Source organism: Pontibacter beigongshangensis (assembly GCF_014332515.1).
In the GTDB taxonomy this organism is placed as follows: Bacteria; Bacteroidota; Bacteroidia; order Cytophagales; family Hymenobacteraceae; genus Pontibacter; species Pontibacter beigongshangensis.
Map to the genome: position 1 here is coordinate 1 of NZ_VFSD01000001.1, position 230686 is coordinate 230686.

Here is a 230686-nt window from a genome sequence, read left to right on the forward strand (position 1 = left end):
TCGCCTTAGGTCTTGAATATACGCCTACAGGAAGAGTTTGGGAGACCTCTTCGGCTCCGGCTGCTGCTCCGGCCCGCGAGCGGGGGATTTGACTTGATGCAGGGGTACTGGGATGTACGAAGTACCCCTCCAGTTTAATTTCTAAATAGGCTTAAAGCGCGTAAAGCAGCCAAAAAACTTATCTCCCTTCATTTCTGATTTCTAATATGTCATACTTCGGGTGGGGCAGAAAAAGGAATGTTCTAAATTCCCTGTGACCAAATTGCAAGCGGAGACAAACTCAGTATGGATGTATTAACATCAGAAGTATCTTATAAAGCTGTTCTGGAAAGCAGTTTATTTTCACAAACGTACGATAGTTATACCAATTCCGGATTATTGAGGTGTTTGTGTTTGTTACCTTTAGACCATTAGGTACAGAAAAACAGTAACGTTATCAGACTTGGGGGGAAGCAGGAATATGATTCAAAGTAATTATTTAAATCAAAAGTGCCCTCCAGAGCCTGCAATTACTGCTGCTGCTTCAAAGCATAGCCGGCACAGAATTGCTTGGTGGATTTTTCATTATAGCCTAAACCCTGAAATTAACTGTTAAGGCGAGCGAGCATCAACTTGCCTCCAGTGGCCTCTCGGAAGAACTATTTAATAATTTTGGCGATCATGCATCAGACCATTAACCGGATTATTCTAATGAAAATGCCCCTCCTGAAGACCTTTTTGCTGCTGCTGTGCCTGTTGCCGCTAAATAGCGAAGCCCGGGATGAGAAGCAAGATAAGGCCTTTGAAAAAAAAGTTATAAAAGTGCTGCGGGCGCAGGTGTTAAAAGAGGCTGCTTGGGCGCTTGTGCAGGAGCCTGAAACAGTAACGGCTGCTGTGGCCGAACGGAGTGCTGGCGGCAGGCACGATTTCTATTCGGAAGGCGATTATTGGTGGCCCGACCCGGAAAATCAGGACGGGCCTTACCTGCAGCGTGATGGTATGACCAACCCGGACAACTTTGTGGCTCACCGCGAGGCCATGATCCGGTTCAGCCGCATAGTGGGAGCGCTTGCCTCAGCTTACAAAATAACCGGCGATGCCACCTACGCCAAGCACGCATTCCGGCACCTGAGTGCCTGGTTCGTAGACCCGGAGACTCTGATGAATCCCTCCCTTAACTTTGCACAGGCCATTAAAGGAAGAGTAACCGGCCGGGGCATTGGCATCATCGATACTATTCACCTGATGGAGGTGGCGCAGGGGGTGCTGGTGATGGAAAATGCCCCAGGGGTAGACCAGGTCATAGTGGATGCCATCCGGAACTGGTTCAGAGAATACACTATCTGGCTGACTACGCACCCGTATGGGCACGAAGAAATGAACTGGAAAAATAACCATGCCACCTGCTGGGCCATGCAGGTAGCCTCCTTCGCGCGCTTAACCGGCGACAGGCAACTGCTGAGCTTCTGCCGTAGCAGGTACAAGGACATATTGCTGCCCAACCAGATGGCAACCGATGGGAGTTTCCCGCTGGAGTTGGCCAGAACCAAGACTTACGGGTACTCTCTCTTTAACCTCGACGCCATGACCATGCTGGTGTACCTGCTCTCCGACAGTTCTTATAATCTCTGGGAATACACAACGCCTGACGGCAAATCCATTCAGAAAGGAATAGCATTTCTGTATCCCTACGTGGCGCAAAAAAGTAAATGGCCCTTTGCCCGGGATGTGATGTACTGGGAGCATTGGCCTGTGGCGCAGCCGTTTCTGTTGTTTGGAGCTAAAGAGCTGAACCATAAGGCTATGTTTAAAACCTGGAAAAACCTGGAACATGCTCCAAGAGAGGCTGAGATCATCCGAAACCTGCCGATCCGAAACCCGCTGATCTGGCTTTAAATGGCTAAGTCCGCAGAAAGAGGCAAAGAGACCATCATCGAACATCTGCCGGAGACCTTACCATTGAAGAGAGGCTGTCGGCAATTACCAAATATTGGAATAATTACGTAGAGGTATGGCTTGGTCTTTTGGTGATCAGAACGAATGTTAATTTTAGATAAAATTAGAAGTACCCGCTGTAGAGTCGGATTGTCGTTCTTGAGGAACCAGACCTGATTCTTGTGGAACAGGAGTATTAATTTTTATAATGCGGTTGTTTCTGGAAATAAAAAGGCTTACATTTCTACATGCTTACCTTAACTTTAGTTGTCAAACCACCTATGCGTCAGAGCTATAAAGGCCTTGTTGTGTTCGCCTTGCTTCTTTTGTCGCTTGTTCCCGCATTCTCCCAAAAAGCGGATTTTTCGTTTCGGCACCTATCCATTTCAGCAGGCTTGTCGCAGAGTTCGGTAATCTCCATAGCCCAGGACCATAACGGATTAATGTGGTTTGGCACCCGCGACGGGCTCAACAAATATGACGGTCACACCTTTACGCAGTATAAGCATAATCCTAAAGATGCCTATACGATCAGCAACAACGACATTACCGAATTACTGGTAGATACGCAGGGCGATCTTTGGATAGGCACTTTTCATGGTCTGAACAGGTATGACTACCAGCAGAATAGGTTTATACGCTTCGAGCATGAGGATGAGAACAGCGCCAGCATCTCCAACAATAATGTATGGTCAGTTTGCGAAGACCGCCAAGGCGATGTGTGGATCGGCACATCTAACGGGTTGAACCGGTACGACAGGAAAAACCAGACATTCCAGACCTTTCGCCACGACCCTAAGAACCCCAACAGTCTGTCCGGAGACTTTATCCAGGATATTTTAGAGGATAGCGAGGGGACGCTGTGGGTGGCTACATCGCAGGGGCTCAACAAAATGACCATAGATATGGAGGGGAAGCCCACTGTCACAAGGTTCACACGCAATCCTGGGCAGCCCCACACCATCAGCGACAACCTGACGCAGAAGCTGGCAGAAGACGCCTACGGGAACCTCTGGATCGGAACAAAGTATGGCGGCCTGAACAAAATGAATAAAAAAACAGGGGCCGTCGAAGTTATCCGGCATAAGCCGGAAGACCCTAACAGCATCAGCCACGATGATGTGCGCGCACTGGTATTCGACAGCGCCGGTAAGTTGTGGGTGGGCACTTACACAGGGCTTAACCTGCTGGACCCAGGCTCTATGCAGGTGCAGCGGCTGCAGAACAACGAAGGCGACCCGCACTCGCTGAGCAGAAACTCTGTGAAATCTCTTTTTCTGGACCGGAAAGGCTCTTTGTGGGCAGGCACCTATTATGGTGGTATTAACCTCCTCGATAGCCAGAACAGCAATTTTAAGAATTATAAAAATATAGCGGGCCAACCGGGGCTCAGCTTCGATGTGATCAGTGCCATCAAAGAAGACAGGCAAGGCAACCTTTATATAGGCACAGAAGGAGGTGGGGTGAATGTGCTGAACACTAAAACGCAGAAATTCAGCTATATCCGGAAAAACGAGACTGCCAACTCCATTAGCCATAACAACGTGAAGTCACTCCTGTTAGATGGCCGCGACAACCTGTGGATTGGCACCTTTAGCGCAGGATTGAACATTGTGAACCTGAAAACCGGAAAGGTCAGCCGCTACAGGAGAGATGCGACAGCTGCTTCTATCAGCAATGATAACATCTATGCCATCGTACAGCAGAATGACAGCCTGTTCTGGCTGGGCACCCATGGCGGTGGCCTGAACCTGTTCAACTGGAAAACAGGCAAGGCTACGGCCTTCAGAGAGGGAGTAAACAGCAACCTGACCAGCAACCTGGTCAGAACCGTGCTGAAAGATGGGCAGGGTAACCTATGGGTAGGAACGCAGTATGGGCTTAACTTCCTGTCGGCTTCGCAGATGGAGGCAAGCAACCCCACATTCAGGCACTTTTTCTATGACATCAACAAACGAACCGGCGAAGATGTCTTAACCATTTTTGAGGATAGCCAGAGAAGGATCTGGGTGGGTACGAGCGCCTCGGGGCTGAGCATGTGGGACAGCGTTTCAGGCAGCTTCAGGACGCATAACCTGGAAGTGATGACCGGCTCTGCCAGCAACCTGGTGCACGGCATTATGGAAGACGGCCAGCGAAACCTCTGGATCAGTACAAACCAGGGAATCATTCAATATAACCCCGGCACCAAAACCTACAAAGCCTACAGTGAGACAGATGGCCTGGTATCGAACGAGTTTAACAACAACTCGCGGCTGGAGGCGAGCAATGGCTACATGTACTTTGGCAGCCTGGCCGGCATTACCAGTTTCCACCCCGACAGTATTGCTTCCAACCAGTATGCTCCGGCCGTGGTCCTTACAGATTTTAAACTCTTTGGCCAGTCCGTAAAGGTGGGGGAGCAGGAAAGTGTGCTGGAGAAGATAGTCTCGGCTACCAAAGAGGTGGTGCTGGATTATGACCAGGCTATTTTCAGCATCGAGTTTGCCCTGCCCAACTTCATTAATTCCCGGAAAAACCACTACGCCTACCGCTTGAAAGGGCTGGAGGAGAACTGGAACTACACCAGCAGTAACAACGCCACCTACACCATTCAGGCGCCAGGCGATTATGTGTTTGAAGTAAAAGGCGCCAACAACGATGGCGTCTGGACAGAGCATCCTACTGTGTTGAAGGTAAAGGTAAACCCTGCCCCATGGCGCACCTGGTGGGCTTACAGTATCTATGCGCTGTTGGTGCTGGCAGCCATTTTTCAATGGATGAAAATTGTGCTGTCGCGCTCCAGGCTCCGGCACGCTCTGGAACTGGAGCATCTGGACAAGGAAAGGCAGGAGTCGCTGAACCAGATGAAGATACAGTTCTTTACCAATGTGTCGCACGAATTCAGGACGCCTCTTACCCTTATACTGGCCCCGCTGGAGCAGATGGTGGCTAAATTTAAAGGAGATAAAGATGCGTATAAGCAGCTGGTTACCATAGAGAACAATGCCAACCGACTGCGCCGCCTGATCGATGAATTAATGGACTTCCGGAAGTACGAAAACAATGGCCTGGAGCTGCAGGCCTCGGAGGGAAACATCGTGAAATTTGTAGAGGATGTGTATGCCTCTTTCAGGCAGTTTGCCGAAATGCAGAAATACCACTACAGCTTCAGCAGCGACACGGACGTTTTACTGGTGTGGTACGACCGCGAGAAAATGGAGCGGGTGGTCATGAACCTCATTTCCAATGCCTTTAAGTATACGCCCCGGGGCGGGACTATAGCAGTGAGTGTTAAGCAACTGCCGGCAGCCGTGGAGATTAAAATTACCGATAATGGAGTAGGCATAGAAGAAGAACACCTGGAGAAAATATTCGACCGCTTTTATGAGGTGGATCAGAGCCGCAATCTCCTGATCACAAAGTATAACAAAGGCACCGGCATTGGGCTGGCGCTTGCCAAAGGCATTGTAAACCTGCATTCTGGCAAGATAGAGGTAGTGAGCAGAAAAAAAGAAGGCAGCACGTTTGTGGTGGTACTACCCTTAGGAAATGAACACCTGCAGCCGGAACAGATGGTGAATACAGCACGGCCGGTGGAAGGCCATGACCAGGCCGAAATAGAAACACTGTTGCCTGCAGTAGCGGAGCCGGAGATGATGATTGCCGGGCCCCGACGGTTTGAACGCTCGGTGCTGGTGGTAGAAGACAACGAAAGCCTCCGGAAATTTATAGCTCAGATATTTAGTGAAGAATATGATGTCTGGGAAGCCACCGATGGCAGAGCAGGGCTGGAAATGGCCCTGCAGCACGTGCCGGACCTTATTATAAGCGACGTGATGATGCCAGAGATGGATGGCATCGACCTCTGCGCCCAGGTAAAGTCAAACCTGGAGACAAGCCATATCCCCTTTATTCTGCTTACGGCCCGCACCTCGCAGCAGTTCAGGCACGAAGGCCTGGAAACCGGTGCCGACGACTACCTCAACAAGCCATTTAATGTGCAGGAGCTGAAGTTTAAAGTCCGGAACCTGGTAAACACTCAGCAGAAACTGAAAGAGAAGTTCGCCAGCCAGACGGTAGTGAAGCCCAAAGAGATCACGGTTTCTTCGCTGGATGAAAAACTGCTGGAAAAAGCACTGCTGATTGTAGAGGAGAACATCTCGAACGAGACCTTCGATATCGCTACTTTTTGTGAGGAACTGGGAGTAAGCAGGACCATGCTATTTACCAAAGTGAAGGCGTGGACCAATCTCACACCAAATGAATTTATCCATACCATGCGGATGAAACGCGCCGCCCAGTTGCTGGAGCAGAATAAGCTCAACATTTCTGAAGTGGGCTATGAGGTTGGGTTCCGTAACCCCAAATACTTCAGCAAGTGCTTCCAGAAACACTACTCCGAAACCCCAACCGCCTACGCCAAAAGATTCGCCAATCAAAAAGTGGTGGAAGGTTGAGACCTTGCCGGCAATGATTCCGATATGGGCATGTAAGGTGAGCAGGGCTTCCGGCAGCCGGGTTCTGTGGCAAACCTGCAGTAAATGCCTGCTTTGTGCCCTGCTCAACTTTTAAGGGAACATTATTTTTTCCCATGCAGCCAGCTCAGCAACTCCTTCCAAATATTTTAAAATCCTTCGTTAAGGCCAAAAAACTAACCCTTTCTAACCCCGACAATGCTAAAAGTACTTCTGTATACCCTAAACCGGATTTTCAGAAAGGCAAATTATCCGACCTTAGGTTCATGAATCAGGGGCATAGAGTAGCCCAGCATTAGGCAGGTAGGGCAGGAGCAGCAATTATTTAAATAAAAAAGCCCCTCCGGCATTTTATAACAACAGCCGGTGCTGCTGCTCCAACCCTGCCATCTTGTTTTTCTGGATCAATTCTTTACTAAAGCAGAAGTACACATGAACAAATTAGTACACATTTTATGCCTGTTCGGGGCCACGGTTCTGATAGGATGCTCCGGCCAGGGGCAGCGGCCGAGTACAGCTACTGAAAAACTGGTTACAGACGACCAGTTGATCGTAGCAGCCCTGCAAAGGCTGGAGAAAGGCCTCGCCATAACACCGGATTCAAATCAGATTCCGCGGGCAGTGGAGCACGATGGCAGCATCCGGGGGGTGAAATCATCGGATTGGACCAGCGGCTTCTTTCCGGGGAACCTCTGGCTGGCCTATGGCTACACCAACGACCCCCGTTACCGGGAGCAAGCCGAAAAGTGGACTGCCTTTATAGAGAAGGAGAAACACAATAACCGGACCCATGACATGGGCTTTAAAGTGAACTGCAGCTTCGGGCAGGGCTATGCCCTCACCCAGAACCCACACTATAAGGCTGTGCTGATTAAAAGTGCCGAAACGCTCATGACCCGGTACAACCCAAAAATTGGCAGCCTCCGCTCCTGGGACCACAACCGCGACAAATGGGAGTTTCCTGTGATCATAGACAACATGCTGAACCTGGAACTGCTCTTTCTGGCAACCAGGTTTACCGGCGACTCTTCTTTTTACAAGGTGGCCCACCAGCATGCCCTCACCACCATGCAACATCATTTCCGAAGCGATTACAGCACATTTCATGTAGTGGATTATGATCCGGTTACGGGCAAAGTAAAATCCAAGGCAACACACCAGGGCTATGCCGATGGTTCTTCGTGGGCGCGTGGCCAGGCCTGGGCCTTATATGGCTACACCATGGCCTACCGCGAAACCGGCGATAAGCGCTTTCTGGAGCTGGCCGAAAACATAGGTCAGTTTATCCTCAACCACAAAAACCTGCCTGCCGACATGGTGCCATACTGGGACTTTGATGCCCCAAATATCCCGGACGCGCCGCGCGATGCGTCGGCGGCCGCTGTCATAGCATCGGCCTTCTATGAACTGAGCACTTATTCTGCCGCGCATACTGCCAGGTTTAAGACAGCGGCTGATCAGATTATGGCAGCTCTGTCTTCTGATGCTTACCTGGTACCAGCTACGGCCAGCCATCCGTTTATTTTGCGGCACAGCACCGGCAACCTGCCCAAGAACGACGAAATAGATGTGCCCATCTCGTATGCCGACTATTACTACCTGGAGGCGCTGCTTCGGAAGAAGAATGGGTTTACTGGCCCGCTGTCAGCTTTCTGAGGCAACCCAAGGCAGCAATGATATAGCATAACCATCTTCTCTGAGCCGCAAAGAGGTTTTAGGTGGAGGAAGCTCACCTGTTTTGTAAACTGATGAAAAAGAGTAGTCAATGAGGAATCCTTGTCAATAGATACTGGCTGATGCAACTTGTATTAAAAAAGCATCAGCAGGCTCTGGAGGGGTGTTTTGATTCAAATAATTGCTCCTTTCATCAGTTTACAAAACAGGTAGCTATTGGCGCTAAACAAACCGCATCAGCCCCATTTATATGAAGTATATGAGCCGATTATCTACCGCTGTACTCTTGTCGCTGCTTATGCTTTCGTGCGCCGTCAGGCAGCAAAGCGATGTAGCGCAGGTAAGCACTGCTGCCCAGAAAGGGGGCTGGTCCTCCAAATTTGTTTCCCTGAACCCCGACGGCGGCCTGCGCTACCATCCGGATGAGAAAGGAAATGTGATCCCGGATTTCAGCCGTGTTGGCTATCATCAGGGGAATAAAGAGATTCCGGTGCTGCCAGTCGTGAAAACAATCCGGCCGCCCGGCAGCGGGTCCAGCCAGGAAATCATTCAGCGCGCCATCGACGAGGTGTCTGCCCTGCAGCCGGATAAGGCCGGGTTCAGAGGGGCCATTCTGCTCAAAAAAGGCGATTACCTGATTCCGGGCAGCCTCCACATCCGGGCAGGCGGCATCGTGCTCAGAGGCGAAGGCGATGAGGCCGGCGGCACCAGGCTGGTGGCCACAGGCAAAGGAAAAAGATCGCTGCTGCAGGTAACGGGCACGGGCAGCCTTGTAGAGCGGCCCGGCACCAGAACGCCCCTAACAGATGCCTTTGTGCCCACCGGCGCCATGTCGGTTCGGGTGGCTGCTGCAGCCATTTTTAAGGCGGGCGACCGCATTATCCTCTACAGGCCCGGCACTACCCGTTGGATCACCGACATCAGGATGAACCAGATCGAAGCCCGGGAAGGCACAAAGCAATGGGAGCCGCAACAATACGACCTGCACTTCGAGCGTGTCATAACCAGCATAAATGGAAATGAAGTGTTTTTAGATAACCCGGTGGTGATGGAGATGGAGAGCCGGTACGGCGGCGGCGAAATCTATGGCTACTCCTTTGAGGGCAGAATATCGGAAGTGGGCGTGGAGAACATCTGCTTTGAGTCGGAATACGCCGGCGAGGAGGACGAGGACCATGGCTGGATTGCCGTGGATTTCAGCAAAGTGGAGAATGGCTGGGTCAAAAACGTGACTTCGCGGTACTTCGGCTTTGGCTGCGTGAGCCTGGGCAAAAGCGTGAAGCAGGTAACGGTGCAGGACTCAAAATGCCTGGATGCCAAGTCGCGGATCTGGGGCGGCCGCCGCTACTCGTTTAACAACGACGGCCAGCTCAACCTGTTCCGGGACCTCCAAACCACCGAGGGCAGGCACGACTTTGTAACAGGAGCCATGGTGTTAGGGCCCAACGTGTTTTACAACTGCACCGCCACCAACGCCCACAGCGACATTGGCCCGCACCACCGCTGGTCGGCCGGCACCCTCTACGACAACATCAGCACCGACGGCGAAATAAACGTGCAGGACCGGGGCAACTGGGGCACAGGCCACGGCTGGGCGGGCGTAACACAGGTGCTCTGGAACTGCCAGGCAAAAAAAGCAACGGTGCAAAGCCCCTGGGCCTCTGGCAGAAATTATAGTATCGGCCTGCAGGGGCAGCAGGCAGCTGGCCGCCTGGCCGGGCGACCAGTCGGGGAGTGGGAAGGCCTGAACCAGCCGGGGCTGCAGCCAGCCTCTCTGTACTTATCTCAATTAAAAGCAAGAAAGAAGGAGGCCTTGGAGGAGAGGTTGTAACGGGAGCCAGCCTTAGAGATCTCATTTTTTAGCAGAAGCAGACATCATGCGGGAAGACGAACAACAAACGGGGAAAAAAGTAAAAGCAAGTGTGCTCCTGGTGGAGGACAACTTTGAGATCAGGGATTTTCTGGTGGATCTCCTCTCGCCCCTGTACCAGGTGCTGGAGGCATCAGATGGTCTGGAGGGCTGGGAGGCGGCAACAGAAAACCTGCCCGACCTGATAATCAGCGACGTGACCATGCCAGAGATTGACGGAATAGAGCTGACGCAAAAACTCAAGTCTGATGAACGGACGAGCCATATCCCCATCATTCTGCTCACGGCCCGTGGCACAGAGAGCCACCAGGTAGAAGGACTTGAGAATGGAGCCGACGAGTATATTGCCAAGCCATTTAACGTGCAGCTGCTGCTTCTGAAGGTCAGGAATCTGCTCACCCTCAGCACAAAGCTGAAAGAAAAATTTAGCCGCTATATTAGGCTGCAGCCACAGAACCGGGAAATGGAAAACCCGGATGACACCTTTTTACACAGGCTGATGAGGGTGCTGGAAGAAAATATGCAGAACCCTGATTTTGGAGTAACAGAGCTGGGCGGACAGATGGGGATGAGCAGGCCTGTTTTGTTCCGGAAAATCAAAATGCTGACCGGGATGTCTGTCTTAGACCTTATCCGGTCGGTGCGACTGAAGAAAGCGGAGATGCTGCTGCGGCACAACAGTCTCTCGGTGGCAGAAATAGCGTATGAGGTCGGCTACAACGATCCCAAATATTTTAGCAAACTTTTCCGCAACCTGTATGGCGACAACCCCTCTGACTACGTTAAGTAGCCGGCTCAAAAAAATGGTGCCGGATTCTGAAGAGGCAGCAGCAGCACCAAGTACCTCAGAAGGTCACTTTTCATTAGCATAATTGCTCCTCCACCCAACCAGGCTCACTTGTAGGTGCTTTGATGATTTAGATGATTCGGAAATTTGAAAACAAACGAGGAAGCCCCCTGGCAACACATGACCACACAACGCATGTTACCGGAATCCTGCGGCTTTACTTAGGCTCCGGAGGGGCAATTTCATTCAAATAATTTGCCCTGTGTGGGGGAACTGGTGAACTGCAGCCGATTATGGAAGATGGCGGAAAAATTTCCTGAAAATTATGACTGTTTGTTACCTGCAGAACTTTTCGATACCATTAATTGAACGATATGAACCCTTGCGGCAAGCCGGATTTTCTTATTATTGTATAGCTGGTTCAAACAACCCCAAACCCACGGTGCTGCGTCGAGTTAAGAGGCAGGTTACTCTTGAAAATAAACATCCTGGTACTTCGTAAAATTAGAAATTAGAAATTAGAAATTAGAAATGAAGGCGGTGAAGCCTTCTGGCAGCGCTACAAATCTTACTCTTTTCTGAAAATCAAGTTGGAGCAACATTAGTTTAATATGATCCGGTGTAAGCCGATGTGCCTGACCTGATTACTGAGAAAATAACGATTGTTCGTTCCCTTTCGGACTATCCGATACCCATCGTGGAACGATTGAGATACCTGGTGAACAAATTTATTCGCTAACCTTGCAGGGAGCAAGGAGATAGCCATACAACATCGACTGACCTGCGGGTTAAACATAAAACAGCAGCTGCCACAGGGCAGTCGGTTCCATTTCATTGTCTTGAAACCTTTATTATTAATATCACAAACCGCTATGCATAAATATATACAACTAAAAAGCTTTTCCAGGACAATCCTGACTGGGATTGTTTTGCTGCTCCTGGCCTTGCCTGCCTGGGCACAGGTAAAGGTAACCGGAAAAGTCACCTCATCAGAAGGGGAGGCGCTGGTGGGCGTAACCGTTATAGTGCAGGGCACCAGCACCGGCGCTTCTACCGACATCGACGGCATGTACGCACTTACGGTTCCCTCTCCGTCTTCGGTGCTGGTTTTCTCCTACGTAAGTTTCCAGACCAAGACGGTTACAGTTGGAAACCAGGCTACGATCAACGTTACGCTCGCGGCTGATTCCAGAACGCTTTCGGAAGTAGTAGTGGTGGGGTACGGAACACAGGATGCCCGAGACGTAACGGGCTCCATCGTATCCGTTAGCGCCGAAAAAATAAACGAGCGCCAGCCAGTCGATATCTACGATGCCCTGCAGGGGCAGGCGGCTGGAGTGCAGATCAACTCCGATAGCCGCCCAGGGGCAGAGTCTTCGATCCGCATCAGGGGAACTTCTACCCTGGAGGGGGGCGTAAACCCTCTGTTTGTGGTAGACGGCGTGCCAATGGACAACATAGACGGCATCAACCCGAATGATGTGCAGTCGATCGAGATTCTGAAAGATGCCGCCTCGGCTGCCATTTACGGATCTCGTTCTGCCAACGGTGTAATTATTGTAACCACCAAGCGCGGCGTGCAGGGCAAGCCCAAAATCGACGTGCGCTACAACCACATGATGAGCCAGCTGGCCCACAAGCTCCCGGTGGCAAACGCCAGCGACAGGCGCGTTTTTGAGCGTAAAATGCGCGGCGATGCCGTAAACAGCCCCTTAAATGCCGACTCCCTGAACCCGGCCTTTAACGCCGACAATGACCTGCAGGACATGATTACCCGCATGGCCAGAAGGCATCAGCTAGATTTTACCGTGAGCGGCGCCTCCGACAAACTGAACTACTACACCAGCCTCGGCTACCTCGACGACGAAGGCATTATTCTGAACAGCTGGGCAAAGCAGGTAAGAGCCCGTGTAAACATAACCTACAAGGCCACAGACCGGTTTGAGTTCGGCAACAGAATGCAGTTTTCTTACCAGACAGAGAACCGGATAAACGAAGGGTTTGTATTGCGGCAGGCCACACAGCGGCCGCCTACCTTCCGGGTATACCTTCCGGATGGCACGCTGGCGCCCATCATTGCCGGTCGCCGGAATCCGCTGGCAGAAGCCCTGCTCCGGAAAAACGAGTACCAGACCTACTCTGCCAACGTCTACAACTACCTCACCTACCAGATTGCCGATGGCCTGAAACTGACATCAGACTTCAACATCAGGGTGAACTACGGCGACCGGCTGCATTTTACGCCTAAACTGGTCAACAACAACGTGAACAGCGGGGGCTACAGCAATAGCCTGGGCACCTACTGGATGCAGCAGAACTACCTCAACTACGACAAGACATTTTGGAACGATCATGCGTTCAGTGCGGTGCTGGGGGTAAGCACAGAGCAGTGGGTAGATAAAAGCTCACAGATAGAGGGCAGCAACTATGTAACGGAGTCTATCATCACATCGAACGCCATTGGGAACAAGTCGCTGTCAGATATCTACAACGATGAGTCGAGGCACTCGCTGGCCGGTATATTTGGCCGCTTAGGCTATAACTACAAGGGCCGGTACATGGTAAACCTGGTGGTGCGCCGCGATGGCTCCTCCCGCTTCGGCAAAAACAACAGGTGGGGCACTTTCCCGTCTGCCTCGGTAGGCTGGCGATTTTCAGACGAGTCGTTCATGGCCTGGACCAGCCGCGTGCTGGATGATGGCAAGCTGCGCCTGAGTTATGGCGAAACCGGCAATGAGCGCATCGGCAACTACGATGCCCTGGAGCGCTACACCTTTGGCGGCAACTACTACAACGGCGTGCTGGGCATTGTGCCTTCCAGAATGATGAGCAACGACAACCTGAGCTGGGAAACGACCAAGCAGCTGAACGTAGGCCTGGACCTCACTTTCCTGAAAAACAGAGTAACCTTCACGGCCGATTATTACGACAAGATCACCGAAGACCTGCTTTACGGTGCCCCGCTTCCGGGCGAGATCGGTTATACCTCCACCCGGGTGAACGTAGGCTCTATCCAGAACAAAGGCCTGGAATTTACCCTCAACACGTATCCCATCCGGAACAGCAACCTGACCTGGAACCTGTCTTACAACATGGCATTTAACCAGAGCACCGTGCGACAGCTGTTTAACGGCGTTCCGATGATCACCTCCGGGCGGTGGTACCTGGAAGAAGGCGGTGCCGTGGGAGACTTCTATGGCTACGATCACCTGGGTGTTTACGCCTATAACGAGTCGAACGCTTATACGCCTGAGGGGGTAAGGTTAACGCCAGTCTTTAACGAAGGGGGAAATTTTGCGCACTATATGCTGCATGAGCAGCAGTATACGGGCGAGGTGAAGCAGATGCAGATGCCGAACGGTATCTCGAAAGGCGGCGACGTGATCTGGCACGATGCCAACGGCGACTTTGTGATAGACGACAAAGACAGAGTTATACTGGGAAATGCGCAGCCAAAGTTTATTGCCGGAATCTATAACCAGGTAAACTACCGGAACTTCAGCCTGGCCTTCAGCTTTTATACCCAGTGGGGAAACAAGATCTATAACAAAGGACGCTACGAGCAGGCTGGCTTAAGAACTACGAACATCACGCCAGACAAAAACTTTATCCATGCTGCCTGGGAGCACCCCGGCGATGTGACCAACGTGCCGCGTGCCGTTATCGCCAACAACACCACCATGAACAACATGCCGGAGCTCAGCAGCTTCTTCCTGGAAGACGGCTCCTTTGTACGCCTGAGAAACGTAAAACTGACCTACACTTTTGATGAGTCGCTGACCAGCCGCATTAAACTAAAGGGCCTGAGCATTTATGCCTATGGCAACAACCTGCTCACCTGGACCAACTACAGCTGGTATGACCCGGAAATAAGCCTGGGAAGCCCGCTTTCGATGGGCGAGGACAACGGAAGATATCCAAGAGCCCGTCAGGCCGGATTGGGACTAAACCTTAACTTTTAATCATTAGCATCATGAAACGAATATTCTATATATGTGCCTTTCCGCTTCTGCTGTCAGTTTCTTCCTGCGAGAGTTTTCTGGATGAGCAACCTGTGTCGGAACTATCGGCAGATAAATTCTGGAAAAACCAGGACGATGTAGTGGCGGGCATAGCCGGTATGTACGACGGGCTGCAGTCCGTTGTCAGCGAGCGCTATATCGACTGGGGCGAAGGCAGGTCCGATAATTTTATGCACGGCCCCACTTCAACCAGAGAGGTGAAGTTCTCATTCAACGGCCTTACCGCCGACCTGCCGCAGCTGAACTGGGACAACCTATATGTAACCGTTCTGCGGGCGAACCTGGCCATCAACTACATTCCGGGCATCACGGGTGGCGATTTAACCCAAGGGGCCAAAAACCATTACCTGGCCCAGGCCTACGCCATGCGTGCCTACTGCCATTTTACGGCCGTGAAACTGTGGGGCGATGTGCCACTGCTGCTCGAGCCCGTATCTGACAGAAACCTGAAGATAGAGCGCACGCCCGCTGATGTGGTGCTGGCGCAGGTGGTGGAAGACCTGAACACGGCTGCCTCGCTTGCCAACCCGGCCAATGCGAGTGTGTATGAAATAAACATCGGCAGCATCTACGCCATCCTGGCAGATGCCTACATGTGGCAGAAAGATTACGCCAGTGCAATCCAGGCAACGGATAAGCTCCAGCAGCTGAACCGCTACACGCTGGCTAAAACGCCTCTGGAGTGGAACATGATCTTTACCAACCCTAATAATGCCAAGGAGGCTATCTGGAGCCTGTTCTGGTCATTTGAGCAGGACGGCAGCAATGAGCTGGCGGCCCGGATCGGCAGCAGCACCAACACCAGTAACTACGAGATGGATGGGGCATTGCTTGACAAGTGGGAACTGCAGAAAAAGGATTTCCGGCGCTACCTGACATACGACACGCTGCAGGCGGCTTCGGGTAGTATCTCAGACATTTACAAGCACTACCCGCTGGAGGGAGGCGTGCAAACCCTGCCGCAGCAAACGCAGGCAGTGGTGCAGAACTCGCTGTACCGCCTGTCTGACATCCTGCTGATGCGTGCTGAGGCTCTCAACAAGCTCGGCGGCGATGCCAACAAGGAGGCAGCCATTGCTATCCTCAACCAGATAAAGACAAGGGCCGGCGTGGCTCCCGTGTCGGCAGACCAGTTTGCTTCGCAGCAGGAACTGGAAACCGCTATTCTGGATGAACGCCAGCTGGAGCTGTTCGCAGAAGGAAAAAGGTGGTTCGACTTGAGGCGGACCGACCGTGTGATTGACGTGATGGACCCGGTGCTGCGGCGCAGGCAGGAGCAGAGAGGGGTAGGGGTAACCGGCTTCGGAGATCCGGGCTTTATCCTGTTCCCGATTAGCCGCGATGCCCTGAATGAGAATGACAACCTTGCCCAGAACCCGCCTTATTCCAGATAATTTTAAAGCCACTGTATCATGAAAAAATATATAAACTGTAAGCAGCGTTTTATCCTTGCCGCCTGCGCCTTACTATTGAGCAGCTGCGACTTTGCAGGGCTGGAGTTTCAAAAAGACGATAAGTACCATTACGAGGTACTGGATCCGAAAATAAACATGTCGGCCTGGGATTACATAAACCAGCCACGGGCCGATACGCTGTTTAACATGGCTATACAGGGTGTCAAATACGCAGGACTGGAAGAGGAGTACAAGAAGCAGGGCCGCACCTTCATCATCCCCACCTGGACCACCTTCAAGCGTGTAAACACCAGCAACGGCACCCTGAACTCTGCCGCCTATTTCTACAAAAGAAAACCAGACGGCACCAATGCCACCGGCTGGAAAGACATTCCGGTGGAAACGGTCCGGAAGTTTTTCCTCTACCATATCGTGGATGGCGAATATTCCTTCGATGAACTGACTCCGGACAATACTGTGGTGACCACCCTGCTGGACGAGGCAGACAACAAAATGACCTTGCGGGTCCTTAACGACCGGAACTCCAGAATAGAAGTCAACAATTACCTGAACACCAAGCGGACCTCCTCTATCCGGACCAGCAACCTGCAGGTAACCAATGGGGTGGTGCATGTTACGGATAACTATTACGAGCCAGGAGTTAAATGATAAGAGGTGTGTAGCCGCTTAGTTGGCTGCCAGTAGAAAACCGGCCAAAAGGTGCCTTACACACTTTATCGGACTGGATTCCTTTTGTAATCTTTTCTAGGCAGGAGGAGGATCTTTCATCAGGTCCTTCTCCTGCCTTTTGGCTGAGTAGCCATTCCAAAAATCCTGAGTCTTCTTTTCATCCTGGTTTGAATGCCTACCAGTACATCTACACCTGGTGTGTCCTTTACGCAGGTCAACCTAAGCTTTCACAAAAGACTGGCAGTAGCTTTTGAAATCACTTAAGTGTGTTCCCTACTCTAGGGTATGTATATCCTGATACCTATTGGCTCCAACTGTCTTGGCTGCAGCTTGATCCGAAACCCTTCGGCCGCATTGTTTTATTAGCAGTCGTCTAAGCGATTCCGCCAGGGGTGCAGAGCCCCTTCCCCGGTGCCTCAAGCCAGAGTCCAGGACTGATTCGATAGCCTTCAAAGGTCACTCATCTCCAAATCATCTCATCTTCAAATTTCCAAATTGAAAAATTAACTCATCAGCACACTACATCAAATTATTCAAATGAAAAATGCCCTCCAAAGCATTTTCCAGCGGCTGCTGATCCTGCTCTGAAAAGAGTGGGCGGGTGGGCACGAAGAAGCAAGGTGCCTTTGAAGAAAGGTGCCTTTTTTCAATAATACGGAAAGCTTCAGATGATGTGCTGCAGCAGCCTGGGTGCCTGAAGGGGCATTTTTATTCAAATAATTTCTTTTCGGGCCAGGAACTGTATCTGCTGTTGGATCCCGATAAGGTTCTGAAGCAACAGCAGAAGAAATACGCTCCGGGAGGGCTTTTTCATTTGAATAATTGCTCCGACTGGCAATCCGGCTGCATCAGGTCAGTGCAACAGGCTCCGGCACAGGCAGGATGCTGCTGAACTTCAAGGCGTTAGCAGCGAACCTTCTGGTCTGCGATTGGTAAAAGGGATTTCAACCACCCCGGACCTGGTACCGGTGAAAAAATAAGCGCATCCGGATCGTGATGCCTGCCTGTTGTTTACGTAAGCACACATTATAGAAGCAACAGACAGGCTGCTACAAGCCAGCTCCGACCTTTTGAAAGATCCTGCTAAATGATGAGAAACGAATTTAAATTCATAGGCCCCCTGTCTCAACTGATCACGTTAGATAATCTTTCTTTGAAAGGGAGAATACCCGGTGAATTGACCGAGCCCTTACACACAGCCGGAATATTACTTCAAGGAAAAAAAATCTATAAAATTGGCCCCTATAATGATCTGAAAGAAACAGCGTCAGCCTTAGGTGCCGTTTTTACCATACTGGAACAGCCCTTTGTGTGCCTGCCAGGATTTATAGATGCCCACACCCATATTTGTTTTGCCGGTTCGAGGGCCAGCGATTATGCCTTGCGAAATGAAGGAAAAAGCTACCTGGAAATTGCTGCTTCGGGAGGAGGGATCTGGGATACCGTGACGCAAACCCGCAGCACCTCCTTAGAAGACCTGGCTGCCCTAACCACAAGCAGGGCGGAGCGACATCTACGGGAAGGCGTCACGACTATTGAAGTTAAAAGCGGCTATGGGCTATCGGTAGCCGAAGAGCTTAAAATGCTGCGGGCTATAAAACGAACGGCCAGCGAGGCAAGGGCCGACATCCTGAGCACCTGCCTGGCAGCGCATACTTTACCAAAAGATTTCCGGGGCAACAGGCAAGAGTACCTGCGCGACTTGCAGGAAAATTTATTTCCGGTTCTGCTTCAGGAGCAACTCTGCAGCCGGGTTGATGCCTTTATTGAAAAAGAAGCTTTTTCAGCAGACGAGATAAGACCTTATTTCCGGCAGGCAAAACAACAGGGCTTCGATTTAACTGTTCATGCAGATCAGTTCTCTACAGGCGGAAGCGCATTGGCGGTTGAGTTGGAGGCAGTAAGTGCCGACCATCTGGAGGCCAGCACCGACAAGGAAATTAAACTGTTGGCTGCCAGCAATACAGTGGCTGTGGCCCTGCCCGGCGCTTCTGTGGGGTTGGGCTGCGCCTTTGCTCCGGCCCGCAAACTGTTAGACCAGGGGGCAAGCCTGGCCATTGCCAGCGACTGGAATCCAGGGTCAGCGCCCATGGGCGATCTGCTCACACTCGCCTCAGTTTTAGGCGTATTCGAGAAACTATCGGCTGCAGAAGTCTTTGCCGGTATAACGTTCAGGGCGGCCAGGGCGCTTGGCCTGCACGACAGGGGAAAACTGGCGCCAGGCTTTTTAGCCGATTTTGTACTGTTTCCCGTTTATGATTACAGAGAAATTCTGTATCACCAGGGAAAACTTAAGCCGGCCGCTGTCTGGAAAAGAGGTCGTCCGGTTCTGTAACACGCAAGCAATTTTCTATGAATTTCAAGGAAGAAATCAGGCAAGGCATCCCGGCGGCACTACCTCCTAAAAGGGCTTACGACCATACCGTGAGCCATGCGCCCAACAGAAAGCAGCTACGGCACGTCGAAGAAAAGAAATTAAGTATCAGCAATGCCCTGCGCTACTTTCCGCCGGAATGGCATCAGGAACTGGCCGCCGACTTCCTGGATGAGTTAGAGACCTGCGGCAGAATTTATATGTACCGGTTCAGGCCGCCCTATGCTATGTATGCGCGCCCGCTACAGGAGTATCCGGCCAGGTGCGTGCATGCCGCCTGCATGATGCTGATGATTCAGAACAACCTCGATCCGGCCGTAGCGCAGCACCCACATGAGCTCATTACCTATGGCGGAAACGGAAGTGTATTTCAGAACTGGGCCCAATACCTGCTGGTGATGCAATACCTTTCCCAGATGACAGCCGAGCAGACCCTGCACCTGTACAGTGGCCATCCGCTAGGCCTTTTCCCCTCCACACCTGCCGCTCCCAGAGTTGTTATCAGTAACGGGATGATGGTGCCTAATTATTCCAGGCCAGCCGACTGGGAGAAATTCAATGCTTTTGGAGTTACGCAGTATGGGCAGATGACGGCTGGCTCCTGGATGTACATAGGTCCGCAGGGGATCGTGCACGGCACAACCATCACTGTGATGAATGCATTCCGAAAATGTTTAAGAGCGGATGAAACCCCTGCCGGAAAACTGTTCCTGACAGCAGGCCTGGGCGGGATGAGTGGTGCCCAGCCTAAAGCAGGAAATATTTCGGGCTGTATCACGGTTTGCGCCGAGATAAACCCAAAGGCAGCCCGCAAGCGATTGGAGCAAGGCTGGGTAGATGAGCTATTGGAGGATATCGACCAACTCGTTGCCCGTACAAAAAAAGCGCAGGCAGGCAAGGAGTGCGTATCCCTGGCCTTTATCGGCAACGTGGTGGAGGTCTGGGAGCGCTTCGCCGATGAAAATATAGTAGTACACCTCGGTTCAGATCAGACATCGCTCCATAACCCCTGGTCCGGTGGCTATTACCCGGCAGGCTTAACGCTCGAGGACTCCAACCAACTGATGGTCAGGGACCCGGAGCTGTTTAAACAGCACGTGCAGGAATCGCTCAGGCGGCAGGTGGCGGCCATAAACAGGCATACCGCCAGCGGCACCTACTTTTTCGATTATGGCAATGCCTTTCTGCTGGAGGCGGGGAGAGCCGGGGCCGATGTAATGGCAGCCAACGGCACTGACTTCCGGTACCCCTCGTACGTGCAGGATATTCTGGGGCCTACCTGTTTTGACTATGGCTTTGGCCCTTTCCGTTGGGTTTGCACTTCAGGCAATCCACAGGATCTGGCTCTTTCTGACCAAATGGCACTGGCTGTTTTAAAAGACATGCTCCTCACAGCGCCACCGGAAATTGCACAGCAGTTACAGGACAATGTGAAGTGGATGGAGGAAGCCGCCCGCCATCAGCTGGTGGTAGGCTCCCAGGCCCGCATATTATATGCCGATGCAGAAGGCCGGGCAAAAATTGCGGAGCAGTTTAACAAGGCTGTACGCAAAGGTACGTTAGCTGCGCCGGTTGTGCTCGGGCGTGACCACCATGACGTAGGCGGAACAGACTCGCCTTACCGGGAAACAAGCAACATCTATGACGGCAGCAAATTCACCGCCGACATGGCCATACAGAACGTAATTGGCGACAGCTTCAGGGGAGCTACCTGGGTATCTATCCACAACGGTGGCGGCGTAGGATGGGGCGAAGTAATAAACGGTGGCTTCGGGCTGGTGCTGGACGGGACCGAGGAGGCTGAGAGCAAACTGAAGAACATGCTCTTTTTTGATGTGAACAACGGCATTGCCCGGCGAAGCTGGGCCCGTAACCAGGAAGCGATCTTTGCCATCAAGCGCGAAATGCAAAGAACGCCCCTCTTGCAGGTTACGGTGCCGAACCTGGTAGAGGAGAAAACTTTAGAGCAGGTGTTTTAAACCCGTGTAAGCCCATGAATGTTTTTAACCTTCAGAAACCAGTTGGAACAAGCGCCCCTGTCATCCTCAGCATCCCTCACTGCGGAACACAGATCCCGGAGGATCTTCTGCAAGAATATAAACCAGAATTATTGCCTCCTGATGATACGGACTGGCAGGTAGATCAGCTTTACGCTTTTGCACTGGAACTGGGCATCCCGGTTATCTCATCCGTTTTCAGCCGTTGGGTAATCGACCTGAACCGGAACCCGGACAACGCCCCCCTGTACCACGACGGCAGAATAATTACGGACCTGTGCCCCTGCACAGATTTTCTGGGGCGGCCCATCTATAGGGATGAAAGAAGCCAGCCGAGCCATCCGGAACGGGAGCGAAGGTTAAAATTGTACTTTGAACCTTATCACCTGAAGATTCAGGAGCTGCTGGATACCACTAAGGCACAGTATGGCAAAGTGCTTCTCTGGGATTGCCATTCCATCAGAAGAGTGGTGAAAACCATCAGCCGGGAGCCGTTCCCGGATCTGATCCTGGGCACCGCCGATGGTGCGTCTGCTCCACCCTTTGTGGTAGCAGCGGCGGCAGAGCGGCTTTCTTCCGCTGGCTTTGCCCTTAGTCTGAACCACCCTTTCAAAGGAGGGTACATTACCCGGCAGTATGGCCAGCCTGCCCTGCAACAATACGCGCTGCAACTGGAGATGCCCAAGGACCTTTATATGGATGCCAGCGAAATGAAATATGATGCCTCAAAAGCCGCGAAAGTGCAGGCCCTTCTCCGGAAAACCTTAACAGCTTTAATCAGCTTGCTATCATGACACCACAAATCTCCTACAGCACTGTGTACAGGTTCGATTACCTTTTGCTGAAAGATGCCTGGATGCAACCCGCCTATGTTGGCATAGACAGGGAGGGGGTGGTGCAATACCTCTCTTCAGAGAAACCAGCCACCACAGCAGCAATAGAAGCCGTGGCAGGTGCGGCACTTCCTGGTTTTCAGAATGCCCATTCTCACGCCTTTCAGTTTGGTATGGCAGGGATGGCCGAAATTCATGAAAAGGGGGCGGCAGACGATTTCTGGACCTGGCGGGAAGCTATGTATACCTGTGCCTTGCGCTACAACCCCTCGGAGCTTAAATCGGTGGCTGTAGAGCTTTACAGGCAGATGCTGCGCAACGGCTATACGCAGGTGGCTGAATTCCACTATCTCCACCACGATAAAGAGGGGAAGCCCTATGCAAACTTGGCAGAGACAGGTGAAAGGCTGGTGGAGGCGGCAGCGGAAGCAGGCATTAAGATTACGCTGATTCCGGTTTTCTACCAGAAAGGAGACTTTGGGAAAGAGCCGCATTCAAAGCAACGCCGGTTTATATCAAAAGACACAGACGCCTATTTAAAACTCCTGGAAAGCAGCCTTAGGGCTATCAGCGGGTATCCTAAAGCCAGCCTTGGGTTTGGAGTGCACTCCCTTCGGGCAGTAGCTGCTGCAGCTATAGTAGCTACGTATGCAAACGGACCGAAAGGTTTGCCATTTCATGTGCATGCAGCGGAGCAGCTTAAAGAAGTGGAAGCCTGCGTTGAATATTTAGGCCAGCGCCCGGTGGAGTGGTTATTGAACAATATGGCGGTAGGTCCTGGCTTCCATCTGGTGCACTGCACGCACATGACTACCGAAGAGACAAAACGTTTGGCGCAGTCGGGTGCAACAGTTATCCTTTGCCCGGGTACCGAGGCTAACCTGGGCGATGGTATATTTTCATTAGGCGATTACGCAGGGCATGGTGGGGCTTGGGCAATCGGCACTGATAGCCAGATCAGCCTGAATCCGCTGGAAGATCTCAGGTGGCTTGATTATGCGCAGCGGCTAACCACGCACAAACGCAATACCTTTGATAACGGAGCCGCTCACATGGTTCGTAACAGTATCCTGCACGGGAGGAAGGCAATGGGAGAAAATGCGGAAGAATATTTCTCGCTCGGGAAACCGCTGGATGCAGCTGTTTACGATCTTACCCGGCCGGCACTGGCACAGGCCAATCCAACTCATTTATTGCCTGCCATTGTATATACCGCAGATAGCTCCGCCTTGCTGGGAACAATGGTGAATGGTAAATGGGTGTAGTCTCCCGGATATTATCCTACAAGGCGGCAGCACCTCCTGATCTCCATCACCACCCTTACAGGCTAATACTTCCTATTTAATCTTTAGATAGGTTTAATGCTTGTAAAGCAACCAGCAATACTAGCGGCCATCATTTCAAATTTCTACTTCCATATGGTAAAAAAGAGGTGCCATAAGTCTTTCGCTCATTAGAATAAACTACAGGAGCCACAGGGCAGCTGTGCTTATAAACGCTCTAGCCAGTAACCCCTGCCAACGCCCTCGCCCACAAGATCCTTGGCAGGATGACAGAGAAGAAAGAACATGCTGAAAGTATAGAAGCAGCTGCATACGATTTGCTATCAATTCTAAGGTTGTTTTTGGAGAAGCACTGGTGCCCGATGCATGTTTGCCAGTATAGGCAATTATTCAAATCAAAATGCCCTCCAAGAGGCTATTTCTGCTGCTGAAGGCCTGACGGGCTATAAAATAATATAATAATATTTATAACAAATAATGTTAATTATAGTATATATACAGGTAGATATTTGAGTTTTAATGTAATTCGATTTTCTGTAAAATAAATTTCTTATTCTCCACTACTTCAGCTCCTGCCACTTGCTGTTGTTTCTCCCCCAATTGTGCTCTGCAAATTTTAACTAAAAGTAGTAAGAGAGAAGTTTCTTCTTTTAAAGCCATGGCATTCTGCTCGGCAATTTCCGGAAAATCGATCTCTGCTACCAGGAACTTCCCCTGCTCCACACAATCACCCACCCTTTTTGCACCCACTGCTGTGGATATAACTTACTATGGCAGACACATGGCAGCTTCGACCTGTTACGCATACACCTGAATAATCATTCTTTTAAGCTATAAAATTGTAATCCTATGCCTGATTTTCTAAACAATGATCAAAGTGAATTTGAACGGGAGTTTGAATTTGATGATGAATCCACGATGGTCTCTGATGAATTTGAATCGGAGTACAACGATGAGGAGTTCGACGAGAATGAATTTGAAGCGGGCGACACCTCCAGTGCAGAGGCATATTATGAGGATGAATATGAGTTTGAAAATGAGGGTGATTACCTGTCGGAGTTTGATGAGGAGAACGAGTTTGAATCTGAGTTTAAGAACCTGCCTGACGGACGATACGAGCGACGCCTTTACGAAATTTTTTCCACCAGCTACGAAAATGAGTTCGAGTTCGAGAACGACTTTAACCAGGTGATGCATGAAGTGCAACGCGACTTCTTTTTTAAAAAAATAAAGAAGTGGGGAAAAAAGCTGGCTCCCATAGCAAAATTGGCTCTGAAAGCCATACCGGGAGGCGGCACCCTGACAGATGCGCTGAAGCAGATCACAAAAGACCCGCGCGGCCTGCTAAAAACGCTGGCCATGAAATTTGGTCCGCAAGCTTTAAATGCGGTTGTACCGGGAGCGGGTCTGGCATTGGGCGCAGTGCTCGGAAACAGTGAAACAGACGATCTGGCTAGGCAGGCTGCAAGAGATACGGTGGCCCTGGCCAGGGAGTCGTACGCTAACTTTGCCGACGAGATCAGCAGAACAAATTTTAGCAGGAGCCTGCCCGAAACCCAGGTGCAGTTAAACAGCATTGCCCGGAACTCCTTTAAAAAAGCACAGCGAACGGTCCGCCTCGGCTCCAAAAAGCACAGCTACAGAAGAGTAAACAGAAAGGTGGAAGACAAGGGGAATGGGATGTTCAAGGTGGTGACCATCACCTACAAAAGAGTATAGAGGGGGCTCAGGAGTCGATCGGCTTTATCTAAATCAACCACTGTGGAGACCATTCCTAAAACTACGGCTAAGCACCACTCTTCTTTGCTACTGAAAATAGACTCGCTCCGGAAGCGGGCCCGTTTGTTAACCAGTTTAAGAAAGATGCTGTCTTTGCAACCCCACCAGGACATCTCCGAAACCCAGTGGGAAGTGCTGGAATCGCAGCTGAATGCTGTCTCGAACAGAATCAGGCAGAAACTGGGCCTTTATATAGACAAATACTACTCCGAAAGAAACAACCTGCTGGTCAGCCAGACCCTGATTAATTTACTGGGCGAGTTAGAAGTGGAGCTCACAGAGGCTTATACATTTTACGATACCTACATGGATATTCTTACCCAGCGCCTGAGCAACGAAATAGGCCCTAAACTGCGGGGCTGTGATGTAATTGCAGCTTTTGCTCTGCGCCCCGGCCAGATCGGCGACATTACGGCTCCCCCGCTGGTGTACTGCGAAAGAGGCTTCGGAGCATCTACCTTGCGTGAAAATGTGAACATTATACCGCTAACGCCTAACCCGGTTCCATTTATAGCCATCCCCTACAGCCGCATCAGTGAGAAGTACAACCTTATTTCGATTTTTCATGAGGCTGGCCATCAGGCCCTGGTAAAGCTGAACATGGTGGGGCTGTGGCAGAAAGTGTTTTACAAAGCCGTGGAACGGGCAGGAGGAACACCCATGATGTGCGGCCTGTTTGCCAACTGGTCGAAGGAGGTGGTCCCCGACTTCTGGGCCTTTTGCCTGTCGGGTATGGCCCAGACCTGCAGTATCCGCGATGTGCTGATCCTGCCTTACAGCCAGATGTTCAGTATCTCAACCCTACAACCGCATCCGCCCTCTTACCTGCGCTTCCTAATCTCAATCGAGTGCTGCAGGCAGTTATGGGGCACCGGCGACTGGGACACCTGGGAAAGGGAATGGCTAAGCCTGTACCCGCTAACTAAACTGGACGATACCACCAGCAAGGTGATACGGGAGGCAAAGGATTTTATTCCGGCCATAGGCAGGGCGCTGCTGCACACAAAGTTCAGAAAACTGAATAACAAACCCCTCAAAGCCCTTTTTGCCTTAGAAAAACTGGCTCCATCCATCCTCAAAAAGTTGGCTACGATAGAAGGAGTTACTTCACCTGCCTTTAAAAAACAGAACATAGGATGTCAGCTTGCCGTGTTCCGGCTGATGCGGGAGAAACAGACCATCCGGCAAACCGAGATAGACGATTTGATGGACATCTGGTTAAGGGAGCTGGTGCTGCAAAAAACCTGACCTGACGGTCGTTGAGCAGCAGCAGCAGCAGCAGCAAAAGATGCTCTGGAGGGGCTTTTTCATTGGAATAATTCACTCCTTTTCCTGACCAGGAAGTTTTCGGGTACTCCCGAGAAAACATGATAAGACAACATAATACTTACTTTTAAATTCTTGCCCATGGATCCGCTATTCCTATTTAAAGAACCTAATCAGATCTACTTCTGGAAAGATGTAAAAACATTCCACCTAAGGAATCAATACAATGAGCTGCTGAACTTTGTAATAGAGGAATACTACAGGAACCAGTACAAAGACCAGGAGAAAAACCGCCCGCCGTTCCTGAATTTCAACAACTGCCTGACCCTGCGGCCATTCAATGCCAGGTGCAAATGCGGAAGCCCTGCTGCAGACCAGGATAAGGCCGGGAATAATGTTATTTTAAGTACGGAAAGGAGCAAGCTGGATAATGCGCAAAAAGACTTCAACATTGCCGCCTCCCGCCTGGAAATAGCCCGGAAAAACCTCGACTTCGGTATCAGCAATTTTAAACTGGAACTAGCCTCCAAATCTGAGCCTGAATTTGACGCTTTAAAAAGCCAGGTCAACAGCATCGATAACCTGGAGGAAGGCAAGCGGCTGGAGGAGTACAAGAAGCTCAAGGAAATTCAGCATTTGCCGGAGTACAAGGAGCTTCAAACGGCCGAGCAGAATTTAAAAGCCGAAAAACAAAAACTGAACGTAGCAGAGTTTGAATACCGGAAACCCATGCTGGATGCGCAAAGGAACCTGGAGAATGCAAAAAACGAACTGGAGATAGCTAAGATCATTTTCACGAACGACGGCAGCCGCTCTAACGAAGAGCGGCTGGCAAGTGCACAGAATGCTTATAACAAGGCGCTGGCGGCTACCAGCAGGCAGGCCGTGACGGAAGCCGGTTGCCGGGATGAAGAGAAGACCACCTTTTGCATGCCGGATTTTTATTATGAACGAACCATGTCACTGAACGCCATTCCCCAGGGGCAGGACCTCGATTTAGCCTTCGATACCCATGGCCTGACAGTCGGGGCTGTGGTTTGGCTGTACTATTATGAGCGGATGGGTATTTTTAAAATACTGGGCGTTTTAATGGACGATTACAACTACCGCGGAAAATATACCCTCTCCGGCAGCAGAGCCGACAGCAGTGGCGACCCAACCACCTATTCCACCTTAATGGATATGATCTGTACCCTGCATCGCTTGGGGATGAGCTCTAACCTGCGCGACAGAATCTGTACGTACCAGCGCGTCATAGGCGTCAGTATCGAAAATAACCTCGGCATCGAGAGTGAACGGAATGCAGGCTTTATGCAAACCTTTAACAAGCTGATCGACTACATGCTCGAATACTACAAAGCCAAGCAGCTGGCGCAGGCAATCCAGTCACAGAACGGTACCACGCAGCCGCGCTCGTCCGTGGCTACGCAAACCTCCATACGCGACACCATGAATGTGCTGAAGCAGCAGTTTGAGCCACTGCAGTATGGCCGCAACCAGATCAACACGTTTATTGGCATCGCCACGGTTCATGCTACGCTGTGCCTGTTAAACATGGTCAGGACGGAAATAGGAATTCCGGCCCAATACGAGAAACCGGAAGAGTTTATTCCGGCTGCCTATGATATTCTGGTAGCCCAGCATAAACCGACCCAGTCCGACACCAACCGTTTCATCGTGTTCGATAATTGCGCCTCCTACGGCTACCGTCTCTTAACAGACATCGAAACCATAGACCTGACGCAGCTCACCACCATTGCCGTTGGCTCCACCCTCGATACCTGGCTGAACGATGTGGAAGGCCTGGTGGAAGGCTACCGCAACGCCTACAGCCTGGTGCCGGAAAAGGTCGGGGCGATTGTATAGTGTAACATAATTTAATCTTTTAATAATCCTTACCGGGCAGACGAATGTTGCAGCGAAATTTATTATATAAAGAAGTTCAATCGCTTCAAAACCAGGAGGAACTGGAGCTGGAGGTAACCAAAAAACCTGTTATTGGGCATGTAGCCTGGGCAAAGAATGTGCTTAACAGCCTTTACGGCTCATCTCTAAGCGATGATAACCAGGTAGATCAACAGTTAAAAACTGCACTTGCAAAATTTCAGGCAGCAACTAACCTCCCTCAAACATCTAAACTTGATTTCAGGACAGAGAGAGCTTTGCTCGAACGGAATGCTCTGTCTAAGTTATCCATCTGGGATATACAAAAAAGGCAAATCCTTTTTCAGGCCAAAACGAGGATAGAAGACTGGACCCATAAAGCTGTGATACCCGAAAAGAAGAAAAAGTTAATTTTAAACCAGTTCCGTGATCCTCGCCTAATCTCTTCGCTTGTGCTGCATCATATGGCCTACAAACGTGCTGACAGTAAGGGGCAATACAGCAACCCGGAAAAATACCTGGCTGTGGGAGCGCATTTTTGCATCATGCTGGATGGCCGCATTATGCAGCACCATCCAATTTCGCGGTTTATCTGGCATTCAAACTGCACCAGCCCCCGAAGTGTAGGGGTGGAGTTTGAGGGGAACTTCCCGGATATCAGCGGGAAGTGGTGGTACCCAACCGACCAAAAAACAAAAAAGAAAATTAAGATCAACGAGGATACTCCCACCTCAGCCCAGTATGAAGCAGGAAGGTTCTTACTGTCTTATCTTAAACTTGTTCTCGACCTGAAACATGTGCTGGCACACCGCCAAAGCAGCAACACCCGGGTAAATGATCCGGGCCCGGCCATATGGTATAATGTGGCAGAATGGGGAATTGACAAGTTAGGCCTGGGCGATGGCGGAAAAGATTTTAAATGTGGTACCGGAAAGCCTATTCTGCCTCAATGGCGATCAGGTAAAATAAAGTAGAGGTTTATCAGCGATTCGTAATTTGGCGAAGCCCTGCTGTGGTAACTGCCAAAGTAAGTTAGCTGGGCCGGAACCAGATAGAGTGGCAAAAGCTATCCGCAAACTTTAAATGGATACACGTTATGGAAAAGAATTTATTGGTGAGAGAAGTAATTGCTTTAAATCCCGGAGCATCGGCCACAAGTAAATTCAGCGGAATCCACGACATTGAATCTGAAACAAAAGATTATGCTACCGGTAAGTCTTCCGGTTTCCTGAAAGAAAAATCATTCTTGCGTAAATCTGATTTAAAAACAAAGCAAACATATAACGGAGCTCCTCTTTTTTATCCGGATAAGCAGATGGTGGATATTCTGGAAGAAAAAGATGGCTGGCTTCTGGTGCAGGGAAGGGCAAATTACCAGAAGAACGGAATAGAGCATGTTTATACCAAAGGGATGGGGCCGGTCAACTTAAAAGGCTGGGTGCAGGAGGCCTGGGTAGCCAAGAAGCAGAGCCAGCCTGCACCTGCCCGCAAACCAACAGACGACCATGTGGGCAAAGTAATGGAGGTGAAAGGACTGGTGAAAGCCCCCTTAGGAATAAAACTCCATGCTGCACCAAATCCTGCCACTAAATTTAAGAGCAGCGCCATTTACCCTAAAAATTCTGAGGTGCTCATAATAGGTCTTCCTGCCATTTATGATGATCAGGACTGGTATAAAATAAGAACCTCTGATGGGAAAGAAGGCTGGATAGAAAGCCGGTATATAATTCAGCTCTCAAACAGATACTTTGACCTTTTAACGGAAGAGTATTATATAACAACAGCAGGTGACAAGCTTGAGCGTCTTGTCAAATCTAAGTACAAGGACTATAACATTGACACAGGCGATGATCTGCGCACCATTGTACATGCGTTCAGTATTTTAAATGATCATAATCCTGCCATTTACTACAGAGGAGAAAGCGATTCGTGGTGGCGCGATAAGGTCTTTGACAGAGATATGGCTGCTACCAGAAAAATCTATGCCAGCATCAGACTTAGAAAAGGAGGTCTGATCTATTTCCCCACTAATGCCTATATCAACTACCTGAAAGATACGGGTAAGGTAGGGCAGAGGGCTGGCTGGAAAAATCATGCCATTGATTTCGGGAAAGCCATCCTGAATTTTACGGAAGGATTTATGGAAGGCTGTAAACGGGTACTTGAAAATGCATGGGAAGACATTAAGAGCCTGTTCTCTATCTCCTTCTTCAAAGATATTTATAATCTTATCAGGGATATAGTTAAAAGCCCCTCTGTTTTCTTAGATTCTATCAAAGATGTGATAGGTGAATTTTTTGATGAAGTTAAAGGATACGTAAACAGTTCGAGCATTCAAACTAAATTTAGAGGAGTGGGTTTGGCTGCTGGTTTGATTACAGGAATGGTTGTACAGAATACCATCAGCCCCGGGTCCAGATTAGTTAGTTTAGCGAAACTGCACAGGTTAAGGGGAATCAGTAAAATAATAAAAAGAGTAGAAACACTCAGCCCGACTGACCCTAAATATATGAAAGCGACAGAAAGCCTAAAACGCAAGATCGCAAATAAGAGAATTTTTGATATTAAAATCGTGAAAAGGTGGGGTGCCAAAAATGCCGTTAAAATTCAGGAGGCGATCGAGAAAAGGTGGACATTGAGAAAAGCGATGGGTTTAACAGACCACCGACAGGCTCACCATCTAATTCCTATTGAATCTTTAAAAGTAAGCGAGGTCGTGCAAAAAGCTGTCGTAGAGGGTGGGTTTGATATCAACAGCCTCATAAACGGCAAGGCCCTGAAGACTCAGCTACATTCCACTGCCCATGACTATTATAACAGGTTAATTAAAGAGCAACTCGAAGCCTGGGCCAAGAAAAACGGAAATAAATTTACAGGAATGGACGCCCGGAAATACCTTGAAAATGATTTGTCGAAATGGGCAGCAAGGCAGTTCGAAGAACTTAAGGAGCTAAGACCTTACGCCTTGTAGAGCCAACCTTGCGCTAAAAGCCAGCACCAGCAGCGGTTTAGTTATCTGCACCACTTCCAGTAATCGCTTCACAACCGGAAACTTTTTTCGGTGCCTGAGACAGAAATTTTTGGGATGCGACCAGGTTTTTAACCATTCGTTATTTAAAACAAGTAACCTCTTTAATTAAGATGCCTGATAAATTATCTGGCTATTAACCATCATACCAACTTTATAATGCCTACCTTACACTATGGAAAATAAATATCCGGAAGGATCGGTAGTGTATGCCAATGTTGACCCTGCTACCAAATTAGAAGTAAGACGATTCGTAAAGCGAATCTATTATTGTACCCGGGCCTTGGGTCCTGATCAGAAAGACCTGGTGTTTTACGAGCGCGAGCTGACGAACGTGGCGCCATAGCCAAGGCTAACGCCGCAAAGGAATTTCACCTTAGGTATAAACCGTTTGGCTATACACAAGGTGCGCGGCAATAGAAGTAACTTCGTGTTCGCTAATGCAGCAGTTTTTCCTCGTCGTGCCAGCGCATGCGGTAGGCATTTATGGCGGTGGCGCCCAGTTTCTGCAGCAGGCGGTAGTTCACTACGGCGCCTATGGGTGCTCCAACTATCGGGATCATCTGCGCCAGCTTCGGAATATCTATATAGTCGCGGTACTCCTGCTGAAAGGTGCGCCAGTCGAACTGGTGGATGTCTGGTGGGAGGAGGTGTTTCTGCGCTTCCCAGTTCACCATTTTCAGGTACACCTGCCGGCGCTGCTCCTGGCTGCTGAAGGCCAGCTGGAATATGTAAAGCAGGTACACCCGTTCCTTGTAGTCTTCCACATCGTAGCCGTAAAACGTGGCAATATCAAACAGCATTTTCAGCTTCAGGCTCAGCAGCAACGGGAAATCGGCCAGGCCCAGCAGGAAACCACCAACCCCTGTAAGGCCACCTTCTGCGGCAGCCGCTTTTTTGTAAAATTCTATTCGCTCCCGCACCACTGCCTCCTTCAGCTCCAGGGTAATATGCAGAAATGGCTGCTGCCTTGTCTTTTCTGCCCCAAAAAGCACGGCACGTATCATCTGCTTGATGGTGGTGGTAGCAACCTGGTGTACTTTTTCGGGAATGTAGCTATTGAGTTTGTTCTGCACTGTTTTAGCCATCTTATTCGCGAAAGAAGGCTCCTGCAGCATTTCCTGTTGCCAACTCTGCAACTCCAGCAACATCTTCTCTTCGTAAGGATGCATCGTTTTATTGTCTTAGTATGAGTAGAACGCTGAAAAGATAAAAACTTAGAAGTTGGCGCTTAAGATTATTTTCTTAGGCTCCAATGCAGTATTTTAACAATCAGTAGATTACAGCCAGTAAACAAATGATTCGCCGCTGGTGCGAGCTTGCAACTCCTACTTTCAACCTACTTGATAATTCTCCCGCACCGTTCACTGTCTGAAAGAGCCAATAGACGTACTCAATAAGGTTCTGCCGGCGGGGGACAGAACCGGGTGATCGTCCTTCTTTATGCTTACAAAAGCTATGGAACGAGAAAAGGCTACAAGGTTGTGGTATTATATGAAACGAGTTTTTAACTTCCAGGGTCCATTATTAAAAGTAGATGAGAAATGTTGACTAGTAAGTTTCTGTACACTGCAAAATGGAGGCTTATTCTATACTGGAGAAATATCGCCTGCAGATCTACCTCCACGAGCTTTCAGCTCGCGGCAGAAATATTCGCTGTTTAGAATCCTCCGCAGAACAATTCCTAAAAGCCGGATAATTTCTTTACGAGCCAACAATATAACGGTTAACAATCAAATTATTTCAATCAAAAAGCCCCTCCGGAGTCCTTTTCAGCAGCAACTCGTGTCTGAAGAATTTAGATGTTTTATTACATTGCTGCATTGGTACAAGCTACTGATGCCCGTACTGGTGTGCTGTAAATTCTGAGTACTAGCAGCACGGACCTCGCAGCGTGCGCAGCTCCTGCGAGTGTCCGGAGACCAGTTGTAGCTCTTTTAGGCAAATCATCAATTATTCTAATGAATAAGCCCCTCCAGAGGCTCAGCTACTCCTGCTGCTGCGGAACATCAGTAGTTAAACAAACCGGAAGAGCCCCGTCAATAGTGACGGGGCTCTCTTAAACAGGTTTAATCAGGGTGCTGCTACTTCACCATCTCATCTATGGTGCCGGTAGAAACGGCGTGGTAGTTGGGGCGGGCCTTGGCGTAAATGGCGAGGGCCTTTTTCTTGCCAGCTGGCGTTTTAAGTAATTCTCTGTAGAGCGGCACCAGGAACTTGCGCCGGCCTACGGTGGTCAGGAAAGTGTCAATGGCCTGGTCGGCGGTGGTGTAGTTGTGACGGATGGCGTGCAGGAACCAGGCGGCCAGCACTTCGGAGTTGCCGGACCTGGTAAAGCCAAACGCTTTGTCGAGCTCGGCCAACTGCTGCTGCGATAGTTCGTCTGGCAGCAACCGGATAAAGTGCAGCCATTCGTGGCTCGACCAGTCTTTGGTAACCAGCGAGGCAGCCGGAGTGCCGCTTTGCCAGCTTTTAAAAGCTTCCTCCACCTGTGCAAAGCGTGTAGACGATGGCTTCACATGCTCTTCCGGCAGGCCCGGAGAATAAACCCAGCCTTCAATATTGATCTGCTCCGCCAGCTTTTCATCGCCTTTTATGAGCTCCGTGCGCAGAAACTCCAGGAAACGGTCGGTGTTGGTGCTCTTAAAGGCAAAGGTCTGGAAATATTTGTTCAGGAACTGGTCGAAGCGTTCGCGTCCAACTGTTTTTTCTACGTTCAACAAAAATGCGTTTCCTTTTTCGTAGGCAATCTCTGTTAAGCCTTCATCCGGGTCGCGGCCTTCCAGGTCGAGCTTCAGGCGCGTGTCGTCTTTCTTTTCCATGTCTTCCAGCGTGTGCTGCAGATCCTGATAGCCCAGCACCTGCAGCATGTCTGCATAGTCTTTGCCATAGAGCTCCTCCATAATGCGGCGCTCAAAATAAACCGTAAAGCCTTCGTTCAGCCAGAAATCGTTCCAGGTGCCGTTGGTTACCAGGTTGCCGCTCCAGCTGTGGGCCAGCTCATGGGCAATCAGGCTGGTTAGAGAGCGGTCTTTGGCCAGTACGGTAGGCGTTACAAAAGTAAGCCTGGGGTTCTCCATTCCCCCAAACGGAAACGAAGGAGGCAGCACCAGCAGGTCGTAGCGGTCCCAGCGGTAACGGCCGTAGAGTTTTTCGGCGGCTGTCAGCATCTGGTCCATCTCCGCAAACTCGTAAGTGGCTTCTTTTATAGTGGCCGGTTCGGCATAAATACCCGTTTTTTCACCGATGGGCGCAAACACCAGGTCGCCAACCGAAAGCGCCATCAGGTAAGAGGGGATGGGCTGGCGCATAAAAAACCTGTACTCGCCGGTGCTGTTCTTCTGCTGCGGGTTTTCGGCACTCATGACGGCCATGAGCTCTTTCGGCACCTTCACGTTGGCGCTGTAAGTAATCCGGATGCCAGGGCTGTCCTGAATCGGAATCCAGGTGCGGGCCAGGATCGCCTGCGACTGCGTGAACAGGAACGGATGCTTTTTGCCGGCTGTCTGTTGCGGGCTGAGCCATTGCAGGGCGGCTGCTTCGGGCGTGGTGCGGTACTGGATGGTGACGGACTTTGTACTGGGCGTGATATCTACGAGCAGCGGTTGCCCCAGGAATTTCTCCTCGCTGCCCAGCCTGAAAGCAGTTTCGGTGAGGCTGTCGCCCAGAAATACCTTTTCGATTTCCAGTCCCCGGGTGTCGAACACGATCTGGTCGGCCTGGGCCAGGTTTTCTATCTGATAGGTTGCGCGCCCGGAAATTACCTTCTGGTCAAAATTAACGTCAATGTCCAGGTCGAGGTGTTTGGTCACCGCTTCGGTGGGGCGGGCAAAGCTATGCACATCTGTCGATTCCCGTTCAATTTCCTGTTCAGTTTTCATGGTCTGATTTTCATTAGAGGTCTTGCTGTTGCACGACACCAGTTGTACGGTGCCTGCCAGGCTCAATCCAAGTAAAAACGTTTGATGTAGTTTCATGTTCGGAATTATGTTCGGGCGGTAAGATAAGGGTTTTATACCGATTAGGGCAAATTCAGTTCTGCCTCCTGCCTTGTTCTGTGGGGTTTGTTTGATTGTTGATTTGTTGATTTGTTGTTTGTTGATTGTTAAATTGTTGATTGGTTGAAAAATTGCCTCACGCTTACTTGTCAGTCTGAAGGCAGAAGGTCCCGCATCTGAAGCAGGGAGAGCAGCCTGTTCGTTTTCCAATCCAGAACATCCTGGAGAAGGGGGTAAAAAAGAACCGGCAAAAGATCATGCTCCCGTAGCCGCACCCCTAGCGGGTGCTCATGACCCCATTCACCACCACCCCAATCACCACCAGCAACAGCAACAGCAACAGCAACAGCAGAGCTTCCTGAGGTCAGATTTCATTAGAATAATTCGATGATTGTTAGTTGATGATTGTTGATTTGTTGGAAGGCCCCTTCATCGATAAATCATGAGATAAGAATATGTAGGAATGAGAGGCCGGTAAAAGCTTACATTACAGCAAACACCTAAGCAGGCGCAAAGTCCGGCATCCTGAATAAACAACAAACAATCAACCAGCAGTGTGTTTTGGATTTAAGTTAACAAGAGGCGTATGGCGGCCGAAGGCTGTGAGCCGGGCTTTTAACAAAGAGGGGCTAGGTGGGTATAACATTTTATGAGTTTAGGAAGTACAAAGAACATAAAAACCCCCACAGTACCCAGATAAAAGATGCCAGCTTGTATTTAAGCAGGTTTTATGTGTTGAGCGGCTATGTCCAGCTGCTATTTTGAAGGACGTCCTGTGGGGACTTCTACCAAAAATGATAAAAATGAACCCTAATAATTATTTCACCCGAATACCCTCTATCATAGGCTTCTTGTGCCTGCTGTTCTCCTTTGGCTGTAACACAGGCTCCAAAGAGGGGCAAATTGCCGGCAAGGAAGAAGACCAGATCCGGACAGACAGTTTGTACGTGTTAAATTTCATCAATCAGAAACCTGAGTTCAAAGAGCAGGCGGACCAGATGTTCCTGTTCTATGGGGAGCGCGATTACCGGCTGGCCTGGATACGCGACGATAAATTAGTACCTGAAACAGAAAAGTTTCTGGAAACCATAAACCAGTCGGGCCGGGAGGGGCTGGATCCTGCCAACTACAAGATAGTGGATATAGAGGGCATGATAAACCAGCTCAACGAAATGAAGCGCAAAGACACTGCCCGCCAGGAACTGCAGAAGCGGATAGATGTGGCGCTCACCTCCACCTACTTTAAATATGCCTCTGACTTTTATACAGGCCGGCTCGATCCGAAGGGCGAAAACAGCATTGACTGGAATGTGAAGCAAAACAACATTAAGCTGCACAAGGTGCTGCAAACCATCCTGAAGGAGCGGGAAAGCACGTATCCTTATTATGAGTTTGAGGCCCTGCACGACGGCTATGTGCAACTGCGCAAAGCCCTGCAGCAATACCGGGCGCTGCAGCAGCAGGGCGGCTGGTCAAAAGTAGAACTGGGCGAACTCAAATCCATTAAAAAAGGAGATACCGCCCAGGCCGTGCTTTCGCTCCGCAAAAGACTGAACCCGGAAACAACCGCCAACGCCGGCGATCCGAACCAGCGCCTTTACGACGATGCCCTGGAGCAGCAGGTGAAAAAGTTTCAGGAGCTGCATGGCCTCGACCCGGACGGTGTGGTAGGTGGCAAAACCCTGGAAGTGCTGAATGTGCCGGTGGAGGATCGGATAGACCAGATCATGGTGAACATGGAGCGCTGGCGCTGGATACCGAAGCGCCTGGTGCCAAAGAGCCTCGATCAGAAATTTATCTGGGTAAACATACCGGAGTATAAACTCTACATTTACGAAGACCCGGACAACGATCCGGAAGCGGAGCGGAAGTATCAGAAAACCATGGAAATGAGGGTGATCGTTGGCAAAACCATGCATTCTACCCCCATCTTTAGCGATAAGCTGGAGTACGTGGTGGCAGCGCCCTATTGGAATGTGCCCAATAGCATTGTTGAAAACGAGATTAAGCCGGCTATGCTGCGGAACCCCAACTGGCTCGAAACCCAGAACATGGAGATCGTAACGAAGGAGAAGAACCCGAAACCGATCGAGGCAAGCTCTATCGATTGGGAAAATGTAACAGAAAAGGATTTTCCGTATATGGTGCGCCAGAAGCCAGGACCCAAAAACTCATTGGGTACGATTAAATTTCTTTTCCCGAACGAGTATGCTGTTTACCTGCACGATACGCCTGCCGGCTCTTTATTCAGCCAGACGCAGCGCGGTTTCAGCCACGGGTGCGTCCGCGTAGAAAAGCCAATGAACCTGGCCACTTACCTGCTGCAGGACATGCCGGAATGGAACGAGAGCAGGCTGCAGGAAACAATAGCCGCAGGCGAAGAAACCTGGATCACACTGCCCAAAAAAGTGCAGGTATACCTGGTTTATTTCACGAGCTGGGTAGATGATGCCGGCAATGTACACTTCCGCGAAGATATATATGGGCACGACAAGAAGCTGGAGAATGAATTGTTTAGCTAAGAGGAGAAAACAGCTTGTAAAACACGCAGTTGCCCTGGGCGCAGCAGTTCTTTTTGCCGGTTGCCAGCCCCATTCTCCGGAGCAGGAACAGGAGAGGCCGTTGGCAGATACCACGGAGCTAGCCCAGGCCGATACGGCAACCCCGGCGCAACCTGACTCTCTGCTGCAGTCGGTGGAGGAGATCACCCTGCATACCGTTGGCGATGAGCAGAACATAAAGCATTTCGACAAGGATACCATAGCGGTGAAAGCCGGGTCGCTGGTAAAGCTGTCGCTGGTAAACCAGGGCTCCGGGCAATCCATGATCCATAACATCGTTTTCACCAGAAACGGGAAGGCCACCCAGGTGGCACTGGCTGGTGAGAAGGTGGGAGCCCCAGGCAATTATGTACCCGACGACACCGTATTAGTGCTGGCCTCATCGCCCCTTGCGCTCCCGGGCCAGACGGTATCCATAGAGTTTGAAGCACCCATAGAACCGGGTTTTTATGATTTTGTGTGTACCTATCCGGACCACTATAAACATATGCGTGGCGTTTTGGCAGTGAAGTAGCTATTCGTTTAGCTGAAATAAAAAGGAGCTATGCTGCAACCCGCAGCATAGCTCCTTTTTTTGTGGTGCCCATCTTTAACGGGAACTGAAGAAGAGCAGCACTCTGAAATTGCAGGCCACCCATTCAGAGTTTCGCAACTCCTTAAAGCGCCTTTGGAGTCAGAACAGCCCAGTCAGCCTTCTTTTTCCTCCTGGAACTCAACTTGGAGGCAAAATATGGTTTCTTTTCCTGTCTATTGCGCTGGTGCAAGCTTGCAGCTCCTTCTTTCCATTAAACGACTTTCCAGAGTTGGCCATAACAGGTTATGGAGGGAGCGCTTTTCTTGCTGTAGCCTTAGGAAACATATGGTACGAGCTACAAGCTCGCACCAGCGCTTTGCAAACTGCTTTTCCATTTAAGCTGAGGCCCTGGAAGAATCTTGTGGCTTGTGCAACTGGCAAATTAGCTGCTTTGTAGCTGCCTACCGCAATACATGAATCAGGGTAACTACCGCACAAACGGGGTTATGATTGAAAAAGAAAAAGCCTTTCTGCTGCATCAGATCGATATAAAGATTTAATACAATTTTATAAGAACCCATATTCCGGCTGGGCCATCTATGCTTTGCTTCGGCATACCGCCCGCTGAAGCATGCCTATATTGCAGTAGCCATATCTATAGCTACTATAAATAGCAGCCTCTAAACAGATGGTTTTTAAGCATATGTGGATAAGTCGAGTTATCCACATATGCGAAAATTTATCTGCCATTGTGTCACTTTTCCGTTTTCAGCACGCTCATAAACCCCTTTTCCAAGCAACAGAAAACAATCTCTGGAAGGCCTGCTTTCTAAGAAATACGCAGTAATATACAAGGCTCCACATGCTGTTTACAAATGTATTTACATTTGTAAACAGCATGTGGAGCCTAATCTTAGTAAACCTTTTAATTGCTTATAAGTGTATATCTTGAAGCCTTATGTTAAACCGATTGTTTAATTTACATTTTTAATTTAAGTCACAATTCTGCATATTTGCGAAAGCTTGAGAAAGGCTTAAATATTCATTTGTATATCGATATGATCGACAGAATTAAGCAACTGATGGAGGATAAAGAGCTGAGCTCTACCCAGTTCGCCGATGGCGTGGAAGTTCCACGGGCGGTAATCAGCCACATCTTGAGCGGCCGGAATAAGCCGAGTCTGGATGTAATGCTTAAAATTTTGGCCGCGCACCGCGATGTGAGTATGAGCTGGCTTTTGTTGGGCGATGGGGAAATGTACAGTCCCGAACCTTCGCCACCAGCTGCCAGTCAGGTAGAAAAGGAGTCGCTTTTTAAGCAGCAGGAGCATATCGCCTTTCCTGGGCAGCAGAAACAGTCGCTTGAAAATGTGCAATTAGAGAAGGGTGTGAAAGAGGTTACTGGCAGGAGTAAACCTAGCGTAAAGGAGATAGAGCGGATCGTGTATTTTTATAGCGACAAGACTTTCGAAACGTTTACTCCTGCCTGCTGATCAGCCTGGTGCCATAAGAGCGGCCGGCCCGGATGGACGGGCACGGCAGTACAGTAGGTCTTGCGTGCTGGCAGACGGACCTTTCAGAAATGAACCTATCAAAATCAGGAGCTAAGCCAGGGCGGATCGGATAGCGGCCATCCCTAATTGAAATTGCCTGCGGGCCAAATGCAATCAAGTTTTTTGTGGGGCATATAGCGTGGTAGCCCGGCAACTAAATTATTCCAATCAAAAACACCCTCCGCAGACCTCTTTTTCTGCTGCTGCTGCTGATCCGGCTGCCGGGCGACTGGTTTTGCCCCAAGGCACTTGGCAGCAGCCGAGCTGGCGGTGCCATAAACCAGGAGCAGATGATCGGAGTAAAAGGCTAAAGCAGCTATAGTCAGATGCCAGTTACATCCAGCCAGGGTTTATGAAGAAGCTTTTTAGTCGCCTTAAGTTCCTGTACCAGTATATAATAGGCAGCATTGGGTTTTATCCAACGCTTATTGCTTTGCTCTTCTTTGCGCTGGCCATGTTCATGATTTACCTGGAGACGAGGGGCCTTAGCGAAAGAATTAAAGAGAATCTCCCGTTCTTTATTATTACCAATGGCGAGACAGCCCGCATGGTGCTGAGTTCTATTACCACAGGCCTTATCTCGCTGGTCGTCTTTAGCTTTACCATGGTGATGCTGGTGCTCAACCAGGCCAGCAGTAATTTCTCCCCAAGGGTTATCCCGGGGCTCATCACCTACAGATCAAATCAAAAAATACTGGGCCTCTTTCTGGGCACGCTTCTTTATACGCTGGTGGTGATGGTGAATATCCGGTCGGACCTCTACAGCGAGGATCTGCCTGGCCTGGCCATTTTTCTGGCTATGTGCTTCACGATTATATGTCTGAGCTTCTTTGTTTACTTTATCCATTCCATCTCCCAGTCCATCCAGATAGATAATATCCTGGAAAGCATTTATGGGGTTACCCGCCAGGTTATGCTGCAGGAAGAAAAGGATGCTGAACAGCCTCTACGCCCGCAGCCGGCCTTTGATGCGGCAGAGTGGCATGAGGTGCTGAGCCCACGCACAGGGCATCTGCAGAGCCTCGACGGTAAACCAATTGCAGCCTTGTGCCGCGAACACCAGGTGCTGGTGGAGTTTATGCAGCCACTGGGGAGCTTTGTGGTAGAAGGTACCCCCTTTCTGAGGGTGAACCGGCCTGTCGCAAACCTGGATTCCTTTTGTGAAGAGTTGCTGGATCATGTCAACTTTTATCAGGCCGAAATAGTAGAGGTAAATTATCTCTATGGCTTTAAGCAGATAACTGAGAGCGCCGTGAAGGCCTTGAGCCCCAGTATAAACGACCCCGGCACGGCCGTGCGGGCGATCGATTATCTGACTGACCTGCTCGCGCTTCGCATGCGGCTGCCAGACGAGGAACTGTTGTTTGATGAGGAAGATACCGCCAGGGTCAGGTTGAAGAAGGAAGATTTTGGGCAGCTCTGTGCCATCTGCCTCAGCCCCATCCGGCTCTATGGAAAAGGCGATGTTGTTATTGTGCTGCGCCTGCTCTTTCTCCTGAAGAACCTGCTTTACAAGGCACAGGCAGCTCCTGAGAGAGTGTCGGACATTTACAGGCAGGCGGAGCTGCTGCTGCATGATGCCGGTCAGGAAATAGCCAACCCGGGAGACCGCGAGAAGGTTAACAGGCAGGTGTCGGAACTAAACAGCCTGAAAATTCTCAGGCAAAGCCTTGCATTATTGCCTGCCAAGCCCTGAAATACGACTCAAATAGCATATTTTTGCAGCTGTTTGCTTACATCTATTTCTATTTATGCTTCTTAGAGCCCTTAAAAACACCCTCGACGGCATTTTTAACATACAGAACGAGACTGACGAAGAAGGCACGATCCGGGAAATTTACGATAAAACCCCGATCCGGGGAAACAATACCTGGATGCTGATTTGCTCGGCTATGCTGGCCTCCATTGGCCTGGATGTGGGTTCAGGAGCCGTTATCATCGGGGCTATGCTTATTTCCCCCCTCATGTCGCCGATTCTGGGGGTGGGGCTCTCGGTGGGGATCAACGACAAGGAAATGCTCATTGCCTCGATGAAGAACCTGACTGTGGCTGCACTGGCCGGATTAATGGTGAGCACCTTTTACTTTTGGCTGACGCCCCTTGGAGAACCTACCAACGAGATCCTGGCCCGCACGCAACCCACGCTCCTCGATGTGATGGTCGCCTTCTTTGGCGGGGTGGCCGGTATTGTGTCTATTTCCAGGTCCGACAAGTCGAATGCCATTCCGGGGGTAGCCATTGCCACCGCCCTGATGCCGCCGCTCTGTACGGCCGGTTACGGCCTGGCCATGGGCAGGCTCAACTACTTTTTCGGTGGCTTTTACCTGTTTTTTATAAACGCGGTATTTATTAGCCTGGCCACTTTCCTGATCGTGAAGTACCTTAAATTTGAGGTGAAGCACTACCTCGATAAAAAGAAGGAGCGGCAGGTGGCGCGCGTAATGGGCGTGATCCTTTTTATAGTGGTGCTGCCGAGCGTCTATTTCCTGTACAACATCTATAAAGAAGTGCAAACCAAAAAGAAGATCGAGAACCTGATCGTAAAAGACTTTGCAGGCAGAAACAACGAGATACTTAAGTGGGAAATTGCCGACAGCGACTCTATTAGCCTGGTGAAGATCTACAGCGTGGGCAGTACTCTGGAGGAGGGGCTGGTAAACCAGTATAATACGGTGCTGAAGAAGAATGACCTTAGCGATTACCAGGTAAAGGTGGTGCAGCTGGACGTGTCGGCAGAAGATGTGCAGCAGATGGCCTCTCAGATCACCAACAACCTGACCCGCGATTTTCTGAAGACCGTAGAGATACAAAAGCTCCAGAACCAGCGGCTGGACAGCCTCCGGAAGCTGGAGGCCCAGCGATATACCTCCGGCCAGGCTACAACCGACCTCAGGCTGCTTTTTCCGGAGATAAGAAAGGCGCAGATAGGAGAGATGGTGGTGGCATCAGAAAGCCAGCGGCAGGATACGGTGGTGGTCGTCATGCTTGAGTGGCAGGGCCAGGCGCTGCCCGTAAAGCCCGGTCAGCCTGGAAAGCCTGCGCAGCAGAAGCCGTCAAAAATAGAAGCAGACAAAGTGCGGGAGCATGAGCGGAGGATCGGGACTTTTGTCGCCCGGAAACTAAAGCGCGATTCGGTGCAGGTGGTATCCAGCTTCTCGGGGGCAGGAGTAAGCAGATAAGTTTACGTTGCCGGCCAGGTTTTAAAGACACAAGGCCTTTTCATCAGTAGCACAAATCAAATGCTGAATGCCGCTATGCGCTGCCATGGCCTATAGCACATTAATTTGCGATTTTCCTAATGATTTTGCTCCTCCAGAGGGTCTGCTGCTCCTGCTGCTGCTTGGTAAAGCTTGAATACTTTCTTAAGACAAGAACCGTTAATAGCTTTAATATTAAGGTTTTATTAAGGCAACATTTTGTTCTTTCACTCATTCATTCATTCATTCATTCACTCACTCATTCATCTATTCCTAAGCACCGGTAAGGTCTTCTCTGAACCTCTCTACAACCTGTTCCATAATGTCAGCCAGAAAATCGATGTTTTCCTGCATCTGCTGCAGGTTAGTCTGTGCTTTGGCATCCGATTCAATTTGCCGGACAACAGTTTTGAGCGATTCTATCCGAATAGCATCTATGGTGGATTTCAGTTTATGGGCAGCAGCGCTTACAGCAGCCCAGTCGGCGGAGGCGTAGCTTTGCTGGAGATCAGTTACCGTGGCAGGTACCGAGTCTATGAAAAGCTGCTTGGTGCGAATCATAAAGGCCTCGTTACCCCGCGACATTTTCTGGATCATGGTCAGGTCGTACAATGGCTCAGCATTGCCTAATGGAGGAGTTGTCATGTATTTTGTTATTTATATTTCTTCGGTGCGGTTCAGGAGCTGTGCTTTTCACTGGTCAGATCAATGTCTTCCCGGGTTCCTGGCAAAGGTGTACATGTTAAATGAAAGGCTGCCCTATCTTATTCTTCCATCGAGTATCCTGCACAAAGTTATCCAGAAAACAAGAAGCTATGCTTTAAATTTAAGCAGGCAATATTTTAAATACCAACGTTCTATAAAAACAGTTTGTGTAAAAATAGTGCCAGGTAAGCGCTGATGATCATTAAACGCCAGCTTTTTTTTACAAGTATGGATTTCGAATGCTACAAAGCAAATATTAAGTGCATTCAGGCAATATATATTGTATATCTGTCAGAAAATCATCAGCAGCAGAGGGTCTTTTTGATTCGAATAATTCAGATGACCTGTCAGTCTCTTCTTCTCTAACCGTCCTGACTAATGCCTACAGGAAACCTCTTAGTGCCCGTTACAGGGTTGCTTGTTGGGTAACAGGGGAATTCTGCTAATCAAAATGCCCTTCCGGAGGCTTTTCCTGCTGTTGCTGCTGATCCGGTTACTAATTCTATATCCCGGCCTAAGTGCTTTTAAACAGGTTTGTCAGATTGTGTGACGTAGCAGCAAGGAGCCTGGTTTATGAATTATTCCAATCAAAAAGACCCTCTGAACAATCTGCTGCTGCTGCTGTTTTTATCCGACAATACTTGCTTTCGTGTGCTTAGACTTTAACAAACAGCTCCTTGTTCTGAATCATGCGGTAGATCGTCGATTTGCCGATGTCGAGTTTGTCGGCTACCAGCAGCACGTTGTAGTCGTATTTTTCGAGGTAGTACTGCATAATATCCCGGTTGTAGTCTTTCAGGGAGCGTTCCTTCGTCAGAAAGTCCATGTTCGAGTTGTTGTTGGCCTGGAAGTTAATGTGGTGCTCCTGGATCTCGTTATCATCAGAGAGCACCACGGCCAGTTCTACCACGGCCTTCAGTTCCCGCACATTTCCGGGAAAGGCGTAGGAGAGGAGTTTCTCCTGCGCTTCCGCAGATAGCTTTTTGCGGCCCATGCCGTTCTCTTTGGTAAAGCCTTCTATAAAATGCTTGGCCAGCATGAGAATGTCGCCACCCCGCTCCCGAAGGGGCGGCAGGTTTAGCGGCAAGCCCAGCAGCCTGTAGTAAAGGTCTTCGCGGAAGGTGCCTTTTTTCACCTCTTCTGCCAGGTTCTTGTGCGTGGCCACAATAATGCGCACATCCACGGGCACTATGGTATTGCCTCCCACACGGGCTATTTCTTTCTCCTGCAGCACCCGCAGCAGTTTGGCCTGCAGGCTGATGTCGAACTCGCCGATCTCATCGAGAAAGATGGTGCCTTTGTTCGCCTCCTCAAACTTGCCCAGCCTGCGGGACATAGCACCTGTGAAGGCCCCTTTCTCATGGCCAAAAAGTTCGCTCTCGATAAGTTCCCTGGGGATAGCCGCCACGTTGACGGCCACATATGGTTGTTTCTTGCGGAGGCTGTTGTAATGTATGGCTTTGGCCACCAGTTCTTTGCCCGTGCCTGTCTCGCCTGTAATCGAGACGGTGATGTTGGTTTTAGCGGCCTTGTCCATCATGGCGAAAAGGCGCTTTATGGCTTCGCTGTTGCCAATTATAATATTGCTAAAGTCGTATTTCTGGCCGATCTCTTCCCGCAGCAGCTGTATCTCTTCGCGCAGCGAGGCATTTTCCCGGATTTTGTTGATGGTGTTCCAGAGCCGCTCCGGTGTGTCTTCGTCTTTTACAATATAATCGTATGCGCCTTTTTTCAGCAGATCAACCGCCGTGGCCACATCCTCCTGCCCTGAGATAACAACCACCTGCGTGTCAGGGCTCTGCTCTTTTATTTTATTAAGTACCTCCGATCCGTTTTTATCGGGCAGCGAATAGTCCAGGGTAAGCGCGTCGGGCCGCTCGTGCAGGGCAGCCAGGCAATCTTTGGCAGCATGAAATTTTCGAATCTCGTAATCCGGGTTCAGAGACAGGTGGTATTCCAAAAGATCGCTATACCAGACATCGTCGTCCAGAATAAAGATTTTAAACGTTGAATGCTTCATGAAGTCTTACTGGCACACACAATTCTTAAAGCTCAAAGTTACTACTATTTAGGTATGAAAAAATAACATCCGGCTCAGAAATTTCATGTCTCCGGAAGCGGGGCTATGCAGGGTGTTTTTCAGGTGGAGGAGGAGATGCAGTTAAAGCCCTTACGATAATACCAACTCGTATTTAGCCTCACGATGCTATTTCTTCTCTGTCATCCGGGAGGGATCTGGTGGGCGTGCGCCTATGGCAATTGCTACCGGCTAGTGCTTCTCCAAATTAAAAATCAGAAATTATGGTAGATATATTTTGGGATAGCCTAACAAGCATAAAACCTTTCTAAAAATCGGATTGGAGGAGCACAAGTGCGTTTAAGTAAATATAGTCGGGTCAGGTCAGTTTGAGAAGTGAAAGAAGTCTGTCTTTCGAAATTATTCTAAGTAAAACAGCCCTTCAGAGACCTCTTCTGCTCTTGATGCTGATGGTCCGGCTCCCATTCGACAGATTTTACTTAAATGTACTTAGTGAATGTAAGTGAGTAGAGCCGCTTATTTACCTGTCTGCGGCAGCAGCCCGTTCCAAGGCTATTGTCTTCGTTATACCATTGCTGTCAGGCTAAGCTAAACGCTTTCATCCTGTTATACCAAAAAAGCTGCACCGCTAGCCCTTGTTGGGTGTTTTTCACCAACAAGGGCTAGCGGTGCTCAATTTGTAAAAGTATCAAAGTGTCTGAAGACCTTTCTCCTTCTTATTGTGTCGGCTACGGGGCAGACCAGTATGCTAGCGCTAAACTGGCGGCATCAAAATAAATGCAAGACTTTTCCCTGGAAGAAGAGCTTCAATGGTAGACCTTGGAAAAGGAGGCAATCTCCAAAGCTTACTGTATTCTATTTATACCTGCTAATAGCTGGTGAAAGTATTCCTGAAGGTGAAATAATTGCCTGCCCTTGCTGGGTGTTTTCACCAGCAAGCAAAGCTCACTTCGAGCATAAACAGCCATCCAGGTCCTGAAGACACGGCATTATTCCTGCCGCCAGCAATTTCCCTGCTCTGTTGCCTTCAAGCGCAGAAATGCCTGTTGGTGAAAACACACATCAGGGGCGGACGGAGCAGGTTTTATGGCTGATACCACCCATAGCCTGACGGCTATGGGGAAGGGACCCTCTTTAAAGAGCGTTCAGCGAGTGGGGAAAGGGGCCCCTGACAAACAAAATCGTCTTGATTTTTTTGGAACTCCCCTCCTTTTTTCAAGGAGGGGGAGGGGTGGTTCTTGTATCAAGGCAAAAAGAATAAAGACATGGGCAATAAAACAAGCTGCCTCCGCAGACAGGTAAAGAAGTGGCTATCCTAACATAAACTCCCTAGCCAATAGCCATTGCCTTAGGCTCTCGCCCACCAGATCCCTTCGGGATGACAAAATGGGAGAGGCATGGTGAAAATATGAAAGGAACTAAATACGAGTTGGTATTACTGGTAAACATATTATTTAAGATGAAATAATAACTTGATGGGATTTATAGTATAAGCCTGGGTATTAGGTTGATCTGATAACTTCGTAGCGGGCCCGCACAAACATAAAAATGCCATAGCAGATAAGGCCGACAGCTACTGCACCCAGCAGGTAGGAGCCGTAAATAGAATTCTCCAGGAACTGAAAAGCGCTCTGGCTGCCGCCGGCTTCCTTGGCGTTCGCCTCCAGGGCTGCCCTTAAGAACATGTACCCGATGATCAGCCACACGACTCCCCGGGCAAAATAGCCAACTCTGCCTGCCTTTATCAGCGTTCCTTTCACTTCCTGCTTGATTTCACTCTCTTTGATCTTCTTTTTGTATTTGCCCGAAAAAGCCCTGTAAAACTGGTAGATCCCCATGCCTATTATGCCCAGCGCCACCGCCCCGGCCAGCCATTGCCCCAACGGCTGGGCCAGCAGTTCCCGGGCCAGCATTTGCCGCGAGTCTTCGCCCTGGCTGCTGCTACCGGAGCCAAGCACCAGCTTAGCGGCGTAAAAGGCGAAGGATGCATACACCAGACCGCTAAAGGCGTACCCAATCCGGGTGCCGATACCCTTCGTGTCGGTTCCTTTGCTATCAGTGTCTTTTATGGCCTGAATGAGGCGCCAGATGGCGTAGCAGGCCATGCCAACCGCTACCAGGGCCAGCAGGGCCTGACCAAATGGCTGCTCCAGTATAAACCGGAACACATCCTGCTTGCCAGCCTCCTGGTTACCTTCGCCGCCTAATTCGAAGGCGGCCATAAACGCCAGCAACCCTACCAGGCAATATACAATCCCCTTGGCGGCCAGGCCCACACGGGCAAACCTGACGACCCACTCCGGCTGAGGCGAAGGCAACCTATGCGCCATTTCAGAAATGTTGATATCCATATGCGAACTTTAGTATATAAACTAATACGCTAAACGCCGCCACCTCTATTTCGTTTCAGAAAAAGAGACGAAGCAGCGGCTATATTTTCAGAAATCTTTAACTTTGACTAACGCTGCCACCTGCTGCCCCGGCAGCGGCGAAATAACCTAATGATACCAACATACTATGAAACAAACCTGTTTGTCTTTTGTGTTTGCTGCCTTGTTCCTGCTGCTTTTGCCGGGCTGTGTGGCTACATCCGGAATCAATACGACGCATGCTATATCGGGTTCGGGCTCCCAGCCTGGCCGGTACTCCACCTACGCCTGGTATCAGGAGCAGCCAGTGCAGGCCCCGGATTTTGAGAAAGGCTTCGATAAGAGCCTGGACCAGCACCTGCGCCGGGCCCTGGAGGAGGAACTGCAGAAGAAAGGATTTAAACCGGCAACTGAAAATCCCGATGTATTAATAGCGTATGACGTGAGTGTATCGGTGCCGGTGGAAAAAGATGTGCCGGCTAATTTTGCCCATGGCTTTGGGTATAGCTATGCGCACATGGCAGGTTACCGGTATGCCTATCAGAATTCCGGAGCCCCTGGCTACCGGTCGGTAGACCTGTTCAAGCAGGGCACCCTGATCATAGATTTCGTAGACCCTGCTTCCAACCAGCTGCTGTGGAGAGGCTGGACAGAAGGAGCCATCAGCAATTTTGGGGCAGGTTATGGAAAGGTGCGGAGAGCGGTAGAAACTATTCTGGCGAAGAGCTTCACAAACTAGCCTGCTTCTTTCCGTATCGGAATCGGAGTTTGCATCACTTTTAAATATCGAGGCACGTATCACGACGCACGTATCTCGTATCACGAGACATGACAGTTTTTTTGCATATAAACGACGTCTCAGAGCATGTTTAAATTTATATTTAACTGATTCTCAGTCAAATCTGTTAATTATCAACTGGCAGTTTTGCCATAAAACCCAAGCTTCTGCACTTTGAGTAGTCTTCTCATGGTCTTTGTCGAGCCTACGGAAGAAGTTGAAGAGGCCAAATGCCCGCTCGCTCACCCATCGCCACCTAACCGGCACGAACTCTGTTGCCTCTGGGGGGCGAGAGCTGATTTCTACTTCCACACCAAATAAATTTTCCTCTACCCACTCCATGAATACCTTCTCGTATGCCGCATCGGCCAGTATTTTTTTCATGTGGTCCATGTAGCCCAGCAACGGTTCTACCACCCGTTGTGCCACCGCTCCGTCCGCCTTGTTGGCAGCATGCACCACCACCCCCCAAACCAGTCCCAGTGTGTCTGTGATAACATGCCGCTTACGGCCATTTACCTTTTTGTTACCGTCCACTCCTGTATCCTCTGCGACGAAGGGAGCAACCTTAATAGACTGTGAGTCAATGCAGAACTGACTAGGAGTTGGCTGCTTGTCAACGCGCTTCCGCTCCAGTTTGTTAGGCGACCAGTTCAAGCGCTGGAGCGTGCCGTCTCTCTGCCATTTCCTAAAATAGTAGTAGACAAGCTGCCACTTAGGAAAGGTTTCAGGAAGATTCCGCCACTGGTTCCCAATGCGGAGGCACCAGAAAATGGCATCCACGATAACCCTTAAACTGTGAATGCGTTTGCGTTGAGTGGGAAGCGTGTCTTTGATAGCTTCCCAGTGCGAGTCAGTGAGTCTCCGATAGTGAGATTGCATAAGCTTTAGTGTTTGGTTACTCTTTTGCTTACGCACTGACTCGCTCTTTTTTAATCAAAGCTGAAATTTAAACATGCTCTCAACTTCCTGGAATTTTCCATGGCAAAAAAAGCAAATTAAATTCCCCGCCTTAGTTAGGGAGTGGCAGGGATGGATGTTTTTTTAATTAGATCTCCGATAGGTTATGACGCAGTCTATCAAAGGCACAATAAATTCCAAGGTTTTGTGGCACTGTCTAGCTTAAAGCTGATTTTCCGGCGGCTCTATGGAGGTGCTGCGTGTTACGAGTTTGTCTGAATCATGATTTTCAGGATGTGAAGATGAGCAGGATGTTCTTTAAGCTTCCGGGAGGTGCTTGTTTTACTGCACCTTTACAGGAGGATGGCAAACCTTTAGAGTCTGCCTTCCCACTCCTGATAAAACTGGGCCAGAAAGCCTTCCATATACTGATGTCTTTGTGCTGCCATGGCTTTAGCTGTTTTAGTGTGCATGCGGTATTTGAGCAGGAGCAGCTTTTCGTAGAAGTGGTTGAGGGTAGGAGCGGAGGCTGTTTTATAGGCCTCAAATGAATCGTGCAGTACCGGTTTTATGGCCGGGTTGTACATTTCATGGCCTTTGTGCCCGCCATAGGCAAAGGCGCGGCCAATGCCGATGGCCCCGATGGCATCCAGCCGGTCGGCATCCTGCACAATCTGTCCCTCCACGCTGTTCATGGCTGAACTGGTGCCTGCTCCCTTGTAGGATATTTCTTTTATAATGAGGCAAATATGGTCAATATCGGTAGCCTTTACTTCAAGCGACTCCAGCCACTCCTGTGCCATGCGAGGCCCTACGCTTTCATCGCCGCCATGGAATTTATGATCACCAATGTCGTGCAGCAGGGCGGCTAGTTCCACTATAAACAGGTCGGCCTGTTCGTGTTTGGCAATAGCCAGGACATTTTGCCACACGCGGTACACATGCCACCAGTCGTGGCCGGAGCCTTCGCCGGAGAGGAGGGATTTTATGTGGTTGGCAGTTGCTTGGATAATAGTATCGTTTTCGGGCATGAATTGGTGGGCTGGTAAACAATAGAAATCAAAATTAGAAATTAGGGTAGTGGATTAAAAAGTATGATGTTTAGCTACCGAAATAAACAGAAAGCTAAACATCATACTTTTTAATCCACTACCTTATTTAATAATCCTTTGCTGTTATTTCCTAAGAAGAGCATTCTAGTCAGTTCATGCCTCCTTAATAAAAATGTGAGCAATAATGGGACGAAAATACCTATTAGAAGGAACAAATATGGTTCAGGTACTTCTCCAGAAATATTGTGAAACACAAAGTTGGAAACTATATGCAAATACATAATAGGGATTGTATTCTTTCCTATATGTGTTAGAAACTCTTTCAGCTTTGCTTGCTTGATATTTGCAGAAATCAGCAAAACCAGCACTGTAAAATAAATTGGGATTAGCAGGCCTAATATTGGATTGGATATATCTCCATACTTCATATTTACCTTGAAGAAAAGGTTATTAGAAAGTCCAAGGTAAAGCAAGATAATACCTATTAAAATTGAAAGTGCTATTATATAAATAGAGGCATTTTGTATTCGCCTTAGCGCGGCTTTGGTAAAATAACCTAGTGCGAAATAGGTAAATGCATAAGGCACCACAATTAGAACCCAAGGTTATGGGGCAGATGCCTGTCAGACTTTATCTTGATTAGTACACTTTTTCTACTACATCTTTGAATTAGCCATTTGCATAATGCGTGCAATATCTTTTGCCACTCTTCTAGAAACAGCTCTGCCTGCCTCTTTATATAGATGATTCCCGTCAGTGGTTAGAAATTCTCCTGACTCCATAAAATAATTCAGATAATGGATGTTGTATTCATTAGCAATCCTTTGTGCTAAAGTATCAAAGCTGGGGGCGTACTTGTTTTCAATATCGGACATTTCTTTAGCAACCGGCAACCTAACAAGATATACTTCTCCATGAGTCTTTAGAAACTCTATTGTTTCTTTTAAAGCCTGTATTCGTAAAGCTGACAAAGCCCCATGTTCAGCATACTTTTTATAGTCTTTCACCTTTGTATGTATTCTTGCCGCTACTACAGATGAATCTACAGGAACATTCACCTCTAGCCATCCATTTTTATGCAATTTCATTGTCCGGTGCTTTCTTTCAAATACATGGTAAAGAGGCTCATCATAAAAACGTAAAATGTACTCATAGTTCGGGCTTACATTCACCAGATTTATCTTTGAAGTAAAAGACTTATTCTCTCTGAAGTTCTCCGGTGCTGCTTCCTGTCTTGTAAGGGATGATACAGCCCAGGGGTCCACAGCAATGATAAATAGACCGTCCTTCACTTCTTCTACCTTCTCTTTTATAAGATTCAGGTATGCAGGTCCAAAAGGAGAATGTGAGAGGGTGAATGCAAAGTTCTGCATCTTTGGAGCTAGCTCCTCGAATGCTTGCGGATGCAGCCCTTGTGCTGCCCGTGATGTTCCAATTATCAGGGATGGTGCCTTGTCTGTTGTTAACCGGGTATAGAACGGGTCCATATACCCAGAGTTGAATTTCCAGGCAACAGGTAATACAATAATCGCTGCTATGCCAAATAAGAGAAATGCTTTAATGAGGATTGTTTTCATTAGAATTGGAAATAGATAAAGGCACTGGAGCTAAATACACCAAAATAAATGAATATCAGAAGGTAAAGGGAGTAAATACCCCAGCGAAGGATAGGGTTAAAGCCTGAAATGTGAAACCTAACATTTCGCTGCCTTTGAAGGTAATGCACACCCTCCATCACTAAAATAAATAGAACACCCAAAAGAAATTCTTGCTTCACCTGCCCCATGACATTACTACCATGAACCAGTTGAATGGCAAACGCTTTGGCGCTTTCTAGTAGGTTGCTGAACATGTGTGTGGAGATGTACCAGGCGTCTGAGATCGTGTTGGCCCTGAAGAAGACCCAGGCCAGGCACACTAAAGAGAAAGTGGTACCCACTTGAATAGACCGGTAAACTGTTTCATTCCTGTTAAGGCCAAATAGGCTCACAAGGGAATCTCTTTTCTTGGCTGTCATAAGCCCGAAGACCTGGTAGAGGCCGTGCAGGGCGCCCCACACGATGAAGGTCCAGTTAGCCCCGTGCCAGAGCCCGCTGACCAGGAACACGATGAAAAGGTTGTAGTACCAGCGCCACTTCAGCACCCGGTTACCTCCCAATGGAATGTAAAGGTAATCTCGGAACCAGGTAGAAAGGGAGATGTGCCAGCGGCCCCAGAATTCCCGGATGGACTTGGAGAAGTAGGGCCTCCTGAAGTTCTCCATCAGCCTGAAGCCCATCACCTGGGCCGCGCCAATGGCAATGTCAGAGTAGCCCGAGAAGTCGCAGTAGATCTGGAAGGCAAAGAACACGGTGGCGATGATAAGGGGGACGCCCTCATAGTCTGTCGGGTTGTTGTAGACCTGGTTGACCATCACGGCCAGCCGGTCGGCGATCACGACTTTCTTGAACAGCCCCCAGGCCATCAGCTTGAGGCCATCCGTCACGCGCTGGTAGTTGAACTCGTGCTTTTCCCTGAGCTGGCTGAGCAGGTTGCCCGCCCGCTCAATCGGCCCCGCCACCAGCTGCGGGAAAAAGGTGACAAAGAGGGCAAAGATGCCAAAGTGTTTCTCGGCCCTGATCCTGCCGTAGTACACGTCTATCGAGTAGCTCATGGTCTGGAAGGTGTAGAAGGAGATGCCCATCGGCAGGAGCAGCTCAAAGGCCGGCGCGGCATAAGGAAGATCTAACACCTGAGCCAGATCCCGGGCGGCGGCGTTAAAGAAGTTGTAGTACTTGAAGGTGAACAGGATGCCCAGGTTAGAGAGGAGGCTGAGCCATAGCCACGGTTTCCTTCTTGCCCTGTTCTCCTCACTGTGCCTGTCCATCATGTTGCTGCACAGGTAGTCGATGAGCGTGGAGATGACAAGGATGATGGCATAGTCCACGCGCCAGAACATGTAGAAGGTGTAGCTGGCGAAGAGCAGCACCACCCACCTGAACCTGTGAGGCAGCAGGAAGTAAAGGAGAACTACTGTCGGGAAAAAGACAAGGAACTCGAATGAGTTGAAAAGCATAGGGAAACACAATAAAGAAACTGCAAATTTGAGGCAATTTCTTTTTTAATCAAAGGAACTTGATCCTTAGAGAGAAAATTTATCATACAACGAGTTATTTACTTCAATATGAAGAAGTGGTAAACACCCATTATTTCTATCAATGTTGTATGTCTCTAACTTTTTCAGATAAGGAACACGAGTACCTGAGTGCTTTGATAAATAAAATTGAAATGGTAAAACTAGATAAATCTTGAGGCTCTTATAGACAGCGACAGCACATGTCGGAAAATACTTCAGGGATAATATAAAAACTGTGATTGCTTCGTACATAGGCTATGGGGGTAATTTAAGTTACGAAATTGTCATGAAACGGAAAGATATAAGCGAACCAGAGCGCCTGAGCCGCTTTGTTAAATCCTTCGATAGCCACAGCCAGGATTTTAAAGGACTAACCTTAAAGCTGCTTGAATCCGGTCAAAGCATCGAAGCTGTCAGCGCTATGACTGGTGTAAGTCCTTCCACTCTTTATGAGTGGATAGGCCAGTGGAATGAAAAAAAGAAGTTGGCTTAGTCAACCGCCAGGGCCAGGGAGGAGGGGCTAAGCCACGCTTGAGCAAAGAGCAGAAGCAGGAATTCAAAGAGTTGCTCCAGAGCCAGGGAGGTTTTTATACCATTGGCCGGCTGCGTAACCTGGCCTTGGAGCACTTTGGCGTAAAGTACGGCAGGCGGCAGATGCAGCGCCTGGCAAGGGAGCTGCACATGTACTGCTACAAGCCCCAGCCGCGGGACCATCGGCAGCAGGACGGCGCCTGCTGCCGACTCAAAGACAGGGTGCAGGCGGTGGCGGATGTGCTGCGGATGCGAGGCAGAGACCTGAGCAAGCTCTGTATCGGCTTTGCCGATGAGAGCTCCCAGCAGCTCTACGGCAACACAGCCAGGCTGTGGTCATTTGAGCGGGGGCTTATCAAGAAGGTGAACACGGACAAGAAGAAGCGCAACTGCTTTGGCTTCTATGCCCTGATGGGCACAAGCGTGCTGAACTTCATTGGCAGGGGAAACCAGCAGACGATGCGGCAGATGCTGGAGGCGATTCGTGCAGCAAATCAAGAGGCTCAAACCATTGTGGTGGTCTGGGACAACCACAGCGCCCACCTGACAAAGTCGGTGGAGGCAAAAGCAGTAGAGTTGGGAATTGTGCTGGTCAATCTGCCTGCTTATTCCCCTGACCTTAATCCGATAGAGCGTGTATGGAAGCAGATAAAGAAAGCCATCAGTCAAGAAGCTCTCATAAAGACAATGGAGGAGCTAGAGGAAATTATCAGCAGCACCTTTGAGAGCTGTTGCAGTAAACTATCTTTCGCTAAAAGCTGGATTGAGAACATCTATAATCAAGTATTCGAAAATCATCCTATTTTGATTTCCGAGAAGTTATGACCCAGTCTATATTAGGTTTCAAGCTGCTCCGTTTATAAGAAAGAAATCATGGATTAAAGTCATCGCACTGCTGTTACGTACCCAAGAAGTTGTAAATGACCGCCTACCCAAGTCCATTAAAATGCATGCACCGTTAACTACTTTAGATGCTCTAGAACAAGCAATTTTATTATACCAGCCAATTTCCCTCTGTAGATCAACCCATTGCATCATTTTCGAAGCTTATTTGTTTTCAGATGTTATGCTAAAATATACAATAGATGAAATAGCAGGATAGATGAAATAGCAGGGGATCTTATAAGTAAAAGTTAAGACTTAGTTTCCAGTATTGTCCGCTAGTGTGAGCTTAGAGATTTAATTTTGTTTCACAACTCCATAAAGGATTGCAGGTCAATTAATTGAAAAATTATTGAAATGTCTATAGTTTGGCAAGTTTAAAAGATATGGACCGGATTTAGCCTCAAACTCGCACCAGCGGCCGGCAAGCTGATTTTCCCTACAAGTTGAGCTTTAGGGGGTAATGGGGATGATGCAAGAATTATGAAAAAATGAGGGGAAGCTAAAGCTCAAGAATCAAATTTTTCGCAGGTCTTAAAACTACCCCAACTCCTTCAAAGGAGGACAAAGACCGCCATAACAAATTTAAGCGGAGCATCTTTATACAGCTTTAATAGGTTAAAGTTTAAGCTCAGACGAATTTATTTTGTATAAGTATAGAAGCACTTGGTAATTAATTCCCTAATTTCGCCGTTTCATATAAATGAGAATGTGGTCAGATATACCTGACTTGTACTGATGTAAATATGTGCAAAATAGAGAAAATGCGTAGTCCGCTTACCCTTATCTGGTTTTTTGCAGCCCTTTTAATGCTAGGAGCCTGTGTGCCGCAACGGAAAATAAAATTATTACAGGAAGAAGCAAACGTAAAGGAACAGGGAGTGGCAGATGAGTTGCTGAAGACAATTAAATTACAACCACCCGTTTATACATTAAAACCTGGAGATATACTCTCCCTGCAGATACGCACCACCACACCAGCTGAGAACAACTTCCTGGCAGCGCCTGCTACAACCTTTGGCACAGCAACTGATCCTCTGCTCACTGGTTATACATTAGATGAGAATGGGAATTTGAACTTACCCGTAATAGGAAATGTCAATCTTCTAAACTTAAGCATGCCAGAAGCGAGAGTGAAGGTAACGGCAGCTCTAACTCCTTATTTTGAGTATCCAACAGTTAACCTTAGGTTGCTAACGTTTAAGTATACAATTGTGGGGGAGGTTGGGTCGCAGGGACAATTTTCCTCGCTACAAGATAACTTAAATTTAATAGAAGCATTGGCCAATGCAGGTGGTTTAACACCTTTTGCTAACAGAGGCCAGGTAAGATTAATAAGGCAGGAAGAGGGGCTTGCTAAAGTTTATACGTTGAGCCTGCTGGAGGAAGATATAATCGGTATGAAAAATTTTTATCTGCATCCAAATGATATGATTGTGGTAGATCCCTTGCCTGCAAAGTTCTTTAAGGAGAATATTCTAATGAATACTACTTTAGTTCTTTCCCTGTTATCATCAGTGACATTGTTATTCCTGCGGCTTCGGCAATAGAGCAACAATGCTTAGGGTAGATAAATGATTAATAGTTTAAATTGATTAAATAATAAAAATTGGAAAATAATAGTTCTCAGCAGGAACCTATTGGTATTACCGTTCAGAAAATTATCAATAAACTTCTGGCTTACTGGTATATTATACTAGGGTCAGCACTAATTGCTTTAGTGATTGCTTTCTTCATTAACAGGTACACAGAGCCTATTTTTGAAGTAAGTTCTTCTGTTATGGTGGGGGCAGGTAATACCGAAGCAGTGTCAGCCTCCGCAGTATTGGCAAGTACAGAAATGTTCCGGGCGAATCAGAATTTGTCAAACGAATCTATTATATTAAAAAGTAAAGCTTTAGCATTAAAAACGTTGCAGAAGCTTGATTTTGATGTAAGTTACTATAAAAAAGGAAATGTAAAACTGACCGAGATTTATAAGGAACATGCTTTTAAGGTTGAATTCGATCCTGCTTCTGAAGTGCCTTATGGGATAATGTTCAACATCAGTTTTGATGATAATGAACAATATACCCTTACAAGTGAAAATTCAGGATGGCGGCAACTGACAGAAAATAAAGCCTTCATGTCTGGTCGTTATTACAACCTAAGGGGCTTTAAATTTAAAGTTGACCTGCATGCCTCTAAAGGGACAGAAGAAGAGCAGTTGCTGTTCAAGATTAATGATTTGAATAATCTTGCGCAATCATACGCCAATTCCCTTAACATATCCTTTCCAAAAGATGTCTCTTCCTTGCTGCTTATAAAACTTAAAGGGCCGACTCCTAAAAAGGATATCGACTTCCTGAACGCGCATATGGATAGTTACCGGGAGAACAACTTGTCTATTAAAAATACGCAGGCCGAGAATACGGTTAATTTTATAGATGATCAGTTGCTGCAAATCTCCGATTCCCTTTACTTTATTGAATCCAGGCTTGAGGACTTTAAAAAAAATAATATCTCCCTCGATATCCGGAACAGTGGCAGCACGATAGATGCGGAACTCCGGGAACTCCAGTCAGCCAAAGCTGTTCTTCTGCTCAATCAGAAATATTATGATTATCTGATTAATTACATCAATTCAAGGAAGGACTACAATGATGTAATTGTGCCTTCCAGTTTTGGGATTAATGACAATGTCTTGAGTTCTCATATTACCAGGCTACTTGATCTGCAGGTACAGATAGATGTGCTTTCACAGAGCAGAACGCTGGCGAATCCTATAGAGTCCAGAAGTCTGGAGGAACTGAAGCGGGAATTAAATGAATTAATCCCGAATTTGCTTAAGAGTATCAACAATGCTGTGGTAGCCAACAACATCGAATTAAAAGATATAAACGAACGCATGAATAAGGTGTTGGGTCTTCTTAGGGAAGTTCCTTCAGCGGAACGACAACTTGTCAATATTCAGCGGCTTTACAATCTTAGCGAAAATCTATATGTCTTTTTGCTTCAGAAAAGAGCAGAAACCGGCATTGCAAAGGCGGCTAATTTCTCCGATGTCACCATTATAAACGAAGGGAAAGTTTCGTCTCAAATTGCACCCACCACAAGCAAAAATTATATTACAGCCTTACTCTTAGGCTTAGCTTTGCCTATTGGTCTAATCTTCCTGAGAGATTTCTTTAACAACAAGATCAGGGAGGTGGATGATCTGCGGGGAATCAGCACCATCCCCCTATTAGGTATGATTGGGCATAATAGGAAAGAGCAGAAATCGCTGATGGAGCATAATCCAAAGTCTGCCCTGGCAGAATCTTTCCGTACCCTGCGCTCTAACCTGAAGTTCATGGTCAATTCAGATTCCGGGGCTGGTAAGATCGTCGTGATCACGTCGTCTATCAGTGGTGAAGGTAAAACGTTTTCAGCTAAAAATTTGGCCTATATCCTTGCCATTTCCGGCGAAAGAACTCTTTTGGTGAATGCCGATATGCGCAAGCCTAATGATAATGCTGACCTGGGGGTGCAATCGGCTGTGGGCTTAAGTAATTTCCTGGCCGGGCATGCCACCATAGAAAATGTTATTTTTCCAACGAAGGTGGATGGACTGTTTGTGTTGCCTTCTGGTGACATACCACCCAACCCCTCAGAGTTGCTTTTAAGTGAGCGGAATAAGGAGTTGATTGTTTACATCAAAAAGCAATTTGATTACATCATCCTTGACACACCTCCGGTAGGAATTCTTTCTGATGGGTTGGAACTGATGCAATTGGCCGATGTAAATGTGTACATGGTTCGGCAGGAGTATACCCCTAAACAATTCCTGACCCAAATACAGCAGCAGTACGAGTCTGGGAAAGTAAAGAATCTTGCGATTCTTTTTAACGACGTAAACTTTTCCAAAAATGGCTACGGTTATGGCTACGGCTATGGCTATGGCTATGGCTACTATGCCGAAGACGCTGAGGTTAAACCATGGTGGCGACGGTTAGGATAATTCGGTAAGGAAAAGAATTATGTATGTGTCGCAATATTATAAAAATTGGATAATATTCAAGAAAGCATTAACCCCAAAACCGTTTTTTCGTTACAGTCGGAATGATATTTAAAATTTTGTCCGTAATGAATAAGGTTTACCAATTAAATCTATGAATAAAAGTTCTAAAATCTATGTCGCCGGGCATCGGGGAATGGTGGGGTCTGCCATTTGCCGCAAGCTGGAGCAGGAAGGTTATACCCATATTATTACCAAAACATCAAAGGAACTGGATCTTCGGGATCAGCAGGCTGTTCTTAGCTTTTTTGAAAGCGAAAAGCCTGATTATGTTTTCCTGGCTGCTGCTAAAGTTGGAGGAATTCAGGCCAATAATACCTACCGGGCTGAATTCCTGTACGACAACCTCATGATAGAGGCTAATATTATCCATGCAGCCTATGTGCATGGAGTCGCAAAACTTCAGTTTCTGGGCTCTTCCTGCATTTATCCTAAAATGGCACCCCAGCCACTTAAAGAAGAGTATTTGCTGACCGGTCCGCTTGAGCAGACAAATGAATCATACGCCATTGCCAAAATTGCCGGCATTAAACTTTGCGAGGCCTACCGTGATCAGTATGGTTGCAATTTTATCAGCGTTATGCCTACTAACTTATATGGCTATAACGACAATTACGATCTGAACAACTCGCATGTGTTACCAGCGCTTATCCGCAAATTTCATGAGGCCAAAGACAACGCAGCTCCCTCTGTTACCGTATGGGGCACAGGCAGCCCCAGAAGAGAGTTTTTGTTTGCCGATGACCTGGCAGAAGCATGTATCTTCCTTATGGAGAACTACAGTGGTCGTGAGTTGGTGAATATCGGAACAGGTGAGGATGTGACCATCAAAGAGCTGGCCCTGCTGGTAAAAGAGGTAGTTGGCTTTGAGGGCGAGCTTGTCTTTGATACCACCAAACCCGATGGTACCCCGCGCAAACTCATGGATGTTTCCAAACTGCACCAACTGGGTTACCAACACAAAACGCAACTGAAAGAAGGCATTGCCCTGGCTTACGCTGATTTCAAAGAAAAATATGTAACAACTGCCTAATGTGATTAGGTTTCATGTGCTGATGTGCTAATTATTATATTAAAATCATCTCATATTCAGCATTAAATATTAAGAAAACCATATCATTTCCCCTCCTTTTTTGAGGAGGGTGGGGGTGGTTTTTAATAATACTATATACAATTTCTATTTTTGAATTTCTAATCTATATAAAATGAAAACAGCCCTCGTTACTGGCATTACAGGACAAGATGGTGCCTATTTAGCTGAATTATTACTAAGCAAAGGATATAAAGTTCATGGTGTAAAACGTCGTAGCTCACTTTTTAACACCGACCGTGTAGATCACCTGTACCAGGACCCGCATGAAAAGAACGTGAATTTTAAAATGCATTATGGTGACCTGACAGACTCTACCAATATTATCAGGATCATTCAGGAAACTCAGCCGGATGAGATTTATAACCTGGCTGCCATGAGCCATGTAAAGGTAAGTTTCGATACGCCTGAGTATACGGCCAATGCAGATGGCCTGGGTACATTACGTATCCTGGAGGCTATCCGGATTTTGGGTTTAACAGAGAAAACCCGTATCTACCAGGCTTCTACTTCAGAATTATATGGTCTGGTGCAGGCAGTGCCACAGTCGGAGACTACTCCTTTTTATCCCCGTTCTCCTTATGCTGTAGCCAAACTCTATGCCTATTGGATCACTGTCAATTACCGCGAGGCATACGGCATGTATGCCTGCAATGGTATCCTGTTTAATCATGAGTCTCCGTTGCGAGGCGAAACCTTTGTGACGCGTAAGATAACAAGAGCTACAGCCAGAATTGCGCTGGGGCTGCAGGATAAATTATATTTAGGTAATCTGGATGCCAAGCGTGACTGGGGCCATGCGAAAGATTATGTGGATGCCATGTGGCGCATTCTGCAGCAGGATGTTCCTGAAGATTTCGTAATTGCTACCGGGGTAACCACTACGGTGCGTGATTTTGTAAAAATGGCTTTTGCCGAAGTAGGCATAGAGCTAGAATTCAGAGGAGAAGGAGTAGAGGAGAAGGGTTTTGTAAAAGTTTGTGCTGATCCGGATTATCAGGTAGAGATTGGGAAAGAGGTAGTAAGTGTTGATCCTAATTACTTCCGCCCTACTGAAGTGGAATTGCTTATTGGCGATGCCACGAAATCAAAAACAAAACTCGGTTGGGAACCAAAATACGATTTAGCTGCATTAGTTAAAGATATGATGCAAGCAGATATTGAATTATTTAAACGCGATACATATCTGGCAGAAGGTGGCCACCGCATTCTTAACTATCATGAATAGTAGAAGTCTTAATTAGAAAAAGAGATATTCTATCTTAAAAGTATTAGTGTATCTTTGCAGGCAGAATAAACTCAAGTCTTAATAAGAAGAGTTTATTCTGCTTTTGTTTATAAATATGATAACTAATTTAATGAAAGAGAAAGAAGAAGATTGGACATTGGTAATTGAACCAAAATCCAGCCTTTTCGATTTACAACTAAAAGAGGTCTGGCGTTATCGCGATCTTTTAATAATGTTTGTTACCAGAGATTTTATCTCCGTGTATAAGCAAACGATTTTAGGCCCCATTTGGTTTTTTTTACAGCCACTGTTCACAACAATTACATTTACTATTGTCTTTGGTAGAATAGCAGGAATCTCAACAGGGGGAGTGCCTCCGCTTCTTTTCTATATGGCAGGTATAACCTGCTGGAATTATTTCTCTGCCTGCTTAACAGCCACTTCAAATACTTTTGTCGGAAATGCAAATATCTTCGGCAAGGTTTATTTTCCGAGGCTAATCACTCCTCTCTCTATCGTGGTGTCAAATATACTTAAATTTGGCGTTCAGTTTTTGTTATTCCTTGTGTTCCTTTTATATTATATGGTTACAGGAGACTCCGTACAACCCAACATTTATTTATTACTGGTACCGTTCCTTATAATATTGATGGCCGTCATATCTATGGGTTTTGGAATGATTATTTCAGCTATGACGACAAGATACCGGGACCTTCACTTTCTTATTGGGTTTGGGGTACAACTAGCGATGTATGGTTCAACGGTCATTTATCCTGTATCAGAAATACCTGAAAAATACAAGACTTTTATCATGGCCAATCCTATGTCTTCTATTATAGAAGTATTCCGCTTTGCTTTTCTGGGTTCGGGTACGCTTCAATGGTCTTATATAGCTTATCCAACTGTTTTTGCCGCTGTTATTTTAGTTTTAGGGGTGATTGTATTTAATAAGGTAGAAAAAACGTTTATAGATACTGTTTAGATAATATGGGTACTGCAATAAAAGTTGAAAATTTATCCAAACAATACAGGTTAGGCGAAGTTGGCACTGGTACTATTTCGCATGACCTGAACAGGTGGTGGCATAAAATTCGGGGGAAAGAAGATCCATATCTTAAACTAGGAGAGGTAAACGATAGGGCAACTAAGGGAACAAGCGATTATGTATGGGCGCTGCGAGATATAAATTTCGAGGTGCAACAAGGGGAGGTTTTAGGTATTATTGGTAAAAATGGAGCAGGGAAGTCAACCCTGTTAAAATTACTATCCCGCGTTGCGTCACCCACTATAGGAACTATAAAAGCAAAAGGCAGAATTGCCTCCTTGCTAGAAGTAGGCACAGGTTTTAATAATGAATTGACCGGGCGTGAGAACGTGTTTTTAAATGGTGCGATCTTGGGTATGACAAAAGCTGAGATCAAATCAAAGTTTGATGAAATTGTTGCTTTCTCAGGGACAGAACGATATATAGATACGCCTGTAAAACGCTACTCTTCAGGTATGAGAGTACGTCTGGCTTTTGCCGTGGCAGCGCACTTAGAGTCTGAGATACTTATTGTAGATGAGGTTCTGGCAGTTGGAGATGCCGAATTTCAAAATAAAGCTATTGGGAAGATGCAGGATGTTGCATCAGGCGAAGGAAGAACTGTACTATTTGTAAGTCATAATATGGCTTCTGTTGCTGCTTTGTGTAATAGAGGGCTTTTACTTGCAAATGGCACTGTTAATGCCTTGGGAGAAATACATGATATTATAGGTAAATATTTAATTATTAATAACAAAGACATAGCTACAAAATATACCTTTCAAAATGATGGCATTGTGCGTGATGTTTGGATCAACTCAGCACATATTGAAAGCAATGAAGTATCTAATAATAACGTTATTTCTGGAAGTGAAATAAAGATTATTGTACAATATATAGCCTTGCATACAAACTTAAAATGTTCACTACATATTGGGATATATGATAATTATGGAGACAAACTTGTCCATTTAGGATCTGTTTATAGTGGTTTCGATACCTTTAGAACAGAGAAGAACGGAATTATTGAGTGTGTGATCCCTAAATTTCCCTTAGTTGAAGGAAAATACACGATTAATATTTCGCTGCATTTGAACGGTAGACCCTACCATAAAATAAAAGACGCCTTATCACTAATTGTAGAAAATGGAGACTTTTTTGGCAGTGGTAAATTGCCTAATCCTAAAGAGTCAAAGATATTAGTGAATCATAACTGGAATCTTTCTTAAAATGGGTATTGTTAACTCTATAAAATTTAGAGCTTCAAGGCAGTACTCGAAGTTTCTAAAGTCTATTCTCTCCTTTAGAGCAAAATTGGCTAATTCTGAAAAAGTTGTTATATGGGCAGCCAAATCACCAAGGAGAAGCTCTTTGTACTATTTTTTGTTAAGTTCAAGTTTTGACCGTGAGCATTATAGTGTTTTAAAGGGGAAATTAATTCATATAAAGCATGATAGTAGTGGTATATCACATGATGCAACTTTAAGGAGAAATATTCATCGAATTGAAAAGGGGTTAACCACAATTCCTTTAAGAAAAACATTTGCTCAGGACTATATTAATGAAACCATATATGCTTATGAGAATATGGTTCAGGATTCATCTGATCATAACACACTTAAATGGGCAACTGATGTATTAAGTTTATACTTTCGAACAGTTGATCCAACAACAGTTATTGAGGTAGCTAAAAAAAGGTTTTTACAGGTAAAAGGTACTTCTATAAACTCTGTAAGCAACTTTATACCATATTACAGAAAAGATAATGTTAAAAGTGATATCGAATTTGATTCTTTTCAACAACTTTGCTTACAACGCAGATCCGTTAGATGGTATCAGGATTCTAAAGTTCCGATAGACCTAATATACAAGGCTGTTTCGGCGGCACTACATTCACCTAGTGCTTGTAATCGGCAGCCATACCGATTTGTTTTTGTTGATGATCCCGAACAACTTAAAATAGCTGGAAATCTGCCGATGGGGATTAAAACATTTTCCCATAATGTTCCATTAATTGGTATACTTATAGGAGACCTTTCTGCCTATTTTGATGAGAGAGATAGGCACATTATTTATATAGATGGGGGATTAGCTGCGATGAGCTTTATGTTTGCTCTTGAAACCTTGGGACTTTCTTCCTGTCCCATTAACTGGCCTGATATTGAAGAAAGAGAACGGGGATTAGAAAAATTTTTAAAGTTAAAGCCGCATGAACGTGGAATTATGTTTTTTTCTATTGGATATCCATTAGAGGAAGGTCAAATTCCTTACTCCCAAAAAAAGACTATTGACAATATTATTAAATATCACAAATAAATGTATATTCAAATAGATAAGGCTGGCTTTGTTAATAAGGGCGCTGAGTTAATGCTTCATGCCATCACTGAACGATTAAGTAAAGAGCACCAACTTGATCCTAAATTTGTCTATGGCAGAAACTACTTAAACAAAAAAACAGATGAGCTCATTAGAAGAAATGGCTTGTTCAAGAAATTTGAGTTTCAAAGATATAGGTTGCCTCTAGAAAAGGTCATGCACCAAAAAAGGCTTGATCCTTTTGGTCTGGTAAAGGAGGAAAGTGTTCAGGTAATACTAGATGCTGGTGGTTTTCAATTTGGGGATCAGTGGGTTGGATCTAATAGTGTTGAAAAAAATCAAGAAATAAAAAACTATTACCAAAAATATAAAGAAAGAGGTGCAAAAATAATTTTCTTACCTCAAGCTTTTGGACCTTTTAAAGAAAAGCTTTCTAAAGAGCAAATTAATATTGTATTTGAGAATGCTGATTTAATGTATGCAAGAGATCCTATTTCATTTCAATACCTCACTGAAATTTTTGGGAATCATAAGAAAATTAAACAAGCACCGGATTTTACGATATTATTACATCCAGACATAAACCTTTCACTTTATCAATTAGTAAAGGATGCGGTTTGCATAGTGCCAAATGCCAAAATGGTTTCGCATACCTCAACTGACGTTGCAAATAACTACTATAATTTTTTAGTGAATCTTACTAAATTTTTTATTGAAAAAGGTGAAAAAGTAGTTTTACTGAATCATGAAAGTGTAGGTGATTATAAAATTATGTCTCAAATCTCTGAATCAGTAAATAATCAGGTTGTATTGCTAAATGAATTAAATGCTCTACAAGTTAAAGCTGTTATCGGCCATACTAAACTTTTAATTTCATCAAGATTCCATGGTGTAGTAAGTGGACTAAACCAGCAAGTTCCAACCTTTTGTACGAGTTGGTCTCACAAATATGATGAGTTATTAAAACTGTATGGCTGCTCGAATGCCATACTCGATGTAAATGCAAATATTGATACAACTCTCCAGCAGATTAGTGAAAGAAGTACTCAAGTAGCCTCCAATGATCGGCTTGCTGAACTGAAGGGACAAGTAAATAAAATGTGGAAAGATATCATAGATTTAATTAACTGAACCAAGGTTGCTCGATGGACGAAAGAATTGTAGTAGTCATACCCACCTTTGGGAGAAATAGTTTACTAGAAAGAACTCTTGAAAGTCTAGCTAAATGTGATTTGCCACAGGAATTTCACAAAACTATTATTATTGAAAATGGACCTAAAGGGAATGCAGAATTAGTTAGTGCTAAATTTACGAACAGCTTAAATATACAATATTTATATTGTGAAGTAGCGAATAAAAGTTCTGCTCTGAATGAAGCTCTAAAGTTTGTTGATGATAATTCTTGGGTTATTTTCTTTGATGATGATATAAGGTTATCTCCTCCTGTCATAAAAGCATATTTTAAAGCTTTCACTGATTATGGACACGCCTTTTTTTATGGTGGCCCGGTTGATGTAGATTACCAAAGGATACCTTCTAAATATTATGCTTTGCATTTGCCATTTTCCGCTAGGGGCTGGGAGCATAATGAAGGTTCTCCATTACTACCCAATTATTTGCTTGGCTGCAATTGGGGTGTTTCAAAACGGAATCTGCAAAAAGTTGGAACATTCGATTCCAATTTCGGCCCTAATTCTGCTACTGGTGCTGTAGGGCAAGAACATAATATGATGTTTCGCTTATATGACTTTGGTGTAAAACCTAAGTATATTTCTGATGCAAAGGTATGGCACTATGTTCCAAAAGAAAGATCTTCTTTAAGTTGGGCTTTAAAAAGGAAATTTAAAGGTGGAGTTAGTTATGGTATCCAAAAAAAAGATAATTTAGCTCATACCATTGATACTGAAATAAAGAGATCATTTATTTCATTACTCAAAGCGATTCTTAAAATTAATAGAACAAGTACTATATACAATTTATTTAATTTATTTTTTTTATTTGGAATTAGGAGAGGTGTTAAAACGAAATAAGCTAAGAATATTATTTATTTCCCATGATGCTTCTCTTTACGGAGCAACCAGATCAATGGTTGAATTAGCTGAATCATTACAAAATTATTATGAAATTGATCCATATTTTATCTTGCCACGTGAGGGCGTTTTAGAGCAAACTTTAAAGGATAAAAACTTTCGATATAGTATTGTTAAATATCAATGGACAGTTCATGGGCTTGGTAGTTCAATTCAAAGTCAAATAAAGAGGATCGTCAAGAATCTTCAATTAAGAAAACAAACTAATAGACTATTAAATGAGTTAAATCCAAATTTTATTTATATCAACACCTCTGTATCTGTTTTCCCTTCATTCTATGCCTTTTTCAAGAAAATACCTTTTGCTATTCATTTAAGAGAATTTGGCGATTTAGATTATAGTTTAAGTCCTGATTTTAATGGAATTCTTTTAAAGATTTCTTCTCGGATATCTAAGTATGTGATTGCAAATTCTTATGCTGTTAAAAGTTACTATTTTGATAAATACAAAATATTATCAACTGTGCTATACAATGGCTTAAGCTATGAAAAGGACTTTTATCAGAAGAAGTCACTCAGAGAAATTGCAAAGAGTAATTATACTTCTACTTTTAAATTTGCTATCATAGGAAGGATAAGAGAAGAAAAAGGCCAATTATTAGCACTTCAAGCCTTGAATTATTTAAAAAATAATAACATTGCAGCAAATTTAGAAATTATCGGTGGCGGAGATATTGCTCCAATAAAAGATTTTGTAGAAGAGAATGGCTTAGAAAGTATTGTAACTATTGTAGGCCAGGTAGAAGATGTTGATCTATACTATCCTAAAATCGACTGTGTTCTTGTGTGCTCAACAAACGAGGCTTTCGGTAGAATAAGTGTAGAAGCTATGTCCTTCGGTATTCCAGTTTTAGGACTAAAAAATGCTGGTACGTTAGAGATAGTAGAAGATAGAGTAACAGGACTTACATTTTCAAATAATTATATTGATTTAGCTGAAAAAATGATTCTTATAAAAGAAGATATTAATCTATATAATTCACTTTCTTATAATGGATGGAATCATGCTAAAAATAACTTTAACCTAGAGAAGTATTCCGAGACTTTTTTTAAAAATTATTTAGCTAATATTTAATTTGCTAATTATAGTTATGGGTATTTAATAAACTCTTAAGAGTTAATTAAATACCCATAACTATAGGTCAAAAGGCTAAGCTGAGTAACTTACACACACAGCTTCACTTAATACCAAAAAATATTTTTCAAAATTATTTAAATATTAATGAACTCAGCCTTTACAATTTGCTCTAACAATTATTTAGCCAGGGCGAAGGTTGTTGCAGATACCTTTACGCTGCATCATCCTGAATCAAAGTTCTTTATTTTTCTAATAGACCAGTTTGATTCAAGACTTGATTATAGTATTTTTGAAAGTTATACTTTAATCAAAATTCAGGATATAGTGCCTAATATTGATGAGTTAGCAAATAAATATAATATCATTGAGTTAAGTACTGCAGTAAAGCCAGCAGTTTTCATTTTCCTTTTTAGCAAGTTTAAATTTAAGCAGATTACTTATCTGGATCCAGATTTACAAATATTTGATGCTTTCACTGAAGTTGAAGAAGCATTGCTTACTCATAATATTGTCTTAACCCCCCATTTTTGTTCTCCAATTGATGATGGTAAATATCCTTCTGATCTAAATTTTATTCCTTTTGGTATTTATAATTTAGGGTTTATAGCCGTGAAATTTACTGACGAGTCTCAGCGGTTTTTAGAATGGTGGCATAACAGGTTAATGAAGTACTGTTATATAAATCCTAGCAACGGCATGTTTACAGATCAGTTGTGGGTTAACTACGCACCTGTTTATTTTGAAGGTTGCTTTATTATAAAGCATTTGGGATATAATATGGCCAACTGGAATCTATATGAACGTCATCTTTCACCTAGCGGACAAAGCTTTGTAGTTAATAATGAGTTTAGCCTAAAGTTTTTTCATTTTAGTCATTATCAGTTCGATGCCCCTGAATCTATTTCTAAATTTCAAACCAGGTATACATTTGACGAAAGAAAGGATATAATTCCCTTGTTCGAAAGCTATAGGTTGAAGCTAATTCATAATAAGCAGGAAGAATTCAGTAAAATTTCATCCTGTTATCAACAAATATATTTGGAAAATAAAGAAGCAAGAGAAAAGGAATATTATACCTTTAATAGGAAGTTAAGAGTCAAACTTAATATTATTTTAAAGCGTCTTTTAGGATAAAATATAAATTATTTATTTAAACACTTACTGTAAAAACAGTAGGTGAAAATAAAATTTCATTAGTTTTTATCTTTTTAAGTAGCATTTAGATTGAATACTAAAGCTGTTGTTGTTATACCAGTACACTCTGAAACGCCTAGTACTGATGAATTGTTAGCTTTTGAACAATGCTATACGATTCTGTCAAATCATGATATTGTCGTTGTTCATCCTAAAGGCTTAGATTTATCAAGGTACTTGGCTATTGTACCAGGTCTGAAGAACTTGGGTATTGATCCTATCTGGCAATCAAGCTTGAAAAATTATAATAGGTTAAAATGCAGCTACTTTTTCTATAGCCTCTTTTCCTCTTATGACTACTTATTGACTTATGAACTAGATGCTTATATTTTTAGAAATGAATTAGTAGATTGGTGCCATTCAGGATATAGTTATATAGGAGCTCCATGGTTTGAGGGATATTCTCAACCAGTGATTCCTAGTAAATTTATTCCTGGTGGTAATTCAGGTTTTTCCTTAAGGAATGTGCAAGACTGCTTAAGAGTTTTGAAAAGGATTCATCAGCTTGAAAGGCTAAATAGGCTCTATAAGAAGCTTAAGCTTCAAACTTTTTGTTCTTTTCCTACTTTTTTAAAATTGACTAGCATAAAAAAAGCCTTTAATATTAAAGATACTTATTATTTAGGGTATATTTTAGCAAATCATTTCGTGAATGAGGATAAGTTTTGGTCTGTATGGGTACCTTCCATATATACTGATTTCAAGGTGGCACCACACCATGTAGCATTAAAATTTAGTTTTGAAGTTAATCCTGAACACCTTTATAAATTAAATCATGAGACGCTTCCCTTCGGATGTCATGCATGGTTAAAATATGATAAGTCTTTTTGGCTTAATTATATACCTTATCAGGATGGTTCTGAAAACTGATATAGCAGAACTAGCATTTTATTATTTCGTAGTAGGCAATTTTTCTAATGAAAGCTCCTTACCCTAAAATATCTGTCATTACCGCATCCTATAATCAAGGTCATAGAATAGAGGAAACATTTAAAAATGTACAACAGCAAAATTATCCTAATCTCGAGTATATAGTAATAGACGGTGCAAGTACAGATAACACTCTTGATATTATAAAAAAATATGAAACTTTCATTTCCATTTGGATAAGCGAACCAGATACAGGAGTATACAATGCCATGAACAAAGGCATTGCTATGGCTACAGGTGATCTTATTTATTTTTTAAACGTTGGGGATAGCTTCTATAGTGATAACGTTTTATTAAAGGCGGGAGAGTTTGCATTAAAATATAATACAGCCGATTTATTATATGGTGATGCCTGGCTACTATATAATACTGGGAAAGTTGAAAAAAGGGAAACAGCTTATTTAAGCAAAATCAATTTATTTCAGAAGATGATATGTCATCAAACTATCTTTGCCAAGAGAAGGCTGTTTTTAGAAAATGGCGGGTTCGATGAGCAATATAAGATTAAAGCTGATTATGAATGGTTATTGAGAAACATATTCAAAGGAGCGACCCATAAGTACATAGATTTAGATGTTTGTTATTACGAAGTTGAAGGGATGAGCGCTTTTGGATACAGTAAAATTAGCGTTTTCGAATCTCCAAAGATTGTTGAAAAATATTTTTCGCCACTGGCATTTAAATTTATTACTCGTTTTATCTTAAATACCAAAGTTACAGGAATAACTACCTCTCATTTAAGATCTAAATTGTTTTTATCCTTATGTGACAAACTTATTCATTAAACATATTCAAAGTCTGGCCCTTTTGATTTTATTCTTACCTTATGGATATAGCTTCTATTATCACACCTAACTTTAACCGCGCTGATGTTATTAAAGAAACAGCAGCTTCTATATTTAGCCAAACTAATCCTAACTGGGAATGGGTAGTGGTGGATGATGGAAGTACGGATGAAAGTCTTCGTGTGCTTGAGGAGTTTGCTGCTAGTGATAGTAGGGTAAAGGTGTTTCAGCGAACCAGGTTACCAAAAGGAGCGGCTGCCTGCAGAAATATTGCCATAGAAAACAGTAGTGGCAATTATTTAGTATTCCTTGATTCAGATGATATTCTGGCTTCTTTTTGTATTGAACAACGTCTGAAAGCAGCAAAAGAAAATCCGGAATGTGATTTTCTGATTTTTCCAATGCTGATGTTTAAAAAGGAATTAACAGATACTGCATTACTCTGGAATATTGAAAACGATACGGATGACTTTACCCGTACGATGCTGGGAGACCCGATTTGCCAGGGAACGGGTACTATCTGGAAAAAGCAGTCTTTTATTGATATTGGATTGTGGGATGAATCACTACTTTTATGGCAGGATGTTGAACTTCATCTGAGAACATTCTTGAGTAACTTGAAATACAAGAAGCTGCTGAACTATCCTCCTGATACCTTTATCAGGCTCTCTGAGGTGAGTTTATCAAGAACAGGTTTCAACACGCTACCAAAATTTCAAAGCAGGGTTAAAGTTTATACAGATACATTGAGCCTCGCTGCCCGAAACGATGTGTTTGACAAGTATAAAAATGGGCTTTCACATATGGGTTTTGACTTAGTATGCAGTGCTATTCACAACAACCATTTTTCTGAAGCTGATCGATTGTTAGGGCTTAACCATAATTATGCTCTCTTTGATGATGCCATGCTTAAGAAGCTAAAGAAATATTATTGGGCAAAAAAAACTAAGATGTATAAACTGCCTATACTTAAGAAGCTAGCTTTACGTCCTGTGAGTAAATATTTCCAGGATTATCAGATAACATTAAATAAAGTTAAATACAAGGAGCATATTAAGCTTTGAAAAAGGATATCCTTATTTCTGTTATAATACCTGTCAAGAATGGTGATTATTGGTTAGAAGAGACGTTAGGAGGCATAAAAAAACAAACGCTCTATTATCGGACTGAGATTATTGTAATTGACTCGGGCTCAACAGATGCTTCTTTAGAGATCATAAAGAAGCATGACGTGCGGCTAATCCAGATTGATCCAAGCTCCTTTAGCCATGGACTAACACGCAACTTGGGGGTTGAGGCTGCTAAAGGGGAATTCGTGGTAATGACAGTTCAGGATGCTAAACCAGTAGACGAGTCTTGGCTGGAACATTTGCTTACTGGTTTCGATGGAGATGGTAACGTTGCCGGCGTTTGCGGGCAGCAGGTTGTCCCTCATGATCTGGACAAAAATCCAATCGAATGGTTCAGACCTCAGTCGCCCCCCTCTAAAAAGAAGTATTATTTCTCCACTCCATCAGAATTTGAGGCCTTAAGTCCTGCGGAGAAAAGAAGCGTATGCGGTTGGGACAATGTAACAGCCATGTACCGAAGAAAAGTTTTGAAGGAATTGCCTTTCCAGCAGACATCTTTTGCCGAAGATGCTCTCTGGGCGAAAGATGTTTTGCTCCATGGCTATGCCATTGTTTATAATACGGCAGCCCGTGTATATCACTATCATCTTAGCGATCCACAATTTGTAGTAAAACGTCAGTTCACTGTTTTTTTTCATTTTTATCAATACTTCAGTTATAAGCCTACTGAGGTAAAAAATAATTTATGGAGTGTTCTGAGAAATCTAAAATTAATTTTGCCGATAAACCAGCTCTCATTTAAGGATAAAATAAAGTGGCTGCTCTATAACTGGCGCATTCGTAAAAATATAAACAAAGCTGTCAGATTATTTAGCAAGTATGAGAATCTGGGGGAGGAGATTCTCATCCAGAAACACAATGAGATATGTAATGTAGTTCCGGCTGCAGTTAACCCTAATACCATAAAGATATGACTCCAATTGTGAGTGTATTAATGACGGCATTTAATCGTGAAAAGTATATTGGGCAGGCTATTGAAAGTGTGTTAGCTTCAACGCTACCTAACTTTGAGTTGATTATAGTGGACGACCAGTCTCACGACAGGACGTTAGAGATAGCCAGATCCTATGCTGCAAAAGATGAACGTGTAAGGGTATTTCGTAACGAAGTCAATTTGGGCGATTATCCCAATCGTAATAAGGCTGCTTCATATGCAAAAGGAAAGTATATTAAATACTTGGATTCTGATGACCTTATTTACCCGCATGGGTTAGAGGTTATGGTTGGAGCCATGGAGGCCTTTTCGCATGCAGGATACGGCCTTAGCTCAAATCCAGATCTCAACAACTTTTATCCTGCCTGTGTATCACCTAAAGAAGCTTATTTGGAGCATTTTTTTACAGGCTTTGGCCATTTTAACAGATCTCCGGGATCTTCTATTATTCGCACAGACATCTTCCATAAAGTTGATGGATTCTCAGGAAGAAGAATGATAGGTGATTATGAAATGTGGTTCAAATTATCACAAGAAAATTACTTGGTTAAATTTCCCCGGGATCTTGTGTGGCATAGAGCCCACGAAAATCAGGAGTCTCAAAGTGCTTATGCAACACAATATGCTAACTTGAGGCAACAAGTTCTGGAGGAAGCCTTACATTCAGAAAAATGCCCCTTATCACAGGACGAAATCAAAAGATTGCGCAAACAATTAGCTAAACACAACAGCAAGCAGAAGATTCTTAAATTTGCTTCTAAATTTAGTGCGTTTCTGAAATAGTAATTACTAAAAAACGTGAAAATCATCCTTAAGCAATCCATTCTTTGAAAGTAGCTGTTGTTGTTCATCAATTTCCACAGTTGTCTGAGACATTTATACTAAATCAGATAACTGCTTTGTTGGATGCCGGGTTGGACGTGCAAATATTCTCTTATTATCGCCCTGATTCCGCTCAAAAACTCCACCCGCAGTTTTTAAAGTATGAATTGGATAAAAGAGTCACCTATGGTGTGCATCCTCCCCTGAACAGAGTAAAGAAGTATACCAAGTTTTTCATACATCTTTCAAAATACTTAGCTAGTCACAAAACACTTAAAATTTTAAAAACAGTAAATGTTCTTAAACTGGGCCTCAATTCCTTTAACCTCCAGTATTTTTTTAAAGCACTTTTATTTCGGCAGCAGTCGGAGTTCGATATTATTCACTGCCACTTTGGTCCAATTGGGCAAGATATAGTGGAGCTAAGGGAAATGGGATTTGTGAAAGGTAAAATCGTGACCTCTTTTCACGGATATGATTTTCAAAGAAGAAGTATTTTAAAAGAGTATAATAATTATCGGGTATTATTTAGCTTAGGGGATGGGTTCATCGCCAATTCATTTTTTACCAATAATCAACTACAAAAGCTTGGTTGTACCTCAACTAAGTTAACTACCATTCCTGTAAGCTTTGCAGGTAATATTTTTGTCCCAAGCATTTCTGAATCATCTGATCAGGTTTATAGCATACTTACGGTAGCCCGTTTAGAAGAGGTAAAAGGCATAGCCTATGCCCTTCAGGCTGTTTCAAAGCTTAAGCATTTCTACAAAATAAACTTTCATTATGAAATCATTGGTGCCGGGTCCCTTCAAGAAGATCTCCTGAACCTGGCAGATAATCTTGGAATTGCGGATCATGTGAAATTCCTTGGTTCAAGAACACAAGACTTTGTATTAAAACATCTATACAAAGCCGATGTATTTTTACTGACAAGTATTACTTCTTCGGAGGGAGCTGCAGAAGCCCAAGGCCTTGTATTATTGGAAGCACAGGCTGCTGGTGTTCCAGTTGTGGCTTCACGGACGGGAGGAGTGCCTGACAGCCTGATAGAGGGGGTAACAGGTTTGCTGGTACCGGAAAAAGATCCCGATGAAATTGCTCGTGCATTAGAAGCCCTTTACCGAGATCCTGAAAGAAGAAAGGAAATGGGAAGCAGGGGGATAACATTTGTTAAGGCGAACTTTGATCCTGCTATACTGAATGCAAAAATATTCGACTTTTATAAGTCTGTTATCAGCCGGACTTAGAGAAAATCAGTCTTTAATTTTCCACTTTTGAAGTTTAAAAAAATTATGTAGTAACTTCACCAGCAAAATCTCTACTTTATACTTTCTTTCAGAATCTAAATGAAATCAAAACTTAATTTTGGCATAATTGGATGTGGACGCATAGGTAACAGACACGCGGAGCATATTAATAACCAGGCTAATTTAATAGCTGTTTGTGATATTGATCTTCACAAAGCTAAAGTTATTGCTGAAAAATATAATGTTCCAGCATTTGAGTCGGCAGAGGAAATGCTTCAGTCTACCAGGTGTGATGTCATAAGTATCTGCTCTCCTAATGGGCTTCACGCATCGCATTCTATTCTTGCTTTGAAGGCAGGGAGTCATGTGCTTTGTGAAAAACCGATGGCCATAAGTGTTTATGACTGCGGAGAGATGATAAAGGCAGCAGAGAATGCGAACAGGAGATTATTTATTGTCAAACAAAACAGGTTCAACCCGCCAGTTAAAGCTGTTAAGCAAATTGTAGACGAGGGGCGTTTGGGTAAAATTTTGAGTGTGCAGCTCAACTGTTTTTGGAACAGGAATGCAGACTATTACCACAACTCCTGGAAAGGGACCAAAGAGTTAGATGGTGGCACGCTGTTTACGCAGTTCAGCCACTTTATAGACTTGCTGTACTGGATTGTAGGAGATGTGAAAAAAGTACATGCCGTCGTTAACAATGCTGCTCACCAAGATTTAATAGAATTTGAAGATCAGGGTGCCGCCGTACTGGAGTTTTACAACGGTGTTATTGGAACTTTAAATTACTCTGTAAACTCATTCCAAAAGAATATGGAGGGCTCTTTGACTATCTTTGGCGAAAAAGGCACCATAAAGATAGGTGGCCAGTATCTAAATGAACTGGAGTACCAGCAAATCGAACACTTTGAGATTTCAGATTTGCCTCCTGGCAACCCTCCAAATAATTATGGAAATTATGTGGGATCCATGTCAAACCATGACAAGGTATACCAAAACGTCATCGAAGTACTAGAAAGTAATGGCGTTATTGCAACCAATGGGTATGAAGGTTTAAAAACGATTGAGATAATAGATAAAATTTATACTGCTGCAAACCATGGCTGATCCGGTTTTATTATCATCAGGTATTGTTGATGTTACCCTCGAAGAAAATGTAAAGGTTGTGCAGCCTGTAAATATGTATGGTTGCACAATTGGTGAAGGCACTTTTATCGGACCTTTTGTTGAAATACAAAAAGACGTTACAATCGGCAAAAGATGTAAAATCCAATCGCATTCATTTATTTGCGAGCTGGTGAGTATTGGTTCAGACTGTTTTGTAGGTCATGGTGTGATGTTCATTAATGATCTTTTCTCTTCAGGTGGGCCAGCGCAGGGAGATAAATCAAAGTGGCTTTCTACCCGGATAGGCAATAATGTGTCCATTGGATCTAATGCAACCATATTACCTGTAACTATTTGTGACGGAGTGGTGATTGGTGCCGGAACTGTAGTGACAAAAGATATCAGTATACCGGGTACCTATGCAGGTAATCCAGCAAAACTATTAAAACAAATTTAAGACTTTTTATGGACAAGATTCCGTTTGTAGATCTGAAGGCCCAATACCTTACTATCAAAGAAAGTATTGACAATGCTATTACCGACACAATAGAAAATACATCTTTTATTGGAGGTAAACCAGTAAAGAAGTTTGAGGCAGATTTCGCATCACTCTATGGCGTAAAACATTGTGTTAGTTGTGCTAATGGCACAGATGCAATTTACATTGCGTTAAAGATGCTTGGAATTGGTAACGGTGATGAAGTGATAACTACAGCATGTAGCTGGATTTCCACATCTGAAACAATTACGCAGGCAGGCGCCAAACCAGTATTTGTAGATATAGAGCCCGACTTTTTCACCATTGATCCTGCCAGGATAGAGGAGAAGATTACGGATAAGACAAAAGCCATTATTCCTGTGCATCTATACGGCCAGGTTGCCCAGATCGAAGCAATCAAGGCAATAGCGGAAAAGTATAATTTGTTTTTGATTGAAGACTGCGCGCAATCTCACTTTTCTGCTTATGATGGCAGAAGAGCCGGAACCTTTGGAAACGCTTCTACTTTTAGCTTCTACCCTGGCAAAAACCTTGGAGCTTATGGAGATGCAGGCTGTATTCTTACAAATGATGATAACCTGGCTGAGAAAATGCGGATGTATGCAAATCATGGCGCCTTGGTGAAGCATCAGCATAAAATGGAAGGCATTAATTCCAGGTTAGATGGCTTGCAGGCTGCAATTTTAAGTGCAAAGTTACCATATATTCTGGAATGGACAGAAAAGCGAAGACAGGTGGCGAAATGGTATGATGAAATTCTGGCAGATATAGAGGAAGTAACCATCCCGAAGGTACGAGAGAATTCATTACATTCTTTCCACTTATATGTTATCCGGGCACAAGGCAGGAATGCACTAATGCAACACCTTGCTCAAAATGGTATTGAGACAGCCATACATTACCCGTCGCCACTCCCATTTCTGGAGGCCTACCAGCAATACCAGTATTCAAAACAGGAACTACCCGTATCTGCCGCCTATCAAACAGAAATTTTATCTCTCCCGGTTTATCCGGAATTAACCATGGAGCAGGTTCAGTATATAGGAGAACAGGTAAAATCCTTTTATAGGTAGTGCAATTATGGCTGTAGTTTCTATTATTATTCCTAATTACAATGGCGCAAAGTATTTAGCAGACTGTATCGACAGCTGTATTAATCAGGGTGATTGTGTTAGGGAGGTGATAATAGTTGATGATCATTCAACTGATCATAGCTTATCTATATTAAAAGAGTACCGGTCAGAATATCCTGAACTTATTCAGTTTTATACTAATCCAGGCAAAGGGGCCTGTGCTGCCCGCAATTTTGGCTATTTAAAATCTACGGGCGATTTCATTCAATTCCTTGATTCAGATGATGTACTGGCTCCTGAGAAAATCAGAAGCCAACTCAATATTCTACATTCCATGAATTATAAGGATGTTCTAATTCATGGAATGTGGGGCAGGTTCAAAGACCACTTTGATAATGTCTATTATTGGGGACCGCATGAAAGCATTAGAAAAGATCTGAAACCTGCTGATTGGCTTATTGCGAATCATATGTCCATGACTGGCTGCTGGCTGACTCACCGAAATTTGATTAAAAAAGGCGGATTATGGGACGAAACTTTGATGCGAAACCAGGACGGAGAGTTTTATTCCAGACTGATGCTGCATGCATCAAAAGTTCTCTTTTGCGCACAGGCTAAAGTTCATTATAGATCTGGCAATTCGGGATCTGTATCAAGTATTGTAGCTCGGCCTGCGATGGAATCATTACTAAAATCGTTACAGCTTATTGAAAATTATATTTTTAGCCTGGAGGAATCTCCCCGGGCTAGGCTTTCCATTGCAGACAGGTATCAGGATTTCGTTTATGCCAATTATATTGCCAACCCAGACCTGGCTCTTTTTGCAGAAAGTAAAGTAGAAGAATTGGGTGGCTCAAACTTAAAGTTGCCTGGTGGGATAATGCTGAAGTTTTTAGCTGCTGCACTAGGGTGGAAAAAGGCACTTACAATTAAAAAGCTAATCACTAGCAGTGCCAACTCCTAAATCGGAAAAATGCAAAAAATACTTTTTTTAACTACCAGTAACCTGTCCACAAACCCTCGGCTTCTTAAGGAGCTGAAAATGGTCAAAGGGAAATTCTCTGCTACTGTTTTATGCTTTGAAATGGGTAATTGGAGTGATGATTTGGATAAACAGGTTCTATCAGAAGTAGGTGGTACAGAAATAATTTACTTACCTGCCCATAGGAAAAACCTAATAGAGTGGCTGGCAGCATCCTTAGCAAACAAATTATTTCAATCGATATGGCCTTTTACTAAGAAAAGCAGGTTCGCAAGTGCAGTTAGTAATAATAAGAGGTCTCTGCAACTTTGGTGGTTCCTGAAATCCAACAAAAATAGGTTTAAAGACTATAAGCTTATTGTAGCTCATAATCTTGGAGCGCTGTACCCGGCCTACTATCTTTCCGAACTGCTTTCTGTGCCTTTTGCATTTGATGTGGAGGATTACCATCCTGGTGAGAAAATTGACCACGACAGAGAAAATGAAGTAGCGCGAAGAAAGTATCTGATGCAGACGATGCTTCCGCAAGCAGCACTGGTAACAGGAGCCTCACCTCTCATTTGTAAGGAAGTGGAGAAGCTTTGCCATACTAAAGTAGTGAATATCAATAATTCTTTTTTTAGCAGTGAATTTTTATATGCTGGAAGAAAAGAAATGGGTGGAAAAGTCAACCTGGTTTGGTTTTCTCAGCATATCAGCCATGGAAGAGGACTGGAAGTCTGTTTACCGGTATTGGACCAACTACAGGAGTTTATTTCGCTTACGCTTATCGGAAGTCTGAATAAATCTTTTGAAGAACAGTGGCTCCGGAACAGACTTTATGTTACGGTATTATCACCTATGGAACAGAAGGCCCTCCATCAGGAATTAGCGACATATGATATTGGACTTGCGCTCGAGCTTAGAAGCACAGATTTTAACAGAGAAATTGCACTTACAAACAAGATATTCGCGTACCTGCAAGCTGGTTTATACGTTGTTGCAACAGATACGAAAGCCCAGACTCTTTTAATGCAGCAGTATCCTGCCCACGGTGCTGTTTGTGAGCAGTCAGAAAAAAGTATTTTTGGTACCTTGGATAACTTGATCACCAAAATTTGTGAAATCAGAGATCACAAGGTTAACCGGTATGCGGCAATGAAAGAAATTTCTTATGAAAATGAGGGGAATAAATTACTAAGTTTGTGGACTACTGTTATCAATGAATCTCAATGAAAAAATTATTAATTATCTACCCAAACTGGGTGCCCTCAAATGCAGTAGGTGTACAAAGAGTTCGTCTAATTACTAATTATTTGCATCAGTTTGGGTGGGAACCTACCATTTTAACGGTAAATTCAAAATTTTACGAAGAGGAAACATCTTCAGATCTTATTAAAATTGCAAATCCAAATATCAAAGTTGAATATGTCGATGCAAAGAAGTCAAGTAAAATAAGACTTTACGGAGACATTGCATTAAGAGCCTTTGGTAACTTAAAACGTAAAGCGATTGAAATTGTCAAAGAGCAAAATATAGATTTCATCTGGACCCCAATACCTCCCTTTTATACAGCACTTATTGCAAGGTCTGTTCATGATGCTACTGGAGTACCCTATGCCATCGATTATATAGATCCATGGGTGCATGAATTTCCAGGAAGCAATAATCTATTTAGCAGAGCTAAACTCGCAACACTTGTTGCTAACATTCTAGAGCCTATCGCGGTGAAGAAAGTCTCTGTTTTTACAGGTGTTTCGGAAGCTTATTTTTTGCCTGTTCTGAAGCGCAATCCTAAGCTTAAAGATGTTGCCTTCTGTGGTATGCCTTATGGGTTTGATTCGAATGATTACAAGGTAAAGCCTGATAATACAGAGCTTATGTGGGATGGACGAGATGAAGTGATACCATTTGTATATGCAGGTGCCTTTTTGCCTAATGCACATTATTTCCTAAATACTTTGTTTGAAATTATTTCGGAATTAAGGAAGAGTGGTGAGTTAGACAATAGAATTAGATTCTATTTTGTAGGAACCAGTTACACATCTCTTAAATCGATACAAGATTATGCCAATGAGAATGGTATTGAGGATATTGTAACTGAAAACAGAGAACGCATTTCTTATCTTGAAGTTTTAAATAACCTTTCCTGTGCCGCAGGAGTTTTGGCTATTGGCAGTACAGAACCACATTATACTGCCTCTAAAATTTTTCAATCTGTTCTTTCTTCAAAACCGGTGTTTGCTGTTTTTCATCATTTAAGTACTGTAGTAAAAATTTTGAAAGACACAAATGCTGATCAATACCTTGTTAAATATATTGATTCTGAATCTAAAGAACAGTTGAGAAAAAAAATGAAGAATTCATTTATCTCTTTTATCAATACAAGTAAAGGGTGGCATCCTCGCTTTGAGGCGCTGGATCAGTATTCTGCTAAAAATTCTGCTAAAGCCCTAGCAAGTGTCTTAAATTCAAAACTTATTAATTAATGCAAAAAAGCATTGTATTTATTATCCCACATTTTGGAAAATTTAAAAGTTATTTTCAGCTTTGGCTCCAATCCTGTAAATATAATCCTTCTATCCATTGGCTTATATTTACAGATGACCATACATCATATGATTTTCCTCCTAATGTTATAGTACATTACACTACTTTCGAGGAAACCGTAAGTCAGATCCAAGAAGTATTTGACTTTGAAATTTGCTTGAAGTCACCTTATTATTTATGTGAGTTTAAAGTTGCTTATGGGGAGATTTATCAAAAATATATTGAAGGCTATGACTTCTGGGGGTTTTGTGATACTGATTTGATATGGGGTAATTTAAGAGAGCATATAACTGACGAGATTTTAACTTCTTATAGTAAAATATCCTGGAGAGGGCACTTAACTTTATTTAGGAATAACAAGCATATTAATTCATTATATAAATCAACTATTGATGGTATAGAGTTTTATAAATTTGCTCTATCCAATCAATCTGGTCATTTCTTATGGTTTGACGAAAGAGTAATAAATTATATTTTCGAGTCGAAGAACGAAAGTATATATACTGATCTGATGTTCGCTGATTTAAAAATAAGATCGTATAATTTTTTTCTTTTACATTTTTTGCCAGAAAATGATTTTAAAAATAATAGCCAAATCTTTCTTTGGGAAAAAGGAAACTTGTTTAGATTGTACAGCCAAAATAATAAAGTGTATAAGGAAAGCTTTGCTTATATACATTTTTTAAAGAGAGAAATGAAGATTGTCGACAAGCTAAAATTTGAAGATCGTTTTTTGATAGTGCCTAATAAGTTTATTAATTACATTAGGAATATAGATGCTGACAAAATTGATGTTCTATCTAAAAAGAGGTACTATTGGGAGTACGTGTTTTCCCGATTAAATTCAAAATATGTTAAAAACAAAATCAATTATTTCTTGAACAAACGTGCTTTCAAGAAACATTATAGTTTTTTGCCTGTTAATTCTTACCATTGTAAAGTTCCAACTCCTGTAGATGTAATCGAATATAATAACTAAAAAGTTGTGTGAACAATATGACAGCGTAAACACATCTCTCTATTCGACTTTATTCTAATAATTTTACTGATGCAAACTAAAAGGCTGGCAATTGTCGTTACACATCCTATACAATATCATGCGCCTCTATTCAAACTATTGAGTACACATGAATCTCTGAATTTGAAAGTATTTTATACTTTAGGTGTGTCTTCTGCTGAGGTTACAGACAAAGGATTCGGAAAGGCGATAAATTGGGATATCCCTCTTTTGGATGGATATGCTTATAAGTTCCTAAAAAACGTTTCAAAAGAGCCAGGTACATCACACTTTAAGGGTATAGTCAACCCAACAATTATTGAAGATATTAGGGATTATCAGCCAACCGATATTCTTGTCTTTGGGTGGAATTTTGACAGTCACCTGAAAGTGTTAAAGTACTTTAAGAATAAAGTTACTGTATATTTCAGGGGCGACTCTACTTTGTTAGATGAGTCAAAAGGTTTAAAGGTGTTGTTGAGGCGACTGGTACTAAAGTGGGTTTATCGTAATGTTGATAAAGCTTTCTTTGTTGGGACAAATAACAAGCAATATTTCCTGAAGCATGGTTTTAGTGAACGTGATCTTGTTTTTGCGCCACATGCTATTGATAATGAAAGATTTGGGAATGATGAAGATAATATTATTGCAGCAAAGTTAATTAGAGAGGATTTAGGGATACCTGAAATTGATATTGTCTTTTTATTTACTGGTAAATTTGAATACAAAAAAAATCCGCTCTTACTTATCAAAGCTTTCAAGCGGATGGCAAAAAGTAATGTGCACCTATTACTTGTAGGTAATGGCAAATTAGAAGAAGAGCTTAAGCAGGAAGCGAAAGGGTGGCCTACTATACATTTTCTTCCTTTTCAAAATCAATCCAAAATGCCTGCAACTTATAGAGCGGCGGACGTGTTAGTACTTCCATCAGCTGGGCCTGGCGAAACATGGGGGTTGTGTATCAACGAAGCCATGGCTTGTGGCCGTCCAATAATTGCCAGTAATAAGGTAGGTTGTGCCGTAGATCTGGTTCAGGGAAAACGGAATGGTTTTATATTTGATTCTGGGAATATTGAAGACCTCACTAGCTGTTTAACTCTTTTGGCCTCATTACCAAAAGAGGAATTAAGAAGAATGGGCAATGCATCAAAAATCATTATAAAAAAGTGGAGCTATGAGCAAATTAAAGATGCAATTGTTACTACGCTGAAATGAATAGCTTAAAAAATTGAAGATGGGTTCTGAAAATTCATGAATAATATAAAGCAACAGACTTCAAATAAGGTAATATTTCAGTTAATTTCACTGACTGCGACATTAATACTTTTACTGCTTTTCTCACCTTTATCCTACCTTTCTCTTTTAGGAGTATTATTTACAATTTATATTCTAAATGAGCTTGTTTTTGGTTTTGGTAAAGGAATACCCATAAATATTGTTATTGTTTTCATTGCTTCTTTGCAATGGATTATTGGCCCGATTTTAAGCTATTATACAGGCATTGTACATCCTTTCTATGGCATGCAGGTACCAGAGGAAGAGTATATGAGTTTTGTTCTGCCTGGTGTTATGTTCTATCACTTTGGACTTTCATTACCTATTATTGGCGTTAGTCACATACCAAAAATAGTGATCAATGATTTAGAGAATGAAACAAGCAATAAAATAAAAGGAGCTTATTATTTGATTGCACTTGGTTTTTTTGCATCTTTTGCTTATTCATTTGCTCCAGGATCTTTGGCTTTTTTCTTTGTACTGCTCTCAAACCTCAAGTTTATTGGCTGCTTCTACCTATATTTGAGTAATGCGAAAAATAAGAAAATATTATATTTTATTTATTCCTCTCTTTTACTTCAGTCATTAGCAGCAGCCTTATTTCATGATCTGCTATTATGGTCAATGTTTTTCTTGTTTATTTATTGTATTAAGAATAAAGTAAGCATAAAGACGAGGTTTTCTGTCTTAGTTATTGGCTTTTTTATGGTGTTTGTGCTACAATCTGTCAAGTATCAATATCGCACCATTGCTTGGACTGATACAACCTTAGATACGTTTGATCAAGTAGAGCTTTTTTTTAGTATGGTTGGGGAACGGCTTACATCCCCAGAGATACTTTTTGATGTAGAGGCAAATGAAGTAACAATAACAAGGCTTAATCAGGGATGGATTATAACCCGTGTTATGAATTATGTCCCATATATAAGACCTTATGCAGATGGTGAGACTATAGAAGAAGCTTTTTCTGCTGCTTTTTTACCACGGTTTTTATATCAAAATAAAGCTGTAGCTGGAGGTCGCGAGAAAATGGTGCGATTTACTGGTATCGAGTTGCAGCAAGGAACAAGCATGAATATAAGTCTTATAGGAGAAGGGTATGGCAATTTTGGCAGGAGTGGTGGAGTCGTTTTTATGTTTTTGATTGGAATTGCCTTTAGTCTTATACTTAGATATATTTTAAAATTGAGTTTGCGAAATCCAACCTACATATTTTGGATACCTTTTTTATATATGCAGGTTGTAAAGGCAGAAACAGATTTAACCACAACTTTGAATTATATTGTGAAGGCAAGTATTGTTATGGTTATAGTATTTTATGGATTTCGGCGGATTCTTAAGATTGATATATGAATTGCATTTGAATTAGATTATATATTTAATGTTACTTAAAGCTTATAATTAGTTTGATGTAGTTTAGATGCGGAACACTAGATTGGAAGGGAGTTATGATCGTGATTATATAAAATGAGTAACAACATTCTAGTATCAACGCTTCGGAAAGTATATGCTCTTTTACCTGCTGGAAGTAGGGGTAGCACACTTGGGATGCTGGGGTTATTACTGGTAAATTCATTCCTCGAAATTCTAGGACTTGCTGCCATTCTACCTGTAATTGTTATATTGTTGCAAGAAGATATAGTAGAAAATATCAGTAGCTTCCAGTGGTTGTACAACTTCTTTGGATTCGCATCTGAAACCAGGTTCCTTGTTGTTTTTGCCTTATTGGTAATGGGCTTTATGGTTGCAAAGAATGCTGTTAGCCTTTGGATCTATAAGCAGCAAGCAAATTTTTCCTACAAGCTTTATTCGTACTTTTCATCACAGCTTTTCAAGGTTTATCAGAACAAAGGCCTGTTCTTCTTTAAGAGCCACAATCCAAGCCATGTTATTCGGAATATTAACCAAATCCCCCTTGATTTTGTCAATTTTATAGTGCTGAATCTAATAACCATTCTAAATGAGGCAGTCGTTATTCTAATTATCTTAACCCTGATTTTGCTTTATGATCCGGTCATTGTATTGCTTCTATCTGTATTTGTTGTTCCTGTTTTTTCCTTATTCTATAGAGCTGTTAAAAGCAAATCTCAAGCTATTCAATCGGAACTGAATGAAGTGAACCCTACTCTTCATATTAACTTGTTTCATTTTGTGTATGGGTATATTGATGTGAAGATGAATAACTCGGAAGCCTACTTTTTAGAAAATCACAAAAGGCACCTGAGCAGAGTTTCACGGTTAAGTATGCTTGATAAGGTATTGCAGCAGGCGCCTACGAAAGTTATAGAAACTGGCTTGATGGCTGCCATTACGCTGGTGGCATTGTATGGGGTTCTGTTTGTGCAGGACAAGCAGCATATTGTAGGCCTATTATCTGTATTTGCCCTTGCCGCGTATAGGATACTTCCTTCCATAAACCGATCTATGATAGCTTTGGTAGGAGTTAAAGGCTTTCAGCATACCTTTGAGGAGTTAAATCAATTGAACCAAATTGATAAAACCTCTGGAGCTAAGCCTTCTGAAGATATTTGTTTCACTTCTAGTATACGGGTTGAGAACTTAAGTTTTGCTTATAACAAGGATATGGTTGTCCTAAATAACATATCTTTTCCTATAAAAAGGAATAGTATAACGGGTATTATCGGCACCTCCGGGTCAGGAAAAAGTACGTTGGTAAACTTGTTACTTGGTTTTTATGCGCCTTCATCCGGCCTTATACGAATTGATGACGTGCCTCTTGATGAAAGAAACGTAGCAAGTTGGAGAAGGAAAAATGGTTATGTGCAGCAAGAAGTATATATCTTAGACGCTACGGTCGCGGAAAACATTGCATTTGGTGTGTCGAAAGAAAGTATAGACGCAGTTAAGCTAGATAGGGCTGTACGCTTGGCGAGTCTGGCAGATGTTGTGAACCGGCTACCGGATGGTCTAAATACGGTTCTTGGCGATAGGGGGGCAATGTTATCGGGGGGACAAAGGCAAAGAATAGGAATTGCCAGAGCCTTGTATCATGGTGCAAACCTTTTAATTCTGGATGAAGCAACCAGTGCATTAGACGCTTCTACCGAAAATGAAATTAATGAAGCAGTATGCCGGCTGGCTGAAAATGACATGACAGTCATAATAATTGCACATAGATGGACTTCCTTACGCCGGTGTGATTCGATCGTTGAATTAGAAAATGGTATTATTAAGAGGATATGCTCGTATGACGAGTTGATAAAAAAACCAATGGCATAACTGGTATGGCGAAATTCAAAATCAGGAGTTGGATTTAGAGTTTGACCAGGAATGAGCAAGCATAGATTCAGAATCGAAGCTCCACTAGCAGCCAGATCTATTTCTAAAAGTTGTTTATAGACTGTACGTTAGGGTTGATGAGTTGAATGCCTCGTGCATGTTTTTCAACTAAGTCGTGCCCTGGTTTAATTGTCTGCAGCCTTTGCCGGGATGAATTCCGATGATTTGAAATAAATTGGCCTTTCAGAGGCTTTTTATTCAGCTGTATTAGGTCTTATTCCGGTGTTGTAAACCTGTATATTCATATTATGTAAGCTGATACAGCCATCAACCAATAAAGTATAGTTTTTTACGCATTCGAGCCAATTTGAAAAAAGGAGTCACCTTCTTCTTCCGTAAGCCCCGTAAGGGTGCCTTCAGCATTGAGAACCTGTTTAATACGGTGCAGGGCCAGCTGCATGGTAAGGTCCGGGTACATAATTATTTTATGTCCTGCCATAGTTCGGGTTTAAAAAACAGGTTGCGCATGCTCCGCGATGCAGCCAGAAACAAAGGTGAACTTAACCATGTGACGGGAGATATTAATTTTATTATGGTAGCATTACCGAGTAAAAATTCTATTTTAACGATACACGACATTGAATCTTTGGAAAGAGCAGGTGGACTATCCAGCAGGATACTCCATTATTTCTGGCTCGTTTTGCCGGTTAAAGTTGCCGGAAAAGTTACCGTAGTTTCTCAACACACAAAATTAAAGTTGCTTCAGAAAGTCTCCGTTGATCCGGAAAAGATTGTTGTCATTCCAAACCCTGTTTCAGGCATCTATCGTTACACTCCCAAACCATTCCTAAAAGAAAAGCCAATCTTGTTGCAGATAGGGACTAAGTATAACAAGAACCTGGAAAAGCTTATACCTGCTGTGGCTGGACTCAGCTGCAGGCTAACCATAGTAGGTAAATTAAGCTTGGCACAGCGCCAGTTGTTGGAGCAGCATGAAATTGATTATGTTAACAAAGTAGACTTGAGCAATGAAGCGCTGCTACAGGAATATATCCAAGCAGATATCGTTACCTTTGCCTCTACTTTTGAAGGTTTTGGCATGCCGATTATAGAGGCTAATGCTGTTGGCCGGGTTGTGCTGACCAGTAACAAGGGGGCTATGTCAGAAGTGGCAGCTGATGCGGCCATGTTAGTTGATCCAAAAAGCGTGGAAGATATCCGAAGGGGTATCGTGGAACTGATTCAAGACGATCAACTACGAGAGCAACTCATCCGGAACGGCCGGCAGAATGTGAAAAAGTACCGTCCTGAAGCCATTGCAGCGCGCTACCTGGCACTTTATGAAAGCATGTCAACATGAAAACAAAACTCCGCATACTTATTACCATCGATTGGTTTCTGCCAGGTTACAGAGCAGGAGGGCCCATCCGGTCCTGCGCCAACCTGGTGAACCACTTGAAAGAAGAATTTGATTTTTACATCATTACCCGCAACACCGATTACAATTCTACAGCGCCATATCCTGGAGTAACACCCAACATCTGGCAGCAGCGGTATGGAGTAAATCTATATTACTTCTCCTCTGATACGCTAGCCTATAATTCTCTTAAAAAGGTGATGAAGGAAGTGCAGCCGGATGTTATCTATATCAATGGGATTTTCTCACGTTACTTCTCCATCTATCCCCTCATAATCAGCAGATCCCTTAAGGTCGGAAGGGTGATTGTGGCAGGTAGAGGGATGTTTGCACCAGGCGCCAGGGAGGTGAAAGGTGGCAAGAAACAGCTTTTTTTTAAGATAGCCCGCTATGTAGGCCTTTATAAATCTATTTTTTTTCATGCAACCAATGAAATGGAGGCTGCCCACATTCACGAGGTATTGGGCAGGCACACTCCGGTAATAGTGGCCTCAAATCTGGCCAGCAAAAAGAGAATGGGAGGCTTTTCAGGAAATCCCGAAAAAAAAGTAAACCAGCTCTGGCTAGTAAGTTTTGCCCGAATCTCTCCTGAAAAGAATACCTATTATGGGCTGGAAATTCTTGCCAATAATAAGTTTGATGGTGAAATCACCTATGATTTATATGGGCAGATCAACGATTCGGCCTACTGGAATTCCTGCCAGGAACTTATAAAAGAGCTACCTGCCAATATTCAGGTCACTTACAGAGGAAGCATCGAGAGTGCTGAAGTTCCGGCAGCCATGCAGCAATACCATGCCCTTTTTCTGCCTACCAAAGGTGAGAACTTCGGGCATGTTATCTTGGAGAGTTTCATGGCTGGGCTGCCTGTGATCATCAGCGACAAAACTCCCTGGCAAAACCTGCAGGAGTCGGAGGTGGGCTTTGACTTGCCATTGGAGCAGCCAATGTTGTTCCGGGAGGCCATCAACTCTTTGCTGCTAATGCCTCAGGAAAAATTTGAAAAGATGAAGGCTGCAGTTGGAAAATATGCAGTAGCCATACTCCAGGATGAAGCAACTCTACGGGCAAACAGAGCATTATTTGGGCTGGAATGAAAACACGCTGGTTTCCAACCCCGTAATAGAGGGCCTAAAGTTCAAAATCGTTACCTGTCCTCTAAACAATAAAATAAAATCCCCGAGTTGTCTAAGCTAAAAAAACACTAAATTCGCACCGGTATTTGAAATAAAGCCGCCATTTATACTAATCTAAAAGAATGAATAACAATACTAGCATTGTAGTAGAAAACGCGAAAATCGCTATCATTGGACTTGGTTACGTAGGTCTTCCGCTTGCCATAGAACTTGCCAAGAAGTATGATGTGTTAGGATTTGACATAAATGAGCTACGGGTAAAGGAGTTGAGCGAAGGTCAGGATCGTACGCAGGAAGCCGATGTACAGGACCTGAATGCGGTGATGGCCTTGAAAGGAACGGAGCGGAATGGGAGCATTGGGCTGTACTTTTCAGCAGACACAGAGGAGTTGCGAAAGTATAACACCTTTATAGTTACTGTTCCTACCCCCATCGATCAGTTTAAAGCGCCTGATCTCAGGCCTTTGATCAAGGCCTCTGAAATGCTGGGAAAAATTCTGAAAAGCGGGGACTTAGTGATTTATGAATCTACGGTATATCCGGGCTGTACGGAGGAGGACTGTGTGCCGGTGCTGGAAAAATTCTCCGGCCTTCAGTTTAACAAAGACTTCTTTGCAGGCTACTCCCCCGAACGTATCAACCCGGGCGACAAGATTAATACCCTCACAAAAATTAAAAAAGTGACCAGTGGCTCTACGCCGGAGATTGCGTCGCGGGTAGATGATATTTACCGTTCTATTATTGTAGCTGGTACCCATAAGGCTCCCAGCATAAAAGTGGCAGAGGCCTCTAAGGCCATCGAGAATGCCCAGCGGGATGTGAACATCTCTTTTGTAAATGAGTTGGCCCTGATTTTTGACAGGCTGGGGATTGATAGCAATGATGTGATTGAAGCCGCAGGCACAAAGTGGAACTTTCTGAAGTACAAGCCCGGACTGGTAGGAGGGCACTGCATCGGGGTAGATCCCTATTACCTGGCGCACAAAGCGGAGTCGCTGGGCTACCACCCGCAGGTGATCTTATCGGGCCGTCGGGTGAATGACAACATGGGGCAGTTTGTAGCCAACAAGCTGGTGAAACTGATGATCAATAAAGACCAAAAGATAAAAGGGGCGAAAGCGTTGATCATGGGCTTTACGTTTAAGGAGAACTGCCCGGATGTGCGGAATACGCGCGTGATTGATATTTACCATGAACTGGCGCAGTTCGGCATGGATGTGGACATTTTTGACCCCTGGGCCAATGCAGAAGAGGTAAGACACGAGTATGGCGTGGAGATAGAACGAAGCCTGAATGAATCTAAAGTCTATAACGCTGTGGTAGTGGCCGTGGCTCACAACGAGTTCCTGAGCATCGACTTCACAAGGTTTAAGCGAGACAATGCCGTGATTTTTGATACAAAGGCCTGCCTGAACAGGGATTTAGTAGATGCACGATTATAATAACACTATTTATGCGGTAGCCAATAGTTAACACTTGTTGCTTCCCCCCATTTTTCATCCTTCTGCAAGGGTCTTGTGGGCGAGAACCATCGGCAATAGCTATAGGCTTTTTTGACTGGGTTTGCATAGCTTCTGGTACAGCCGTGACGGCGGAGGCAGCTTGTTTCATTACCCGTGTCTTTGTTCTTTTTGTCTTGATGCATGAACCACCCCTGCCCCTCCTTGAAAAAGGAGGGGAGTTTCAATAAAATCTGAATGATTTCAAACTCGCGGAACGCCCAGACAGCCTAATTTCATTCAATGCACTTGACAAATTAACTGTTTTGTAGCTACCTGCCGCAATACAGAACAAAGGTAGCTACCGCACAAATAGGATAGCATAATAAACGAGTAACAGCAGAGACAGAGGCGCCAGAAAACTTTTTTGATGATAAAAAGGATTGTTGTTTGTTGAAAGTCGTAATTCCTAAAAAGGTCTACTGAAAGATCTGATGTATTTCCTCTTCGTTTATTCAATTCAACTTTTCACACATAATTGTTTACTCTAACCTCATAAAAATCTCACCTGAATCAGAAGTAGTGGCAGAAGTACAGAATAAGGTTGATCTTTCTATCTATAACAACGACTGGTACAGTCCGGGAGCAGGGGTTGTAAAGCGGACCGTTTGGTATTTTGTAAACGTCATGTTTTTTATTAATCCTTTAAATCCTGTTAATGGCCTGAAGGTGTGGCTGCTACGTATTTTTGGTGCTAAAGTGGGGCAGAGGGTTGTCGTAAAGCCGGGGGTCAATATAAAATATCCGTGGTTCCTCCGGATTGGAAGCCATGTATGGCTGGGAGAGGAGGTTTGGATTGATAACCTGACCGAAGTTGTCATACAGGATCATGTCACTGTATCGCAGGGAGCAATGTTGCTTACTGGGAGCCATAACTACAAAGCTACTAGCTTTGATTTGCAGGTGGGCAAAATTGTGCTGGAGGAGGGGACCTGGATAGGGGCAAGAGCCACGGTCTGCCCCGGCGTAACTTGTGGCACTCACAGTGTGCTGGCGGTAGGATCTGTCGCTACACACCGGCTGGAACCTTATACCATCTACCAGGGCAACCCGGCCATACCAAAGCGAGGTAGAAATATACAGTAAGATTTTTTAAAGAAGGTTGCTAACCGGGAAGCTGGATTATGCTTTTATCTTTTAAAGCATTGACAGATATATACAACACTAAATTTAAACCGACTTGATCTTTTTAGAAGTGGGTAGATGTCGTCATCTGATATCTATGGCCAATAAACTAGTATCCTAAATACCAGCCAGTGAAGATTTCCATTATTACCATAGTTTACAATAACCGCGAAACCATTGCCGATGCCATTGAGTCGGTGCTGGAGCAGACGTATCCTGACATTGAATACATCGTGATAGATGGCTTGTCGACTGACGGCACAGTGGATGTGGTGAGGAGTTATGGCAGCAGGATAGCAAAATTCGTTTCGGAAAAAGACAAAGGCTTATACGATGCCATCAACAAAGGCATAGGACTTGCCACCGGAGAGGTGGTAGGGCTGCTGCACTCCGACGATATCTTCTACAGCAAAGATACGGTAGCTGGCATTGCAGCCGCCTTCAAGGCACATAATACCGACAGCATTTACGGCGACCTGCTATATGTGCAGAAAGAGGATACCAGCAGGATTGTCCGCAACTGGGTATCAGGGGCCTACTGCCGCGATAATTTCCTGTATGGCTGGATGCCGCCACACCCTTCCTTCTACGTCAAGAAAGAATGCTACCGGAAATTTGGCCTGTTCAACACCGGATTTAAAAGTGCAGCCGATTATGAACTGATGCTGCGCTTCCTGTTTAAGCATAATATAACGACGGCCTACCTGCCGGAAATACTGGTGCGCATGCGTGTGGGCGGCAAGAGCAACGTTACGCTGAAGAACCGTATACGGGCCAACCAGGAGGATTATAACGCTTGGGTGGTGAATGGGCTGAAGCCAAGATTTTACACCCGCTACCTTAAGCCGCTCCGGAAGCTGACGCAGTTCCTGTAGGTACTGATCCCCTGTTCAGGCTGGCCGCTAAATTCTGCCCCAAATCTTTTTAGGTTAAAACGGCAGCCATTCTTTTTGAGGCACCAAATGCAGCAGCGTCATCTACCCAATCCTTTCATTGGGTTCTGCCGGGAGATTTCTTGCGCTCGCATTATTTGAGTACCAATACTGTGAAGGCGTAACAGTAAGTATAGGGCTGTCAAGTTTTACCTTACCTCTTTGCCCGGTATATCCAATTAGCTTCGATGGGTCCTAAGTCGTGTTTCAAGCGGCTAATGGTATAAATATTTCCTTCCCGTGTAAAAAGTGGTGAAATAGTTACAGCAAAGCTACTTCCCATGCTTTACATCTGAATATTGCTGGCAGTTGTAAACACTCCTAAAATCGCCTCAAAGGCTGGGCCGCTTCATACTACCTGGCATCGGTAGCGGCACCATTTAAAAACTGCCAGAAGTAGAGATTAAATAAGTGCCAGGTAGTGGAGAATGAAAAAAATGCGCCTCCGGACATCTTTGTCCGGAGGCCAACTGGGGGACTTTCTAATCCCCGTGCACCGAGAGCCTCAATTCCTCACAGTTACGCTGGCTCTCCTCGGCCCAGGCCTCAAGCATGGTCGAAGAAACATAATAAATTAGGATGAAACCAATTTGCCCTCAAGGGAAGGGGATCGTTGCGGAGAATGAAAAGTCCCTGCCCTTACCAGAATAGCCTGCCTGCTATAAAACAAAATGCTTACCACTACTTATTGCACAGGAGGAATTATTTGAATAAAATTGGCCCTCCAGAGAATTTTCCTGCTGCTGCTAAGGACCCAAAAGCTAATGCGGTTGGCTTCCCTAAGTAAATGCAAGTAAAGTGGGCCGGAAGTATTTATCTGTCTTCAGCGGCAGAGGGCTCTGGAGGTCCGTTTTCATTAGAATAATCCAGTAGGCGACACTTTACTTATTTCCACCGTCTTTCTTTTGTCCTACCTGAACATATAGTGTAGAGAAAATTAAATGGTTTAGTTTCCTCTCAATTACGCTGGTGCGAGCTTGCAGCTCGTATTTTTATACCAACTACTTTTCTGAAGGGACCATAAAAGGTTCTTGAGGATGGACGCTGAAAAAGATAATGCTGTAGCCTCAAGAAACATATGTTACGAGTTGCACGCTCGCACCAGCGTCCTGCAAGCTGCTAATGGCTTCTGATGCTTCTTAAACGGCCTGTTATAGGATGGCCTTACCGGGTAGCATAGCAGCATAAACAAAAAAAGGCGGCTCCCCAGAATGAGAAGCCGCCTTATATGTTAAATTAATTTTTAACTGATGTTACGCACCAGACACGTATAAAGCTTAGAATTTAGTCATGCGCCTATGTCCTCTCTACTAGATTTATACAGCGACTATCTGCTTAGCAGCCAAGGGCAAACAAGCGCCACGGGCCTTTCTGCTCTTCTCGATGGTGCCATTCAACATGACAGCGTCACCCGCTTTTTGAGCGGCCACCATTTCACCTCCCGCGAGCTCTGGCTCCAGGTAAAGCCCCTGGTGCGGGCTCATGAGTCGGAGGATGCCTGCCTCGTCTTCGACGACACCCTTGTCGAGAAAGCCTACATGGACGAGAACGAGCTCATCTGCTGGCACTACGACCACGCCAGGCAGCGCAACGTCAAGGGCATCAACCTGCTGACAGGCTTCTACGTCTCCTCCTCCAAAGAGGGGGCAGAGCCCCTGCGCATCCCCGTCACTTACATGCTCATCCTCAAGACAGTGCTTTCCTGCGAGCTGAAGACGCGCAAGATCAAGCGTCAGTGCCTGCTGACCAAGAACCAGATGATGCAAATGATGATACAGCAGGCTATAGCCAACCAATTAAAGTTCAACTACATCCTGGCCGACACCTGGTTTGCCTCCTCTGACAACATGCGCTTTATCCACAAGTGCAAGAAGCACTTCATCTTTGACCTGAAGGACAACCGCCTGGCGGCCCTGAGCCAGCCGGCGCGGAGCAAAGGCCAGTGGAGCAGGATTGACCAGCTGGATTTGCCCGATAACATGCCGGTACGGGTTTGGCTCAAGGACCTGGACCTACCAGTGCTCCTCATCAAACAGGTCTTTATAAACCAGGACCTCTCCTGCGGCGTGCGATTTCTGGTATCCAACCGGTTGGACTTGTCCGCTGAGGAGTTCGACACGCTCTACAAAAAACGGTGGGGCGTGGAGGAGTACCACAAAAGCATTAAGCAGAATGCCTCCGTGGCAAAGTCTCCGGCAAGGACCGTGCAGACGCAGAGTAACCATGTGTTCGCCTCTATCTTTGCCTACGTCAAACTCGAGAAACTCAAGTTTGCGCACGCGCTTAACCATTTCGCACTTAAAACTAAAATATATCAGGCTGCTCTTAAAGCTGCATTCAAAGAACTTGCTATCCTTAAACTACAAGCTGAGCTTGCGTAACATCAGTTTTTAACTTTTAGCCACCCTCTTTTACGGCGCCCTATGCCAGGAGGTTACAATTTGTTTTGCCAGTTCCGATTTTCCTTTCCAAAAAAGAACTTCTTCAGCAGGAGAGGTGCCGGTGCTCATCTAAATGTTTGCGGGATCTAATCGGGCCAATTCATAAAATAGAGTTTAGCTTGCGGATCTTTTAGGAAACTCTGTTCTGCAAGCAAGTGCCTCTAGGCAGGTTGCGCTAAATCTGGTAGGAAACTCTGTTCTGCAAGCAAGTGCCTCCAGGCAGGTTGCGCTAAATCTGGGGCCTGTGCATAAAAGTGTTTCCCGCATTATGAGACTTTAAGAGCAGAATATAACCTGCGTAATATCAGTAAGTTAGGCCTGAATGGGTGAGGTGACCAAGGAGCAGGAGCATCAATATGCTCTGCTGAAACAAAAAGGCTCCGGAATATATTCCGGAGCCTTGGTAGCGGGGAGCAGAATCGAACTGCCGACCTCAGGGTTATGAATCCTGCGCTCTAACCATCTGAGCTACCCCGCCGTTGTGGATGCAAAAGTAGAAAAAACTTTTAAATAAACGCAACACTTGCCCTCAAAAAAAAATATTTTATTTTTAGTATGTTTAAAGACTGGGAAATTAATACTATACTTACTCAAACACTTACCGAAGGGCCTGTATGAATAATAAGACGACTAAAACTAAATTTGTGTGCGAGTATCCGATAAACGCATCTGCCAAGCTGCTCTATCCTTACCTGAGCACCCCCAGCGGGCTGGCCGAATGGTTCTGCGATGATGTGATCGTGGACGAAAATAAGGTTTTTAACTTTATTTGGGATGGTCGCAGCCATTATGCCGAAATGACGGGCCACCGTACCAACCGCTCGGTGCGCTTCCTGTTCCTCGATGATAAAAAGAAGCACCTGCCCGACCCCTCGTACATCGACTTCTCGATTGAGTCGAGCGAACTGACGCAGGAGCAGTTCCTGAAGATCGTTGACTATTCAGAGGAAGAGGATAAGAAAGAGCTGGAGGAGCAGTGGGAGTACCTGCTGCAAAATCTGCGCGAGACGGTTGGCGGCTAACACGGCTGCCATAAAATGCTTATCTTTGCACGATTTTTGGATACACGGTGTTTAAAAAAACGGCACCGGGCGCCCAACCAAGCCTCAACGCCGTCTTGGCCCCCATGAAGAAACTAGATAAGCTCATTTTACGGTCGTTTATCGGCCCTTTTGTCCTCACCTTTGCCATAGTTGAGTTTATTCTGCTCACGCAGTATATGCTCAAGTACCTCGATGAACTGCTGGGAAAAGACCTGGGCGGGGAGGTTTTTGCGGAGTTGCTCTTTTATTTCAGCCTGAACATGACGCCGGTAGCGCTGCCGCTGGCGGTGCTGCTGTCTTCGCTCATGACGTTTGGCACGCTCGGGGAGCACCATGAGCTGACGGCCATCAAAACCTCGGGCATCGCGCTGCCCCGTATTCTGCGCCCTGTGCTCATTCTGGTGGTTATTATCTCCGTAGGCGCTTTTTACTTCAACAACAAGGTAGTGCCCAAAGCCAACCTCAAAGCCTATAGCCTGCTCTGGGACATCCGCCAGAAAAAACCGACCATGAACTTTAAGGAGGGCGCCTTCTACAACGGTCTGCCAGGCTATAGCATCAAGATCAACAAAAAGCTGGAAGATGGCCAGTCGCTGCGCGACATCATGATCTACGACCACTCCAAGGGCGGCGCCAACACCACCGTGATACTGGCCGACTCCGGTAAAATGTATACCCAGTACAACGACAACTACCTGGTGCTGGAGCTCTTCGATGGCAACACCTATGTAGACCAGGACGACCCCGGCATCCGGAACTCCACGGAGCAGTTTGTGCGGCAGAAGTTCGAGGAGAGCAAAATAGTGTTCAGCCTCTCGTCCTTCAACATGGAGCGTACCCGCGAGGAGTATTTCTCCGACAACAAGATGATGAAGAATATCGGGCAGCTGCAGCAGGTAACAGACTCGCTGCGCCGGCACGGGCAGCGCGAACAGCAATTGTACCCGCCCAACGTGGAGTCTTTTTACGCCTATTTCAAGGCAGATACCGGCAGCACCAAAAACGGCTTTAAACTGCTCGACAAAACCATCGAAAGAGAGCTGCCCACGGAAAACGCAGACCTGTTGGCGGTGGCCACCAATAAGGCCCGCAACATCAAGAGCTTTACCTCTAACTACCTGGAGCGCGTGAGCGGCACCCTGCGCGAAGCCAATAACTATGAGATCGAGATCTGGCGCAAATATACCCAGTCGACCTCCATTTTCATGCTCTTCCTGATCGGGGCGCCCCTGGGAGCCATCATCAAGAAAGGAGGCCTGGGCGTGCCGGTGATCATCTCCATCGTGTTCTTCATCCTGATGTACGTCATGTCCATTCTGGGAGAGAAGTGGGCGCGGGAAGGTCTGATTTCTGTGGGAGCCGGCATGTGGGCCGCCAACCTCATCCTGCTGCCCATCGGGCTGTTCTTCCTGTACCAGGCTCAAAACGACTCCAGCCTGCTAGAAGTAGACTTCTGGCGAAAACTCATGGCCCGCCTCCGCCGCAACAAGCTGGACGTTTAAAGGGAGGTAGAAAGTTAGAAAATTAGTGTTAGAAAGTTGTAGGCAAGAAGAGGAGGCCGGGGCCAAGTGGCAAAAGGTGACATTCTGTAAATTCTGATTCAGACAAGAAAACTTGTTTCCCTAGTAGGCAACAGGAGTACCAGCAGGAGTAAGAAGCTCCGAAAGGCTCAATTCATTAGAATAATTTGCTCTTGAAGAATCCTTTGCATCCTTACATCCTGAAAATCCTTGGGGTAGGGGCCCTATAGAAAGATTCAGACATGAAATCAGACGTGTGCGGGTTTTTAACTTTCTAGCCAATATTACCGCATTTCAATGCGCCAACAATTTTTATTAAAGATAAAATTTTTATATCTTTGCGGCTTATATAGCTATCTGAACCAAGATAAAACCAGTTTGATATTTTTTTATATACAATGAAATTAACTACTGAAGCGAAACAAGAAATTTTTGAAAAGTATAGCCAAAGCAAGTCTAAGGCTGATACGGGCTCTGCAGAAGCACAGATCGCACTCTTTACGACGCGCATCGCTGACCTGACGGAGCACCTTAAAATACATAAGAAAGACTTCGGCACACGCCTGGGCCTTCTGAAACTGGTAGGTAAAAGAAGAAGACTTCTTAACTACCTGATCAAAAATGATATTACCCGATACAGAGCCATCATCGCAGAGCTTAATATCAGAAAATAAGCTTTTTTATATTAGGGAATTCATAACAGGATTCCCTAATCTTTTTACCTGAGTAAAGCTGTCAGTATAAATTCAGTTATTCAGAAGGGGAAAAAGGATGCATATGCTTTTCTGAGGGCTCTGAAAGCATATCTTTATATATCCCTGATGTTTACTCCTGATTTTTACTTTGGCGAAGCTCCTCACGCTTGTCTTGTCTTTTAGTTTGCGGCTAAGCTGGCCCAGCCCCGGACCAACTGAAGCCTGAAAGCCAGGTCGGGCTATTGTACCCTCCTTCCTTCCTCCTTGCCAGTACCGACAGCGGCCACAATGGGTAGCCCTGTCTTTTTTGATGCTTAAAACGATACAAGAAGATGTCACAGAACGCGATTACGAAAACCATTTCTCTCCCTGATGGCAGGGAGATCACCATTGAAACTGGTAAATTAGCCAAACAAGCCGACGGATCTGTAGTAGTAAGAATGGGTAACACCATGCTGCTCGCTGCCGTTGTTTCCAACAAAGAAGCCCGCGAAGGGGTAGACTTTATGCCACTGTCGGTGGATTATCAGGAAAAATTTGCCTCCTCCGGTAAAATTCCAGGAGGTTTCCTGAAAAGAGAAGCCAGACTGTCTGACTACGAAGTATTGATTTCTCGCCTGGTAGACCGCGTGCTGCGCCCGCTGTTCCCGGAAGACTACCATGCAGAAACCCAAGTAACCATAAACATGATCTCCGCCGATAAGGAGGTGTTGCCTGATGCGCTTGCTGCGCTGGCAGCATCGGCAGCCCTGGCGGTTTCCGATATTCCTTTCAACGGACCAATCTCCGAAGTGCGGGTAGCCCGCATCGACGGACAATTAGTAATTAACCCATTGGCCTCAGACCTGCTGCGCGCCGATATAGACATGATCGTAGGCGCTTCTTACGATAGCGTATCGATGGTAGAAGGGGAGATGAACGAGGTGTCGGAAGAAGAGATGCTGGAAGCGATTGCTTTTGCTCACGAAGCCATCAAAGTACAGTGCCGTGCGCAGCTGGAGCTTTCTGAAATGGTGGGCAAACTGGAGAAGCGTACGTACTCGCATGAGACACACGACGAAGTGCTCCGTCAGAAAGTATATGACGCCACCTATTCCAAGGCTTACCTGGTAGCTAAAAAAGGCAATGCCAACAAGGCGGAGCGCAAAGAAGGCTTTGCCGCCGTGCTGGCTGAGTTTGTGGAATCGTTAGGCCCTGACCATGAGTTTGACCTGAACCTGATCAAGACCTACTACCACGATGTGGAGAAGGAGGCGGTTCGCAACATGATCCTGAACGACCGCACCAGGTTAGACGGACGCCAACTGAACGAAATTCGCCCTATCTGGTCTGAAGTAAATTACCTGCCTGCCACACACGGTTCTGCTGTGTTTACGCGTGGTGAAACACAGTCGCTTACTACGGTAACTTTAGGTACCAAGCTCGATGAGCAGATGATCGACAGCGCCATGACTTCCGGCTACAACAAGTTTTTGCTGCACTACAACTTCCCGGCATTCTCTACCGGTGAGGTGAAGCCCAACAGAGGCCCTGGCCGTCGTGAGATCGGACATGGTAACCTGGCGCTTCGTGCCCTTAAAAAAGTACTTCCGGCTGAGGGAGACAATCCTTACACGATCCGTATCGTTTCTGATATCCTGGAGTCTAACGGTTCTTCTTCTATGGCAACCGTTTGCGCGGGCAGCCTGGCCCTGATGGATGCCGGTGTACCAATCAAGAATGCTGTTTCAGGTATCGCCATGGGCCTTATCACAGATGAGAAAACAGGCAAGTTTGCTGTTCTTTCTGACATCCTGGGAGATGAGGACCACTTGGGAGACATGGACTTTAAGGTAACTGGTACGAAGAATGGTATCACAGCCTGCCAGATGGACATTAAAGTGAAAGGCTTGTCGCACGAAGTTATGACCCAAGCCCTGGCCCAGGCAAGAGAAGGCCGTGCGCACATCCTGAACGAAATGAACAAAACCCTTGCTGCGCCGAACCCGGATTACAAGCCGCATACCCCACGCTCGTTCAACATCGTGATCGATAAAGAGTTTATCGGAGCCGTGATCGGGCCAGGCGGTAAAGTGATTCAGCAGATCCAGAAAGATACTGGCGCCACCATCATTATCGAAGAGAAAAATGAGAAGGGCCATGTAAACATCTTCGCCAGCAACCAGACGGCCATGGACGATGCCATATCCAAAATAAAGGGTATTGTAGCCCAGCCTGAGATTGGTGACATGTACATCGGGAAAGTGAAGTCTATTCAGCCTTATGGCGCCTTTGTAGAGTTCATGCCGGGTAAAGACGGTTTGCTGCACATCTCTGAGATCAAGCACGAACGCCTGGAAACCATGGACGGTGTGCTGGAGATAGGCGAGGAAGTGAAAGTAAAGCTGATCGATATCGACAAAAAGACGGGCAAGTTTAAGCTTTCCCGCAAAGCGGCACTGCCAAAGACTGAAACGCCAAACCAAGGCTAATCAAGCCTTTAGTGAAACAAATGATGCCCTCCTGTGCTTCAGCAGGTGTGGCATCATGCGTTTTTAAGTAGCTAACGGCTGTTCGGACCTTTGATTTTATATTATTATATAAGAACTTTGCGCGATTTTCTGGTGTTACCACTGCGAGCCCGTATTACAAATTATTAAATTTATTCTTCTAATATACAAATCTGATGAGACAACTCAAGATAAGCAAACAGATCACAAACCGCGAAAGCCAGTCGCTTGACAAGTACCTACAGGAGATTGGCAAAGTCGATTTGCTTACTCCGGATGAAGAGGTGTCGTTAGCGCAGAGGATCAAGGAGGGAGATCAGTTTGCACTTGAGAAACTGACGAAAGCTAACTTGCGCTTTGTGGTGTCAGTTGCCAAGCAGTACCAGAACCAGGGCCTCTCGCTGGGCGACCTGATCAATGAAGGAAACCTTGGCCTGATCAAAGCCGCCAAGCGCTTTGACGAGACGAGAGGTTTTAAATTCATTTCGTACGCTGTTTGGTGGATTCGTCAGTCTATTTTACAGGCATTGGCAGAGCAGTCGCGTATTGTGCGCCTTCCCCTGAACCGTGTAGGATCTCTTAACAAGATTTCCAAGTCTTTCTCAGAGCTGGAGCAGAAATTTGAGCGCGAGCCGTCTCCTGAGGAGATTGCCGAAGTGCTCGAACTGACCACCGCTGAGGTTGTGGACACACTCAAGATTTCCGGCCGCCATGTGTCGGTGGATGCTCCCTTTGTACAGGGCGAGGAAAACAGGCTGCTCGACGTGCTGGAAAACGAAGACGAAGAATCGCCGGACACGGGCCTGATGAACGACTCGCTCCGCAAGGAGGTGCAGCGTGCCCTCTCAACCCTTACCAAGCGGGAGGCCGATGTGATTACCCTGTACTTCGGACTGAACGGCGAACACTCGCTGACGCTGGAGGAGATAGGAGAGAAGTTTAACCTGACTCGTGAGCGCGTACGCCAAATCAAAGAGAAGGCCATCCGCAGACTCCGCCACACATCCAGAAGCAAAGCCTTGAAGCCATATTTAGGCTAATTGCACGCCTACATGATTAAAGCCCTGGCCAACACCAGGGCTTTCTTGTTTTAGCGCCTGCCGTGCCGATGGCTCTGCTTTTTGAGAGCCTGATGCAGGCGAACGCAGATAAATTTTGTATACTTGCACCCAAATTGCAAATTGCACCCGATCAGAATGGAAATTGAAAAAGTAAAGTGCTTAATTATAGGTTCCGGCCCGGCCGGATACACCGCCGCCATCTATGCCTCCAGAGCCGGATTAAACCCGGTGCTGTACCAGGGGCTGCAGCCAGGTGGTCAGCTTACCATCACCAACGACGTAGAGAACTACCCGGGTTACCCGGATGGCATCAACGGCCCGCAGATGATGGAGGACTTTAAGCGCCAGGCTGAGCGTTTCGGCACCGATGTACGCTATGGCATTGCCACAGCCGTAGATTTCTCTTCGCAGCCGCACAAAGTCACTATCGACGACCAAAAGGTTATCGAGGCGCATACTGTGATTATCTCTACCGGAGCCTCTGCCAAATGGCTGGGCCTGGAGTCGGAAGCCCGGCTGAACGGCAGTGGCGTGTCTGCCTGCGCCGTGTGCGACGGTTTCTTTTACAGAGGGCAGGAGGTAGCGATCGTGGGAGCCGGCGACACGGCAGCAGAGGAGGCCACGTACTTGGCCAACCTGTGCAAGAAGGTGTACATGATCATCCGCCGCGACGAGATGCGTGCCTCCACCATTATGCAGGAGCGCGTGAAGAAAACGGCAAACATCGAGATTATCTGGAATTCGGTAACTGAAGAAATTGTGGGGCAGCATGCTGTGGAAGCCATGCGCATCCGCAACGTGTTAACCGACGAGGTGACGGAGATTCCGGTTTCCGGGTTTTTTGTGGCCATCGGGCACCAGCCGAACTCTGCTATTTTTGCCGACTACCTCAACCTGGACGAGAACGGTTACATCCGCACAATTCCGGGCACCTCTAAAACAAACATAGACGGCGTTTTTGCCTGTGGCGATGTGCAGGACTTTACTTACCGGCAGGCCGTAACGGCGGCTGGTTCCGGCTGTATGGCGGCCCTGGATGCCGAGCGCTACCTGGCCGCCAGCGATCTGCACTAAGCACGGCAAAGGTGGAAGAGCCTGGTAAAGTCCGGAGATAGAAAAGAGTTAAATGCCTCCTGAGGGCCCTTTTCATTCAGATAATCAGGAGCGCCTACTGATCATTCATGAGGTGCCCTGCAACAAACGGACTTGCTTTGCAGACTGCTGACCTGAACGGAAGCTAACGGGTTAAACTAGCGGCGGCAGGAATTATTTGAATGAAAAGGGCCCTCTGAAGCTGATCAGGGCAGCAGCTACCGATGCCGGTAAGATTCTAATGTAGGGCATATAGTTGCCTGATAACCGGAGATTGCCTAGTTACGGCAGCTTTTAGGACTCAACCCATAACAATAAAAGTGCCTCTAAAGCAGTTTAAAGATGCAAGTGGCCACGAAAGGCTGCTGTACTGCCAAATCGAACGCAAATGTTTAAAATTAAGCTTACCTTTTATGTTGTATTATTTTTGCTTTGTGGTGCTGGGGGAGCCTCTGCCCAGAACAACAAGGTAAAAGACCTGTTTAAGGTCAAAACACCTAAAATACAATATGTAAGGCCCGATACCACGATCCTGATCGAGTACGAGGAATTCCCTGACGAGAGCTCAGATGCGGGAAAATCTATCCATTTCAACCCCAAAAAGGAGCTCTCTATCGTAAGCGAAGACACGTCGGAACTGGACCTGGGGGAGCAGCATATTGTAGAGGTTTCAGAAGAAGTCCTCATCGACTCCTCCTGGATCAAAATTGCCAGTTACTACGCCATCTGGGACACGCACAACATCAACCCTTACCGCATGGATGGCCGTCAGCTAAAAGATACAGTCGATATTACCTTGTATGACCCACGTGCGAAGCGCGATTATAGAATGCCGTTGGAGAAAACGCTGGTTACCAGTCATTTCGGACACCGTGGCTCACGCTGGCATTATGGCACAGATATTAACCTGAACACCGGCGACTCCATTTTTGCAGCCTTCGACGGCGTGGTGCGCATCAATAGATGGGATGGCGGAGGCTATGGCAACTATATTGTGTTGCGTCACTACAATGGCCTGGAAACCCTGTATGGCCATATGAGCAAGGCCATTGCCCAGCCGGGGCAGTTCGTGAAAGCAGGAGAACTGATCGGCCTGGGCGGCAGCACTGGCCGCAGCACAGGCCCGCACTTGCACTACGAGGTGCGCTACCAGGGCAATCCCCTCGATCCGGAGTTGATGTACGAGTTTCCGGCCTACCTGATCAAAGACCAGAACTTCCAGATCACGGCCGCCCTTTTTAACTATTATAATAAATCCAGAAGCTCATCGGCTTCGGCTGGCCGCAAAACAACCTACCATACCATCAGGAGGGGCGATACCCTGTCAGGCATTGCCAAACGGTATGGCGTGCCAGTTAATCAGCTAACCCGCCTGAATGGTATTTCTACCCGCACTACCCTTAAACTGGGGAAAAAGCTGAGAATTAGATAAAGGGTTGGGTTGTTGAATGGCTAAATTGTTGAATGGTAAAACTGTTGAACAAGTACTTTAACTTTTCTAACTTTCCAACTCACTCACGCATCATACATGAGCATCACGAAATTAGACATACTGGCTTTTGCCTCCCATCCTGACGATATAGAGTTGGGATGCTCCGGAACCATTATCGCCCATATTGCTGCCGGGAAGAAGGTAGGGATAGTTGACCTGACCAGGGGAGAGCTCGGCACCCGCGGCACGCCGGAAGTAAGGGCGGCAGAAGCAGAAGCCGCCACGAAAGTGATGGGCGTGACGGTGCGCGAAAACCTGGGTTTTGCGGACGCCTTCTTTCAGAACGACAAGGAGCATCAGCTGCGGGTAGTGCAGAAAATACGCCAGTACCAACCCGAAATCGTGCTCATGAACGCCGTGCACGACCGTCACCCGGATCATGGGAAAGGATCTTCACTGGTTTCAGACGCCTGTTTTATGGCGGGGCTGAAGATGATAAGCACACTCGGGCCGGAAGGGGAGCAGCAGCAGGCCTGGCGCCCGAAAGTGGTCTACCATTTCATACAGGATCGTCTGATCATACCAGACATTATTGTGGACGTGACACCGTACTGGGAGCAGAAAATGGAGTCTATCCGGGCTTTTAGGTCTCAGTTCTACAATCCCGATGATACATCTCCCAATACCTACATTTCTTCGCCGGAGTTCCTCAGGTTCATCGAGGCAAGGGCCTTGGAGTTTGGCCACTCTATAGGCGTTACCTACGGCGAAGGCTTTACCAAGGAGCGGCATATCGGGGTAAGAAATTTGTTTGATCTGCTATAGATGAGAGATACTATGGTAGCTAAAAAGGCCCTGCGGTTTGTCTGCAGGGCCTTTTTATTTTCATGTTGAAAAACCAGGATATGACAAAACTGTGCTTTAGCAGTAGAAACCGGAGCAATACTAATCCGGGGAGCTTTTAAACCAATTATTCAAATCAAAAAGGCCCTCCGTAGGCTATTTCTGCTGCTAAAGGCACTTCAGCTTATCCTGCAGGACTACACCTGATGAAATCCTCTCGTTTGGAGACGAGCGGTAGGAAAATACGTGCGTAAGTCAATAATCTAGTCAGTTCAAGAAGGAGAAAGAGCCTGGTTTTCCGAATTATTCTAATCAAAAAGGCCCTCCGTAGGCTATTTCAGTCTTAGCTGCTACCCTTAAAAAGCCTGCAGGAGAATTTCTAAACTATCGGAAACCCCACAATGTCGTCAGGAGCGGGGAGCGGCTTGCGGCAGGAGTCATTCCTGATTTTTAATCTGGCGCAGCCTCATCTACCTCAGCCTGTTCTTCCGCCAGTTAGAAACTGAAGCGGTTGCTATTGGCTCAGCTGCCGCGCCAGATGGCCGGGCCCGGGTCTGGAGCATGGCTGCCAGCGCAGCAGCAATCTCGTCGGCGCCCGTGTCCTCGGCTGGCTGCAGCGATTCCGGTGTAAAGTAGCGCTCTATAAATTTGGTGTCGAACTTGCCCGAAACAAATGCCTCATGCTGCAGCACAAACTTTCCGAAGGGGAGCGTGGTTTGGATGCCCGTTATTTCATACTCATCGATGGCGCGCAGCATTTTTTCGATGGCTTCTTTTCGGTCTTTGCCAAAAGTTACGAGCTTGGCGATCATGGGGTCGTAATAGATCGGTATTTCCATGCCCTGCTCAAATCCGTCGTCTACACGCACGCCTAAACCCTGTGGGCGCTTGTAGGTCTGCAGCCGGCCAATGTCAGGCAGGAAGTTATTGGCCGGGTCTTCGGCATAAACCCGCAGCTCCAGTGCGTGGCCATTTATTTGCAGCTGTTCCTGGCTGAAAGGCAGGGTTTTGCCTTCTGCTATATGAATCTGTTCTTTTACCAGGTCCAGGCCCGTGATCTGTTCCGATACCGGGTGCTCCACCTGCAGGCGGGTGTTCATCTCCAGAAAGTAAAAGTTCATGTGCTCGTCGAGCAGGAACTCTACCGTGCCGGCTCCCACATAATCGCAGGCTTTGGCCACGCTTACGGCGCAGCGGCCCATCTCCTCGCGCAGGGCAGGAGTGAGCACGGCGGAGGGCGCTTCTTCTATTACTTTCTGGTGCCGGCGCTGGATGGAGCATTCCCGTTCAAACAGGTGCACAATATTGCCATGCGTATCTCCCAGCACCTGAATTTCGATGTGTCGGGGCGACCCGATGTATTTCTCTATGAAAACGGAGCCGTCGCCAAAGGCGGAGGTGGCCTCGCTGATGGCCATCTTCATCTGCTCCTCAAACAGGTCCACGCTTTCTACCACCCGCATACCTTTGCCGCCACCACCGGCACTGGCCTTGATCAGGATCGGGAACCCTACCTGCCGGGCAATCTTTTTGGCTTCTTCCACATCCGAAATGGCTTCTTCGGTGCCGGGCACCATGGGGATGTGGTATTTGGCCACGGCCGCCTTGGCGGCCAGTTTGCTGCCCATCAGCTCGATGGCCTCGGGCGAAGGGCCGATAAAAATAAAGCCGGCCTCCTGCACCTGCCGTGCAAAAACTGCATTTTCTGATAAGAAGCCATAGCCCGGGTGGATGGCATCTACCTGCAGCTGGCGGCAGACATCCAGGATCACATCGCCACGCAGGTACGACTCGCTCGATTTGGGTCCGCCTACGCACACCGCCTCATCGGCGTAGCGCACGTGCAGGGCGTTCCGGTCTGCCTCGCTGTAAATGGCCACCGTGCGGATACCCATTTCCTTTGCCGATCGCATCACGCGCAAAGCGATTTCGCCACGGTTTGCCACCAACAGCTTTTTTATCTTTTTCATGCAGGAACTCTGGTTTTTCTTTTCCAAAGAAAAGGGAATGTTTTTAAACTAAAAAACAACTTTTTAAAATGCTATATATCATATTTTGATTAAATTGTAAATCATGGTATAAAAGCGTAAATTTGCACCGCTGGATTTTATAGTAAAAATAGAAGAGTACTATAGAAGGCATATTTTATAATCTGAAATTATCTGGATAACTAAATCATTACACAAGGTGGATTTATTTGAAAAGTTGTTGACCAACAGAGGTCCGTTAGGCAGCCACTCACATTATGCGCATGGCTATTTCACATTTCCGAAGCTGGAGGGAGAGATTGCCCCACGCATGAAGTTCAGGGGAAAAGATGTGTTGACCTGGAGTCTGAACAATTACCTGGGCCTGGCGAACCATCCGGAAGTACGGAAAGCAGACGCCGAGGCGGCAGCAGAGTGGGGTATGGCAACACCGATGGGTGCCCGGATCATGTCTGGCAACACCAACCTGCACGAGAAACTGGAGGCAGAACTGGCGGATTTTGTAAGGAAGCCAGATGCCATGCTGCTCAATTTTGGTTACCAGGGTGTAATTTCAATTATTGATGCCTTAGTAGACCGGCACGATGTGATCGTGTATGATGCCGAGTCGCATGCCTGTATTATAGATGGTGTGCGCCTGCACCAAGGCAAGCGCTTTGTGTATGCCCACAACGACATGGACAACCTGAAAAAGCAGCTGGAGCGTGCCACACGCTGGACGGAGAACACAGGCGGTGCTATTCTGGTGATTACAGAAGGTGTTTTTGGCATGTCGGGTAACCTGGGCAGGCTGAAAGAGATCGTAGCCATGAAAGAACAGTTCAACTTCAGGCTGTTTATTGATGATGCGCACGGTTTTGGTACCATGGGTGCCACGGGTGCCGGTGCAGGCGAAGAGCTTGGCGTGCAGGATGGCATTGATATCTACTTCTCTACATTTGCCAAGTCTATGGCCAGCATCGGAGCTTTTGTTGCCTCTAACGAGCAGGTGGTAGAATACCTGCGCTATAACATGCGCTCCCAGATCTTTGCCAAGTCGCTCCCGATGCCGCTGGTGGTAGGTGCCCTGAAGCGCCTGGAGCTGCTGCGCACGCAGCCTGAGCTCAAAGCCAGACTGTGGGAAGTGGTGAACGCGCTGCAATCCGGTCTGCGCGAAAAAGGCTTTAACATCGGTACCACGGAGTCGCCGGTTACGCCTGTTTTCCTGAACGGCCAGATTCCGGATGCCACCCAGCTTACGCTGGACCTGCGTGAGAACTACAGCATTTTCTGCTCCATAGTAGTGTACCCGGTAGTGCCGAAAGATGTGATCATGCTGCGCCTGATCCCGACTGCCAGCCACACCCTGGAGGACGTAAAAGAGACAATCGCCGCCTTCGAGAAAATTGCATCTAAATTGGACAAGGGTCTTTACTCAAAGTCTACAGTTACCGCCTAGGTAGCCAAAATCGCATATATTAAAAATTCGTAATTTTTGCTTGTTATCATTTAATTAGTATATTGGAGCGATAAAACAAAATGTTTAACTCAAACTAAAAGCTCACATGAATAACAACTTCAGCAAACTGAAAGACTTGGTAATGTCTCTGGAATCGGACTTCGAGAAGTTTTACGACAAGAATAATGCGGCTGCCGGTACACGTGTACGTAAAGGCATGCAGGATCTGAAAAACCTGGCACAGGACATTCGTAAAGAGGTGCAGGACATGAAGAACTCATCTGAGGCTAAATAAGCAGCAGATCAATTTAATACACAACAAAAAAGGTGCCTCGAAAGAGTCACCTTTTTTGTTGTAATACACTGTAAATCAGTTATATTACAGAAATGAGGAAATAGTTTTTCTTCCCTTTCTGCACCACCAGGTATTTCTGCTGCAGCAGATCGAATGCTATCGGCTCGTCCGGGCCCTGCACCTTCTGGCGGTTAATGCTCACGCCACCGTTCTTGATCATCTTCTTGGCCTCACCCTTAGAGCCGAACACCTGCCCGCCAGTTACCTCAGAGAGCAAATCGCTCACGGTAGGCACCTGGTTGTAGGTGGCACGGTCGATCTGCACCTGGGGCACCCCCTCGAACACCGACAGCAAAACATCCTCCCGGAGGCCCTGAAGCGTCTCCAGATCTCCTTTTCCAAATAAAATTTCAGAGGCATCTACGGCCGCGCGGTACTCTTCTTCGGAGTGTACCCGAATAGTAACATCCTTAGCCAGGGCTTTTTGTAATACACGCAGGTGCGGTGCCTGCTTATGCTCCTCCGTAATGGCTTCGATTTCCTCTTTTGGCAGGAGCGTGTACACCTTTATCAGCTTCTCGGCCTCCTCGTCAGAGAGGTTGAGCCAAAACTGGTAGAACTTGTACGGCGAGGTCATGTTGGGGTCGAGCCACACGTTGCCGCCCTCCGATTTGCCAAACTTGGTGCCGTCTGATTTAGTAACCAGTTTGCCCACCAGCGCAAAGGCTTTGCCGCCATCCATGCGCCGGATAAGCTCGGTGCCGGAGGTGATGTTTCCCCACTGATCGGAGGCGCCCATCTGCAGGCGCACGTTTTTGTGCTTGTAGAGATGGTAGAAGTCGTAGCCCTGGATGAGCTGGTAGGAGAACTCGGTAAAGGAGAGGCCTTCGGTGCGGTCGCCCTCTTCGTCGGCTGTGATGCGCTTCTTTACAGAGTCTTTTGCCATCATATAGTTCACGGTTAGGTGCTTGCCCACCTCACGCAGGAAACCCAGGAAGCTGAACTCCTTAAACCAGTCGTAGTTGTTTACTATTTCAGCAGAGTTCTCGCCACTATCAAAGTTCAGAAACTTCTCGAGTTGCCGTTTTATGCCTTCCTGGTTGGCGCGCAGCGTGTCTTCGGAAAGCAGGTTGCGCTCCGCCGATTTGCCGGACGGGTCGCCGATCATACCGGTGGCACCACCCACCAGAGCCACCGGCTTATGGCCGGCGCGCTGCAACTGCACCAGGAGCATGATCGTGGCCAGGTTGCCGATGTGCAACGACTCGGCAGTTGGGTCAAAACCGATATAACCCGTAGTCATGCCGGAGGCCAGCTGTTCTTCTGTGCCCGGCATGAAATCGTGGAGCATGCCTCTCCATCTTAATTCTTCAATCAGATTCATGTAGCCTGTGTCATCTATTTGAGAGCAAAGATAAAAAAGAGTTGGGAGTTTGGCGTTTAAAATACAGAATCAGCTATTTAATGTGCTAATGGTTTAATGTGCTGATGTGCTAATTAGGGCAATTGCTGAATTGTTAAATAGCTAAATGGTTTAATGGTTGATCTGGAGATGGGAAGATTCTGAAAATTGAGGATGAAACTATCTTTGCTGGGAAGCTATTGCAACGGTTTGTATTGAAAAAACCGAAGTTTATAGTCCTGGCGCTGGTGCGAGCTTGTAGCTCGTATCCTTCTTTCACTTTCATCAATGGTTACCACAGGCCAGGCCGGAAGTACCTGATATGAAAAATTTGAATTACCATTATGAAGCTGAGTGCATTCAGTTATATCCCGTCAGATAAAAGCCAGATCAGCAGCATCAGCAGATGGAGTAAGCTCTGGAGGGCTTTTTTGATTAGAATAATTTGTGAATACAGCCTGTTTCTTCTGCTCCATCTGCCCTGACAATACTTACTCTGATGCACTTAGTACGAGTTACAAGCTCGCACCAGCGCAGGGGCTATTGACCAGGCTGTTGGAGTATTTCCGAAATAAAAGTATTTAAGGATAGTGAAAAATGGCTCTATAGCTGTAATCAGAGCAGATTTACCATAATTTCTAATTTTGAATTTTTAATTTGACAAAGCCCCTCACGCCTCTTTTCTTAACTTCTTTCTCCGGAGCCATTTTTCCAGCTCCACAATAAAATACATGACCACACCCGCTGCCAGTATCCGGAGCCAGCTCATGAGCGGGATAGGGGCGGTTCCGAAAAGTGAGTTCATGAGCGGCACATAAATGAAGGCCAGCTGCAGGAGCAGCATAGCACCGATACCGTAAAAGATCCAGGGGTTGGAGAAAAAGCCTGACGGAAAGAAGGGGTACCTGAGGGAGCGGCAGTTGAAGAGGTAAAACGACTGCAGTACAATAAATACGGTACTGGCGGCTGCCCTGGCCTGATCCAGCGAGGCGCCCGCCTCATCGAGTTCGTAATGAAAGAGGCCATACGTGGCGATGAGCAGGAGGGAGCCAACCAGCAGCGTCCGGAAGATCAGGCTTTTGGTGAGAATGGGTTTGTCGTGCTTGCGGGGTGGGCGCTCCATTATTCCTTTCTCCTGTGGCTCAAACGAGAGCGCGAGCCCTAACAGAATGGCAGTGGTCATGTTTATCCAGAGAATCTGCACGGGAGTGATCGGCAGCACCGTGCCGGCAATCACGGCCGTTAAAATAACCAGCCCCTCGCTCAGGTTGGTAGGGATAGTCCAGACAATAAATTTGGTGAGGTTGTCGAACACGTTCCGGCCTTCTTCCACGGCTTTTTCTATGGAGGTGAAGTTGTCGTTCGTGAGTACCATGTCGGAGGCGTCCTTGGCTACATCGGTGCCGGTAATGCCCATGGCAATGCCGATATTGGCCTGCTTCAGGGCTGGAGCGTCGTTTACGCCGTCGCCGGTCATGGCCACAATGTGGTTTCTGGACTGCAGGGCCTTTACCAGCCGCAGCTTCTGGTCGGGCGACACCCGGGCGAAAACTGCCGTGTTCTCAGCTACATCCGTAATGTCAGCATCGCTTACTTTTGCCAGTTCCCGGCCTGTCATGGCCACAAGCCTGCCGTTTTCCTCTCTTCCTTTTAAACCGATCTGAGCGGCAATGGTGGAGGCCGTGAGCGCGTGGTCGCCGGTTATCATTTTAACGGTAATTCCAGCCCGCTGGCACATGGCCACGGCATGCTTCACTGCTTCGCGGGGAGGGTCGATCATGCCCTGCAGCCCCAGGAAGGTGAGGCCATGCGCCACATCATCATGCGACACATCTGTTTTGTCCGTATCCAAACAGGCAAAGGCCAGAACCCGCAGCCCTTCTGAAGCCAGCTCATCCGAAATTTCCTGGATGTCATTTTTTCTGAATTCCACTTCCTGCCCCTCCGCATCGAGCAGGGTGCCGCACCTTTCGGCAATCGCCTCCAGCGATCCCTTTACATATACCTTGTTATTGCCGTTGCTGGCATGGAGGGTGGCCATATATTTATACTCTGATTCAAAAGGGATCGTGTCGAGGCGTTTAAACTCCTGCTCTAACTTCCCCTTCTCAAATCCTGCTTTATGGGCCGACACCAGCAGGGCGCCTTCTGTAGGGTCTCCTTCCACAGTAGTCTGCCCGTTTTTCATTTTTAAAACCGAATCGTTGCAGAGTAGCCCGTTTAGCAGGAGCTCCCGCAGCGTTGGGTGCTCCTCCAGGTTCACCTCCTGGTCGTGCTGCCTGATTTCGCCCTCAGGTTCGTAGCCTTGCCCGCCCACCTCGTAGGTTTGTCCGCCAGCCATGATCCTTTTAACCGTCATCTGGTTTTCCGTGAGGGTGCCGGTTTTGTCGGAACAGATCACGGTGGTGCTGCCCAGGGTCTCAACAGCGGTAAGTTTGCGGATAATGGCTTTTTTGGCTGCCATTTTAGAAACGCCCAGCGATAGAATGATGGTAATGGCGGCTGGTAAACCTTCCGGTATGGCACCTACTGCCAGAGCGACAGCTGCCATAAAGATCTCGGTAAACTCCTGCCCCCGCACCAGACCGATCGCAATGCAGAGGGCTGACAGGCCCAGGATGGCGTACAGCAGAATCTGGCTGAAATGAGAGATTTGTTTGGTCAGGGGAGTTTCCAGGTCCACGGCGCTGGAGATAGACTCCGATATCTTGCCTACTTCGGTGGTATCGCCGGTGGCGATGACCACCCCTTTGCCAGTGCCAAAGGTAACGCTGGTGGTGGCATAAGCCAGGCTTACTCTGTCGCCGAGCACGGTGTCTGCCTCTACGGCTGCCTGGCTTTTCTCTGTCGCTACCGACTCTCCAGTCAGTGCCGACTCATCTACCTTCAGGCTCTTGACCTCCACCAACCGAAGATCTGCCGGCACCCTGTCGCCGGACTTCAGCAGCACGACATCGCCGGGCACCAGCTCTTCAGCGTCAATTTTCAGCTTTCTGCCGTTCCGCACCAGCTGCGTCTCCGTTTTCAGTTCCTTCGACAGTGCATTGATGGCTTGTTTGGCTTTGGATTCCTGCACATAGCCCACAATGGCATTGATAATGACCACCGCGAAAATAACGGAAGAATCGATGTACTCCCGCAGAAATAAGGTGATAAAGGCGGCGGCCAGCAGGATGTAGATAAGCGGCTGATGAAACTGCAGCAGAAACAACATTAAATCAGACTGCTCCTTTTTCTGGGTAAACAAGTTGCGGCCAAACTTTTCCAGGCGGTTTTTCGCTTCTTCCTCCGTCAGGCCCAGTTCGGCGTCTGTTTCAAGTTGCGCGATCACATCCTGTTGCGCCAGGGAGTGCCAGTCTTTTTGAGGTAGTTCCTGCATACTTTTATAATTGGGAATTGGAGAGCGGTTGGTTTATAGTTGGTACAAGATACTCGATCTTTTCAAAAGACAATGCTCCTTGGTTTAATCTTTAAAGCCTTCCGCTGGCATGGTCCGAAACGGATGCTTCAGATGTGGCATTACGGCAGATCAGCAGGAAAGTTAATGAGTTGGATGGTGGCCGCAGCACATCTGTTATCTCCGGCAGGCAGGGTGCAGCGGCGGCAGAAAGGGCTCCGGAGGGGCGTTTTGATTAGAATAATTTATTTAGTGTGCCACTAGATCAGCGTGCCGATGTGCTGATTTTTCAATGGTTAGTTGCTGATGGTTTACCAGGTAATAGCAAGATAAGTAATTTTGCAAAGGCAAAGCCCAGACAGATACCATATACCCAATAAACCAGTCCCCTTAGCTACTATTGCTTAACTTAAAACTTTAATGTACGGTTCTTTTTATCGGCAGGTCCATCAGGTTCTGCCGATAATTTAGAATTCGAAATTAATCCGGAAGCCTTACCTTTACAGGGTTTTTGGGCCAACTACTGGCACATACTTTGAGATGGCGGAACAGGTAGAACAGCCGGCCATTTTTACCACAACCAACAGCACCCGATATGTCTCAAACTCCCGAAGGTATTCTTGAACAGCTGAAGAAGCGGCAGTTTGCCCCAGTGTATTTCCTGCAGGGCGAAGAGCCGTTTTACATAGACCTTATAGCTGACTACATAGAGGCCAACGCCCTGCAGGAGCATGAGAAGGGGTTTAACCAGGTACTGATCTATGGCAAAGATGCCGATGTGGCCACCGTTCTGCTGCAGGCCAAGCGCTTCCCGATGATGGCGGAGCGGCAGGTAGTGATCGTGAAGGAGGCGCAGTCGATACCCGATATAGAGCGGGAGGAGGGGATAAAGCAGTTGGAGGCTTACCTGCAGAACCCGCTGCCCAGCACGATACTGGTGTTCTGCTACAAGCACAAGACCCTGGACGGGCGCAAATCGCTGGCTAAATTGGTGGGTAAGCATACCGTACTGCTCACCACCAAAAAACTCTATGAGAACCAGGTGCCGACCTGGATTACGGGCTACCTAAAGGAGAAAGGCCTGCAGATATCCCAAAAGGCAGTGCTGCTGCTGAGCGAGTATATTGGTGCCGACCTGTCGCGGCTGGCCAACGAGATCGACAAACTCCTGCTGAACCTGAAGCCGGGCCAGACCATAGACGAACGGGTGGTGCAGGAGAATGTGGGCATCAGCAAGGAGTACAATATTTTTGAATTGCAGACCGCTCTCATTGGGCAGGATGCCCTGAAAGTGCATCGCATCATTGGCTATTTTGAGTCTAACCCGAAGAACAACCCGCTGATTCCCAACCTGTCGCTTTTGTTCTCTTTCTTTACCAAACTGCTGGTGCTGCACATGAACAAAGACAAGTCGGAGGCTGCCGTTAAGAAAAGCCTGGGCAACCGGAGCTTCCTGGCCAAAGAGTATATACATGCCCTGCGGGTGTTTCCGGCGCAGCGCACCATCGATATAATCCATTTTATAAGAGTTTCAGACCTGCAGGTAAAGGGCATTTCGGGAGGCAACATGTCGGATGCCGAGATCCTGCGCGAGCTGGTCTTCAAGATCATGCATCCGGTGCCACGTGCGCTGGCCTATTAGAGAACCAGCGGCAGATAGCTCCGGAGGGCCTTTTTCATTAGAATAATCGGATGCCCAGGCATGGTGGGGGCAGTAAAGGCAAATGTTTCTCCCTATTTCAAGGAAAGAAAAAGACAGGGCTGCACAATATACAGGCAGTAAAAGCCATTGAAGGTAAGAGCGTGGCCTCCGAAATATTTTCTGAAAACCTTTGCCGGCAGCAGGCGCAGAAAAGGCTGGCGCTAAGCTTTTTTTATTAACTTTGATTTTGGTTGGCAACACCAAAAGAATAACCACAGGATCATCTTTTCGTCCAGAAATTGGGCAAAATAAGAACATATGAAGATAGCTTACAAAGTAGCGCTTGCATCGGTAATGGCTGGCGGGGCACACTTGGCGGAAGCGCAGCATACACAGGTTTTTACCTCAGAAGAAAAATACTTCCATGAGGGCACGGAGCTTTTCGACCGCGCCAAATATGGCTCGGCCCAGGAGGCGTTCCAGAAGTATATTACCCTGATCGGAGACGATGCCAAAACGGCTGATGCGCAGTATTACTATGCGCTGAGCGGCCTGTACCTGTTGCACCCCGATGCGGAGCAGCAGATCCTGGCTTTTACGGCAAAATACCCGGCTCACCCTAAAACGGCGCTGGCCAACTACGAACTGGGCCTTTATTATTTCGAGAACAAGGATTTTAAAAAGGCCGTTGATTTTCTGGTATTGTCGCCCACGCATTTGCTTAGCATTAAGCAGAATAAGGAGCTGGAGTTTAAGCTGGGCTACTCATACTTCGCCACCAAGGATTTCGACAACGCCAAGATCTATTTCGACAAGAACAAGACCACCGGCTTCCGCGAAGACGAGCACCGCTTTGCCTATGCCTCTAACTATTATGCCGGCTACATCGCCTACCGCAACGGCGACTACGCAGCTGCCAAAACCGACCTGAAGATTGCCGAAAAGAACGAAGCCTACCAACAGATCGTGCCCTATATGGTGACCGAGATCCTGTACAAGGAGAACGATATTTATGAGGTGATCCGGTATGGCGAAGCTTCGCTGGCCGCCACTCCAAAGCCGGCGCAGGCCGATGAGATCGCGTTGCTGGTGGGAGACGCCTATTACCAGAAAGCGGATTATGCCACTGCCGCCACCTACTTTACCCAATATGCCCAGGGCAAGCGCTCCCTCGACGAGGTAGTGCAGTACAAAATCGCTTTCACCGATTATAAGAACGATAACTTTAAGAATGCCATTGCCAACTTCAAGGACATTGCCCTGAAGAAATCGGCGCTAGGGCAGAGTGCGGCCTATTACCTGGGTCTCAGCTACCTGCGCGAAAACAACAAGCAGTTTGCCCTCACCGCCTTTGACCAGGCACGCAAAAACAACTTCGATAAAAGCGTAACCGAGGCTGCCACCGTAAAATATGCGCAGGTAAACTACGAGCTGGGCAACTTCAGGGAGGTGATCAACTCCTTAACCAACTTCACAAACGATTACCCGGACTCTGACCAGGGCGCAGATGCTGACAACCTGCTGAGCGAGGCCTACTTCAACTCCAACAATTACCCGGAGGCCATCCGGCACATCGAGAGCCTGCCGAAAAAGAGCTGGCGCATTTTGCAGACGTACCAGCGGGTAACATACTTCCATGCCGTGAACCTGTTCAACGACGCCAAGTTCCCGCAGGCAGTCACCATGCTCGACAAGTCGCTGGAGTACCCCTACGACAAGGAAGTGACGGCTGCCAGCCATTTCCTGAAAGGAGAGGCCTATTCTATCGGCCAGCGCTACGAAGATGCCATTAACAGCTACGGAGCCGTTTTTCGCAACGCTCCTTCCACCACATCTGAATACTATATAAAGTCCAGGTACGGTGCGGGCTATGCCTACTACAATACCAAACAATACGACCGGGCACTGACGCACTTCAGAGCTTACCTGGATGCTATTCAGCCAAGCAACGTAAACTACCACGACGCCACGCTGCGCTTGGCCGACTGTTATTATGTCGATAAAAAATACAGCGAGGCGCTGGGCCTGTACGAGCGCGTAATTGCCTCCAACTCCCCTGATCGTGACTATGCACATTTTCAGAAAGGCCTAGTACTTAGCATAACCGGCAACAAGGATCAGGCCAAGCAGAATCTGCAGACAGTGCAGGCTCAGTTCCCAGGCTCGCGTTATGCCGATGCCGCCGAGTACCAGCGCGCCCTGATCGATTTTGAGTCGGGCAGCTACCAGCCGGCCATTACCGGCTTTACCAGCCTGATTCAGAACCGGCCGGACAGCAAACTGGTGCCGAACGCCCTGCAGAAACGCGGCATTGCCTACACCAACGTGCAGCGCTACAACGATGCCATCGTGGACTTTAAGCGGGTACTGGATGATTTCCCTACCTCGCCGGTTGCCAGCAGCGCCCTATACAGCCTGCAGGACGCACTGGCGACCCAGGACCGCAGCGAGGAGTTTGACGGCTACCTGGCCCGCTATAAAACCTCCAACCCCGAAAGCGGTGCCTTGGAGAGCATTGAATATGAAGCAGCTAAAACACTTTATTTCAGCGAAAAATATGCCCAGGCTATCCCTAAATTTGAGGCCTACATTTCTGCATATCCGAGAAGTCCGTTTGTGAGCGACTCCCGTTACTTCCTGGCCGACTCTTACCTGCGCCAGAAGAACAGAGAGGAGGGCATGCGCCGCATGAAGCAGGTAATTGCCGAAAACAAGTCGGAGTACGTGAACCGGGCTATCCTGAAAGTAGCGGAACTTGAATTTGAGGCGAAAAACTATCCGGAAGCCATTAAATACTATGGCAGATTACGCGATGTGGCTACCAACCGTAACGAGCAGGCTAATGCCCTGACCGGCCTGATGATGAGCTACTACCTGACAAAAGATTATGCCGGCTCCAAGCGCATCGCCAATGACCTGATCAGCCAGGGCAATGCAGCCTTGAATGCCCGCAATACCGCTTTGCTGTACAGAGGCAAATCTACTTACGCCATGGGCAATATGGACCAGGCCCTGACAGAGTTCCGTGAGGCGGTAAAAGCCGCTTCTGATGTTAACGGTGCGGAGGCCCAGTACCTGGTGGCTGAAATTCTGTACAAGCAGAAAAAACATAAGGAATCGATCGATGCTGCTTTCGAATTCAACAACAAATACTCGAACTACGACTACTGGCTCGGTAAATCCTTCCTAATCATTGCCGACAACTATATTGCTCAGAACGAGACCTTCCAGGCCCGGGCTACGCTAGAGTCTATTATCGCGGGTTCGCCTGTAGAGGAAGTGGTGGCAGAAGCCAAACAGAAGCTGGCTAAATTGAGTCCGGCAGGCACCGACACCAGCTCCAGTCCTGGCGCTGGCACTGGTTCAGGCGATACCATTCAGATTCAGCCATAGTGAGTAATAGTAAGTATTAGCAGACGAGAGAATTAGCAACATGAAAAATAAATTAAGATTAGCCTCACTTGCCATTGTTTTTAGTGTCGGTTATAGTTTCATGAATAACGTGCAGGCACAAGGCGGCGGCACAGGTTGGGGCGAAGGCGCCAAACTGGAAGATGCCCAGGTGGTAGTGGAGAAGGACCGTGTGATTGAACTGCCCCGCGCTGCCCGCAACTTCGAGAAGTTCCGGATAGACCCGCCGGAGCCTCAGGAACGGAACGTACGTTACCGCTTTAACGATTACCGCCTGCCATCGCAGGATATTAATCTGCAGATGAAGGTGCTGACCATTAAGCAGGATGAGCTGACAAAACTGTACGGCAATTACCTGAAAGCTGGTATTGGCAACTATGGCACGCTCTACCTGAAAGGCTATTTCCATAACAAGCGCAGCACCGAAGGAGCTTATGGGGCAGAGGTAAGCCATGTGGCCTCTTCCCGCGGGCCCGTAGACCGTGCTAATTCCGGTGTGGCTAATTCCAGCATCAGTGCCCATGGCGAGCGTTACCTGCAGGGCCTTACGGTTGGCGGCAGAGCGGGCTACGGTCGCGATCAATATTACTTCTATGGCTATGAACCATCACTTGAAACGGTGATAGATAAAGATTCTATCAAACAAGTATTTAACCGTTTTAACGCGGAAGCCTTCCTGCACAATAAAAACGCAGGTGCCCCCTTTGTATTCAATGCCGGTATAAAGTTCAACCACCTGAACGACCGGTACAATATGACTGAATCAAACTTTGCTGCCAACCTGAATGGAGAGTATGCCATAGACGATGTTTCCGGCTTTAAGGTAGATGCGGTGGTGTCTTTCCTCTCGCATAGCGACTCTGTCGCTATCAGGAGGCAATTTTTTAAGCTGAACCCTACCTATGAGCGTAAATTGGGTGTGCTTACAGTTGGATTGGGAGCCAACCTGGCTTTTACCGGCGATACGGTGAACAATGCCCGCAGCATGAACATCTACCCGATGGTGCGACTGGGCGTGGAGCCGATAGAAGGCAAACTGAAAATTTATAGTGGTTTCGGAGGCGACCTGGAGCGGACAACCATGTATCAGCTTACCCAGGAGAACCCTTTCCTGGCTCAAAATGTACTGGTAGCCGATGTCAATAAAACGCTGGAACTATATGGAGGCCTCTCGGCCAACATTGCCAACTATGTGCACATCACGGGGCGGGTGTCTTACCAGAACCTGCGGAACCTGTACTTCTTCAACAACTCCCGAACTGATTCTACCAAGTTTGAGCTAGTGTATGACAACGGCGTCACAAATGTTTTAAATTTATATGCCGAGGCCGTTTTTAATTATTCTGATGAGGTGCGCGTAGGATTAAAGGCTGATTATAACAACTATAGGACCGAAACCTTAGAGCATCCGTTCCACCGCCCGGAGCTGATGGCGAGCGTTTTTGCCACCTATAACTTCTACGATAAGATTCTCTTTAATTCAGAACTTTATTATATTGGTAGCTCGTTTGGCCGCATCTATCGACCAGACGGAACTTCGGTACTCCGTGAAACGGATACAATCGTAGACCTGAACCTGAAGGCCGATTATAAATTCTCCAGCAGGTTTACGGCCTTCGTGATGGCCAACAATATTCTTGGCCAGAAATACGAGCGTTTTGTGAATTACCAGAACAAAAGCGTTAACTTAATTGGCGGTATAACTTATTCATTCTAAAGCCTATGGTAGATAAGCAAATAGAGCAACTGCTCCACGAGCACGACTGTGTCATCATACCGGATTTTGGTGGATTGATTGCCCGCTACGTCTCAGCCCGCATCCATCCGGTGAAGCATGCGCTGATGCCACCTTCCAAAAGAATAGCTTTTAACGAAAAACTGGTCCTGAACGATGGTTTGCTTATCAGTTTCATAGCGCAGAACCGAAACATCAGTCAGGAGGAGGCGCGCCTGGTGGTGGCCGACTTCGTGTATAAAGCCAAACAGAAACTAAAAGAGGAGAACTTCTTTTTGCTCCGGAATATAGGGTCATTTAAATATAACGCCGAACAAAGCCTTGAGTTCGAGTATATAGAAGGCGAGAACCTGCTCGATAACAGTTTTGGACTGCCAGACCTGGTGGCCAGGCCAGTGAGAGCCTCAGAGCCGGCCGTTCTTAGAACGCTTATCAAAGAGCGTCAGCAGGTGCCTGTGGCTACCAAAGCTACTTTCCGTAGCCGCCTCAAAAAGGCTTACACAGTAACAGCTGGCCTGTTGATTGGAAGCCTTACGGTATCGGCCCTGTACCTGCTGTCTTTGCAGACCGATTATAACCTGAGCAGCCTGAATCCGCTGTCGTTGGTAGGCATGAGTGGCAGAACTACAGAAGCAAATCTGTTTTCCAGATATTCTCCGGATTATATCCCATTTACAGAAGAAGAGCGCTTATCCTGGTACCAGGCCTTGTCGCCGGTAGTTGTTCCTGACGAGGAGACGGATGCAAAAGGCCCCTTATTCCTGGACGAACCTGAATTGCTGGCGGCAGCTACAAGTGCTTTTGCTGAAACTATTGCTTTAGATAAGGAAGGCGAAACAGCTTTGTCAGAGGCTGTTATAGAGAAAGAGCTGGATCTGTCTCCTGCTGCTGAAGCAGCACCGTCACATATACTTTCCGGTAAAACAGGTCGTTTTTACATCATTACAGGAGGTTATTCTACCTTGAAGAATGCTGAAGTAAGTCGAACAGAGATACTGAAGAAACAGATAGACGCAAAAATACTGCTGCCTGCTCCAGGTCATAGATTGCACCGGGTGTCAGTGGCCGATTTCGCGACCTCAGAAGAGGCAACGGCAGCCATAGGAGCATACAGAAAAACTTTTGGAGAAACAATTTGGGTACTTAATAATTAACATGACATCTTTTCTATTACAAATCACACCTGCTGTCCCTGCGGACACTGCTTCTACGCTTACGCCTGGTGCTGAATCGGCTGATGCTTCTGTCGGACTTATTGACCTTGCCATGGCAGGGGGCTGGGCCATGATACCGCTCGCTATGCTGTCGCTGGCAGGCGTTTATATTTTTGTGGAGCGCTACCTGACCTTGAAAAGAGCTACCAAAAATCCACAAGGCTTCCGGGACCGGATCAAGCACATGGTTTTGGCCGGCGACATAAACGGAGCCAAAATGCTTTGTGCCCAAACCGGCACACCCGTATCTAAGATGTTGGAGAAAGGCATTTCCCGAATTGGAAGCCCCCTGAAGAATATTGAAACCTCGATCGAGAACACTGGCAAGATTGAGATGGCCCGCCTGGAGAAGAACCTTTCTGCATTGGCTACTATTGCGGGTGCTGCTCCAATGCTCGGCTTTCTGGGCACGGTTACAGGTATGATCCAGGCCTTCATCGCTATTGCGCAGGCAGAGGGCGGTGTAAGCCCGCAACTGCTGTCGGCTGGTATTTACCAGGCTATGGTAACCACGGCAACAGGCCTGATCATTGGTCTGCCAGCCTATGTAGGGTATAATTACCTGGTGTCTAAGATCGACAGCATTGTGCACGACATGGAATATACCTCCATTGAATTTATTGATCTCTTACAAGAACCACAGCATTAAGAATGAATCTTCGCTCAAAAAACAGGATCAGTGCTGATTTCAGCATGTCGTCCATGACTGACATAATTTTCCTGTTACTCATTTTTTTCATGCTTACCTCAAACTTCGTAACCCCGACGGGCCTGCCTGTAAGTTTGCCAAAGAGTTCTGTGGCAGACATAACGATGCAAAAAGTGAGTGTGACCATTACAGAGGATTTGCGGTATGCGCTGAACGGAAATGAAATTGCCTTTTCGGATCTGCAGCCACAACTGGCAGCACTTTTGCAGGGAACAGAAGAAGGGGTTGTGGTGTTGCATGTCGACAAGGCAGTGCCTGTGGAGCACCTGGTGAAGGTAGCAAGCATAGCCTCCAACCTGAATGCTAAAGTTACGCTGGCCACCGAGCCAGAGTAAAATGAAAAGAGATGGATATAGCGTTAACACATGAGGAAGAAAAGAATAAGAAGATAGCGGCAGTTACCAGCGTGGTGCTGCACGCGCTTATTATTCTGCTTCTGTTTTACCTGATGGCCTGGCGCCCGCAGGACCCGCCTGCAAAAGATAATGGCATTGAGATTAATTTTGGTATGAGTGCTGTTGGGAGCGGGGACGTTCAGACGAACGCGTCTCCGAATGAATCTAAAAATGTGGAGGATAGCAAACCTGCGCCTACCCAGCCCGACCCACTGCCGGAGCCAAAACCGGTAGCAGCTACACCGCCAGCACCCACCAAGCCTGTTGAAGCGCCTAAAGTAACGACCACTACGGCTGACGCGCCTGTGGCTGTGAAGGAAGTGAAAGAAGTAACCAAGCCTACTCCAAAGCCTGAGCCAAAGGTGGAGCCGAAAAAAGAGCCCGAGAAACCTGTGGAGGAGCCGAAAAAGGAACCGGAAAAGCCCAGGTCGCTCTACCCGGGCAAACCTACCGAAAGCACCGGCACCGGTAAGGCCGGAACCTCTAACGAGGCAACAGGCAATAACAATGGCGATGATGCCAACAAGGTAGGCGATAAAGGATCACCAGACGGCAAACTGGATGCCAAGGCACTGTATGGTAAAGCAGGCGGTGGTGCCGGTGGCCTGGATATGGCAGGCTGGCGCTACGAGATAGAACCGAAGCGCGACCCTTACCCCAATGAGTCAGGCATTGTAAAATTTAGGATCAGCATCAACGGAAATGGTGAAGTGATCAATATTTCGCTGATTGAAAGTAACGTGTCGCCGCAGGTAAGAAAATGGTATGAGGACCAACTACGAAAAACTTCCTTTATCCGGACAGGAGGAGGAAATAGCAATGCGGGAGCAACCGGTACTGTAACATTCGTTATTAAATCGAACTAGTATTCTCATGACATATCAGGAGTGCCTTGAGTATCTCTACCAGCAATTGCCGATGTACCAACGCATCGGCAATGCTGCTTTTAGGAAGAGCCTCGACAATATTATTGCCCTCTGCGATGCCCTGGGGCAGCCTCAGCACAGGTTTAAGACCATTCATGTAGCCGGTACCAATGGCAAAGGCAGTAGCTCCCATATGCTGGCGGCCGTGCTGCAAAGTGCAGGCTATACCACCGGCCTCTACACCTCCCCACACCTGAAATCCTTTACCGAACGTGTCCGGGTAAACGGAGCGGAGCTGGAGCCGGAGTACCTTGTTAATTTTGTGGAGGTGCATAAGCAGCTGTTTGAGCAGATCCAGCCTTCCTTTTTTGAGATGACGGTGGCACTGGCTTTCCAGTATTTCGCAGACAACCAGGTAGACATTGCGGTGATAGAGGTGGGGCTGGGCGGCAGGCTCGATTCCACAAATATCATTCAGCCGGAAGTGTCGCTGATCACCAATATTGGCTATGACCACCAGGCACTGCTGGGCGACACGCTGGACGCCATAGCAGGAGAGAAGGCAGGCATCATCAAACCGAACACACCGGCCGTTATCAGCACCCGCCAGCCTGACATAGCCCATGTTTTTTCTAACAAAGCTACGCAGGAAGCGGCACCGCTCACTTTTGCATCCGATCGTTTCAACCTTTCACCTGGTGCAGGCGGCTTGGAAAAACAAACCTTTGATGTCATTGACAATTTAGGTTCGCTTCAGCTGCCTCATTTGGAACTTGACCTGACCGGGCATTATCAGCAATTTAACCTGCCGGGCGTGCTGCAGACAATTGCCATATTGCAGGAGCGGGGCTATGAAGTTCCGGAGCAGGCAATAAGGCAGGGACTGGCCAATACGAAGCAGTTGACAGGTTTAAAAGGCCGTTGGCAAGTGTTAAGTAGAAGCCCTTTAACTATTTGTGATACAGGTCACAATGAGGATGGCATTAAACAAATAGTGCAGCAGTTGCAGGCTTTAAAGGCCAACCAGGTACACATGGTTTTTGGTGCTGTAAACGATAAAGATATTGGTTCTGTGCTGCAGCTGCTACCGAAGGAATATGCTTACTACTTTTGCCAGGCAAAGATTCCCCGTGCATTGCCTGTGGCAACTTTGCAGGAGCAGGCGAAAGCAGTTGGTTTGAAGGGGGAGGCGTACGGTACGGTGACAGAAGCGATAGAGGCGGCCAAGGCAAATGCGGCTCAGGATGAGGTTATTTTCATCGGAGGTAGTACATTTGTTGTCGCAGAGATAGAAGAACTTTAGAAATGTCGAGATCGAAACTTAAGAAATTCAGCGAAATTGCTGAGCGCGAAAACGTGCTGGAAGAAGGAAATGAACTGTACGGGCATTTGGCAGGCAAATGGGACGAGCTGCATTTCGAAAACACAAACCCGATCGTGCTGGAGATTGGCTGTGGCCGCGGGGAATACACCTTAGGCATGGCCCGGCTATTCCCGGACAAAAACTTCATCGGTGTTGACATTAAAGGTGCCCGGCTCTGGAAGGGCAGCACCATCGCCATAGAAGAAGGCCTGGACAATGTATCGTTTTTGCGTACTTACGTGGAGCAGATCACCGACCAGTTTGCAGCCGGAGAAGTTTCTGAAATATGGATCACTTTCCCGGACCCACGCCCTAAAGACCGGGATATAAAGCGGCGCCTCACTTCGCCCCGATTTTTGGCATTGTACAGGCAACTGTTGAAGCCGGGAGGCCTGGTCCATCTAAAGACTGACAACCTGGGCTTATACGAATTTACACTGGAGGTGCTGCAGGAGGCTCCTATCAAAAACCTGCTATATACGGATGATCTCTACCAGTCGGAACTGCAGGAACATACGATGGGTATTTACACGAAATACGAAAAGCAGTATCTGCAGGAGGGGGTGCCTATTAAGTACCTGCAGTTTCAGTTTAAGTAAGCTGATTTGCAAAAGGGTGTACTTTGCAGCAGCAGGTGCATCAGCAGAAGTGTTTGCTTGTAGAGGGCTGTTTTCATTAGAATAATTCAAGCTGTGGGGGTAGCAAATAATTTATTTTCCCTACACCCATCGCCCCACTTTTTGTCATCCGGAGGGATCATGTGGGCGAGAGGCAATGGCAAATGTTACAGAGTCTAAGTTAGCATAGCTTCTTTCTTTCGGTGACAGTTGCAGGTTTTTGTTTCATTGCTCGTGTCTTTGTTCTTTTTGTCTTGATACAAAAAGAACCAAAAAAATCAAGACGCGAAAAACTCGCTGAACGCTCAAACAGTTTAGCGTCAAATGGTGCACCGGGCTACCGCTCTTTGCGCTGTAGTTTACCGCCGCAATACACCTTTTTAGGAAGTAGCAGGTGCATCAGCAGCAGAAAATGTATTTGGAGGTACTTTTTGATTAGAATAATTTGGTTTTAGTTTTTGATAGAGATTGCTAGAGCGAAAGAATCCTCTGGTTCAATGCTTCACAAAGTGAAGTGCTGAACCAGAGGATTCTTTCTCATTTGATATTAGAAGTAACTCCTCTCGCTACCTATTCTTTCATTCTCTTAATTTTTCACTCGAAATTTTCCACATTCACTCATTCACCCATTTTAAATTCAAAGACTCTAAGCAATCTGCCGTAGATCAACCGGGATAACCCTGGAGATGCCGGCTTCGATCATGGTGATGCCGTACATCACGTCGGTAGAGGCCATGGTGCGTTTGTTGTGGGTTACCACAATGAACTGCGAATCGTCGGAAAACTTGCGGATGATGTTGTTGAACTTGTCAATGTTGGCGTCGTCGAGCGGGGCATCCACTTCATCGAAGATACAGAAGGGGGCGGGCTTGAGCAGGTAGATCGCGAAAAGCAGCGAAATAGCCGTAAGCGTTTTCTCGCCACCGGATAACTGGTTGATGGTGAGTGGACGCTTTCCTTTTGGTTGCGCCATGATCTCGATACGCGACTCCAGCGGGTTCTTCGGGTCGGTGAGTACCAGGTCGCAGTTATCTTCGTCGGTGAAGAGGCTGCGGAACACGAGCATGAAATTGTTTTTGATCTGGGTAAAGGCATCCATGAACTTCTCGCGCGCCACGGTATCTATCTCATTTATCGTTTCGATGAGCGTGTTCTTGGCGTTTACCAGGTCGTCGCGTTGCTCGGTTATGAACTTGTTTCGCTCTTCGATTTCCTGGTAAGCCTCTGCGGCCATGGCATTGACAGGACCCATGCGATCGAGGCTGGCTTTTACGGAGGCAATTTGCACTTTCAGCTCTTCGTTGGTGAGGGCGAAAAGTTCGGTAGGCGTTTCCGGCTCCTTCTGCATGTCCTCAGCCGTTAAATTGAACTCAGCCACCAAACGCTCCTGTACCGATACCAGTTTTATCTGCGTATCCGAAATGGTTTTCTGCATGCGCATGAGCAATTCATCGGCGTTCTGGCGCTTGCGCTGCAGCTCACGGATCACTTTCTCTTTTTCTTCAAGATCGCCGCGCAGCGTGAAGTATTTCTTCTCGATCTCTTCCAGCTCATAACCAAACTCGCGGCGGGCCTCTGTCATGGCTTCTACCACGGCTTCGTTCTCTTCTATAAATGCGGAAGCCTGCACTGTCTCTTCCTCTGCCCGGATCATTTCCTGGCGCAGGCCTTCTATCCGTTCCTGGTTCGTCTCTACCGATTTCTGCTTATAGCTGATTTCCTGCTGCAAGCTGGCAAAGCGATTCTTGAGTTGGTGGAACTGGATGTTCTCCTGGTTGTACCGGCCCGATATGACCGCAATCTGCTCCTGCTGCCTTTCTACATGCGAGGCATACACGGCCAGTTCCTCTTCCAGTCGCTTGAGCTCCAGTTGGTCGGCCTCCGCCTGGGGCGACACTTCCTCCGATTGCTCCTGCAGTTGCTCCAGTCGCTGCTGCAGCTCGTCGTACTTCAGGTTGAAGTTCTGAATGTTCTGCTGGTGCTGCTCGTGCTTGATGCGCACGGCCAGCAACTCCTGCTGCTGACGCGCCACTTCTTTTTCGAGCTGCTTGATCGTGTCTTTCTGCGACTCGCCTTTGTAGTTGAGCAGGATCTGGTTCTGCGTGTTGATGCGGCTCTGCAGCAGATCTGCCTGCCGGGTAAGCTCCTGCACTTCCTGCTCCAGCCTTTCGAGGTTCTGCTTACGGCCCAGCCGGTTACCATCAAACATGCCCGCCGAGCCGCCCGATAAACTTAACGGTTTTTTAATGGCCGAGCCATCTTTCAGGATGATGGTGCGGTAGTCGCTGTCGTAGAAATCGTCTGGTGTGGCGTCGCTGATGTACACGTTGTTGAGAATGTACTTCAACAGGTCGCTGTATTTTTTATCGGCGCTTACAACTTCATAGGCCGCTTTCATTTTTCCTTCAGAAAAAGTACCGGTTGGCTCCAGCTCCTCTACCTCGGTGAGGATAATGAAATTGGCGCGGCCTTTGTTTTCCTGTTTCAGCAGCTCGGTAGCTTCCACGGCATCTTCGAGAGAGTCTACCACGAAGAAGTTCATGTAAGGCTCCAGGTAACTCTCGATCAGGTTTTTGTATTCCGGCTCCACCACAATAATGTCTGAGAGGAGCGGGGCTGGCTTTGACCAACTATCCGACTGATATAGGAATTTAATGGCCTCCGGAAAGCCTTCCAGATTCTCGACCAGCGATTTGGTGAGGCTGTATTGGTTTTGTTTCGCATCGAGGGCACGGTTCAGCTCCACCAGTTGCGCCTTCAGCTCCTCTATGTCGCCTTCTGTTTTCTCTATGTTCTGCAGCAGGGTTTCTTCTTTGGCCTGCAGTCGCACCAGGGCTGATGTTTTTTCTTCCAACGCCTCTTGTGCCTCCTGCAGTTGTTCCTGCAGCACGCGCGCGTCCTCGTCGGCGGTGAGCTGCTGTTGCTGCAGCCGCTCTATGTCGGTGTTGATGTTCTGGATCTGTACTTCGCTTATTTCGAGCGATTTGTTCAGCTGGTATACTTCGTTCTGTTTCTGGCGCTGCTGCTGCGTCAGGTCCTGCAGGTTTTCCTGTAGCGTCTGCTTTTGCTCGTTGGCCTCCTGGAGCTGCTCTTTCAGGGCCTGCACCTGCTCCTCGGCTTCGCCAAATTTGTCCTGCACGGCCTCCAGCTCCTCGCGCAGCTGCACCACACTGTCCTGAGTATGCTCCAGGCTGGCGGTATCCTGGCTGATCTGCTGGCGGAGCTGCTGCATCCGTTCCTTCAGAAAATAGGTGCGCTCTGACTTCAGTTTGATGTCGTTCTCCAGCTGGCGCAGCTTGGCCGTTTGCACCTGCATGGTTTTCTGGCTTTCGCTCAGGGCCTCCTGCGTCTGGTTCAGCTCCTCCTTCTGGTCGGCAATGGCGTTTTCAGCTTCTGTTACGGTTTCTATATAGTTCTCCTTCAGCGCAGTCTCATTCTGCAGGTCCTGCTCCAGGCGCTGCAGCGCGTCCTGGTACTGCGAAATGTTGCGGCGGGCGTATTCGATGCTGTGCTTTTTATAGTCGTCGCGCAGCTGGAAATATTTGATCGCCTGCTTTGCCTGCCGCTCCAGCGTTTTCATGTTCTTGCCGATCTCGAACAGCACGTCTTCCACGCGCTCCAAATCTGCATCAGTTTCTTCGAGCTTTTTGAGCGTCTGCTTTTTACGCACCCTGAACTTGGAGATGCCCGCCGCTTCTTCAAACAGCATCCTGCGGGAGTTTTCTTTGTCATTGAGCAGCTCATCCACCATCTTCAGCTCGATAATGGCGTAGCTGTCGGAGCCGATGCCGGTGTCAAGGAAAAGTTCGTTTATGTCTTTGAGGCGGCAGGTGACGCCGTTCAGCTGGTATTCGCTGTCGCCGGTGCGGTAGTATTTGCGGGTAACGGTAACCTGCGAGTATTCAGTCGGCAGGATGTTCTTGTTATTGTCGAAGGTGATGGAAACCTCGGCCATCTGCACCGGCTTCCGGGTTTTGGAGCCGTTGAAAATCACGTTCTCCATTTTGTCGGAGCGGAGGTTACGGGTGCGCTGCTCCCCCAGTACCCACCGGATGGCGTCTACGATGTTGGACTTGCCACAACCGTTCGGGCCTACGATCCCGGTAATGCCTTCGTCGAAATTGATGACAACCCGGTCTCCAAAACTCTTAAATCCTTTAATCTCTAATCTTGATACTTGCATGCACGTGCCCTGGTACTCGTCAAACTAAACCCAAAATTAAGATTAAATTATTTCAAACTAGAAAATATAACTTAGAATTTACAGATGGGGTGAGGTGGGGGTTGATTTGGAAATTTGAAGAATTGGAGTTTTGAAAATGGGAAAAAGGCAACTACAAAACATAAGCGTCTTTTCTTCCTGTTTCTGCTGCCTTTGCATTCTGAAGATTTCTTAATGCAGTTAATTCTGAAGGTGGGTGCCTATAGGAAGATTCAGATAATATTCTTCTGCAACAGGAGTATCAGCAGTAGCCAAGGTGCCGAAGGGCCTGTTTCATTTCAATAATTGGGTTCATGTGCTGCTGGGTTAATCTGCTGATTTAGGGATTTAAAAAGACAAAGGGCGGCCTGGTAAAACAATTAACTCTGCACAACCAAAGAAGGTCCTGCGTCTTGTGTCCTTTTCAGCAAAGAGCATAACCTCCGAAGGGACATTTTGATTAGAAAAATTCATGATGCTGCACTAGTACGAAAAAGAAATACCGGGGGAAGGTTACCCTAAAGCGCTTCGTTTTTGCTATATTTGGGTAGAAAGGCAAACTATGGAAGACTTAAAACCGATTCTTTATGTTCTGGCTGCGGTGGCCTATTTTGTTTACTCGTTCTGGCGGAAGGCCTTCAAGGACAATCCGGAGGTAAAGCCGCCAGACGATTTGCCGGAGCAAAACAGAAAACCCGTTGCCAACAGACCACAGCCGCAGCAGCCACTCGGCCCGCCAACTTCCTTTGAGGACATTCTGCGGGAATTGCAACCAAAGCTGGACAAGGCAAAACAGCAGGGCCGCACGGTTGTAGAAAGCGAACGGCAAAGAGCAAAGCCAGTACCTGTGCCCGTTCCTGCCAGAAGCTACGAGGCCCGGAAGCCGACCACGCGGTCGTTGGAGGATCCGGCTGAGTTAGTAGAGGCAAGACGCAAAGTTGAGGAGGCAAAACGAAGAGCAGAGCAGCCGGTGTATCAAAAAGCCGCATTTGTGATACCGGAAGCACCAGTTCCTCAGCAAGCTAGAAGAAACCACCGCATCGCTGCCATGCTCCGCAACCCGCAAACGGTTCGGGACGCGGTCATTTTGTCGGAGGTGTTGCAGCGGAAGCAGTTTTAACCCTCTCTGCAGTTGTTAGTATCGCTCCCAGGGGCGGCAAGCGGAGAGAAGCAGTTAGCCGAGCCCAGCAAATATTAATTCTTCATGTTGCCTTTTATATAGAGCCTTTTATAAATAGAAGCGTGATCAACCTTTAACCAACGACAAGCAGAACCGGTGAGTGAATTATTTGAATGAAAAAGGCCCTCCAGAGGTATTTTCATTCAGATAGGCCACTCCGTCACCGGTCCAGACTACAGGTATTGCGTGAGGGCATAGGTCAGGATGTTGGCTCCCATGCGCAGGGCCTCCTGGCGCTTGTTTTCGGGGTCGTTGTGCACTTCCGGATCTTCCCATCCGTTTCCTAAATCGGTCTCGTAAGTGTAAAAGCAAACCAGGCGGCCTTCATGTATTATGCCAAAGCCCTGTGGCGGTTTGTTGTCATGCTCATGAATTTTGGGCAACCCGTTCGGGAAAGGGTATTTTTGATGGTAAATGGGATGGGAAAAGGGGAGTTCCACAAATTCATATTCCGGGAATACTTTTTTCATTTCCTTCCGGATGAACTGGTCCAGCCCATAATTGTCGTCGATGTGCAGGAAGCCTCCGCTCAGCAAATAATTGCGCAGGTTCAGTGCTTCAGCATCCGAAAACACCACATTGCCGTGGCCTGTCATATGCACGAAAGGGTAAAAGAACAATTCAGGGCTACCCACTTCCACCACACTTTCCTCGCGGGCAATGTTCATGCTGAGGTTCTGGTTGCAGAACTTGATCAGGTTTGGCAAGGATGTCTTGTTGGCATACCAGTCGCCGCCGCCATTGTACTTCAGCTTGGCAATTTTAAAGTTAGGTGCCTGCGCCTGCGAAAGGCTCCAGGCAGTAACCAGCAAAAGGGTTACACAAAAAAATCGTATCATACAGCGTTTAGATTCCGTGAACATGCTCAAGTCCGTTTTATAACGGTGTAAATATTTCGTGTAGTATCTGCAGGCTATGGCAGGCAACCAAGGCGGCCGTTTCGGTTCGTAAGCGGCTGGTACCAAGGGTTACCGGTTTTATGCCTGCCTGGTAAGCCAGCGTTATTTCTTGCTGCGAAAAGTCTCCCTCTGGCCCGATCAGGATACAATGCGGTTGGCCGGGCTTGTAGCTGTCCTTTATACTTTTGGTGGCATCGTCTTCTAAATGAGCTATGTAGGTGTTAACCGGATCACACTGTTTTACAAATTTTCGGAAGGGTGCCATGTCATGCAGCAGCGGCAGGTACCCTTTCTGCGACTGTTTCATGGCGCTCACCGCGATTTTCTCCAGCCTGTCGAGGCGCAGGTTCCGGCGCTCCGAGTGTTCACACGCCAGAAAAAATATCTCACTGATTCCGATTTCTACGGCTTTCTCTACAAACCACTCTATGCGATCCATGTTTTTGGTCGGAGCCACGGCCACCTGTGCTACGTAAGGTAGCTTTCCGTACTCCAGCTGTTTGTCGATGACCTGCAACTGGCAACGCTTTGGGTGCGCCTCCTGGATAATGGAAGTAAACAGGCCGCCTTTACCATCTACCAGATATACGGTGTCGCCCGGCTGTAGTCTTAAAACACGGGTGCAATGTTTTGATTCTTCTTCGGGTAAAGTAAAAAGTTCGCCCTTGATGTCGGGAGTGTAAAAAAGGTGCACGCGTAAAAGCTTTAAAGTGAAAAACAGGGTGGCCGGAATTTTATGGCGGTGCCTGGCTATTTAACTACTAAGATAAGCATAAATATGAAAATGACCTGATCAACCGGGAGCCGCTCCACTGGTGGCAAAGAGGCTTCCGGCTGGCAGGCTAGTGAATGGCTTACTCCGCCGCTACGGCTGCATGCGGCGCACCTGCCAATATTTCATTGTTGGCATAGGCTGCGTATTTAGAGAAGTTCCTGACAAAAGACTGGGCCAGGTGGCTGGCTTTGGCATCGTACGCTTCCGGATCATCCCAGGTGTCGCGCGGGTTCAGCACTTCGTCCGGCACACCGGGGCACGACTGGGGCACCTCCACGCCGAAAACCGGGTGTTTTATAAATTTTGCCCCGTCCAGGGCACCGGTAAGGGCTGCCGTGAGCATGGCTCGGGTGTAGGCTAGTTTGATGCGCTTACCAACCCCATAGGGGCCGCCGGTCCAGCCTGTGTTCACGAGCCATACCTTTACCTGTTGCCTGTTCATTTTCTCGCCGAGCAGTTCTGCGTAGCGTGTCGGGTGCAGGGGCAGGAATGCTTCGCCAAAACAGGCAGAAAAGGTTTCTTTTGGTTCGATGACGCCTACCTCCGTGCCGGCCACTTTAGCAGTGTAGCCCGATATGAAATGGTACATGGCCTGGCTCTTGTTCAGCCGCGAAATAGGAGGGATGACTCCAAAGGCATCGGCCGTCAGGAAGAAAATATTTTTGGGTGCTCCAGCCCTGGATGGCTCCAGCGCATTGGGAATAAAATGAATAGGGTAGGCGGTGCGGGTGTTTTCGGTTACCGACTTGTCCGTGTAATCAACCGTACGGGTGCCGTCCTGGAAGCGGGTATTCTCCAGAATGGCCCCAAACCGTATGGCGTCCCATATCTCCGGCTCCTTTTCGCGGGTCAGGTCCACCACCTTGGCATAGCAGCCTCCTTCAAAGTTAAAAACGCTGTCTTCGGCCCAGCCGTGCTCATCGTCCCCGATCAGGGCTCTGTGCGGGTTGGCCGACAAGGTGGTCTTGCCGGTGCCGGACAAGCCGAAGAAGATGGCCGTGTCGCCTTCTTCCCCTACGTTAGCGGAGCAATGCATGGAAAGTACGTTATGTTCGTGTGGAAGCGTGAAGTTCAGCACAGAGAAAATACCTTTCTTCATTTCGCCGGTATAGCCTGAGCCCCCGATTAGAATAATTTTCTTGCTGAGGTTGATGATAGAGAAATTCTTCCTACGGGTGCCGTCTGTTTCCGGGTCGGCCTCGAACTCCGGAACTGCTATAATAGTAAACTCGGGAGCATGCGAAGCCAGTTCCTCGTCGGTGAAGCGGAGAAACATGTTATAACAGAAGAAGTTGTGCCAGGCTTTGGTGTTGACAATCCGCACATTCAGTCTGTACTCGGGGTGGTCGCAGGCGTAGGCATCGCGCACATACAGCTTTTTGCCCTGCAGCGAATCCATCATTTTGCCATATAGCCGGTCGAATTTCTCCGGCTCGAACGGGATGTTAATTTTACCCCACCAGACAGTATCTCTTGTTTTTTCATCTTTCACAATAAAGCGATCTTCAGGAGAGCGTCCTGTAAGCTCGCCTGTGTCGCACATGAGCGCTCCTGTGTCGGCCAGCGCTCCTTCGCCATTTTTTATGGCTTCCTCAATCAGTTCGGCTGGGCTTAGGTTCCAGCATACTTCGGCAGCGTCGAGAATGCCAAGTTGTTCCAGACCTGCTGGATGTAATTTTTTTCCGGATTCTTTCATGTAGATGGTAGTTTGATGTAAGCAATTGGTAATAGTTTTTCCAGTTATTGTATACGGCGGAGGCAAATCAAGGGCAGTACAGCCCTGTATGCAGTTTATTACGAATGCGCAAGAGATTAGATGATATAAAACTATTTGTCAGTAATTGTATAAACTGATATATTTACCTTATTCGGAAAAACTCTACACATCTAACATCAACAAAATTTATGTCCTTAAGAGAACACACCACTAAAAGTGACCAGGTGAACGAGCATGCTGCGCCCATTGGCGCGGACCCTACCGGTCCGGAAATGTTCGGACACCCGAAAGGGCTCTTTTATCTTTTCTTTGCGGAGCTTTGGGAGCGCTTCAGCTTTTACGGCATGCGGGCACTGCTGGTACTTTACATGGTTAACAACCTGTTCGAATCTTTGTCTAACCGCGATGAGATTGCCATTGGGATTTACGCTGCTTATGGGGCGCTGGTATACGCCACCCCGGTGATAGGTGGCATGATCGCCGATAAACTGCTGGGGTACCGCAAAGCTATTATGCTGGGAGCGGTTTTGATGGCCCTAGGCCACTTTGCACTGGCCATCGAGCACCCTGTTTTCTTCTATGGCTCCCTGGCCTTGCTGATTGTAGGGAACGGGTTCTTTAAACCCAATATATCGACCCTGGTTGGCACACTTTATAATGAGGGCGATACGCGCCGTGATGCCGGTTTTACCATTTTCTACCTGGGTATTAACCTGGGTGCCATGGTGTCGCCGATTATCTGCGGATGGCTGGGCTTAACCTACGGGTGGCATTATGGCTTTGGAGCGGCAGGTATCGGCATGGTTGTCGGGCTGATCATGTTCTGGCGGGGCGGCCGCAGTGGTGTGTTCGGTAACAACGGACTTCCGCCGAACCCTGCGGTGATCAAAGAGCGGGTGGCAGGAATCACCAAAGAGTCCTGGGTCACGGTGCTGAGTTTCCTGTCGTTACCTATTTTTGCCCTCTTCCTGTTTAATGGAACCCTCGACCTGCCAGGCTTGGGCGAGACTATTTTCGATGGTTCTATTATGCACTATGTCATGAACTATGCCTTGTTGCCGGTTATCTCTATTGTGTTGATTTATAACCTGGTGAAGGTGGACCGTGTGGAGAGGCAGCGACTGTTTGTGGTTATCCTGCTGACATTCTTTATTACCGTTTTCTGGTCTTTCTTCGAGCAGGCGGGTTCTTCACTCACACTCTTTGCAGAGCGCAACGTAAACCTGACGTTTATGAACGCGGCGCAGACAAATTCCATTAACCCGTTCTTTATCATCCTGTTTGCTCTGCCTTTCTCGGCCATGTGGGTGTTTCTGTCAAAGCGGCGGGTTAACCCTTTTACGCCGGTAAAGTTTGCTCTTGGCATCGCGCAACTGGGGCTGGGCTTCCTGATCTTTGCCTGGAGCGCCAATTATGGAGACGCTGAGGGCCGTGTGTCTATCTGGTTCCTGATTCTGGGGTATATGTTCATTACTACCGGCGAGCTTTTTGTTTCGCCTGTAGGGCTTTCTAAAGTAACGGAGCTTTCGCCCAAGAAGATCGTTGCCTTTATTATGGGTATCTGGTTCCTGTCTTCTTCTTTTGCACACTATATTGCCGGTCTTATTGCCAAGCTGACAGCGGTAAGCGGTACGGATGGAGAGGTGGCCTCGGGTGCGGCTTCGCTGCTGGTATACACGGGCGTGTTTGAACAGATTGCTTATGTGGCCTTCGGCTTTGCGGTACTGGCCTTGCTGCTTACCCCGCTGATGCGCAAGTGGATGCACGGCATTCATTAATTTTTAACTTGATTTGATAGATAAACCGCTGCTACTAACCTAGCAGCGGTTTTTTTTTGCTTTTTAAACTATTGCCACGCTTGTTGGTGTTTAGACATTAAAATTACTTTCCTTCTCTTAACTTTTTAGCTTACATGCCTGGAATTATGAATGCGAAGTGCGCCTTTTGGGCGGTTCTTTCGCTGTCTCTGTTGCTGCTCAGCTCATGCGAAGTTGTTTCTAACCTGACTGACGTATCGGTAAAAGCACCTTCCCAACCTCAAGAAACCTATACCATCAGGAAAAATGAGCACAACTCTGCGAACAAAATCAGGAAACTGGCCACATCTACCCTGAGGTTTGAGGCCGTTTTTGATAGTTCGGCTGTGTACGAGACAGTTGATCCTGCTAATCAAGCCGACATTAATAAACTTTATGGCCTTTCGGATTGTGGTTCCCTGCACCAGCAGAACAGCGCGCGGTTTGGTTGGCGATGGTACAACAACAGACTTGAGATTCATGCCTACACCTATAATAACAGCACCCGGAAGTCTGTATTTATTGCGGCAGTAGAACTTGGAAAGCCATTTGTATATGAGCTTGCACTGAAGGATGGCAGCTATGTTTTTACCGTGGACGAAAAACAGGTGAGCGTGCCCAGGGCCTGTAGTGGTTTGATGGATAGCTACCAGCTTTACCCCTACTTTGGGGGAGATGAAGCGGCACCACACGAAATTAAGATCAGAATAAAGGAGTTGCCTTAGTAAGAAAATTTACGGCTACGACAGCCTCTGTTACGGTGCAATATGAATTATTTGAATGAAAATGGCCCTCAGGAGGATATAAGACCTTTTAGCGTCAGGAGTTAAAAGTTATGAGTTTAAAACTGTTATTCGTGCAAGCACTTATTCGATATCTCCCCACCTCCAAAATGGGAAATAACACAAGAGCCCAGTAAGAAATTAGCACCTTAATTAAATTTTTCTAATCAAAGAGCCCCTCCTGAGCTTTCTGCTGCCACTATCATAATAAAAAAGCCCCCCACTTTTCAGTGCGAGGCTTTTTCTAATTTAAAACTATGGGAAGGTCAGATTACATCATGCCGCCCATGCCGCCCATGCCACCTGGCATTGCAGGCGCACCTTTGTCTTCTTCAGGCTCTTCTGATACTACACACTCGGTAGTAAGCAGCAGACCCGCGATGGAAGCGGCGTTCTCCAGGGCAAGACGCGTAACTTTAGTTGGGTCGATGATACCGGCCGCGAACATATTCTCGTACTTGTCGTCGCGGGCATTGTAACCATAGTCGGCTTTGCCTTCGCGAACAGCCTGCACAACAACAGAGCCTTCGCCACCTGCGTTAGATACGATAGTTCTGAGAGGAGCCTCCAGTGCAGTCTTGATGATCTGAACACCTGTCTGCTCGTCAGCATTGTAAACATCAACCTTAGAAAGAGCCTCCAGTGCGCGGATCAGGGCAACACCGCCACCGGCCACGATACCTTCTTCCACAGCAGCGCGAGTAGCATGCAGGGCATCGTCTACGCGGTCTTTCTTCTCTTTCATCTCTACTTCAGTAGAAGCGCCGATGTACAGGATGGCTACACCACCAGACAATTTGGCAAGGCGCTCCTGCAGTTTTTCTTTGTCGTAGTCAGACGTAGTAGTGTCCATCTGCGACTTGATCTGATTTACACGCGCCACGATATCATCTTTCTGACCGGCACCGTTCACAATCGTGGTGTTGTCTTTGTCGATGATGATCTTCTCGGCAGTACCCAGGTAATCGAGGGTAGCATTCTCCAGTTTGTAGCCGCGCTCTTCAGAGATCACGGTACCACCTGTCAGGATGGCAATGTCTTCGAGCATCGCTTTTCTTCTGTCGCCGAAGCCAGGAGCTTTTACAGCGGCAATTTTCAGCGAGCCACGCAGTTTGTTTACCACCAGGGTTGCCAGGGCTTCGCCATCCACATCCTCAGAGATAATGATTAGGCCTTTACCAGTCTGAACCACTTGCTCCAATACAGGAAGCAGTTCTTTCATGGTAGACACTTTTTTGTCGTAGATCAGGATGTACGGGTTGTCGAACTCCGCTTCCATTTTCTCAGGGTTGGTAACGAAGTAAGGCGACAGGTAACCACGGTCAAATTGCATACCTTCTACCGTTTTTACCTCAGTTTCAGTGCCTTTTGCTTCTTCCACCGTAATAACGCCGTCTTTACCAACTTTGTCCATGGCATCGGCAATCATTTTACCGATTTCAGGGTCGTTGTTGGCAGAGATAGTACCTACCTGTGCGATTTCAGAAGAGTTCTCGATTTTTTTAGACTGAGACTTCAGGTTCTCCACTACCAGCGCTACGGCTTTGTCGATACCGCGCTTCAGGTCCATTGGGTTGGCGCCTGCGGCTACGTTTTTAATACCAGCTGTGTAGATGGCCTGGGCCAGTACAGTGGCAGTAGTAGTACCGTCACCAGCCTGGTCAGCGGTTTTAGAGGCAACCTCTTTCACCAGTTGGGCACCCATGTTCTCGATAGGGTCTTTCAGGTCGATTTCTTTGGCTACCGACACACCGTCTTTGGTGATCATCGGGGCACCGAATTTTTTGTCGATGATAACGTTGCGGCCTTTAGGTCCTAACGTTACTTTAACAGCATTAGCCAGTTTGTCAACGCCGGCCTTAATCTTGCTGCGAGCGTCGCTATCGAATGTGATGTTTTTAGACATGGTTATTTTTTCTGATTAAGATTTGTTTTGATAGATTAAAGGATAGCCAGAATGTCGGACTCACGCATGATCAGGTAGTCGCTTCCTTCTACAGAGATTTCAGTACCGGCATATTTGCCATATAAAACCTGGTCACCTACTTTCACCTGGGGCTTCATCAGAGCGCCTTGCTCAGATACTTTTCCTTCGCCAATGGCTACTACCTCACCACGCTGTGGCTTTTCTTTAGCAGTATCAGGAATAATAATACCTGACTTGGTTTTTTCTTCTGCTGCAGCAGGAGCTACGATTACTCTGTCTGCTAATGGTTTAATGCTGATTGACATAGTTTGTATGAATGTTAAGTTTTAATATGGTTGATTTAAGCTTTGAAACCATAGTGACTATTATCACTTCTTGTGCCAATGGTTAATTTCTGCCATTTTAAGCCAATTTTTCAGCTTTGGACCTGCCATTCCTGTCAGACCTGCCAGATTTTGTCACGGTTGGCGGAACTTTTTCTGCATTTGGACTGACAGCATTACCAGCCGCCAAACAAAAAAGCCGGCACAGGGCCGGCTTTCTTTTATGTGTAAGCTTTAGATTACTGTTGGTTGGCAGTGTCCACCATCTCTGGTATCTCACCTGCATCCGGAATAGCAAAGGTGCTGTCTTCGCCAGGAATGGTGGCGGCAGGACCGGCAGGTAACTGCGACTGACGCGCGCGCTCTTCGTTCACGCTTCTGTTTACGGTAGACCCGCCTGAGGAGTCGAGGATCATGTGTGTGCCTAAGGTTAACACAACCAGCGCCACGGCAAAGCCCCAGGTAAGTTTTTCAAGTAGATCGCCTGTGCGTTTCACGCCCATAAGCTGGCTGGCGCCTCCGCCACCAAACTGACTGGACAAGCCACCCCCTTTAGGGTTCTGAGCTAGCACAACTAACACGAGCAGCACGCAAACAAAAATAATGATACTGATTAAGGCGATATACATTTTAGTTTAAGTTTTGTAATTTCTCTATTTGTTCGGCAAAGTAAGATTTTTTTTCCGGATTTTTCAACATCAGCTGCTCATATATTTTAATCGCTTTCTTGGGCTTGCCTTGTTTGATGAAAATACTGGCCAGGTTTTCAGAGGCCATTCCTTTGCGTATCTTGGTGCTTTTCAGCGATAAGTCTTCCTGTGGCACCGGTTTTATCTTCAGGTTAACCATTGTTTTAAGCCGTGGGTTCAATTTCAGGAACTGGTCTATGATATCGAGCTGGTTGCTCAGGATATGGTTGGCTGGCTGCACCGCTTTTTCGAGTTCGTGGGTTTTGGTGTACTCCAGGATCAGCTCCGGGTGAAAGCTCTGGGGCCGTGGCCGGGTATAGTCGTCTTTCAGTTGCAGCACCTCGCCCATGCGGCTGTTGCCCATCCAGTAGCCTAGCGCATCGTTGGCATACAGGCGGTCAATTTCATCGTAACTGTAATGGATCTCTCCGGCAATAGCAGGCCCTGGTGCTTCAGGAGCATCCTCTGTGGTATAAATATCTGCTTCCTGCGCTACAGGATTTTCGGCAGCAAGTGCAGCAGCAGGAGCAGTGCCTCCGGAGGGGCTTTCTGATTCAAATAATTCACCGGAGGGAGCCGCTGCCTGTGCCCCGTCGTGAGTCTGAGTGTTTTCCTGCAGCTCTTCCATAAAAGAGGCGATGCCTGCAGCGGTCGCTTCTTCTCCTGGTGCGGGTATAGCAGCCTGTTCGAGCAGGTCGGTAGAGGTGGGGCTGAGGCTGTCGATGGTCAGCAGCATGGCCAGTTCGGAATAGAATTCGTCGCTTTCTGTCTCAGCTGAAGCTTTAGGAGCTGCTGCCCCGGCTGTTCCTGAAGCTGGCTCTTCTGTTGCTTCTTCCGACTTGTTTCTTGCTATAGCTACGTCTGCTTCCGTGTCTTCTATGGCGGTGCCGGCTTCTGCTGCTATTTCAGGCTCCGGTTCAACTTCCTCTTCTTTATGAGCAGCAGATTCTGTGGGAGGTAAGGGTTCTTCTTCTAGGGTTTCCTGCACCAATACAGGTTGCTCTTCCAGCAGTTCAGGCGCTGCTGCACGGGTTGGCCCGGCTTCCTCAAAGGCTGGTTCCAGGGCTGGCGCAGTGGTGTGGATGATCCGCTTCAGAAGTTGCCGGTTGGTGGCATAGGAAGAAGCGCGACGCAGGCGTTGCGCCGAGAGCATGCTGCCTTTGTCGTAGGCAGACTTGGCCAGCAGCAGGTGGGCTGTCTGGCAATAGGGGAAGGCAGCAGCCACCTGCTCCAGCTCCTGTGTCTGCTGGTCCGAGATATCTGATACGCGCTGTATCAGGTTGAGGAAGGCTGATTTATTCATGCAGCAATGCTTTCTGATGCCAGGCCAACTACCAGTTGGCCAATGATTTATTGAAAACGTCTATAGCCAGTCGTTCTGCCAGCTGCTCGATGGAGGTTGCCGGAATCTGGTTGATGTCCACGTCCTGCGAAAAATCCTGCGAGATGGAAAAGGTCTGGTCAAAATCGTCTTCAGAATTCTTTGTGTTCGTGTACCGTACTTTCACACCCAGAGTAAGGCGGTTGAGGCTGGCTCGGTCATAGTCGCCATCGCGTTGCACGGCTGCCGGTGTGATACTAAAGCTAACAATTTCTCCCTCCAGTTGCAAGTCACCTTCGCGCTGCAGCATGTTCAGGTTGGTATTGCGCTGGTAATACTGCTTAAAGGTATTCGTTACCACCTGCGTGAGGTTGGCAGGTCCTTCGCCGGCGGCATTCTCAAAGTTCTGAATGGAGATGGTCTTGATATCCGGGCTAATGCTGACACCGGTAAAAGAATAGACGCCGCAGCCGCTGGTAAAAAGAAGCAGCAGGCAGCTTAAGGCCAGAATAAGTTTACTCTTCAATATCATACTGCTTTAGTTTACGGTAAAGTGTTCTTTCAGAAATTCCCAGGTCCTGCGCGGCGTATTTCCGTTTGTTGTTATGTTTTTTAAGGGCTTTCAGGATCAGTTCCTTCTCCTTATTCTCCAGCGAAAGGCTTTCCTCCTCGGTTTCGTGCGGAATGTCCTCTACTTTCTGCTCCTCCTCATAGTCTTCTGTATCCGGTTTCGGCTGCCTCATGGGCAGGTAGTAGCTTTCTGGGTGCTCCTGCTGGTATGGTCTGCCATTGTAGGCATGGTGGTGCTCTATGTTTTCGAAGAGGTGGCTGTGCTCCTTCAGGAGGTCGTTATCAGATGGCCCATGTGTAAGCAACTCGAAAACCAGCTTTTTAAGTTCCGACACGTCGCGGCGCATGTCGAACAAGACCTTGTAGAGCAGATCCCGTTCCGAGAATGAGTGGTGGTCGCCGCCTTTTGCGTCTTTCTGCAATAAGGCCGGCAGGCCCGACTGTTCCTTCGGCAGGTAGTGCAGCATTTTTTCCGCATCAATCTCCCGGTCGTATTCCAGCACAGAAATCTGCTCTACAATGTTTTTGAGCTGGCGGATATTTCCCGGAAACCGGTAGCGGAGCAGCACCTGAATCGCCTCAGGAGTAAGAGTAATAGGCTTTACCTTGTACTTATCAGAAAAATCGCTGGCGAACTTGCGGAACAGCAGGTATATATCGTCACCCCGCTCGCGCAAGGGGGGAACTGTGATAGGCACCGTATTGAGGCGGTAGTACAGGTCTTCGCGGAAATGTCCTTTTTCAACGGCGTGCAGCAGGTTTACGTTGGTGGCGGCTACCACGCGCACATCGGTTTTCTGTACTTTGGAGGAGCCGACCTTAATAAACTCGCCGTTTTCGAGCACGCGCAGCAGGCGGGCCTGGGTTCCGAGCGGCATTTCGCCAATTTCATCTAAAAATATGGTGCCACCATCAGTCACTTCAAAGTATCCTTTGCGCGCTTCCTGCGCCCCGGTAAAAGAGCCCTTTTCATGCCCGAACAGCTCCGAATCGATGGTTCCTTCAGGTATGGCACCGCAGTTGATGGCAATGATCTGCCCATGTTTGCGCGGGCTCATGTTATGGATAATCTTGGAGAAAGATTCCTTGCCGCTGCCACTCTCGCCGGTAATCATCACCGTCATGTCGGTTGGAGCGACCTGCGCCGCCACCTGTATGGCATGGTTGAGCAAAGGCGAGTTGCCAATTATCCCAAACCGCTGCTTAATACTCTGAATATCTATATTGCGCATTTATTTAATGTGCTAATTTTCTAATGTGCTAGTGTGCTAATTTGCTTAAGATTCATGTGCGGATGTGACAACTGATGAAAACCTATTGTTGACTGGCTATAGATAACCCAACCCTTTTTGCATCAATTAATTAGCGCATCAACACATTGAAAAATTAGCACATTAATCAACAGCCTCCCCAAACAGGGTGCCTACGCTACAGTCGTTTACCAGCACGTTTACGTAGTCGCCTTTCTTGTAGTGCTTTTTTGGGAAGATCACTACCTTGTTCTGGTCGTTGCGGCCGCTCAGGAACTCGTCTGACTTTTTAGAGAAGTTCTCTACCAGCACTTTGTGCACCTGGCCCAATACCATCTGGTTCCGGATGAGGGAGTGCTCGCGCTGCCTGTCGATGATTTCGGCCAGCCGGCGTTTTTTTGTCTCCAGCGGAATGTCATCTTCCAGCTTTCGGGCAGCCAAGGTGCCTGGCCTTTCGGAGTAGAAGAACATGTAGGCGTAATCGTATTGCACATAATCCATCAGCGAGAGCGTGTCCTGGTGCTCTTCTTCGGTTTCGGTGCAGAATCCGGAGATCATGTCGGAGGAGATGCCGCAATCTTCGCCCAAAATGGAGCGGATGGCATCTACGCGGTTAATATACCAGTCGCGGTCGTAGGTGCGGTTCATAAGCTCCAGCACGCGGGAGTTGCCGCTCTGGGCCGGCAGGTGTATGTATTTGCAGATGTTGTCGTACTTTTTAATCGTGTACAACACTTCATCGGTAATGTCTTTGGGGTGAGAGGTAGAGAAGCGAACACGCAGGTCAGGATGCACCAGGGCCACCTTTTCCAGCAGTTGGGCAAAGTTCACCGCTTCTGTGCCGTCTTCAGACGCCCATTTGTAAGAGTCTACGTTCTGGCCGAGCAGCGTCACTTCCTTGTAGCCTTGCTTTACCAGTTCCTGCACCTCCTGCACAATAGAATGCGCATCGCGGCTGCGTTCGCGGCCACGGGTAAAGGGCACCACGCAGAAGGAGCACATGTTGTCGCAGCCACGCATAATCGATACGAAGGCAGAAACACCGTTGCTGTTCAGGCGGATCGGGTTGATATCGGCATAGGTTTCTTCGCGTGACAGGAGCACGTTCACAGCTTTCTGGCCGCCGTCCACTTCGCTGATCAGGTTTGGCAGGTCGCGGTAAGCATCAGGACCCACCACCAGGTCCACAATCTTTTCTTCTTCCAGCAGCGATTTTTTGAGGCGCTCGGCCATGCAGCCTAGCACACCTACCACCAAACCTGGTTTTTTCTTTTTGAAATAATTGATCTGGCCCAGGCGGTTGCGAACGGTCTGCTCTGCCTTCTCCCGGATAGAACAGGTGTTCAGAAAAACAACATCGGCATGTTCAATTTGAGAGGTTGTGTCAAAACCCTCTTTAAACATGATAGAAGACACAATCTCGCTGTCAGAGAAGTTCATCTGGCAGCCGTAGCTCTCTATGTATAGTTTCCGCGCCCGCCCTGTGTTGGTTTCCTGTGTTACTTTCGTGTCGCAGGCAGCTGCAGAGGCTTGCTCGGGGGTGCGGTTGTCGATAAAATCTAAGTCAGTTACTAATGAATCCATTCTCATTCCTTTTCAGCTACAAATATACAAAAAGAAACAAATGCACGTGACAGAATGGCAGAAAGGTTTTAAAAGCAGAGTAGGAGCAAAGCACTGAATTCAGGTTTTATCCAGGATCAGGATTCGCTTTGAAAAAAAATCTGTCGAGGTATGAACTTGTGGCCAGAAAATATTCTTTCTGAAGAAAAGAAAAAAACAGACCGCCCGCAGGTGGGCTTTACCTGCTGAAAAGGAGAAATTTAAGTATCTTTGGAGTTCAGGTAAAGACACTCACAGCCACACCGGCAGCGCATACTATTACAGATGGACATCAGAGAGGCACGCGAAGCACTTAAACTTTATTTTGGCTACGACCAGTTCCGGCCCATGCAGGAACAGATTATTTCCAACGTACTCAGGCAGCAGGATGTGGTTGTGCTCATGCCCACCGGAGGCGGAAAGTCGATCTGCTACCAGGTGCCGGCCGTGGTGATGCCCGGTGTATGTGTGGTGGTGTCGCCGCTGATCGCCCTCATGAAAGACCAGGTGGAGGCGCTGCTGGTAAACGGCATTCCGGCGGCTTACCTCAACAGCTCCCAAAACGCCTCCGACCAGTACGAGATCGAAAACAAATGTCTGAACGGGCAGCTGAAGCTATTGTACGTGTCGCCGGAGAAGCTGCTCTCGGCTGGCTTTTTCTCTTTTCTGAAACGACTAAAGGTGTCTCTTTTCGCTGTGGACGAGGCGCACTGTATCTCGGCCTGGGGCCACGATTTCCGGCCGGAGTATACACAGCTGCGCGCCCTGAAGCAGCAGTTCCCGCAGGTGCCGGTTATTGCCCTTACAGCCACGGCCGACCGCCTGACCCAGAAAGATATTCAGGAGCAGCTGCACCTGCAGCAGCCCGAGGTGTTCATCGCCTCTTTCGACAGGCCCAATATAAACCTGAGCGTGCGGCCCGGCCGCGACCGCTACAAGCGTATTCTGGAGTTTCTGGACCGGCACCAGGGGCAGCCGGGCATTATCTACTGCCTGAGCCGCAACTCTACGGAGTCGCTGGCGGGTAAGCTGAAGAAGGAAGGGTACAATGCCACCTATTACCACGCCGGCATGAATGCCAACCAGCGGGCCAAGGCCCAGGAGGATTTTCTGCGCGACAATGTGCAGCTGGTATGTGCCACTATTGCCTTCGGCATGGGCATCGACAAATCGAATGTGCGCTGGGTTATTCATTATAACCTGCCCAAGAACATAGAAAGCTATTACCAGGAAATAGGTCGGGCAGGGCGAGATGGTTCTAAATCGGATGCCTTGCTGTTTTACAGTTACGCCGATGTGATGAACCTGCGCAGCATGCTCACCGAGGGAGAGTCGAAGCAGACGGAGCTGCAGCTGGTAAAGCTGGAGCGGATGCAGCAGTTTGCCGAGGCTTCCATATGTAGGCGGCGCATTCTGCTGCAGTATTTTGGCGAGAGCCAGAGCAAGAACTGCGGCAACTGCGACATCTGCCGCAACCCGCCTACCACCTTCGATGGCACTTTAATTGCCCAAAAAGCGCTCTCTGCCATTGCCCGGACCCAGGAAAGAGCCAATATGGGCTTGCTCATAGAGGTGCTGCGTGGCTCCCGGAGCAGCCAGGTGCTGCAGTCGGGTTTCGACAGGATAAAAACCTACGGAGCCGGTCGCGACGTGAATTCCATGGAGTGGCAGCGCTTCCTGCACCAGATGATCAATGCCGGCCTGATTGAGATGGCATACGACCAGAACTACAGCCTGAAGCTGACGGAGCAGAGCAAGCAGGTGCTCTTTGAGAACAAGAAGGTGGAGCTGGTGAAATTTGAGGATGTGAAGCAGGCAGAAGCTCCGTTGGTAAAAGCGCGTCCGAAAAAGGAACTGATAAAGGATGCCTTGTTTGAGCGGCTCAGAGCCCTCCGCAAACGACTTGCTGACGAATATAACGTGCCGCCTTATGTGGTCTTTACCGATACCACCCTCATGGAGATGGCGGCCGAGAAACCCACCAACCGACTCTCGATGCTGGCCATAGGTGGGGTGGGGGCCCAGAAATTCGAGCGCTACGGTGAGGATTTCATCAATGAGATCATCAAATTCATGACTGAGGAGCAGGATAAAGGCAATAAAATAAAAGGAGCCACCCACCAGGTTACGTTTGAGGCCTACCAGCAGGGGCTCTCGCCGGAGCAGATTGCCGAGCAGCGGCAACTGAACCCGGTGACGGTTTACTCGCACCTGGCCACGCTCTACGAGCAGGGCTATTCCATAAAAGTGAGCGACTTTCTTACCAAAGCGGAATACAGGGCCATTTCTGATGCCATGGAGACTTTAGGGCCGGATGCTAAATTGAAGGAATTGTATGAATACCTGAGCGAAGGCTACGAATATTTCAAGATCAGGCTCTCGCAGGCAGTTTACAAAAAGCAGCAAGCGGAGAAAAGCTCAAAGTAAAGCGCCAGATTATGCTAATAGAAATGGGCCTCCGTAGCCTTTTACTGCTGCTTGTCTGAACCATGATTTAAAGGATTTCCCCGATTAACCTGATTCTGAATTATTCAGATAAAAAAGGCCCTCCAGAGGCTTTTGGTTCTATTGAAGTTACCTCTTTCCCCATCGTACGGACACAAGTCGCTGCCTTTCCAATCGTGCACTGGCGTCCTTGTCCAATCCTGCACTGACAACCCAATTCTATGGTGCCCCAGCCATTAGAAAAGGTAGCCTTACGACACACGCTTCGTTTGAACCTAGCGAATTATTAAAATCTTAAGGAACTAATCAGCACCATAAATACATTAAAATAAAAATACTAAGTTTATTAGTTTTTTGTATAATAAATTAGTATGTTTACAAGGATAAGCCCTGGGAGGGGATATTGCCTTATTTTTAACTAATGTATTTGGCAATTTGTGGATATGGTAACTTCAAACTTAAGGCATCTGAGAAAGAGTGCCGGATATACGCAGGCGCAACTGGCCGAGAAGCTGGATATTAAACGCTCTCTGATAGGAGCCTATGAGGAGGGCAGGGCCGAGCCTAAATTGAGCACCCTGATTAATATTGCAGCACACTTTAATATTTCGCTCGATGACCTGATCACGCTGGACCTGAGCACCGGTGCCGGCCGCGACAAAGCCCAGGCAGCAAAGGCTGCAGGTGGCAAACTGCGTGTGCTGGCCATCACGGTAGACCAGGACCAGAAGGAGAACATTGAACTGGTGCCTTACAAAGCCAGTGCAGGCTATCTAAATGGCTACGCCGACCCGGAATTTATAGAGGAACTGCCCCGCTTTCAGCTCCCGATGCTGGGCAGCAACGGAACCTTCAGGGCTTTCGAAATAAGTGGAGACTCCATGCTGCCGATTTCTTCGGGTACCGTCATCGTTGGTCGTTTTATCGATGAGTGGCAAACTATCAAAGACGGCACTCCCTGTATAATTGTGAGTCAGAAGGAAGGCGTGGTGTTCAAACGTATTTACAACAAGCTTCAGGATGCTTCCACGCTCCGGCTCCATTCCGATAACCCACTGTACTCACCATACGAACTGCACGTAGAGGATATTCTGGAGATATGGGAAGCCAGATCCTATATCAGCTCCACTTTCCCGATCGCGGACCTGTCGCTCGACAAGCTCTCGTCTATTGTGCTCGACCTGCAGAAAGAGGTGATGAAGTTGAAGAAACTGGACTAATAACCATTTAGAATACCTGAACAAAAGATCCTGCTCCGGGAAAGGGCAGGATTTTTTGTTCAGGAGCCTGCCGAGGAAGAACTTTAACCATGCGCTTTAGAGGAAAAGGTAACCGGAGTTGGCTTTTTTTAACCAGTTTGCCCTATATCCGTAAAGGTTAAGCAATATATATATACATAATATTTACTTGCTTTTCCACACACATACACGATAAAGCGCAATGATAAAATTATTCACAGCTTCCGAACGTCACGAAGCCAAAGTAGGAGACTGGCTCATATCCAACTACCTTTTTTCGTTTGCGGATTACTACAACCCTTCCAACGTGCAGTTTGGACCATTGCGTGCCTTCAACCATGACTTTGTGGCGCCAAAGGGTGTTTTCCCTGCCCATCCGCTTGCCGATATGGAAGTAGTGACATTAGTGCTAAGTGGCGAACTGACGTATAAAGACAATATCGGCAATGAGATAAAACTGCAGGCAGGTGCCATTCAGCGCATTACGGCTGGTACGGGGATTACGTATACCCTGAGCAATGAGTCAGAAGAAGATGAGTTACACCTGGTCCAAATGTGGTTTCTGCCTAACAAAACGGGGCTGGCGCCAGCCTATGAGCAGATGGATGTAGAATTTCTGACCACCAGCAATAAGCTTTATCCACTCGCTACGGGCCAAAAGGTGCTGGAAGATGTGGTATTCCTTAATTCTAATTCTACGGTGTATTTTGGATCTGTATCGCAGGGGGAGGAGCAGGATTTCAGGACATTCAGGATCAGAAAAACATTCCTGTACATGCTCAGCGGAACAGCCGTGATTAATGGTGTAGAGGCCGATGCCTTCGACCACATCAGGCTGGAGGACCAGGAACTGGTACAGATCCACGCCTCTGCCGATGCCACTTATATTTTGGTTGATGTTCCGGCTCTGGAAGTAAATTACTAAACTGTTAAAGTCGGGGCAACATGCTGCAGAGGCATGTTGCCAACCCTTCGCCTTACAAGCCTTTTTGAAACTCCTCCTGGCAAACGCTGGCAAAATAAGGAGGGGAAGTTTAACTGGCTATGAATACCATCTGGTAAAAGGGGGCATATTGTTTCGCTGATTAGATCAAAAACCTACAGGCGCTACCAAGCAGATGAGGTTGCCAGGTGCATCGATTCAGAAAAAATGCCAGTAGCCACTGCTTTAGGCTCTTGCCCAAAAGATCCGTCCTGGATGACAAAAGGGTGGTTATAAGGTGAGAGTATGGAAGAAACTAAATGGGATTTGATATAAAATTGTAAATTTAGCTACATAATCTGGGCCACACCCACGCCTGCCAGAAAGGCTATTTTCTTTTAGAGGGCCTTTTTCATTGGAATAATCCATCTTCTCCAGAAACTATGCAGCTCAGGCATATACCTGGCGTTTATCTACGATGCGGTTGAGCTTGCCGCCTTCGCTGCGCGGAATTTCGCCCGTTACCTTTAAATGCACCCGCATGGTAAGGCCGGTATTCTCTTTCAGCCTTTTGCAAAAGCTGGCGCTCAACTCTTCCAGTACCGGATACCGGCACATCTCCACGATCGTGATCTGCTGCAGGCAAAGGTCGCGCAGCAGCAACTCATTTACCTCCACGTGCACCTCCACTTCGTCCAGGCTTTCTTCGCGCGACACCACCAGCTGGTAATGAGAGGTCAGCTGCTCAAATTTCTGCAGCACTTCCTCCACCTGCGTATGAAACAGGTTTACGCCCCTGATGATCAGCATGCCATCGGACCGACCGCGGATGGGGCCCATTTTTATATGCGTGCGTCTGCCGGAGCGGTCGTAATAGATGTTGGTGATGTCGTTGGTGCGGTACCGGAGGAGCGGCATGCCACTTTTGGTGAGGGTGGTTAAAACAAGCACCCCCAGTTCTCCCTCCGGCAGTAACTCGCCTGTGTCCCTGTTCACAATTTCCGGGTAAAAATGATCTTCCCATACATAGCTGCCTGATCCTGGCTCCTCCACATCCTCCTGCGACACGCCCGGCCCGATTATTTCGCTGAGGCCATAGATATTGGATGCCTGCAGACCGAGCCCCTCCTGCACATGCTGCCGTATCGTCTCGGTCCAGGGTTCGGCTCCGAGCAGAGCGAATTTCAAATTAAGTTCTTGGGGCCCGATGCCCCGCCTTTTAATTTCTTCTGCCAGCGTTTGGGCATAGGAAGGAGTACAGCACAGCACCTCCGGCCTAAAATCCTGCAGCAGCATGAGTTGGCGCTCTGTCATGCCTCCCGAAACAGGCACAACGGTCATGCCGAGCTTTTCGGCACCAAAGTGCAGGCCAAGACCTCCTGTAAACAGACCATAGCCATAGGCGTTTTGCAACATCATGCCCGGTTTACAGCCAGCTGCCGCTAGCGATCGGGCCACTACCTCCGAAAAAATCCCGATGTCGCCGGCAGTGTAAGCTACCGTAGTGGGTTTGCCGGTGGTGCCGCTGGAGCAATGCACACGCGTAATTTCCTGGCGGGGCACAGCCAACAGCCCGAAGGGATAATTATTGCGCAGGTCCTGCTTGTGGGTAAAAGGCAGCAAAGGCAGATCATCTACTCCCTTTATCTGGGAGGGCTGAATCCCATGCCTGTCGAACTGCTGCCGGTAGAACGGAACACGCTCATAAACATAATGCATCAGGTTGCGGAGCCGCTCGTTCTGTAACTTTCGCAATTGGGGTAAAGGCAGTGTTTCGATGGCAGGATTAAAAATCATAAGGCAGGCAGCCAGGAGCTTTTCACTTGTTTCTGTATCTCATTCCGTTACTTAATTTGCAATAGATCAGTGAATAAAGCAAGTATTTTGGCTGTTGATTTGCGATAAAAATACCTGGGAAACAGCTCCGGAAATGAACGTTTGTTTTTGTTTGCCCTGTGTTATTGATCTGGAAAGGCGTCTGTTTTGCCGCTTAATTGATTAAAGGGAATTTCCATTTTTCAAAATTTCTTGACCAGTTTTTCAAGTTTTAAGCCTTGACAAAGGAATATAATATTTTCCAAAGTGGCAGGAAATTCCCTGGTTAATATATGCAAAATGTATGTGCTTGTCTGGCCACGCCCATCTTATGGGCCGGTCATATAAAAGCAGCCGTGTGCCGTGGTTTGGCACCGGGCAGGCAATCTTATCCTGCTTGTAAAAGAGGTGAAGAGGTGCTTAACAAAGCCGCTTCTCCTTTTTCGTTCTTCCGGCAGGCATCAGGTATAATGCCATCTTATACTCATGTTATTACCTTTGGCTTTGGCTAATTAGAGGAACCCTACCGCAACTACAGGGCAGATGAGGTTGCCAGGAGTATCGATTCAGATAAAATGCCAGAAGCTCTTGCCTGAGGCTCCCGCCCACAAGATTCCTAACAGGAGGAGAAAAAGGGAGAGGGAGAGTGAACGTATGGAAGCAGCTAAATGCTGCAATTTGGGATAAACCTTTAGCGCCCTCGTTTTGGTGTTCCTTTTGGTGCTGATCCTCTGGTGCTGCTTTTAGGGCCGCTCTGCTTTCTGTCTGCGCCACGTGCTGCCGGCTTGGCGGCGCCTCTGGTACGGGGGTTGCTCTCTGTCCGCCCAGTGCCTCGTTTGGCGGCAGTTCCTGCTCTGGAGGCTTTCGTTTTACCACCTGTAGGGGCTGTTTCGCGGGTGTGGGAAGAAGTGCTTCTGGCGGGTCGCTCTTCGCGATAACTACTTTCGGAACCTCGCCCTCTGCCGGTTTTGGCTGGTTTGCTGTATTTCTGGGAAAGAATACTGGTAATCTGCGCGATTTCAGCTTCTGTCATGGCACGCCAAAATCCCAAGGGCAATTTCGCCAGCTTTATCGACTCAATCCTTACCCGTTGCAGGTGCTGCACCTTATACCCCAGGCTCTCGCACATTCTTTTTACGTGGTGGTTCGTGCCAGGCTCCAGCACGATCCTGAAACGGGTGGTAGCCTCTTTCGTCACAGAAGATTTTTTCTGTTCTTCTCCCGGCTCTGTCGTCTCTCCGCCAGCGGTCAGCTTTGTCAGAAACTCGGAGGTGATGGGCTTGTCGACATGCACAAGGTATTCTTTCTGGTATCTGTTGTCGGCACGGGTAATTTTACGCACCAACTCGCTGTCGTTGCTCAGGAAGATAAGTCCTTCTTCGTCGCGGTCGAGGTGGCCGATGGGCAGGATAGAGGCAGGGTAGTTAAGGGAGCGGATAATGTTGTTCTTCACCGAGATATCCGTTGTAACGGCAATGCCGGCCGGCTTATTAAAAGCCAGGAAAACAGGCTCCTCCTCCCGCACTTGCAGCAACTGGTCATCTACCCGAACCTTGTCTTTGGCCGTGACCATGGTGCCGGGTTTCGGCTGTTTGCCATTCACGGTTACGCGCCCCTGTTCGAGTAGATTGTCGGCTTCTCTTCTGGAGCACATGCCGCTATCGCTGATAAATTTGTTTAGTCTTTTTGGTTCCATGCTATTCTTTTGTGGCGATGTAGTTCAATTGCCGTACGCCACGCTGTTATTTTACGCTTATTCCCAGCGGATAGCAAAATTACCTTAAATGAATTGCTTTACCTATAAACCGCATCTTAACTTTCCGGGACCAGAACCAGAAGCAATTCGCGTAATAGCACCCATCACATGCAATCTTTCTTATGAAAATGGAAAATTGAACTATACATCCCCATGGTTGTGCCGCAGGTGCTGGTATCAAAAAAATGCAGGCAGCCTTTCTCTTAAAGCTGCCCGTCAATCATTTATAAGTCAGGAGTTTTACCTGCCAACCTTGAACCTGGTCCAGTAAGTGGTGTCAGATGTTTTAACCTCGATGAGGTAGGTGTCAGGACGGAGGGTGCCAACATTATAGCGCCATGCCTTCTTATTTTCAGAGGTATCTACCGGCTTCTGAAAAACCTGCTGGCCTGCAGTATTCGTTATCAAGAGCAGGGCGTCTTCTTTCAGGTCCTGTGCAAAATCCAGCACGAAAGTTCCTTTCTGGGCTGGTTGGAGGTTAATGCCGGAAAGAGTCTCTATATGGATGGTGGGGTCTTCTTTTATCAGGATGTGCTCCTGATGCAGCCTTGGCAGCTGTGTAGTTGCCTCCTGTGCCGACACCTGCAACGTCAGCAGGGCCAGCGGAAGGCATCCGGTTAACATATACTTTATTCTCTTCTTCATATTTGCTCATCTCAGTATACCCTGGTTATGCATAATTCAGGCCAGAGTTTAAGGGCAGGGGACTTATTCCAGTTTTTTCCCGCCTGCTCTGATCCTGTTTTCTTCGTTGTCGCGACACCAGTCCATATTTTTTTCATCCAGCCTCACGCCTCCTATGTAGGTGTTCCGGCCCTGCAGCATCGAGAGGTGCAGCTGTTTCCGGAGCACTTTTCTTCCGGCTTCGGTAATAGACACATCTTCTCCGATGATGTGAAGGAGAGCCGGACTCAATTCCTGCAGGATCAGGTTGATCTGGCTGTCTCCGTAGCCGTATCCGGGTGCTGTTTGCCAGATCAACTGCCTGAGCGACTGCTTATCGGAGCCGCCATGGTCCAGGTGCTGCAGCAGAAGCGTCTCTACGTGGTTCATCCCGGTGGCACAGTCAGGGAACCGAAGAAAGTGCAAGGCAAGTGCCTCCTGCAGGTATTGGAAAGGGGACATCTCTCCCTGCACGATCTCCTGCAGGAGCAGCGGCGATTCATCGGCATATGCCTGCCAGAGCTGATGGGCCAGGGCCAGGTCGTCGGGTTTGAGTGTGATGCGGTTGGAATAGGTTCGCTGAATCTCAGCCACCGACAACAAGCTTACAGGCGTATGCGCAGGAGTGGCCATCTGCAGGGTCTGATGATGCTGGGGCTTTATATAATTAAGCAGAAAGAGCAGGTTAATCTGGCACATCAGGTCAGTATCGAACCAAAGCAGCACTTCCTTGTACCCGTAGAGCTGCCGTAACTGCAGGAGTACGTCCAGTACTTTTGCTTTGTAAACCTCTGCAGTTTCGGCGTAGTGCTGCTGTATATATTCCTGCCGCAACTCCCAGCAGGCGTCATCTTTACACTGAGCCACAAGGGGGCCTTCTGACATAATTTCGCGCCAGACGATGACGTCGCCAGGGAGAGCCGCCGCCTCAAAAGCAGCGACAGAGGCATCGCCGTTTAATATGTGCAGGGTTTTTACCATGTTTCTCCTCTCCGGCAAATTTTACTTCGTTCGGAAGCAGAAGTGTTGATCGTGTGCATGCGCGTGGTTAAATTTCAGATTATCCGTAGCATTAATTTAAGTCTGACTGGAAGATGATAAGAACGGTCGGCAGTCCGGATTATTCTAATGAAAATGCCCCTCCGGAGGTTTTGCTGCTGCAGAGATATAATAGGAATCAGGAAGTGGGCTTTGCCAGGCACAGCAGGGTGCCTGGTGGGGAGCTTCTATTTTACTGTATACGCCACCACCCTGTTATCCAGGAATGTAGGCACCAGCAGTAGCTGTAGCTGCTGCGAATAGGCTATATCTGCAGTGTTGACCTTCTCAGCTTTGGTATCGAGGACGAGCCACTTTTTGCCTCGCTGGTTTACATAATAGATTTCGCCATGCCAGTTAGAGATGAAAAAGCCTCCGGCTCCATCAACTGCTATGCCGTCTGCACTGGCTATGCCTTCGGTCCAGTCGGTAAATCTTTTGCGGCGGGTATCCAGTAGCCGTACATGGCCGCTGCTTGCAAAGGCTACGATCAGTCGGTTTTGATCATATAGCAGGCCGTTGGGCATTTCATTTTTGGTTTTATCCATCCAGGTGCTGATGCGGCCGTTACGCAGCAGGTATATTTTGCCTTCCTGCGAGTCAGAAATGTACACATTGCCTTCACTGTCGACTGTTACGTCGTTCAGGTTGGTAGCTTTGTCGGCTTTGAAACGATCCAGTATAGCGCCTGACTGGGTAGAGATTGCCACTACTTCGTCTATGTCGGCTACGTACAGGATGTTGTTGAAAAGCGCCATGCCTTTGGGGTTGTTGAGCCCTGCCACCCAATAGAGTTGTTCTACCTCTCCATGGGGGCTGAGGATAGAAATAAAGCCGTCGCCATCTTTCCGGTCAGTTGTTCTTTTGTTTATGTTCGATACATAAATAACGTTTCGCTGCGGGTCGTGCAGCACCGATTCCGGCGTGCGGAGGGTATTGTCGCTGGCCCAGGCCTCTTTAAGGGTTACAGGCGCTCCTCCTCCAAACAAGCCGGAGCGGCAGGAGGTGAAGAAAGGAGCGGTTAGGAGCAGAAGCAGGTACGGAAGGAGAGCACGCATGGGTTCTTGATTTGGTGTGTATACACCCTTACGGCAATTTATAGCAACCTGTTTGCCAGCAGCACCTCTTATCAGCATCAAAAGAAATGGTTCCGGCTACTGGCTAACCCTACAAACCCCATAAAATGATAAACCTGTCTCGCTCAGGAAGTTTCCAGGCCTAATTTGCTCATGGTACGTAGACGGGATATTTTGCCGGTGGGAGTTTCGCTGAACGAAGGGCTGTACAGGATTTCTTTGGGCAACTCGAACTTTCGGAGAAAATTGGCCAGCTTGCCAAAAAGTACAAGCTCAGATTCGGCTCCCCATGGTTCACCTTCCACTATCAGGACAATCTTTTCGCCCAGGAGTTCATCAGGCTGCGAAGCTACAAAAAAGCGTGGCACCGGCTCCCGCTCTGCCAAAGCTTCGGCTATGGCCACTTCCAGTTTCTCGGTCTGCACCTTTACGCCACCCGTGTTAATGGTATTGTCTATGCGACCTATCCAGCGGAAGCGGGTGGGGGTGAGGATCTCGACAAGGTCGTTTGTTACCACCAGCTCGTTGTTGGTCACATCGGCCTTAATGGTCAGGCAGCCCCGTTTATCCTGCGCGATCTGCACCCCTTTCAGCACTTCGTAGTATTCAGCGGCCGCCGTTCCGTTTAGTTGGCGGAGCGCAATATGCGATACCGTTTCAGACATGCCGTAGGTATGGTAAACGGGAGGCTTTATACGCTGTATGTCGCGCTGCAAAGACAATCCTACTGGTGCACCTCCTACCAGTATCGCCTTCATTTGGTTCAGCCAGTCCAGCGACTCAGGCGATGCCTGCAAAACAGATTGAAGCTGCATGGGCACAAAAGAGGCAAAATCAAATTTCGTGAATTCTGGCAGGTGAGCGAGCGGGTTGCTGCTTGGGGTAATAATGGTGATGTCCATGTCGGCCACCAAACCGCGGACCAGCATCATCAGGCCGCCAATATACTCCGTGTTCAGGCATACCAGGGTAGTATCGCCGGGCTCCAGGTGGAGCAGTCGGATCGTTTTCTGGGCACTAAATTCGAGCTGCTGCCGGGTAAGCTTCACCTGCTTGGGAGCGCCTGTTGAGCCGGAAGTCTGGGTGGCAAATTCCTGCACCCCGTTCAGCCAGTCCGCACAGAACTCCAGGGTTTTTACCTCATACCCGTTCAGGGGGATATCCTGGCGGAATGAATACCCCATTAGCTCCTGATAGGTGAATTTATTCCCGTTTAGCTGAAGAGACGCTGGCATGGTTCGTACAATTATTAAATGTCAGTTTAACAACTAACAAGGTTGAAAATCAGCAGAACTTAAGCAAGTAATTCCGCTTAATTTTTTATATGTAAACAAGTTGTGTCCCTAATAAGTTTTGATGATGCCGGCCTGTTGTAAATAAGAGGCATGGTGTCAGACAAAATCAGGGTGGTGCTTCCTGCCCACCATATGATGGAAATTTCTACTACTTTAAGGGAGGCTACTTCTTTCCTGATCCTGCTAAAATGAAAGTGCCATTTGCCTTAGCTGCTACTCCTGCAGCATTCTATTTCAAGAGCAAGAGCATATTTTTAAAAAGGAAAAAAGAGTTACGGCATACTTACTGATGCTTGTGTGCCGTAACTCTGGAGCTAATGCTGATCAGGGGAATTTCGGGAATTTGGAGAAGTCGGGCTTGCGTTTTTCCAGGAAGGCGTTTTTACCTTCTTTGGCTTCTTCAGAGAGATAGTACAGGAGCGTGGCATCGCCAGCCAGTTGCTGTATCCCCGCCTGTCCGTCAAGCTCGGCGTTAAACGAGGCTTTGAGCATGCGCAGCGCCAGCGGGCTTTTCTGCAGGATCTTCTCGCACCAGGCAACTGTTGTTTCCTCGAGCTGCTCCAGCGGCACCACCTTGTTTACCAGCCCCATCTGCAGGGCATCCTGAGCATCGTACTGGTCGCAGAGGAACCAGATTTCGCGCGCTTTTTTCTGGCCCACCACACGCGCCAGGTAAGAAGCCCCGAAGCCGCCATCGAAAGAGCCTACATTGGGACCTGTTTGCCCGAAGCGGGCATTCTCAGCGGCAATGGTCATGTCGCACACCACGTGTAGCACATGGCCGCCCCCAATGGCCCAGCCGGCCACCATGGCGATTACCGGCTTCGGAATACGGCGGATCTGCATCTGCAGGTCGAGCACATTCAGGCGGGGCACTGTGTCTTCGCCCACGTAGCCGCCATGCCCGCGCACGCTCTGGTCGCCGCCACTGCAGAAAGCCTTGCCGCCTTCGCCCGTGAGTATGATCGCACCGACTTTCTCGTCCTGGCGGGCCAGTTCCATGGCTTCGCTCATTTCGGTTACCGTGCGGGGGGTAAAAGCATTGTGCACCTGCGGGCGGTTTATGCTGATTTTGGCAATGCCATTGTAGTATTGAAAAAGAATCTCCTTGTATTCTTTCAGCGTGGTCCAGTTAAATTTGCTTTCCATTAAACTATTCTGTTAAACATAGTACCTGCAGCCACTGCGATGGTCGCAAAAGGCTGCTTCAGGAGTAAAAGTACAAACAGATTACTATTGTTTAAAATTTAGTGTGTTTTTATGCCTGAAGACGAAAAAATGGAAAGCTCCTGAACGCGTAGCTGTCCTGCCTGCCGCCTGCCAGCAGCAAATTTGCTCAGAGGCCGAATTTAGTTATCCAGCGGATCATGTTTGGTTCGGATTCTGTAGTCGGCGGAAAGGCGGCCCGAACCGAAGATCAGAAAGAAAATAAGCAGCGCCAGCACGATGATAGATGACCACAGCTCGGTATTCTCTGAGTAAAAGCCCCGCTCAGGGTTAATGAAAAATACGGCTCCTATCAGAATTGGCAGCTGAAACAGGATGGCGGCCCTCGTAATCAACCCTATCGCGATCAGAATACCACCCACCAGGTGGACAAAGGCTACGTAGTGCGCCAGGCCGAGCGATACCCATGAAAACTGGCTGTTGTTCATGATTTGTTGTAGTGCGGCGGTGTCCTGAATAAACAGCCAGCCTTTCACAAAAATAAAGACGCCCAGTGCCATGCGTAAGAAATCTATCCAGATCGGATGGTGCGAATCGGCCCAGCGCTCCACACGGTTCATGTCATGTGTTAAATTCATGGCTTTGATATTTAGGATGAATAAATATTTCTTATTATTTAAACGATTTATTCAAAACTTCGGACATGTTCTGGCGTAGCTGTTTTGGCCCCTGGATTTTCAGAAATTTTAATTAATTTGAAGATTTGTAAATTTGGAGATGAGATGATTTGGGAATGAAGGAACAGCGCAGGCTTAAACAGCGGTCCGATATACGATCCCAATATTTTACTTTTGGCTTCTTGAATTTTGTGTCTTATGTCCTGCCTTCTTTTGTCCTGCCCATTGGGTTCATGCCGGGCTGCAGCCGTAAAGGCTCCGGAGGACTAAAATCATTAGAATAATTGTACGTTGAATAAGCCGCTGCTATTGAGTCAAGATATTAATGCCGGCAGCTTAAATGCCTGAGCGCAGCAACTCCTGCTTGTACCTGGCAAAGGAGGCATGGTTGGCTTTGCTGTCGGTGAAAATTTCCAGGATGCCTGCTCCTGCATCCGCATCAAAAAAGGCAGAAAGTGCCAGGTGCAGCTCCTCCAGGGAGTGACAGGCCGTGTAGCTGAGGCCAAAATCACGGGCCGTGTTTTCAGCATCAAGCGCCTGGTGCGTCTCAAAAAAGGGCTCCAGCTCCGGTTGCTGCCTGGGCCCGTCCAGCAGCCTGAAAATGCCGCCTGCGTGGTTGTTGAGGAGCACGATGCGCAGGTTCTGGGGCAGGTAATTATGCCAGAGGCCATTGCGGTCGTAGAAAAAAGCCAGGTCGCCGGTAAGCAAGGTGGTGATGTGAGGGCTGGTAAGGGCACAGCCTACCGCTGTACTGGTGCTGCCGTCTATACCGCTCGTGCCCCGGTTGGCGAACACGCTTACCTGCTGCTTTTGCCGCAGGCCCAATATGTTTACATAGCGCACCGCCATGCTATTGGCCAGGTGCAGGTTAGTGTGTGGAGGCAACTGGTTCAGCACATGCGCCAGCACCGCAAGCTCGCTGTATTCGGCTTCAGCGGTGTAGGTTTTCAGGAAGTCAGCTGCTCTGGCCTCTCTAGCCACCCAGGCAGTCTGGTAGGCACTTTCTATAGCGCCAGCACCAGTTGCCGCTGCTATTCCGGCAAAGAATGCGGCAGGGGCGGCGCGCAGGATGCGGGTCAGGGACTGAAAAGTGTCTGCTACGGCACCGGCTGGCTGAATGTGCCAGTGTGCCTCTGGCTTGTACTGGCGCAGGTACAGCTTCAGACTTTTAGATATAATGGATTTGCCAAAGGTGATCAGCAGGTCCGGCTGCAGCGACTGCATCTTTTCTTCTTCCGGGCAAGCCAGAATGGCATCCTGGTGGCGTATAAGGCCATCCATCTGGTGCACGTTAGAGATTACATCGCCTGCCACCACAGCGCCTGTTGCCTTCCTGAAGCCGCTGAGTTGCTCCTGCAGTTGCTGGTTGTAGGGGTCCTGGCCGGCTACCACTAAAATGCGATCAAACAGTTTTAACTCCTGCAGCAACTGCTCAGCCTGGTTTCCGGTAAGCGAAAAAGCGTTCTGCTGCTCCTCAATCACCTTGGCTTTCGGATCAAATACTACTTTCTCGCCCGGAGCCGGGTAAAAGGGCTCCCGCAATGGCACGTTTATATGCACCGGCCCGGCAGGAAATGCAGCCGCCTCATTCAGCGCCTCCGATATCATCCGCTCCGTGTGCCACACCGCGTCAGGGTGCGACAGGTCAGCCGGAAAATTATAACTGGTTTTTATATGCTGCCCGAAGAGGTGCTGCTGCCGTATGGTTTGCCCGTCCAGCTGGTCGATCCACTCGGGCGGGCGGTCTGCGGTGAGAACCAGCAGAGGCACCTGCAGAAAAAAGGCTTCGGCCACGGCCGGGGCGTAATTTAGCGCCGCCGTGCCGGAGGTGCAGACAAGCACGGTGGCTTTGCCAGTAGTCTGGGCCATGCCCAGCGCTATAAAGGCTGCCGCACGCTCATCGCTCACCGTCCGCACCGTTAGCTCCGGGTGCCGCGCAAACGCAATGGTGAGCGGCGCACACCGCGACCCCGGCGAAAGCACCACCTGCTGCACACCCTTCCTGGCACAAATCCCGGCAATATTGACAACTGGCTGAAGGATCATCTTTCTTTAATTTTGAATGAGTGATTGAGTGAATGTTGTTTTTGGTCTGAATCAGAATTTACAGAATGTAAGAATATACTTAATAAGAAATAACCACACCTGTTCTTATCATCGCTAACCGTTCCTTATAATTGTATTAGATTTTTGTATACACAGACTCTATGATGCAGCGGCAGGAGTCGTTCCATTGGATAGATGATTTGATTTAAATTAACCCAAGTTGTGCGGTAGAGAGCCTAAGGCAATGGCCACTGGCCTGGGGTTAAGTTAGCATAGCCACTTGTTAAGACTTGATGGCAAAAGCAGCTTGTTTCATGGCCCGTGTCTTTGTTCTTTTTGTCTTGATACAAAAAGAACAAAAAAAATCAAGACGATTTTGTTTGTCGAGGGCCCCTACCCCCACTCAATGAACGCTCAAACAAAAAATCGTCATTCGGTGCACCTGGCAACTGTATCTGACTCGTAGTTACCCGCCGCACCACATTATTTAGGGCTGCTACCGCACAACTTGGGTTTAAATAATTACTCTAAAATCATTCACTCAACCACTCAATCATCCTTTCAAAATTTAATTATCGCTCATTTAAAATTCCCAGCACCCTGCGCATGGCCTGGAACTTGTACTGTGTTTCGAGCCATTCTTTTTCCGAAGATGATTCTCCCGTAATGCCAGCGCCTGCATACAGTACTGCTTCGGTTGGCAGGAGTTGCATGCAGCGCAGGTTCACGTAGAGCTGGGTGCCTTCTGCGCTGCCTACAGGGCCCAGGTAGCCGCTGTAGTAACTTCGGTCGTACCCCTCGTGCTGCAGGATAAACTGAATGGCGGGCTCCTTAGGCATGCCGCACACAGCCGACGTGGGGTGCAGGAGGTGCAGCATGTCGGTGCCGAGGTTCGGGAAATCCGGCTCCTGCTTCATGTCCACTTTAAAATCGGTGCGCAGGTGCATCAGGTTGCCGGCAACAATTGTTTTAGGACCGATCTCGGTGTAGTCGCGCAGCCTGATCTTTTTAAAGCAGTTGATGACGTACCGCTCCACCAGTGCCTGCTCCTCAATTTCTTTCTGGCGCCAAATGGCATCGGCTGTGGAGGTGTCATTGGTGATGGGCTGTGTCCCAGCCAGGGCTACTGTTCTGAAAACCTGGTTCTGGTCTATGCTCACCAGTATCTCGGGCGAGGCCCCCATCCAGGTGCCAAGCCCTGGCACAGCCACCAGCGACACAAGCGCGCGGGGGTGCAGCTCCAGCATCGCCTCAAAAGCAGCCACCGGAGCAAAGCCCTCAGGTACCGCCCGCTTTAAGACCCGCGACAGCACCACCTTCTCCATTTCTTCAGCCTGAATAGCTGTTACGGCATTCTTTACGGCTGTTTTGTAAGCCTCTTCCGTTTGCACTGTGCCCTGGCCGTTTTCTGCGGGGGAGTACCAGGCAATGCCGGCAGAGTTATCCTGCTTCTCCAGCTCCTCCAAAAAGGCCTGCACGTGTGCGGCGGGAGCATCTTCGGCAGCTTTTAGTTCAGAAATTACGGAGCTATAATAAAGGTCTGCCTTGATAAAAAGATTGCTATGCCGCTCACTTGCCTGAAAGGGGCAGAATAGAAACCCGAACGCACTCGTCTCCAGTACAGGCTGCCCCATGCGGTGCTCCTGCTGCAGCGATACCGCCACCTGCCAGACAGGATCATGGGGCAGACGCCAGGCAGCAAAGGCAAGCCCCCGCTTCAGCGCGGCAGCATAAATCCTGTTCAGAGAATGAGCTGCTCTGGGCGCAGCTGCACTTTCGGGGGCAGTTGTGGCCTTTGGCATACGGTTACTTTTTATCGATTACGGCTACTGTCATACGGCTGATGCATACCAGGTCGCCAGCTTCGTTGGTTATTTTTATTTCCCATACCTGCGTGCTGCGCCCGGCATGCAGGGCCGTGGCTCTGCCAAAGACCCAGCCTTCGCGCACCCCACGCAAATGGTTGGCGTTTATCTCCAGGCCCACACAGGCTTTTTTGCTCAAATCTACCTGCAGGGCGGCCCCAATGCTTCCCAGCGACTCGGCCAGGGCCACAGAGGCGCCGCCGTGCAGCAGGCCCATGGGCTGGTGCGTACGGTGGTCTACGGGCATTTTGCCGCAAATGTACCCCTCCCCGCATTCTGTAATCTCAATACCTAAATGATCTATCATGGTATTTTGGCACCATTCCTTCATTTTCTCAAGCACACCAGCATTTTTTTGCATAGAAATAGATAACGTTTCCTAATTTAGGGGCCTATTACAGTAGAAAGGCAAAAGTAGAAGAATTTTGAGTATTAAGAAAATATACCTGATCCGACACGGTGAGACTGATTATAACATGCAGGGCATCGTGCAGGGGAGCGGCGTAGACTCCTCCCTTAACGATACCGGCTGGAAACAGGCTGCGCTTTTTTTCGAAAAATATAAAGAGGTCCCCTTCGACAAAGTATACACCTCGGTGCTGCAGCGCAGTGTGCAGTCGGTGCAGGGGTTTCTGGAGAAGGGAATACCGCATGAGCAGCATGCAGGCCTGAACGAGATTTGCTGGGGCACGCGCGAAGGCACGCTGATCACGCCCGAAGAAGACGCCTACTACCACGATCTGCTGCGCCGCTGGAGCGAGGGCGGAACGGCAGAGTGCATAGAAGGAGGGGAGAGCCCTGAGCTGGTGGCGGCCCGGCAGCAGCCATTTATCGACCTGATGCTGAGCAGACCCGAAGAAGAAACAGTTTTAATTTGCATGCACGGCCGTGCCATGCGTATATTGCTTTGCCAACTGCTGCACTACCCGCTCCGCTGCATGGACCAGTTTCTGCACCAGAACCTGTGCCTCTACGAGCTGGATTACACCGGCAGCCTGTTTGCCGCAAAGAAATACTGCGACGTGGAGCACCTGCAGGCGCTGGCTACAAAAGGGTAGTTGAAGGCAGGTTGAACAAAAAGTAAAGTATAGTTTGAATAAAATATTTTTAAATCTAATTTTGGGCTGATTAAAAAGACCACTGGGCGAACAAACAACACGATAATATATGGCTGAAGTTATAAAAATGCCCAAGATGAGTGACACAATGACGGAGGGGGTGATTGCATCTTGGCTGAAGAAGGTTGGCGATAGCGTAAGCTCCGGCGACATCCTGGCAGAAGTAGAGACAGACAAAGCGACCATGGAGCTGGAGTCCTACGAAGATGGTACTCTCCTCTACATTGGTCCGAAAGAAGGCGACGCTGTGCCTGTAGATGCAGTGATTGCCATTCTTGGGGAAAAAGGTGAAGATATTTCCGGACTGCTGTCTGAACTTGAAGGTGGCAGCGCCCCTGCTGCGAAACAGGAAGCAAAGCCGGAAGAGAAAAAAGAAGCTGCTCCAGCTAAGAAAGAGGCCCCTGCCCCTAAAAAAGCAGCTGTAGACACATCTGACATCAACGCTTCAGTTATCAGGATGCCAAAAATGAGCGACACCATGGAAGAAGGTGTGCTGGTGGCATGGCTGAAGAAAGAAGGCGACAAAGTGAGCGCCGGCGACATTCTGGCTGAAGTGGAAACCGATAAGGCCACCATGGAGCTGGAAGCCTATGAAGACGGCACGCTGCTTTACATCGGCGTGAAAGAAGGCGACTCTGTTCCTGTTGACGCTACCATCGCCGTTATTGGCGAAGAAGGCGCTGACTTTAAAGCCTTGCTGGACGCTGAGTCCTCCAGCCTAGACGACAGCGAAGAAAACGCCAAAACCGACGAAAACATAGAGGCACAGGCCGAAGCAGTTGGTGCGGAAGACACCACCGTTCCGGCCGGCTCCGACGAGCAGGAAACTGCTGGCGGAAACGGACGCGTAAAAGCTTCTCCGCTTGCCAAGAAAGTAGCCCAGGAGAAAGGCCTGAAACTCTCGCAGATCAAGGGCTCCGGCGAAGGTGGCCGCATTGTGCTGCGCGACGTGGAGAACTTTAAACCATCGGCTGCCCCACAAAAAGAAGCTGCTCCGGCCAAAGGTGCCGCTCCAAAAGCTGTTCCTACCGGTGTGCCAGGCGTGCCGGCCGAAGAATACGAAGAGGTGAACGTATCGCAGATGCGCAAGGTAATTGCCCGCCGTCTGTCAGAAAGCCTGTTCACGGCACCACACTTCTTCCTGACCATGTCTATTGATATGGACAAAGCCATGGAAGCCCGTGTGAGCATGAACGAGGTATCTCCGGTCAAAATATCTTTCAACGACCTTGTGCTGAAAGCTGCTGCTGTAGCTCTGCGTCAGCATCCGGCCGTAAACACAGCCTGGTTAGGTGACAAGATCCGTTACAACAAGCACATCAACATTGGTGTGGCCGTGGCGGTAGAAGAGGGCCTGCTGGTGCCGGTAGTGCGCAACGCCGACTTTAAATCGCTGTCTGCTATTTCAGCAGAGGTGAAGGAGCTTGGCGGCAAAGCCAAGAGCAAGAAACTGCAGCCAGCCGAGATGGAAGGCAGCACATTCTCTATCTCTAACCTGGGTATGTTCGGTATCGATGAGTTTACAGCCATCATCAATCCGCCGAACGCCTGTATCCTGGCAGTAGGTGGCATCTCTCAGGTGCCGGTTGTGAAGAACGGCGAGATCAAGATCGGTAATGTTATGAAGGTGACCTTATCATGCGATCACCGCGTGGTAGACGGCGCGGTAGGATCAGCCTTCCTGCAAACCTTTAAGAACCTGCTCGAGAACCCGGTGAGAATACTGGTATAAGCCTTAATTATTCTAATGAAAAAGGCCTTCCCTGTTAGGGGAAGGCCTTTTTTGCTTGTGATGCTGCAATAACCCCTGCAGCTGGTGCTTCGACAGAGGCAGCATTAGCAATTAGGAGGATATACCTTCCGGCAGCTCTACAAGCCTTTAATCTTTCTAGGAATCTGATTGGAGGAGTACTTAAAGCACCACAAATGGGTACGTCCGGTTATCAGAACAATTATTCTAATGAAATAGGCCCTCCTGAGCATATTCCTTCTGCTGCTGCTTAGGCTGCTAAAGACCTTACAGTTAAACCCGTATGCTGCACCATAATACTGAGTCGACGCCTGCTTTGGAATTATTCAAATGAAAATGCCCCTCCAGAGAGTATTTTTGCTGCGGATGCACCTCCTGCTGCCGGCCCCAAAGCTCCACACTAGCTTTAAGAAACAGCCAGCAAAATTACCCAGCCAGGTTTTAACCATTCGATAAGAAAGAGTATCTTTAAATCCGCAAACAAACCAAGTACCCAACGCATGAAACAGTATTTAGACCTGATGCAGCATATCCTGGACAAGGGAGTGAAGAAAGAAGACCGAACAGGAACGGGGACCTTGAGCGTGTTCGGGTACCAGATGCGGTTCGATCTGGCAGCAGGCTTTCCGCTCGTGACGACTAAAAAGGCGCACCTGCGGTCTATTGTGCATGAGCTGCTGTGGTTTCTGAAAGGCGACACCAATATTCAGTATCTGAAGGAGAATAAAGTAACCATCTGGGATGAATGGGCAGACGAGAATGGCGACCTCGGCCCGGTGTATGGCTCGCAGTGGCGCAGCTGGCCAACCCCCGACGGACGCCATATCGACCAGATCTCGCAGGTGGTGCACCAACTGAAGCATAACCCCGACTCGCGCCGCATTATTGTGAGCGCCTGGAACGTGGCGGAGATAGAAAACATGAAACTACCGCCTTGCCACGCTTTTTACCAGTTTTATGTGGCAGAAGGAAAACTCTCGTGCCAGCTATACCAGCGCTCGGCCGATGTGTTTCTGGGCGTGCCGTTTAATATCGCCTCTTACGCGCTGCTGGTGCTGATGATGGCGCAGGTGACAGGGCTGAAACCGGGGGAATTTATCTGGACAGGAGGGGACACGCACCTTTACCTGAACCACCTGGAGCAGGCCAGGCTTCAGCTTACCCGGGAGCCGCACCCACTGCCTGCCATGAAGCTTAACCCAGAGGTCAAAGATATCTTCGAATTCAAGTTCCAGGATTTCAAATTGGAAGATTACAACCCGCATCCGGCTATTAAGGCACCTGTGGCAGTATAACCTCTGTTTTGTGAGCTGCTGTAAAGGAATTAAAGAGAAAGTAGAGAGACACTGCTTTATATTTTTGTTCCTGAAGGCCTTATCTCAAGTTTTATTCGGTTACTGCTTCTAAAAAGCTCTTGTTCATGACATCTCCGACACCTCGTGCCGGTGCCATGCCGGCGTCTGTTGTACTGTTGCTCCTCTGGCTCCTGGCTACCCTGCTGAACCTGAACAAGGCTTTCCATATAGACGACACCTTTCACCTGGAAGCTGCCCAATGGATTGAACACCATCCGCTCCAGCCCATGTCGGGCACCATAAACTGGGGCGGCGAGTCAGAGCCGATGCATGCATTTAATCAGCCGCCGCTCTATTTCTACTTTATAGCAATCGTAGGGCACTTTTTTGGCTACACGGAGCTGCCGCTGCATCTCTTCCAGTCTGTATTCACCTTTCTCTGCATCTATTTCTTTTACAGAATTGCGCAACTCGTGCAGCCACGCCACGCCTTGCTGCTCACGGCGTTCTTTGTGCTGAACCCTGCTTTCCTGGTTAACCAGAATCTGATGGTGGATATTCCGCTGCTTAGCTTTCACCTGCTCTTCATTTATTTTCTGATTGCTCCGGGTATCCGGTCGGGGTGGGTGCGGTATGGTATGGCAGGCGTTTTTCTGAGCGTTGCCCTGCTGATAAAATATACCAGTCTGCCGCTGCTGGCACTGCTGCTGCTGGTGCCACTGCTCCGGAAGCACTATGCCGGCTTGCTGGCTGTTCTGGTCCCGATAGGGGTACTGGCAGCCTGGACCGCTTTTAATTACGCCGAGTTTGGAGCAGCGCATATCATAAACCGACCTACTAACACCTTGACGCTTTACGGTGTGCTGCGGATGTCAGCTCTGTTCATACTCTGCCTGAGCACGATCGTGCCCTATTTCCTTGTGCTTGCCCTGGGCTACCCTGGCTGCTGGAGAAGGTATTGTAACATATTGGCAGTCATCACCATATCAGGGTTCTTTCTGGTGGCCATAGCTGCCTATCAAGGTATTTTGGACATAAGAATTGCCAACCGGGTGCATTATGCCTTCGTCACCATAAATGGACTGGTGCTTACTTTCGTTTTAATAAAAGAAACCTTCCGCTATCATACAGATCTTCAAAAACTTGCTTCCGACTCAAGTATCGTGCTGCTGTGGCTGCTCGTGCTAGCGGGTTTTCTTATTTTATTCGCTCCTTTTATGGCTACGCGGCATGTGCTGCTTTGCCTGCCTGCCATGCTGCTGCTCACGGCCGGTGCGCTAAATAAGTTGCCTCGGCTAAACAGGGGGCTGGCTCTGTTTTTTGCCTTTGCCATCAGCCTTTTGGTAGGAATTTCAGATTGGATCTATGCTGATGCCTTCCGGAAGCAAGCCTTTGCCATCAGGGAGAGTTTACCGGCGCAGGCACGCGTCTGGACGGTGGGGAACTGGGGCTGGCAATGGTACAGCCGTAATGCCGGCATGTTGCCTTACGATGAAAAAATATCGGAACCGGCACCAGGCGACTATGTCGTGATACCGGCCCATATAGCGCAACAGGATGTGTCTGCGCAACTGAAGCTGAAGCAGGTAGGAGCAGAGCAGGAAAATGGCCAGGCCCTCACATTTTTTTCAAATGCCCCGCTGGCCGGCTTGTATACCTCCTGGGAGCAGAAAATTCCTTGGAATTTTTCCAAGGGGCCCATTGCCAGGTTCAAGATTTACAGGGTGGTGCAAGTAGCAGATTAGCACTTTCCCAATCTGATGTTACAAAGGTTTTTGCCTGTAAAGCTCCCGGAAAGCACATCGGCCATAATTTCTAATTTTTAATTTGGCGAAGCAATAGCCCGCCATGCGCTCTTCCTGGCACAAATTATTCTAATGAAAAAAGCCCTCCAAAGATGCTACAGCGCCTGCTGCTCCTCACTGTTACTTATGAGAGAAGATTAAGGTACAGTTCCTCTAGCTCCGCGTAATGAGTTTCCTGGTTAAATAGTCTGTCGGCCTTCTCTTTTCCTTTTTGTGCCAACTTTTGCCGCAGGCCGGGGTCGAGGTAGATCGTCTCTATTTTTTCAGCCAGATCGCCGCTATCACCTACCCGGAAGAGCAGGCCCGTCTGCTCATGATCGATGATCTCTTTTATGCCGCCAGCATCAGCACCGATCACCGCAACCCCCGCCCGCATCGCCTCCGGTAATACCAGGCCGAAGCTTTCGTTACTGCTTGGCAGCAAAACCACCTCAAAACAAGGCATAATAGCAGGAGGATCTTTATGGAAGCCCTTGAAATGAACAAAAGCATGCAAGTTCTCCTGCTGCACCGTTTGCAGAAGCGATTGGTTGTAAGCCTCGTCACCAGCAAGACCGAAAAAGTAGTAGTGTAAGGCAGGATATTTGGAGTGAAGCTTTTTTGCGGCCTCCAGCACCAGGTGCTGGCCTTTGTTTTTCTCAATCCGTGCAAAAATAGCTATGCTGAAAGGCCGTGGGGCTTGATCTTCGGCCAACAAGCCCTGGCAGGCTGCTTCCTGAAACGCCTGCGGAGCCTTTACCCCTGTATATAACCGTTTAATGGCTTTTTCAGGCAAGGGTATCGTCCTGACCGCTTCCTGTCGCATCTGCTCGGTTATCGTAACAAAAACGTCAATCTTCTGATAAAAGAACCGGTGCCAGGGATCTTTTTTGGAGTTGGCAATATGCATATGGCGGGTGTAGATCAATTTGATGCTGCGTCTGCACAAAATCTTGGCCAGTACGGCCAGCGTCAGATCCTTTTTATAGTGCATGTGCAGAATATCCGCTTCTTGCTCTTCCATGAGGCGGGCGAGTCGCAGAGCATTGGGCAACACCGCCAGTTTGGAGACGGAAGGAAACGCTACCAAAGGAATTCCTTTTGCCTGAAGCCTCTTTTGCAGCTGGCTGTTCTCAAGAACCACCCCAAGCATATCATGTGCGGAAGTATGAAGCCAGTTGGCGTATTTCTCAAAGACCTGCTCCAGCCCTCCGATGGCCTCGCTGGTGCATAACTGTACAACTTTCAAAATAAGTGATTTTTAGTATGGCAGCCGGGTTTCCTTACAGAAGCCAGAAGAAATTATTCAAACCAAAATAGCCCTCTGAACCTGGTGGCTTTTGCTGCTGCTGTAGCTTTTGTGCCTTCGAAATTCAGTATTTATGACATTAAAAACAAGGCATTTATACTATAAGCACCAAACAGCAGCAGGAGCAGCAGGTTATGGAGGGCAGTTTTCATTTAAATAATTGCTCCTGCATCCAGACAGGATGTTATTAGTACTCAAGGCATTTACAACAAGATTTTTGCTTTTGAATTTTGAATTGCAAGGGCACTATTTCACCATCTCCATCTCCGGTTCATTCTTCTTTAGATATACTTTTAGCAGGCTCACAACAAGGAGAATGGAGGCGGCGGCAATACCGGCTGCGTAGGCAATGCCGGTACTTACCCCGAAACCCTCCGGAGCCACAAGAATATAGGAGGTAATCACTGCGGTCATAAATACAGCCGGCACCAGCGTAACCCAGAAAAACTTTCGCTCTTTGATGAGGTACGCGGTAATAGTCCAGAGCACGAGGGTGGCCAGCGTCTGGTTGGTCCAGGCGAAATAGCGCCAAACCACACCAAAGTCTACCAAAGTAATGGCATAGCCAATGGCAAAAAGCGGAATACTGATCAGCAGCCTGTTTTTGATGGCGCCCTGTTTTAATTTCATGAAGTCGGCTGCAATCAGGCGGGCGCTCCGGAAGGCGGTGTCGCCGGAGGTGATCGGGGCGGCTACCACACCCAGCAGCGCCAGCACACCGCCAACTTTGCCCAGCAGCGAGTGCGAGATCTCGTTCACCACAAAAGCGGCGTTTCCTTTCTGAGCCACCATGATCTCGTTCAGCTCTCCAACTCCACCGTAAAAGCTCATGCCAATGGCCGCCCATATAAGCGCCATCACACCTTCAGATATCATGGCACCGTAAAAAATGGTGCGCCCCTGCTTCTCATTGGTCATGCACCGGGCCATCATAGGCGACTGTGAGGCATGGAAGCCGGATATAGCGCCACAGGCGATGGTTATAAAGAGCATCGGGAAGAGCGGAAACTTCTCCGGGGCTGTATGTAGATTGCTGAGATTGGCCAGGGTGAGCTCCGGTATATCAAAGCCTTTTCCAAGCATGACGGTGGCTATGCCGACTGCCATAAAGAGCAGGGCTATCCCAAATAAGGGATAAATCTTTCCGATGAGCTTATCGATGGGCAGTATGGTGGAGAGAATGTAATAGATAAAAATAACCCATACCCAGGTAGTTATGCCTACAAAGCCCTGGGTCATGTCGTCTATTATTTTGGCTGGCCCCATGATAAACACAGCGCCCACAATTACCATCAGCACCAGGGTGAAACCGCGCATAAATTGCTTCATGGGCTGGCCCAGGTAGCGGCCGGAAATCTCGGTTATATTTTCGCCCTGGTGTTTCAGGGAGAGCATGCCTGAGAAGTAGTCGTGCACGCCGCCGGCAAAAATGGAGCCCAGCACGATCCAGAGGAAAGCAGACGGTCCCCACATGGCTCCGGCCACAGCACCAAAAATCGGCCCGAGCCCCGCGATGTTCAGAAACTGGATCAGGAAGATTTTCCAGACTGGCAGGGGAACATAATCTACGCCGTCCGCCATGGTGAGGGCCGGTGTTTTCCGCTCAGGCACGACTCCGACAATCTTCTCAAGAAATTTTGAATAGAGCAGATACCCTAAAATCAGAGCCAGTACAGAGCAGAAGAAGGAGATCATAACGGTTTAAAAATAAGCTTCTAAAGCTGCTAATTTAAGCAAACCCATCAGAATTATACGAATGGATGGTAGTTTACTCGCCATAATTAATTGTGAAGAAAGGATAGGGTTTGTCAATTATTTGAATAAAAACAGCCCTCCGGAAGTTGCTGCCGCTCCTGCAGGGGGTATTAGACTTGCAGTAAAGGTTACCGGAACTCCGGCAAGCGGGCCTTTACGCATGGGATACCGTCTTCAGCTTCTGCTGTAGCTGATCAACTATAGCATGCCTGTCAGCCAGTATTTTATGCTCCACGGCATGTATGATGCGGATGCCTGTTACATTCGTGGCAAAAACAGCGTCGGCCTGCAGCAGCACTTCCGGTGTAGCTCTTGTCTCCATTATTTGCAGGCCAGCCTCTTTTGCCCAGCGTATTACATTGCTGCGCATAATGCCCCGCACACAGCCTGTTTCGAGCGCAGGCGTGTAGAGGATGTTATCCGAAAACCAGAATATATTCGAGGAGATCAGCTCCGCCACGTGCCCGTGCTGGTCCAGCAAGAGCATATCGTCGCGCTTCTGCTCTTTTTTTGAGATACCTGCCATGACATAGAGCAGGGCGTTGGGACCTTTAAAGAAGGAGAATGGGCTGAAACAAGTCTGCACACTTTTGCAAATGCCGATGGTAAGGGGAGACGTTGCCAGCGGAGACGTAGGCCGCGCTGTCGCCACCCATTCGGCCGTATTTATCTCAGGCGTAAATAATCCTGCCCCGGCACGCCATACTCTTAATTTTACGCGGGCCAGCGGATGGGCATTATTCCGGGTGGCAAGTGTTAGAAGGGCATCTTTAAAACCTGGTGCCAGCAGCTCTTCCGGCAGCTCCAGCTGTAGTGCCCGGGCAGCCTGGCGCATCCGCTCCTGGTGGTCGTTCCAGAACCGGATGGCACCGTTCTGCACCATAAGGGTGTCAAAAAATCCGTCGTTATACTGAAAGGCTCTGTTATGCAAATAAAGGAGCATTTCTTCCTCCGGAATCAGCTGATTATTATAGAGTAGTTGCAAATCCTGGTTAGTTTTATTTTGTGTGGCAGGCGTAAGGCTCAGATAATCATAAATCCCCGCAGGGCTTTATTCCAGAAACAATTAAAACGGCAATTGTTTTATTTTAGTACGGGCTGACTAATAAGTAGATAGTGTTAAATGCAAATTTATTTTAGATAGATCCAATAATTAAACAAGGGCAAACCTTTTGCCGGGAAGTGCCTTTACAACGCCCTTAAACTCCAGCCCCAGCAACAGCGACGCCAGCTGACTGACAGGTACCTGCGCCTTCCAGCTTAAATTATCCATCTGCTCTTCTTTCGTCTTTTCCAGCACCTGCAGCACCTGCCATTCTTCCGGCGAAAAGTCCTCCCGCGAAAGCGAATTAACGGCCGCCTTCTTCTCCTGCCGCCTGTACTCCAGGTCCCAGTTAAGCAGCTCTACCAGGTCCTGCGCAGAGGTGTACACGGCCGCTTTGTTTGATTTGATAAGGAAATTAGTACCCTCCGACACCGAGGAATTGATGTTGCCGGGCACTGCCATCACTTCTCTGTCATAGCTATGGGCAATGTCGGCGGTAATAAGGGTGCCGCTTTTCATGGCTGCCTCTACCACGATCGTGCAATCCGACATGCCGGCAATGATTCTGTTGCGCGCCGGAAAGCGGTGGGCGTCAGGCTTGGTGCCAAAGGTGCCTTCGGTGAGGATGCCGCCCTGTTCTATCATCTTTTCGGCATAGCGCCTGTGCACCGACGGGTAAATTATGTCCTGGCCTGAAGCCATCACACCAACAGTTGGCAGCCCCTGCTGCAGGGCGGCGCGGTGTGAGATAATATCTACGCCATAGGCAAGTCCGCTCACCACCATCACCTGGTGCTGCTTCAGTTCTTCCACTATGCGCTCCGTTACGGCCTGACCGTAGGAGGTGGGTTTGCGGGTGCCTACTATACTCACAATGTGCTGCTGGTTCAGGTTTGCATTGCCTCGGAAATAGAGGAGCACGGGCGCATCCGCAATTTGCTTCAGCCGGTCGGGGTAAGCTGCTGAGGTATAAAAAAGGAGCTGAACCTGCTGCTCGTCCGCCTTTTTAATCACCTGCTCTGCCTCCAGCAAAGCCTGCCGGGTATTATCTGTGATCTGGCGGAGCAGCTTTGGGCCGATGCCCGGAATTTTCTGCAACTTACCGGCAGGTGTGGCAAATACAGCCTGGGGAGAGCCGCAATAACTCACCAAGTGGCGAACAGTCTGACTTCCTATGCCCGGCAAAAAGGTAAGGGCTACTTCATACGGGTTTGCTTCAGCCATGTAGGAGCTATTCTGTTGGTTTGGTATTCAGCTGTTCCTTTATCCCGACCAGGAAGGTCCGCACCTTCTCCAGCGACTGAAGGATCTCGATTTTGTCTTTGGTCTGTACCGACTTGTTTTTTAGCACTTCCTTGGCGCCCTGAATGGTGTAGCCGCGCTCCTTCACGAGGTGGTACACGGTGCGAAGTTCCTCTATGTCTTTGGGAGTGAACTGGCGGTTTCCCTTCTTGCTCTTCTTCGGTTTCAGCTGCTCAAACTCGGTCTCCCAGAAGCGGATAAGCGAGGGGGCAACATCAAACATGGCCGCTACTTCACCTATGGTGTAATATTGTTTCTCTATTTCTCTTTCTTTATAGGGCATAATGCAGGCTTGTTTCAAAAAACAGAAAAACACTATTTTCGGGCCGATGCTAAGATTACAGGTAAAAAACATTACTTTTGCCAGTATATAATCCTGCAGCTATCGCCTGTAAAAGGGATTTCTGTAAGGCAAAAATCAGATAATTTATTTTCTTAAACAACAAGTATAGCATTTAGTAGCTAAAGGCTTAATACTCATACATGAACTCAGCTGAGATAAGACAAAAGTTCCTGGATTTCTTTGTTTCCAAGCAGCACCAGGTGGTTCCGTCTGCCCCGATTGTGGTGAAGGATGACCCTACGTTGATGTTTACCAACGCAGGCATGAACCAGTTTAAAGATTACTTTCTGGGTAACAAACCAGCCCCCTTTAAGCGTGCCGCCGACACCCAGAAATGCCTGCGCGTGAGCGGCAAGCACAACGACCTGGAAGAAGTAGGCTACGACACCTACCACCACACCATGTTCGAGATGCTGGGCAACTGGTCGTTTGGCGATTACTTTAAAAAAGAGGCCCTGGAGTGGGCCTGGGAACTGCTGACAGAGGTGTATCAATTGCCGAAAGACAGGCTGTACGTGTCGGTTTTTGAAGGGGATGAAAAAGAAAACCTCGGCAAAGACGAAGAGGCTTACGCCATCTGGAAAACCATGATTGCGGAAGATCGCATTCTGTTTGGTTCCAAAAAAGACAACTTCTGGGAAATGGGCGACACCGGTCCCTGCGGGCCCTGCTCCGAGATTCATATTGACCTGCGCACGGAGGAAGAAGTAGCCCAGGTACCCGGCCGCGACCTGGTGAACAACGACCATCCGCAGGTGGTAGAGATCTGGAACAACGTGTTCATGGAGTTCAACCGTCTGGCTGACAAATCCTTGGTAAAGCTGCCTGAACAGCACGTAGATACGGGCATGGGCTTTGAGCGTTTATGCATGGCCATACAAGGCAAGCGCTCCAACTACGACACCGATGTTTTCCAGCCGCTTATACAGTTTGTAGCCAAAGAGGCTGGTGTGACTTATGGTGCCGATGAGAAAATTGACATTGCCATCCGGGTAATTTCTGATCACATCCGGGCCATTGCCTTTGCCATTGCCGATGGACAGTTGCCTTCTAACAATAAGGCAGGCTACGTAATTCGAAGAATTCTACGCCGTGCCGTGCGCTACGGCTTTACCTTCCTGAATTTCAAAAAGCCGTTCCTTTTCCGACTTACTGAAGTGCTGGCTGAGCAGCTGGCGCATGTGTTCCCGGAGCTGAAGCAGCAACTGAGTTTTGTGCAGCGGGTGATAGAGGAAGAAGAGAATGCTTTCCTGCGCACGCTGGAGAACGGTCTGAAAAGACTCGATGCCCTGGAAGCTCAAAAGAAAAGACAAGCTGAAAATGATATTTTTGATGATATGCCAGAAGGTGATGATTCAAGGCTTAATCATGATTATGGCAAATGGGTTCAAAGACAGCAATCCTACCAAGAAATTAGTGGTAAAGAAGCCTTTGAACTTTACGATACCTTCGGCTTCCCGCTGGATTTAACGGCCCTTATCGCCCGCGAAAAAGGTTTACAAGTTGACAAGGCAGGATTCGATGCCGAACTGGAGCAGCAGAAGAACCGCTCCCGCAACGCCTCCGCTTCTGAGCAGACAGACTGGGTGATCGTGCAGCCGGATGTGAGCACTGAGTTTATTGGTTACGATTGTGAATCGGCTGATGCACAGATTGTTCGCTATCGCCAGGTAAAGACAAAGAATAAGAGCGAGTTTCATCTTGTTTTAGATAAAACTCCATTTTATGCCGAGAGTGGCGGCCAGGTAGGAGATACCGGTTACCTTATTTCTGACACTGAGCAGGTAGAAGTGCTGGATACGAAAAAAGAGAACGACCTGATCCTGCATATCACCGCCAAGCTGCCCCAGCAGGTAGAGGCGGCTTTCCGGAGCGAGGTGAATGTGGAGCGGCGCAACCTGATCCGCAAGAATCACTCCGCCACACACTTGCTGCATGCCGCGCTAAGAAGGGTTTTAGGCGACCATGTGCAGCAGCGAGGCTCGCTGGTAAACGAGAAAGTGCTTCGTTTCGACTTTTCGCACTTCGCCAGGGTAGAAGAGGCGCAGCTGCGTGAGATTGAGCAGATTGTAAATGAGCGCATCCGGCAGAGCATTCCGCTGGAGGAGCAGCGCAATGTGCCCATTGCAGCGGCGAAAGACATGGGTGCCATGGCGCTGTTCGGTGAGAAATACGGCGAGTTTGTACGGGTCATCGCCTTCGATCGGGAACATTCTGTGGAGCTTTGTGGCGGTATTCACGTGCTGAACACCGGGAATATAGGCTATTTCAAAATAGTTTCTGAAAGTTCTGTGGCTGCCGGTGTTCGCCGCATAGAGGCTATAACAGCCGGAGCCGCTGAAGAGTTTGTGCAGCAGCAACTAAACGAGTTGAATGCGGTGCGAGAGGTGCTAAGCACACAAAGCAATGTGTCGGGGGCCGTGCAGAAACTGCAGGAAGAAAACAAAGCCCTTCAAAAGCAACTGGAACAGTTTGAACTGAAGCAGCTCACCACTTTGAAAGATAGCCTGGCCAGTAAAGCGCAGGCCCTGGATGGCGTTAACTTTGTAGCCGAGAAAGTAGAGGTAAGCACAGCCGACTACCTGAAGAAGCTCGCCTTCGATATGCGGCAGGCAGTAGACAACCTGGTGCTGGTGCTGGCTGCCGAAATAGACGGAAAACCACAGATTGCCGTTATGCTGTCAGACAATATTGTGTCAGGTAAAAATCTTAACGCCAGCCAGCTGGTGCGCGAACTGGCCAAAGAGATCAAAGGCGGCGGCGGTGGACAGCCATTTTATGCCACGGCAGGTGGTAAAGATACTGCCGGCCTGCAGGCTGTGCCAGCCAAAGCCTTAGAGTTAATCAAGAAATCATTAAACAACTAATCTGTACCTTAAACAGATGGATGCAAGCATAAGAGATAAGTACCAAGTAGTAATCGGTTTAGAAGTTCACGCGCAGCTGCTCACGGAGAGCAAGGCTTATTCCTCTGACTCTACAGAGTATGGCATGATGCCTAACACCAACCTGAGCGTAATTACACTGGCGCACCCGGGCACGCTGCCCCGCATCAACAAAAGGGTTGTGGAGATGGCCGTTAAAATGGGCCTGGCCACCAATTGCGAAATTACGCGCTACCAGGTGTATGCCCGCAAAAACTATTTCTACCCCGACCTTCCGAAAGGCTACCAACTTACACAGGACAAAACGCCAATCTGTACCGGCGGGCACCTGGTGGTGAAGAATGAAAAGGGAGAAGATAGCCGCATCGGCATTACCCGGATTCACATGGAAGAAGATGCAGGTAAATCGATGCACTTACCCGGGGAGGTGGAGACGCTGGTAGATTACAACCGGGCCGGCGTTCCCCTGATCGAGATCGTGTCGGAGCCCGACATGCGCGACTCTACGGAAGCCTACAATTACCTGACAGAAATGCGCCGGCTGGTGCGGTACCTCGAAATCTGCGACGGTAACATGGAAGAAGGTTCTTTCCGTTGCGATGCCAACGTATCGGTGATGCTGAAGGGTGCTGACACGTTCGGGACCAAGGTGGAGGTGAAGAACATGAACTCTTTCCGGAACGTGCAGCGTGCCATTGAGCATGAGGTGGAGCGCCAGATAGAGATCATAGAGGCAGGCGGCACCGTAATAGGTGAAACCAGAGGCTTTGACGCCAACACCGGCACCACTTCCAGCCAGCGGACGAAGGAAACGATGAACGATTACCGTTATTTCCCTGAGCCGGACCTGCCACCGCTTATTATAGAGAAGGAATGGCTCCAACGCATCAAGGAAACCATGCCAAGCCTGCCGCAGGTGCTGTACAACCGGTTCGTGGATGAGTTTGGCCTGCCGGAGTACGATGCCAGCGTGCTGACAGACACAAAAGAGGTAGCTTTATATTTTGAGGAACTTTGTAAGCACACCAGCAATTATAAGGCGGCGTCTAACTGGGTTATGGGTCCGGTTAAATCGTACCTCAACGAGCTGCAGCTGCACATGAACGATTTCCCGTTGCAGCCGCAGACCCTTGCCGACCTGATTGCGCTTATCGATAGCAACAAGGTAAGCCACTCGGTAGCAGCTAAAAAGATCTACCCGTACCTGCTCGAGAACCCGGCCAAAACGCCGCACCAGGTAGCAGAGGAGCAAAATTTGCTGCAGGAGTCCAACAGCAGTTCGCTGCAGCAGGTGGTGGCAGAGGTGCTGGCCGAAAATCCAAAAAAGGTGGCTGAGTTCAAAGCCGGCAAACAGGCGCTGATAGGCATGTTCATGGGCGAGATCATGAAAAAGACCAAAGGAAAAGCTGATCCGAAAGTGGCAAACAAATTGCTGCAGGAGGGGTTAACCAGTAAATAAAGAAATTATGAGAATAAGAAAGTTCCTGGCGGTTGCTTCTGCCGTTGCCTTGCTTGCTTCCTGCCAGGGAAATAAGCAGGCCTCGAACGGAGGTAGCGCCTATGTGATAAAAGGCAAACTCCAGAATGCCACAGAAGGAAATGTGTACCTGTTTGAGCTGGGCGAAACCCAGTTTGTAGCCCGCGACACGTCTGCCATTTCTGAAGACGGCACCTTCCGTTTTGAGGGATCAGTAACGGAGCCTACTTTTTACCGAGTGGGCTTAGACCAGCAGAACGGCTTAATGCTGGTGCTGGAGAACAAGCAGATCAACGTAGAGGCCGATGCCACCAACATGGCTACCACTGGCAAAGTTGAAGGCTCCGAAGACTCAGAGTTGCTGCAGAAGTGGTTTCAGCTAAATGAGGAGCTGAAGCAGAAAGAGGCGGAATTGTCGCCCCGTTTTAACGAGGCGATGGCAGCAGGCGATGAGGCGGCCATTACCGCGCTGCGCGAGGAGTATATGGGGCATCGCAATAAACTCCGCGATTTCATAGCCGAACATCCGGGCTCACTGGCTTCTGTTTTCGGTATACTGAGCTTTGTGAACCCGATAGAGGAATTTGCCTTTGCCGATAGCATGGTCACGCTATATTCCCAGCAACTGCCTGACTCCAAATACACAGCCATGCTGAACAAGCAGCTGGAAGGACTCCGAAGCACGGCTGTTGGCGCCATGGCCCCTGATTTTGCCTTGCCGACCCCAGATGGAGGTTCTCTGGCGCTTTCCTCGCTCCGGGGCAAGTATGTGCTGATCGATTTCTGGGCATCGTGGTGCGGCCCGTGCCGGCAGGAGAACCCCAATGTGGTGCGTATGTACAACCTGTACAAAGACAAAGGCTTCGAGATCTTTGGCGTATCGCTGGACCAATCGAGAGAGAAGTGGCTGGGAGCCATTGAGAAAGATAAACTGACCTGGCCACATGTATCTGACCTGAAAGGGTGGGAGAGCAGTGCCGCGCAGCTCTATAAAGTAAACGCCATCCCGCAAACCATCCTTCTCGACAAAGAAGGAAAAATAATTGCCAAAGGCTTAAGGGGCGAGGCGCTGGAAGAGAAACTGGCCTCCCTGCTAAACTAGACCTGATGTAAAACTACACTGAGAAAGCCCTTGCGACCAACGCAGGGGCTTTTGCTTTTTTAGGGGAATTTCTTTCGGGCGCAGAGTCTTGAAAACCAGCGTACAGGCACAGGATCCTGGCTAGGGGAAGCAGCAATTATTCTAATCAAAACCGGCCTCCTGAGGTTTCTGTTGCTGCTCCTGCAGTTAAGGACTGAAAGGCGTAAACAGGGAAGGGCTATAGAAATACCTGCCGGAGTGCGTTCCAGAGCAGCTTTTTATGCTCCGGATCTTTATCGAGTACCGCTAAGGATTGAGAGAAAATGATGGGTGCCCGGCCTACCACCACCGGATTGTATAAAGTGAACTTGTCGTGAGGCAGCTGCGTGTCGATGCGGCTGGCAAAGCTGATAATATACTGCACATTCAGCTCCTGGGTGAGTTCTTCGAATACGGCTGTGGTGCCAGAAACATTGTTGACGAAAGCCACATCGTTCGTCCCCAGGCCAATGGCCGCCAGGATCTTTTTCAGAAATTCCAGTTGGGGCAAGGTGCGGAAAGTGGCATCCGGTAAGGTAACCAGAACCACAACGCCTTTTTTGTTCTCGCCGGTTATCACAAATTTGTCTGGAGGCATGGCAGCGCCGGCCGGCTCAGGGGCCGCTGCCTCTTCCGTTTTATCCTGCTTTGCCTCCTGTGCAGAAACAGCAGCTGTGGTAGGCAGGCTTTGTACAGCAACAGGGGCCGGAGCATCCGGAAACAAGGTTTCTCCCGGAACTACATACACGGTTTCTGTTAAGAAATTTCTCAGAAAAACCGGGTTCAGATCTTCTGCTGCTAGAGACATAATAACGCGTGTTTTGCCAGTTTAAAAGATATAAAATAACTGTAGAGGCGTTGTTTCAACCATGGCAGCCGCCTCTGTTTCCGGAAAGTAAGTGGATAGGAGCTGGTACTTCGCCAAACTACTACGTACCTTCAACTAAATATAGTCGGGTCAGTTTGAGAAGCGAAAGAAGTCCGCATTTTGGAATTATGCTAATCAAAACAGCCCTTCAGAGGCCTATACTGCTGATCCAGCCCGCATGCGACGATAACGTACTCCTCCAATTTAATTATGTAGAAAGGCTTCATGCTTACCAGGCTGCCAGAGAGCCAATCTGCTATAATTTCTAATGGCTACTTTGGCCAGGTGTTAATCTTCCTTGATATCGAAAATGGATTTCAGTTCTACGGCATCACTTGGTTTCATGCGGCCGGCGAGCACCAGGCGTAGCTGGCGGCGGCGCAAGGCTCCGTCGAAATGCCTTAGTTCTTCTTCAGACTCTGGTATAGCTTCCGGCACATCAATCGGGTTGCCCAGTTGGTCTACTGCCACAAAGGTAAAGTAGGCCTGGTTCGACAGAAATTTCTTGCCGCTCGGGATGTCCTCGGCATAAACCCCTATATGCACTTCCATAGAAGAATTAAAAGCGCGGGTCACTTTTGCCTCCAGCGTCACCACATTGCCCAGCCGGATCGTTTCGGAAAACGACACGTTATCTACTGAGGCAGTCACCACAATTCTATTAGAGAATTTTTGAGCAGATATGGCAGACACAATGTCCATCCAGTGCATCATGCGGCCACCCATCAGGTTGTTCAGGGTGTTGGTGTCGTTGGGCAATACCAACTCCGTCATGATAACGTAAGAGTCCTTTACTTTTTTCTGTTTACGCATTCGTGTTCAGTATTTCTACAAATATACTCTTCAGCACCGAATCAGGAAAAATTAAATTGAATACGGGCGCTTGTAGAAAAAATGTTGGGGCAGAACCCGGTCCGTCGCTGCAGGGCCTGTGACCTTGTGTGCAGTTGCCAGGAGATAGGTGGGCTGCAGTCAGCTCTCCTGATACCAGACGTGTTAGTCCGACGTTTCCCATCCGGACCGGCCCAGCAGTGGCACGAACTTGAAATCCGAGAACTCCTCTCTGGTAAAATCGTTTTCGCCGGTGCGGGTTATCCGTAGCATTTTCTGCGATTTTTCGTTGCCCACCGGTATTACCAGTATGCCGCCAGGGGCCAGTTGCCTCACCAGGCTTTTAGGAATACCCGGGGCGCCGGCTGTCACAATTATTTTGTTATAAGGTGCATATTGCGGCAGGCCCTCCGATCCGTCGCCATGGAAGGCGTGCGGGTGCAGGTTATATGTCCTGAAAAATCTTCTGGCTTTTTCGTACAGGGGGCGGTTAAACTCTATGGTATACACATGTGGCGTTAGCTGCAGCAGCACCCAGCACTGGTAACCCGAGCCGGTCCCGATCTCCAGCACCTTGTCGGTCGGTTTGAGGTCGAGCAGTTCCGTCTGGAAAGCCACCGTGTAAGGCTGCGAAATGGTTTGGCCTTCTCCAATCGGGAAGGCCTTGTCTTCGTAGGCTTGCTCCAGGAATGCTTTCTCAAAAAAGAAATGGCGGGGCACCGCCTCGATAGCGGCCAGCACCTGCTCGCTCCGGATTCCTTTAGAGTGCAGCACTTTTACCAGCGCACGCCGCATTCCTTTATGTCTGTACAGATCAACTTGCATTTTATATTACTTCAGCTTAAATCTCCCGCTTCTTTATAATACCTGAATTGTGTCTGGGAAGTTGGATGCTGCGAAATTAAAGAACCATACTGAATAAAAACACCCTTCCGGCAAATGAGTTTGAGCAGTGGCAACAGAAAGAGCCATTATTCCGGGCCAATTGCTTATTTTTGGGTGTACTAAAAAGGCATATTATGTTTACAGGTATCATTGAGGCAGTAGGAAAGGTAGAGGCTATCCGTGCAGAGCATACGAACAAGCACTTCACCATTACCTGCCCCTTTACAGCAGAGCTGCAAATAGACCAGAGCGTGGCGCATAACGGGATTTGTATGACGGTGGTAGGCATTACCGGGAACAGCTATACCGTGACGGCTATTGACGAAACCCTGAAAAAGACCAACCTGAACAAGCTGGCCCAAGGCGATCTGGTGAACCTGGAGCGCTGCATGCAGGCCAATGGCCGTTTCGACGGGCATGTGGTGCAGGGGCACGTAGACCAGACCGCTATCTGCGAATCGGTGACGGACGAAAACGGCAGCTGGCTTTTTACCTTCAGTTACGATGCGGGCACCGGCAATGTAACCGTAGAAAAAGGCTCTATATGCGTGAACGGCATCAGCCTGACGGTTGTCAACTCCCAGCCCGACCGCTTCTCGGTGGCCATTATCCCCTACACCTACGAGCATACCAACCTGCAGCACGTAAGGCCCGGTGACAGCGTAAACCTGGAGTTCGATATTATTGGCAAGTACGTGAAGCGACTGCTGGGCCAGTAGGCCTTTTTTAATTCAAGATTAGAAATGAGGCTGTTGGCAGCAGGTGCTGTAAGCTCTGGAGGGCTGTTTTTATTCAAATAATTCGCTGGAACGCGAACCTCGCAGCATGCGCAGGTCCTGCGAATGTTTTACTTGCAGGACCTGCTGCCGTGCCCACATTATTTTTCCTGCTCCCCGAGTTTGATATTTGAGGTGGCCGCCCCCGCAAATAGACTCAAAGCGGCCAGAGGCCGCGGGATAGGAGACACGAGCGAGGACGCTCGCGCCATGTTTACTCTTAATTTCTAATTTCTAATTTTGAATTTGTCACAGCCCCTTCAGGCCAACTGGTCTTTCCGCAAAGAAGGGTAGTAGAGCAGAATATAGCGATACACGATGGAAGAGGCAAAAGCCAGCACAGACCCCAGGGCAGCTCCCCCGATGATATCTCCAGGATAATGCACGCCCAGGTACACCCTGCTGTACGACACTATAACTGCCCAGGCCACCAGCACGATCTTGAAAATAAAGTACCGGTCCGACAAAATCAGGTTGAAGAACACCGCCAGGGCAAAACCCGTGGAGGCATGTGACGACATAAAGCCGAATTGCCCGCCGCAGCCCTGCACGATGTTCACCAGCCCCTCCAGGTCAGGCTCATAACAGGGGCGAAGGCGACCAAAGAAGGGTTTCAGAATACCGGAGGCTATAAAATCGGCCAGCCCGATAGCAACAACGCACATGGCCAGCATCGGGATGCTCTGCTTGCGGTACCGGTAGATGATATAGGCGATCAGCAGCACGTAAAAAGGTATCCAGACGTACTTGTTCGACACAAATATCATGATGGCATCCCAGAAAGGTGTGTGCTGGCTGTTGAGCGAAACAAACAGCTCCTGGTCAAACTTCTCTAATTCTTCCATGGTGGCTACTGCACGTTTATCCAGTCAATATCTTTTTTCAGGTATTCCTGTGTTTTGGCTTCAGGGCTGCCCGTGGCCGGCTGGAAGTTGTATTCCCAGGAAGCGTGTTTGGGGAGGCTCATCAGAATAGACTCTATGCGACCGCCGGTGGCGAGCCCGAATTTGGTGCCCCGGTCATACACCAGGTTAAACTCCACGTAGCGCCCTCTCCTGATCAGCTGCCACTGTTTCTGCTGCTCGTTGTAAGGCAGGTGGCGGTTCTGGTTCATGATAGTGGTGTAAAAAGGGGCAAAGGCCCTGGCTACGTCTTTCACAAAAGCAAAACGCTCTTCCATGGTAATTTCGTCGGTAGCCATCAGCCTGTCGAAAAAGATGCCGCCCACACCCCGCGTCTCCTGGCGGTGCACATTATAAAAATAGTCGTCAGCCCACTTTTTAAACTCGGTGTAATAGGAGGGATGGTGCTTATCGCAGACCGCCTTCATGGCCCTGTGGAACTCCTGTGCCTGCTTCAGGTCGAGGTAAATGGGCGTGAGATCGATGCCGCCTCCAAACCAGGCTTTCCCGTTGCCTGCCTCAAAGTAGCGGACGTTCATGTGCGTGATCGGTACCATGGGGCTGTGCGGGTGCAGCACCACCGATACGCCTGTCGCAAAAAAAGCAGGGTCGGGCATTTCAAGCATTTTCAGGAAGGCGGGGGAGAGCTGGCCCTGCACCGCCGAGAAATTAACCCCCCCTTTCTCCAGCACATTTCCCTGCTGTATAACACGCGACAGGCCACCGCCGCCCTCTGAATGCTGCCACACATCGGCCTGAAAAGTGGCGCCGCCATCGCAGGTTTCCAGAGCCTGGCACAGCTCGTTTTGGAATTGCCGGAAAAATGCTTCAACTTCTTCTCTGAACATAGGTATAAAGTATTATTTTTGGGAGAGACCAAAGCCAGGTCCCGGTTCTTAAGGATCCTGCTGGATGGAGTCTGCACAAGATCTAAGGTAAAATTACTGAATAATGCCTGTTTTGCCGCGTTTGAAATCATAATTTAACGATAGACTTAAACTCAGCTTAAAAAAGCCTGTGTAATACAAGCATCATTGGCCCAGCTATTACCCCACACTGAAACACAAAAGAGAGACCAGTCTGCATATGCAACGAGACACGATGGAGGCCCTGAAGATAGAGCTGGCAATTCTGAAAAAAGCTTACCGCCTGATGGTTACAGCCAAAACCATGGGAGAGACTTACGAAGAAGAGAAGGCAATTTGCAGCAAATACGTACACAGCACCTCCCGCGGACATGAGGCCATTCAGCTTGCCGCCGCTTTTCAGCTGCTTCCACACGATTTTTTTGCGCCCTATTATCGCGATGAGTCTATTATGTTGGGCTTAGGCATGCCACCCTACGAACTGATGCTGCAACTGATGGCCAAAAACGACGACCCATTTTCCGGCGGGCGCACGTATTACGGGCATCCGGCACTTAAAAAAGTGGGTTTCCCAACTATTCCGCACCAAAGTTCTGCCACTGGCATGCAGGCCATCCCGGCTACCGGCATGGCCCATGGCCTGGCCTACCTGGAGTCGCAGGGGCTGCTGCAGGGCGAAGGCAGGCCGGTGGTGCTCTGCTCCTTAGGCGATGGCGCCGTAACAGAGGGTGAGGTGGCAGAGGCCTGGCAAATGGCCGTGCTCAAGCAGCTGCCGATTGTGTACCTGGTGCAGGACAACGACTGGGGTATTTCGGCCACAGGAAAAGAGATGCGCGCCATGGATGCCTATGAGTACGCTGCCGGGTTTAAAGGCCTGGAGCGCCTGCGCCTCGACGGCTCTGATTTTGCCGAGTCGCATGAAGGCATGCGTGTGGCCTTCGAGTATGTCCGCCAGCTCCGCAAGCCGATACTGGTGCATGCCCGTTGCCCGCTGCTCAACCACCACACCTCCGGGGTGCGGAAGGAGTGGTACCGGGGCAACACCTTGCAGGAGGAGGCAGTGCGGGACCCGCTGCCAAAGCTCAGGCAGCTGCTCCTTGAGGCAGAGGTAACCCTTGCCGAAGTGGAACAGCTGGAGCGAGAGGCCATGCAGCTGGTACAGCAGGACTTTAAACGAGCCCTAAGCGCGCCTCAACCTGACCCTGCCACCTTCGACCAGCATATTTTTGCACCTACGCCCGTTACAGCAGAAGCAGGTGAGCGAAGCCCTGCCAAAGCAGGAAAGGTCACCATGGTGGATGCCGCTCTCCATGCAGTGGACGATATCCTGAGGACCTACCCGGAATCTATTTTTTATGGAGAGGATGTAGGCGGAGAACTGGGCGGCGTATTCCGGGAGGCGGCCCTGCTGGCGAAGAAGTACGGCGATGCCCGTGTCTTTAACACCCCTATTCAGGAAGCCTACATAATCGGCTCAACAGCAGGCATGTCGGCAGTGGGAGTAAAAGCGATTGTGGAGATACAGTTCGGGGATTATATCTGGGCAGGCATGAACCAGCTGGTGGTGGAACTCTCCAAGAGCTGCTACCTTACAAACGGAAAATTTCCGGTGCAGACGCTCATCCGCGTGCCCGTCGGCGCCTACGGTGGCGGTGGGCCGTACCATTCTGGCAGCATCGAATCTACCTTGCTGAATATCCGGGGCATAAAAGTAGTATACCCGTCTAGTGCGGCAGATATGAAAGGTCTGATGAAAGCCGCCTTTCTGGATCCGAACCCCGTGGTGATGCTGGAGCACAAGGGCCTGTACTGGTCTAAAGTGCCCGGCACCGAAGACGCACGCACCACCGAGCCAAACGAAGAATATGTACTGCCGCTAGGTGTGGCCAACGTGGTGCAGCAGGCCGACGAAGAGCAGGTTAGCAGCGGCAACAGCCTGACCGTGATCACTTATGGCATGGGCGTGTACTGGGCCAAGGCAGCCTCCGAAAAGTTCAGGGGCTGCATCGAGGTCCTTGACCTCCGCACCCTTAACCCGCTCGACTTCGACAGCGTGGTGGCATCGGTGCGGCGGCACGGCAAAGCGCTGGTGCTAACGGAGGAGCCGCTCCTGAACTCTTTTGCAGAATCGCTGGCAGGGCGCATCTCCAAAGCATGCTTTCAGCAACTGGATGCACCTGTGTTTACCCTTGGGGCAGCTAACCTGCCCGCCCTTCCGCTGAATATAGAGCTGGAGCGCATGGCCTTGCCAAACGCACAAAAAGTGGCGTCAGCTATACAGGAGTTGCTGGAATATTAAGTAACAGCGGTAGAAGCAGCAAAAAAGTCCTGTGGAGGGGCTTTTTATCTGAATAATCTAGTTGATGTGCTGAAGTGCTAATATCATCTGGTAAAAAGGAGGTTCCATATGGCATTGGCTGATTAGATACAAAAACCTACAGGTGCTCATCTTATAGTGAAAAGCAGGTCGCTGGTGAGAGCTTGCCGCTTGTACCAAATGTTCTTAAGGCTACAGCTTAAAAGAACTGATCCAGAACAGGCTGCTTCGGCCCTTCTCGAAAGGCTTGTTAGGAAAGTACGAGCGGCAAGATCGCACCAGCGCTAAATTAAGGAAATAGAAGCCTTGTTTATCCCTACAAGATGAGCTCCGGAGGGACAAATTCATTAGCATAATTTAAAACGGGTACCCGATCCCGATGGTAAGGTTGCTCTGGTTGTTTCTGGAGAAGAAGTCCCAGAACCGGAAGTTGCTGATAATAAAGTTGTTGCCATCCAGTGCGGCCGGGTCATAGACTTTTGTGGCAAAATCGAACCGCAGGATCAGCACCGACAGGTCGAAGCGAAGCCCGAAGCCCGTGCCTACTGCAAACTCTTTGTAAAACCTGTCCAGGGCGAAGTCGGCACCGGGGCGCTCGGGGTTTTCCCTCAAAAACCAAACGTTGCCGGCATCCACAAACACAGCCCCGTTCAGGAAACTGAACATGTTGAACCTGTACTCCATGCTGCCCTCTATCAGCACCTCCCCAGGCTGCTCCGGCGTAAAGTCGCGCACTACCACGGGTGCGCCGTTAACTGTATCTATAGAGGTGGTGGCGTAGGAGCCGGGGCCCAGCCTCCGAACCAGCCAGGCCCGCACACTGGAGCCGCCACCAGCAAAAAAGTACTTGTCGTAGGGCAGCAGCTCGGTTTTAAACAAGGGGTTTCCGACGCCCATGTTCAGCCGGTACACAAAAAAGCGTTTACCTCCCAACGGAATATAGCGCCTGTAGTCGGGGTTGACTTTTACAAACTGGAACGTATTCAGGCCGCCGAGTTTGGGATTAAACCCCAGCCGCTGCGACAAGCCGCCAACCTCAAGTTGCAGCCTGAAAAGGCGCGCATCACGCGTCTGGGTAAAATCGTTGGTGTTGTAGGTGGCGTTAAAGGAGATGGTCGAAATAAAAGCAGGCCTGAAACTCTCGATCAGGGAGCGGCTGCCCTGGCTGAAGCGCTCCAGGTACTCCCTGAATCGCTGAAAGTTTTTGCCGGCCGTATCGACCCGGGCAATCTGCAGGTTAATGGGGGAGAAGATGTACTGCAGGTAAGGAGGCTGCGCCGGTGTCCGGGACTTCTGCCAGATGTAGGAGTAAACCAGGTCATAGTTGGTGCGGTGGTATTCGTCGCGATCCACATCGGTGTAGCCGGCATAGATCCTGGTTCTGGGGTTATTGTCGCTCAGCACCTTGCCACCGCCAAAGGGCAGCAGAAATGTGGGGAACGACAAGGCCACATCGGCCCCCAGCTCCCGGATAATGACGGTTTGGCGGCTGTCGAGGCTCACCTGGCCTTCGTAGCCGCCACGCAGCCCGAAATCAAGGTTCTCGGCACCGCCAAACACGTTGCGGGCCCTTAACCGCAAACTTGTAAAAGGCCCGGGCACCCTTTCTGAATAATTTAAACCAAGTTCGGCCGTTTCCTGAAACCTTTTGGTAGGTACAGCATTGATAAAAGCATTTAGCTTATTGGCACTGGTATCGCTAGGTGTCTCCACCTTGGAGTAGGTAATGTTGTTGAACTGAAAAACGTCCAGCTCCGAAAGCCTGCGTTGCGTTATCGTCGTCCTGATCTGGCTGTAGGGTTGTCCGGGTGCAATATTGGTTTTCAGGTCCAGGATGCGGGGGGAGTATTTGTGGTTGTAAGACAGGAAATTAATGTTATTGTAGGTGATGGTATCGCGGGTACGGCCAAAGCGATCGTTATCTGTCTTGAAATACACATTCTCGAGCGTATATAATTTGTGTCCGGGGGCATCCTCCGGGTTGTCCACGATCACATCCAGGCGCACTGTGTTGCCGCCAAAGCTGGTGTCTACTTCAAAGCGGATGTAGGCTTTGGCAAACTCATAAAAGCCATTGTTGCGCAGCGAGTTATACATCCTGTCACGTTCCTCGGTCAGTACCTGGTCGTCGTACAGGTCACCTGTTTTTATCAGCGACCTGACGGAGGTTCTTTGCAGGACCCGGAGCACGGCTGTGTCGGGTATGGCGTAATTGATGTGGGAGTACCGGTAGGGCGTATTCTCTTTTACCTGGATGGTGATGTACACTTTCTTGCCGCGCTCCTCTTTCGAGTATTCTGATTCGTGGTTGAAATACCCGCGGCCATCCATGTAAAATTCGATCTGGTTCATGGTGGCCTCCATCAGCGTAGAGTCGTAGATGGAGGGGGGCTCGCCAAGCTGCATAAAAAAGTTTCCTTCTTCCTTCTTGTTCTGCTGCCGCTCAATGCGTTGCTCAAACCGGTTCTGGATTTTCCGTATCTTTAGCGTGTCTGTGCCGGCTTCCTTTATTCTGGTTTCCCGTTTATTGGCCAGCTTCGTGATCCGCTGATCAATTTTTTCCGGATTGTAGAAACGCTTTCCGAAATAATAAAGCGACAGGTAAGGAGTTGACCACAGCACCATTCTGTTAGGTTGCTGCTGGTAGAGCGAAGCGATGCTCATGGGCTCTATGTGCTCCAGCCCTTTGGTTTTCATGCTAACTAAAAGCTCCTCATCTTCAGCCAGGTGGCGTGTAGGAATACACCCCGCAAAACTAAAGATTGTAATTAACAGGGTGAATATGTAAAATCGTGGGTTCAAACTTTGTAGCTATGTTATCGAAAGCAGTAGTAAAGTATATCAATTCCTTACAAATAAAAAAATACCGCCACCAGCACCAGGCCTTTGTGGTGGAAGGCGCCAAAAGCGTGGCAGAGCTGCTGCAGGCCGATTTCGAGCTGCAGCACCTGTTTATCACGGAGGCTTTTTACCACGAAAATAATAAAACGTTCGCAAAAGGACTTCCCTACCACCTCGTAACAGAGCAGGAACTGACCAAAGCCGGCACCTATGCGACCAACAACGCCGCCCTGGCCGTTGCAAAGATGCGACCTGGGCAGCAATTACAACTAAAAACCGCTGATTTTATTATTGCACTCGACGATGTGCGGGACCCCGGCAACCTGGGCACCATTATCCGCATTGCTGATTGGTACGGCATAAGCCACGTGGTTTGTTCCGAAAACTGCGCTGATTTTTACAACCCCAAGGTGATTGCGGCCACCATGGGCTCTTTTACCAGGGTGCAGGCACATTACCTGGACCTGCCTGCCTGGCTCCAGGAGCAAGCGGCCGGGGGCCTCAAAACCTATGGCGCCTCCCTGGCCGGAGAAAACCTGCACGGCCTGCATTTAAAACCCGAAGGGATTGTAGTGCTTGGTAACGAAGCTAACGGCATCAGGCCTGAGGTGCAAGTCCATATCAACCACCTGATCAAGATCCCGGCCTTCGGTAAAGCAGAGTCGCTTAATGTAGCCACTGCCACTGCCATCATCCTAGATAATTTTAAGAGAAACGGGTGAAAAGTTAAGAATTGTTTACAAACCTGCTCAGAAGGTCATTTTCGAATTTTCTCATCTTCAAATTTCCAAATCTTCACATCAACCATTTAACAATCAACAACTAACAATCAAACTGCAAACCAATTATTTGAATCAAAAGGTGCCTCCGGAGCTACAGTTGCTGCTGCTTCAGAAGGCTTTCGGGGGCATCTCATTCGAATTCCGGGAAGCGATGAAGCTGTTTAAAACTACTGAAAAAGGAAGCGGTTCTGTGGCATTGGCGCCGCAGAACCGCTTCCTTTTTCAGGTCTTAACACATTAAAAGAGCCTGAGGCCGAAGCTGATCACATTCATTTTTGGGCCACGGTTCTCTTTAAACAGGCTGTTCATGTTGTACCTGGCAAACAGTTCCAGGTTACCGTACCCGATTACACCGGTCAGGCCGTAATGGAAGTCGTTGAGGTTATAGTTGCTGCGCACTTTGTCTTTCTCGGTGCTGCCGTCCTGGCTGTATTTTAACTTGGAGTGGCTCCCCAGCCGGTAACCCACAAAACCGCCTGCCCCAATATTAAAACCTTCTTTACCATTGGCCCGCTTAAACTTCAGCATCGGCACCAGGGGCAGGTTCACCGAGGAGTGCGTCAGTTTAGACTTCTGATAGTTAATATCGTTGGCCTTTCTGAAGTAGGTCACATCGTTCACATCTTCCTCAATTACATAATTCTTGTCGAACATGTAGTTGTTGAAAGCGAACTCTAAGCCGGAAGCGATATAAAAGGGGCTCGATTTTCCTCCTACCTGGGAGGTGATTCGCCAGTTGATGCTCACATAGCGCGACCCCATGGGCTTCAAGTCAGGAATAGGGGTGGCACCTCCTGCATCATCCTGATTCACAAAGGTATTCAGGCCAAGGTCAAGGTCCAGTCCGAAGCGGGTGGGTTTATAGGGCTTGTCCTTCTTGGTTTTGGTGCTGTCCGACTTGGAAGGGGTGTTTACATTTACCCGCGTGTTCTTTCCGTCTTCCCGTATCTCCACATCTATCTTTATGTTTTTGTTTATCCTGATCTCATGGCGTTCGGTTTTGGTGGTGTCGTTCTGGTCGTGCCCCTGCACCGTGATGGTGACCTGCTCGGCTTCGGTGTCGTCGCTTTTCTCCGATGGGGTAATGGTCACGGTCATCTGCTGGGAGTTGGTGGCTTTGCTGGTGCGCTCCAGGTTGTCGACCTCTCCGGCATACTTGCTGATCACGGTTATCAATGAGTCGAGGCTATAGTTGCGGAAGGCCTGCAGTTGCGCCATATTATCGAGGTACAGCACCATTTTAGCGCCATTGGGCATTTTTACGATGATGGTGTCCTGGGGGCCGAAGCGTTCGCCTACGGTAGGACCGCCTTTGGCAGACACACCGGTAGCGGCAACCATGACAATGGCTGCGATGAGTAGGAATAATCGTTTCATGGTTTTAGGGTTAGAGATTAATGACTTTTGAGAATTTCTGTTTTCCGATCTGCGTTTCGAGGGCGATCTGCTCGGTGCGGACGCCAAGCTCAGAGAGCTCCACCCGCTCGCCGGTAGCCAGGTTCTTCACTTGCTTAAAGATGCTTTTAGCTAACTGCTGCTTCTTCTCCCTGCTGCTCAGTTCCACCTCCTGCTCCTCGTGTTGCACCGCCACCGCCTGGGGGGCCATGGCCCGCTTGATAATAATCTGCACGCGTTCCTGACTTTCGGCTTTTGGTGCAGCCGCAAGGGCTACTGGCGCATCAGGCAGGGTGGTGGCCGGGGTTTCCTGTTCCTGAGTGGCAGCCAGGGCTGGCGCAGGTTCGGATGGTGTCAGCGGCTCTACGCGTTTTACTGCTGCTGGCTTAGGTGCTGCTTTGGTTGCCGGTGTTGTGCTGGCGATGGCTTTTGCCGGAGCGGCCTCCGGTTGAGCCGCCGCTGCCGGTGTTTCAGCAGTTCCTGCTTCAGGTATGGCTACTGTTGCTGGCACCTCCGTGTTATCGGCAGGTACCTTGCCGGCAATTTCAACAGGCCGGGCAGGAGCAGGGGTTTCGGTTTGGGCAATGGCTGGTGCCTGATCGGCCTGGTTGTTTCTGAGACTGAAGAAAACAAGTCCTGCGGCCAGCAATAGCGCCACAGCAGCAGCTATGCCATAGCTGCGATACCAAAGAATAAAAACAGGTTTCTTCTCTTCCTCCTCTGGCTGCGGCATTTCGGTCTCTATCCGCTCCTGCAGCCTGTTCCATAGGTCGGCGGGAGGTGTAGAACTGGAATTGCCTAAACGCGCTTTAAATAATTTATCTACTTCTTCTGGTTTCATCTTTACCTCCTTTTTAACTCGCGATAGCTTCGTTTCCGCTTAACCGGCGTTGCAGCATGGCCCTGGCCTTGCTTAGCTGCGACTTAGAAGTACCTTCTGTTATCCCTAACATATCAGCAATTTCTTTGTGCCCGTAGCCCTCTATGGCGTACAGGTTAAATACAGTCCTGTAACCGGCCGGCAGGGTTAGCAGCAATTCCAGCAGCTCTTCTTCTGCCAGTTCGTGGTCTGCGCCTGTGGTGCCGGCTACCTGTATGTGGCTGTCTTCAATAGCCAGGTGCAGCGGCTCCTTCTTTCTCAGGAAACCAAGCGCCTCGTTTACCATAATGCGTCTTACCCAACCTTCAAAACTGCCTTTCGCCTCATACTGGCCAATGTGCTGGTAAATCTTCATAAAACCGTTCAGCAGCGCCTCCTCGGCATCCATCTGGTTCTTCAGGTAGCGCAGACAAACCCCGTACATAGGTGCCGCAAAGCGTTCGTAAAGGCACTTCTGCGCTTTACTTTCTGCCCGCTGGCATCCTGCTATCAATTCTGACTCTGTCACGCTGGGTAAATGTTTTACAAATTGATCCTGCTTTGGTTTATTCCGGAGCCCTTTTGCTGCTCTTTGCCTTTAAGATGTAAAAAGCCTGGCCGGTGGTTGCCTGAGCTATCTTAAATATCTGAAATATTTTTTGCAATAGCTTTAAAAGGTATGTAATCCATTGAATATAAAGTGTTAAGAGAATTTTTGCCGTCGCCTATAAGCCTCTGGAGGGGCAAATCTATTAGAATAATTTGGTGTGATGTGCTAATTTTCAAATTTGGGATTTGAAGATTTGAAAATCTGAGGATGAGGAAATTTGAGGATGAATAACAGAAAGGTTTACCTGTCATCATGGCTTCACCCGTAGCTTAGAAAGAAAGGCTATGTGTCTGACCTCGTGTGTTCTTTAAAGCAACAGCAGTTGTAGCTCCGGAGGCACCTTTTGATTCAAATAATTGATTTTCAGGCGGCTTGTTTGTTGTTGACTGTTGATTGGTTGATGTGAAGATTTGAAAATCTGAAGATGAGGAAATTTGAGGTAGATAGACTGTCACAGGCTGCATAACCGGAAATCTAGTAACTCATAACAAAAAAAAACCGCTTATCAGTAATTTTTCTTAATTGAGGTTGAATGAACTATCTGACCTCAGGAATTCGTATCTTTGACCTATGAACTTCACTGCCCTGTTCTTTAGCATTTATCTGTTATGGATGGCCTGCCTGCCATGCACGGATAAGGTTTTGGACAAAAGTGAACATCACCCAAACCTGGCAGATGTCGCCGATTCTACCGGGCATTCTCCTTTTCATGAAGACAGCTGCCCTATTTTTTGCAGCTGCGGCTGCTGCGCCACGTATACCGTTACGGTAGAGCCGGAGCAGTACTCGTTCAGGCTTTACTTTAAACCACAAAGTAAGGCCGTCACCTATCCTTCAGAGCGTGAGCTCCACTGTTACTATTCTTTCTGGCGTCCGCCCAAATACCTGGTTTAATGTTTCTCTGGCTTGCTTTCCTGCGTCTGTGTTCTCTGGTAATATACCCCAGGAACTGGTCTAGGAAAGCATCTTTCCGATTTACAGGCCTGTGCTCTGGCTGGTCTGGATGGGCTGTATCTATCTGCCCTGCCCACCATGTGGTGTGCAGGCGCGATCGTGTATTTATTCATTAAACCAATTTTTGCCATGTTTAACAAGATCATCCAGTTTTCGATTCAGAATAAACTGGTTGTCGGCGTCATGGTATTCTGCCTGGTGGTGTGGGGCACCTATGCCCTTACCCAATTGCCGGTAGATGCCGTGCCCGATATCACCAATAACCAGGTGCAGGTCGTGACGTCCTCGCCTACGCTGGCCGCCCAGGAAGTGGAGCGGTTCATTACCACACCCATCGAAATAGCGCTGGCCAACGTGCCCGATGTGGTGGAGATGCGCTCCGTTTCCCGGTTCGGGCTATCCGTTATTACGGTGGTGTTCGAAGACAAAGTAGATCAGTACCTGGCCCGCCAGATGATAACCGAGCGGCTGAGCGAAGCAGAACGACAGATTCCTGCTCAGTTGGGCACTCCGGAACTGGCGCCTGTTACCACCGGGTTAGGAGAAATTTACCAGTATGTGCTGGTGGCAAAGCCGGGCAGTACCAAAAAGTACAGCGCCATGGAGTTGCGCACGGTGCAGGACTGGATCGTGCGACGTCAGCTCCTGGGCACACCCGGTGTGGCCGATGTGAGCAGTTTTGGCGGTTTTGTAAAAGAGTACGAGGTGGCCCTCGATCCCAACCGGCTTCGGAGCATGAACCTGTCGGTGGCAGAGGTGGTGGCCGCACTCGATGCCAACAACGAGAACACCGGGGCCGCCTATATCGAGAAAAACCAGAGCGCCTTCTTTATCCGCGGGCTGGGGCTGGTGAATAGCCTCGAAGAGATTGAGCAGGTAGTGGTGGCCAACCGGCAGGGGGTGCCGGTGCTGGTGCGCGATGTGGCCCAGGTGCAGTACGGCCATCCGGTGCGCTACGGGGCCCTTACCCGCAACACCGAAGGCGAGGTAGTAGGCGGCATTGTGCTTATGCTCAAGGGGGCCAACTCCTCTGAGGTAATCAAAAATGTGCAGCAGAAGGTGGCAACCATCCAGAATTCGCTTCCGGAGGGGCTATACATCGAAGCCTACCTAGACAGAAGCAAGCTGGTGGACAAGGCCATCAGCACAGTGGCCACCAACCTGATAGAAGGTGGCCTGATCGTGATCTTTGTGCTGGTGCTTTTGCTGGGCAACCTGCGGGCCGGCCTGGTGGTGGCGTCGGTTATTCCGCTGTCTATGCTCTTTGCGCTGGGCATGATGAACCTGTTTGGCGTGTCGGGAAACCTGATGAGCCTGGGCGCCATTGACTTCGGCCTGATCGTAGACGGTGCCGTCATCATTGTGGAAGGAGTGCTGCATTTTATCATGGTCAAGAACCAGAACCTGCCCCTGCGGAAGCTCTCGCAGCAGGAGATGGATAAGGAGGTGAAATCAGCCTCCTCCCGCATCATGAACTCGGCTGCTTTCGGTATGCTCATCATCCTGATCGTGTACCTGCCCATCATGGCCTTGGTAGGCATAGAAGGCAAAATGTTCAAGCCCATGGCCCAGACGGTGAGCTTCGCAATTCTGGGTGCCTTTATCCTTTCCCTGACCTATGTGCCGATGGTGTCTACGCTCCTGCTCAGCAAAAGCACGAAGCACAAAGCCAACATCTCGGATAAGATCATGGACTTTATACAGCGGCTCTATGCGCCCGTCATCCGGATGGCGCTGCGGGCAAAGGCCGTTGTAGTGGTTTCTGCTGTCGGGCTCTTTATAATCAGCCTGTTTGTTTTTAACAGGATGGGAGGCGAGTTTTTGCCTGATCTGGAAGAAGGGGATTTTGCCATGGACCTGCGGCTGGTGCCGGGAGCCTCCCTGACACAAACAATCAATACCACTACCAAAGTGAGCGAAATCCTGCTGCGCGATTTTCCGGAGGTGAAGGAAGTGATCGGAAAGATCGGTACGGCCGAAATACCCACCGACCCTATGCCCATAGAGGCTGCTGACGTCATGATCCTGCTCAAGGAAAAAGACGAGTGGACCAGCGCCAGCACCCGCCAGGAACTGGCCGGCAAAATGGACGAAGCCTTGCAGGTGCTGCCCGGAATCAACTACGGCTTTCAGCAGCCCATGCAGCTGCGCTTTAACGAGCTCATGACGGGCTCCAAGCAGGATGTGGCGATCAAGATCTTTGGCGACGACCTGGATAAACTATCCGAGCTGGGCGCACAGGTCGACAAGCTGATTGCACCGGTAGCCGGGGTGCAGGATGTGTATGTGGAGGAAATAACGGGGCTGCCGCAGATTGTGGTGGAGTACAACAGGGCCAGCATGTCGCGCTACGGCCTGCAGGTGGCCGATGTAAACACAGTGCTCCGGGCAGCCTTTGCGGGGCAGGCAGCCGGAGCTGTGTACGAAGGCGACCGCCGTTTTGAGCTTGTGGTGCGGATGGAAGGAGACGCCAGAAACGACCTGACAGATATCGGAAGCCTCTACATACCGCTGCCAGCAGGCGGACAGGTGCAGGTGCAGCAGGTGGCTGACATCCGGCTGGAAGATGGCCCCATGCAGATTTCGCGGGAAGAAGGCCGCCGGAGAATTGTGGTCGGCTTTAACGTGCGCAACCGCGACGTGGAATCCATCGTGGCAGAAATTGAGGACAAGCTGACGCAGCAGCTACCCCTGCCCGCCGGTTATTTTGTGACCTATGGCGGCCAGTTCGAAAACCTGGTGAATGCCAAAAAGCGACTTTCGGTGGCGGTGCCTGCTGCCTTGCTGCTTATTCTGGTGCTGCTCTACTTTACCTTTAAGTCCGTAAAGCAAAGCCTGCTCATATTCACAGCCATACCACTCTCTGCTATCGGGGGCATCTTCGCCCTCTGGCTTCGTGGCATGCCCTTCAGCATCTCGGCCGGGGTAGGTTTTATTGCGCTGTTTGGCGTGGCTGTACTCAACGGAATCGTGCTGATCGGCTACTTTAACCAGCTGAAGCAGGAGGGGGAGACGGATGTGTACAAGCGAATTATTAAGGGAACAAGCGTCCGGCTGCGGCCCGTGCTCATGACTGCTTCAGTGGCCGCGCTCGGTTTTCTGCCGATGGCCTTGTCTGGTTCTGCAGGGGCAGAGGTGCAGCGCCCGCTGGCAACCGTGGTGATTGGTGGCCTGTTCACCTCCACGCTGCTCACCCTGGTGGTGCTGCCGGTGCTGTATTATTTCTTTGCAGTCAGCGAGAAACCGAGAATCACAACCTATAAGCATCTTGCCGTTTCCATACCAGTTCTGTTTGGTTTGATATTAGGAGCCGGCCTTCTGGCTGCTTCACCTGCTAAGGCACAGGAGCTGCCACCCAAGGAGCTCACCCTGCAGCAGGCCATTGCCTATGCCAGGCAAAATAACCTCGACCTGAAAAGTGCCTCTCAACTGGTGGATCGGGCAGCAGCCCTCCGGGGAGCGGCGCTGGACCTGCCTAAAACGCAGCTATCCTACAGCAGAGGGCAGATCAGTACCATGAACCAGGACACGTATATTTCGGCCACGCAGCAGTTTGCTTTTCCGACAGTATATGCCAACCAGGCCAAATTGGCAGATGCTGCCATCGGTCAGGCTGCTGCCCGGAGGCACCTGGCAGAGCGGGAACTGGTGCGGGAGGTAAAGCTTGCGTATTACCTGCTGCAATTCCAGCGGGCCAGGCTGAAGTTGCTGCAGCAGCAGGATTCTCTGTATGGAAACTTTGCAAGAGCCGCGGCCATACGCTTTAAAGCAGGGGAGACCGGTTACCTGGAGCAGGCGGCGGCGGAGACCCGTAGTCTGGCCCTGCGCACCGAGTTGCAGCAGGCACAGGCCGATATCCAGATGGCCACTCGCCGGCTTAGTGTGCTGCTGCAGGCGCCAACCCCGGTGCAGGTAGCAGAAGAGGAACTGACCAAAAGAATAGTGCCCGCCCTCTCTGACATGACATCAGCTGCCGCCAATCCATATGTGGCCTTTTTGCGGCAGGGAGTGCACGTGGCAGAGCGGGAAATGAAACTCGAACAATCCCTTATGCTGCCGGACTTTACACTTGGCTACTTCAACCAAAGCTTTGTGGGCGAAACACCTGTAGAAGGCATTGGCAGCAGGTATACGGCCGGCGATCGTTTTACAGGTGTAGAGGCGGGCATTGCCATACCCTTGTGGTTCGGTGCCCAGAAAGCCAGAATAAAAGCTGCCAGGCTCAACCAGCAGGCCATACAGAGCAGTGTGCGTTATCAGGAGCAACTTCTGCTGGCAGAGGTGCAGAATATGGCGCAGGAACTGCAGAAGCATGCTGCCTCACTTGCCTATTTTGAGCAGGGCGCCTTGCAACATGCCCGCCAGATGATTAGGGCAGCAGAAATGACCTTCAGGACAGGAGAGATAGACTATGTGGAGTATGTGCAGGCGCTTGAGCAGGCTTACCTCCTGAAAGGAAATTACCTGCTCGCACTGCGGGATTATAACCAAACCATCATTCAACTTGAATTCACCACAGGAATAGAATAATCATGAACAAAGTTATATATACCGTTTTGGCCGGCGTCCTATTTATTTCGGTAGCCTGTACAGAACAGAAAAGTGAAACGGCAGCAGAAGCTCCGGCAACAGAAACAGCCGGACAAGCCACAGCAGATGCCTTTGAGGTGAAACTTAGCCCTGAGCAGCAGCAGGCAAGCAACATCGAGCTAGGATCAATAGAAAAAAGAAAAATTTCAGCCCGGGTAGCCGCTAACGGGCAGGTTGAACTTCCGCCCCAGAACAAGGCCAGTATCAATCCCTTAATGGGGGGTGTGGTTCGATCGATCCGTGTAAAGGATGGGGAGCACGTACAGAAAGGCAAAGTGCTCGCCACCCTTGAAAACCCGGACCTGATCAGGCTGCAGGAAGAATATCTCACCACGAAAAGCCAGCTGGGCATGGCCGAGCTGGACCAGGAGCGGCAGCAGATTCTGAATGAAGAGCAGATCGGGGCCCGCAAACGATTTGAGCAGGCCGCAACCGATGTAAAGGTGCAGCGGGCCCGCCTCAATGCCCTACGCACGCACCTCCTCTCGCTGGGGCTCTCGCCTAAGCAAGTAGAAGCCGGCCAGATAACGGCAACCATGGCCGTGACAGCCCCTATCAGCGGGTATGTACAGAACATTGCCGTAAACCTGGGCTCTTATGCGCAGCCTGGGCAGGAGATGTTCGCGGTGGTAGACAACACTCATCTGCACCTGCAGCTGCTGGTTTTCGAAAGAGACTTTGACCGTATAGAGGTGGGGCAGCAGGTGCTGTTTACGCTCCCCAATCTGGCTTCAGAACCACTTAAGGCAGTTATATTTTCCTTAGGAAAGGCTTTTGAAGGAGATTCGCGGATGGTATCGGTTCATGCCGAACTGGAAAATATAAGGCGGGTCAATATCTTGCCCGGCATGTATGTAAACGCGCAGATCCTGGCCGGTGAGCACGAACTGGCCGCCTTGCCAGAGGAGGCTGTGGTTCAGTACCGAAACAAGAATTACATATTTGTGCAGGAGGAACCAACCGTATTCAGAATGGCCGAGGTGGAAACAGGCGTTTCAGAGGCTGGGTATACGGAAATAAAGCCGGGGGCAGACCTAAAGGCTGATGCCCGGATTGTGACAAGAGGCGCCTTTTATTTACTGGCTGAGAAAATGAAATCGGAAGTAGCAGAATAGTGCCTGACAAAAGCTGAGTGAAGCGATTATTCTAATCAAAATACCCCTCCAGAGCCTTCTGCTGCAGCTGCCATGCAGGCTACAGTAGTAACAGAAAGAACTGCCCTAAAACAAGAAGAGACTCCCCGGTATACTGGGGAGCCTCTCTTGCGTTTGAAATATAAATTTCCAACTTTTAGCCACCTATTCTCTAGCAATACTTATGCCATGTTTTTGTGTTTTGGTAAATAATTTGGCCGGTGATAACTTTATTTTCTAATACCTGTGAAGGAAGCTATGTAGTAAAGTTAATTATTTGAAAATCAACTTGATAGTATCTCAGCTTTCTTTATTCTCCTGCCTTAGTATGGGTTCAATCACAGTCCAGACATTTTGGGCTAGTATTTTCTGCCCTTCCACGGTAGGATGAATGCCGTCTCCCTGGTTAAGTGCCCGTTCTCCCGCCACGCCTTCCAGCAGAAACGGAATCAGGACAGCTTCTTTTTCCGCTGCCAGCCTGGTAAATACTTCCCGAAATTCTTTCGTGAATTGCTGGCCCATGCTGGGCGGCATCTGCATGCCTGCCAGCACCACCCGCACCTCCGGGTACTTATCCCGCACTTTGTCGATAATGGTGGCCAGGTTACTGTAGGTTTCTGTTGGGCTGATGCCGCGTAAGCCATCATTTGCCCCTAGTTCCAGCACAAACACGTCTACCGGCTGGCGCAGGAGCCAGTCAATCCTGCTTTTGCCTCCCGCTGACGTCTCGCCGCTTAGTCCTGCATTCACGGCCTTGTAGGGCAGGCCCAGCGAGTCAATCCGCTGCTGGATCAGGGCCGGGAAGGCCTGGTCTGGTTCCAGTCCATAACCTGCTGTCAGGCTGTTGCCAAAAAAAAGGATGGTTTGCGTCCGCTCTGCCTTTGAGGCGGTACTGGAGGCTGCGGCACTGGATTTGGCGCGCTGCTCTGCCACCTGCTCACGTGGTTGCCCACCATTGTCGCAGGAAGTCAGTAAAAGTCCGGCCGATAGGCAAAAGCTCAAAAATGTTATCTTTGTAAACATAAAAATTAAGTTTCCTAAATTTAAAGCCATCAATCTCAAAACCTATAACGAACTTCAACAGTTATTGGGTTTTATAAATGAACATGCCAGCCGGCCCAAAGTTACCAAAGGCATCAAAATTAATTTTATAACTGTGACAACCATACTCGATATTCAGAATCTGAGCAAAACATACCATAGTGGCGACCGTGAACTTACTGTGCTGGAAGGCGTCTCGTTTTCGCTGCAGGCCGGCGACACCTGTTCCATTGTAGGGCCTTCGGGCAGCGGCAAAACCACCTTACTCGGGCTATGTGCCGGCCTCGACCGCTCCAGCACCGGCTCTGTCACCTTAAATGGCATCCGGCTCGACAATTTGTCTGAAGATAAACGGGCGCAGGTGCGGAACCAGTATGTCGGGTTTATTTTCCAGAATTTTCAGCTGATTCCTACGCTCACGGCCCTGGAGAATGTAATGGTGCCGCTGGAGCTGCGGGGGGAGCGCAACGTGCAGAAGCAGGCCATGGAACTGCTAGGCAAGGTAGGGCTGGCCGAGCGCCACGACCATTATCCGACCCAACTCTCCGGCGGGGAGCAGCAGCGGGTGTCGCTGGCCAGGGCTTTCTCCAACAAGCCCTCCATCCTGTTCGCCGATGAGCCCACCGGAAACCTGGACGAGGAAACCGGGGAGAAGGTAGAGGGCTTGCTGTTCGACCTTAACCGGGAGGCAGGCACCACGCTGGTAGTCGTGACCCACGACCTGGAACTGGCCGAGAAAACGCAGCGGATTATCCGCATCAAAGGCGGCCATGTCATCAGCGACACACCCTCTCATTCCAATGTTGCGGGGTAAATACTGGGTCTTTTAACAGTACAGCTCCGGATAAACGGTGGTTTTGTACGGTTGTATAGAAGTGTTCCTGAACCTGTTGCTGTACATCGTGATCCGAATCTGCCCTTTCCCCTCTGGCTGCTCCTTAACCTATAGCATTACAAATGATTGAATATAAAGAACCTGGTCCGATAAATAACCTGCCGGAAAAGCCGAAGCTGAATGTGCCCTGGCTACTCCGGATGGCCTGGCGCGACACCCGCCGCAGCCGGGGGAAGCTGGTGCTTTTCCTGTCGTCTATCGTGTTGGGCATCGCGGCGCTGGTAGCCATCAATTCCTTCCGCGATAGTTTGCAGGTGGCAATAGATGAACAGGCACGTTCGCTGATAGGTGCCGACCTGGTGATCGGTATGAACAAGGAACCCGACTCACTTGCCACAGCCCTGGTAGACTCCGTGCGCGGCCTTGGCAGCCGCTCCGATGAGAACCGTCTGCTCTCCATGGTTTACTTCGTGAAAAGCAACGCCACCCGGCTGGTGCAGGTCAGGGCCATGGAAGGAGGCTTTCCATATTTTGGAAAAATTGAGACAGTGCCGGAAGCGGCGAGCCGCAGTTTCCGGACGGGGCGGCGTGCCCTGGTCGATTATAACCTGATGCTACAGTACGAAGCAAAAACCGGCGATTCGGTTCGTGTGGGGAATCAGACCTTTGTCATTGAGGGCGCTCTCCGCCGAATTCCGGGCCAGACGGCCATGACGGCGGCTGTGGCCCCCGTGGTTTATATTCCGAGGCAGTACCTGCCAGAAACCGGCCTGATGCAACGCGGCAGCCGGGTGTCTTACTACTATTATTATGACCTGGCCGACACGGTAGAACCCGATACGCTGGGCAAAAAGCTGGAACCACGGCTGGAGGAGTACGGCATGTTTTACGACACAGTGCAAACGCGCAAGGAGAGCATGGGGCGGTCTTATGATGAACTGGCCCGTTTTCTGGCGCTGGTAGGCTTTGTGGCGCTGCTGCTGGGTTGTGTGGGGGTGGCCAGTGCCGTGCACGTGTATATGCGCGATAAGCTTAAAACCATAGGCGTGTTGCGCTGCCTGGGCATGAGCGGCAAGCAGGCTTTCCTGGTGTACCTGTTCCAGGTGGCTGGCATGGGGCTGATAGGTGGTCTGATCGGCGCTATGATCGGGAGTGTGGTGCAACTGGTGCTGCCGGAGCTGTTTAAGGCCTTCCTGCCGGTAAATGTTGAGGCTTATTTCTCTGTTAGTGCCGCTTTGCAGGGTGTTTTGCTGGGCGTGTTCGTGTCGGTGCTGTTTGCTTTGCTGCCGCTGCTCTCTATACGGCAGGTGTCGCCGCTTATTACGCTGCGGGCCAATGTGGAGCATCTCACAAACCAGAAAGACCCTTTGCGCTGGGCCGTTTATGCGCTTATTCTGCTGTTTATTCTGCTGTTTTCGAGGTGGCAGCTGGGTACCTGGTGGCAGGCCGGCTACTTTACCGGTGGCGTGGTGGTGGCCTTTCTGGTACTGGCGGGCCTGGCCAAGCTTTTATCGTGGGCCGTTCGGCGTTTTTTCCCATCCAACTGGGGCTATGTATGGCGGCAGGGGCTGGCCAACCTTTACCGGCCCAATAACCAGACGCTGCTGCTCATGGTGTCCATTGGCCTCGGCACCGCCCTGATCGGCACGTTATACATGGTGCAGCGGACCCTCCTTAGCGAAGTTTCTATTGCCGGAAGTGAGCATCAGCCAAATTTGGTGCTGTTCGATATTCAGAATGTGCAGCGCGAAGAGATAGGCACCCTCACCAGGAACGAAGGCCTCCCCATCCTATATTACGACCCGATCGTGACGGTGCGGCTGGAGAAAATAAACGAGTTAACATTGACGGCTGTCCGGGAAGATACCACCCTTGAGATATCCCCGAGAGTCTTCACCCGCGAGTACCGCATTACGTACCGCAACCACCTGACCGAAGCTGAGAAAACGATGGAAGGCTCCTGGGGTGAAAACCCGAATGCAAACAGTGACCTGGTGCCGGTGTCGCTGGAGGACAGGTACGCCGAGCGCATGAAAGTGAAGATAGGCGATACCCTGGTCTTTAACGTGCAGGGCGCTCCGATTGCCACTCAGGTGAGCCACCTGCGGCAGGTAGACTGGAACCGCGTGCAGAGTAATTTCCTGGTCGTGTTCCCGGAAGGGGTGCTGGAGCAGGCGCCGCAGTTTCATGTGCTCATGACCCGCAGCGACGACGAGCAGCAGGCTGCCCGGTTTCAGCGGAAGGTGGTGGAGCAGTATCCGAACATTTCCACTATCGGGCTGGACCTTATCTTGCAGACCCTGGACGAGGTGGTGAGCCAGATCTCCTTTGTGATTCAGTTTATGGCCCTGTTCAGTATTTTTACAGGCTTGCTGGTGCTGGTGGGCTCTGTTAACGTAAGCAAGTTTCAGCGGGTGCAGGAAAGTGTGCTGCTCCGGACATTAGGGGCAAACAGAAAACAGATATTTGCCATAACAGCCCTCGAATACCTGCTGCTGGGGGCCCTGGCAGCCTTTATCGGTTGCCTGATTGCCTTTGGCGCTTCCTGGGCACTAGCAGTGTTTAGCTTCGAGGTTGTTTTTGTGCCGGTGGTGTGGCCGCTGTTCATCATCTTTGTGCTGGTGGCTGCCCTTACCCTGGCGGTAGGTCTGCTCAACAGCCGGGGCATCCTGAACCGCCCACCGCTGGAGGTGCTGCGACGAGAGGCTTAGCTTTAAAGTAAACGATGGTTGGTTCCTGAGCGCGTTTATTGGGAGCAGCAGCCGAAGCTCCGGAGGGGCATTTTGATTAGAATAATTTAGGAAGTGCTGTTGACAAGTGGTTTAGCAGGATGTAAGGTAAATCCTTAACGTAAATTATTCCAATAAAACAGCCCCTCCAGAGATGTTTTTCCTGCTGATGCTCTTCCTGTGGCAGAGGATGATTTTTTTCTTTTTGTTTGCAAGGCTTATGTCCCGGGAGAGACTTTTGGCTTATGCCTCAGCCTCATTATACCGCTATTGCTTCATTTGCACGCCTTTATCCCCGGGCCTGTCCCCTGACAGACTTTTCCTTGCAGGAACCAGATTGATTGCTGGCTCACCCAAGCGCAGAAACCAATTGATAGTTATATTAAATACAGAAAGGCCTTCCTGATAAACTTCAGGAAGGCCTTTTGCTAAGGGTCATCTAGGAATTGGCTTATCTGACAGGCGTGGCCCTTAAAGCGTCCCTGATTTCAGTCAGCAGTACTTCTTCTTTAGTAGGAGCAGGCGGTACATCCGGCGCCTTTGCTTTTTTCCGCATCAGTCTGTTCATGCCCTTCACGATCAAAAATATGATAAAAGCGATAATCAGAAAGTTTAGCAGTACCGTCACGAAATTTCCCCAGGCAAACACTGCTCCGAGTTTGCGGGCTTCCTCCAGAGCAAGGCCAGACGGAACGCTGTCAGAAAGCGGCACATAGAGGTTCGAAAAGTCAACGTCTCCCACCACTTTGCCCACCAGAGGCATAAACAGGTCGTTAACGGCCGAAGTCACAATGGCGCTGAAAGCTGCTCCGATTATAATACCAATGGCCAGGTCCATAACATTGCCTCGCATGGCAAATTCCTTAAATTCTTTTACCATTCCCATCATGTTGTTTTTTAGGGTGTTTAACTATATAGGACTAATTTAATTAAAAAAACCTTATAAAAAACAATGTTCCGGCGTTTTTTATTTTGGATGGCCTACTAATAAATGGCCCGGACCATTTCTGCGCTGGATTACAGCCGGAGCAGGTACCTGGTCAGGATGAGCCCATATGCATGCTGCCTGTGATGTTTCTTGTAAAGGAAGCAGTGATTTTTTGCTTCAGACGACACAAAACCCTGGTGGAAGCTTTGCTAAACATGAAATGTACCGACCCTAAAATACTGTGACCCGGGTTCAGGCGGCAATCCAGGTTTGGGAAATTAATGTCCAGCTTTGGGATATAAAAAATAACCTATACATATGGTAGCAGGTAAAAATACGGTAACAGACCGCAGCGATAATGGCTGGGGCAAAGGGTAATAAAAAAACTAAAAAGGGAAAGCATGAAAAAGAACAGAATCGGACAGGGAAAGACGGCCTTGATAACCGGAGCCTCTAATGGCTTCGGCATGGAGTTCGCCAAATTATTTGCTCAAGACGGCTACAACCTGGTGCTGGTGGCCCGTTCCGAAGATCGCCTGAAGGAACTGGGGTACAGCCTGCAGGACGAGCACCAGCTGGAGAAAGTATCCATCATTACCTCAGACCTGGCACGGCCGGAGTCTCCGCAGGAAATCTATGATGAGCTGAAGCAGGTAGGAGTGCGGGTTGATGTGCTGGTGAACAATGCCGGCGCTGGGGTGCACGGTTTTTTCCATGAAACTGACCTGGACAAAGAGGAGGAGATCATACAACTGAATGTTGCGGCGGTAACCAGGCTGACCAAGCTTTTTCTGCGCGATATGAAAGCCAGAAATGAGGGCAAGATTCTGAATGTGGCCTCTGTGGTTTCGCTCATGCCCACGCCGCTCATGGCGGTTTACGCAGCTACGAAGGCCTACATACTTTCTTTTTCGGAGGCCTTGAGCAACGAACTGAAAGACACCAACATTACAGTGACAGCACTTTGCCCAGGTGCCGGCAACACGTATTTCTTTAAGCGTGCCAATGCCGAGAACACCCGTGCAGCCAACGGCCCGCTTTCGGAGCCTGAAGAGGTAGCCAGAGATGGCTATAAGGCCATGATGCGGGGAGATGTAAAGGTAATTTCCGGGTTGATGAACAAAGTGCAGGCCGCCACTTCTAATATTCTGCCAGACACCTCGCTTGCCTCTAACATGCGTTTCCAGATGGAAGAGGAACCAGCTAAGCAGGCTGCTAATTACCAGCACCAGGTCTGAACACAGCAGGAGCAGGAGCAACAGGAAGAGCAGTTGCAGTGGAAGCTCTTTTCCTGCTGCAACTGCTCTACTCCTCATGTGGCATCAAAATAAAGAAGGGACCCCGTTTAAAGGTCCCTTCTTCCTGAAAAAACATAGACAACTATGCCATCTGTTTTCTCTTGGTTATGCTATGTTTTACGTCCTGAAAAAGGACGGGTTGCACAAATCAAAAAAATATTTTTTTTAGTAATTATCGGTCGCCAGCATCACCAGGGTGCAGTCGTAGAGCGTCTCTATGTTGGCTTCCTGCGCCATCTTTTCGAGCTCTCTGTTTTCGGTTCCCGGGTTAAAGATAATGCGCTTCGGTTTCAGCGAAAGAATATAGTCGTACCAGGAGGGCTGGTTCTGTGGTCCCACATAAAGCGTAACGGTGTCGACACCCTCAACCACCTGCTCTTTGTCGGTTATGATGGGCTGTCCGCCCACTTCGCCTTTCCGAATGCCCACGGGCACTACGGCATGTCCATGTTGCTGCAGTCGCTGTACTGCTCTGTAGGCGAAACGGGTCGGATTGTCGGTAGCGCCTAGTACCAATGTCTTTTTCATGTCGAGTTTATCAAAATATCCACTAATAACACACCTTATTAAACTGCCTCTCTGGCTGAATTGTTATTTTAGGTCCAGACAATTTAGCGGGAAATTTATATTTTATTTCTACACCAGCAGTTTAACCCTAATATAATAATATTTTTCCGGAAGTGTACCCAGCTTTTGCACCCGGCGTCTATTATTGCCGGAATTAGCATTGGCGCCGCTGGCTTATTAAAGTTTTAAGATGCCGAACGCAAAACACACATCTTTTTCATGCAAGTTTGCAATTTACGCAAAATATAAGCTGTGCTATGCTAAGTTGCCCCGCCTTCTTTAGCTGAGAGCTTTTCTGAAGAGCCTGGGGCTGAAGGAAAAACCTGTGGCAGATATTGCCTTAGCCGACAACCCTTTTGATTTTAGCGGCTACCATTTCAGCGCATCTTTCGCCGTCCATGGCCGCAGAAACAATGCCTCCTGCGTAACCGGCCCCTTCGCCACAGGGGTACAGGTTCCTGATCTGCACGTGCTCCAGCGTCTCTTTGTCGCGCGGGATACGCACAGGAGAGGAGGTCCGGCTCTCGACGCCGATAATCTGGGCATCGTTAGATAGGTAGCCCCGCATTTTGCCGCCAAATGCTTTAAAGCCTTCCCGCAGGCGATAGGCCATGTCTGGTGAAAACAGTGCGTTCATGTCGACAGCAGTAAGCCCTGGCTGATAAGATGATTCGAGCAGACCGCCTCCGGTTTTTTTCTGTGTGAAATCGAGCAGGAGTTGTGCGGGTGCCGCCTGGGTGCCTCCTGCCATGGCGCAGGCTTTCTGCTCCAGGCTTTGCTGCATCTGCAGGCCGGCCAGAGGCCCGTATTGCTGCAGGTCCATATCCTCCAGCTCTATGGCTACCACAATGCCGGAATTGGCAAATCGGGAGTCGCGTCGGCTCGGCGACATGCCATTTACCACTACCTCGCCGGGGGCGGTGGCCGAAGGCACGATAAACCCGCCGGGGCACATGCAGAACGAGAAAATACCTCGCTGCTTGTTATTATACACCGTCTGGTGCACCAGGGCATAAGAGGAGGCGGGGAGGTAGGCGCCCCGGTCCTCGCACTTGTACTGGATGCTGTCGATGAGACGCTGCTGGTGCTCTACCCGCACGCCCATGGCGAAGGGTTTGGCTTCTATTAAAACGCCTTTCTGGTGCAGCAGTTCAAAAATATCGCGGGCGCTGTGGCCGGTTGCCAGAATCACGGCCTCGCCTGTGTGCTCCCTGCCGTCCTGCGTTATGGCTCCTTTCATTTCATTCTGCTCCACTATAAAATCCGTCACGCGCTGATCGAATAGCACCTCACCACCAGCAGCCAATATGGCTTCGCGGATGGTGGCTATTACCGCTGGCAGTTTGTTGGTGCCAATGTGCGGGTGGGCGTCGAACAGGATGTCGGGGGTGGCGCCGTGCTGTACCAGCAGCTGCAGAATGCGCTGCACATCGCCGCGTTTTTTGGAGCGCGTATAGAGTTTGCCATCGGAGTAGGTGCCGGCACCGCCTTCGCCGAAGCAGTAATTGGAGTCGGGGTTCACGAGGTGCTCCTTGTTGATGGCGGCCAGGTCGCGGCGGCGGCTCCGCACATCTTTGCCCCGTTCCAGCACAATAGGTTTCAATCCCAGTTCCAGGCAACGCATGGCCGCAAACAGCCCGGCAGGACCGGCCCCGACGATGATGACTTTTGGGGCAAGCGAGACATCCGGAAAAATAGCAGGTTTCAGGCCAAGTAAATCGGCAGGGGGATGGTCGAGGTAAATATCGGCCCGGATGCGGAGCTGCACCTCACGGCCACGGGCATCGATGGAGCGCTTGATCCGGTGAATGAACTGCACCTGCTCGGGCTGCACCCGGGCGTGCTTTAGGAGCTCCTGCTCCAGCAGCTGGTTGTCATAAGCCACCTCCGGGCTCACGACAACCTCAATTTCTTTCTTTCTCATGTACAGCAGGTAAGGTAGTTAACCTTAAACTTTTAGATTAGATGCTAGATGTAAAATGCTAGATTCTAGATTGATGATAAAAAACTAAACGGTTGTAAAAAATCAGCTTTAAAGGCGCCACATATTTCAAAAAAAGAAACAGTAAGGCAGCGGTTAAAGTTGCATGGTTTGTAGCAGGTGCAACAGGAGGAGTATAATAGCCTCTGGAGGGGCTTTTTGATTGGAATAATTGCTGGTATACGATTTCAGTTTTCTGGCTAGTTGATTATTAGTTGAAATGCAATGCGCTACGCTCTTTTAGACCAGGAAGTCCGGAAGAGCAGCACCGATAACAGCAACAGCAGCAGAGACATAGCAAGGTCAATTTTCATTCAAATAATTTGGATTTAGCTTCAATTAAGTCACCAAGAAATCAGCTTCTTCTAACCCGGAAGCATAGCTCCAAACTAACCTATCCATCAATTATAAGAATTAAATTAGCACATCAGCGCCTTAAACCATCGGCACATTAAATATCCCCATTCAGCACTTTCTCCACCCAGCCTTTGCCCCAGTCCTGCAGTTCCTGTTCGTTCCAGAGTTCGGGGTAGAAAATGCGTTTCTGGAATTTGGGAGGCAGGTATTTTTGCCAGTTGGTACCGCCGGTGGCGGCAATTATCTCCGGGTCGCGCTGCAGGTAGCGCACCGCCGACTTGTAGTGCATAAGCGGCCAGTTAACGTTCACGTTGCTGTCGAGCTCGCGCAAGTGCCGGATAAGCCGTGGATTTTGCTGATCTGCCTCGGGTAGCTTTTTATAGACAGCCCAGACATTTTTATGCTCATATTTGCGGGCAAACTGCACCAGCTGGTCGGTGTACTTTTCTTCGAAGCGTAGGAGGGTCAGGGTTTTGGCGCCCGACGAGACTTCCGTGGCACCCTCTTTCCAGTAGATGCAGCCCATCAGTTCCTCGTGGGTGGTGTGCTGGCCAAGCGTTTTGCGTTTTTCTTTATCGGTGAGGTTGCGCAGATCGGTGGAGGCGATCTCGATCAGGCGGTATTGTACCGACTGGAAGCCGCTGGCAGGCATGAGCGCCATCCGGAACTGCAGGAACTGTTTCGGGTCCATGCCGTCCACCATCACGTCAAAGGAGTCGATCAGGTTCTCGAAGTAGCGGTTGATGCGGCGGAGGCGCTTCATCAGCATCTCCACCGTTATGGCCTGGTCATCGCCAATCTGCCGGAACTCCTCCAGGCAGAGCTTGAAATAGAGTTCGGTTATCTGGTGATAGATGATAAAGATCTTTTCGTCCGGAATGGTGGTGCGGGGGTTCTGCAGACTCAACAGCGCATCCAGGTGGATGTAGTCCCAGTAGTTCAGAAAATCGGTGTGGTATAAACCTTCCAGGTAAGCTGCCAGGTCCTGCCCCAGAGGCACATACTTCTGTTCCAGACGCTTAATCTGTTCCCACACTTCCGGGCTGTACGCTTGCTCCATTTTACTCCGTCATTTAGTGTTAAGCTGCAAAAACAGCGCAAAGTAACCAATTCTGCTGCTTTGTGAAACATTGGTTTTAAGAATATACGCTTTGTGCGGGCCAGAAGCCCTTTTTTAGGAAAAATAAAGACACTGAGGCAACCAAATCCGGAAGCAGGTCATCTTACTGGCACAGAATGCCTGAAATTTGTAGCTTTTGCCGTAGTCCGGTCATATAGTTCTCTTTCATAACCCCTTAGGAGTGGCGGCATCCAGTTTCAGATTAGCCCGGACGGAGTGGCTGCAGCAGGTGTTGGTGGATCGAAACAGGGGATTGGTAGTCGAGATTCGCGGTTTGATATAAATCGTGAAAGACCGGGAAAATTAATCTGTCATTGTCAGGACAGAATTGTTAAATTTGATTTTCCTATATTTCGATACGTGTGCACCCATGGCTGAGAAAAGCAGCATTTTTGATATGATCGGGCCGGTAATGATCGGGCCATCGAGTTCTCATACGGCTGGGGTTGTACGCATTGCCCGCGCTGCGATACGGATACTGGGTGCCACCCCGGAAGAGGCAGTGATCACTTTCTACAACTCCTTTGCCCGCACCTACGAAGGGCACGGCAGCGACCGGGCCATAGTAGCCGGGCTGCTGGATTTTAAGACCGACGACAAGCGCATAAAGGATGCTTTGGAGCATGCTGCCGCCCATTGCTTAAAGTATAAGTTCAAGTCCATAGGCAACGCCTCGGCCATGCACCCAAACACCCTGAAGCTAAACCTGAAGGCCGGCGACCGGGAAGTGGAAGTAATCGGGCAGAGCAGGGGCGGCGGCATTATCCGGATCGTGGAGGTGGATGGCTTCTCAGCCAATTTCTCGGCCAACCAGCATACCCTGATCATAGACGCCGACGATGTGAAAGGAAGCATCGCCTTTATCGCCTCCGTAATAGCGCACGACGACTGTAACATAGCCACCATGAGCGTGTCCAGAAAAGGAAAGCATGAGCTGGCGCGTCATTTTATAGAAATGGATTCCGGCATCAAACCCATCACGCTGGAGTATTTGCGGCAACTGAGCTGGGTAAAACAAATCATCTACATACCAAACATCGACCTCTAATCATATTATCTGTGAAAAGAATGCCTAAAAGAATATTGCTCCTGCTGGGGCTGCTGCTATGCGGAGCCACAGCAGGCCATGCCCAGTCGCAATCGGGCAAAACGGATCCGTGGAGTCTGCAGGAAGCCATTGACTATGCCGTAAAAAACAACCTGCAGGGGCAGCAAAACAGACTGAACCGTGACCTGACTGCCGTGGACCTGAAACAATCGAAGCTTGGAAGGCTGCCAAGCATCAATGCCAACGGTAATTTCAACTCCAATGCCGGCTCATTTCAGGATCCTGTAACCTTTACCCTGATCACGCAACGGGCCCAAACGAGCAATTTTCAGGTGGGGGCTTCCGTGCCGCTGTTTATGGGCTTTCAGCAGGTAAACCAGATAAAGCAGAACGCTTTTGACCTGCAGGCAAGCGAGCAGGAAATGTTGTCGGTCCAGAACGACATCAGCATACAGGTGGTAACCTCTTACCTCAACATTCTTTTTGCAGATGAGCTGATCAAGACCACCGACTTTCAGCGAAACCTGACCCAGCAGCAGCTCGACAGGACCAATATCCTGTTCAGGGCGGGAAGTGTGGCGGAGAATGCGGTGCTGGATCTGCAGTCGCAGCTCGCCACCGACGAGCTCAATTTCATCAATGCCCAGAACCAGCTCGATATTGCGCGTTTGCAGCTCATGCAGCTGCTCAACCTGCCTACCTCCGAGAATTTTGAAATTGTGGTGCCCGATATTCCGGAACCGGATCAGAACCCGATGCTGGTGAATGGAGAGCAGGTGTATGATATGGCGCTGCAAACCTTGCCCGCCATAAAGGCAGCCGACCTGCGGGTACTGAGCGCAGCCAAGGGCATAGACATAGCCCGGGGAGGCTATTACCCCAGGTTAAGCTTAAGCGGGGGCATCAGCTCCAGGTACTCCAGCTCCAGCCGGTTTCTGACAGGCAGAGAACTGATCAACAATGGCCTGATCCCCGAATCGCTGGGCTTTTTTGACGAAGCCGGAACGCAACCGGTAATCGTATACAGGCCGGATATTTCCGTAAACCCCGTTTATGGCGATTACTCTTATTTCGAACAAATGAAAGATAACATAGCCCGTCAGGTTGGTCTTTCGCTTTCCGTTCCTATCTTTAACGGGCTGCAGGTACGCAACAACGTGGAGCGGGCTCGCATAGGAGAGCAGAACGCCAGGTTGAACGCCGACATTGCCCGCAACAACCTGCGCCAGACCATTGAGCAGGCTTACGTAGACGCGGTGGCCTCGCAGCGGCGCTACAGGGCGGCCAAAGAGCAGGTATTGGCGGCAGAGAAGAACTTCCGCAATGCTGAGATGCGTCTTAACAGCGGCGTGATCAACACCCTTGATTTTAATGTGATCACAACCACCTACCGGTCTGCCCAATCCAGCCTGCTGCAGGCTAAGTACGAGTATACCTTTAAACTTAAAGTTCTGGATTTCTATCAGGGCAAACCACTGGCACTATAAAACATTATGGCTAAACGAAACTCAAACAAGCTCCTCTACATCCTTATTGGCGTCGCCCTTTTTCTGACAATCGGGGCTTTGGTAGCCAAAAAAGCTGGCTGGATCGGGAAAGAAGACAGTGAAGAGGTGGTACTGTCGGAAGTAAAGAAAACAACAATTATTGAAAAAGTGAGCGCCTCCGGTAAAATTCAGCCTGAGTCGGAGGTCAAGATAAGCCCCGACGTTTCTGGTGAAATAATCGAACTGCATGTAGAGGAAGGCGACTCGGTGGTAAAAGGCATGCTGCTGCTCCGCATCCGGCCCGACAACTACCAGTCGATGGTAGATGCGCAGCAGGCGGGTGTGAACCAGGCCCGGGCCAACCTGGCACAGACGAAGGCAAGGCTGCAGCAGGCCCGTGCCAACCAGGTGCAGGTGGTGCAGAACTATGAGCGTAACAAGCAGCTGTTCCAGCAGAAGGTAATTTCGGAAGCAGAGTTCCAGCAGATAAAAGCCGCCTACGAGGCCGGCCAGCAGGAAATTGCCGGTTTGCAGCAAAGTGTGCGCGCCGCGGAGTTTAGTGTGCAAAACGCGCTGGCCTCGCTGAAGGACGCGCGGGAGAACCTGAACAAAACCACCATTTATGCTCCCGTAAGCGGCACCGTGTCTAAGCTCAATGTAGAGCGTGGGGAGCGCGTGGTAGGAACCTCGCAGATGGCAGGTACCGAGATCATGCGTATCGCCAACCTCAACAACATGGAGGTACGGGTAAACGTGAACGAAAACGACATTATTCGAGTAGGGATGGGCGACTCTGTAATTGTGGAAGTAGACTCTTATGCCAGCAGAGACGAAAAGTTTAAAGGCATCGTGACATCCATCGCTAACTCTGCCAAAGAAGGAGCTTCTTTAGAGGCAGTTACGGAATTTGAAGTGCGAATCAGGCTGCTGAACGAGTCGTATGATCACCTCGCTTCCAGAACGCAGCGCCCCTTCAGGCCAGGCATGACGGCCTCTGTAGAAATCCTGACAGAGCAGAAAAATGATGTTTTATCCGTACCTTTGTCTGCCGTTACCACCCGCTCTAACGAAAGAGCAGCGGCCGGCAACGAGGAAAACAACCAGGAGCAGGGGCAACAACAGTCGGCGGGCAGAGAGCAGGTAAAAGAAGTCGTGTTTGTGTACGATGCAGGAAATACCGTAAAGGCCGTACAGGTAAAAACAGGCATCAGCGACTTCGACAACATGGAGATCATCAGTGGATTAGAGGAGGGCCAGAAGGTGGTGTCAGGACCATTCAGGGCAGTTTCGAAAACACTTAAAGACGGTGCTAAAGTGGCCGTAAAAGACGAAAAATCGCTTACTAAACCCGCTGCCCTTGCCTCTGAATAAACAAGAACAAATATAAGTCTGATGTGGAAAAGATAGCAGTTATAGGGGGAGGAAGCTGGGCAACAGCTCTGGTAAAAATATTATCCGAGAACAAGTCGCAGGTACACTGGTGGATGCGGAACTCCGACGATGTAAAGCACCTGATCCAATACAAGCATAACCCCCGCTACCTGAGTGGGGTAAGCTTCGACCTGACGTATGTAAAACCCACAATTGATCTGGAAGCCGCGGTGGCCGTCTCGGACTGGGTGATCCTGGCGGTGCCAGCCGCCTTTGTGCAGCAGGTAGTGTCGCTTTTACCCGAAAACGCCTTTGCCGGCAAAGTAGTGGTGTCGGCCATTAAAGGCATGATTCCCAATGAAAACATTCTTATTTCTGATTACCTGGAGCGGCATTACCATGTGCCTAATACGCACCAGCTCATAATTGCCGGTCCGTGCCACGCAGAGGAGGTGGCGCTCGAAAAGCAGTCGTACCTCACTATTGGCTCGCACGACCTGGAGACGGCGGAGCGCTTCTGCGAGCTGCTCCGCAACCGCTACGTAAAAGCCAACCCCCTCGACGACCTGGACGGCATTGAATATTGTGCCGTTATTAAAAACATTATAGCCCTGGCCTGCGGCGTTGCCCATGGCCTGAACTATGGCGACAATTTCCAGTCGGTGCTGGTGTCTAATGCCATGCTCGAGATAGAGCGTTTCCTGCACCGCATCATGCCGATGCGCCGCTCCCTGAGTGGCTCCGCTTACCTCGGCGACCTGTTGGTTACGGCTTACTCCCAGTTCAGCCGGAACCGGACCTTCGGCAACATGATTGGGCGCGGCTATTCCGCAAAATCTGCCCAGATGGAAATGAACATGGTGGCAGAAGGCTTTTACGCCGTGCAGAGTATCCACGAACTCAATAGGAATTTCCAGCTGGACATGCCCATTACTACCGCTGTTTACAACATCCTGTACGAGCGTATTTCACCGGCAGTGGAATTTGAGATCCTAAAGAATAAACTGAAGTAGTGGGGGCAGCAGCAGAGCCTCCGCAGGAGTTAATGTGGCAATTTTTTAATTTGCAAATTTGAAGATGAGAAGATCTGGAAATGAATGACCAAAGCAGGTTATCAAATCAATCCCAGTCCCCACTTAGCACATTAACCAAATTATTCCAATAAAAAGACCCCTCCGGAGCTTTTTCTGCCGCTGCTGCAGCCTACCTGATTTCTTTCTGCCCCCTATTTCCTGTAGGGCGAGCCTAAAGCCCGGTAAATAGACAGCACGCACACACCGGCAGCCAGCCAGACACTGAAAACAAAATTCAGCCGGAAAAATTCGCTTACCTGCAGCTGCATTACCGAATACAGGTTGAGCAGGTATACGAGCAGGGAAGCATAGCAACTGCCCATCAGGCCAAGTATAAATGACCTGGGAAAAATGCCGGCAGGCAGCCGGTCGAGTATGGTCTGGTTTTTCAGGTGCCAGTGCAGGGACATTATTTTTCGTTTGCGAAGGGCTCTTTGAGTAAGGTAAGAAGCCAGGGCAGAAAGGACAAAACTCATTGTAAAGCTTGTCAGAAATAAATGGCTGTTGATGCTTTTCTGCCCCCAGAGCGGCACCTCTGCTGCATGGCGCCACACCAGCCAGGTTAAAATGCCTGTCAGGATGCTGTTAGCGAAAGCAAGCAACAGGCTGACTCTTATCAGAAAACTGTAATTATGGGGCATTCTCATAGTTGGCTTAAGATCCGAAGTTTGGACAACAGGTTGCAGCATTTCATTTCAAGCTAATATTTTTATGCGGTAGTTGATACCTGCCAGTGTAGTTAATTTTTTGAGGGTTCCGTTTTAGGTAGAGCAGCATCCCGCGTATGGGCAGTCATTACTATCTCAATTCAACTTGCAAAACAGCACCAGCTAGTTTGGGTCAGATGCCCGCAAAGTTGGATGACCGGTATAACCAGCAGGTTGGGAGCTTCATAAATTCGGAGTTCCATGTTACGTTTTCTTAATTTTCGATAAAAAAGGGAAAAAGAATTGTGCCTGATTTCCCGATGTTTTATACCTTAGAATCCTGGTAAGTAAGGAGCTTTCTTTATAGTTAGTCGGTTTGCCCTTCTGCTAAAGTTATTGCCTTATTAATGTCGGTTAGCTTACAAAATGTATCCTGAAACAGATATGGTAAAGAAGAAAACCGTTAAAGTAGTATGTGCCCTACTGGAGCAGCAAGGCCGTGTGCTGGTAACACAGCGGCACCAGCATATGGACCAGCCGCTGCTGTGGGAGTTTCCTGGCGGTAAGGTGGAGCCCGGCGAAACAGAGGAGGAGAGCCTGAAGCGCGAGATAAAGGAAGAGCTGCAGTTAACCATTACACCCGTGCTGCGCTTAACTCCTGTTTTTTCTGATTTAAATGAGGGGGTGCAACTGGAGCTTATCCCTTTTATCTGCCACTACAAGGGCGGGGCTATTCAACTGGTGGAGCATAAAGCTTACCAATGGTCTGAGCGTGACCACCTCAGAGGTTATGACTGGTGCCCCGCCGACCTGCCTGTGGTGGAAGAATATCTGCGCCTTTTCCAGGCACCCTGAGATTGTCTCTCCTTGCTTTTGCCGCACCAGCTTCTGGATTATGCTGCATAGCCTTAGCTTTCAAAAAACAGGGGGTTACTGTATCTGCAGCCCCCCGTTGCCGTATATTTGCGTTATGAAGGAATTGCCTAATGCCTTTGCCAGTCGGATGCAGCAGCAGCTTGATGCCGGTTTCCAGGAATTTAAACATGCCATTGCAGCCAATCCGCCTGTAAGCGTGCGCATAAACAGCAGCAAGATGGAGCCGCCGCAGGGGCTGCAGCGGGTGCCCTGGAGTAGCCATGGGTTTTACCTGCCCATAAGGCCTCTGTTTACCCTGGACCCTTTGCTGCACGCCGGCGCCTACTATGTGCAGGAGGCAAGTTCTATGTTTCTGGAGCAGGCCCTGCAGCAGTCGGTCGACCTGCAGCAGCCACTGCGGGTGCTGGACCTTTGCGGTGCACCCGGAGGCAAATCCACCCACCTGGCCAGCCTTATTACTGCCGACAGCCTGCTCGTATCGAATGAGGTGATCCGGAGCCGGGCCACCATTCTGGCGGAGAACGTGGCCAAGTGGGGAAGCGGCAATGTGGTGGTCACCAGCAACGATCCGCGCGATTTTGGCAAGTTGCCGGAGTTTTTTGATGTGATGGTAGTGGATGCACCCTGCAGCGGCGAGGGCATGTTTCGCAAAGACCCGAAAGCCATGGAGGAGTGGTCGGAGGAGAACGTGAAAATGTGTGCCCAGCGGCAGCAGCGCATCCTGACGGATGTGTGGTCCGCACTGAAGCCTGGCGGTGCCCTGGTCTACAGCACCTGCACCTGGAACACGTCCGAAAACGAAGAAAATATGGCCTGGCTGGCACAGCAGGAGGAGGCAGAGAACATAAAGCTCAGACTGGACCCCTCCTGGGGTATAGTGCCCGGTGAACTGGAAGGAATACAGGGGTACAGGTTTTACCCCCATCTGCTGCCCGGCGAAGGCTTCTTCCTGACGGTGCTCCGTAAACCAGGCCAGGCCCGAGAGGCGCACAGCACCGGCAAACGCAAAAAATACAAACTGGCATTGGCTGGCAAAAAAGAGAAAGCGCTGATAGCGAACTGGCTTCTGGAGCCTGAGCGTTTCGAATGGCTGCAGTACGGCAACTATATTTCTGCCATTTCTGCCAACCTGTTCGAAGACCTGGATGAGCTTTATCAGCAGCTTTATGTAATTTATGCCGGGATAGAAGTAGCCGAGGTGATAGGCAAAATGATAAAGCCGCAGCACCCGCTGGCGCTATCGCAGCACCTGAACAAGAACGCTTTTAACACCCTGAGCCTGACGCTGGAGCAGGCGCTTCGCTATTTGCGCAAAGAGGATATTAACCCCGGCAGCAGCGGCACCGACAAGGTGTTGCTCCAATACCAGGGGCTCCCGCTCGGCTGGGCCAAGCAGATCGGCAACCGCATGAACAACAACTACCCCAAAGAGTGGCGCATCCGGATGGAGCTGCCTCAGGTGGTAGAGGAGGATAAACTGTTCACTTTGGGGAAATACGTTATTTAGTTATGAGTTAAAAGGTACGTTATATCTTTTGTCCCCCTTCAAAGGGGGACTTTTCCTCCCATTGTAATTTCATGCGTAACATCAGGTAAGAATATAAGGGTGTGAGTAGAGGAATACTTCCTCCAATTTACCAGTTACGAACAATAAAAAAGTCCATGGCTAAGGTGGATCACTCTTTCCTTAGCCATGGACTTTCCTTCTTCTACCGAATTATTTAAATCAAAATGTCCCTCCGGAAGCCTATGGTTCTGCTGTTGCTGCTAATCCTAAGAAATCATGATTGCGGATACTAAGCCGCAAAGGCTAAGGGAACTTTGATTTACTACTCTACAAACAGCACCAGGCCTTTCAGGTATTCGCCTTCGGGGTGGAAGATGGAGATGGGGTGGTCGGCTGGCTGGGAGAGGTGGTGCATGATTTTGATGGACCGGCCTGCTTCTATGGCTGCTGCCATCACGGTGTTGTTGAATAGGTTTTTGTCTACTACCTGCGAGCAGGAGAAGGTAAAAAGGATGCCACCGGGCTTTATTTTGCGCATCGCTTCTGCGTTCAGGCGCTTGTAACCCATCAGGGCATTGTGGCGCACGTTCTGGCTTTTGGCAAAGGCAGGAGGATCCAGAATAATCACGTCGTACTGGTCTTCCTTGCCTTTCAGAAACTCGAAGGTGTCTATGGCGAAGGCTTCGTGCCGCTCCGGTGCCTGGCTGAGCTCGGCATTCCGCTCTGTCAGCTCAATGGCTCTTTTGGAGCTGTCGACGGAGTGCACCAGGCTGGCGCCGGCATTGAGGGCGTACACAGAAAAGCCGCCTGTGTAGCAGAAGGTATTCAGCACCGCCTTGTTTTTAACATAGTTGGCCAGCAGGCTGCGGTTTTCCCGTTGGTCAATAAAGAAGCCTGTCTTCTGGCCGCTTTCCCAATCCACAAAAAACTGGTGCTCGTTTTCGGTTACCACCGTACCTGCCGAAGACTCACCGAACAGGTAGCCGTTCTGCGCATCCACGGGTGCCTTTGGCGGCAGCGACTCGGCACTTTTGTCGTAGATCGCCTTAAGCTTATTGCCGTACACCGCCTGCAGCGCCTGCGCAATAAGCGGTCGTGCCAGGTACATGCCAACCGAGTGTGCCTGCAGTACGGCGGTGTCTTTGTACACATCCACAATCAGGCCCGGCACATGGTCGCCTTCGGCATACAGGAGCCGGTATACATCCGTATCGGGGTTATCGATCATGCCCAGCCTGTTCCGGAAATCGTAAGCCTGCTGCACCTTGCCTGTCCAGAAAGCCAGGACGGGTTCCACCTGCTCAAACGAGAAAATACGGACGGCGATGGAGCCGGGGGCGTAGTGGCCCATGCCCAGAAACTCGTGCCTGCTGGAATACACCTCCACCACGTCGCCTTCCTGTGGCTCTCCGTCTGCTTTTTTAATCGCGCCCGAAAACACCCACGGATGAAATCTTTTAAGTGAATGCTCTTTTCCTTTGGCTAAATATAATTTGATAATCGACATTGCGTTAATTTGGAGATTTGAGGATTTGGAGATTTGAAAATGGAGGCAGGAGCAGGTAAAAATGGCTCACGAGTGGCTTTTTCATTAGAATAATTTGGTTATAAGAAGCCTCTTTTTTCAGTAATTCCTGCTCTGACAATCCTTTTAACGAGGCTTGGAACCTTGCCAACCTAGGGTAAACTTTCCTGGATAGCTTGCTGCCAGCTCGAGGCTGGTTCCATTTCAGGTTGCAAAAGTACGACAAAATCCAGTTTCGCACTTAGGCTATCACCTTTAATTCTACGAGTTTGGTGTAAAGTTTTTGTACCGGCAGGCCCACCACGTTAAAATAAGAGCCTTCTATGCGCTCAATGCCAACCATGCCAATCCACTCCTGTATGCCGTAGGCGCCGGCTTTGTCGTAGGGTTGGTAGTGGCGGATGTAGTAGTCGATCTCCGCATCGGTCAGCTGTTTGAAGTAGACGCTCGTGGTATCGTGAAACACTTCTTTAAAGTTTTCCGACAAAAGGCATACGCCGGTAATAACCTGATGGCTGGTGCCGGAGAGGGTGCGCAGCATCTCGAAGGCCTGGTCGTAAGCGGCAGGTTTGTTCAGGATCCTGTCGCCAGCCGATACGATGGTATCGGCCGTGATGAGTACCTCGCTGCCCAGGTCATCGGCGTAGGCGCCGGCTTTGTGGGAGGCCAGAAACTCAGCTACCTCAGCCGGGTGGAGGTGCTCCGGGAAATCCTCGGGCACCTCTTTCACCTTCACCTTAAATTCTAAACCAAGGCTTGCCAGCAGTTCTTTGCGGCGCGGCGAGTTAGAGGCAAGCAGAAGCGGCTGTAACAAATTCATCTTCTTTGATAGAGCTAAATAAAAATCCACTGATTACTTTGGGGTAAAAGAAAGTCGACTTCTGGGGCATCATGGCCCCGCTGTAGCACACCCGCTTTACCTGTTCTATGGTTATTTCGTTGGTAATGAGAGCAAGCCGTGCCTTGCCAGCGTCTACCTGGCTGATGCAGGCGGTAAAGTTACGGACATAACTCAGCCCTTCGTAATTCCGCTGCTCCTCCCGGCCGATGCCGAGTATTTTTTCAAAGATGAAATAGTGCATCACGGTCAGGTCCAGCTCCTTCACCTCCTGCGGCAGGTCCCAGTCGAGCTGCGGAAGCACCTCCGGTTTAAGGCGCAGCTTGTAGGAGTTGCCGGACAAATATAACCCAAAGGCCCAGGCCTTGCCCGCAATCACTTCATTGAGCTCATAAGGGTCGGATTTGGGTGTTACTGTAAAGTATTCCTGCAAACGAGCGATAAAGGCCTCATCCGTCAGGTCTAATTGCTGCAGCACCCGGTGTGTGGGCAGAATGCGCAGGTCGTCGGCCTCGGTGTTGGTAAAGTACATAAGGTGGTAATTGTAACCTTCCTGGCCGGTATGGGTGCCACTGTTCCGGGCAGTCATGGCCTTGCGGTAGGCCAGGGAGCCTTCGTAGCGGTGGTGGCCATCGGCGAGCAGGATCTGTTTTGGCTGCAGCGTGTCCATAAAAAGCCTGATCACGTCTCGGTCCTGAATCACGGCCAGCACATCGCGCACGCCCTGGTAATCTTCCGTTTCGTAGATTGGGGAGAGTATGGCCTCGTCGAGGTAAGGCTCCAGGCGGAACTCCGGGTCGGTATAGAGGCCGTGGGTGGGGCTGCTGTTGAGTTGTGTCTGCTCCAGCAGTTCCATGCGGTCGTTCACCGAGCTGGGGATGGTGCTCTCGTGGCGGAGCAGCACCTGCTCGCTCCAGTCGTAGGCCCTGATGTGGCAGATAAACCCTTTGCGGCAGTACTCCCGGCTGCTTCCCGGCAACCTGAAATACTGGTAGTACACATAGATGCCGGGCAGCGGGTCCTGCAGTAGCACCTGCTGCTGTTTCCAGGTATCGAGCAGGCGCGCCGCATCTGCTGCCGGCTGCTCTCCCTGCGGAACAGACAGATGAATGCTGTTGTAACTGTTCCGGTAGAGTTTCTCCCGCTGCCTTTCCGACACCACATCAAAAAGCGGAGAGGTCAGTTCATCTATGTTCAGGTGCAGCCGGTCGTTATAGCGCCAGGGCCTGATAGGTAGTATTTCTGCCATCTATTTGCTGGTTGTTAGTTGTTATAGATGTCGGCATAAACCCCGGAAATCGAACAGGTTTAGCCATCTAATACAGGACACAAGACGTAGGACATCAGACACAAGATTTTTTCATAATCAGAACAAACCAAATGTCGATTTCCGATAAGTTGTGTCATTGTCCATATGATTTGTAAGGCTGCCTGTTAATTTCGTGCCGCTCATTTTCCTGTTTCAAATCATTATTCCACCGAGCTTTCTGCCCTCATCTTAGGTTACGCCGATGAACCATGCACAACCAACGACCAACAAAAAACAACCAGCAACCAAGATCAGGGTGCCAGGCGTTTGGTTATCCAGCCGGTTTCGGTCAGTTCGTAGGCTATCCGGTCGTGGAGGCGGTCCGGCCGGCCCTGCCAGAACTCCAGGTAATCGGGGCGCAGGGTAAAACCGCCCCAGTGTGGCGGGCGTGGCACATGGCCAAGGCCTGAGAACTCGCTTGCATAACGGCGGCCGGCTTCTTCGAGTTGCGCCCGACTGCTGATTTCGCGGCTTTGCGGCGAGGCCCAGGCGCCAATCCTGCTGCCTTCGGGCCGGCTGTTGAAATATTCTTCCGATATCTGCTCCGGCACTCGCACTACCTGCCCCTCTATGCGCACCTGCCGCTCCAGCTCCGGCCAGAAGAAAGTCATGGCCGCAAACGGGTTGGCGGTCAGTTCCTCACCCTTGCGGCTTTGGTAATTGGTGAAAAAGGTAAAGCCGCCGTCAGAAATGTCTTTCAGGAGCATAACCCGGGCCGAGGGCCTGTTCACAGCATTGACACTGGATAAAACCAGGGCGGTAGGTTCGAGTACCTCTGCCTCGATGGCCTGTTGCAGCCAGTTGCTAAACTGTAACAAAGGGTCCTGCAGAACGGAATCTTCTGACAACTCTTTTTTGGAGTAATTGGTGCGGATCGCAGCGATGTTTAGGGAAAGTGCCATAGGATGGTTGGTTTTTTCAAAAGTAGGAAAAAATAGGCTGCCAGTAAACTAATTTTAGCCTGGCTCTGAGGTACTTTATAAATATATAGCATAAATAATATGTTTCTGCTTAAGTATCTGGCAGGTTCTTTACCATATGTGTTACTATATCACTTCCTTTGCGTAAGAAATAATAAGCTGTTAATTTAGTTGACAGCGCAGGATAAATTAAATCGCAATTTAACTAAGCGCACAAGGCATCAGATGGAAGAAACCAGCGAGACAAAACCCCGCTCCGGCAGCATCCTGATTTCGGAGCCGTTTCTGGGAGACCCCAATTTTGAGCGGTCTGTCATCCTGCTGTGCAACCACGTTGAGGAGGAGGGCACCTTTGGGCTGGTGCTCAACAAGATGTCTAACCTGAAGCTCTCCGATGTGGTGGACGTGTTCGAAAGTCCTTTCGACATGGAGCTCGGCATCGGTGGCCCTGTGCAGTATAACACCCTCCATTATGTGCACCGGGTGGCCGCGCTGCCGGATGCTGTAAAACTGGGAGAAGAGCTATACTGGGGCGGTGATTTTGAGGCACTTAGGGCTATGGTCAGTGCCGGCACCATTACCAAGGACGATATCCGGTTCTTTTTAGGTTACTCAGGCTGGACCGCAGGGCAGCTTCAGGAAGAAATAGATAAAAATGTTTGGATAGTTAATAACAATGCTGTGAATAAATTGTTTAATTTTGAGTCGGATAGTCTTTGGAGCAATATTTTGCGCCAGATGGGCGGCAAATATAAAGTGCTATCTAATTACCCGATCGACCCACGCTTAAATTAACGATATTTCGTTATACTAAAAATTGCTGACATGACAACTGAAAATAAGAATACTGACGCTACTGGTGCTGAAAATACTGAGAATCTGAATATAGACAACCAAGGAGCAGGTAAAGCGGAATCGCCACAGGAGATCCTGGAGAAACGCTTAGCAGAGTTGAATGCCAAAGAAGCAGCGCAACCCGCCAGCCCGGCAACGGACCAAGCCGCTAAGCCGGAGCAGGAGGAGCAGGAACAGCCTGACACACCCGCTACACCCAAAGAAGAACAGCCCGAGATACAGCCCACTCTCACCACAGCAGCCGAAGCCGCTTCAGTTACCGCAAAGGAAGGGGCCATGGCCGAAGCACAGGAGACGATAGAAGAAGAGGGGGTGGCAGCACCTGTGGCCGCAACTCCGGTGGAGCCCGCCGCGCCTGCTGCCGGAGCATCCAAACCTGAAGCAGGGAAGGCCGCTGCCAGTGCCGACGCACCTCACGACGAAGAGGAGGGAGAAGAGGAAAGTGAAGCAGTGGACTACAGTACCATGTCGCTGGAGGAACTGCGCCAGAAACTTTCGGAATTGCTGAAAAGCTCCGACGCCCGCAAAAAATATAAGACCATCAACGAGATTCATCGCCATTACGACCTTAAGTTTCAGGAACAGAAAGCAGAGGCCCTGGAGCAGTTTAAAAAAGAAGGAGGCGGCGAAGAGGATTTCGATTACCATGCCCCGCAGGAGCACCAGGAACTTGAAAGACAACTGAGCACTTTCCGGGAGTCGCGTTACCAGGAGCGCCAGCAGACAGAGGAGCAGCGCAGCAAAAACCTGGAGCGCAAGCGGGAACTGCTCAACAAGCTGCGCGAGCTGGTGGAATCGGCTGAGACGAAGCATAGCGGTGAGGAACTAAAGAACCTGCAGCAGGAGTGGAAAGCGATTGGACCCGTGCCAGCCGGGGAGGCCCAGGAACTATGGGACTCTTACCACGCCCTGCTCGATATCTTCTACAACAACCGCAGCATTTTTTATGAGCTGAAAGAGCTCGACCGCAAACGCAACCTCGATGCCAAGCTGCAACTCATCGAGCGGGCCGAAGCGCTGGAGCAGGAGCCCTCTATCAACAAGGCGCTGCAGGAATTGCGTCATCTCCACGAAGAGTGGAAGAACATTGGCCCCGTGCCAAACGACCAGCGCGACATAGTGTGGGACCGTTTTATTGTCGCTTCTGAAAAAGTGCACGAGCATCGTCGTGCCTACCAGGAAGAGCGTAAATCGAAGGAGATGGAGAACCTGGCCACCAAGCGGGCGCTGCTGGAGCGCCTGATGACGTTTCAGGGCTTTAACACAGACCGCATAAACGAGTGGCGCGATAAGACAGACGAGATACAGAAACTGAAAGAGGAGTGGGATGCAGCCGGGCTCGTGCCGAAAGAGTATGCCGAAGAAGTGAACAAAACATTCTGGGGCAATTACAAAGCCTTTTTCCAGCACAAGAACCAGTTCTTTAAAACCCTAGACGACCAGAAGATGCAAAACCTGCGCATCAAGACGGAATTGTGCGATGAGGCCGAAAGCCTGAAAGACAGCACCGACTGGAACTCCACGAAAGAGAAGCTGATACAGCTCCAGAAGAAATGGAAGACCATAGGCCGCGTGCCCGACAAATATTCGGACAAGATCTGGCAGCGCTTCCGTAGTGCCTGCAACGAGTTTTTCGACCGCAAGCAGGCGCATGAGCAGCAGCGCGGAGCCGAACTTGATAAGGCAGCTTCTGAAAAGATGGCGCTGTGCGACACCATAACCGCTAAACTTGCCGCACCAACCGCTACCACCTCGCTGGAGGAGTACGAGGACCTGGTGGCGCAATGGAATGCGCTGGACAAAGGCAAACGCAGCAATCCGAAGGTGGAGGAGAAGTTCCTGGCGCTGATGGCTGACTTCCTGGAGCGTGTACCGCAGCTGTCTTTTGAGGAGCGGAACGACATGCTGGTAAGGTTGCAGGTAGACAGGCTCAGGCAGACGCCGGATGCCGGCCACAAGCTGCAACAGCGTGAGCAGACGATACGCCGTGAGATTTCACAGCTGCAAAACGACATTCAGACGCTCAGGACCAACATCGAATTTTTTGCCCGCTCTAAAAATGCTGACAAGCTCCGTGAAGAGTACGAAGCCCGCATAGAAGAGGCGCAGAAACGGATCGATTTGCTCTACAGGCAACAGCAGGCCTTCAGAAGCTGAAAAATTTGTCGCTGATTTCCAAAAACTTACTCGGCGTGCAGCAAAAAAGTGGTGCCGGTAATTTGCTATTTTAAAAGGAGCGGCTACCTTTGCATCGCTTTAGAACACCAGGGCGCAACAAAAGAGTAAAGCCTCCATAGCTCAGCTGGTAGAGCAACTGACTTGTAATCAGTAGGTCGTTGGTTCGATCCCGACTGGGGGCTCTCCTCCCAAACAGAAAACCCTTCAGAGAAATCTGGAGGGTTTTCTGCTTTTTCAGCCTTTCGCACAAATTTTTCTAATGGATTTTGCCCTCCGGAGCTTTCTGCTGCTGCTGTCTGATCCTTGATTTAAAGTATTTCAGGATTACCTTTACTATGGTTTCTTTGTTTTCTTTATTGCTGCCTGACTCAAACTAACAGCATGTTTAAATCTACTGAGTAGAAGGCTCCGGAGGCACCTAATCATTATAATAATTCGTCACCTCTTTATCCTGGAGTCATATGGGGATTAAGAATCCTCTTCAGAGGGTTTAGGACCTAGGAAGGTTAGGAGAGGGTCAAAGGCGGGTACACGTAACAGCGCAGGAAAGAGAAATCAGGTTAATCCTGAAATCCTTTAAATCAAGATTCAGACCACAAGAGCAGCCACAGCAGTAAAGCCTCCTGGGCGGCCATTTTATTAGAATAATCCGCGGGTTAATCCCCAAATCCGTAATAAGTTAAGCATGTTGCCAGCCAGTTGGAGCATCAAAAACAGCAAAAAAAAACGGATTTTCCGCCGGGGGTATTTGCAAATTAAAAATCAATTTCTACCTTTGCATCGCTTTAGAACAACAGAGCGCAACAAAAGAGTAAAGCCTCCATAGCTCAGCTGGTAGAGCAACTGACTTGTAATCAGTAGGTCGTTGGTTCGATCCCGACTGGGGGCTCTCCTCCAAAAGCAAAAAAGCCTTCAGAGAAATCTGGAGGCTTTTTTGCTTTTCATCCTTTCCGTCCGAATTATGCAAATAAAAATGCCCTTCCGGAGGCATACAGGGGCACAGGCTATGGAATTACCGGCTTTTTCGCTTATTTTGGCTACTTCAATCCAAGACTCACGATGCAATTAATAGAGGTTACCACTCCCCAACTGGCCAGAGATTTTCTGATGGTGCAGGTGCAGCTGTATAAAAAAGACCCCAACTATATTCGTCCGCTCGACAAAGACATAGACAATGTTTTTGACCCGAAGAAAAACCGGCTCCTCCGCAACAGCGAAGCCATCCGGTGGCTGCTCCAGGACGATAAAGGAAAGTACATAGGCCGAATCGCAGCCTTCATCAACAAAAAAACGGCTAATACCTACGAGCAGCCCACCGGGGGCATGGGCTTTTTCGACTGCATCAACAACCAGGAAGCCGCCAACATGCTCTTCGACGCCTGCCGCGACTGGCTGCAGGCACGCGGCATGGAGGCCATGGACGGCCCCATTAACTTTGGCGACCGCGACAAGTGGTGGGGCATGCAGGCAGACGGCTTCTATCCGCCCACCTATGGCATGAACTACAATTTCCCGTACTACCAGCAGCTGATCGAAAACTACGGCTTCCAGGTGTTCTTTAAGCAATATGTGTATTTCAGGGAGGTAGAGGAGAAGCTGGAGGAGGGGATTTACCGCAAAGCCAAGCAGATTCTGGCCAACCCCGACTATAGTTTCAGGCACATGGATAAAAAAGACCTGAAAAAATATGCCGAGGATTTCCGGACGGTCTACAACAAAGCCTGGACCAAGCACGAAGGCGTGAAAGGCATGTCGGAGGCGCAGGCGATGGGGGCCATGAACCAGATGAAGCCGATCCTGGACGAGCGCATCGTATGGTTCGGCTATTATAAAGACGAGCCGGTGAGCTTCATGATTCTGCTGCCGGAGCTGAACCAGCTCTTCAAGTACGTAAACGGAAAGCTAGACCTCTGGGGGAAAGTGAAGTTTGCCTTCCACCGCTGGCGAGGTGCCTGCAAGGCCATGTTCGGGGTTGTATTTGGCGTATCGCCGGAGCACCAGCGCAAAGGCGTGGAAACTGCCCTGGTGGTAGCCGCCTCCAGGGTGGTGCAGAACAATCCTAAAATTCCCTATCAGGTAATGGAGATGAACTGGATTGGCGACTTTAACCCCAAGATGATGAATGTGGCGGTGCAGTGCGGCGGCCGCATTTACAAAACCTACCACACCTACCGCTACCTCTTCGACAGGACAAAGGAGTTTAAACGGATGAGGATTATCCAGTAAAAAAAACCGAAACGATAGCAGCCTTTGCTGCTGCTGGCAACAACACTGGCTTCAGCAGCAGCAAAGGCATTTTTATAGCACCCGATGGATTCACTTACGCAGATAGTTTTAGGGGCTTCGGTAGCAGAGGCCGTTTGTGGGCGCAAGCTAGGCAACAAAGCAATGCTGTGGGGCGCTGTGGCCGGCACCATTCCCGACCTGGACGTGCTCGCCAACCCCTGGCTCGATATGGTGGATCAGCTCAGCTTTCACCGCTCCTTCTCCCATTCCTTTCTTTTCGCCCTGGTGGTGTCGCCGGTGCTGGGCTGGCTGCTGCACCGGCTCTACCGGCACCAGCAGGCCACCTTCCGAGACTGGACCCTGCTGTTTTTCCTGGGCTTCACCACCCACGCCATCCTCGACAGCTTCACCACCTGGGGCACACAGCTGTTCTGGCCCTTCAGCACCTATGGCGTGGCTTTTTACAATATCTTTGTAGTAGACCCGTTTTATACCGTGCCGTTTCTGGTGCTGGTGGTGGTGGCAGCCTTTTACAGCCGCTCCAACCCCACCAGGCAGAAGCTAAACTATGCGGGGCTTGCCATCAGTTCATGTTACCTCCTGTTCTCGTTTGCGGCCAAAGCACACGCCAACCAGGTGTTTGAGGAAGCCCTGGACCGGCAGGGGATAACCTACAGCTCCTACATCAGCAAACCCACGCCCATGAACACGTTGCTCTGGACCGTGACCGCCAGGGGAGAAGATGGTTTCTACACAGGCTTTTACTCGCTCCTGGACGCTGACAGGGAAGTAAGGTTTGCCTTTGAGCCGCAGCAGGCGCCATTGCTGCAGCCTTACCTGGGGCACCCCAAACTGGACCGGCTGCTCCAGATAACCAAGGGCTATTATACGC

Annotated in this window: 167 protein-coding genes, 3 tRNA genes and 2 pseudogenes (1 of these 172 cut by a window edge); 111 read left to right on the top strand and 61 right to left on the bottom strand. The window is 48.7% G+C overall.

Features of this window, described 5'->3' with window-relative positions; genetic code table 11:
• Positions 1 to 690 precede the first annotated feature (690 nt).
• The 12 genes from FJM74_RS00005 to hutF all read left to right on the top strand — a co-directional run bounded on the left by FJM74_RS00005 (position 691) and on the right by hutF (position 23277).
• Positions 691 to 1875 (top strand): alginate lyase family protein, encoded by a 1185-nt coding sequence (locus FJM74_RS00005; protein WP_241738885.1) that lies wholly within the window; start codon positions 691 to 693, stop codon positions 1873 to 1875.
• Between the two features lie 320 nt (positions 1876 to 2195).
• Positions 2196 to 6353: a two-component regulator propeller domain-containing protein gene (locus FJM74_RS00010; protein ID WP_187260508.1), complete on the top strand. Its 4158-nt coding sequence runs from the start codon at positions 2196 to 2198 to the stop codon at positions 6351 to 6353.
• A 450-nt stretch (positions 6354 to 6803) separates the two neighbouring features.
• Positions 6804 to 8027, top strand: coding sequence for a glycoside hydrolase family 88 protein (locus FJM74_RS00015; RefSeq protein ID WP_187260509.1), 1224 nt, complete (start codon positions 6804 to 6806; stop codon positions 8025 to 8027).
• A gap of 277 nt (positions 8028 to 8304) precedes the next feature.
• On the top strand, positions 8305 to 9876 hold the full coding sequence (locus FJM74_RS00020) for a hypothetical protein (RefSeq protein WP_187260510.1): 1572 nt from the start codon (positions 8305 to 8307) through the stop codon (positions 9874 to 9876).
• A 46-nt stretch (positions 9877 to 9922) separates the two neighbouring features.
• Positions 9923 to 10705 carry a response regulator transcription factor gene (locus tag FJM74_RS00025; protein WP_187260511.1) on the top strand — a complete coding sequence of 261 codons (783 nt, stop codon included), beginning with the start codon at positions 9923 to 9925 and terminating at the stop codon, positions 10703 to 10705.
• 869 nt (positions 10706 to 11574) lie between these two features.
• Positions 11575 to 14664, top strand: a complete 3090-nt coding sequence (locus tag FJM74_RS00030) for a SusC/RagA family TonB-linked outer membrane protein (protein WP_187260512.1) — start codon at positions 11575 to 11577, stop codon at positions 14662 to 14664.
• A gap of 11 nt (positions 14665 to 14675) precedes the next feature.
• A complete protein-coding gene (locus FJM74_RS00035) occupies positions 14676 to 16118 on the top strand; it encodes a RagB/SusD family nutrient uptake outer membrane protein (RefSeq protein WP_187260513.1) in 1443 nt (480 codons plus the stop codon).
• Positions 16119 to 16136: 18 nt separating this feature from the next.
• Positions 16137 to 16787, top strand: coding sequence for a fasciclin domain-containing protein (locus tag FJM74_RS00040; protein WP_187260514.1), 651 nt, complete (start codon positions 16137 to 16139; stop codon positions 16785 to 16787).
• 1198 nt (positions 16788 to 17985) lie between these two features.
• Positions 17986 to 19143 carry an imidazolonepropionase gene (gene hutI / locus FJM74_RS00045; protein ID WP_317175517.1) on the top strand — a complete coding sequence of 386 codons (1158 nt, stop codon included), beginning with the start codon at positions 17986 to 17988 and terminating at the stop codon, positions 19141 to 19143.
• A 17-nt stretch (positions 19144 to 19160) separates the two neighbouring features.
• A complete protein-coding gene (locus FJM74_RS00050; protein WP_187260516.1) occupies positions 19161 to 21161 on the top strand; it encodes a urocanate hydratase in 2001 nt (666 codons plus the stop codon).
• 14 nt (positions 21162 to 21175) lie between these two features.
• Positions 21176 to 21973: an N-formylglutamate amidohydrolase gene (locus tag FJM74_RS00055; protein ID WP_187260517.1), complete on the top strand. Its 798-nt coding sequence runs from the start codon at positions 21176 to 21178 to the stop codon at positions 21971 to 21973.
• Positions 21970 to 23277, top strand: a complete 1308-nt coding sequence (hutF, locus tag FJM74_RS00060) for a formimidoylglutamate deiminase (RefSeq protein ID WP_187260518.1) — start codon at positions 21970 to 21972, stop codon at positions 23275 to 23277. The genes FJM74_RS00055 and hutF overlap by 4 nt, the downstream gene beginning before the upstream one ends.
• Before the next feature lie 534 nt (positions 23278 to 23811).
• On the opposite strand, the gene FJM74_RS00065 is transcribed toward hutF, so the two are convergent.
• On the bottom strand, positions 23812 to 24045 hold the full coding sequence (locus FJM74_RS00065; RefSeq protein ID WP_187260519.1) for a hypothetical protein: 234 nt from the start codon (positions 24043 to 24045) through the stop codon (positions 23812 to 23814).
• 99 nt (positions 24046 to 24144) lie between these two features.
• On the opposite strand from FJM74_RS00065, the gene FJM74_RS00070 reads away from it, so the two are divergent.
• The 6 genes from FJM74_RS00070 to FJM74_RS00095 all read left to right on the top strand — a co-directional run bounded on the left by FJM74_RS00070 (position 24145) and on the right by FJM74_RS00095 (position 31598).
• Complete coding sequence (locus tag FJM74_RS00070; protein WP_187260520.1) at positions 24145 to 25014, top strand: hypothetical protein; 870 nt, start codon at positions 24145 to 24147, stop codon at positions 25012 to 25014.
• Positions 25015 to 25056: 42 nt separating this feature from the next.
• Complete coding sequence (locus FJM74_RS00075; protein ID WP_187260521.1) at positions 25057 to 26322, top strand: hypothetical protein; 1266 nt, start codon at positions 25057 to 25059, stop codon at positions 26320 to 26322.
• Between the two features lie 159 nt (positions 26323 to 26481).
• A complete protein-coding gene (locus FJM74_RS00080; RefSeq protein WP_187260522.1) occupies positions 26482 to 28206 on the top strand; it encodes a hypothetical protein in 1725 nt (574 codons plus the stop codon).
• A gap of 44 nt (positions 28207 to 28250) precedes the next feature.
• Positions 28251 to 29198, top strand: a complete 948-nt coding sequence (locus FJM74_RS22505) for a peptidoglycan recognition protein family protein (protein ID WP_187260523.1) — start codon at positions 28251 to 28253, stop codon at positions 29196 to 29198.
• A 122-nt stretch (positions 29199 to 29320) separates the two neighbouring features.
• Positions 29321 to 31195 carry an AHH domain-containing protein gene (locus tag FJM74_RS00090; RefSeq protein WP_187260524.1) on the top strand — a complete coding sequence of 625 codons (1875 nt, stop codon included), beginning with the start codon at positions 29321 to 29323 and terminating at the stop codon, positions 31193 to 31195.
• A 232-nt stretch (positions 31196 to 31427) separates the two neighbouring features.
• Positions 31428 to 31598 carry a hypothetical protein gene (locus tag FJM74_RS00095; protein WP_187260525.1) on the top strand — a complete coding sequence of 57 codons (171 nt, stop codon included), beginning with the start codon at positions 31428 to 31430 and terminating at the stop codon, positions 31596 to 31598.
• Between the two features lie 91 nt (positions 31599 to 31689).
• Here the strand turns inward: FJM74_RS00095 and FJM74_RS00100 are convergent, their stop codons facing one another.
• Both FJM74_RS00100 and FJM74_RS00105 read right to left on the bottom strand, forming a co-directional pair.
• A complete protein-coding gene (locus FJM74_RS00100; protein ID WP_187260526.1) occupies positions 31690 to 32424 on the bottom strand; it encodes an EcsC family protein in 735 nt (244 codons plus the stop codon).
• 912 nt (positions 32425 to 33336) lie between these two features.
• Positions 33337 to 35229, bottom strand: coding sequence for a M1 family metallopeptidase (locus FJM74_RS00105; protein ID WP_317175518.1), 1893 nt, complete (start codon positions 35227 to 35229; stop codon positions 33337 to 33339).
• A gap of 824 nt (positions 35230 to 36053) precedes the next feature.
• On the opposite strand from FJM74_RS00105, the gene FJM74_RS00110 reads away from it, so the two are divergent.
• The 5 genes from FJM74_RS00110 to FJM74_RS00130 all read left to right on the top strand — a co-directional run bounded on the left by FJM74_RS00110 (position 36054) and on the right by FJM74_RS00130 (position 43057).
• Entirely contained in the window at positions 36054 to 37772 is a 1719-nt protein-coding gene (locus FJM74_RS00110) for a L,D-transpeptidase family protein (protein ID WP_241738887.1), read from the top strand.
• Complete coding sequence (locus tag FJM74_RS00115; protein WP_187260528.1) at positions 37756 to 38325, top strand: plastocyanin/azurin family copper-binding protein; 570 nt, start codon at positions 37756 to 37758, stop codon at positions 38323 to 38325. The genes FJM74_RS00110 and FJM74_RS00115 overlap by 17 nt, the downstream gene beginning before the upstream one ends.
• Before the next feature lie 1058 nt (positions 38326 to 39383).
• The gene (locus FJM74_RS00120; protein WP_187260529.1) at positions 39384 to 39818 is read left to right on the top strand and encodes a helix-turn-helix domain-containing protein; all 435 of its coding nucleotides are present in this window, start codon (positions 39384 to 39386) and stop codon (positions 39816 to 39818) included.
• Between the two features lie 412 nt (positions 39819 to 40230).
• Positions 40231 to 41574, top strand: a complete 1344-nt coding sequence (locus FJM74_RS00125) for a DUF2254 domain-containing protein (RefSeq protein ID WP_187260530.1) — start codon at positions 40231 to 40233, stop codon at positions 41572 to 41574.
• Between the two features lie 55 nt (positions 41575 to 41629).
• The gene (locus tag FJM74_RS00130; RefSeq protein WP_187260531.1) at positions 41630 to 43057 is read left to right on the top strand and encodes a TIGR00341 family protein; all 1428 of its coding nucleotides are present in this window, start codon (positions 41630 to 41632) and stop codon (positions 43055 to 43057) included.
• Positions 43058 to 43348: 291 nt separating this feature from the next.
• On the opposite strand, the gene FJM74_RS00135 is transcribed toward FJM74_RS00130, so the two are convergent.
• From FJM74_RS00135 to FJM74_RS00145, 3 genes are all read right to left on the bottom strand, one after another.
• On the bottom strand, positions 43349 to 43720 hold the full coding sequence (locus FJM74_RS00135) for an Hpt domain-containing protein (RefSeq protein WP_187260532.1): 372 nt from the start codon (positions 43718 to 43720) through the stop codon (positions 43349 to 43351).
• A 715-nt stretch (positions 43721 to 44435) separates the two neighbouring features.
• Positions 44436 to 45800 (bottom strand): sigma-54-dependent transcriptional regulator, encoded by a 1365-nt coding sequence (locus tag FJM74_RS00140; RefSeq protein WP_187260533.1) that lies wholly within the window; start codon positions 45798 to 45800, stop codon positions 44436 to 44438.
• Between the two features lie 1520 nt (positions 45801 to 47320).
• The gene (locus FJM74_RS00145) at positions 47321 to 48169 is read right to left on the bottom strand and encodes a DUF1206 domain-containing protein (protein WP_187260534.1); all 849 of its coding nucleotides are present in this window, start codon (positions 48167 to 48169) and stop codon (positions 47321 to 47323) included.
• A 166-nt stretch (positions 48170 to 48335) separates the two neighbouring features.
• Between FJM74_RS00145 and FJM74_RS00150 the strand changes: the two genes are divergently transcribed.
• The gene (locus FJM74_RS00150) at positions 48336 to 48926 is read left to right on the top strand and encodes a DUF4136 domain-containing protein (protein WP_187260535.1); all 591 of its coding nucleotides are present in this window, start codon (positions 48336 to 48338) and stop codon (positions 48924 to 48926) included.
• Positions 48927 to 49079: 153 nt separating this feature from the next.
• Here the strand turns inward: FJM74_RS00150 and FJM74_RS00155 are convergent, their stop codons facing one another.
• From FJM74_RS00155 to FJM74_RS00175, 5 genes are all read right to left on the bottom strand, one after another.
• Complete coding sequence (locus FJM74_RS00155; RefSeq protein ID WP_187260536.1) at positions 49080 to 49847, bottom strand: IS5 family transposase; 768 nt, start codon at positions 49845 to 49847, stop codon at positions 49080 to 49082.
• Between the two features lie 392 nt (positions 49848 to 50239).
• Positions 50240 to 50896 carry an HD domain-containing protein gene (locus FJM74_RS00160; protein WP_187260537.1) on the bottom strand — a complete coding sequence of 219 codons (657 nt, stop codon included), beginning with the start codon at positions 50894 to 50896 and terminating at the stop codon, positions 50240 to 50242.
• Positions 50897 to 51006: 110 nt separating this feature from the next.
• Entirely contained in the window at positions 51007 to 51507 is a 501-nt protein-coding gene (locus FJM74_RS00165; protein ID WP_187260538.1) for a hypothetical protein, read from the bottom strand.
• Positions 51508 to 51573: 66 nt separating this feature from the next.
• Entirely contained in the window at positions 51574 to 52494 is a 921-nt protein-coding gene (locus tag FJM74_RS00170) for a hypothetical protein (RefSeq protein ID WP_187260539.1), read from the bottom strand.
• Positions 52494 to 53972 (bottom strand): MBOAT family O-acyltransferase, encoded by a 1479-nt coding sequence (locus FJM74_RS00175; RefSeq protein WP_187260540.1) that lies wholly within the window; start codon positions 53970 to 53972, stop codon positions 52494 to 52496. Before FJM74_RS00175 ends, FJM74_RS00170 begins: the two co-directional genes overlap by 1 nt.
• 346 nt (positions 53973 to 54318) lie before the next feature.
• Here FJM74_RS00175 and FJM74_RS00180 point away from each other — a divergent pair, with 346 nt between their 5' ends.
• The 35 genes and pseudogenes from FJM74_RS00180 to FJM74_RS00350 form a co-directional block, all read left to right on the top strand.
• On the top strand, positions 54319 to 54525 hold the full coding sequence (locus tag FJM74_RS00180) for a helix-turn-helix domain-containing protein (protein ID WP_187260541.1): 207 nt from the start codon (positions 54319 to 54321) through the stop codon (positions 54523 to 54525).
• Positions 54526 to 54536: 11 nt separating this feature from the next.
• Positions 54537 to 55388 (top strand): annotated as a pseudogene (locus FJM74_RS00185) (IS630 family transposase); the annotation flags it as partial.
• An 803-nt stretch (positions 55389 to 56191) separates the two neighbouring features.
• Positions 56192 to 56995 carry a polysaccharide biosynthesis/export family protein gene (locus FJM74_RS00190; protein WP_187260543.1) on the top strand — a complete coding sequence of 268 codons (804 nt, stop codon included), beginning with the start codon at positions 56192 to 56194 and terminating at the stop codon, positions 56993 to 56995.
• A gap of 59 nt (positions 56996 to 57054) precedes the next feature.
• The gene (locus tag FJM74_RS00195; RefSeq protein ID WP_187260544.1) at positions 57055 to 59424 is read left to right on the top strand and encodes a GumC family protein; all 2370 of its coding nucleotides are present in this window, start codon (positions 57055 to 57057) and stop codon (positions 59422 to 59424) included.
• A 151-nt stretch (positions 59425 to 59575) separates the two neighbouring features.
• On the top strand, positions 59576 to 60514 hold the full coding sequence (gene fcl, locus FJM74_RS00200) for a GDP-L-fucose synthase (RefSeq protein WP_187260545.1): 939 nt from the start codon (positions 59576 to 59578) through the stop codon (positions 60512 to 60514).
• A gap of 172 nt (positions 60515 to 60686) precedes the next feature.
• The gene (gmd, locus tag FJM74_RS00205) at positions 60687 to 61799 is read left to right on the top strand and encodes a GDP-mannose 4,6-dehydratase (RefSeq protein WP_187260546.1); all 1113 of its coding nucleotides are present in this window, start codon (positions 60687 to 60689) and stop codon (positions 61797 to 61799) included.
• A 130-nt stretch (positions 61800 to 61929) separates the two neighbouring features.
• Positions 61930 to 62781, top strand: a complete 852-nt coding sequence (locus tag FJM74_RS00210) for an ABC transporter permease (RefSeq protein ID WP_187260547.1) — start codon at positions 61930 to 61932, stop codon at positions 62779 to 62781.
• Between the two features lie 5 nt (positions 62782 to 62786).
• The gene (locus FJM74_RS00215) at positions 62787 to 64052 is read left to right on the top strand and encodes an ABC transporter ATP-binding protein (RefSeq protein WP_187260548.1); all 1266 of its coding nucleotides are present in this window, start codon (positions 62787 to 62789) and stop codon (positions 64050 to 64052) included.
• A 1-nt stretch (position 64053) separates the two neighbouring features.
• Entirely contained in the window at positions 64054 to 65139 is a 1086-nt protein-coding gene (locus FJM74_RS00220; RefSeq protein ID WP_187260549.1) for a nitroreductase family protein, read from the top strand.
• Positions 65140 to 66270: a polysaccharide pyruvyl transferase family protein gene (locus FJM74_RS00225; protein ID WP_187260550.1), complete on the top strand. Its 1131-nt coding sequence runs from the start codon at positions 65140 to 65142 to the stop codon at positions 66268 to 66270. It begins immediately after the preceding gene.
• Between the two features lie 14 nt (positions 66271 to 66284).
• On the top strand, positions 66285 to 67169 hold the full coding sequence (locus tag FJM74_RS00230; RefSeq protein ID WP_187260551.1) for a glycosyltransferase: 885 nt from the start codon (positions 66285 to 66287) through the stop codon (positions 67167 to 67169).
• Positions 67138 to 68304 (top strand): glycosyltransferase, encoded by a 1167-nt coding sequence (locus tag FJM74_RS00235; protein WP_187260552.1) that lies wholly within the window; start codon positions 67138 to 67140, stop codon positions 68302 to 68304. Before FJM74_RS00230 ends, FJM74_RS00235 begins: the two co-directional genes overlap by 32 nt.
• A 147-nt stretch (positions 68305 to 68451) precedes the next feature.
• Positions 68452 to 69441, top strand: a complete 990-nt coding sequence (locus tag FJM74_RS00240; RefSeq protein WP_187260553.1) for a hypothetical protein — start codon at positions 68452 to 68454, stop codon at positions 69439 to 69441.
• Positions 69442 to 69531: 90 nt separating this feature from the next.
• Positions 69532 to 70371, top strand: a complete 840-nt coding sequence (locus FJM74_RS00245) for a DUF5672 family protein (protein ID WP_187260554.1) — start codon at positions 69532 to 69534, stop codon at positions 70369 to 70371.
• A 47-nt stretch (positions 70372 to 70418) separates the two neighbouring features.
• Entirely contained in the window at positions 70419 to 71216 is a 798-nt protein-coding gene (locus FJM74_RS00250) for a glycosyltransferase family 2 protein (protein WP_187260555.1), read from the top strand.
• Positions 71217 to 71257: 41 nt separating this feature from the next.
• A complete protein-coding gene (locus FJM74_RS00255) occupies positions 71258 to 72280 on the top strand; it encodes a glycosyltransferase family 2 protein (protein WP_187260556.1) in 1023 nt (340 codons plus the stop codon).
• Positions 72277 to 73260: a glycosyltransferase family 2 protein gene (locus tag FJM74_RS00260; RefSeq protein WP_187260557.1), complete on the top strand. Its 984-nt coding sequence runs from the start codon at positions 72277 to 72279 to the stop codon at positions 73258 to 73260. Before FJM74_RS00255 ends, FJM74_RS00260 begins: the two co-directional genes overlap by 4 nt.
• The gene (locus tag FJM74_RS00265; protein ID WP_187260558.1) at positions 73257 to 74063 is read left to right on the top strand and encodes a glycosyltransferase family 2 protein; all 807 of its coding nucleotides are present in this window, start codon (positions 73257 to 73259) and stop codon (positions 74061 to 74063) included. Before FJM74_RS00260 ends, FJM74_RS00265 begins: the two co-directional genes overlap by 4 nt.
• A gap of 44 nt (positions 74064 to 74107) precedes the next feature.
• Positions 74108 to 75349, top strand: coding sequence for a glycosyltransferase (locus FJM74_RS00270; RefSeq protein ID WP_187260559.1), 1242 nt, complete (start codon positions 74108 to 74110; stop codon positions 75347 to 75349).
• Positions 75350 to 75448: 99 nt separating this feature from the next.
• Positions 75449 to 76459, top strand: coding sequence for a Gfo/Idh/MocA family protein (locus FJM74_RS00275; protein ID WP_187260560.1), 1011 nt, complete (start codon positions 75449 to 75451; stop codon positions 76457 to 76459).
• Positions 76452 to 76916: an acyltransferase gene (locus tag FJM74_RS22615; RefSeq protein WP_187260561.1), complete on the top strand. Its 465-nt coding sequence runs from the start codon at positions 76452 to 76454 to the stop codon at positions 76914 to 76916. Before FJM74_RS00275 ends, FJM74_RS22615 begins: the two co-directional genes overlap by 8 nt.
• Positions 76917 to 76924: 8 nt before the next feature.
• A complete protein-coding gene (locus FJM74_RS00285; protein WP_187260562.1) occupies positions 76925 to 78031 on the top strand; it encodes a DegT/DnrJ/EryC1/StrS family aminotransferase in 1107 nt (368 codons plus the stop codon).
• A 7-nt stretch (positions 78032 to 78038) separates the two neighbouring features.
• Positions 78039 to 78995, top strand: coding sequence for a glycosyltransferase family 2 protein (locus FJM74_RS00290; RefSeq protein ID WP_187260563.1), 957 nt, complete (start codon positions 78039 to 78041; stop codon positions 78993 to 78995).
• A gap of 9 nt (positions 78996 to 79004) precedes the next feature.
• Positions 79005 to 80228 (top strand): glycosyltransferase family protein, encoded by a 1224-nt coding sequence (locus tag FJM74_RS00295; RefSeq protein ID WP_187260564.1) that lies wholly within the window; start codon positions 79005 to 79007, stop codon positions 80226 to 80228.
• A complete protein-coding gene (locus tag FJM74_RS00300) occupies positions 80225 to 81481 on the top strand; it encodes a glycosyltransferase family protein (RefSeq protein WP_187260565.1) in 1257 nt (418 codons plus the stop codon). Before FJM74_RS00295 ends, FJM74_RS00300 begins: the two co-directional genes overlap by 4 nt.
• Complete coding sequence (locus FJM74_RS00305) at positions 81481 to 82521, top strand: DUF6625 family protein (protein ID WP_187260566.1); 1041 nt, start codon at positions 81481 to 81483, stop codon at positions 82519 to 82521. The genes FJM74_RS00300 and FJM74_RS00305 overlap by 1 nt, the downstream gene beginning before the upstream one ends.
• 69 nt (positions 82522 to 82590) lie before the next feature.
• Positions 82591 to 83754: a glycosyltransferase family 4 protein gene (locus FJM74_RS00310; RefSeq protein ID WP_187260567.1), complete on the top strand. Its 1164-nt coding sequence runs from the start codon at positions 82591 to 82593 to the stop codon at positions 83752 to 83754.
• A gap of 36 nt (positions 83755 to 83790) precedes the next feature.
• On the top strand, positions 83791 to 85167 hold the full coding sequence (locus FJM74_RS00315; protein WP_187260568.1) for a hypothetical protein: 1377 nt from the start codon (positions 83791 to 83793) through the stop codon (positions 85165 to 85167).
• Positions 85168 to 85281: 114 nt separating this feature from the next.
• Complete coding sequence (locus FJM74_RS00320; RefSeq protein WP_187260569.1) at positions 85282 to 87054, top strand: ABC transporter ATP-binding protein; 1773 nt, start codon at positions 85282 to 85284, stop codon at positions 87052 to 87054.
• 367 nt (positions 87055 to 87421) lie between these two features.
• Positions 87422 to 88414 (top strand): glycosyltransferase family 4 protein, encoded by a 993-nt coding sequence (locus FJM74_RS00325; protein WP_187260570.1) that lies wholly within the window; start codon positions 87422 to 87424, stop codon positions 88412 to 88414.
• The gene (locus FJM74_RS00330; protein ID WP_187260571.1) at positions 88411 to 89568 is read left to right on the top strand and encodes a glycosyltransferase family 4 protein; all 1158 of its coding nucleotides are present in this window, start codon (positions 88411 to 88413) and stop codon (positions 89566 to 89568) included. The genes FJM74_RS00325 and FJM74_RS00330 overlap by 4 nt, the downstream gene beginning before the upstream one ends.
• Before the next feature lie 161 nt (positions 89569 to 89729).
• Entirely contained in the window at positions 89730 to 91049 is a 1320-nt protein-coding gene (locus tag FJM74_RS00335; RefSeq protein ID WP_187260572.1) for a nucleotide sugar dehydrogenase, read from the top strand.
• 579 nt (positions 91050 to 91628) lie between these two features.
• Positions 91629 to 92192 (top strand): WcaF family extracellular polysaccharide biosynthesis acetyltransferase, encoded by a 564-nt coding sequence (locus FJM74_RS00340; protein ID WP_187260573.1) that lies wholly within the window; start codon positions 91629 to 91631, stop codon positions 92190 to 92192.
• A 170-nt stretch (positions 92193 to 92362) separates the two neighbouring features.
• On the top strand, positions 92363 to 93106 hold the full coding sequence (locus FJM74_RS00345) for a glycosyltransferase family 2 protein (protein ID WP_187260574.1): 744 nt from the start codon (positions 92363 to 92365) through the stop codon (positions 93104 to 93106).
• Positions 93107 to 94458: 1352 nt separating this feature from the next.
• A pseudogene (locus FJM74_RS00350) lies at positions 94459 to 95544 on the top strand (IS701 family transposase); the annotation flags it as partial.
• Positions 95545 to 96005: 461 nt separating this feature from the next.
• Here the strand turns inward: FJM74_RS00350 and FJM74_RS00355 are convergent.
• A tRNA-Met gene (locus FJM74_RS00355) sits at positions 96006 to 96082 on the bottom strand.
• A 136-nt stretch (positions 96083 to 96218) separates the two neighbouring features.
• Between FJM74_RS00355 and FJM74_RS00360 the strand changes: the two genes are divergently transcribed.
• The 8 genes from FJM74_RS00360 to bshB1 all read left to right on the top strand — a co-directional run bounded on the left by FJM74_RS00360 (position 96219) and on the right by bshB1 (position 105761).
• The gene (locus tag FJM74_RS00360) at positions 96219 to 96626 is read left to right on the top strand and encodes an START-like domain-containing protein (RefSeq protein ID WP_187260576.1); all 408 of its coding nucleotides are present in this window, start codon (positions 96219 to 96221) and stop codon (positions 96624 to 96626) included.
• A gap of 104 nt (positions 96627 to 96730) precedes the next feature.
• Positions 96731 to 98149: an LptF/LptG family permease gene (locus tag FJM74_RS00365; RefSeq protein ID WP_187260577.1), complete on the top strand. Its 1419-nt coding sequence runs from the start codon at positions 96731 to 96733 to the stop codon at positions 98147 to 98149.
• A 416-nt stretch (positions 98150 to 98565) separates the two neighbouring features.
• Positions 98566 to 98841, top strand: coding sequence for a 30S ribosomal protein S15 (gene rpsO / locus FJM74_RS00370; RefSeq protein WP_187260578.1), 276 nt, complete (start codon positions 98566 to 98568; stop codon positions 98839 to 98841).
• Positions 98842 to 99194: 353 nt separating this feature from the next.
• Positions 99195 to 101333 carry a polyribonucleotide nucleotidyltransferase gene (gene pnp, locus FJM74_RS00375; protein ID WP_187260579.1) on the top strand — a complete coding sequence of 713 codons (2139 nt, stop codon included), beginning with the start codon at positions 99195 to 99197 and terminating at the stop codon, positions 101331 to 101333.
• 194 nt (positions 101334 to 101527) lie between these two features.
• A complete protein-coding gene (locus FJM74_RS00380; protein ID WP_007656436.1) occupies positions 101528 to 102391 on the top strand; it encodes a sigma-70 family RNA polymerase sigma factor in 864 nt (287 codons plus the stop codon).
• 156 nt (positions 102392 to 102547) lie between these two features.
• On the top strand, positions 102548 to 103486 hold the full coding sequence (trxB, locus tag FJM74_RS00385) for a thioredoxin-disulfide reductase (RefSeq protein WP_187260580.1): 939 nt from the start codon (positions 102548 to 102550) through the stop codon (positions 103484 to 103486).
• Between the two features lie 406 nt (positions 103487 to 103892).
• Entirely contained in the window at positions 103893 to 104936 is a 1044-nt protein-coding gene (locus FJM74_RS00390) for a M23 family metallopeptidase (protein ID WP_187260581.1), read from the top strand.
• A 96-nt stretch (positions 104937 to 105032) separates the two neighbouring features.
• Complete coding sequence (gene bshB1, locus FJM74_RS00395) at positions 105033 to 105761, top strand: bacillithiol biosynthesis deacetylase BshB1 (protein ID WP_187260582.1); 729 nt, start codon at positions 105033 to 105035, stop codon at positions 105759 to 105761.
• A gap of 488 nt (positions 105762 to 106249) precedes the next feature.
• On the opposite strand, the gene accC is transcribed toward bshB1, so the two are convergent.
• Positions 106250 to 107749 (bottom strand): acetyl-CoA carboxylase biotin carboxylase subunit, encoded by a 1500-nt coding sequence (accC, locus tag FJM74_RS00400; protein WP_187260583.1) that lies wholly within the window; start codon positions 107747 to 107749, stop codon positions 106250 to 106252.
• Positions 107750 to 107966: 217 nt separating this feature from the next.
• Between accC and FJM74_RS00405 the strand changes: the two genes are divergently transcribed.
• Complete coding sequence (locus FJM74_RS00405) at positions 107967 to 109205, top strand: aminotransferase class I/II-fold pyridoxal phosphate-dependent enzyme (RefSeq protein ID WP_187260584.1); 1239 nt, start codon at positions 107967 to 107969, stop codon at positions 109203 to 109205.
• Positions 109206 to 109311: 106 nt separating this feature from the next.
• A complete protein-coding gene (locus FJM74_RS00410; RefSeq protein WP_147923659.1) occupies positions 109312 to 109500 on the top strand; it encodes a histone H1 in 189 nt (62 codons plus the stop codon).
• A gap of 79 nt (positions 109501 to 109579) precedes the next feature.
• On the opposite strand, the gene tyrS is transcribed toward FJM74_RS00410, so the two are convergent.
• Both tyrS and FJM74_RS00420 read right to left on the bottom strand, forming a co-directional pair.
• The gene (gene tyrS / locus FJM74_RS00415; protein WP_187260585.1) at positions 109580 to 110884 is read right to left on the bottom strand and encodes a tyrosine--tRNA ligase; all 1305 of its coding nucleotides are present in this window, start codon (positions 110882 to 110884) and stop codon (positions 109580 to 109582) included.
• A 688-nt stretch (positions 110885 to 111572) separates the two neighbouring features.
• Positions 111573 to 114281, bottom strand: a complete 2709-nt coding sequence (locus tag FJM74_RS00420) for a cation-translocating P-type ATPase (protein ID WP_187260586.1) — start codon at positions 114279 to 114281, stop codon at positions 111573 to 111575.
• A 613-nt stretch (positions 114282 to 114894) separates the two neighbouring features.
• On the opposite strand from FJM74_RS00420, the gene holA reads away from it, so the two are divergent.
• The 9 genes from holA to trmB all read left to right on the top strand — a co-directional run bounded on the left by holA (position 114895) and on the right by trmB (position 126233).
• Positions 114895 to 115941, top strand: a complete 1047-nt coding sequence (gene holA, locus FJM74_RS00425) for a DNA polymerase III subunit delta (RefSeq protein ID WP_187260587.1) — start codon at positions 114895 to 114897, stop codon at positions 115939 to 115941.
• Between the two features lie 318 nt (positions 115942 to 116259).
• Positions 116260 to 119334 carry a tetratricopeptide repeat protein gene (locus FJM74_RS00430; RefSeq protein ID WP_187260588.1) on the top strand — a complete coding sequence of 1025 codons (3075 nt, stop codon included), beginning with the start codon at positions 116260 to 116262 and terminating at the stop codon, positions 119332 to 119334.
• A 40-nt stretch (positions 119335 to 119374) separates the two neighbouring features.
• The gene (locus FJM74_RS00435; protein WP_187260589.1) at positions 119375 to 121069 is read left to right on the top strand and encodes a TonB-dependent receptor; all 1695 of its coding nucleotides are present in this window, start codon (positions 119375 to 119377) and stop codon (positions 121067 to 121069) included.
• Positions 121070 to 121074: 5 nt separating this feature from the next.
• Positions 121075 to 122241, top strand: coding sequence for an HU domain-containing protein (locus FJM74_RS00440; RefSeq protein WP_187260590.1), 1167 nt, complete (start codon positions 121075 to 121077; stop codon positions 122239 to 122241).
• 1 nt (position 122242) lies between these two features.
• Positions 122243 to 122950 (top strand): MotA/TolQ/ExbB proton channel family protein, encoded by a 708-nt coding sequence (locus tag FJM74_RS00445; protein WP_187260591.1) that lies wholly within the window; start codon positions 122243 to 122245, stop codon positions 122948 to 122950.
• Between the two features lie 2 nt (positions 122951 to 122952).
• Complete coding sequence (locus FJM74_RS00450; protein ID WP_187260592.1) at positions 122953 to 123345, top strand: ExbD/TolR family protein; 393 nt, start codon at positions 122953 to 122955, stop codon at positions 123343 to 123345.
• Positions 123346 to 123356: 11 nt separating this feature from the next.
• Entirely contained in the window at positions 123357 to 124271 is a 915-nt protein-coding gene (locus FJM74_RS00455) for a cell envelope integrity protein TolA (RefSeq protein ID WP_187260593.1), read from the top strand.
• Between the two features lie 7 nt (positions 124272 to 124278).
• Positions 124279 to 125574 (top strand): bifunctional folylpolyglutamate synthase/dihydrofolate synthase, encoded by a 1296-nt coding sequence (locus FJM74_RS00460; protein WP_187260594.1) that lies wholly within the window; start codon positions 124279 to 124281, stop codon positions 125572 to 125574.
• 2 nt (positions 125575 to 125576) lie between these two features.
• A complete protein-coding gene (trmB, locus tag FJM74_RS00465; RefSeq protein WP_187260595.1) occupies positions 125577 to 126233 on the top strand; it encodes a tRNA (guanosine(46)-N7)-methyltransferase TrmB in 657 nt (218 codons plus the stop codon).
• A gap of 664 nt (positions 126234 to 126897) precedes the next feature.
• Here trmB and smc read toward each other — a convergent pair.
• Positions 126898 to 130434, bottom strand: coding sequence for a chromosome segregation protein SMC (smc, locus tag FJM74_RS00470; RefSeq protein ID WP_187260596.1), 3537 nt, complete (start codon positions 130432 to 130434; stop codon positions 126898 to 126900).
• Between the two features lie 580 nt (positions 130435 to 131014).
• Here smc and FJM74_RS00475 point away from each other — a divergent pair.
• Positions 131015 to 131572, top strand: coding sequence for a hypothetical protein (locus tag FJM74_RS00475; protein WP_187260597.1), 558 nt, complete (start codon positions 131015 to 131017; stop codon positions 131570 to 131572).
• Positions 131573 to 131805: 233 nt separating this feature from the next.
• On the opposite strand, the gene FJM74_RS00480 is transcribed toward FJM74_RS00475, so the two are convergent.
• The 3 genes from FJM74_RS00480 to pckA all read right to left on the bottom strand — a co-directional run bounded on the left by FJM74_RS00480 (position 131806) and on the right by pckA (position 135002).
• Complete coding sequence (locus tag FJM74_RS00480) at positions 131806 to 132471, bottom strand: DUF4159 domain-containing protein (RefSeq protein ID WP_187260598.1); 666 nt, start codon at positions 132469 to 132471, stop codon at positions 131806 to 131808.
• A gap of 37 nt (positions 132472 to 132508) precedes the next feature.
• A complete protein-coding gene (locus FJM74_RS00485; RefSeq protein ID WP_187260599.1) occupies positions 132509 to 133225 on the bottom strand; it encodes a 16S rRNA (uracil(1498)-N(3))-methyltransferase in 717 nt (238 codons plus the stop codon).
• A gap of 160 nt (positions 133226 to 133385) precedes the next feature.
• Complete coding sequence (gene pckA / locus FJM74_RS00490; protein WP_187260600.1) at positions 133386 to 135002, bottom strand: phosphoenolpyruvate carboxykinase (ATP); 1617 nt, start codon at positions 135000 to 135002, stop codon at positions 133386 to 133388.
• A gap of 209 nt (positions 135003 to 135211) precedes the next feature.
• Here pckA and FJM74_RS00495 point away from each other — a divergent pair, with 209 nt between their 5' ends.
• Together FJM74_RS00495 and FJM74_RS00500 are read left to right on the top strand one after the other, a co-directional pair.
• Positions 135212 to 136801: a peptide MFS transporter gene (locus tag FJM74_RS00495; RefSeq protein WP_187260601.1), complete on the top strand. Its 1590-nt coding sequence runs from the start codon at positions 135212 to 135214 to the stop codon at positions 136799 to 136801.
• A gap of 134 nt (positions 136802 to 136935) precedes the next feature.
• The gene (locus FJM74_RS00500; protein WP_241738888.1) at positions 136936 to 137544 is read left to right on the top strand and encodes a hypothetical protein; all 609 of its coding nucleotides are present in this window, start codon (positions 136936 to 136938) and stop codon (positions 137542 to 137544) included.
• 328 nt (positions 137545 to 137872) lie between these two features.
• Here FJM74_RS00500 and groL read toward each other — a convergent pair whose 3' ends face one another.
• The 7 genes from groL to miaB all read right to left on the bottom strand — a co-directional run bounded on the left by groL (position 137873) and on the right by miaB (position 145265).
• Complete coding sequence (groL, locus tag FJM74_RS00505) at positions 137873 to 139507, bottom strand: chaperonin GroEL (RefSeq protein ID WP_187260602.1); 1635 nt, start codon at positions 139505 to 139507, stop codon at positions 137873 to 137875.
• A 35-nt stretch (positions 139508 to 139542) separates the two neighbouring features.
• Positions 139543 to 139833 (bottom strand): co-chaperone GroES, encoded by a 291-nt coding sequence (groES, locus tag FJM74_RS00510; RefSeq protein WP_194349919.1) that lies wholly within the window; start codon positions 139831 to 139833, stop codon positions 139543 to 139545.
• A 257-nt stretch (positions 139834 to 140090) separates the two neighbouring features.
• A complete protein-coding gene (secG, locus tag FJM74_RS00515) occupies positions 140091 to 140480 on the bottom strand; it encodes a preprotein translocase subunit SecG (RefSeq protein ID WP_187260603.1) in 390 nt (129 codons plus the stop codon).
• 1 nt (position 140481) lies between these two features.
• Positions 140482 to 141843, bottom strand: coding sequence for a hypothetical protein (locus FJM74_RS00520; RefSeq protein ID WP_187260604.1), 1362 nt, complete (start codon positions 141841 to 141843; stop codon positions 140482 to 140484).
• A gap of 28 nt (positions 141844 to 141871) precedes the next feature.
• Positions 141872 to 142393 (bottom strand): LptE family protein, encoded by a 522-nt coding sequence (locus FJM74_RS00525; RefSeq protein WP_187260605.1) that lies wholly within the window; start codon positions 142391 to 142393, stop codon positions 141872 to 141874.
• Positions 142377 to 143663 (bottom strand): sigma-54 interaction domain-containing protein, encoded by a 1287-nt coding sequence (locus FJM74_RS00530; protein ID WP_187260606.1) that lies wholly within the window; start codon positions 143661 to 143663, stop codon positions 142377 to 142379. Before FJM74_RS00530 ends, FJM74_RS00525 begins: the two co-directional genes overlap by 17 nt.
• Positions 143664 to 143825: 162 nt before the next feature.
• Positions 143826 to 145265, bottom strand: a complete 1440-nt coding sequence (gene miaB / locus FJM74_RS00535; protein WP_187260607.1) for a tRNA (N6-isopentenyl adenosine(37)-C2)-methylthiotransferase MiaB — start codon at positions 145263 to 145265, stop codon at positions 143826 to 143828.
• 303 nt (positions 145266 to 145568) lie between these two features.
• Here miaB and recQ point away from each other — a divergent pair, with 303 nt between their 5' ends.
• From recQ to FJM74_RS00550, 3 genes are all read left to right on the top strand, one after another.
• Complete coding sequence (recQ, locus tag FJM74_RS00540; protein WP_187260608.1) at positions 145569 to 147710, top strand: DNA helicase RecQ; 2142 nt, start codon at positions 145569 to 145571, stop codon at positions 147708 to 147710.
• A 461-nt stretch (positions 147711 to 148171) separates the two neighbouring features.
• Entirely contained in the window at positions 148172 to 148948 is a 777-nt protein-coding gene (locus FJM74_RS00545) for a LexA family transcriptional regulator (protein ID WP_194349920.1), read from the top strand.
• Between the two features lie 220 nt (positions 148949 to 149168).
• Positions 149169 to 149891 (top strand): pirin family protein, encoded by a 723-nt coding sequence (locus tag FJM74_RS00550; RefSeq protein WP_187260610.1) that lies wholly within the window; start codon positions 149169 to 149171, stop codon positions 149889 to 149891.
• Between the two features lie 447 nt (positions 149892 to 150338).
• On the opposite strand, the gene FJM74_RS00555 is transcribed toward FJM74_RS00550, so the two are convergent.
• The 11 genes from FJM74_RS00555 to FJM74_RS00605 all read right to left on the bottom strand — a co-directional run bounded on the left by FJM74_RS00555 (position 150339) and on the right by FJM74_RS00605 (position 163593).
• Positions 150339 to 151643, bottom strand: a complete 1305-nt coding sequence (locus tag FJM74_RS00555; RefSeq protein ID WP_206683984.1) for a phenylacetate--CoA ligase family protein — start codon at positions 151641 to 151643, stop codon at positions 150339 to 150341.
• Between the two features lie 751 nt (positions 151644 to 152394).
• On the bottom strand, positions 152395 to 153399 hold the full coding sequence (locus tag FJM74_RS00560) for a pseudouridine synthase (RefSeq protein WP_187260612.1): 1005 nt from the start codon (positions 153397 to 153399) through the stop codon (positions 152395 to 152397).
• A gap of 300 nt (positions 153400 to 153699) precedes the next feature.
• Positions 153700 to 154104: a T9SS type A sorting domain-containing protein gene (locus tag FJM74_RS00565; protein ID WP_187260613.1), complete on the bottom strand. Its 405-nt coding sequence runs from the start codon at positions 154102 to 154104 to the stop codon at positions 153700 to 153702.
• 63 nt (positions 154105 to 154167) lie between these two features.
• Positions 154168 to 155103, bottom strand: coding sequence for a DUF1835 domain-containing protein (locus FJM74_RS00570; protein WP_187260614.1), 936 nt, complete (start codon positions 155101 to 155103; stop codon positions 154168 to 154170).
• 245 nt (positions 155104 to 155348) lie between these two features.
• Positions 155349 to 156218, bottom strand: a complete 870-nt coding sequence (locus FJM74_RS00575; protein ID WP_187260615.1) for an SMP-30/gluconolactonase/LRE family protein — start codon at positions 156216 to 156218, stop codon at positions 155349 to 155351.
• Positions 156219 to 156361: 143 nt separating this feature from the next.
• The gene (locus FJM74_RS00580; protein WP_187260616.1) at positions 156362 to 157471 is read right to left on the bottom strand and encodes an AMP-binding protein; all 1110 of its coding nucleotides are present in this window, start codon (positions 157469 to 157471) and stop codon (positions 156362 to 156364) included.
• Between the two features lie 384 nt (positions 157472 to 157855).
• Positions 157856 to 158680, bottom strand: coding sequence for a 1,4-dihydroxy-2-naphthoyl-CoA synthase (menB, locus tag FJM74_RS00585; protein ID WP_187260617.1), 825 nt, complete (start codon positions 158678 to 158680; stop codon positions 157856 to 157858).
• A gap of 200 nt (positions 158681 to 158880) precedes the next feature.
• Positions 158881 to 159336, bottom strand: coding sequence for a DoxX family protein (locus tag FJM74_RS00590; protein ID WP_187260618.1), 456 nt, complete (start codon positions 159334 to 159336; stop codon positions 158881 to 158883).
• A gap of 375 nt (positions 159337 to 159711) precedes the next feature.
• Complete coding sequence (gene menD / locus FJM74_RS00595; RefSeq protein ID WP_187260619.1) at positions 159712 to 161421, bottom strand: 2-succinyl-5-enolpyruvyl-6-hydroxy-3-cyclohexene-1-carboxylic-acid synthase; 1710 nt, start codon at positions 161419 to 161421, stop codon at positions 159712 to 159714.
• A gap of 572 nt (positions 161422 to 161993) precedes the next feature.
• Positions 161994 to 163223: a chorismate-binding protein gene (locus FJM74_RS00600; RefSeq protein WP_187260620.1), complete on the bottom strand. Its 1230-nt coding sequence runs from the start codon at positions 163221 to 163223 to the stop codon at positions 161994 to 161996.
• Between the two features lie 4 nt (positions 163224 to 163227).
• Positions 163228 to 163593 (bottom strand): hotdog fold thioesterase, encoded by a 366-nt coding sequence (locus tag FJM74_RS00605; RefSeq protein ID WP_317175520.1) that lies wholly within the window; start codon positions 163591 to 163593, stop codon positions 163228 to 163230.
• A 118-nt stretch (positions 163594 to 163711) separates the two neighbouring features.
• Here FJM74_RS00605 and FJM74_RS00610 point away from each other — a divergent pair, with 118 nt between their 5' ends.
• The 4 genes from FJM74_RS00610 (at position 163712) to FJM74_RS00625 (ending at position 169194) form a co-directional block, all read left to right on the top strand.
• Positions 163712 to 164344, top strand: coding sequence for a histidine phosphatase family protein (locus FJM74_RS00610; RefSeq protein WP_187260622.1), 633 nt, complete (start codon positions 163712 to 163714; stop codon positions 164342 to 164344).
• A gap of 109 nt (positions 164345 to 164453) precedes the next feature.
• Positions 164454 to 166136, top strand: coding sequence for a pyruvate dehydrogenase complex dihydrolipoamide acetyltransferase (locus FJM74_RS00615; RefSeq protein ID WP_187260623.1), 1683 nt, complete (start codon positions 164454 to 164456; stop codon positions 166134 to 166136).
• A 518-nt stretch (positions 166137 to 166654) separates the two neighbouring features.
• Positions 166655 to 167449: a thymidylate synthase gene (locus tag FJM74_RS00620; protein ID WP_187260624.1), complete on the top strand. Its 795-nt coding sequence runs from the start codon at positions 166655 to 166657 to the stop codon at positions 167447 to 167449.
• A gap of 125 nt (positions 167450 to 167574) precedes the next feature.
• Positions 167575 to 169194 carry an ArnT family glycosyltransferase gene (locus FJM74_RS00625; RefSeq protein WP_187260625.1) on the top strand — a complete coding sequence of 540 codons (1620 nt, stop codon included), beginning with the start codon at positions 167575 to 167577 and terminating at the stop codon, positions 169192 to 169194.
• 184 nt (positions 169195 to 169378) lie between these two features.
• Here the strand turns inward: FJM74_RS00625 and FJM74_RS00630 are convergent, their stop codons facing one another.
• From FJM74_RS00630 to FJM74_RS00650, 5 genes are all read right to left on the bottom strand, one after another.
• Positions 169379 to 170482 (bottom strand): glycosyltransferase family 4 protein, encoded by a 1104-nt coding sequence (locus FJM74_RS00630; protein WP_187260626.1) that lies wholly within the window; start codon positions 170480 to 170482, stop codon positions 169379 to 169381.
• Between the two features lie 306 nt (positions 170483 to 170788).
• Positions 170789 to 172237, bottom strand: a complete 1449-nt coding sequence (locus FJM74_RS00635; RefSeq protein ID WP_187260627.1) for a carbon starvation CstA family protein — start codon at positions 172235 to 172237, stop codon at positions 170789 to 170791.
• A gap of 214 nt (positions 172238 to 172451) precedes the next feature.
• Positions 172452 to 173282: an aminotransferase class IV gene (locus FJM74_RS00640; RefSeq protein WP_187260628.1), complete on the bottom strand. Its 831-nt coding sequence runs from the start codon at positions 173280 to 173282 to the stop codon at positions 172452 to 172454.
• 168 nt (positions 173283 to 173450) lie between these two features.
• Entirely contained in the window at positions 173451 to 174566 is a 1116-nt protein-coding gene (gene dprA / locus FJM74_RS00645; protein ID WP_187260629.1) for a DNA-processing protein DprA, read from the bottom strand.
• A gap of 7 nt (positions 174567 to 174573) precedes the next feature.
• Positions 174574 to 174927, bottom strand: coding sequence for a MerR family transcriptional regulator (locus FJM74_RS00650; RefSeq protein WP_187260630.1), 354 nt, complete (start codon positions 174925 to 174927; stop codon positions 174574 to 174576).
• A 200-nt stretch (positions 174928 to 175127) separates the two neighbouring features.
• Between FJM74_RS00650 and alaS the strand changes: the two genes are divergently transcribed.
• Genes alaS through FJM74_RS00665 form a run of 3 tightly spaced genes read left to right on the top strand, consistent with a single transcriptional unit; the run spans position 175128 to position 180451 of the window.
• Positions 175128 to 177854, top strand: a complete 2727-nt coding sequence (gene alaS / locus FJM74_RS00655; RefSeq protein ID WP_187260631.1) for an alanine--tRNA ligase — start codon at positions 175128 to 175130, stop codon at positions 177852 to 177854.
• A gap of 16 nt (positions 177855 to 177870) precedes the next feature.
• On the top strand, positions 177871 to 179331 hold the full coding sequence (gene gatB / locus FJM74_RS00660; RefSeq protein ID WP_187260632.1) for an Asp-tRNA(Asn)/Glu-tRNA(Gln) amidotransferase subunit GatB: 1461 nt from the start codon (positions 177871 to 177873) through the stop codon (positions 179329 to 179331).
• Between the two features lie 7 nt (positions 179332 to 179338).
• A complete protein-coding gene (locus FJM74_RS00665; protein WP_187260633.1) occupies positions 179339 to 180451 on the top strand; it encodes a TlpA disulfide reductase family protein in 1113 nt (370 codons plus the stop codon).
• A gap of 217 nt (positions 180452 to 180668) precedes the next feature.
• On the opposite strand, the gene FJM74_RS00670 is transcribed toward FJM74_RS00665, so the two are convergent.
• The 3 genes from FJM74_RS00670 to FJM74_RS00680 all read right to left on the bottom strand — a co-directional run bounded on the left by FJM74_RS00670 (position 180669) and on the right by FJM74_RS00680 (position 182993).
• Positions 180669 to 181277, bottom strand: a complete 609-nt coding sequence (locus FJM74_RS00670) for a hypothetical protein (protein WP_194349921.1) — start codon at positions 181275 to 181277, stop codon at positions 180669 to 180671.
• Between the two features lie 348 nt (positions 181278 to 181625).
• Positions 181626 to 182150, bottom strand: coding sequence for an acyl-CoA thioesterase (locus FJM74_RS00675; protein WP_187260634.1), 525 nt, complete (start codon positions 182148 to 182150; stop codon positions 181626 to 181628).
• Positions 182151 to 182333: 183 nt separating this feature from the next.
• On the bottom strand, positions 182334 to 182993 hold the full coding sequence (locus FJM74_RS00680) for a protein-L-isoaspartate(D-aspartate) O-methyltransferase (protein ID WP_187260635.1): 660 nt from the start codon (positions 182991 to 182993) through the stop codon (positions 182334 to 182336).
• 194 nt (positions 182994 to 183187) lie between these two features.
• On the opposite strand from FJM74_RS00680, the gene FJM74_RS00685 reads away from it, so the two are divergent.
• Positions 183188 to 183772: a riboflavin synthase gene (locus FJM74_RS00685; RefSeq protein WP_187260636.1), complete on the top strand. Its 585-nt coding sequence runs from the start codon at positions 183188 to 183190 to the stop codon at positions 183770 to 183772.
• A gap of 317 nt (positions 183773 to 184089) precedes the next feature.
• Here FJM74_RS00685 and FJM74_RS00690 read toward each other — a convergent pair whose 3' ends face one another.
• Positions 184090 to 184674, bottom strand: coding sequence for a phosphatase PAP2 family protein (locus FJM74_RS00690; protein WP_187260637.1), 585 nt, complete (start codon positions 184672 to 184674; stop codon positions 184090 to 184092).
• Positions 184675 to 184679: 5 nt separating this feature from the next.
• Positions 184680 to 185579: an oxygen-dependent coproporphyrinogen oxidase gene (gene hemF, locus FJM74_RS00695; protein WP_187260638.1), complete on the bottom strand. Its 900-nt coding sequence runs from the start codon at positions 185577 to 185579 to the stop codon at positions 184680 to 184682.
• Positions 185580 to 185817: 238 nt separating this feature from the next.
• Between hemF and FJM74_RS00700 the strand changes: the two genes are divergently transcribed.
• Positions 185818 to 187896: an alpha-ketoacid dehydrogenase subunit alpha/beta gene (locus FJM74_RS00700; RefSeq protein ID WP_187260639.1), complete on the top strand. Its 2079-nt coding sequence runs from the start codon at positions 185818 to 185820 to the stop codon at positions 187894 to 187896.
• Positions 187897 to 188271: 375 nt separating this feature from the next.
• Here FJM74_RS00700 and tamL read toward each other — a convergent pair whose 3' ends face one another.
• Positions 188272 to 190716: a translocation and assembly module lipoprotein TamL gene (gene tamL / locus FJM74_RS00705; protein ID WP_194349922.1), complete on the bottom strand. Its 2445-nt coding sequence runs from the start codon at positions 190714 to 190716 to the stop codon at positions 188272 to 188274.
• 11 nt (positions 190717 to 190727) lie between these two features.
• Between tamL and FJM74_RS00710 the strand changes: the two genes are divergently transcribed.
• On the top strand, positions 190728 to 191477 hold the full coding sequence (locus FJM74_RS00710; RefSeq protein WP_187260640.1) for a TrmH family RNA methyltransferase: 750 nt from the start codon (positions 190728 to 190730) through the stop codon (positions 191475 to 191477).
• A gap of 297 nt (positions 191478 to 191774) precedes the next feature.
• Here FJM74_RS00710 and FJM74_RS00715 read toward each other — a convergent pair whose 3' ends face one another.
• From FJM74_RS00715 to FJM74_RS00725, 3 genes are read right to left on the bottom strand one after another with little or no spacing between them, the layout of a single operon-like run.
• Entirely contained in the window at positions 191775 to 192914 is a 1140-nt protein-coding gene (locus tag FJM74_RS00715) for a porin family protein (RefSeq protein ID WP_187260641.1), read from the bottom strand.
• A gap of 10 nt (positions 192915 to 192924) precedes the next feature.
• Entirely contained in the window at positions 192925 to 193773 is an 849-nt protein-coding gene (locus FJM74_RS00720) for a hypothetical protein (RefSeq protein WP_187260642.1), read from the bottom strand.
• Between the two features lie 13 nt (positions 193774 to 193786).
• Complete coding sequence (locus tag FJM74_RS00725) at positions 193787 to 194320, bottom strand: RNA polymerase sigma factor (RefSeq protein WP_187260643.1); 534 nt, start codon at positions 194318 to 194320, stop codon at positions 193787 to 193789.
• Positions 194321 to 195484: 1164 nt separating this feature from the next.
• Here FJM74_RS00725 and FJM74_RS00730 point away from each other — a divergent pair.
• Entirely contained in the window at positions 195485 to 199885 is a 4401-nt protein-coding gene (locus tag FJM74_RS00730; RefSeq protein WP_187260644.1) for a CusA/CzcA family heavy metal efflux RND transporter, read from the top strand.
• 2 nt (positions 199886 to 199887) lie between these two features.
• Entirely contained in the window at positions 199888 to 201060 is a 1173-nt protein-coding gene (locus tag FJM74_RS00735; RefSeq protein WP_187260645.1) for an efflux RND transporter periplasmic adaptor subunit, read from the top strand.
• Positions 201061 to 201378: 318 nt separating this feature from the next.
• On the opposite strand, the gene FJM74_RS00740 is transcribed toward FJM74_RS00735, so the two are convergent.
• Entirely contained in the window at positions 201379 to 202101 is a 723-nt protein-coding gene (locus tag FJM74_RS00740; protein ID WP_187260646.1) for an arylesterase, read from the bottom strand.
• Between the two features lie 133 nt (positions 202102 to 202234).
• Between FJM74_RS00740 and FJM74_RS00745 the strand changes: the two genes are divergently transcribed.
• Both FJM74_RS00745 and FJM74_RS00750 read left to right on the top strand, forming a co-directional pair.
• The gene (locus FJM74_RS00745) at positions 202235 to 202933 is read left to right on the top strand and encodes an ABC transporter ATP-binding protein (protein WP_187260647.1); all 699 of its coding nucleotides are present in this window, start codon (positions 202235 to 202237) and stop codon (positions 202931 to 202933) included.
• 143 nt (positions 202934 to 203076) lie between these two features.
• Positions 203077 to 205665, top strand: coding sequence for an ABC transporter permease (locus FJM74_RS00750; RefSeq protein ID WP_241738890.1), 2589 nt, complete (start codon positions 203077 to 203079; stop codon positions 205663 to 205665).
• A gap of 469 nt (positions 205666 to 206134) precedes the next feature.
• Here FJM74_RS00750 and mscL read toward each other — a convergent pair whose 3' ends face one another.
• Positions 206135 to 206572, bottom strand: coding sequence for a large conductance mechanosensitive channel protein MscL (mscL, locus tag FJM74_RS00755; RefSeq protein WP_449426024.1), 438 nt, complete (start codon positions 206570 to 206572; stop codon positions 206135 to 206137).
• Between the two features lie 440 nt (positions 206573 to 207012).
• On the opposite strand from mscL, the gene FJM74_RS00760 reads away from it, so the two are divergent.
• Positions 207013 to 207849 carry an SDR family NAD(P)-dependent oxidoreductase gene (locus FJM74_RS00760; protein WP_187260648.1) on the top strand — a complete coding sequence of 279 codons (837 nt, stop codon included), beginning with the start codon at positions 207013 to 207015 and terminating at the stop codon, positions 207847 to 207849.
• Between the two features lie 225 nt (positions 207850 to 208074).
• On the opposite strand, the gene FJM74_RS00765 is transcribed toward FJM74_RS00760, so the two are convergent.
• The 3 genes from FJM74_RS00765 to FJM74_RS00775 all read right to left on the bottom strand — a co-directional run bounded on the left by FJM74_RS00765 (position 208075) and on the right by FJM74_RS00775 (position 211874).
• Positions 208075 to 208437, bottom strand: a complete 363-nt coding sequence (locus FJM74_RS00765) for a CoA-binding protein (RefSeq protein ID WP_187260649.1) — start codon at positions 208435 to 208437, stop codon at positions 208075 to 208077.
• A 379-nt stretch (positions 208438 to 208816) separates the two neighbouring features.
• Complete coding sequence (locus tag FJM74_RS00770) at positions 208817 to 210400, bottom strand: NAD(P)/FAD-dependent oxidoreductase (RefSeq protein ID WP_187260650.1); 1584 nt, start codon at positions 210398 to 210400, stop codon at positions 208817 to 208819.
• A 508-nt stretch (positions 210401 to 210908) separates the two neighbouring features.
• On the bottom strand, positions 210909 to 211874 hold the full coding sequence (locus FJM74_RS00775) for a tryptophan 2,3-dioxygenase family protein (RefSeq protein ID WP_187260651.1): 966 nt from the start codon (positions 211872 to 211874) through the stop codon (positions 210909 to 210911).
• Between the two features lie 430 nt (positions 211875 to 212304).
• Here FJM74_RS00775 and sdaAB point away from each other — a divergent pair, with 430 nt between their 5' ends.
• The 4 genes from sdaAB to FJM74_RS00795 are packed head-to-tail and all read left to right on the top strand — an operon-like array spanning position 212305 to position 216853.
• Complete coding sequence (gene sdaAB, locus FJM74_RS00780) at positions 212305 to 212982, top strand: L-serine ammonia-lyase, iron-sulfur-dependent subunit beta (protein WP_187260652.1); 678 nt, start codon at positions 212305 to 212307, stop codon at positions 212980 to 212982.
• 20 nt (positions 212983 to 213002) lie between these two features.
• The gene (locus tag FJM74_RS00785; protein WP_194349924.1) at positions 213003 to 214469 is read left to right on the top strand and encodes a TolC family protein; all 1467 of its coding nucleotides are present in this window, start codon (positions 213003 to 213005) and stop codon (positions 214467 to 214469) included.
• 6 nt (positions 214470 to 214475) lie between these two features.
• Positions 214476 to 215840 carry an efflux RND transporter periplasmic adaptor subunit gene (locus FJM74_RS00790; protein WP_187260654.1) on the top strand — a complete coding sequence of 455 codons (1365 nt, stop codon included), beginning with the start codon at positions 214476 to 214478 and terminating at the stop codon, positions 215838 to 215840.
• 23 nt (positions 215841 to 215863) lie between these two features.
• A complete protein-coding gene (locus FJM74_RS00795; RefSeq protein WP_187260655.1) occupies positions 215864 to 216853 on the top strand; it encodes an NAD(P)H-dependent glycerol-3-phosphate dehydrogenase in 990 nt (329 codons plus the stop codon).
• Positions 216854 to 217065: 212 nt separating this feature from the next.
• On the opposite strand, the gene FJM74_RS00800 is transcribed toward FJM74_RS00795, so the two are convergent.
• On the bottom strand, positions 217066 to 217554 hold the full coding sequence (locus tag FJM74_RS00800; protein WP_187260656.1) for a hypothetical protein: 489 nt from the start codon (positions 217552 to 217554) through the stop codon (positions 217066 to 217068).
• A 450-nt stretch (positions 217555 to 218004) separates the two neighbouring features.
• Between FJM74_RS00800 and FJM74_RS00805 the strand changes: the two genes are divergently transcribed.
• Both FJM74_RS00805 and FJM74_RS00810 read left to right on the top strand, forming a co-directional pair.
• The gene (locus FJM74_RS00805; RefSeq protein ID WP_187260657.1) at positions 218005 to 218415 is read left to right on the top strand and encodes a (deoxy)nucleoside triphosphate pyrophosphohydrolase; all 411 of its coding nucleotides are present in this window, start codon (positions 218005 to 218007) and stop codon (positions 218413 to 218415) included.
• A 115-nt stretch (positions 218416 to 218530) separates the two neighbouring features.
• On the top strand, positions 218531 to 219943 hold the full coding sequence (locus FJM74_RS00810) for a methyltransferase RsmF C-terminal domain-like protein (RefSeq protein ID WP_187260658.1): 1413 nt from the start codon (positions 218531 to 218533) through the stop codon (positions 219941 to 219943).
• Between the two features lie 322 nt (positions 219944 to 220265).
• Here the strand turns inward: FJM74_RS00810 and FJM74_RS00815 are convergent, their stop codons facing one another.
• The 4 genes from FJM74_RS00815 to pdxH all read right to left on the bottom strand — a co-directional run bounded on the left by FJM74_RS00815 (position 220266) and on the right by pdxH (position 224517).
• Complete coding sequence (locus FJM74_RS00815; protein ID WP_194349925.1) at positions 220266 to 221450, bottom strand: class I SAM-dependent rRNA methyltransferase; 1185 nt, start codon at positions 221448 to 221450, stop codon at positions 220266 to 220268.
• Positions 221451 to 221709: 259 nt separating this feature from the next.
• Positions 221710 to 222288: a Maf family nucleotide pyrophosphatase gene (locus tag FJM74_RS00820; RefSeq protein ID WP_187260659.1), complete on the bottom strand. Its 579-nt coding sequence runs from the start codon at positions 222286 to 222288 to the stop codon at positions 221710 to 221712.
• Complete coding sequence (locus tag FJM74_RS00825; protein ID WP_187260660.1) at positions 222254 to 223555, bottom strand: DUF1015 domain-containing protein; 1302 nt, start codon at positions 223553 to 223555, stop codon at positions 222254 to 222256. Before FJM74_RS00825 ends, FJM74_RS00820 begins: the two co-directional genes overlap by 35 nt.
• 311 nt (positions 223556 to 223866) lie before the next feature.
• Positions 223867 to 224517 carry a pyridoxamine 5'-phosphate oxidase gene (gene pdxH, locus FJM74_RS00830; RefSeq protein WP_187260661.1) on the bottom strand — a complete coding sequence of 217 codons (651 nt, stop codon included), beginning with the start codon at positions 224515 to 224517 and terminating at the stop codon, positions 223867 to 223869.
• Between the two features lie 243 nt (positions 224518 to 224760).
• Here pdxH and FJM74_RS00835 point away from each other — a divergent pair, with 243 nt between their 5' ends.
• The 6 genes from FJM74_RS00835 to FJM74_RS00860 form a co-directional block, all read left to right on the top strand.
• The gene (locus FJM74_RS00835) at positions 224761 to 225330 is read left to right on the top strand and encodes a YqgE/AlgH family protein (RefSeq protein ID WP_187260662.1); all 570 of its coding nucleotides are present in this window, start codon (positions 224761 to 224763) and stop codon (positions 225328 to 225330) included.
• Between the two features lie 30 nt (positions 225331 to 225360).
• Complete coding sequence (locus FJM74_RS00840) at positions 225361 to 227547, top strand: DUF349 domain-containing protein (RefSeq protein WP_187260663.1); 2187 nt, start codon at positions 225361 to 225363, stop codon at positions 227545 to 227547.
• Positions 227548 to 227677: 130 nt separating this feature from the next.
• A tRNA-Thr gene (locus FJM74_RS00845) sits at positions 227678 to 227750 on the top strand.
• A gap of 634 nt (positions 227751 to 228384) precedes the next feature.
• Positions 228385 to 228457: transfer RNA gene (locus tag FJM74_RS00850), tRNA-Thr, on the top strand.
• Positions 228458 to 228627: 170 nt separating this feature from the next.
• Positions 228628 to 229794 carry a hypothetical protein gene (locus FJM74_RS00855; protein WP_187260664.1) on the top strand — a complete coding sequence of 389 codons (1167 nt, stop codon included), beginning with the start codon at positions 228628 to 228630 and terminating at the stop codon, positions 229792 to 229794.
• Positions 229795 to 229878: 84 nt separating this feature from the next.
• Positions 229879 to 230686, top strand: partial view of a metal-dependent hydrolase gene (locus tag FJM74_RS00860; RefSeq protein WP_187260665.1) — the 5' portion only. 209 nt of this gene lie beyond the right edge of the window; 808 of the gene's 1017 nt are visible here — the first part of the coding sequence; the start codon lies at positions 229879 to 229881; the stop codon falls past the right edge of the window.

Excerpts from the sequence above, each read along its gene's own strand:
- FJM74_RS00005 (WP_241738885.1), top strand. The coding sequence starts at position 691 with ATGAAAATGCCCCTCCTGAAGACCTTTTTGCTGCTGCTGTGCCTGTTG.
- FJM74_RS00010 (WP_187260508.1), top strand. The coding sequence starts at position 2,196 with ATGCGTCAGAGCTATAAAGGCCTTGTTGTGTTCGCCTTGCTTCTTTTG.
- FJM74_RS00015 (WP_187260509.1), top strand. The coding sequence starts at position 6,804 with ATGAACAAATTAGTACACATTTTATGCCTGTTCGGGGCCACGGTTCTG.
- FJM74_RS00020 (WP_187260510.1), top strand. The coding sequence starts at position 8,305 with ATGAGCCGATTATCTACCGCTGTACTCTTGTCGCTGCTTATGCTTTCG.
- FJM74_RS00025 (WP_187260511.1), top strand. The coding sequence starts at position 9,923 with ATGCGGGAAGACGAACAACAAACGGGGAAAAAAGTAAAAGCAAGTGTG.
- FJM74_RS00030 (WP_187260512.1), top strand. The coding sequence starts at position 11,575 with ATGCATAAATATATACAACTAAAAAGCTTTTCCAGGACAATCCTGACT.
- FJM74_RS00035 (WP_187260513.1), top strand. The coding sequence starts at position 14,676 with ATGAAACGAATATTCTATATATGTGCCTTTCCGCTTCTGCTGTCAGTT.
- FJM74_RS00040 (WP_187260514.1), top strand. The coding sequence starts at position 16,137 with ATGAAAAAATATATAAACTGTAAGCAGCGTTTTATCCTTGCCGCCTGC.
- FJM74_RS00050 (WP_187260516.1), top strand. The coding sequence starts at position 19,161 with ATGAATTTCAAGGAAGAAATCAGGCAAGGCATCCCGGCGGCACTACCT.
- FJM74_RS00055 (WP_187260517.1), top strand. The coding sequence starts at position 21,176 with ATGAATGTTTTTAACCTTCAGAAACCAGTTGGAACAAGCGCCCCTGTC.
- hutF (WP_187260518.1), top strand. The coding sequence starts at position 21,970 with ATGACACCACAAATCTCCTACAGCACTGTGTACAGGTTCGATTACCTT.
- FJM74_RS00070 (WP_187260520.1), top strand. The coding sequence starts at position 24,145 with ATGCCTGATTTTCTAAACAATGATCAAAGTGAATTTGAACGGGAGTTT.
- FJM74_RS00080 (WP_187260522.1), top strand. The coding sequence starts at position 26,482 with ATGGATCCGCTATTCCTATTTAAAGAACCTAATCAGATCTACTTCTGG.
- FJM74_RS22505 (WP_187260523.1), top strand. The coding sequence starts at position 28,251 with ATGTTGCAGCGAAATTTATTATATAAAGAAGTTCAATCGCTTCAAAAC.
- FJM74_RS00090 (WP_187260524.1), top strand. The coding sequence starts at position 29,321 with ATGGAAAAGAATTTATTGGTGAGAGAAGTAATTGCTTTAAATCCCGGA.
- FJM74_RS00095 (WP_187260525.1), top strand. The coding sequence starts at position 31,428 with ATGGAAAATAAATATCCGGAAGGATCGGTAGTGTATGCCAATGTTGAC.
- FJM74_RS00100 (WP_187260526.1), bottom strand. The coding sequence starts at position 32,424 with ATGCATCCTTACGAAGAGAAGATGTTGCTGGAGTTGCAGAGTTGGCAA.
- FJM74_RS00105 (WP_317175518.1), bottom strand. The coding sequence starts at position 35,229 with ATGAAACTACATCAAACGTTTTTACTTGGATTGAGCCTGGCAGGCACC.
- FJM74_RS00110 (WP_241738887.1), top strand. The coding sequence starts at position 36,054 with ATGAACCCTAATAATTATTTCACCCGAATACCCTCTATCATAGGCTTC.
- FJM74_RS00115 (WP_187260528.1), top strand. The coding sequence starts at position 37,756 with ATGAATTGTTTAGCTAAGAGGAGAAAACAGCTTGTAAAACACGCAGTT.
- FJM74_RS00120 (WP_187260529.1), top strand. The coding sequence starts at position 39,384 with ATGATCGACAGAATTAAGCAACTGATGGAGGATAAAGAGCTGAGCTCT.
- FJM74_RS00125 (WP_187260530.1), top strand. The coding sequence starts at position 40,231 with ATGAAGAAGCTTTTTAGTCGCCTTAAGTTCCTGTACCAGTATATAATA.
- FJM74_RS00130 (WP_187260531.1), top strand. The coding sequence starts at position 41,630 with ATGCTTCTTAGAGCCCTTAAAAACACCCTCGACGGCATTTTTAACATA.
- FJM74_RS00135 (WP_187260532.1), bottom strand. The coding sequence starts at position 43,720 with ATGACAACTCCTCCATTAGGCAATGCTGAGCCATTGTACGACCTGACC.
- FJM74_RS00140 (WP_187260533.1), bottom strand. The coding sequence starts at position 45,800 with ATGAAGCATTCAACGTTTAAAATCTTTATTCTGGACGACGATGTCTGG.
- FJM74_RS00145 (WP_187260534.1), bottom strand. The coding sequence starts at position 48,169 with ATGGATATCAACATTTCTGAAATGGCGCATAGGTTGCCTTCGCCTCAG.
- FJM74_RS00150 (WP_187260535.1), top strand. The coding sequence starts at position 48,336 with ATGAAACAAACCTGTTTGTCTTTTGTGTTTGCTGCCTTGTTCCTGCTG.
- FJM74_RS00155 (WP_187260536.1), bottom strand. The coding sequence starts at position 49,847 with ATGCAATCTCACTATCGGAGACTCACTGACTCGCACTGGGAAGCTATC.
- FJM74_RS00160 (WP_187260537.1), bottom strand. The coding sequence starts at position 50,896 with ATGCCCGAAAACGATACTATTATCCAAGCAACTGCCAACCACATAAAA.
- FJM74_RS00170 (WP_187260539.1), bottom strand. The coding sequence starts at position 52,494 with ATGAAAACAATCCTCATTAAAGCATTTCTCTTATTTGGCATAGCAGCG.
- FJM74_RS00175 (WP_187260540.1), bottom strand. The coding sequence starts at position 53,972 with ATGCTTTTCAACTCATTCGAGTTCCTTGTCTTTTTCCCGACAGTAGTT.
- FJM74_RS00180 (WP_187260541.1), top strand. The coding sequence starts at position 54,319 with ATGAAACGGAAAGATATAAGCGAACCAGAGCGCCTGAGCCGCTTTGTT.
- FJM74_RS00190 (WP_187260543.1), top strand. The coding sequence starts at position 56,192 with ATGTGCAAAATAGAGAAAATGCGTAGTCCGCTTACCCTTATCTGGTTT.
- fcl (WP_187260545.1), top strand. The coding sequence starts at position 59,576 with ATGAATAAAAGTTCTAAAATCTATGTCGCCGGGCATCGGGGAATGGTG.
- gmd (WP_187260546.1), top strand. The coding sequence starts at position 60,687 with ATGAAAACAGCCCTCGTTACTGGCATTACAGGACAAGATGGTGCCTAT.
- FJM74_RS00210 (WP_187260547.1), top strand. The coding sequence starts at position 61,930 with ATGAAAGAGAAAGAAGAAGATTGGACATTGGTAATTGAACCAAAATCC.
- FJM74_RS00215 (WP_187260548.1), top strand. The coding sequence starts at position 62,787 with ATGGGTACTGCAATAAAAGTTGAAAATTTATCCAAACAATACAGGTTA.
- FJM74_RS00220 (WP_187260549.1), top strand. The coding sequence starts at position 64,054 with ATGGGTATTGTTAACTCTATAAAATTTAGAGCTTCAAGGCAGTACTCG.
- FJM74_RS00225 (WP_187260550.1), top strand. The coding sequence starts at position 65,140 with ATGTATATTCAAATAGATAAGGCTGGCTTTGTTAATAAGGGCGCTGAG.
- FJM74_RS00230 (WP_187260551.1), top strand. The coding sequence starts at position 66,285 with ATGGACGAAAGAATTGTAGTAGTCATACCCACCTTTGGGAGAAATAGT.
- FJM74_RS00240 (WP_187260553.1), top strand. The coding sequence starts at position 68,452 with ATGAACTCAGCCTTTACAATTTGCTCTAACAATTATTTAGCCAGGGCG.
- FJM74_RS00250 (WP_187260555.1), top strand. The coding sequence starts at position 70,419 with ATGAAAGCTCCTTACCCTAAAATATCTGTCATTACCGCATCCTATAAT.
- FJM74_RS00255 (WP_187260556.1), top strand. The coding sequence starts at position 71,258 with ATGGATATAGCTTCTATTATCACACCTAACTTTAACCGCGCTGATGTT.
- FJM74_RS00265 (WP_187260558.1), top strand. The coding sequence starts at position 73,257 with ATGACTCCAATTGTGAGTGTATTAATGACGGCATTTAATCGTGAAAAG.
- FJM74_RS00275 (WP_187260560.1), top strand. The coding sequence starts at position 75,449 with ATGAAATCAAAACTTAATTTTGGCATAATTGGATGTGGACGCATAGGT.
- FJM74_RS22615 (WP_187260561.1), top strand. The coding sequence starts at position 76,452 with ATGGCTGATCCGGTTTTATTATCATCAGGTATTGTTGATGTTACCCTC.
- FJM74_RS00285 (WP_187260562.1), top strand. The coding sequence starts at position 76,925 with ATGGACAAGATTCCGTTTGTAGATCTGAAGGCCCAATACCTTACTATC.
- FJM74_RS00290 (WP_187260563.1), top strand. The coding sequence starts at position 78,039 with ATGGCTGTAGTTTCTATTATTATTCCTAATTACAATGGCGCAAAGTAT.
- FJM74_RS00295 (WP_187260564.1), top strand. The coding sequence starts at position 79,005 with ATGCAAAAAATACTTTTTTTAACTACCAGTAACCTGTCCACAAACCCT.
- FJM74_RS00300 (WP_187260565.1), top strand. The coding sequence starts at position 80,225 with ATGAAAAAATTATTAATTATCTACCCAAACTGGGTGCCCTCAAATGCA.
- FJM74_RS00305 (WP_187260566.1), top strand. The coding sequence starts at position 81,481 with ATGCAAAAAAGCATTGTATTTATTATCCCACATTTTGGAAAATTTAAA.
- FJM74_RS00310 (WP_187260567.1), top strand. The coding sequence starts at position 82,591 with ATGCAAACTAAAAGGCTGGCAATTGTCGTTACACATCCTATACAATAT.
- FJM74_RS00315 (WP_187260568.1), top strand. The coding sequence starts at position 83,791 with ATGAATAATATAAAGCAACAGACTTCAAATAAGGTAATATTTCAGTTA.
- FJM74_RS00320 (WP_187260569.1), top strand. The coding sequence starts at position 85,282 with ATGAGTAACAACATTCTAGTATCAACGCTTCGGAAAGTATATGCTCTT.
- FJM74_RS00330 (WP_187260571.1), top strand. The coding sequence starts at position 88,411 with ATGAAAACAAAACTCCGCATACTTATTACCATCGATTGGTTTCTGCCA.
- FJM74_RS00335 (WP_187260572.1), top strand. The coding sequence starts at position 89,730 with ATGAATAACAATACTAGCATTGTAGTAGAAAACGCGAAAATCGCTATC.
- FJM74_RS00360 (WP_187260576.1), top strand. The coding sequence starts at position 96,219 with ATGAATAATAAGACGACTAAAACTAAATTTGTGTGCGAGTATCCGATA.
- FJM74_RS00365 (WP_187260577.1), top strand. The coding sequence starts at position 96,731 with ATGAAGAAACTAGATAAGCTCATTTTACGGTCGTTTATCGGCCCTTTT.
- rpsO (WP_187260578.1), top strand. The coding sequence starts at position 98,566 with ATGAAATTAACTACTGAAGCGAAACAAGAAATTTTTGAAAAGTATAGC.
- pnp (WP_187260579.1), top strand. The coding sequence starts at position 99,195 with ATGTCACAGAACGCGATTACGAAAACCATTTCTCTCCCTGATGGCAGG.
- FJM74_RS00380 (WP_007656436.1), top strand. The coding sequence starts at position 101,528 with ATGAGACAACTCAAGATAAGCAAACAGATCACAAACCGCGAAAGCCAG.
- trxB (WP_187260580.1), top strand. The coding sequence starts at position 102,548 with ATGGAAATTGAAAAAGTAAAGTGCTTAATTATAGGTTCCGGCCCGGCC.
- FJM74_RS00390 (WP_187260581.1), top strand. The coding sequence starts at position 103,893 with ATGTTTAAAATTAAGCTTACCTTTTATGTTGTATTATTTTTGCTTTGT.
- bshB1 (WP_187260582.1), top strand. The coding sequence starts at position 105,033 with ATGAGCATCACGAAATTAGACATACTGGCTTTTGCCTCCCATCCTGAC.
- accC (WP_187260583.1), bottom strand. The coding sequence starts at position 107,749 with ATGAAAAAGATAAAAAAGCTGTTGGTGGCAAACCGTGGCGAAATCGCT.
- FJM74_RS00410 (WP_147923659.1), top strand. The coding sequence starts at position 109,312 with ATGAATAACAACTTCAGCAAACTGAAAGACTTGGTAATGTCTCTGGAA.
- tyrS (WP_187260585.1), bottom strand. The coding sequence starts at position 110,884 with ATGAATCTGATTGAAGAATTAAGATGGAGAGGCATGCTCCACGATTTC.
- FJM74_RS00420 (WP_187260586.1), bottom strand. The coding sequence starts at position 114,281 with ATGCAGGAACTACCTCAAAAAGACTGGCACTCCCTGGCGCAACAGGAT.
- holA (WP_187260587.1), top strand. The coding sequence starts at position 114,895 with ATGTCTCAAACTCCCGAAGGTATTCTTGAACAGCTGAAGAAGCGGCAG.
- FJM74_RS00430 (WP_187260588.1), top strand. The coding sequence starts at position 116,260 with ATGAAGATAGCTTACAAAGTAGCGCTTGCATCGGTAATGGCTGGCGGG.
- FJM74_RS00435 (WP_187260589.1), top strand. The coding sequence starts at position 119,375 with ATGAAAAATAAATTAAGATTAGCCTCACTTGCCATTGTTTTTAGTGTC.
- FJM74_RS00440 (WP_187260590.1), top strand. The coding sequence starts at position 121,075 with ATGGTAGATAAGCAAATAGAGCAACTGCTCCACGAGCACGACTGTGTC.
- FJM74_RS00445 (WP_187260591.1), top strand. The coding sequence starts at position 122,243 with ATGACATCTTTTCTATTACAAATCACACCTGCTGTCCCTGCGGACACT.
- FJM74_RS00450 (WP_187260592.1), top strand. The coding sequence starts at position 122,953 with ATGAATCTTCGCTCAAAAAACAGGATCAGTGCTGATTTCAGCATGTCG.
- FJM74_RS00455 (WP_187260593.1), top strand. The coding sequence starts at position 123,357 with ATGGATATAGCGTTAACACATGAGGAAGAAAAGAATAAGAAGATAGCG.
- FJM74_RS00460 (WP_187260594.1), top strand. The coding sequence starts at position 124,279 with ATGACATATCAGGAGTGCCTTGAGTATCTCTACCAGCAATTGCCGATG.
- trmB (WP_187260595.1), top strand. The coding sequence starts at position 125,577 with ATGTCGAGATCGAAACTTAAGAAATTCAGCGAAATTGCTGAGCGCGAA.
- smc (WP_187260596.1), bottom strand. The coding sequence starts at position 130,434 with ATGCAAGTATCAAGATTAGAGATTAAAGGATTTAAGAGTTTTGGAGAC.
- FJM74_RS00475 (WP_187260597.1), top strand. The coding sequence starts at position 131,015 with ATGGAAGACTTAAAACCGATTCTTTATGTTCTGGCTGCGGTGGCCTAT.
- FJM74_RS00480 (WP_187260598.1), bottom strand. The coding sequence starts at position 132,471 with ATGATACGATTTTTTTGTGTAACCCTTTTGCTGGTTACTGCCTGGAGC.
- pckA (WP_187260600.1), bottom strand. The coding sequence starts at position 135,002 with ATGAAAGAATCCGGAAAAAAATTACATCCAGCAGGTCTGGAACAACTT.
- FJM74_RS00495 (WP_187260601.1), top strand. The coding sequence starts at position 135,212 with ATGTCCTTAAGAGAACACACCACTAAAAGTGACCAGGTGAACGAGCAT.
- FJM74_RS00500 (WP_241738888.1), top strand. The coding sequence starts at position 136,936 with ATGCCTGGAATTATGAATGCGAAGTGCGCCTTTTGGGCGGTTCTTTCG.
- groL (WP_187260602.1), bottom strand. The coding sequence starts at position 139,507 with ATGTCTAAAAACATCACATTCGATAGCGACGCTCGCAGCAAGATTAAG.
- groES (WP_194349919.1), bottom strand. The coding sequence starts at position 139,833 with ATGTCAATCAGCATTAAACCATTAGCAGACAGAGTAATCGTAGCTCCT.
- secG (WP_187260603.1), bottom strand. The coding sequence starts at position 140,480 with ATGTATATCGCCTTAATCAGTATCATTATTTTTGTTTGCGTGCTGCTC.
- FJM74_RS00520 (WP_187260604.1), bottom strand. The coding sequence starts at position 141,843 with ATGAATAAATCAGCCTTCCTCAACCTGATACAGCGCGTATCAGATATC.
- FJM74_RS00525 (WP_187260605.1), bottom strand. The coding sequence starts at position 142,393 with ATGATATTGAAGAGTAAACTTATTCTGGCCTTAAGCTGCCTGCTGCTT.
- FJM74_RS00530 (WP_187260606.1), bottom strand. The coding sequence starts at position 143,663 with ATGCGCAATATAGATATTCAGAGTATTAAGCAGCGGTTTGGGATAATT.
- miaB (WP_187260607.1), bottom strand. The coding sequence starts at position 145,265 with ATGGATTCATTAGTAACTGACTTAGATTTTATCGACAACCGCACCCCC.
- recQ (WP_187260608.1), top strand. The coding sequence starts at position 145,569 with ATGGACATCAGAGAGGCACGCGAAGCACTTAAACTTTATTTTGGCTAC.
- FJM74_RS00545 (WP_194349920.1), top strand. The coding sequence starts at position 148,172 with ATGGTAACTTCAAACTTAAGGCATCTGAGAAAGAGTGCCGGATATACG.
- FJM74_RS00550 (WP_187260610.1), top strand. The coding sequence starts at position 149,169 with ATGATAAAATTATTCACAGCTTCCGAACGTCACGAAGCCAAAGTAGGA.
- FJM74_RS00560 (WP_187260612.1), bottom strand. The coding sequence starts at position 153,399 with ATGGAACCAAAAAGACTAAACAAATTTATCAGCGATAGCGGCATGTGC.
- FJM74_RS00565 (WP_187260613.1), bottom strand. The coding sequence starts at position 154,104 with ATGAAGAAGAGAATAAAGTATATGTTAACCGGATGCCTTCCGCTGGCC.
- FJM74_RS00570 (WP_187260614.1), bottom strand. The coding sequence starts at position 155,103 with ATGGTAAAAACCCTGCACATATTAAACGGCGATGCCTCTGTCGCTGCT.
- FJM74_RS00575 (WP_187260615.1), bottom strand. The coding sequence starts at position 156,218 with ATGCGTGCTCTCCTTCCGTACCTGCTTCTGCTCCTAACCGCTCCTTTC.
- FJM74_RS00580 (WP_187260616.1), bottom strand. The coding sequence starts at position 157,471 with ATGCCAGCGTCTCTTCAGCTAAACGGGAATAAATTCACCTATCAGGAG.
- menB (WP_187260617.1), bottom strand. The coding sequence starts at position 158,680 with ATGGAAAGCAAATTTAACTGGACCACGCTGAAAGAATACAAGGAGATT.
- FJM74_RS00590 (WP_187260618.1), bottom strand. The coding sequence starts at position 159,336 with ATGAATTTAACACATGACATGAACCGTGTGGAGCGCTGGGCCGATTCG.
- menD (WP_187260619.1), bottom strand. The coding sequence starts at position 161,421 with ATGATCCTTCAGCCAGTTGTCAATATTGCCGGGATTTGTGCCAGGAAG.
- FJM74_RS00600 (WP_187260620.1), bottom strand. The coding sequence starts at position 163,223 with ATGCCAAAGGCCACAACTGCCCCCGAAAGTGCAGCTGCGCCCAGAGCA.
- FJM74_RS00605 (WP_317175520.1), bottom strand. The coding sequence starts at position 163,593 with ATGATAGATCATTTAGGTATTGAGATTACAGAATGCGGGGAGGGGTAC.
- FJM74_RS00615 (WP_187260623.1), top strand. The coding sequence starts at position 164,454 with ATGGCTGAAGTTATAAAAATGCCCAAGATGAGTGACACAATGACGGAG.
- FJM74_RS00620 (WP_187260624.1), top strand. The coding sequence starts at position 166,655 with ATGAAACAGTATTTAGACCTGATGCAGCATATCCTGGACAAGGGAGTG.
- FJM74_RS00625 (WP_187260625.1), top strand. The coding sequence starts at position 167,575 with ATGACATCTCCGACACCTCGTGCCGGTGCCATGCCGGCGTCTGTTGTA.
- FJM74_RS00635 (WP_187260627.1), bottom strand. The coding sequence starts at position 172,237 with ATGATCTCCTTCTTCTGCTCTGTACTGGCTCTGATTTTAGGGTATCTG.
- dprA (WP_187260629.1), bottom strand. The coding sequence starts at position 174,566 with ATGGCTGAAGCAAACCCGTATGAAGTAGCCCTTACCTTTTTGCCGGGC.
- FJM74_RS00650 (WP_187260630.1), bottom strand. The coding sequence starts at position 174,927 with ATGCCCTATAAAGAAAGAGAAATAGAGAAACAATATTACACCATAGGT.
- alaS (WP_187260631.1), top strand. The coding sequence starts at position 175,128 with ATGAACTCAGCTGAGATAAGACAAAAGTTCCTGGATTTCTTTGTTTCC.
- gatB (WP_187260632.1), top strand. The coding sequence starts at position 177,871 with ATGGATGCAAGCATAAGAGATAAGTACCAAGTAGTAATCGGTTTAGAA.
- FJM74_RS00665 (WP_187260633.1), top strand. The coding sequence starts at position 179,339 with ATGAGAATAAGAAAGTTCCTGGCGGTTGCTTCTGCCGTTGCCTTGCTT.
- FJM74_RS00670 (WP_194349921.1), bottom strand. The coding sequence starts at position 181,277 with ATGTCTCTAGCAGCAGAAGATCTGAACCCGGTTTTTCTGAGAAATTTC.
- FJM74_RS00675 (WP_187260634.1), bottom strand. The coding sequence starts at position 182,150 with ATGCGTAAACAGAAAAAAGTAAAGGACTCTTACGTTATCATGACGGAG.
- FJM74_RS00680 (WP_187260635.1), bottom strand. The coding sequence starts at position 182,993 with ATGCAAGTTGATCTGTACAGACATAAAGGAATGCGGCGTGCGCTGGTA.
- FJM74_RS00685 (WP_187260636.1), top strand. The coding sequence starts at position 183,188 with ATGTTTACAGGTATCATTGAGGCAGTAGGAAAGGTAGAGGCTATCCGT.
- FJM74_RS00690 (WP_187260637.1), bottom strand. The coding sequence starts at position 184,674 with ATGGAAGAATTAGAGAAGTTTGACCAGGAGCTGTTTGTTTCGCTCAAC.
- hemF (WP_187260638.1), bottom strand. The coding sequence starts at position 185,579 with ATGTTCAGAGAAGAAGTTGAAGCATTTTTCCGGCAATTCCAAAACGAG.
- FJM74_RS00700 (WP_187260639.1), top strand. The coding sequence starts at position 185,818 with ATGCAACGAGACACGATGGAGGCCCTGAAGATAGAGCTGGCAATTCTG.
- FJM74_RS00710 (WP_187260640.1), top strand. The coding sequence starts at position 190,728 with ATGTTATCGAAAGCAGTAGTAAAGTATATCAATTCCTTACAAATAAAA.
- FJM74_RS00715 (WP_187260641.1), bottom strand. The coding sequence starts at position 192,914 with ATGAAACGATTATTCCTACTCATCGCAGCCATTGTCATGGTTGCCGCT.
- FJM74_RS00720 (WP_187260642.1), bottom strand. The coding sequence starts at position 193,773 with ATGAAACCAGAAGAAGTAGATAAATTATTTAAAGCGCGTTTAGGCAAT.
- FJM74_RS00730 (WP_187260644.1), top strand. The coding sequence starts at position 195,485 with ATGTTTAACAAGATCATCCAGTTTTCGATTCAGAATAAACTGGTTGTC.
- FJM74_RS00735 (WP_187260645.1), top strand. The coding sequence starts at position 199,888 with ATGAACAAAGTTATATATACCGTTTTGGCCGGCGTCCTATTTATTTCG.
- FJM74_RS00740 (WP_187260646.1), bottom strand. The coding sequence starts at position 202,101 with ATGTTTACAAAGATAACATTTTTGAGCTTTTGCCTATCGGCCGGACTT.
- FJM74_RS00750 (WP_241738890.1), top strand. The coding sequence starts at position 203,077 with ATGATTGAATATAAAGAACCTGGTCCGATAAATAACCTGCCGGAAAAG.
- mscL (WP_449426024.1), bottom strand. The coding sequence starts at position 206,572 with ATGATGGGAATGGTAAAAGAATTTAAGGAATTTGCCATGCGAGGCAAT.
- FJM74_RS00760 (WP_187260648.1), top strand. The coding sequence starts at position 207,013 with ATGAAAAAGAACAGAATCGGACAGGGAAAGACGGCCTTGATAACCGGA.
- FJM74_RS00765 (WP_187260649.1), bottom strand. The coding sequence starts at position 208,437 with ATGAAAAAGACATTGGTACTAGGCGCTACCGACAATCCGACCCGTTTC.
- FJM74_RS00770 (WP_187260650.1), bottom strand. The coding sequence starts at position 210,400 with ATGAGAAAGAAAGAAATTGAGGTTGTCGTGAGCCCGGAGGTGGCTTAT.
- FJM74_RS00775 (WP_187260651.1), bottom strand. The coding sequence starts at position 211,874 with ATGGAGCAAGCGTACAGCCCGGAAGTGTGGGAACAGATTAAGCGTCTG.
- sdaAB (WP_187260652.1), top strand. The coding sequence starts at position 212,305 with ATGGCTGAGAAAAGCAGCATTTTTGATATGATCGGGCCGGTAATGATC.
- FJM74_RS00785 (WP_194349924.1), top strand. The coding sequence starts at position 213,003 with ATGCCTAAAAGAATATTGCTCCTGCTGGGGCTGCTGCTATGCGGAGCC.
- FJM74_RS00790 (WP_187260654.1), top strand. The coding sequence starts at position 214,476 with ATGGCTAAACGAAACTCAAACAAGCTCCTCTACATCCTTATTGGCGTC.
- FJM74_RS00800 (WP_187260656.1), bottom strand. The coding sequence starts at position 217,554 with ATGCCCCATAATTACAGTTTTCTGATAAGAGTCAGCCTGTTGCTTGCT.
- FJM74_RS00805 (WP_187260657.1), top strand. The coding sequence starts at position 218,005 with ATGGTAAAGAAGAAAACCGTTAAAGTAGTATGTGCCCTACTGGAGCAG.
- FJM74_RS00810 (WP_187260658.1), top strand. The coding sequence starts at position 218,531 with ATGAAGGAATTGCCTAATGCCTTTGCCAGTCGGATGCAGCAGCAGCTT.
- FJM74_RS00815 (WP_194349925.1), bottom strand. The coding sequence starts at position 221,450 with ATGTCGATTATCAAATTATATTTAGCCAAAGGAAAAGAGCATTCACTT.
- FJM74_RS00820 (WP_187260659.1), bottom strand. The coding sequence starts at position 222,288 with ATGAATTTGTTACAGCCGCTTCTGCTTGCCTCTAACTCGCCGCGCCGC.
- FJM74_RS00825 (WP_187260660.1), bottom strand. The coding sequence starts at position 223,555 with ATGGCAGAAATACTACCTATCAGGCCCTGGCGCTATAACGACCGGCTG.
- pdxH (WP_187260661.1), bottom strand. The coding sequence starts at position 224,517 with ATGGCACTTTCCCTAAACATCGCTGCGATCCGCACCAATTACTCCAAA.
- FJM74_RS00835 (WP_187260662.1), top strand. The coding sequence starts at position 224,761 with ATGGAAGAAACCAGCGAGACAAAACCCCGCTCCGGCAGCATCCTGATT.
- FJM74_RS00840 (WP_187260663.1), top strand. The coding sequence starts at position 225,361 with ATGACAACTGAAAATAAGAATACTGACGCTACTGGTGCTGAAAATACT.
- FJM74_RS00855 (WP_187260664.1), top strand. The coding sequence starts at position 228,628 with ATGCAATTAATAGAGGTTACCACTCCCCAACTGGCCAGAGATTTTCTG.